179 protein-coding genes, 3 tRNA genes and 14 pseudogenes (1 of these 196 only partly in view) are annotated in these 230686 nt (G+C 60.0%); 106 read left to right on the top strand and 90 right to left on the bottom strand.

Going from position 1 to position 230686, the window contains the following annotated elements:
- Positions 1 to 412 precede the first annotated feature (412 nt).
- The 5 genes from KQH55_RS16605 (at position 413) to KQH55_RS08090 (ending at position 3926) form a co-directional block, all read left to right on the top strand.
- Positions 413 to 565 (top strand): hypothetical protein, encoded by a 153-nt coding sequence (locus KQH55_RS16605; RefSeq protein ID WP_306666077.1) that lies wholly within the window; start codon positions 413 to 415, stop codon positions 563 to 565.
- 152 nt (positions 566 to 717) lie between these two features.
- Complete coding sequence (locus tag KQH55_RS08105) at positions 718 to 924, top strand: hypothetical protein (protein WP_235090572.1); 207 nt, start codon at positions 718 to 720, stop codon at positions 922 to 924.
- Positions 925 to 1146: 222 nt separating this feature from the next.
- A complete protein-coding gene (locus KQH55_RS08100; RefSeq protein WP_235090571.1) occupies positions 1147 to 1428 on the top strand; it encodes a hypothetical protein in 282 nt (93 codons plus the stop codon).
- Between the two features lie 319 nt (positions 1429 to 1747).
- Complete coding sequence (locus KQH55_RS08095; protein WP_235090570.1) at positions 1748 to 1999, top strand: DUF378 domain-containing protein; 252 nt, start codon at positions 1748 to 1750, stop codon at positions 1997 to 1999.
- Positions 2000 to 2651: 652 nt separating this feature from the next.
- Positions 2652 to 3926 carry an amidohydrolase family protein gene (locus tag KQH55_RS08090; protein ID WP_076795631.1) on the top strand — a complete coding sequence of 425 codons (1275 nt, stop codon included), beginning with the start codon at positions 2652 to 2654 and terminating at the stop codon, positions 3924 to 3926.
- Positions 3927 to 3941: 15 nt separating this feature from the next.
- Here the strand turns inward: KQH55_RS08090 and KQH55_RS08085 are convergent, their stop codons facing one another.
- From KQH55_RS08085 to fixL, 4 genes are all read right to left on the bottom strand, one after another.
- Entirely contained in the window at positions 3942 to 6038 is a 2097-nt protein-coding gene (locus KQH55_RS08085) for a M3 family metallopeptidase (protein WP_076795629.1), read from the bottom strand.
- Positions 6039 to 6179: 141 nt separating this feature from the next.
- Positions 6180 to 7031 (bottom strand): bifunctional methylenetetrahydrofolate dehydrogenase/methenyltetrahydrofolate cyclohydrolase FolD, encoded by an 852-nt coding sequence (gene folD, locus KQH55_RS08080; RefSeq protein ID WP_076795626.1) that lies wholly within the window; start codon positions 7029 to 7031, stop codon positions 6180 to 6182.
- A gap of 189 nt (positions 7032 to 7220) precedes the next feature.
- On the bottom strand, positions 7221 to 7844 hold the full coding sequence (gene fixJ, locus KQH55_RS08075) for an oxygen response regulator transcription factor FixJ (RefSeq protein ID WP_076786657.1): 624 nt from the start codon (positions 7842 to 7844) through the stop codon (positions 7221 to 7223).
- Positions 7841 to 10354 (bottom strand): oxygen sensor histidine kinase FixL, encoded by a 2514-nt coding sequence (fixL, locus tag KQH55_RS08070; protein WP_076795624.1) that lies wholly within the window; start codon positions 10352 to 10354, stop codon positions 7841 to 7843. Before fixL ends, fixJ begins: the two co-directional genes overlap by 4 nt.
- Before the next feature lie 294 nt (positions 10355 to 10648).
- Between fixL and aceE the strand changes: the two genes are divergently transcribed.
- From aceE to lpdA, 3 genes are all read left to right on the top strand, one after another.
- The gene (gene aceE, locus KQH55_RS08065) at positions 10649 to 13348 is read left to right on the top strand and encodes a pyruvate dehydrogenase (acetyl-transferring), homodimeric type (RefSeq protein ID WP_076786661.1); all 2700 of its coding nucleotides are present in this window, start codon (positions 10649 to 10651) and stop codon (positions 13346 to 13348) included.
- A 91-nt stretch (positions 13349 to 13439) separates the two neighbouring features.
- Complete coding sequence (gene aceF / locus KQH55_RS08060) at positions 13440 to 15209, top strand: dihydrolipoyllysine-residue acetyltransferase (RefSeq protein WP_076797226.1); 1770 nt, start codon at positions 13440 to 13442, stop codon at positions 15207 to 15209.
- A 43-nt stretch (positions 15210 to 15252) separates the two neighbouring features.
- Positions 15253 to 17094 carry a dihydrolipoyl dehydrogenase gene (gene lpdA, locus KQH55_RS08055; RefSeq protein WP_235090569.1) on the top strand — a complete coding sequence of 614 codons (1842 nt, stop codon included), beginning with the start codon at positions 15253 to 15255 and terminating at the stop codon, positions 17092 to 17094.
- Between the two features lie 308 nt (positions 17095 to 17402).
- On the opposite strand, the gene KQH55_RS08050 is transcribed toward lpdA, so the two are convergent.
- Positions 17403 to 17969 (bottom strand): phasin family protein, encoded by a 567-nt coding sequence (locus KQH55_RS08050; RefSeq protein ID WP_076786665.1) that lies wholly within the window; start codon positions 17967 to 17969, stop codon positions 17403 to 17405.
- A 576-nt stretch (positions 17970 to 18545) separates the two neighbouring features.
- On the opposite strand from KQH55_RS08050, the gene pbpG reads away from it, so the two are divergent.
- On the top strand, positions 18546 to 19715 hold the full coding sequence (gene pbpG / locus KQH55_RS08045; RefSeq protein ID WP_076786667.1) for a D-alanyl-D-alanine endopeptidase: 1170 nt from the start codon (positions 18546 to 18548) through the stop codon (positions 19713 to 19715).
- Positions 19716 to 19831: 116 nt separating this feature from the next.
- Here the strand turns inward: pbpG and KQH55_RS08040 are convergent, their stop codons facing one another.
- Entirely contained in the window at positions 19832 to 20635 is an 804-nt protein-coding gene (locus KQH55_RS08040; RefSeq protein ID WP_235090568.1) for an IclR family transcriptional regulator, read from the bottom strand.
- A 74-nt stretch (positions 20636 to 20709) separates the two neighbouring features.
- On the opposite strand from KQH55_RS08040, the pseudogene KQH55_RS08035 reads away from it, so the two are divergent.
- The 11 genes and pseudogenes from KQH55_RS08035 to iscX all read left to right on the top strand — a co-directional run.
- Positions 20710 to 20996, top strand: a pseudogene (locus KQH55_RS08035) (acyl-CoA dehydrogenase family protein); the annotation flags it as partial.
- 40 nt (positions 20997 to 21036) lie between these two features.
- The gene (locus KQH55_RS08030; RefSeq protein WP_235090567.1) at positions 21037 to 22212 is read left to right on the top strand and encodes an enoyl-CoA hydratase/isomerase family protein; all 1176 of its coding nucleotides are present in this window, start codon (positions 21037 to 21039) and stop codon (positions 22210 to 22212) included.
- A 452-nt stretch (positions 22213 to 22664) separates the two neighbouring features.
- Positions 22665 to 23147 (top strand): low molecular weight protein-tyrosine-phosphatase, encoded by a 483-nt coding sequence (locus KQH55_RS08025; protein WP_076786671.1) that lies wholly within the window; start codon positions 22665 to 22667, stop codon positions 23145 to 23147.
- 150 nt (positions 23148 to 23297) lie between these two features.
- Positions 23298 to 23828: a Fe-S cluster assembly transcriptional regulator IscR gene (gene iscR, locus KQH55_RS08020; RefSeq protein WP_235090566.1), complete on the top strand. Its 531-nt coding sequence runs from the start codon at positions 23298 to 23300 to the stop codon at positions 23826 to 23828.
- Between the two features lie 56 nt (positions 23829 to 23884).
- Positions 23885 to 25108 (top strand): IscS subfamily cysteine desulfurase, encoded by a 1224-nt coding sequence (locus KQH55_RS08015; RefSeq protein ID WP_076795607.1) that lies wholly within the window; start codon positions 23885 to 23887, stop codon positions 25106 to 25108.
- A gap of 44 nt (positions 25109 to 25152) precedes the next feature.
- On the top strand, positions 25153 to 25578 hold the full coding sequence (gene iscU / locus KQH55_RS08010) for a Fe-S cluster assembly scaffold IscU (RefSeq protein WP_076786677.1): 426 nt from the start codon (positions 25153 to 25155) through the stop codon (positions 25576 to 25578).
- 91 nt (positions 25579 to 25669) lie between these two features.
- The gene (iscA, locus tag KQH55_RS08005) at positions 25670 to 25993 is read left to right on the top strand and encodes an iron-sulfur cluster assembly protein IscA (RefSeq protein ID WP_139337092.1); all 324 of its coding nucleotides are present in this window, start codon (positions 25670 to 25672) and stop codon (positions 25991 to 25993) included.
- Between the two features lie 82 nt (positions 25994 to 26075).
- Positions 26076 to 26606, top strand: a complete 531-nt coding sequence (gene hscB, locus KQH55_RS08000) for a Fe-S protein assembly co-chaperone HscB (protein ID WP_076795604.1) — start codon at positions 26076 to 26078, stop codon at positions 26604 to 26606.
- 64 nt (positions 26607 to 26670) lie between these two features.
- Positions 26671 to 28536 carry a Fe-S protein assembly chaperone HscA gene (gene hscA, locus KQH55_RS07995; protein ID WP_076787811.1) on the top strand — a complete coding sequence of 622 codons (1866 nt, stop codon included), beginning with the start codon at positions 26671 to 26673 and terminating at the stop codon, positions 28534 to 28536.
- A gap of 38 nt (positions 28537 to 28574) precedes the next feature.
- Positions 28575 to 28916, top strand: a complete 342-nt coding sequence (fdx, locus tag KQH55_RS07990; protein WP_076786681.1) for an ISC system 2Fe-2S type ferredoxin — start codon at positions 28575 to 28577, stop codon at positions 28914 to 28916.
- A 20-nt stretch (positions 28917 to 28936) separates the two neighbouring features.
- Positions 28937 to 29134, top strand: a complete 198-nt coding sequence (iscX, locus tag KQH55_RS07985; RefSeq protein WP_076786684.1) for a Fe-S cluster assembly protein IscX — start codon at positions 28937 to 28939, stop codon at positions 29132 to 29134.
- A gap of 51 nt (positions 29135 to 29185) precedes the next feature.
- Here the strand turns inward: iscX and KQH55_RS07980 are convergent, their stop codons facing one another.
- The 6 genes from KQH55_RS07980 to KQH55_RS07955 all read right to left on the bottom strand — a co-directional run bounded on the left by KQH55_RS07980 (position 29186) and on the right by KQH55_RS07955 (position 37511).
- Positions 29186 to 29830: a glycine zipper 2TM domain-containing protein gene (locus KQH55_RS07980; RefSeq protein ID WP_235090565.1), complete on the bottom strand. Its 645-nt coding sequence runs from the start codon at positions 29828 to 29830 to the stop codon at positions 29186 to 29188.
- Positions 29831 to 30051: 221 nt separating this feature from the next.
- Positions 30052 to 31584 (bottom strand): lysine--tRNA ligase, encoded by a 1533-nt coding sequence (gene lysS / locus KQH55_RS07975; protein ID WP_235090564.1) that lies wholly within the window; start codon positions 31582 to 31584, stop codon positions 30052 to 30054.
- Between the two features lie 18 nt (positions 31585 to 31602).
- Positions 31603 to 32707, bottom strand: a protein-coding gene (prfB, locus tag KQH55_RS07970) for a peptide chain release factor 2 (RefSeq protein WP_175972439.1) whose coding sequence is annotated in 2 segments (ribosomal slippage) — positions 31603 to 32634 and positions 32636 to 32707 — 1104 coding nt in all. Because the reading frame shifts where the segments join, the coding sequence is not laid out codon by codon here.
- Positions 32708 to 32752: 45 nt separating this feature from the next.
- Positions 32753 to 34456 carry a single-stranded-DNA-specific exonuclease RecJ gene (gene recJ / locus KQH55_RS07965; RefSeq protein WP_235090563.1) on the bottom strand — a complete coding sequence of 568 codons (1704 nt, stop codon included), beginning with the start codon at positions 34454 to 34456 and terminating at the stop codon, positions 32753 to 32755.
- A 10-nt stretch (positions 34457 to 34466) separates the two neighbouring features.
- Positions 34467 to 35663, bottom strand: a complete 1197-nt coding sequence (locus tag KQH55_RS07960; protein WP_235090562.1) for a regulator — start codon at positions 35661 to 35663, stop codon at positions 34467 to 34469.
- 84 nt (positions 35664 to 35747) lie between these two features.
- A complete protein-coding gene (locus KQH55_RS07955) occupies positions 35748 to 37511 on the bottom strand; it encodes a YadA-like family protein (protein ID WP_235090561.1) in 1764 nt (587 codons plus the stop codon).
- Between the two features lie 537 nt (positions 37512 to 38048).
- Here KQH55_RS07955 and KQH55_RS07950 point away from each other — a divergent pair.
- The 4 genes from KQH55_RS07950 to KQH55_RS07935 all read left to right on the top strand — a co-directional run bounded on the left by KQH55_RS07950 (position 38049) and on the right by KQH55_RS07935 (position 43617).
- Positions 38049 to 39302 (top strand): lipoprotein-releasing ABC transporter permease subunit, encoded by a 1254-nt coding sequence (locus KQH55_RS07950; RefSeq protein ID WP_076795592.1) that lies wholly within the window; start codon positions 38049 to 38051, stop codon positions 39300 to 39302.
- Positions 39303 to 39306: 4 nt separating this feature from the next.
- The gene (locus KQH55_RS07945) at positions 39307 to 40032 is read left to right on the top strand and encodes an ABC transporter ATP-binding protein (RefSeq protein WP_235090560.1); all 726 of its coding nucleotides are present in this window, start codon (positions 39307 to 39309) and stop codon (positions 40030 to 40032) included.
- 52 nt (positions 40033 to 40084) lie between these two features.
- Complete coding sequence (locus KQH55_RS07940) at positions 40085 to 40873, top strand: TatD family hydrolase (RefSeq protein ID WP_076786699.1); 789 nt, start codon at positions 40085 to 40087, stop codon at positions 40871 to 40873.
- A gap of 89 nt (positions 40874 to 40962) precedes the next feature.
- Positions 40963 to 43617 carry a ComEC/Rec2 family competence protein gene (locus tag KQH55_RS07935; protein WP_235090559.1) on the top strand — a complete coding sequence of 885 codons (2655 nt, stop codon included), beginning with the start codon at positions 40963 to 40965 and terminating at the stop codon, positions 43615 to 43617.
- 102 nt (positions 43618 to 43719) lie between these two features.
- Here the strand turns inward: KQH55_RS07935 and KQH55_RS07930 are convergent, their stop codons facing one another.
- From KQH55_RS07930 to KQH55_RS07910, 5 genes are all read right to left on the bottom strand, one after another.
- Complete coding sequence (locus KQH55_RS07930) at positions 43720 to 44292, bottom strand: thiamine phosphate synthase (RefSeq protein ID WP_076786701.1); 573 nt, start codon at positions 44290 to 44292, stop codon at positions 43720 to 43722.
- Between the two features lie 255 nt (positions 44293 to 44547).
- Entirely contained in the window at positions 44548 to 44742 is a 195-nt protein-coding gene (locus KQH55_RS07925; protein WP_139337095.1) for a hypothetical protein, read from the bottom strand.
- 13 nt (positions 44743 to 44755) lie between these two features.
- On the bottom strand, positions 44756 to 45151 hold the full coding sequence (locus KQH55_RS07920; RefSeq protein WP_076786703.1) for a type II toxin-antitoxin system VapC family toxin: 396 nt from the start codon (positions 45149 to 45151) through the stop codon (positions 44756 to 44758).
- Entirely contained in the window at positions 45148 to 45381 is a 234-nt protein-coding gene (locus tag KQH55_RS07915; RefSeq protein WP_076795584.1) for a type II toxin-antitoxin system Phd/YefM family antitoxin, read from the bottom strand. The genes KQH55_RS07920 and KQH55_RS07915 overlap by 4 nt, the downstream gene beginning before the upstream one ends.
- A gap of 31 nt (positions 45382 to 45412) precedes the next feature.
- A complete protein-coding gene (locus KQH55_RS07910; protein ID WP_235090558.1) occupies positions 45413 to 45631 on the bottom strand; it encodes a hypothetical protein in 219 nt (72 codons plus the stop codon).
- Positions 45632 to 45936: 305 nt separating this feature from the next.
- Here KQH55_RS07910 and KQH55_RS07905 point away from each other — a divergent pair, with 305 nt between their 5' ends.
- The 5 genes from KQH55_RS07905 to ftsB all read left to right on the top strand — a co-directional run bounded on the left by KQH55_RS07905 (position 45937) and on the right by ftsB (position 51421).
- Complete coding sequence (locus tag KQH55_RS07905; protein ID WP_235090557.1) at positions 45937 to 46740, top strand: alpha/beta fold hydrolase; 804 nt, start codon at positions 45937 to 45939, stop codon at positions 46738 to 46740.
- Positions 46741 to 46790: 50 nt separating this feature from the next.
- Entirely contained in the window at positions 46791 to 48476 is a 1686-nt protein-coding gene (locus KQH55_RS07900; protein ID WP_076786710.1) for a CTP synthase, read from the top strand.
- Between the two features lie 18 nt (positions 48477 to 48494).
- Positions 48495 to 49349: a 3-deoxy-8-phosphooctulonate synthase gene (gene kdsA / locus KQH55_RS07895; RefSeq protein ID WP_076786713.1), complete on the top strand. Its 855-nt coding sequence runs from the start codon at positions 48495 to 48497 to the stop codon at positions 49347 to 49349.
- Positions 49350 to 49550: 201 nt separating this feature from the next.
- Positions 49551 to 50834 (top strand): phosphopyruvate hydratase, encoded by a 1284-nt coding sequence (gene eno, locus KQH55_RS07890; RefSeq protein ID WP_076786715.1) that lies wholly within the window; start codon positions 49551 to 49553, stop codon positions 50832 to 50834.
- A gap of 128 nt (positions 50835 to 50962) precedes the next feature.
- Complete coding sequence (gene ftsB / locus KQH55_RS07885) at positions 50963 to 51421, top strand: cell division protein FtsB (protein WP_076786717.1); 459 nt, start codon at positions 50963 to 50965, stop codon at positions 51419 to 51421.
- Positions 51422 to 51541: 120 nt separating this feature from the next.
- Here the strand turns inward: ftsB and KQH55_RS07880 are convergent, their stop codons facing one another.
- The 3 genes from KQH55_RS07880 to KQH55_RS07870 all read right to left on the bottom strand — a co-directional run bounded on the left by KQH55_RS07880 (position 51542) and on the right by KQH55_RS07870 (position 53551).
- Positions 51542 to 51907, bottom strand: coding sequence for a hypothetical protein (locus KQH55_RS07880; protein WP_076797223.1), 366 nt, complete (start codon positions 51905 to 51907; stop codon positions 51542 to 51544).
- Positions 51908 to 52006: 99 nt separating this feature from the next.
- Complete coding sequence (gene hslO, locus KQH55_RS07875) at positions 52007 to 52960, bottom strand: Hsp33 family molecular chaperone HslO (RefSeq protein WP_076786720.1); 954 nt, start codon at positions 52958 to 52960, stop codon at positions 52007 to 52009.
- 66 nt (positions 52961 to 53026) lie between these two features.
- Entirely contained in the window at positions 53027 to 53551 is a 525-nt protein-coding gene (locus KQH55_RS07870) for a gamma carbonic anhydrase family protein (RefSeq protein WP_076795579.1), read from the bottom strand.
- A 191-nt stretch (positions 53552 to 53742) separates the two neighbouring features.
- Between KQH55_RS07870 and KQH55_RS07865 the strand changes: the two genes are divergently transcribed.
- From KQH55_RS07865 to KQH55_RS07820, 10 genes are all read left to right on the top strand, one after another.
- Positions 53743 to 54570 (top strand): ferritin-like domain-containing protein, encoded by an 828-nt coding sequence (locus tag KQH55_RS07865; RefSeq protein ID WP_235090556.1) that lies wholly within the window; start codon positions 53743 to 53745, stop codon positions 54568 to 54570.
- Positions 54571 to 54693: 123 nt separating this feature from the next.
- Complete coding sequence (locus tag KQH55_RS07860; RefSeq protein WP_076795574.1) at positions 54694 to 55578, top strand: alpha/beta fold hydrolase; 885 nt, start codon at positions 54694 to 54696, stop codon at positions 55576 to 55578.
- An 88-nt stretch (positions 55579 to 55666) separates the two neighbouring features.
- Positions 55667 to 56497: a 3',5'-nucleoside bisphosphate phosphatase gene (locus KQH55_RS07855; RefSeq protein WP_235090555.1), complete on the top strand. Its 831-nt coding sequence runs from the start codon at positions 55667 to 55669 to the stop codon at positions 56495 to 56497.
- 7 nt (positions 56498 to 56504) lie between these two features.
- On the top strand, positions 56505 to 57134 hold the full coding sequence (locus tag KQH55_RS07850; protein ID WP_076786731.1) for an L-threonylcarbamoyladenylate synthase: 630 nt from the start codon (positions 56505 to 56507) through the stop codon (positions 57132 to 57134).
- A 72-nt stretch (positions 57135 to 57206) separates the two neighbouring features.
- Positions 57207 to 57875, top strand: a complete 669-nt coding sequence (locus KQH55_RS07845) for a site-2 protease family protein (RefSeq protein ID WP_076786733.1) — start codon at positions 57207 to 57209, stop codon at positions 57873 to 57875.
- Between the two features lie 52 nt (positions 57876 to 57927).
- The gene (locus tag KQH55_RS07840; RefSeq protein ID WP_076786735.1) at positions 57928 to 59130 is read left to right on the top strand and encodes a tryptophan--tRNA ligase; all 1203 of its coding nucleotides are present in this window, start codon (positions 57928 to 57930) and stop codon (positions 59128 to 59130) included.
- Positions 59130 to 59750, top strand: a complete 621-nt coding sequence (locus KQH55_RS07835; protein ID WP_076786737.1) for a bifunctional 2-polyprenyl-6-hydroxyphenol methylase/3-demethylubiquinol 3-O-methyltransferase UbiG — start codon at positions 59130 to 59132, stop codon at positions 59748 to 59750. Before KQH55_RS07840 ends, KQH55_RS07835 begins: the two co-directional genes overlap by 1 nt.
- Positions 59751 to 59773: 23 nt before the next feature.
- Complete coding sequence (dapA, locus tag KQH55_RS07830; protein ID WP_076786739.1) at positions 59774 to 60676, top strand: 4-hydroxy-tetrahydrodipicolinate synthase; 903 nt, start codon at positions 59774 to 59776, stop codon at positions 60674 to 60676.
- 65 nt (positions 60677 to 60741) lie between these two features.
- Complete coding sequence (gene bamC / locus KQH55_RS07825; protein ID WP_076795569.1) at positions 60742 to 61884, top strand: outer membrane protein assembly factor BamC; 1143 nt, start codon at positions 60742 to 60744, stop codon at positions 61882 to 61884.
- 37 nt (positions 61885 to 61921) lie between these two features.
- Positions 61922 to 62698 carry an MBL fold metallo-hydrolase gene (locus KQH55_RS07820; protein ID WP_076786741.1) on the top strand — a complete coding sequence of 259 codons (777 nt, stop codon included), beginning with the start codon at positions 61922 to 61924 and terminating at the stop codon, positions 62696 to 62698.
- A gap of 88 nt (positions 62699 to 62786) precedes the next feature.
- On the opposite strand, the gene KQH55_RS07815 is transcribed toward KQH55_RS07820, so the two are convergent.
- The gene (locus tag KQH55_RS07815) at positions 62787 to 63035 is read right to left on the bottom strand and encodes a hypothetical protein (protein ID WP_235090554.1); all 249 of its coding nucleotides are present in this window, start codon (positions 63033 to 63035) and stop codon (positions 62787 to 62789) included.
- Between the two features lie 231 nt (positions 63036 to 63266).
- Positions 63267 to 64529: a JmjC domain-containing protein gene (locus KQH55_RS07810; RefSeq protein WP_373566372.1), complete on the bottom strand. Its 1263-nt coding sequence runs from the start codon at positions 64527 to 64529 to the stop codon at positions 63267 to 63269.
- Positions 64530 to 64561: 32 nt separating this feature from the next.
- On the opposite strand from KQH55_RS07810, the gene KQH55_RS07805 reads away from it, so the two are divergent.
- Positions 64562 to 65125: a peptidylprolyl isomerase gene (locus tag KQH55_RS07805; protein ID WP_076786747.1), complete on the top strand. Its 564-nt coding sequence runs from the start codon at positions 64562 to 64564 to the stop codon at positions 65123 to 65125.
- A gap of 59 nt (positions 65126 to 65184) precedes the next feature.
- On the opposite strand, the gene KQH55_RS07800 is transcribed toward KQH55_RS07805, so the two are convergent.
- The 3 genes from KQH55_RS07800 to KQH55_RS07790 form a co-directional block, all read right to left on the bottom strand.
- Positions 65185 to 66618: a hypothetical protein gene (locus tag KQH55_RS07800; protein WP_235090552.1), complete on the bottom strand. Its 1434-nt coding sequence runs from the start codon at positions 66616 to 66618 to the stop codon at positions 65185 to 65187.
- 13 nt (positions 66619 to 66631) lie between these two features.
- Positions 66632 to 69352, bottom strand: coding sequence for a DNA mismatch repair protein MutS (gene mutS / locus KQH55_RS07795; protein WP_235090551.1), 2721 nt, complete (start codon positions 69350 to 69352; stop codon positions 66632 to 66634).
- Between the two features lie 457 nt (positions 69353 to 69809).
- On the bottom strand, positions 69810 to 72311 hold the full coding sequence (locus tag KQH55_RS07790) for a hypothetical protein (protein WP_235090550.1): 2502 nt from the start codon (positions 72309 to 72311) through the stop codon (positions 69810 to 69812).
- Between the two features lie 79 nt (positions 72312 to 72390).
- Here KQH55_RS07790 and KQH55_RS07785 point away from each other — a divergent pair, with 79 nt between their 5' ends.
- Positions 72391 to 72615, top strand: coding sequence for a hypothetical protein (locus tag KQH55_RS07785; protein WP_235090549.1), 225 nt, complete (start codon positions 72391 to 72393; stop codon positions 72613 to 72615).
- Between the two features lie 271 nt (positions 72616 to 72886).
- On the opposite strand, the gene KQH55_RS07780 is transcribed toward KQH55_RS07785, so the two are convergent.
- Positions 72887 to 73687 (bottom strand): inositol monophosphatase family protein, encoded by an 801-nt coding sequence (locus tag KQH55_RS07780; RefSeq protein ID WP_076786755.1) that lies wholly within the window; start codon positions 73685 to 73687, stop codon positions 72887 to 72889.
- Positions 73688 to 74040: 353 nt separating this feature from the next.
- Here KQH55_RS07780 and KQH55_RS16880 point away from each other — a divergent pair.
- The 3 genes and pseudogenes from KQH55_RS16880 to cysE all read left to right on the top strand — a co-directional run.
- Positions 74041 to 74406, top strand: a pseudogene (locus tag KQH55_RS16880) (pentapeptide repeat-containing protein); the annotation flags it as partial.
- A complete protein-coding gene (locus KQH55_RS07770) occupies positions 74301 to 75086 on the top strand; it encodes an RNA methyltransferase (protein WP_235090547.1) in 786 nt (261 codons plus the stop codon). The pseudogene KQH55_RS16880 and the gene KQH55_RS07770, both read left to right, overlap by 106 nt.
- Positions 75087 to 75162: 76 nt before the next feature.
- Entirely contained in the window at positions 75163 to 75960 is a 798-nt protein-coding gene (gene cysE, locus KQH55_RS07765) for a serine O-acetyltransferase (protein ID WP_076795557.1), read from the top strand.
- Here the strand turns inward: cysE and KQH55_RS07760 are convergent.
- The 4 genes from KQH55_RS07760 to KQH55_RS07745 all read right to left on the bottom strand — a co-directional run bounded on the left by KQH55_RS07760 (position 75944) and on the right by KQH55_RS07745 (position 78758).
- Positions 75944 to 76732, bottom strand: coding sequence for a UDP-2,3-diacylglucosamine diphosphatase (locus KQH55_RS07760; RefSeq protein ID WP_076795555.1), 789 nt, complete (start codon positions 76730 to 76732; stop codon positions 75944 to 75946). The two genes, cysE and KQH55_RS07760, sit on opposite strands and share 17 nt — an antisense overlap.
- 16 nt (positions 76733 to 76748) lie before the next feature.
- Entirely contained in the window at positions 76749 to 77240 is a 492-nt protein-coding gene (locus tag KQH55_RS07755) for a peptidylprolyl isomerase (protein ID WP_076786763.1), read from the bottom strand.
- A gap of 62 nt (positions 77241 to 77302) precedes the next feature.
- Complete coding sequence (locus KQH55_RS07750; RefSeq protein WP_076795552.1) at positions 77303 to 77899, bottom strand: peptidylprolyl isomerase; 597 nt, start codon at positions 77897 to 77899, stop codon at positions 77303 to 77305.
- 97 nt (positions 77900 to 77996) lie between these two features.
- Positions 77997 to 78758, bottom strand: a complete 762-nt coding sequence (locus KQH55_RS07745; RefSeq protein WP_235090546.1) for a tetratricopeptide repeat protein — start codon at positions 78756 to 78758, stop codon at positions 77997 to 77999.
- 247 nt (positions 78759 to 79005) lie between these two features.
- On the opposite strand from KQH55_RS07745, the gene cysS reads away from it, so the two are divergent.
- The 8 genes and pseudogenes from cysS to KQH55_RS07705 all read left to right on the top strand — a co-directional run.
- A complete protein-coding gene (gene cysS / locus KQH55_RS07740; protein ID WP_076795550.1) occupies positions 79006 to 80406 on the top strand; it encodes a cysteine--tRNA ligase in 1401 nt (466 codons plus the stop codon).
- Between the two features lie 41 nt (positions 80407 to 80447).
- Complete coding sequence (locus KQH55_RS07735) at positions 80448 to 81386, top strand: DNA-3-methyladenine glycosylase (RefSeq protein ID WP_076797220.1); 939 nt, start codon at positions 80448 to 80450, stop codon at positions 81384 to 81386.
- Between the two features lie 160 nt (positions 81387 to 81546).
- On the top strand, positions 81547 to 82518 hold the full coding sequence (locus tag KQH55_RS07730) for an acetyl-CoA carboxylase carboxyltransferase subunit alpha (RefSeq protein ID WP_076795547.1): 972 nt from the start codon (positions 81547 to 81549) through the stop codon (positions 82516 to 82518).
- Between the two features lie 46 nt (positions 82519 to 82564).
- Complete coding sequence (gene tilS / locus KQH55_RS07725; protein ID WP_076795545.1) at positions 82565 to 84001, top strand: tRNA lysidine(34) synthetase TilS; 1437 nt, start codon at positions 82565 to 82567, stop codon at positions 83999 to 84001.
- 218 nt (positions 84002 to 84219) lie between these two features.
- On the top strand, positions 84220 to 85470 hold the full coding sequence (locus tag KQH55_RS07720; RefSeq protein ID WP_076795542.1) for an aspartate kinase: 1251 nt from the start codon (positions 84220 to 84222) through the stop codon (positions 85468 to 85470).
- 131 nt (positions 85471 to 85601) lie between these two features.
- A tRNA-Ser gene (locus KQH55_RS07715) sits at positions 85602 to 85695 on the top strand.
- A 581-nt stretch (positions 85696 to 86276) separates the two neighbouring features.
- Positions 86277 to 87809, top strand: a complete 1533-nt coding sequence (locus KQH55_RS07710) for an F-box domain-containing protein (protein WP_235090545.1) — start codon at positions 86277 to 86279, stop codon at positions 87807 to 87809.
- A gap of 68 nt (positions 87810 to 87877) precedes the next feature.
- Positions 87878 to 88111, top strand: a pseudogene (locus KQH55_RS07705) (IS3 family transposase); the annotation flags it as partial.
- Positions 88112 to 88293: 182 nt separating this feature from the next.
- Here the strand turns inward: KQH55_RS07705 and KQH55_RS07700 are convergent.
- The 5 genes and pseudogenes from KQH55_RS07700 to KQH55_RS16870 all read right to left on the bottom strand — a co-directional run bounded on the left by KQH55_RS07700 (position 88294) and on the right by KQH55_RS16870 (position 91308).
- A complete protein-coding gene (locus tag KQH55_RS07700; RefSeq protein WP_076795537.1) occupies positions 88294 to 89214 on the bottom strand; it encodes a nucleotidyl transferase AbiEii/AbiGii toxin family protein in 921 nt (306 codons plus the stop codon).
- A complete protein-coding gene (locus tag KQH55_RS07695; protein WP_076795535.1) occupies positions 89207 to 89965 on the bottom strand; it encodes a type IV toxin-antitoxin system AbiEi family antitoxin domain-containing protein in 759 nt (252 codons plus the stop codon). The genes KQH55_RS07700 and KQH55_RS07695 overlap by 8 nt, the downstream gene beginning before the upstream one ends.
- Before the next feature lie 132 nt (positions 89966 to 90097).
- Positions 90098 to 90229 (bottom strand): annotated as a pseudogene (locus tag KQH55_RS07690) (IS256 family transposase); the annotation flags it as partial.
- A 49-nt stretch (positions 90230 to 90278) separates the two neighbouring features.
- Positions 90279 to 90632: an AAA domain-containing protein gene (locus tag KQH55_RS16875; protein ID WP_237573917.1), complete on the bottom strand. Its 354-nt coding sequence runs from the start codon at positions 90630 to 90632 to the stop codon at positions 90279 to 90281.
- A gap of 295 nt (positions 90633 to 90927) precedes the next feature.
- Positions 90928 to 91308: an AAA domain-containing protein gene (locus KQH55_RS16870; RefSeq protein WP_237573915.1), complete on the bottom strand. Its 381-nt coding sequence runs from the start codon at positions 91306 to 91308 to the stop codon at positions 90928 to 90930.
- Positions 91309 to 91311: 3 nt separating this feature from the next.
- On the opposite strand from KQH55_RS16870, the pseudogene KQH55_RS07680 reads away from it, so the two are divergent.
- The 3 genes and pseudogenes from KQH55_RS07680 to KQH55_RS07670 form a co-directional block, all read left to right on the top strand.
- A pseudogene (locus tag KQH55_RS07680) lies at positions 91312 to 91422 on the top strand (transposase); the annotation flags it as partial.
- A 23-nt stretch (positions 91423 to 91445) separates the two neighbouring features.
- Positions 91446 to 91582: pseudogene (locus KQH55_RS07675) on the top strand (IS3 family transposase); the annotation flags it as partial.
- 779 nt (positions 91583 to 92361) lie between these two features.
- Positions 92362 to 93570, top strand: a complete 1209-nt coding sequence (locus tag KQH55_RS07670) for an RICIN domain-containing protein (protein WP_235090544.1) — start codon at positions 92362 to 92364, stop codon at positions 93568 to 93570.
- Positions 93571 to 93716: 146 nt separating this feature from the next.
- Here KQH55_RS07670 and KQH55_RS07665 read toward each other — a convergent pair.
- Positions 93717 to 93959, bottom strand: a pseudogene (locus KQH55_RS07665) (DUF3079 domain-containing protein).
- Between the two features lie 239 nt (positions 93960 to 94198).
- On the opposite strand from KQH55_RS07665, the pseudogene KQH55_RS07660 reads away from it, so the two are divergent.
- Positions 94199 to 94348, top strand: a pseudogene (locus tag KQH55_RS07660) (ATP-binding cassette domain-containing protein); the annotation flags it as partial.
- 77 nt (positions 94349 to 94425) lie between these two features.
- Here the strand turns inward: KQH55_RS07660 and KQH55_RS07655 are convergent.
- Positions 94426 to 96777 carry an FdhF/YdeP family oxidoreductase gene (locus KQH55_RS07655; protein ID WP_235090543.1) on the bottom strand — a complete coding sequence of 784 codons (2352 nt, stop codon included), beginning with the start codon at positions 96775 to 96777 and terminating at the stop codon, positions 94426 to 94428.
- An 11-nt stretch (positions 96778 to 96788) separates the two neighbouring features.
- Entirely contained in the window at positions 96789 to 97370 is a 582-nt protein-coding gene (locus KQH55_RS07650) for a hemerythrin domain-containing protein (RefSeq protein WP_076786801.1), read from the bottom strand.
- Positions 97371 to 97581: 211 nt separating this feature from the next.
- Here KQH55_RS07650 and KQH55_RS07645 point away from each other — a divergent pair, with 211 nt between their 5' ends.
- The gene (locus KQH55_RS07645) at positions 97582 to 98076 is read left to right on the top strand and encodes a ferritin-like domain-containing protein (RefSeq protein WP_076786803.1); all 495 of its coding nucleotides are present in this window, start codon (positions 97582 to 97584) and stop codon (positions 98074 to 98076) included.
- Between the two features lie 155 nt (positions 98077 to 98231).
- Here the strand turns inward: KQH55_RS07645 and KQH55_RS07640 are convergent, their stop codons facing one another.
- The 5 genes from KQH55_RS07640 to KQH55_RS07620 form a co-directional block, all read right to left on the bottom strand.
- Positions 98232 to 99434: an SIR2 family protein gene (locus KQH55_RS07640; RefSeq protein ID WP_083703683.1), complete on the bottom strand. Its 1203-nt coding sequence runs from the start codon at positions 99432 to 99434 to the stop codon at positions 98232 to 98234.
- 317 nt (positions 99435 to 99751) lie between these two features.
- Positions 99752 to 100411 carry a DUF2894 domain-containing protein gene (locus KQH55_RS07635; protein ID WP_076786807.1) on the bottom strand — a complete coding sequence of 220 codons (660 nt, stop codon included), beginning with the start codon at positions 100409 to 100411 and terminating at the stop codon, positions 99752 to 99754.
- The gene (locus KQH55_RS07630; RefSeq protein WP_076786809.1) at positions 100392 to 101042 is read right to left on the bottom strand and encodes an OmpA family protein; all 651 of its coding nucleotides are present in this window, start codon (positions 101040 to 101042) and stop codon (positions 100392 to 100394) included. Before KQH55_RS07630 ends, KQH55_RS07635 begins: the two co-directional genes overlap by 20 nt.
- Positions 101039 to 103135: a DUF802 domain-containing protein gene (locus KQH55_RS07625; RefSeq protein ID WP_076795522.1), complete on the bottom strand. Its 2097-nt coding sequence runs from the start codon at positions 103133 to 103135 to the stop codon at positions 101039 to 101041. Before KQH55_RS07625 ends, KQH55_RS07630 begins: the two co-directional genes overlap by 4 nt.
- A gap of 10 nt (positions 103136 to 103145) precedes the next feature.
- Positions 103146 to 103940: a DUF3348 domain-containing protein gene (locus KQH55_RS07620; protein WP_076795520.1), complete on the bottom strand. Its 795-nt coding sequence runs from the start codon at positions 103938 to 103940 to the stop codon at positions 103146 to 103148.
- 1317 nt (positions 103941 to 105257) lie between these two features.
- On the opposite strand from KQH55_RS07620, the gene KQH55_RS07615 reads away from it, so the two are divergent.
- From KQH55_RS07615 to KQH55_RS07570, 10 genes and pseudogenes are all read left to right on the top strand, one after another.
- On the top strand, positions 105258 to 108713 hold the full coding sequence (locus KQH55_RS07615) for a Tc toxin subunit A (protein ID WP_235090542.1): 3456 nt from the start codon (positions 105258 to 105260) through the stop codon (positions 108711 to 108713).
- Positions 108714 to 108809: 96 nt separating this feature from the next.
- Positions 108810 to 113564 carry a neuraminidase-like domain-containing protein gene (locus tag KQH55_RS07610; protein WP_235090541.1) on the top strand — a complete coding sequence of 1585 codons (4755 nt, stop codon included), beginning with the start codon at positions 108810 to 108812 and terminating at the stop codon, positions 113562 to 113564.
- Positions 113565 to 113735: 171 nt separating this feature from the next.
- On the top strand, positions 113736 to 121034 hold the full coding sequence (locus KQH55_RS07605) for a SpvB/TcaC N-terminal domain-containing protein (protein ID WP_235090540.1): 7299 nt from the start codon (positions 113736 to 113738) through the stop codon (positions 121032 to 121034).
- A gap of 90 nt (positions 121035 to 121124) precedes the next feature.
- On the top strand, positions 121125 to 121580 hold the full coding sequence (locus KQH55_RS16865) for a transposase (RefSeq protein WP_373566376.1): 456 nt from the start codon (positions 121125 to 121127) through the stop codon (positions 121578 to 121580).
- A 1290-nt stretch (positions 121581 to 122870) separates the two neighbouring features.
- Entirely contained in the window at positions 122871 to 126257 is a 3387-nt protein-coding gene (locus KQH55_RS07595) for a Tc toxin subunit A (RefSeq protein ID WP_235090539.1), read from the top strand.
- Between the two features lie 22 nt (positions 126258 to 126279).
- The gene (locus KQH55_RS07590) at positions 126280 to 129879 is read left to right on the top strand and encodes a neuraminidase-like domain-containing protein (protein ID WP_235090538.1); all 3600 of its coding nucleotides are present in this window, start codon (positions 126280 to 126282) and stop codon (positions 129877 to 129879) included.
- An 84-nt stretch (positions 129880 to 129963) separates the two neighbouring features.
- Positions 129964 to 134406: a SpvB/TcaC N-terminal domain-containing protein gene (locus KQH55_RS07585; RefSeq protein ID WP_235090537.1), complete on the top strand. Its 4443-nt coding sequence runs from the start codon at positions 129964 to 129966 to the stop codon at positions 134404 to 134406.
- Positions 134407 to 134445: 39 nt separating this feature from the next.
- A complete protein-coding gene (locus tag KQH55_RS07580) occupies positions 134446 to 137739 on the top strand; it encodes an RHS repeat-associated core domain-containing protein (RefSeq protein WP_235090536.1) in 3294 nt (1097 codons plus the stop codon).
- Positions 137739 to 138023 (top strand): annotated as a pseudogene (locus tag KQH55_RS07575) (M1 family aminopeptidase); the annotation flags it as partial. The gene KQH55_RS07580 and the pseudogene KQH55_RS07575, both read left to right, overlap by 1 nt.
- A gap of 77 nt (positions 138024 to 138100) precedes the next feature.
- Positions 138101 to 138283: a hypothetical protein gene (locus KQH55_RS07570; protein WP_235090535.1), complete on the top strand. Its 183-nt coding sequence runs from the start codon at positions 138101 to 138103 to the stop codon at positions 138281 to 138283.
- 163 nt (positions 138284 to 138446) lie between these two features.
- Here the strand turns inward: KQH55_RS07570 and KQH55_RS07565 are convergent, their stop codons facing one another.
- The 9 genes from KQH55_RS07565 to KQH55_RS07525 form a co-directional block, all read right to left on the bottom strand.
- Entirely contained in the window at positions 138447 to 138866 is a 420-nt protein-coding gene (locus KQH55_RS07565; protein ID WP_235090534.1) for a biopolymer transporter ExbD, read from the bottom strand.
- A gap of 13 nt (positions 138867 to 138879) precedes the next feature.
- On the bottom strand, positions 138880 to 139614 hold the full coding sequence (locus KQH55_RS07560) for a MotA/TolQ/ExbB proton channel family protein (RefSeq protein ID WP_235090533.1): 735 nt from the start codon (positions 139612 to 139614) through the stop codon (positions 138880 to 138882).
- A gap of 93 nt (positions 139615 to 139707) precedes the next feature.
- A complete protein-coding gene (locus KQH55_RS07555; protein WP_235090532.1) occupies positions 139708 to 140418 on the bottom strand; it encodes an energy transducer TonB in 711 nt (236 codons plus the stop codon).
- 327 nt (positions 140419 to 140745) lie between these two features.
- On the bottom strand, positions 140746 to 140994 hold the full coding sequence (locus KQH55_RS07550) for a bacterioferritin-associated ferredoxin (RefSeq protein ID WP_076795494.1): 249 nt from the start codon (positions 140992 to 140994) through the stop codon (positions 140746 to 140748).
- A 105-nt stretch (positions 140995 to 141099) separates the two neighbouring features.
- Positions 141100 to 141966, bottom strand: coding sequence for a glutamate racemase (gene murI / locus KQH55_RS07545; RefSeq protein ID WP_235090531.1), 867 nt, complete (start codon positions 141964 to 141966; stop codon positions 141100 to 141102).
- A gap of 27 nt (positions 141967 to 141993) precedes the next feature.
- Positions 141994 to 142473 carry a bacterioferritin gene (gene bfr / locus KQH55_RS07540; RefSeq protein ID WP_076797216.1) on the bottom strand — a complete coding sequence of 160 codons (480 nt, stop codon included), beginning with the start codon at positions 142471 to 142473 and terminating at the stop codon, positions 141994 to 141996.
- A 112-nt stretch (positions 142474 to 142585) separates the two neighbouring features.
- Positions 142586 to 144109, bottom strand: coding sequence for a fumarate hydratase (locus KQH55_RS07535; protein ID WP_235090530.1), 1524 nt, complete (start codon positions 144107 to 144109; stop codon positions 142586 to 142588).
- Between the two features lie 49 nt (positions 144110 to 144158).
- The gene (locus tag KQH55_RS07530) at positions 144159 to 144731 is read right to left on the bottom strand and encodes a TIGR00645 family protein (RefSeq protein ID WP_235090529.1); all 573 of its coding nucleotides are present in this window, start codon (positions 144729 to 144731) and stop codon (positions 144159 to 144161) included.
- A gap of 252 nt (positions 144732 to 144983) precedes the next feature.
- Positions 144984 to 145226 (bottom strand): hypothetical protein, encoded by a 243-nt coding sequence (locus KQH55_RS07525; protein WP_235090528.1) that lies wholly within the window; start codon positions 145224 to 145226, stop codon positions 144984 to 144986.
- Positions 145227 to 145369: 143 nt separating this feature from the next.
- Here KQH55_RS07525 and acs point away from each other — a divergent pair, with 143 nt between their 5' ends.
- Positions 145370 to 147352, top strand: a complete 1983-nt coding sequence (gene acs, locus KQH55_RS07520) for an acetate--CoA ligase (protein ID WP_235090527.1) — start codon at positions 145370 to 145372, stop codon at positions 147350 to 147352.
- Positions 147353 to 147488: 136 nt separating this feature from the next.
- On the opposite strand, the gene KQH55_RS07515 is transcribed toward acs, so the two are convergent.
- Positions 147489 to 147626, bottom strand: a complete 138-nt coding sequence (locus tag KQH55_RS07515; protein WP_235090526.1) for a hypothetical protein — start codon at positions 147624 to 147626, stop codon at positions 147489 to 147491.
- A 455-nt stretch (positions 147627 to 148081) separates the two neighbouring features.
- On the opposite strand from KQH55_RS07515, the gene KQH55_RS07510 reads away from it, so the two are divergent.
- Genes KQH55_RS07510 through glyA form a run of 4 tightly spaced genes read left to right on the top strand, consistent with a single transcriptional unit; the run spans position 148082 to position 152503 of the window.
- Positions 148082 to 149419, top strand: a complete 1338-nt coding sequence (locus tag KQH55_RS07510; protein WP_235090525.1) for a peptide ligase PGM1-related protein — start codon at positions 148082 to 148084, stop codon at positions 149417 to 149419.
- Position 149420: 1 nt separating this feature from the next.
- Complete coding sequence (locus KQH55_RS07505; protein ID WP_235090524.1) at positions 149421 to 150365, top strand: DMT family transporter; 945 nt, start codon at positions 149421 to 149423, stop codon at positions 150363 to 150365.
- Positions 150366 to 150398: 33 nt separating this feature from the next.
- On the top strand, positions 150399 to 151145 hold the full coding sequence (locus KQH55_RS07500; protein WP_235090523.1) for an aspartate/glutamate racemase family protein: 747 nt from the start codon (positions 150399 to 150401) through the stop codon (positions 151143 to 151145).
- Between the two features lie 2 nt (positions 151146 to 151147).
- The gene (gene glyA / locus KQH55_RS07495; RefSeq protein ID WP_235090522.1) at positions 151148 to 152503 is read left to right on the top strand and encodes a serine hydroxymethyltransferase; all 1356 of its coding nucleotides are present in this window, start codon (positions 151148 to 151150) and stop codon (positions 152501 to 152503) included.
- Positions 152504 to 152617: 114 nt separating this feature from the next.
- Here glyA and KQH55_RS07490 read toward each other — a convergent pair whose 3' ends face one another.
- Positions 152618 to 154156: a deoxyribodipyrimidine photo-lyase gene (locus KQH55_RS07490; RefSeq protein ID WP_235090521.1), complete on the bottom strand. Its 1539-nt coding sequence runs from the start codon at positions 154154 to 154156 to the stop codon at positions 152618 to 152620.
- A 969-nt stretch (positions 154157 to 155125) separates the two neighbouring features.
- On the opposite strand from KQH55_RS07490, the gene KQH55_RS16860 reads away from it, so the two are divergent.
- Complete coding sequence (locus tag KQH55_RS16860; protein WP_373566371.1) at positions 155126 to 155344, top strand: hypothetical protein; 219 nt, start codon at positions 155126 to 155128, stop codon at positions 155342 to 155344.
- 111 nt (positions 155345 to 155455) lie between these two features.
- On the opposite strand, the gene KQH55_RS07480 is transcribed toward KQH55_RS16860, so the two are convergent.
- Positions 155456 to 155635 (bottom strand): hypothetical protein, encoded by a 180-nt coding sequence (locus KQH55_RS07480; RefSeq protein WP_139337367.1) that lies wholly within the window; start codon positions 155633 to 155635, stop codon positions 155456 to 155458.
- Positions 155636 to 155699: 64 nt separating this feature from the next.
- Here KQH55_RS07480 and KQH55_RS07475 point away from each other — a divergent pair, with 64 nt between their 5' ends.
- Positions 155700 to 157391 carry a hypothetical protein gene (locus KQH55_RS07475; RefSeq protein ID WP_235090520.1) on the top strand — a complete coding sequence of 564 codons (1692 nt, stop codon included), beginning with the start codon at positions 155700 to 155702 and terminating at the stop codon, positions 157389 to 157391.
- Between the two features lie 30 nt (positions 157392 to 157421).
- Here the strand turns inward: KQH55_RS07475 and KQH55_RS16535 are convergent, their stop codons facing one another.
- The gene (locus KQH55_RS16535) at positions 157422 to 157553 is read right to left on the bottom strand and encodes a hypothetical protein (RefSeq protein WP_255763097.1); all 132 of its coding nucleotides are present in this window, start codon (positions 157551 to 157553) and stop codon (positions 157422 to 157424) included.
- Between KQH55_RS16535 and KQH55_RS07470 the strand changes: the two genes are divergently transcribed.
- From KQH55_RS07470 to ldcA, 4 genes and pseudogenes are all read left to right on the top strand, one after another.
- Positions 157552 to 158619: a phytoene/squalene synthase family protein gene (locus KQH55_RS07470; protein WP_076797215.1), complete on the top strand. Its 1068-nt coding sequence runs from the start codon at positions 157552 to 157554 to the stop codon at positions 158617 to 158619. The two genes, KQH55_RS16535 and KQH55_RS07470, sit on opposite strands and share 2 nt — an antisense overlap.
- Before the next feature lie 98 nt (positions 158620 to 158717).
- A pseudogene (locus KQH55_RS07465) lies at positions 158718 to 158879 on the top strand (DUF1992 domain-containing protein); the annotation flags it as partial.
- Positions 158880 to 158903: 24 nt separating this feature from the next.
- Positions 158904 to 159425, top strand: coding sequence for a tRNA adenosine(34) deaminase TadA (tadA, locus tag KQH55_RS07460; RefSeq protein ID WP_076786849.1), 522 nt, complete (start codon positions 158904 to 158906; stop codon positions 159423 to 159425).
- A gap of 101 nt (positions 159426 to 159526) precedes the next feature.
- Positions 159527 to 160453: a muramoyltetrapeptide carboxypeptidase gene (gene ldcA, locus KQH55_RS07455; RefSeq protein WP_076786851.1), complete on the top strand. Its 927-nt coding sequence runs from the start codon at positions 159527 to 159529 to the stop codon at positions 160451 to 160453.
- Between the two features lie 77 nt (positions 160454 to 160530).
- On the opposite strand, the gene KQH55_RS07450 is transcribed toward ldcA, so the two are convergent.
- Positions 160531 to 161967, bottom strand: coding sequence for a hypothetical protein (locus KQH55_RS07450; RefSeq protein WP_235090519.1), 1437 nt, complete (start codon positions 161965 to 161967; stop codon positions 160531 to 160533).
- A 640-nt stretch (positions 161968 to 162607) separates the two neighbouring features.
- Between KQH55_RS07450 and KQH55_RS07445 the strand changes: the two genes are divergently transcribed.
- Positions 162608 to 163900 (top strand): hypothetical protein, encoded by a 1293-nt coding sequence (locus KQH55_RS07445; protein WP_235090518.1) that lies wholly within the window; start codon positions 162608 to 162610, stop codon positions 163898 to 163900.
- 79 nt (positions 163901 to 163979) lie between these two features.
- Here KQH55_RS07445 and KQH55_RS07440 read toward each other — a convergent pair whose 3' ends face one another.
- From KQH55_RS07440 to KQH55_RS07420, 5 genes are all read right to left on the bottom strand, one after another.
- Positions 163980 to 165140: an acyltransferase gene (locus KQH55_RS07440; RefSeq protein ID WP_076795466.1), complete on the bottom strand. Its 1161-nt coding sequence runs from the start codon at positions 165138 to 165140 to the stop codon at positions 163980 to 163982.
- Positions 165141 to 165399: 259 nt separating this feature from the next.
- The gene (locus KQH55_RS07435) at positions 165400 to 166656 is read right to left on the bottom strand and encodes an oligosaccharide flippase family protein (RefSeq protein WP_076786861.1); all 1257 of its coding nucleotides are present in this window, start codon (positions 166654 to 166656) and stop codon (positions 165400 to 165402) included.
- 76 nt (positions 166657 to 166732) lie between these two features.
- Positions 166733 to 167932 (bottom strand): glycosyltransferase family 4 protein, encoded by a 1200-nt coding sequence (locus KQH55_RS07430; RefSeq protein ID WP_235090590.1) that lies wholly within the window; start codon positions 167930 to 167932, stop codon positions 166733 to 166735.
- Between the two features lie 38 nt (positions 167933 to 167970).
- Positions 167971 to 169677: a mannose-1-phosphate guanylyltransferase/mannose-6-phosphate isomerase gene (locus tag KQH55_RS07425; protein WP_235090517.1), complete on the bottom strand. Its 1707-nt coding sequence runs from the start codon at positions 169675 to 169677 to the stop codon at positions 167971 to 167973.
- Positions 169674 to 170309, bottom strand: coding sequence for a GNAT family N-acetyltransferase (locus tag KQH55_RS07420; protein WP_076786866.1), 636 nt, complete (start codon positions 170307 to 170309; stop codon positions 169674 to 169676). The genes KQH55_RS07425 and KQH55_RS07420 overlap by 4 nt, the downstream gene beginning before the upstream one ends.
- Positions 170310 to 170711: 402 nt before the next feature.
- Between KQH55_RS07420 and KQH55_RS07415 the strand changes: the two genes are divergently transcribed.
- Positions 170712 to 171728: an amino acid--[acyl-carrier-protein] ligase gene (locus KQH55_RS07415; RefSeq protein ID WP_235090516.1), complete on the top strand. Its 1017-nt coding sequence runs from the start codon at positions 170712 to 170714 to the stop codon at positions 171726 to 171728.
- Here KQH55_RS07415 and KQH55_RS07410 read toward each other — a convergent pair.
- Positions 171702 to 171902 carry a hypothetical protein gene (locus KQH55_RS07410; RefSeq protein WP_076795461.1) on the bottom strand — a complete coding sequence of 67 codons (201 nt, stop codon included), beginning with the start codon at positions 171900 to 171902 and terminating at the stop codon, positions 171702 to 171704. The two genes, KQH55_RS07415 and KQH55_RS07410, sit on opposite strands and share 27 nt — an antisense overlap.
- 369 nt (positions 171903 to 172271) lie before the next feature.
- On the opposite strand from KQH55_RS07410, the gene KQH55_RS07405 reads away from it, so the two are divergent.
- Positions 172272 to 174164, top strand: a complete 1893-nt coding sequence (locus KQH55_RS07405) for an alpha/beta hydrolase (RefSeq protein ID WP_235090515.1) — start codon at positions 172272 to 172274, stop codon at positions 174162 to 174164.
- Between the two features lie 273 nt (positions 174165 to 174437).
- Here the strand turns inward: KQH55_RS07405 and KQH55_RS07400 are convergent, their stop codons facing one another.
- The 9 genes from KQH55_RS07400 to KQH55_RS07360 all read right to left on the bottom strand — a co-directional run bounded on the left by KQH55_RS07400 (position 174438) and on the right by KQH55_RS07360 (position 182805).
- On the bottom strand, positions 174438 to 174578 hold the full coding sequence (locus KQH55_RS07400; RefSeq protein WP_170872410.1) for a burhizin family lasso peptide: 141 nt from the start codon (positions 174576 to 174578) through the stop codon (positions 174438 to 174440).
- Between the two features lie 703 nt (positions 174579 to 175281).
- Positions 175282 to 176469, bottom strand: a complete 1188-nt coding sequence (locus tag KQH55_RS07395) for a glycosyltransferase family 4 protein (protein ID WP_306666075.1) — start codon at positions 176467 to 176469, stop codon at positions 175282 to 175284.
- Between the two features lie 242 nt (positions 176470 to 176711).
- A complete protein-coding gene (locus tag KQH55_RS07390; RefSeq protein ID WP_235090514.1) occupies positions 176712 to 177371 on the bottom strand; it encodes an amino acid ABC transporter permease in 660 nt (219 codons plus the stop codon).
- Positions 177372 to 177383: 12 nt separating this feature from the next.
- A complete protein-coding gene (locus KQH55_RS07385) occupies positions 177384 to 178184 on the bottom strand; it encodes a cystine ABC transporter substrate-binding protein (RefSeq protein ID WP_235090513.1) in 801 nt (266 codons plus the stop codon).
- A gap of 82 nt (positions 178185 to 178266) precedes the next feature.
- A complete protein-coding gene (locus tag KQH55_RS07380; protein WP_076786882.1) occupies positions 178267 to 179313 on the bottom strand; it encodes a quinone-dependent dihydroorotate dehydrogenase in 1047 nt (348 codons plus the stop codon).
- Positions 179314 to 179352: 39 nt separating this feature from the next.
- Entirely contained in the window at positions 179353 to 180207 is an 855-nt protein-coding gene (locus tag KQH55_RS07375) for an arginyltransferase (RefSeq protein WP_076786884.1), read from the bottom strand.
- Positions 180208 to 180548: 341 nt separating this feature from the next.
- On the bottom strand, positions 180549 to 181289 hold the full coding sequence (gene aat, locus KQH55_RS07370; RefSeq protein ID WP_235090512.1) for a leucyl/phenylalanyl-tRNA--protein transferase: 741 nt from the start codon (positions 181287 to 181289) through the stop codon (positions 180549 to 180551).
- 68 nt (positions 181290 to 181357) lie between these two features.
- Positions 181358 to 181903 carry an NUDIX hydrolase gene (locus KQH55_RS07365; RefSeq protein WP_076786888.1) on the bottom strand — a complete coding sequence of 182 codons (546 nt, stop codon included), beginning with the start codon at positions 181901 to 181903 and terminating at the stop codon, positions 181358 to 181360.
- A gap of 825 nt (positions 181904 to 182728) precedes the next feature.
- Positions 182729 to 182805: transfer RNA gene (locus tag KQH55_RS07360), tRNA-Met, on the bottom strand.
- A 227-nt stretch (positions 182806 to 183032) separates the two neighbouring features.
- Between KQH55_RS07360 and KQH55_RS07355 the strand changes: the two genes are divergently transcribed.
- Positions 183033 to 183530: a heme-degrading domain-containing protein gene (locus KQH55_RS07355; RefSeq protein ID WP_076795446.1), complete on the top strand. Its 498-nt coding sequence runs from the start codon at positions 183033 to 183035 to the stop codon at positions 183528 to 183530.
- Between the two features lie 84 nt (positions 183531 to 183614).
- A complete protein-coding gene (locus KQH55_RS07350; protein ID WP_076786893.1) occupies positions 183615 to 183902 on the top strand; it encodes a DUF1488 domain-containing protein in 288 nt (95 codons plus the stop codon).
- A gap of 143 nt (positions 183903 to 184045) precedes the next feature.
- Here the strand turns inward: KQH55_RS07350 and KQH55_RS07345 are convergent, their stop codons facing one another.
- The 3 genes from KQH55_RS07345 to KQH55_RS07340 form a co-directional block, all read right to left on the bottom strand.
- Positions 184046 to 184474: a hypothetical protein gene (locus KQH55_RS07345; RefSeq protein WP_076795444.1), complete on the bottom strand. Its 429-nt coding sequence runs from the start codon at positions 184472 to 184474 to the stop codon at positions 184046 to 184048.
- Positions 184475 to 184832: 358 nt separating this feature from the next.
- Complete coding sequence (locus KQH55_RS16530) at positions 184833 to 184961, bottom strand: hypothetical protein (RefSeq protein WP_255710750.1); 129 nt, start codon at positions 184959 to 184961, stop codon at positions 184833 to 184835.
- 966 nt (positions 184962 to 185927) lie between these two features.
- The gene (locus KQH55_RS07340; RefSeq protein WP_170872409.1) at positions 185928 to 186074 is read right to left on the bottom strand and encodes a hypothetical protein; all 147 of its coding nucleotides are present in this window, start codon (positions 186072 to 186074) and stop codon (positions 185928 to 185930) included.
- Between the two features lie 214 nt (positions 186075 to 186288).
- Here KQH55_RS07340 and dusA point away from each other — a divergent pair, with 214 nt between their 5' ends.
- The 3 genes from dusA (at position 186289) to KQH55_RS07325 (ending at position 187898) form a co-directional block, all read left to right on the top strand.
- Positions 186289 to 187314, top strand: a complete 1026-nt coding sequence (gene dusA / locus KQH55_RS07335) for a tRNA dihydrouridine(20/20a) synthase DusA (RefSeq protein ID WP_235090511.1) — start codon at positions 186289 to 186291, stop codon at positions 187312 to 187314.
- Positions 187315 to 187448: 134 nt separating this feature from the next.
- A tRNA-His gene (locus tag KQH55_RS07330) sits at positions 187449 to 187524 on the top strand.
- Complete coding sequence (locus KQH55_RS07325; protein WP_212667357.1) at positions 187497 to 187898, top strand: hypothetical protein; 402 nt, start codon at positions 187497 to 187499, stop codon at positions 187896 to 187898. Before KQH55_RS07330 ends, KQH55_RS07325 begins: the two co-directional genes overlap by 28 nt.
- Here the strand turns inward: KQH55_RS07325 and KQH55_RS16855 are convergent.
- Complete coding sequence (locus KQH55_RS16855) at positions 187870 to 188130, bottom strand: hypothetical protein (protein ID WP_373566370.1); 261 nt, start codon at positions 188128 to 188130, stop codon at positions 187870 to 187872. The genes KQH55_RS07325 and KQH55_RS16855 overlap by 29 nt on opposite strands.
- Before the next feature lie 25 nt (positions 188131 to 188155).
- Here KQH55_RS16855 and KQH55_RS07315 point away from each other — a divergent pair, with 25 nt between their 5' ends.
- The gene (locus tag KQH55_RS07315) at positions 188156 to 188458 is read left to right on the top strand and encodes a HigA family addiction module antitoxin (protein WP_076786903.1); all 303 of its coding nucleotides are present in this window, start codon (positions 188156 to 188158) and stop codon (positions 188456 to 188458) included.
- 495 nt (positions 188459 to 188953) lie between these two features.
- On the opposite strand, the gene KQH55_RS07310 is transcribed toward KQH55_RS07315, so the two are convergent.
- From KQH55_RS07310 to lexA, 6 genes and pseudogenes are all read right to left on the bottom strand, one after another.
- The gene (locus tag KQH55_RS07310) at positions 188954 to 189277 is read right to left on the bottom strand and encodes a hypothetical protein (protein WP_235090510.1); all 324 of its coding nucleotides are present in this window, start codon (positions 189275 to 189277) and stop codon (positions 188954 to 188956) included.
- 325 nt (positions 189278 to 189602) lie between these two features.
- Positions 189603 to 189758 (bottom strand): type II toxin-antitoxin system mRNA interferase toxin, RelE/StbE family, encoded by a 156-nt coding sequence (locus KQH55_RS16850; protein WP_235090509.1) that lies wholly within the window; start codon positions 189756 to 189758, stop codon positions 189603 to 189605.
- Between the two features lie 607 nt (positions 189759 to 190365).
- Positions 190366 to 191106: pseudogene (locus KQH55_RS07300) on the bottom strand (lytic polysaccharide monooxygenase); the annotation flags it as partial.
- Between the two features lie 764 nt (positions 191107 to 191870).
- A complete protein-coding gene (locus tag KQH55_RS07295) occupies positions 191871 to 192533 on the bottom strand; it encodes a DUF2939 domain-containing protein (protein ID WP_076786907.1) in 663 nt (220 codons plus the stop codon).
- A gap of 24 nt (positions 192534 to 192557) precedes the next feature.
- Complete coding sequence (locus KQH55_RS07290; RefSeq protein ID WP_076786909.1) at positions 192558 to 192974, bottom strand: hypothetical protein; 417 nt, start codon at positions 192972 to 192974, stop codon at positions 192558 to 192560.
- A 20-nt stretch (positions 192975 to 192994) separates the two neighbouring features.
- A complete protein-coding gene (lexA, locus tag KQH55_RS07285; protein WP_076795441.1) occupies positions 192995 to 193642 on the bottom strand; it encodes a transcriptional repressor LexA in 648 nt (215 codons plus the stop codon).
- Positions 193643 to 193859: 217 nt separating this feature from the next.
- Here lexA and KQH55_RS07280 point away from each other — a divergent pair, with 217 nt between their 5' ends.
- From KQH55_RS07280 to KQH55_RS07260, 5 genes are all read left to right on the top strand, one after another.
- Positions 193860 to 194909 carry a sulfate ABC transporter substrate-binding protein gene (locus KQH55_RS07280; RefSeq protein WP_076786913.1) on the top strand — a complete coding sequence of 350 codons (1050 nt, stop codon included), beginning with the start codon at positions 193860 to 193862 and terminating at the stop codon, positions 194907 to 194909.
- Positions 194910 to 195020: 111 nt separating this feature from the next.
- Complete coding sequence (cysT, locus tag KQH55_RS07275) at positions 195021 to 195917, top strand: sulfate ABC transporter permease subunit CysT (RefSeq protein ID WP_235090508.1); 897 nt, start codon at positions 195021 to 195023, stop codon at positions 195915 to 195917.
- Entirely contained in the window at positions 195914 to 196819 is a 906-nt protein-coding gene (cysW, locus tag KQH55_RS07270; RefSeq protein WP_076786918.1) for a sulfate ABC transporter permease subunit CysW, read from the top strand. The genes cysT and cysW overlap by 4 nt, the downstream gene beginning before the upstream one ends.
- Positions 196820 to 196839: 20 nt before the next feature.
- Entirely contained in the window at positions 196840 to 197901 is a 1062-nt protein-coding gene (locus KQH55_RS07265; protein WP_235090507.1) for a sulfate/molybdate ABC transporter ATP-binding protein, read from the top strand.
- Positions 197902 to 197918: 17 nt separating this feature from the next.
- Entirely contained in the window at positions 197919 to 198845 is a 927-nt protein-coding gene (locus tag KQH55_RS07260) for a CysB family HTH-type transcriptional regulator (protein ID WP_235090506.1), read from the top strand.
- Positions 198846 to 198898: 53 nt separating this feature from the next.
- Here KQH55_RS07260 and KQH55_RS07255 read toward each other — a convergent pair whose 3' ends face one another.
- Positions 198899 to 199333, bottom strand: a complete 435-nt coding sequence (locus tag KQH55_RS07255; protein WP_076786925.1) for a hypothetical protein — start codon at positions 199331 to 199333, stop codon at positions 198899 to 198901.
- 271 nt (positions 199334 to 199604) lie between these two features.
- Here KQH55_RS07255 and KQH55_RS07250 point away from each other — a divergent pair, with 271 nt between their 5' ends.
- Genes KQH55_RS07250 through KQH55_RS07240 form a run of 3 tightly spaced genes read left to right on the top strand, consistent with a single transcriptional unit; the run spans position 199605 to position 203947 of the window.
- Positions 199605 to 201479: an ATP-binding protein gene (locus KQH55_RS07250; RefSeq protein WP_235090505.1), complete on the top strand. Its 1875-nt coding sequence runs from the start codon at positions 199605 to 199607 to the stop codon at positions 201477 to 201479.
- Positions 201476 to 201925 (top strand): response regulator, encoded by a 450-nt coding sequence (locus tag KQH55_RS07245; RefSeq protein ID WP_076786930.1) that lies wholly within the window; start codon positions 201476 to 201478, stop codon positions 201923 to 201925. The genes KQH55_RS07250 and KQH55_RS07245 overlap by 4 nt, the downstream gene beginning before the upstream one ends.
- 18 nt (positions 201926 to 201943) lie before the next feature.
- A complete protein-coding gene (locus tag KQH55_RS07240) occupies positions 201944 to 203947 on the top strand; it encodes a response regulator (RefSeq protein WP_076786932.1) in 2004 nt (667 codons plus the stop codon).
- A gap of 58 nt (positions 203948 to 204005) precedes the next feature.
- Here the strand turns inward: KQH55_RS07240 and KQH55_RS07235 are convergent, their stop codons facing one another.
- A complete protein-coding gene (locus KQH55_RS07235; RefSeq protein WP_373566369.1) occupies positions 204006 to 204470 on the bottom strand; it encodes a carboxymuconolactone decarboxylase family protein in 465 nt (154 codons plus the stop codon).
- A 115-nt stretch (positions 204471 to 204585) separates the two neighbouring features.
- Here KQH55_RS07235 and KQH55_RS07230 point away from each other — a divergent pair, with 115 nt between their 5' ends.
- Positions 204586 to 206103 (top strand): PLP-dependent aminotransferase family protein, encoded by a 1518-nt coding sequence (locus KQH55_RS07230; protein ID WP_235090503.1) that lies wholly within the window; start codon positions 204586 to 204588, stop codon positions 206101 to 206103.
- Positions 206100 to 206225, top strand: coding sequence for a hypothetical protein (locus KQH55_RS16525; protein WP_255763094.1), 126 nt, complete (start codon positions 206100 to 206102; stop codon positions 206223 to 206225). The genes KQH55_RS07230 and KQH55_RS16525 overlap by 4 nt, the downstream gene beginning before the upstream one ends.
- A 133-nt stretch (positions 206226 to 206358) precedes the next feature.
- Here KQH55_RS16525 and KQH55_RS07225 read toward each other — a convergent pair whose 3' ends face one another.
- Together KQH55_RS07225 and KQH55_RS07220 are read right to left on the bottom strand one after the other, a co-directional pair.
- A complete protein-coding gene (locus KQH55_RS07225; protein ID WP_235090502.1) occupies positions 206359 to 207588 on the bottom strand; it encodes a tetratricopeptide repeat protein in 1230 nt (409 codons plus the stop codon).
- Between the two features lie 62 nt (positions 207589 to 207650).
- Positions 207651 to 208334, bottom strand: a complete 684-nt coding sequence (locus KQH55_RS07220; protein WP_235090501.1) for a PspA/IM30 family protein — start codon at positions 208332 to 208334, stop codon at positions 207651 to 207653.
- A gap of 348 nt (positions 208335 to 208682) precedes the next feature.
- Between KQH55_RS07220 and KQH55_RS07215 the strand changes: the two genes are divergently transcribed.
- Together KQH55_RS07215 and KQH55_RS07205 are read left to right on the top strand one after the other, a co-directional pair.
- Positions 208683 to 211175 (top strand): penicillin-binding protein 1A, encoded by a 2493-nt coding sequence (locus KQH55_RS07215; RefSeq protein WP_235090500.1) that lies wholly within the window; start codon positions 208683 to 208685, stop codon positions 211173 to 211175.
- Between the two features lie 852 nt (positions 211176 to 212027).
- Positions 212028 to 212657 carry a LysE family translocator gene (locus tag KQH55_RS07205; protein ID WP_076795417.1) on the top strand — a complete coding sequence of 210 codons (630 nt, stop codon included), beginning with the start codon at positions 212028 to 212030 and terminating at the stop codon, positions 212655 to 212657.
- 339 nt (positions 212658 to 212996) lie between these two features.
- On the opposite strand, the gene KQH55_RS07200 is transcribed toward KQH55_RS07205, so the two are convergent.
- On the bottom strand, positions 212997 to 213674 hold the full coding sequence (locus tag KQH55_RS07200) for a TetR/AcrR family transcriptional regulator (RefSeq protein WP_235090499.1): 678 nt from the start codon (positions 213672 to 213674) through the stop codon (positions 212997 to 212999).
- Positions 213675 to 213994: 320 nt separating this feature from the next.
- On the opposite strand from KQH55_RS07200, the gene KQH55_RS07195 reads away from it, so the two are divergent.
- The 5 genes and pseudogenes from KQH55_RS07195 (at position 213995) to KQH55_RS07175 (ending at position 227111) form a co-directional block, all read left to right on the top strand.
- Positions 213995 to 214426 (top strand): EthD family reductase, encoded by a 432-nt coding sequence (locus tag KQH55_RS07195; RefSeq protein WP_235090498.1) that lies wholly within the window; start codon positions 213995 to 213997, stop codon positions 214424 to 214426.
- 240 nt (positions 214427 to 214666) lie between these two features.
- Positions 214667 to 214891 (top strand): annotated as a pseudogene (locus KQH55_RS16845) (transposase); the annotation flags it as partial.
- A gap of 730 nt (positions 214892 to 215621) precedes the next feature.
- Positions 215622 to 217277 carry a ShlB/FhaC/HecB family hemolysin secretion/activation protein gene (locus tag KQH55_RS07185; protein ID WP_083703677.1) on the top strand — a complete coding sequence of 552 codons (1656 nt, stop codon included), beginning with the start codon at positions 215622 to 215624 and terminating at the stop codon, positions 217275 to 217277.
- A 40-nt stretch (positions 217278 to 217317) separates the two neighbouring features.
- Positions 217318 to 226848 carry a hemagglutinin repeat-containing protein gene (locus KQH55_RS07180; RefSeq protein ID WP_235090497.1) on the top strand — a complete coding sequence of 3177 codons (9531 nt, stop codon included), beginning with the start codon at positions 217318 to 217320 and terminating at the stop codon, positions 226846 to 226848.
- On the top strand, positions 226845 to 227111 hold the full coding sequence (locus tag KQH55_RS07175; protein ID WP_235090496.1) for a hypothetical protein: 267 nt from the start codon (positions 226845 to 226847) through the stop codon (positions 227109 to 227111). Before KQH55_RS07180 ends, KQH55_RS07175 begins: the two co-directional genes overlap by 4 nt.
- A 314-nt stretch (positions 227112 to 227425) precedes the next feature.
- On the opposite strand, the gene KQH55_RS07170 is transcribed toward KQH55_RS07175, so the two are convergent.
- Together KQH55_RS07170 and KQH55_RS07165 are read right to left on the bottom strand one after the other, a co-directional pair.
- Positions 227426 to 228460, bottom strand: a complete 1035-nt coding sequence (locus KQH55_RS07170; RefSeq protein WP_235090474.1) for an IS481 family transposase — start codon at positions 228458 to 228460, stop codon at positions 227426 to 227428.
- A gap of 39 nt (positions 228461 to 228499) precedes the next feature.
- Positions 228500 to 228680 (bottom strand): annotated as a pseudogene (locus KQH55_RS07165) (transposase); the annotation flags it as partial.
- A gap of 149 nt (positions 228681 to 228829) precedes the next feature.
- On the opposite strand from KQH55_RS07165, the pseudogene KQH55_RS07160 reads away from it, so the two are divergent.
- A pseudogene (locus KQH55_RS07160) lies at positions 228830 to 229088 on the top strand (catechol 1,2-dioxygenase); the annotation flags it as partial.
- 313 nt (positions 229089 to 229401) lie between these two features.
- Positions 229402 to 230268, top strand: a complete 867-nt coding sequence (locus KQH55_RS07155; protein WP_235090495.1) for a class I SAM-dependent methyltransferase — start codon at positions 229402 to 229404, stop codon at positions 230266 to 230268.
- Positions 230269 to 230468: 200 nt separating this feature from the next.
- On the opposite strand, the gene fabD is transcribed toward KQH55_RS07155, so the two are convergent.
- Positions 230469 to 230686: the end of an ACP S-malonyltransferase gene (fabD, locus tag KQH55_RS07150; protein WP_235090494.1), read on the bottom strand. The gene runs 1780 nt beyond the window's last position; 218 of the gene's 1998 nt are visible here — the last part of the coding sequence; its start codon lies off the right edge, out of view; the stop codon is at positions 230469 to 230471.

The raw sequence follows: 230686 nt of genomic DNA, 5'->3' as shown, positions 1-230686 counted from the left end.
ATCGGCTTTGCGGCTATGTTTCAATGGTAGTGGGCTATCTGGCTACCCATCTAGCTACCCACCTTGGAGGTGGTAGAGAAAACGATGGTGCCGCTTATGATAGCGTTAGTCCGGCTTTAGTCCGCTGTGTGGCCCTCGCGGCTCTTGCGTGGCAACGATGCTGGTTCTGCGACAAATTCGTCAGGCGGCAGCAGACTTAAGAAAGTCTGGGCAACTTTGGCTTTCGGCGCGTGAGCCAGTCATCGTAACGCTCTGGGCATAGGATCACGATGCCGTGCTTCGGCCCCCGGCTTGTGCAAATGGCGCAGGAGCGGGTACGTGCGCCTTGCCACAGCACTTGTCACGGTGCTGGTACTGATGGCAACCGGTTTTCTCGTTGGGCGTTGGTCACCGCGGCCAACGTCTGCCACTGATGCCGTTTATGCAACTTGCTACCCGGATTGGTGGAGCACTTACGGTGATGGCGGCCCTGCTATGGTTGGGCCAATGTGTTCGACACGCAAAAATAAACGCGTTTGCCGATGTCAGTGATTCCAGAAAAATTACGTGGCCCTTGGACCAATAAGTCCTCTTGTACGCTTAAGGCAAGACGCGAATTACAGCATTGACAAGGCTGGTGAATTATGAAAGCGTTAGCCTATGAGGCTAGTCCTGCTATGGGCGCGTGATGATCACTGACCACGGAAACAATGGAGGTTGGCAATGAGAACGCGAGCGATGAAAGTAAAAGCGCAACAAAGAGCTAAAGTTGCAAGAATTTTACATGAGCATGAGGGAGAACTCAGTTCGTTTGCGCGGATGCAGCGGTATTACGGTGAGCTACAAGCAATACTCAACACCGTTGCGTCGCGTTTCGGCGCAACCGCTCGTCCAAGCCCGGCGATGCGCGAAATCGACAAGCGCGCTGCCGCTATTGAGGAGTGAGTAACGAGTGATCGACGGCAACATGTGCCGGTGCGCGTATTGGGACGCTTGGGGGGCGAGAACGGAGGGGATAGGATAAGCGGTGTAAATAACTGGCTAAATCGGAATAGGTCAGCAAGTCGAGAGCCAACGGAAGGCGAATTCCTTAATATCAACCCGTTCTCAGATTGGTCTGGATCAATCAATCAAGGTTGGATACAGGGAGCGTTTGATAGAGGCCATATGTTCCGCTTATTAACGGACGTGCCTGACCATCTTGTCGCTGCACATAACAATGCCGCTCAAAATCCGACTGAAGAAAACATCAACCAATATAAAGAAATGTTGAGCAATGCAGCGGGAAACTGGCAACATCGAAGCAGTGTTTTTGCAAAAGAGTTGATTGAGTGTGCTAAAAATGGATACGTCATTCACGAAGACGCAGCTGGTAGAAAAGGCGTTATGCCACGGATTAGGCATGAACTTTTAGAAGGGATACGAGGCAGGGCACCGAGGATACCGTAAAAGACTACTGCTTAAGCGCGATGTGAAGGTGACGTATGAGTTAGTGCGCCGCTATTGTAACCCATCCGGTGGGCAGGCCGTATGCACTGTGGCGCGCCGCCGATGAGCGTAGCAACTGGATGCGCTGCTGCAAAATCGCTGTGACAAATCCGCCGTCAACAACCAGGCTGAGACCGACTCGTACGTTTTCAAATAGACTTGCTCATACTTGGTGCTGCGCCACAGCCATTCGACTATAGGAACCCGTGCAGGCACGCTGTTTGCGGTAATCGCAGGCAGTTAGTTCACCCCGTATCGTTACATTTTTTAGGAGATTGCTATGACTATTGTGACCGCTTGTGGCGCACGTTCCAACCTACTCGACTGGATTGTCGGCGCGTTTGTCATCATTGGTGCTATTAACTGGGGACTGGTCGGACTGTTTCAGTTTGATCTCGTCGCGGTGATGTTCGGCGTTGGATCGGTTGTGGCTCGTATTATTTACGTGCTGGTGGGGTTATCAGGGATTTACTGTTTGGTTAGAGCTTGCATTGCGGCCAAGGTTACAGCGTCCGACGACCGAGCGCATTGACCATACATGCGGTTACGCCAATAAATAATGGTTGATTATCGTATCCATTATACGCGAGCCGCGCGGGCGGATCGGTGTGACTATACCAATTCCTGCTTGAGAAGGAAGTGGATACGGCCGTCCGCGCGCTTGATGCAATCCGCTAGGGGGTGTCAACGTGCTGCGTACCTTTCCGCGGCAGACCTTTCCGTTTACTTGCCGCAAGGCTGAAGCAGGGGGTTCGTTTCTGAAGCGAAGCTCGATTCGGTAAACTGTCGGTCCTCGCCACGTGCGGCCCTCCCGAGCTGTCCTTCTACAAGGCATGTCTGGGACGATAACAGTAAGTTTTAAAATCACCGCGTACTATTCGTGCTCGGGGAGAAGCGATAGCAGGGCAATGCGTCATTCGCGCTATGTCGGCTTGAGAAGTGGCGCGTTAAATCCCATGCGCATCTTGCAGCGCGACATGCAGTGTCCGTCGCACCGCCTGCGCGAGACGAAGTGTGGTACGGCGAGAAAGTCGCTGCACAATAGCATAAACGAGTACCACTGATTGATGGAGATTGCGAATGCGCGATCGGCATATCCAACTTGATATGACAATTTTGCACGCCTAGTCCCAGCATGCGACCAACATGCAACGTCGGAACGCCCTAGCACGAAGGAGCTTCTGATGGATCTGATTCTCCGTAACGCATCGTTGCCCGACGGGCGTACGCAAATCGATATCGGCATAAGCGGCACGCGTATCGTCGCGGTAGAGCCGGCGCTGGTGGCGACCGCATCACAAGAAATCGATGCGCAGTGCAAGCTGGTCACGCCACCGTTTGTTGACGCGCATTTTCATATGGACGCGACACTGTCGTATGGGTTGCCACGGGTCAACGCGTCAGGCACGCTGCTCGAGGGTATCACGCTATGGGGTGAACTGAAGCCGACACTCACGCAACACGCAGTGCTCGAGCGCGCGCTGCAATACTGCGATTGGGCCGTCGCGCGTGGATTGCTGGCGATCCGCTCGCACGTGGACGTTTGCGATCCGAGGCTACTGGCCGTTGAAGCCCTCGTCGAAGTCAAGCGCCGCGTCGCGCCGTATCTCGATCTTCAATTAGTCGCATTTCCGCAGGATGGCCTGTTGCGCAGTCCCGGCGCTTTCGACAACTTAAAGCGCGCGATCGCGCTAGGCGTGGATGTCGTGGGCGGTATCCCGCATTTCGAGCGGACCATGGCCGATGGTGCCGAGTCAATTCGACTATTGTGCGAGTTTGCGGCGCAAAAAGATTTGCGATTGGATATGCATTGCGACGAATCGGACGACCCGATGTCGCGCCATATCGAGACGCTGGCCGCCGAAACGCACCGGCTTGGGTTGCAAGGTCGTGTTGCCGGCTCACATCTGACGTCGATGCACTCGATGAACAACGACTACGTGAGCAAATTGCTGCCCTTGATCCGCGAAGCCGGCGTGGCCGTGATTGCCAACCCGCTAGTCAACATCACGTTGCAGGGGCGTGCGGACACTTATCCGAAACGGCGTGGCATGACACGTGTGCCGGAGATGCTGGCTGCCGGCATCGATGTTGCGTTCGGTCACGATTGCGTGATGGACCCGTGGTATGGGCTCGGTTCGGGCGACATGCTGGAAGTCGCCCATATGGCGCTGCACGTCGCCCAGATGACCGGCGTTGATGCAAGCCGTGCTTGCTTTACCGCAATTACGCAGACGCCAGCACGGATCCTGGGCCTCGAAGGATATGGCGTTGCGCCCGGCTGCCATGCCGACCTGGTATGGCTCGACGCACGCGATCCTATCGAGGCGATCCGCCTGAGGGCTGCACGGCTCGCGGTGATTCGGCGCGGCCAGGTGGTCAGCCGGCAACCCGCAGCGCAGGCGACGCTGGCGTTACCCGGCCGCCCCGCATCGGTCGACTTCAAGCTGTGTCGGTGACGCGCATCATCTGCGTCAGGCCGCGTCGGCTTGCGCGGTCATGCCATTGTGCCGCAGCAGCGCATCGATACTCGGTTCGCGGCCGCGAAAAGCCTTGAATGACGCCATCGCGGAACGGCTGCCGCCGACCTCGAGTATCTGCGCGCGGTAGCGTGCTCCGGTTTCGCGATTGAGCACGCTGCCGCCGATGCTGGCCGCTTCCTCGAACGCGGCATAGGCGTCGGCCGACAGAACCTCAGCCCATTTGTAGCTGTAGTAGCCTGCCGCATAGCCGCCCGCGAACACGTGGCTGAACGTGTTTGGCCATCGTGAAAACGGTGCTTGTGGCACAACATGGCAGCTATCGTTGACTTGGCGGGCCAGTGCGTTGACGCTCATCTCGCCGTCGGGATCATACGTCGTGTGCAGCAGCATGTCGAACTTTGAGAAGACGATTTGCCGCAGTGTCGCGAGCCCGCTTTGGAAGTTGCGTGCCGCCAGCATCTTATCGAACAGCTCGCGCGGTAGCGGCGCACCGGTGTCCACGTGCGACGTCATGCCAGTCAGCACATCCCACTCCCAGCAGAAGTTCTCCATGAACTGCGACGGCAACTCGACCGCATCCCATTCGACACCGTTGATGCCGGACACCCCCAGCTCATCGATTCGCGTCAGCATATGGTGCAATCCATGGCCGAACTCATGGAACAATGTGATAACTTCATCATGCGTGAAGCAGGCTGGTTTGCCACCAACCGGCGCCGAGAAGTTGCACGTCAGATAGGCGGCCGGCGTTTGCAGTGTGCCATCGGCGCGTCGGTGGCGCGAGCGGGCATCGTCCATCCACGCGCCGCCACGCTTGCCCTCGCGGGCATACAGATCTAGATAGAACTGGGCGAGCAGTGTGCCGTCGTGATTTTCGACGCGGAAAAACCGTACGTCCGGATGCCAGGTTTCGGCCGTATCCGGCTTGATGAGTACGCCGAACAAGGCCTCGGTGACACGAAATAGGCCCTGCAGCACAGTGCCTTCCGGGAAATATTGCTTGACTTCGTTTTCGGAGAACGCGTAGCGCTTTTGCCGCAGCTTTTCGGACGCGTACGTGACATCCCATGGTTCGAGCTGCGCAAGCCCCAGCTCATCGGCCGCAAATGTTTGCAGCTGTGCCCAGTCTTTTTCCGCATACGGCCGCGCGCGCCGCGCCAGGTCATTGAGAAATGCAATGACCTGCTCCGGGGAGTCGGCCATCTTCGGCTCGAGCGACACTTGCGCAAAATTTCGGTAGCCCAGCATCGACGCTTCTTCCGCGCGCAGCTTCAGCTGCTCGGTCATGTTCGCGGTGTTATCCCACTGTGGCTTGCCGCTGCCGTAGTCGGGCCCGAGTTCCGACGCGCGGGTCGCGTATGCGCGGTACATCGCCTCGCGCATTGGGCGGTGTTCCGCGTATTGCAGCACCGGAAAGTACGACGGGAAGTGCAGCGTAAATTTCCAGCCCGGCTTGCCGTCTTTTTCGGCGGCGTGGCGCGCCGCGTCGATCGCGTCCGCAGGCAGGCCCGCGAGCTGTGCGTCGTCCGTCACGAAGTACGCGTACGCGTTCGTCGCGTCGAGCACATGGTCGGAGAACGCCTTGGACAGCGTGGCCTGCTGCTCCTGCAATTGCGCAAAGCGCGGCTTGCTGTGCTCGGGCAGTTCGGCGCCGGACAGGCGGAAATCGCGCAACGCGTTGTCAAGAATCTTCTTGCGCGCGTCGCTCAACTGCGCATACGCGTTGCTGGCCGCAATAGCCTTGTATTTTTCGTACAGCGCAAGGTTCTGGCCGACATTGGACCAGAATTCGGTCACGCGCGGCAGGTTCTGCGCGTGTGCCGCACGCAGTGCCGGCGTGTCGGCAACGGCATTCAGATGGCCAATCACGCTCCACGCGCGCGACAGCGGCTCGGTAGCCGCCTCGACCGGTTCGACCACCGCTTCCCAGGTGGCCGGCGTCTGCGGCGCACTGGCATGTCGTACCGCATCGTTCGCGGCTTCGAGCAGCACATCGAGCGCTGGGGTGACATGCTCGGGCTGGATCGATGCAAAGCGGGGCAGGTCGGTGAAATCGAGCAATGGATTGGGAGTAACGGTTTGACCCATGATGTTCCTGTCATATCTTGAAAGAGTGACGGCCCGGTGCGATGCACCGAGCTGCAGCGCTGCGCGTAACTTGTCACTATGATCTGGGGACGCGTGCGACAGTTTCCAGTCAATTATGCCCAATCCGGCACAACCGCACCGTCACCCGGCCGCGCGCTCGGCCGCTTCGATGGTGTTGACCAGCAGCATCGTGATCGTCATCGGACCGACACCGCCGGGTACCGGCGTAATGTAGCCGGCAACCTCGCGAACGCCGGCGAAATCCACGTCGCCGCACAGCTTGCCCTCGTCGTCGCGGTTCATGCCGACGTCGATGACAGTCGCACCGGGCTTGACCATGTCGGCCGTCACCAAATTGCGCTTGCCGGTCGCCGCGATGATGATGTCCGCGCTGCGCGTATGGGCCGCGAGATCACGCGTCTTGCTGTTGCAAATCGTCACGGTTGCACCGGCCTCGACCAGCAGCATCGCCATCGGCTTGCCGACAATGTTCGAGCGGCCGATCACCACCGCGTTGGCGCCAGCCAGCGGGATGCGCTCCGATTCGAACATTTTCATCACGCCGTACGGCGTGCAAGGGCGAAACAGCGGCTTGCCAGTCATCAACGCGCCCGCGTTGGCGACATGAAAGCCATCGACGTCCTTTTCCGGTGCGATCGCCTCGATGACCTTGTGCGCATCGATATGCGGCGGCAACGGTAGTTGCACGAGGATCCCATGGATCTGTGGATCGCGGTTCAGCGCGTCGATGTGGGCGAGCAGGTCGGCTTCGCTGAGTTCAGCTGGGTAGCGCTCATAGACCGAATGCAAACCGTTATCCTCGCACGCCTTGACCTTGTTGCGCACGTAGACCTGGCTGGCCGCGTTGTCGCCGATCAGCACCACGGCCAAGCCGGGCCGGTAACCGCGTGCGGTAAGCGCGGTCACACGTTGCGCCACTTCGGCGCGCAGCTGTTTGGAAAGGAGGGTGCCGTCGATGATTCTGGCTGTCATGGCAGGTGGTGGGTCGGTTTATCGAAGCGCAAAGCGGTGGGCGGTGCATGCTACACTGCGCTTGCACGGCAAGCGGCTGCACACGGGGCTGCACACGGCCCGAAAAGGCTGATTATACCGCCACGGGCGAGTGGCTTGGCCGCCCTGGGCGACCGGCTTCGTTCGCGCATCCGTTGTTTGACGCGGCCCCTACTGCTTTTTTGACAAGGCAAGGCGCAGCAGGTCGGCCACCGTGTTCACGTTGAGCTTTTCCATGATGTTCGCGCGGTGCGCCTCGACCGTCTTGATCGAGATGCCGAGATCGTCAGCAATTTGCTTGTTCAGCCGCCCGGCGGTGATGCGCTCGAGTACCTGGTGCTCGCGCGCGGTCAGTTTGGACAGGCGCTCGGCGGTCGCCCGCTGCTGCTGCGCGGTCGAGTTTTCGGTGCGGGCACGCTCGAGCATGCGCTCGACCAGCTTGCGCAACTCGGCTTCGTCGAACGGCTTTTCGATGAAATCCATCGCGCCTTTCTTCATCGTCGACACGGCCATCGGCACGTCGCCGTGGCCAGTGACGAAAATGATCGGCAGCATGGCATGCTCGGCAATCAACTTTTCCTGCAACTCGAGCCCGCTCATGCCGGACATGCGCACGTCCAGGATCAGGCAGCCGAGCTGCGATGGCTGGTAAGCATCGAGAAACTGTTCGGCGCTGGAGAAGCACTGGACACGGTAGCCATTGGCCTCGAGCAGCCAGCGTAGCGAGTCGCGGACTGCCTCGTCATCGTCGACAACGAAGACGGTTTCTTGTTGTGTGGTGACTGGGCTGCTCATAGTTCTCCCGTAACAGTTTGCGGCGCGGCCGCTGCGGACCCATGCTGCGTGGGTTCTTCGGTTTCGCCAAATGGCAACGTGAAATGAAAGGTACAGCCGGTCACGAGGCCATCGGGCTCAATATTGTTGACGACCCACAGACGTCCCCGGTGAGACTCGATAATCGAGCGGCAGATGTTCAGCCCCATGCCCATGCCATCCGACTTGGTGCTGTAGAACGGCTCGAACAGATGCTCGGCGGTGGCTTCGTCCACGCCCGGTCCCTGGTCCACCACGCTGATGCGCACGCACTGGTCATCGGCGACGATGCGCACCTCGACGCGGATCACGGGATCGATTGCGTTGGGACGGGCATCAGCCATCGCCTCGGCAGCGTTTTTCAGCAGGTTCACGAGTACCTGCTCGATCAGTACCGGGTCGACATTGATGACCGGTAGCCGCGCGCGCATGTCGGTGACGATGCGGATGCGCCGCTTGCGCGTCTCGATCTCGGCCAGGCCGACCGCATCCGCGATGATGTCGCTGATCTTCGTGCGTTGACGCTTCGGCTCGCTGCGTTTGACGAATGCGCGGATGCGCTTGATGATCATGCCGGCGCGCACCGCTTGCTGTGACGTTTTCTCGAGCACCGGTAAAAGGTTTTCTGGCGACGCACGGCCGGACTTCACCAGGGCAACGGTGCCCGATGCGTAGTTGTTGATCGCCGCCAGCGGTTGGTTTAACTCGTGCGCTAGTGACGAAGCCATTTCGCCCATCGTCATCAAGCGGCTGGTGAACTGCAGCTTTTCGTCCTGTTGCTGCGCCAGTTCCTGGGCTTGCTTGCGCTGCGTGATATCCGTGGCGATTTGCATCTGCGCAAGATGGCCGTCGACCCACTGGATGTATTGCCGACGCACCTCAAACCACTTTTGGATGCTTTGTACGTAGATTTCGCACGCGTCCGACGTGCTTTCAGTCAGCGCGGCGGCCGGCAGGCCGGCGTAGGTGTCAACCAGGTCGATCGAGTCGTTCGACGCCTGGGTTGCCGTGTCAAGGCCGGAGCCTGCCAATTCCAGGTGTCCGTCCGGGCGGATACCGAATAGATGCCGGTAATAGCGGTTGGCAAACAGCAGTTCGGCCTGGTCTGCCGCCAGCACCGAGACTGCTGCGTCCAGCGATTCGAGTACGGTGGTGAAGCGCTCATGGGCGGCGGCCAACTCCTCGCGCGCGCGCTTGGGCTCGGTGATGTCGGTCATCGACGACATCCAGCCGGTCTGGCGCCCAGAGCTGTCGATCAGCGGCGATACATACAGCCGCGCGTAAAAGATCGAGCCATCCTTGCGGCGCACCCGCAACTCGAACCCCGACGAGGGTGCTTTGCCGCGCAGCGTCATGTCGAGCTGCCGGTGCATTTCCGGGCAGGCTTCGCGCGGCCAGTACGGGAACGGAGCGGTTTTGCCCACCAGGTCGCTTTCGTCCCAGCCGGTCATCCGGCAAAAGGCCGGGTTCACGTGCGTGATGCGTCCTTGCATATCGAGCACGCGCATGCCGATCAGCACCGAGTTTTCCATCGCGCGTCGGAAGAACGCTTCCGCGTACAGCGCCTGTTGCGCCTCGAAGCGCTGCCGCGTGTGCTTCCATAAGCTCCACAGGCTCCATAACACGAAGCACGACAGGCCGGCCACTAGCCACACCAGCGTGTTGTTCGTGAAATTGGTCAGTTGCGGATACGAGTACACGCGCACCGCCAGGCTATGGCCCGGCGGATCGAGCGGTAGATCGTAATACGCATCGCGCGGCAGCCGCGGGCGGGTGGACGTGGTGGACAGCTCGCGGTGGCTCGGATCGATGATCGAAATCTTGTACTTCGCGGACAGCTCGGCCGGAATGTCGTGCTTGAGCATACCTTGAACCGAGAACACGGCGGCCACCGTGCCGAGGAACTCGCGCTCATGGAAGATCGGCGTTTGCAGCGTTACGTAGCCGTTGCGCAAGTCGTCGTAGAGCAGCGCCGAGTAGATCTGCCGGCGCGAGGCACGTGCTTCAGTGAACGAAGCGCGGATCGCATCGTACAATTGCGCATTGTTTGGCTTGGCCAGCCGAGAGCCGACGTGCGGCTCCGGGGTGCTGGCCCAATGCGGCGTCTGCGAGCCGTCGAGCCAGTTCATGTAGATGATTTCTGGATGGCTTTGCATCACAGCGCTGGCGGCTGTCTGGAAGGTCCGCGCGTCACCATGACCGGCGGCAATGTCGCGCGCGAGGGCGGCAATGTGTTCCTGCGCGCTCGTCATTGACAGACGGATCTGTTGCTGGGCCCACGCGACGTTGCGATACAGCGTGTCTTCCTGCTGCTGTTGCTCGCGCCGGTTCAGGCTCCACAGAATCAGGCTCATTACGATCAGGAACACCACGATCGACACGAGCGGCGTGAGCAAGTAAGAGTTGGACCACCACGGGCCGTGGTGCCAGCGGTTGGGCGGCGGCGTCGGCCCGGGCCGCGCTGCACGAGCGAGGAGCCGTTCGGTCAACATAGAGGAGATTGTAGCGCAGGGTTAAAAGCACAAAGCGAGCAGTTCGCGGCAATGCAGCGATAGAATCCAGACGGATGCCAGATTTTCGGGTTGCATCGCAGCAATTTTTCATATGGCGAGAAATCATCTCGTCATTTGAAAATTTTGTTGCGCAGGCTCAGACCGGGTCTTTACAATTCGGTGGCCACCCGGCCAGGATGCCGCTTCCGGCCGCGCGATCCCGCAGGCGGACCCGCGCGCGGTAGCTGGTCACTTTGTGCTGCACGTTCCCCATACCAGGACCAGGAGACGCTCATGTCCGCCGTACCCGAGGAAGTGATGAAGTATGTCACCGCCGAAAAAGACAACGACCCGCAAGAAACCGCCGAATGGCTCGAGGCGTTGGATGGCGTGCTGTCGGCCGTAGGCCCTGAGCGCGCACATTACCTGATCGAGAAGCAGATCGAATTTGCGCGGGTCCATGGCGAGCATCTGCCGTTCTCCGCAAACACACCGTACATCAATACGATCCCCGTGTCCGCGCAGGCTAAGAACCCCGGCGATCAGGACATCGAACACCGGATCCGCTCGTACACGCGCTGGAATGCGCTGGCGATGGTGCTGCGCGCCGGCAAGCACACGAACGTCGGTGGACACATTGCCTCGTTTGCGTCGGCCGCCACGCTCTATGACGTCGGGTACAACCATTTCTGGCACGCGCCGAGCGCCGAACATGGCGGCGACCTGGTGTTCGTGCAGGGCCACTCGTCGCCCGGCATTTATTCGCGCGCGTTCCTGTTAGGCCGACTAACCGAGGAACAACTGGACAACTTCCGGCAGGAGGTCGGGGGCAAGGGCATCTCATCGTATCCGCACCCGTGGCTGATGCCAGATTTCTGGCAGTTCCCGACGGTGTCGATGGGCCTAGGCCCGATCATGGCGATCTACCAGGCGCGTTTCATGCGCTACCTGGAGGCGCGCGGCATTGCGAAGACCGCCGGGCGCAAGGTTTGGGCTTTCCTCGGTGACGGCGAAACCGACGAGCCGGAATCGCTCGGTGCGATCGGCATGGCCGGACGTGAGAAGCTGGACAATCTCGTGTTCGTGATCAACTGTAACCTGCAGCGGCTGGACGGGCCGGTGCGAGGCAACGGCAAGATTATCCAAGAGTTGGAGTCCGAATTCCGCGGTGCGGGCTGGAACGTGATCAAGGTGATCTGGGGCAGCCGCTGGGATTCGCTGTTCGCGCGCGACAAGACGGGCGCGTTGATGCGCCGGATGATGGAAGTAGTCGATGGCGAATACCAGACGTACAAGTCGGAGTCCGGCGCCTACGTGCGCGAGCATTTCTTCAACACGCCGGAACTCAAGGCGCTGGTGGCGGACTGGTCCGACGATGACATCTGGAATTTGAACCGAGGCGGCCACGATCCGCATAAGATCTACGCGGCATTTCATGCGGCGCAGCATAATGTTGGCCAGCCGACCGTGATTCTGGCGAAGACCATCAAGGGTTACGGGATGGGCGAGGCCGGGCAGGCGATGAACATTACCCACCAGCAGAAGAAAATGCAGGTGGACCAACTGAAGAAGTTCCGTGACCAGTTCCGGCTGCCTATTTCGGACGACGAGATCGCCGATGTGCCTTATCTGAAGTTCGACGAGGGTTCAAAGGAGCTTGAGTACATGCGTCAGCACCGGCTGGCGCTCGGCGGCTATCTACCGCAGCGACGGATGAAGGCCGATACGTCCCTGGACGTGCCGCCGCTCTGCGCGTTCGAACCGGTGCTCAAGGGCACCGGTGAGGGACGCGAGATTTCCACGACGATGGCGTTCGTGCGGATCTTGAACATCCTGCTCAAGGACAAGGCGCTCGGCAAGCGGATTGTGCCGATCGTGCCGGACGAGTCGCGCACGTTCGGCATGGAGGGGCTGTTCCGCCAGATCGGCATCTGGAACCAGGAAGGGCAGAAGTACGTGCCGGAAGATTCCGACCAGCTGATGTTCTACAAGGAATCGACGACCGGGCAGATCCTGCAGGAAGGCATCAACGAGGCGGGCGGCATCTGCGACTGGATCGCGGCGGCGACATCGTACTCGACGCACAACGAGATCATGGTGCCGTTCTACATCTTCTACTCGATGTTTGGCTTCCAGCGCGTCGGCGATCTGGCCTGGGCCGCCGGCGACATGCGCTCGCGCGGCTTCCTGCTCGGCGGCACCGCGGGACGCACAACGCTCAATGGCGAAGGGTTACAGCATGAGGACGGGCATTCGCTGTTGTGGGCGTCGTCGATCCCCAATTGCGTCAGCTACGATCCGACATTTGGCTACGAGCTTGCGGTGATCATCCAGGATGGCTTGCGCCGCATGGTGCAGGAGCAGCAGGACGTGTTCTATTACCTGACGGTAATGAACGAAAACTACGAGCATCCGGCGATGCCCGAGGGCGAGCATGTCGCGCAGCACATCGTCAAGGGCATGTATTCATTGCGCAAGGCTGAAGCGGACAAGGACGCTCCGCGCGTGCAATTGCTCGGCGCTGGCACGATTCTGAACGAAGTGATTGCCGCAGCCGAGTTACTGAAAAACGATTGGGGCGTGGCCGCCGACCTTTGGAGCGTGCCGAGCTTCATCGAACTGGCCCGCGAAGGGCACGCAGTACAGCGCCAGAATCTGCTTAACCCGCTCGCCGAGCCCAAGCTGTCGCACGTGCAGACCTTGCTGAAGGACACGCAGGGGCCGGTGATCGCGTCGACTGACTATGTACGCTCGCTGGCCGAGCAGATCCGCGCATTCGTGCCGCGTCGCTATGTGGTGCTTGGCACCGATGGCTTTGGTCGTTCTGATACACGCGAGCAGCTGCGTCACTTCTTCGAAGTCGACCGCTATTGGGTCACGGTGGCCGCGCTGCACGCGTTGGCCGACGAAGGCACGATTGACCGCAAGCGGGTGGCGCAAGCGCTGCAGCAATACCAGCTCGATCCGGCCAAGCCGAATCCGGTGACAGTCTAACGCCATTTTCCCGCATCGCGCGAATGCGCTGCTCCGTGTGCGACAGCCGTGGCCGGCTGTCGCACACGCGTGGCTGATGGAGACAAAATCAATGAGTGAAGCGATCGAAGTGAAGGTGCCGGACATCGGCGACTACAAGGACGTGCCGGTGATCGAGGTGCTGGTCAAGCCGGGCGATGCCGTCGAGCCGGAGCAATCGCTGGTCACGCTCGAGTCGGACAAGGCGACGATGGACGTGCCGAGCCCGAGCGCCGGTGTCGTCAAGGAAGTCAAGATTAAGCAGGGCGATACGGTCTCCGAAGGGTCGCTAATCGTGATCCTCGATCGCGCGAGCAGTGCGCCGGCGTCTAACGGTCACAGTGCGGCGCAATCCGCCGCAGCCGCTGCGCCGGCCGCGGGCCAGGCGTCCGCCGCAAGCTCAGCGTCCGCTGCCACACCCGCGCCGCCGGCCGCTGCGGCTGCGTCCTCAGCTCGGCCTGTATCGCCGGCCGCGCCCACTGCGTCCTCACCCCAGGCTGCGTCGGATGGGGCCGGCGGCGTGCGCGAGGTCAAAGTTCCCGATATCGGTGACTATAAGGACGTGCCGGTGATTGAAGTGCACGTGAAGGTAGGCGACGTCGTCGAACCGGAGCAGTCGCTGCTCACGCTGGAATCGGACAAGGCAACGATGGACGTGCCGAGCCCGGCCGCCGGTACGGTGAAGGCGCTGAAAGTCAACGTCGGCGACATGGTCTCAGAAGGCACACTGATCGTCGTGCTGGAGAGCATCGGTGGTGCGGCCTACGAGCAAGCGCAGCTTGCGCCGGCCGCGCAGCCGGCTACTGCGTCCAAGCCGGTCAAGCCGCCTTTGGATCTGCCGGTTGCGTCAACGCCGGCCAGTGGCGCTCGCGAGCCGTCTGCGCTTGCGCAGGCGCCGGTGATCCCGATTGCCGGCGCACACCGCGCCAGTCACGCGAGCCCGTCGGTGCGCAAGTTCGCGCGCGAGTTGGGTGTCGAGGTCGCGCGCGTGCCGGGCACGGGCCCGAAGGGCCGGATCACGCGCGAGGATGTGACCGCCTATGTGAAGGGCGTGATGACCGGACAGCGCGGCGTGCCGGCGGGCGCAACCGCCGCGTCGGGCGGCGCGGGACTGGACCTGCTGCCCTGGCCGAAGGTCGACTTTGCGAAGTTCGGCCCGGTGCAGGCCAAGCCGCTGTCAAGGATCAAGAAGATCTCTGGGGCGAACCTGCATCGCAACTGGGTCATGATCCCCCACGTGACGAACAACGACGAAGCCGATATTACCGAGCTTGAGATGTTGCGCGTGCAACTAAACAAGGAAAACGAGAAGGCGGGCATCAAGGTGACAATGCTCGCGTTCGTGATCAAGGCGGTTGTCGCTGCGTTGAAAAAATTCCCAACCTTCAACACCAGCCTGGACGGCGAGAACCTGGTGTTCAAACAATATTTCAACATTGGCTTTGCGGCCGATACGCCGAACGGGCTCGTCGTGCCGGTGCTCAAGGAGGCTGACCACAAGGGTGTGCTCGACATTGCGAAGGAAACCGCGGAACTGGCGAGGCTGGCTCGTGAAGGCAAGCTGAAGCCAGACCAGATGCAGGGCGGCTCGATTTCGATTTCGTCGCTTGGTGGCATCGGCGGCACGCATTTCACGCCGATCATCAATGCACCGGAAGTAGCGATCCTCGGCTTATCCAAGAGCGCTTACAAGCCGGTCTGGGACGGCAAGCAGTTTGTCCCGCGGTTGATGCTGCCGCTGTCACTGTCGTACGACCATCGCGTAATCGATGGCGCGCAGGCCGCGCGCTTCAACGCGTATCTGGTCCAGATCCTCGCGGATTTCCGCCGCGTGATGCTGTGATTAGACGATATCAATCCGTTGCGCGAACAAGAAGGGGACGTGGATGAGTCTCGTTGAAATGAAAGTGCCTGACATCGGCGATTTCAAGGACGTCAGCGTGATCGAGGTACTGGTCCAGCCTGGTGATACGATCGACAAGGAGCAGTCGCTGTTGACGCTAGAAAGCGACAAGGCATCGATGGAGGTGCCGAGCGACTACGCCGGCACCGTGAAGGAGGTCAAGGTCAAGGCCGGTGATAACGTGTCCGAGGGCACCGTGATTGCGATCATGGAGGTTGCCGACCAGGCGGAGCGTGCTGATGATGGCCGTACCGCGGCACAGGCGCCGGCTGCGGCCACCGCGTCCGCCCCGCCCCCGGCGTCGGTGCCGACATCGCCGGCCGCGTCAGGCGCGCGGCTGGCGAGCGCGTCGCTGCCGACGTCGGCAGCGCTGCCTGCAGCCGGTGCGCCGGTTGCGGCCTATCGTGGCAGCGCCGATATCGAATGTGACGTGTTGGTGCTCGGTGCCGGCCCAGGCGGGTACTCGGCCGCGTTCCGCGCCGCTGACCTCGGCCTGAAAACTGTGCTCGTCGAGCGCTATCCGACACTGGGCGGCGTCTGCCTGAACGTCGGGTGCATTCCGTCGAAGGCGTTGCTGCACACCGCCGCCATCGTTGACGAGGCGGCGGCGCTGGCAGCGCATGGGATCACGCTCGGCAAGCCGCAGATCGATTTGGGTAAGCTGCGCGAGTTCAAGAGCGGCGTGGTGCGTAAGCTGACGACCGGGCTCGCTGGCATGGCCAAGGCGCGCAAGGTGCAGGTGGTGACCGGCGTTGGGGCATTCGTCGACCCTTATCATCTCGAGGTGCGGACCGACGGCGGCAAGCAGATCGTGCGGTTCAAGCAGGCGATTATCGCGGCCGGCTCGCAAGCCGTGAAACTGCCGTTTCTACCTGACGACGCACGCGTTATCGATTCCACTGGCGCGTTGGCGCTGCCGCAAATCCCGCAGCGGATGCTAGTGATCGGTGGCGGGATCATCGGGCTCGAGATGGCCACCGTGTATTCAACGCTCGGCGCGAGCATTGACGTGGTTGAGATGCTCGACGGCTTGATGCAGGGCGCGGACCGGGACCTCGTCAAAGTATGGGAGAAGTTCAACGCAAAGCGCTTTGCAAACGTGATGCTGCAGACCAAGACCACGGCTGCTGAAGCTAAGCCGGACGGCATCTATGTGAGTTTCGAAGGCGAGCATGCGCCAACGGATCCGCAGCGCTACGACTTGGTGCTCGTTGCAGTCGGGCGCAGTCCGAACGGCAAGCGCATTGGCGCCGAGCGTGCCGGCGTTGCAGTGACCGAGCGCGGTTTCATCGAGGTCGATCAGCAGATGCGTACCAACGTGTCGCATATCTATGCGATCGGCGATATCGTGGGTCAGCCGATGCTCGCTCACAAGGCGGTCCATGAAGGGCATGTGGCAGCGCAGGCCGCCGCCGGCGAAAAATCTTACTTTGATGCGCTGCAGATTCCTTCGGTGGCGTACACCGACCCCGAGGTCGCATGGGCCGGCAAGACAGAGGCGCAACTGAAGGCCGAAGGCATCCAGTACGGCAAGGCGGTGTTTCCGTGGGCTGCCTCCGGGCGCGCGATTGCGAACGGCCGGGACGAGGGCTTTACGAAGTTGCTGTTCGATGAACAGACCCATCGCGTGATCGGCGGCGGTATCGTCGGACTCAATGCGGGCGATCTGATCAGCGAGATTTGCCTGGCCGTGGAAATGGGCGCGGACGCGACGGATATCGGCAAGACGATTCATCCGCACCCGACGCTCGGGGAGTCGGTTGGGATGGCCGCGGAATTGTACGAAGGCGTCTGCACCGATCTGCCGCCACAGCGCAAAAAGTAACATGGGCCGTTAACGCGGGCTGTGCCGGTTCGTCGCGAATACGTGCAAGACCGTTGGGGCGCGTTCAGATAGCCTTCGCCTTATCAAATGGCCTGCTCTATGCCTCGTCGAGGTGTCGGCTCATTCAACGGCGCATTGCGTGAGACATCGAGTCGCGCTTTGCTGGCGCACCGGCAAAAGTGCATGGTGCAGGGCGCCAGCGCGTGGAACGGATACCATCGTGCTGTTCAGCCTTGCACCGGCATGGGCTCATGCACCACACCGTTGCCTTGGGCGCTGCTAGCTCCATGACGCCGAGCGGGTAGCCGTTACTTCTTGGCGGTGCGCGATGCCTGTGCGGCAGCTTGCTGAGCAGCTTTCGACGCAGCAGTGGCGGCGGCGTTGAAGTTGCTTTCAGCGATCTCAACTGCCTGCTTTGTGGCCTTTTGCACCGTTTCGTAGGTTGTGTTCGCGGCGGTGATCGCTGATTTCAACACCGAGACGACGGTTTCCGAGCCAGCCGGCGCGGTTTTCGCAACATTGTCGACCAACGCCTGCACGTTGCGGTTTTGTTCCTCGTACTGCGCTTCGGCAACGCGGACGAATTCGGCTTGCGTGGCCGACGCGATCTCGTACAGGTGATGGCCGTACGACAGGACTTTCTCCGCGGCAGGCTGCCCCAGGCTGGTTTGCAGCGACAACAGCTCCTGCGCATCCTTCACCGACAGCATGCGGTGCGCGTTTTCTTGAGATTCGGCCAGTGTCGCCTTCGCCGCTTTTAGGTTTAGCTCAACGAGTTTTTCGGCGCCTTCGAACGCTTTGTTCGCCAAACCAAACCACGTTTCCAAATTCACCTTCTGGGCGGCAGCGATTTGCTCGGGGGTCAACAGATTCATGCTTGCGCTCCTGATCCGACCCTGGCGGGGCCGCTGGTGGGGAGAAAGGCCGCCGCGCTGTTGTGCGGTGCAGCAGAATACGCATTTTAGGTGTGTTTGCGCGCGTGTCAAGTTTTTTGTGCAGTGCACAAATTAGGCTTCAGCTTAATAAACAAGTGTTTAGCGGCGTAAGCCGATGGGGCCGCAGCCAGCGCGGCTCGCTCAACGCAGCGTCTCAGCACACCGCGCTTCGCCTGGTCGAGATGTACACGCACCGTTGTGTGTCAATTTCGAGAACGTTTGAGTCATTGATTTGTTGTAGCGCGGCGCGCGACAAGAAAGGCATCTTTGTGCTGTCTCGAGGCAAACCTGGTTCAACATCGGTGGCACCAAACCGTTAAGTCGGAGGTAGGCACCGTTAAGCGACGGTGTAGCGAACTACCGTACGCGCCTGATTACTGATTTCAATTACACTGCAAGGCTCGATTGTCTGCCCTGAACGCCTGACAGGTCTTGGATGAAGTATTGGCGATAAGTGCCTAATAGGTTAGTCATTCCGGGCTTGGCTACACTTTCGGAAATCCGGTCATAACACGAATGAAAAGCACCTTGTTTTCGTCGTTGAAAGGCATCTGTGTCGCTGCCTTTGGCACGGCGTTGTCCATCGCCGGCTCAGCCATGCTGATGGCTGCGCTGGTCGCGCCGGCCAACGCGTATGCCGTCACCGCCGCGAAGGAAGCACGCGAATCCCGTGCGCGCCATGCTACCGCCGGCAAAGGTGGCAAGGCATGGACTGCGAAGCACCCGTCCAGGACCCGGCAAGCCCGCGCCGCGCGCTCGAGCAAGGTGGTGCGGCAGGCCGCCGCGCAGCCGTCGAAACGGCGCGTGTCGGCGCGGCTGAAGGGCCGTACGCACCATGCGGCCGTGCGCCGGGTCGCGTACCAGCCCAGGCCCGCAGTAGGCGCGTTCACGCTGCAGTCCGACGGCAGCGTGGCGTTGCGCTCGACGGTGGGCTTCATGGTCGATCAGAACACCGGTGAGGTACTGTACGACAAGAACTCGGCGTCAGTCGTGCCGATCGCGTCGATCACGAAGCTGATGACCGCGATGGTCGTGCTGGATTCGAAGGCACCGCTCAATGAGAGGCTGACGGTGACCGACGAGGACCGCGACTACGAGAAGGGCACCGGTTCCCGATTGTTGATCGGCTCGACGTTGTCGCGTGAGGATATGCTGCACATCGCGCTGATGGCCTCGGAGAATCGCGCCGCCGCGGCGCTGTCGCGCTACTATCCCGGCGGCCGACCCGGGTTCATCGCAGCGATGAACCGCAAGGCCGTCGAATTGGGTATGGCCCAAACCCATTTCCAGAACGCGACCGGCCTGACCTCGCAGAACGTGTCCAGCGCGCGCGACCTCGCGAAGATGGTCAATGCGGCATATCGGTATCCGCTGATCCGCCAGTTCTCCACTGACCGCAGCTACGATGTGTTCACCGGCAAGCGCATGCTCGCCTATAACAGCACGAACGCGCTGGTGCGCAACGCTTCGTGGGATATCGGGTTGCAGAAAACCGGCTTTATCAACGAGGCCGGCGAATGCCTGGTCATGCAGGCGACGATCCATGGCCGGCCCGTGATCATGGTGCTGCTGGACTCGTTTGGCAAGTATTCGCGCTTTGCCGATGCACAACGGTTGCGCAATTGGATGGACACTGGCGGAGTGCAACGTGTGACGAGCGCACAGACCAACGGCGCTGGCACCTGAACTGCACCCGTGTGCCGGTGTGCGGTCAATCTGCGCATTGGCGTTGGCCGGGCCGGCGCGCGTTCGCGGGTCTATCGTTCGCCGGCGATACCTGGCGGACGGTGGAACCGTTCATTTCACGCGGCAGCAGCAGCCGTGGCGGTGTTCGCCGGCGGCTGGTACCCGAGCGCCTGTGAAATTTCCAGCGCGGTATGGGTGAGCTGCGCGAGCCATGCGTTTTGCAAGCGGTCCGCCGGCGCGGACAGTGACAGGCCCGCCACCAGTTTCGAGCTGTCGTCATAGATGCCAGCCGCGATGCATCGCACGCCTAGTTCCAGTTCCTCATTGTCACGTGCACACGCTTGCTGGCGCACGTGTGCCAGTTCGCGCTCTAGCTTTGCTAGATTCGTGATGCTGTTCTGCGTATGGCCGGCTAGCCCGGTGCGCGTTGCGTAGGCGCGCACGCGCGATGCTTCGTCCGCGGCCAGGAACAGCTTGCCGACGGACGTCAGGTGCAGCGGCGCGCGGCCACCGATCGCGCGGACCACCTGCATGCCGGAGCGCTCCGAATAGGCGCGTTCGATATAGACGATTTCGTCACCCTGCCTAACAGATAGGTTCACCGTTTGCCCAGTGAGCCGGTGCAGTTCGCGCATTGGGCCGAGCGCGGCGTCGCGCACCGACAACCGGGCTTTGACCAGATTGCCTAACTCGAGCAGACGCATGCCCAGGCGGTACGTGCCCGGATCCGAACGATCGACGAGCCGGCACGTTACCATGTCGTTCAGGATTCGATGGGCGGTCGAGGGATGAAGCTCGGTGCGTTGCGCGAGTTCCTTGAGGCTGACAGGATCGCTATGCGCGGCGAGCGCGTCGAGCAGCCGCATCATCCGGTTGATTACCTGGATCGAGGTCTTGGCTTCTGCGTTCAGGTCGCTCATCATGGATACCGCTGTGCTGCAGTAGAAACCCGATTGTATCTCGTATGGTGAAAGATGCGAACGGTATGATGCCGCTGCGCGAGCACCAGAGCGTGCCAAGATGCTGGCGGACATGGCCACGCAACTGAACGCGGCGCGCTTGCGCACCGCTGGCAAGCCGTGCCTGTCCGAGGCGTCGCAGGCCAAGCTTTACGCGTCGGAGATGGCCGAGCGGGTGTGCTCCAGCGCGATCCAGGTGCATAGCGGATACGGCTATCTTGAGGGCTATGCCGTCGAGCGACACTACCGTGATGCGCGCATTATGCAGCTTTATGAAGGAACAAGCGAGATACAGCGGATGGTGATGGCACGGCAGGTCTAGCACGCGCGCCGTGCTGGTCAGCGTGATGCGAGGGAGGGTTATGACGATAGGGTCGCCCGCAGTGGGCGTGGTTGAGGCCGCCGCCGGAGCGCGGCGAGATGTTCCGGCCGCCGCACCGGTGACAGCCGAACATTTGAGTTATCAGGTGATCAATCGGGTGGCGGTTGTGACGCTGAATCGTCCCGATGCGCTGAACGCGCTGTCGCATTCGATGGTGCGCACGCTGGCGCAATGGGTCGAGCAATGCCGGACGGACGACCAAATTTTGGCACTAGTGCTGTGCGGTGCCGGCGACAAGGGTTTTTGCGCAGGGGGCGATGTGCGGGCGCTGTACCGGCTGGCGAGCGCCGGCGAGCGCTCGTGGCAAGCGTTCTTCATTGACGAATATCGGCTCGATTTCGCGCTGCATTATTTCCCTAAGCCCGTGGTTGCGCTGATGGACGGCATTACGATGGGCGGCGGGATGGGGTTGGCACAGGGTGCCTCGCTGCGGATTGCCACCCAACGTAGCCGGATCGCGATGCCGGAAACACGAATCGGTTTCGTGCCAGATGTGGGGGCCACGCGATTCTTGGCCGTGCTGCCGGTGGAGTTGGAACTGTATGTTGGATTGACCGGCGTGACGCTCAGCGGGGCCGATGCGCAGCGGCTCGGATTGGCCGATCTGCTGGTTGACGCCGATGCGTTGCGCGATTTCGACGTGCGACTGTGTGAAGCGGACACCACGGACATCGATCGTGCGCTGAAGCAGGCATTCGGCGGCCCCGATTCCAAGCCGGTACGCAGTACCGTGGACGATTGGCGCGCGCTAGCCATGCGTCATTTCAATCCTCGCCACTCGGTTGAGCAGATCGTTGCGTCGCTACACGGCCATTTGTCGGCCGGTCCCCGCGAGGCCGAGCGCGAATGGCTCAGCGCGACCCTCGATGCGCTGAGCGCCTATTCTCCCACCATGCTCAACGTGACGCGGCAGGCGTTGCTGCGGGGACGCCATATGACGCTGGCTGAATGTCTGCGGATGGAACTGGCGATCGCCACACAGGCGATCGACCACGGCGACTTCTGCGAAGGGGTGCGGGCGCACCTGATCGACAAGGACAAGCGGCCGCGCTGGGCGCCGGCCACGCTGGCCGAGGTCCGCGAAGAGCATGTGGCCGCGATGCTGCGCTCGCCGTGGCGCGCCGACGCGCATCCGCTGGCCGACCTGCACGGCTGAGCCGTTCAACTCACACGCCTCGCGCACGCCGCGGCGCCTGCTTAGTGCCAGTGTGTGTGTCCGTCTTGCAGGCCCTTCCATATGGGGCTGGCTCCGGAGCTGCCATTGTCGTCTCTCATGTTGCGGCCCTGGGCATTGCCGCACGCCGGCGGCAATGAAAAACGACAAGTTATCGGGTTGGTGGCGGGGCGCGGCGTGGTGCCGCTGGCGGCACGATGGGGTCTGCAATGGGGGCGTCGGCCGGCGCGTCGCGCTGGCTCGATCCGCTCAGTCAAGCGCGGTTCAATGCGGAGTTAGCGTGCACTGTGTCATACGGGCTTATCGATGGCAAGCCCATGCCCGGGTGTGCCGGGCGGCCAGTGCGCGATGTGGCAATCGTGCCTATTAGTACAAGCGTGCAGCACGAGCATGGATTCCGGCGTAGAATTGCGGCGCTCCGAACATTCAAACCCATGAAAACCGTCGCGCTGCTTTTCGTCTGCCTTGGCAATATTTGCCGTTCCCCCACCGCCGAAGCGGTGATGCGCGCCAAGGTACACGAGGCCGGGCTGGCTGACACGATCCACTTAGACTCGGCCGGCACGGGAGACTGGCATGTAGGTGCCGCACCCGACCCCCGTGCGTGCCGCGCCGCGATGTCGCGCGGTTACGCATTGGACGCGTTGCGTGCTCGGCAGGTCAGCGCCGGCGATTTTGCGCGGTTCGATCTGCTGCTCGCGATGGATCATGACAACGTCGTCGAGCTGCGCCGCCGCTGCCCGTCCGAGCATGGGCATAAGATCCGGCTGCTAATGGAGTTCGCGCGCCGTTACGATACCGACATCGTTGACGATCCTTATTTCGGTGGCCACGAAGGCTTTGAGCGCGTGCTTGATGAAGTCGAGGACGCCTGCGACGGCTTGCTTGCGCAGTTGCGGCAGCGCTACGCGATCTAAGCGGCACGCAGCGCGCGAGCCGACGGCAGCGCACGTTGCCGCATGGAGCGGTGCACTAATCTGTCCCTGACCGCGGTAGGGGTACTTGACTAAAATGCTAGGATATTTATACTTGATAAAAATTGTCGAGAATTACGGGTGCCCCACACCATGAGACTCACTACAAAAGGTCGCTTCGCCGTTACCGCGATGATCGACTTGGCGTTACGCCAAGAGAAGGGCCCTGTTACGCTCGCAGGTATTAGTCAGCGGCAGCGGATCTCGCTGTCTTATTTGGAGCAGCTGTTTGGCAAGCTGCGCCGGCACGAGATCGTCGAGTCGGTGCGCGGACCGGGCGGCGGCTACCATCTCGCGCGCCGCCCCGACGAGGTGACCGTGGCCGACATCATTATCGCGGTTGACGAGCCGCTGGACGCGACGCAGTGCGGTGGCAAGGGCACGTGCGAGGGCACCAAACAGCCAGACGGCCATTGCATGACGCATGAATTGTGGTCGACGCTGAACCAGAAGATGGTCGAGTACCTCGATTCCGTGTCGCTGCAGGACTTAGTCGAGCAACAGCGCTCGCGCGCGAGTGCAGCGCCGGTGCGGCTCGACCGGCGAGGCGAGCCGGTAGCGCCGGACGCGGTCCGCGTTGGGCCGAAAGGACCGAATTCCGTGTTCAACATCGCGCAGTCCTGAGCGGACGGCGACGCGACACACGTATTGGCAGCAGACACAGACTTGCGGAGCCCCATATGAAAAATCCCCCGTTCCACCTGCCCATTTACATGGACTACAGCGCGACGACGCCCATTGACCCGCGCGTGGCGGATAAGATGATCCCGTACCTGCGCGAGCAATTCGGTAACCCGGCCTCGCGTAGCCATGCATATGGCTGGGAAGCTGAGCGCGCGGTCGAACAGGCGCGCGAGCAGGTGGCCGCGTTGGTCAATGCCGATCCGCGCGAGATCATCTGGACGTCGGGTGCGACCGAGTCGGACAACCTGGCGCTGAAGGGCGCGGCGAATTTTTATCGCAGTAAGGGCAAGCACATCGTCACGGTGAAGACCGAGCACAAGGCCGTGCTCGACACCACGCGCGAACTGGAACGACAGGGCTTCGAGGTAACGTACCTGGACGTGCGTGACAATGGCTTGCTCGATCTGGAGGCATTCAGCGCGGCGTTGCGACCGGACACCATTCTCGTGTCGGTGATGCATGTAAACAACGAGATTGGCGTGATCCAGGATATTGCGACGATCGGCGAGATCTGCCGGCAAAAAGGGATTGTATTCCACGTCGATGCCGCGCAGGCGACCGGCAAGGTCGAAATCGACCTACAGAAGTTGAAGGTCGACCTGATGTCGTTTTCCGCGCACAAGACATATGGCCCGAAAGGGATCGGTGCGCTGTATGTGCGGCGCAAGCCGCGCGTGCGGATCGAGGCGCAGATGCACGGCGGCGGCCATGAGCGGGGCATGCGCTCCGGCACGCTCGCCCCCCATCAGATTGTGGGCATGGGCGAGGCGTTCCGGCTGGCCCGCGAGGAAATGGCCACCGAGAACGAGCGGGTGCGGATGCTGCGCGATCGCTTGCTCAACGGGCTACTGCGGATCGACGAGGTGTACGTGAACGGCGACATGCATGCGCGCGTGCCGCACAACCTGAACGTGAGCTTCAATTTTGTTGAAGGCGAGTCTCTGATCATGGCGGTCAAGGATGTCGCGGTATCGTCTGGTTCTGCCTGTACGTCCGCGTCGCTGGAGCCGTCGTACGTATTGCGCGCGCTGGGCCGTAACGACGAGCTGGCGCATAGCTCGATCCGCTTCACGGTGGGACGCTTCACGACCGAGCAGGAAGTAGACTACGTGATCGAGTTATTGAACAACAAGATCGCGAAGCTGCGCGAGCTTTCGCCGCTGTGGGAAATGCATCAGGAAGGGATCGACCTGTCGTCGATCCAATGGGCTGCGCACTGAGCGCGACGGCGTGAACCTCTACCGATACAGCAAGGAGTACTGCAATGGCTTATAGCGACAAGGTTCTGGACCACTATGAAAACCCGCGCAATGTCGGGTCGTTTGCGAAGGACGATGACGCGGTTGGCACCGGTATGGTCGGTGCGCCGGCGTGCGGTGACGTGATGAAGCTGCAAATCCGGGTCGGCGCGGATGGGACCATCGAGGACGCGAAGTTCAAGACCTATGGCTGCGGCTCCGCGATCGCGTCCAGTTCGTTGGTGACGGAATGGGTCAAAGGCAAGACGCTGGACCAGGCACTATCGATCAAGAATACCCAGATCGCCGAGGAGTTGGCGCTGCCACCGGTGAAGATCCACTGCTCGATTTTGGCGGAAGACGCGATCAAGGCGGCGGTGGCTGATTACAAGAAGCGGCGTGTGGCGGTGGCCGACGAACCTGCTGTCCAGGCGGGCGAAGCGGCGGCTTGACGTGGGGAGCCGCGCGACCGGCCGGTCCGGCCGGTCAAGCGCGGCAGTGGGCGAACCGATGAATGATGGCCGGCCGGACCGGCGAACGACGATGGCGATCACTTTGACGGAAAAAGCAGCACAGCACGTGCAAAAGTACCTGACGCGCCGCGGCAAAGGCATCGGGTTGCGGCTCGGAGTGCGCACGACCGGCTGCTCGGGTTTGGCGTACAAGCTCGAATACGTCGATGAACTGGACTGCGGCGACAGGGTGTTCGAGAGCCATGGGATCAAGGTCATCGTCGATCCGAAGAGCCTGGCGTACATCGACGGCACAGAGCTAGATTTCGCTCGCGAGGGGCTGAACGAGGGGTTCCGGTTTAACAACCCGAACGTGAAGGATGAATGCGGGTGCGGCGAGTCGTTCCGCGTCTGAATCGTCGCATGCTGCCTTTGGCGCCATTGGCGTATTTCCTCGGTGCCGCCGAACAGCAGGGCGCCAGTTGTGATTTCCGACCATGCCTTCGCTGACTCAAAACCATTTTGAATTGTTCCAGTTGCCCGAGCGTTTCGGATTGGATGCGCGCGCGCTCGATGATGCCTATCGCGCCGTGCAGGCTCAGGTGCATCCGGATCGTTTCGCTTCAGCCGGCGACGCGCAAAAGCGCATCGCGATGCAATGGGCAACGCGCGCGAACGAGGCGTATCAGACACTGAAGTCGCCGCTGCGACGCGCCACCTACCTGTTGCACCTACGTGGCATCGACGTCGGCGCGGAAAACAATACCGCGATGGAACCGGCGTTCCTGATGCAGCAAATGGAATGGCGCGAGCGGACCGAGGATGCGGCTGCGGCGCGCAAGGTCGATGCGCTGCAGGCGCTGCTACGCGAGTTGCGGGACGAGGAATCAGCACGGCTCGTGCGGCTCGGCGAATGGCTCGATTCCGGTGCGGACCAGCCGGCGGCCGAAGCGGTGCGCCAGTTGATGTTTATCGAACGAGTCGCACACGAAATCGACGCACAGATCGACAAATTGGAGGCGGCGTGAAGCTTGCCGCCCGATGCGAGGCGCGGCCGTCACGCGCCCGGCACCGTACTCCACATGGATAAAGATGGCCTTACTGCAAATCTCCGAACCTGGCATGGCGCCGGCGCCGCATCAGCGCCGAATCGCCATCGGTATCGACCTTGGGACAACCCACTCGCTGGTGGCTGCGGTGCGCAACAGCATCCCGGAGGTGCTGCCTGACGACGAAGGGCGGGCGTTGCTGCCGTCCGTCGTTCGCTACCTGCCTAGCGGTGGACGCAAAATCGGTTATCCGGCGAAGGAAGACGCGGCGCTGGATCCGCGCAACACGATTGTCTCGGTCAAGCGCTTTATGGGGCGCGGCAAGGCCGACGTGCAGGATCTGGACAATGCACCTTACGCGTTCATCGATGCGCCGGGCATGCTCCAGCTGCAGACCGTGGACGGCGTGCGCAGTCCGGTCGAAGTCTCCGCGGAGATTCTCGCGACATTGCGGCAGCGCGCCGAGGATACGCTCGGTGACGATATAGTCGGAGCCGTCATCACAGTTCCCGCGTATTTTGACGACGCACAGCGGCAAGCCACGAAAGATGCTGCTCAGCTTGCCGGCTTGAATGTGTTGCGCTTGTTGAACGAGCCGACCGCCGCGGCCATCGCCTATGGGTTGGACAGCGGTGCGCAAGGGCTATACGCGGTGTATGACTTGGGTGGCGGCACATTTGACTTGTCGGTGCTCAAGCTCACGCGCGGGGTGTTTGAGGTGCTGTCCACGGGCGGCGATTCGGCGCTGGGCGGCGATGATTTCGATCAGGCGCTGTATCGGCATGTGCTGAACCGCGCGGCGCTCGGCACGCTGCCGCCGCAGGACGTGCGAGCGCTGCTGGATGCGGTGCGTGTCGCGAAGGAAACGCTGTCGGATCAGGATGAGACCGTACTCGATGTCACGTTATCCTGCGGCCGGCGCGTCGTGCTGACGCTCACGGAAGCCGAATTCGCGACGATGACCCAGCCGCTGGTTGAACGTACGTTGGCGCTCACGCGCAAGGCGTTGCGCGATGCGAAGGCGGGGCCGCAGGACTTTGACGGCATCGTGTTGGTGGGCGGCTCGACGCGTATGCGTGGCGTGCGGCGTGCTGTCGAACAGTATTTCGGCAAGGCGCCGTTGACCGACTTGGATCCGGACCAAGTCGTCGCACTGGGCGCCGCGATCCAGGCCGACGTGTTGGCCGGCAACCGGCGCGAGGGTGACGACTGGTTGCTGCTCGACGTGATACCGTTGTCGCTCGGATTGGAGACGATGGGCGGGCTGGTGGAGAAGATCATTGCGCGGAACTCGACGATTCCTGTGGCACGGGCGCAGGAATTCACGACGTTCAAGGATGGCCAGAGCGCGATGGCCATTCACGTGGTGCAAGGCGAGCGTGAATTGGTGTCCGACTGTCGCTCGCTCGCGCGTTTCGAGTTGCGCGGCATTCCGCCGATGGCCGCTGGCGCCGCTCGGATCCGCGTCACCTTCCAGGTCGATGCGGACGGGCTGTTGTCCGTGTCCGCTCGCGAAATGCAGTCGGGCACGCAGGCCGCAGTGGTCGTCAAGCCGTCGTACGGGCTGGGTGACAACGATATCGCGCGGATGCTCGAGGATAGTTTTAGCAGCGCGGAGCGCGACATGCATGCAAGGGCGTTGCGCGAAGCACAAATTGACGCGCGGCGTCTGGTGGACGCAACCGACGCGGCGCTGGCGGTCGATGGGGAATTGCTTGACGCTGCTGAGCGTGCCGACGTCGATGCCAAATTGAACGCGCTGCGCGCCGTGGTCGACGGCGATGACGCGGACCGCATTGACGAGGCGACGAAAGCCCTGGCGGCCGCGACCGACGAGTTCGCTGCGCGGCGCATGGACAAGAGTATTCGTGGCGCGCTCGCTGGCCGTAAGCTTGATGAAATTGGCTGATCGTTGTCGCTACTGTCGCTTTACAGGACTGTTTTCCCATGCCTCAAATTGTTGTTTTGCCCCATGTCGAATTGTGTCCCGAGGGAGCGGTGCTTGAAGCCGAGCCTGGCAAGAGCGTCTGCGATGCGTTGCTGGATGCTGGAATCGAGATCGAGCATGCGTGCGAGAAGTCGTGCGCGTGCACCACTTGCCACGTGATCGTGCGCGAAGGATTCGATGCGCTGGCGCCGTCCGAGGAGGATGAGGACGACCTGTTGGACAAGGCTTGGGGCCTGGAGCCGACTTCCCGGTTGTCGTGTCAGGCCAAGGTGCCGCAAAATGCGGATTTGGTGATCGAGATTCCAAAATACTCGATCAATCATGCGAAGGAAAACCACTGAGTCCAAGGAGGGCGGCAGCGATGAAATGGACCGACACGAACGACATCGCGATGGCACTGACCGATGCCCATCCCGACGTTGACCCTCAATACGTGCGTTTCACCGACCTGCATCGATGGGTGACGGAACTGGACGGCTTTGACGACGACCCGGAGCGCTCGAGTGAAAAGATTCTCGAGGCGATCCAGACTGCGTGGATCGAAGACGCCGACTACTAAACCTCGCGCACCTCCCCTATCTGCGTCGCTGGCGCCCCAGTCTGTAGCGTGTCAACCGGCGTGCGTTAGCGCGCCGTTTTCAATTTGTACGCGCTCGCCGGGCTGGAAGGAGGGGGGCTGCCGGTACGTGAAGTAGCGCAGCTTGCCGTTCTGCATCCGTACGTGGACCCGATAGTCCGTTTCGCTGCGCATATGTTTCTCGACCGAGTTGCCGGCCAGTCCACCGCCGAGTGCGCCGAGCAGCGTCATCGCGGTACGTCCACCGCCGCCGCCGAACTGATTGCCGATCACGCCGCCTGCTACCGCACCGCCGACCGCGCCGAGTCCTGTGCTATGGCCTTCGCGCCGAACGGGAACGACCGACTCCACGGTGCCACATGATGCGCACGCCGCCGCACGGGGCGGTGCATATTGTGGCTCGGTGCGGGGCCCAGCGCCATGTTGCGCGTAGCCGACGGGCGGTGCGGGCATGGCTGCACCGCTCGATTGCCGCACACGTGGCGCATACGACGCGACGGCATCCATGACCGGTTGCTGCGCGGTTTGGGTGATGGGCGCGGCATCGCTGCGCGCGCTACTGCTGCTGGATGCATTGGGCAGCCACCCCGTGACGGCCGCGGTCGCGGCCAAGCTAGCAATGATGACCCCGACCGCGGCGGTCGCGACCAACGGGTGAAGTTTGCGTGGGCTTTCCATTTTTTGACCTTCACGAAAGGGGCGCTTTTCGATTGCGCCTAGTCTCCGCGATGCCCCGCCTGTTGTCGGTTTCAAGTTGTAACCAATTGCGGCATATCGGCCGTCGCACCCGTGTCGCTTTACCGTTTGTTACAAATAATTAGGGCCGGCAATTGCCGGCCCGCAGGGCGACGTTGGCGCACGGACCCGCTCGCGGCTGACCGTACGCGCGTATTGTCGTGTCAATCCTCGCGCCGCAGGTGTGGGAATAGAATCACGTCACGGATGCTCGGGCTGTCGGTCAGCAACATCACGAGCCGGTCGATGCCGATACCGCATCCACCGGTCGGCGGCATGCCGTATTCGAGCGCGCGGATGTAGTCGGCGTCGTAGTACATCGCTTCCTCGTCGCCGGCATCTTTCTGCTCGACCTGTTTGCGAAAGCGCGCCGCTTGGTCCTCCGGATCGTTCAGTTCCGAGAAGCCGTTTGCCATCTCGCGTCCGGTAATGAACAACTCGAAGCGCTCGGTAATGCCGGGGACCGTGTCCGACGCCCGCGCGAGCGGCGACACTTCCACCGGATAGTCGACGATATAGGTCGGCTCCCACAACTGCGCTTCAGCGGTTTCCTCGAACAAGGCAAGCTGCAGCGCGCCCACGCCGGCGTTGCGCAACGGCGCGTCGTGGGTATCGACGCCGAGCCGGCGCAATTCGGCACGCAGCCAGTCGCTGTCAGCAAGCTGTGCGTCGCTGTATTGCGGCGCATACTTCTGGATCGCGCCGGTGATCGTTAAGCGGTGAAAGGGCTGACTCAAGTCCAGTTCGCGCCCTTGATAGTGGATCGTCGTCGTCCCCCGCGCGTCCAGCGCCGCTTGCCGGATCAACTGCTCAGTGAAGTCCATCAGCCAGCGGTAGTCGGTGTACGCGGCGTAGAACTCCATCATCGTGAATTCCGGATTGTGCCGCGGCGAGATCCCTTCGTTGCGGAAATTCCGGTTGATTTCGAATACGCGGTCCAATCCGCCGACGATCAGCCGTTTCAGGTACAGCTCCGGCGCGATGCGCAGGAACATCTGCATGTCCAGCGCATTGTGGTGCGTGATGAACGGCTTGGCCGCCGCGCCGCCCGGGATCGGGTGCAGCATCGGCGTCTCCACTTCCATAAAACCCGCATTCGTCATGAACTGGCGGATCGATGCGATCGCGCGCGTACGCGCCTGAAACGTCTGGCGTGCTTCGGGCGTGACGATCAGATCCACGTAGCGCTGCCGGTAGCGCGTTTCCTGGTCGGACAACCCATGAAACTTGTCCGGTAGCGGTCGGATGGCCTTGGATAGCAGCCGCAGCTCGGTGCAGCGTACCGATAGCTCGCCCTTATTGGTCCGGAACAGCACGCCGTGCGCCGCGATGATGTCGCCCAGGTCCCATTTTTTGAAGGCCTCGTAGACATCGGCACCGACGTCAGCCGGCGTGATGAAGAACTGGATTTGACCGGTGCCGTCTTGCACGGTCGTGAAGCTTGCCTTGCCCATCATGCGCTTGAGCATCATCCGGCCGGCAATCGATACGTTGAGCGCATGCGCCTCGAGGGCGTCCTTGTCAGTGTCGGCAAAGCGAGCGTGTAAATTCGCCGCGCTGTTTTCCGGACGGAAGTCGTTCGGATACGCGATACCTTGCTCGCGCAGCGCCCGCAACTTGTCGCGGCGCTCCGCAATGATCGCGTTGTCGTCGCTGTCGATGCCGGCCTGCGTGGCATGGGGATTCTTGTCGGTCATGGTCAATTGCGCTCGCAGTTATACGCCTTGCTTGAGGCTCGCGCTGATGAAATCGTCAAGGTCTCCGTCGAGCACCGCACGTGTGTTGCTCATTTCGACGTTTGTGCGCAAGTCCTTCACGCGGCTCTGGTCAAGCACGTACGAGCGGATCTGGTGGCCCCAGCCCACGTCGGTCTTGCTCGATTCGAGCTTGTCCTGTTCGGCTTGGCGTTTGCGCATCTCCACCTCGTACAGCCTCGATTTGAGCATCGCCATCGCCTCGGCGCGGTTTCGATGCTGTGAGCGGTCGTTCTGGCACTGCACGACGATGCCTGACGGCAAATGCGTGATGCGCACCGCCGAGTCGGTCTTGTTGATGTGTTGGCCGCCGGCCCCGGATGCGCGAAACGTGTCGATGCGCAGGTCGGCCGGGTTGACGTCGATGTCGATCGATTCATCCACTTCCGGATACACGAACACCGACGAGAATGACGTATGGCGGCCGCCAGATGAATCGAACGGCGACTTACGCACCAGGCGGTGGATGCCGGTCTCGGTGCGCAGGTAGCCATAGGCATACTCGCCTTCGACCTTGATCGTCGCATTCTTGATGCCCGCCACTTCGCCATCGGACTGCTCGAGCACTTCGGCCTTGAAGCCCTTACGCTCGCAGTAGCGCAGATACTGGCGCAATAGCATCGACGCCCAGTCCTGTGCCTCGGTGCCGCCGGCGCCAGCCTGGATGTCGACGAAGCAATTGTTCGGATCGGCCGGATTATTGAACATCCGGCGAAACTCGATATCAGCCACGCGGCGCTCCAGGGCCTGCACGTCGCGCTCGCAGGCCAGTAGCGTGTCATCGTCTTGTTCCTCGTTGGCCAGCTCGAACAGCTCCTGCGTATCCGTCAGGTCGCCGCTCAGCGCCGAGAGCATCTGCACGACCGCGTCGAGTAGCTTCTTCTCGCGACCGAGCGCCTGCGCTTGCTTCGCGTCGCTCCAGACGTTCGGGTCCTCGAGCGCGGTGTTGACTTCCGTTAGGCGGGTTTGTTTCGCATCGAAGTCAAAGATACCCCCGTAGCTCTGCCGCGCGCTTGCGCAGGTCGGCGAGGGTCGCTTCGATCGCGTTCAGACGTTCTGCTTCCATGTCGATCGGGGCCTTGCAAAAAGGGTAAATTATAGCGGATCGACATCAGGACGCCGCATGCTCGACGACCAACTGCACACGCGACACACCATTCCAAGTATCGCGCACGAGCCGGTAGGCGAACAGCGCTCGCGCCGGGAGCGTGTCGATGTGATTGAACCAAATTGCCGCAAAGCGCTGGCGCCCGCGGGCAAGCTGCAACTTCAAATGCCGTTCCTTGACGAGTGACTGAGACAGCACATCGAATTCCCCCGAAAAAACCGGCGCCGGGAAACCTTGGCCCCATACCGCGTTGTCGATCAGCTCGACGAACGATGGCGTGTGATACGCGTCCTCTAGCTCGCCGTCGGTCTCGATCTGTCGCGCGAGTGCGTCCTCGTTCAGCCATTCGCGCGCTAGCGCCTCGAATGCCGCCGCGAAACGCGGCACGTTGTCGGTGCGCAGCGTGAGGCCGGCGGCCATCGCGTGGCCGCCAAAGCGCTCGATCAGTCCGGGCTCCCGCTTGGAGACTAGGTCCAACGCGTCGCGCAAGTGAAAGCCTGGGATCGAGCGTCCCGAGCCTTTCACGCGCTCGCCCGACTCGTCGGCCGGCGCGAACGTGATCGCTGGCCGGTGGAAGCGCTCCTTGAGCCGGCCGGCGACGATGCCGATCACGCCCTGGTGCCACGCCGGGTTGAATAGCGTGATCGTGGCCGCGTCACGCGGATCAAGCTGGGCGAGCTCGGCCAGCGCTTGCTCCTGCATTCCCGCCTCGATTTCACGCCGTTCGCGGTTTATTGCATCGAGTTGCTGTGCCAGCGCATCGGCGCGCTGCGCATCGTCGGTGACCAGGCATTCGATGCCAAGCGACATGTCGGAGAGCCGACCGGCCGCATTCAGTCGCGGCCCCAATGCAAACCCTAGGTCGAATGCGGATGCGTTGCGCGCATCGCGCGCGGCCACCCGGAAAAGCGCGGCCACGCCCGGTTGCATCTTGCCGTTACGGATGCGCTGAAGACCCTGTGCAACCAGCACGCGATTGTTCGCATCTAGCCGTACGACGTCGGCCACCGTGCCCAGCGCGACCAGGTCGAGCAGACCGTCCAGCCGCGGCTCGGGGCGGCCATCAAAGGTGCCGCGCTCGCGCAATAGCGCGCGCAGCGCCAGTAGCACGTAGAACATTACGCCGACGCCGGCCAGGTGCTTGCTCGGAAATGCGCAGCCTGGTTGGTTCGGGTTGACGATCGCGCGTGCCGCGGGCAGCGTGTCACCGGGCAGGTGGTGATCGGTAATCAGCACATCGATGCCGAGCGCGTTGGCAGCCGCCACGCCGTCTACGCTGGCGATCCCGTTGTCGACAGTGACCAGCAGGTCGGGGCGTGCGCCAGAGCGGCGGGCAGCCAGTTCGACGATATCCGGCGTCAATCCGTAACCGTATTCGAACCGGTTGGGCACCAGGTAGTCGATGTGCGCACCGAACAGGCGCAGGCCACGCACGGCCACCGCGCATGCCGTTGCGCCATCGCAATCATAGTCGGCTACCACCAGGATTTGCCGTCGCGCGGCAATCGCATCGGCCAGCAGCGCGGCCGCAGCGTCGACGCCTGAGAGCTGCGTTGGTGGCAGGAGTCGCGCCAGCACGGTTTCCACGTCGGCGGGCGTACCGATGCCGCGCGATGCATACAGCCGCGCGAGCACCGGATGGATGCCATGCCGCGCAAGGGCATGCGCGTCGGCGGGTGGGCAGGTTCGGGTGACGATTCGGGTCATGGGCGCGGGCTCACGGCAACAGCGACGCAAATGACCGGCGTCGCCAGAATTTTTTCATGTCGATGGGGCGCACGACGAGCGTCGTCGTGCCGGTGTCGCCGCACAGCGTCAACGTGAGTTCCGCGAGTTCGCGGCGCTCTAACGCTGCGAGCGCTGGCGCGAACCAGTCGCGCTCCAGCACCGCGAACGCGGCGCGAAAGCGCGGCCAGTCCTGCTGCACAAATGGTGCGCTCAGTGGATCGAGTTCGACCAGCGTCACACCGGTTGTGCCACGACCCGCGGCGCGGGCCGCGGCCTGACCGCTGGTTTGTTGCCGCAGCGTGTCGAAAGTGGCGGGCGGCATCTCCAACGCCGCGCCGGACGCGAGCGCTAGCCCACGCGTAGCGGTTGCCTGCGATAGCACGCGCTCGAAGGGCCGCGACACTGGCGTCATGCGCCCTTGCGCGTAAAGCCAGATCGAGTTGGCGGCGGGCAACCCGCGTGCTTCTCGAGCTTGGTTGACCGGATGCTCGAACCAAGCCATCTGGACCTCGTTTTGCAGCTTCATCCACGTGCGCGGCCGGTGGCCGGTATGGGCTTCGTGTGGCAGCCAGATTTCGATGTTGCGTCCGGCGGCGCGCAGTGGTGCCGCGCTGGCCAACGAGCCGAGTTGCTCACTCGACAAGTACCAGCGCAGCGGCGTCGGGGCAGCCAGTTCTACGCCGAGTTCCTCAATGAGGGGCCGCGCGACGGTGAGTAGCGCGGCCGCGTCATCTGTCGAAAGCTGCAGCGTCTTGGGATCGACCAGCACCAGATGATCATGCGCGACCTGCACATGAACGGGCTCGACGCATGCCCAGACCGCATCACGCGGTTCGCCGCCGTCCGCAAGCAGCATGTACGGGGCGAGCGGCGCATCATCGTCAGCATCGAACGGGTCTGTCCGCCCGTTCGATGCTGCATCGTCTGCTTGCTGGCGCGGCGCAGTCGATGCGGCGGCATGGCCGACGCCGAAACAGCGGGCGACCCATCGCTCGTGTGGCAATGTGCGCTGGAAATCGTCCCCGATCACGCGTTCGACAAGCGTCGCGCGTTCGAGCAACCTGTCTAGTGCCGGCTTATCCAGGTTCTGTAGCGCAGGCTGCGCGTTGGCCGCGGTGGGCAACGCAAAGGGCAGCAGTAGGTGGAGGCGGGAAACGGGGTGTGTGACATGCATGATGGAGCGCATTGTAGGGCAATCCACCGGTCATATCGACCTCGCTCGCCTATCGCGCGTCATCTGTCGCGCGAGCGCACGCTTTGCGCCTCACCCTCACCATTGAAAACCGCCTGCTGCGACCATTCCAACGTAGCCACGGCCGTTCGCGTTTGCGGCAACTTTCAATACCCAGCGGTTATTCGGCGTCACGTGCGATATGCCAAGCGCCACACCGTACTGGCCGCGATAAGTCGCACCGGCGAACGTCATCAGGCTCTTGCCGGGCAAGGTTGGCTGTGGCAGCCCCGCTACCGCCATCGCTGCTGCGGTGCCCGCCGATGCGTTACGGTCCACCTGGGCTAGCGCCTCATCCATTTGCGCCTTGTTCACTGCGTCGGTGGGCTGCGTGCCGCGTGCGACGTCCGTAATCCTGCGTTCATGGCCGGGCTCGCCGACCGAGACGCGGGTGTCGTCGACGTGGATATCCAGTTGTTCGGCCAGAAGCGAGGGTAGGTCAGCCCCAATAAATTCGCGCAGCCGCCCCTGTGCAGCGCCGTGCCCGCATTCGCCGGGTTGGTCGCAGGAGAGGGTATCATCGTGAGCCGACGCCACATTGTCTGCTAGCATAGGCCCGGCATGGCCGCTGCTATTCTGGAGCGCCCGCCAAGCGGCACGGAGATCGTCGGCGGTCATCGGTTCGACGACCCCGCCTGGGTCCGCTGACACAACTTCGGCTCGGCCGCCTGGGTCCGCTGACACAACTTTGGCATGGCCGCCTGGGTCCGCTGACACAACTTTGGCATGGCCGCCTGGGTCCGCGGGAGCACGCTCGAAGGGCCCGTCTTGGTTCACCAGCGCAACTTCGGCATGCCGGCCTTCGTCTGCCGGCGCAGGTTCAGTATGGCGGCTTTTGTCTGCCAGCACAAGCGCCGGTTGGCTGTCGGTGTTCGTCAGCTGGGGCCCCGGACGCACTTCATTGTCCGCCAGCATGGGCTGCAAAGACCCACCGTCATTCGCGTTAGCCAACTCTGCTTGCAGCGATACCGTGGTGGATGACTCTGCAACGACCGTGTCTTTTGAGTTTTTGTACCGATTGCCCGAGTTGTCCTTTGCGCTTCTGTTTTTTTTTGTTTGTCCTTCTAGTTGATCTACCCTGTTCCCCAGTATTGCTAACTCATTTTTTATTGTTTCCTTGTGCTCCGTCAATTGGTTTTTTGTCGTCAATGCGAGTTCGTTTATGGTCTCTGTGATTTTTCCGTAATGCCTATATGATTGATCTCGGATATCTTTTATTTGATCCTGAGTTGTTGTGTTTGCATTATTTAGCTTATTGATAAGTGATTTATTGTTGTGTGCTATCTGCTTCACGGCGCTATTAAGTTCGGATATGTTTTGGTTTAGAGATGTTTTTAAATTCGCTTGTTCATTAGAATTTCTAGTTAACTTTTGACTAAGGTTGCCGATTTTGTGATTAATATTATTTAATTGATCTTCCGTTGTTAAGCTGATACGATCTATTTTTTGATTTATTGCTGTATTTTCTGTGGCGATCTGATTTGTAAATTTTAAATAAGCGCTATGGGTGTCTATCTTTAGTTTGTCCAATTTTTCTTTCGTTTTTGAATGGTCAACGTCCAATCTAATTAGCGCCGATTCAAAGGGCGCTAGTTTGCTTTTTGTGATATCTGTTATGATGCTTTCTAGGGCTAATTCTTCATAGCTTTGGTTGGATGCGGTGGCGTCATTGATAAATGACAGGGCTAAAACTACGCTGAATGCAGATAATTTTCTGGATATTTTGGGAATAACGAAGTCCGAGCGTCGGTAGAGTGGAGTGGTATAGCCCGTGATTTGTCGCGAATAATCAAATGCGGTCATTTTAAACCTTTGGTTGGCATTGAGTCAAAAAATGAAAATTCGGGAAAATGTACGCGGCAATACCGGGGAATGCAATCGAGCCGAACTATTCGTGCGGAATAAAAAAGGGGTATGGCGGCTAAAAATAGTTTGAACCGTTAACCATTGGCAATGGGAGAGTCAAATGAATAATGGCCCTGGGGCGATCCCGTTGCGCAAAACTTCAGGTCAGGTATTAGGCCAAAAAACTGGAATTTCGTCGGCCTGCTGAAGCAACAGCTCGTGTCGCCTGAAGGCAGGCGCCGTGCTCCAGTTTGAAGCCGCGCGTGTGATGGCTTGGGCCGCGAGATGGACATGAGCCGGAAGCGATGGCGGGTGCTCAGCATGCGCGAATCAACACGATCGCGCGTGTCCTGGGTGCGTCAGGCCAGCAGGTGGCCATCGGATCCGGCTATTGCGCATGTAGCGGCCAAAGGGCACCGTTGTGTGGCAAACTTCACTGTTACCTGCGGCGGTGTCCAGCAGCGGGATCAGTCAGCGTGGATACAAAGGATTGATTTGAAGCTCCCTTACGAATGGCAAATCGGCTTGCGCTATACGCGTACTGGCAAACGTTCTTCCGGCAACGGGTTTATTTCGTTCATTTCGCTGATTTCAATGTCGGGCATCGCGCTCGGCGTCGCGGCGCTGATTGTCGTGCTGTCGGTGATGAACGGCTTTCAGAAGGAAGTGCGTGACCGGATGCTGTCGGTGCTGGCGCACATCGAGATCTTCTCGCCAACCGGCTCGATGCCAAACTGGCAATTGACTGCCGACGAGGCGCGCGAAAATCCGGCGGTGATCGGCGCGGCCCCGTACGTCGACGCGCAGGCGCTGCTCACACGGCAAAGTGCGGTCAACGGCGTCGCGTTGCGCGGCATCGACCCGGCGCTGGAGCCGCAGGTATCCGACATCGGTGCTGAGATGAAGGCGGGCCGGCTAGCCGATCTGCAGCCGGGATCGTTCGGCATTGTGCTCGGCGTTGATCTGGCAAGTGCGATGGGCGTGAGCGTCGGCGACAAGGTCACGTTGGTGGCTCCGGAGGGCACCATCACGCCGGCCGGCATGCTGCCGAGGCTCAAACAGTTCACGGTCGTCGGCGTGTTCGAGTCCGGTCATTACGAGTTCGACAGCACGCTGGCGATGGTATCGATCGCCGATGCGCAGGCGCTGTTCCGGTTGAGCGCGCCCAGCGGCGTGCGGCTCCGGATCAAGGACATGCAACGCGCGCCGGAAGTTGCGCGACAACTCGCACGATCGTTGTCCGGTGACCTGTATATCCGCGACTGGACGCAGCAGAACAAGACATGGTTTTCGGCGGTACAGATCGAGAAACGGATGATGTTCATTATCCTGACGCTGATCATTGCGGTCGCTGCCTTCAACCTCGTCTCCTCGCTGGTGATGACGGTCACTGACAAACAGGCCGATATCGCGATCCTGCGCACGCTTGGCGCGCAGCCGCGCTCGATCATGAAGATTTTTGTGATTCAGGGCGTGACCATCGGCTTCGTGGGCACCGGCCTCGGCATTGCGCTTGGTTGCGCCCTCGCCGTCAGTATCCCGTGGCTGGTACCGTTGATCGAGCGTGTGCTGGGCTTCCAATTCCTGCCGCCGTCGATCTACTTCATCAGCGAACTGCCCAGCGACTTGATCGCGGCTGACGTGGTGAAGATTGGCGCGATTGCGTTCGCGCTGTCTGCGCTCGCGACACTGTATCCGAGCTGGCGGGGGGCGCGCGTGCGTCCGGCTGAGGCATTGCGCTATGAGTAAAACAATGAACGAGCAGCAAATCGTGCTGGCCGCGACTGGCCTATCGAAGACCTTTGTGCAGGGCGGCCAGCCGGTGCCGGTGCTGGCCGACGCGCAACTGCACGTGTATCGTGGCGAGAAGCTGGCCATTGTCGGCGCGTCTGGCTCCGGCAAGAGTACGTTGCTGCATCTGCTGGGGGGGCTCGACGAGCCCAGTGCGGGGCATGTCGCGCTATTGGGCCGACCGTTCTCGCACTTGGCTGAGCGTGAGCGCAACGATTTGCGCAATTGCGCCCTGGGTTTCGTCTATCAGTTCCACCATCTGCTGCCCGAATTTACCGCGCTGGACAACGTCGCGATGCCGCTGCAGATCCGCCGGATGCCGATCGATGGCGCGCGTCGCGAGGCGTTGGCCACGCTGGAGCGCGTCGGCGTCGCGCATCGCGCGAAACACCGGCCAGCAGAGCTTTCCGGGGGCGAGCGGCAGCGCGTGGCGATCGCGCGCGCGCTGGTGACGCGGCCCGCCTGCGTACTGGCGGACGAGCCGACCGGCAACCTCGATGGCCATACTGCGGAAACGGTGTTTCAGCTGATGTTGGAATTGTCACAGACGTTCGAGACGAGCTTCGTGATCGTCACGCACGACATCGAGCTGGCCGCGCGCTGCGACCGGGTACTGCGCCTGCGAGATGGTGTGCTGCACGTTGAAACAACGGTGGCGCGCGCCGCGCTTGCCAAGACGATAGTCTGACGACGGCTCGGTTTGTGCCGTGTCGCACCGGCGTGGGCAGCGAGGAACCCTAATGTGGATCGATACCCATTGTCATTTGGATGCATCCGAATTCGATGCGGACCGGGCTGCCGTGGCGTCGGCAGCGCGCGATGCGCAAGTGTCGCGCATTGTGATTCCAGCGATCGCCCGTTTCAACTTCTCGGCGGTGCGCGAGTTAGCCCATTGCGTGAACGGGGGCGCCTATGCATTGGGCATCCACCCCCTGTACGCGCCGGCCACGCAGGACGAAGATCTCGCGGTGCTGCGCAGTGAGATCCACGCCAGCCTAGATGATCCGCGCTTTGTTGGCATCGGCGAAATCGGTCTGGATTTCTTCGTGCCGGGGCTGGATGCGGTCCGTCAGCGCGAGATCTATACGGCACAGTTGAAGATGGCGCGCGACTTCGACTTGCCGGTGATCTGCCACGTGCGCAAGTCGCAGGACTCGGTGATCGCCGAGTTGCGACGCTTCAACGTCGTGCGGGGTATCGCGCACGCATTCAATGGCAGCTTTCAGCAGGCCGATGCGTATATCGCACAAGGCTTCAAGCTCGGTTTTGGCGGCAACGTGACGTTTGAGCGTGCCCGACGCATCCGCCAGCTCGCGGCGCAATTGCCGCTCGATGCGCTGGTCATGGAGACCGACGCGCCAGATATTGCGCCGGAGTGGATTAACAAGAGGCGCAACACGCCCGACCAAGTGCCACGCATTGCGGCGGTGATTGCGGCCATGCGTTCACTGACGTTGCCGCAACTGGCCCTCTGTACAACGGCCAACGCGCATGCCGCGTTGCCGCGGCTCGCCCTCGCACAGCGATAATCGAATTTTGCATTCAGGCTGTATTCAGGCGTTCCGGATGGTTGTCGCTACGCAATCCGTCGCGCACGAACGCCCGGCCGAGGGGGATGATGCTTGCACGATTATGCGCGTTCGTCGTGGGCACTGGTGTGTTGCAGTGGCAGCCCAGTTTGCCGGACGTTGCCGGTTGGTTCGCCTGGGGTGCGGCAGTGCTCGCCGTCGCCGGGGTAGCATGTATCACGTATCGTGCGCGGGCAGCGGGGCGTGCCAGTTGTCACAAGTCGTGGCTGATGCGGGCGGCGAGCATCGGGTGCGCGGCACTGCTCGGCTTTGGCTACGCGGCGTGGCGCGCGCATAGCGCGCTGTCAGATGCTTTGCCGCCGCAGTGGGAGGGGCGCGATGTGACCCTAACCGGCACGGTGCGTGGCCTGCCGTCGCGCGATGCGCGCGGGCTTCGCTTTTTGTTTGACGTTGAGTCAACCTCGCCCCGGATCGAGCGGTTTCCCCGCACCGTCCAGTTGAGCTGGCTTGCCGCGTTCGGCCGGCAACCGTCGGCGACGCTTGTGCCGGGCGGGCGCCATACGCTCGTTGCGAGACTCAAGCGGGTGCATGGCAATGGCAATTTCGGATTGCCAGACACCGATGTGCGGCAACTGGCGCGCGGCGTGCGTGCGCTGGGCTACGTGCGCCACCTGCGGACCGATTCGCACTGGCAATCGGTGGCGTCTCCCGGCTCGCCACACGCGTCCGATATTGAGCGGGGCCCCGGTATCCGGGCGATGCTCAACGCTGTGGATCGTCGGCGTGCGTCCATTCGCGCGCGGATCGAGCAGGTCTTGTCCGAGTCTGCCCAAACGGGGACGGGCAGCGGCAGCGGCGAGCCCGCGGGTTCACATGCCGGGATCGTGATTGCGCTGGCGATCGGCGTACAGGATGCGATTACGGAGCCGGACTGGGAGCGACTGCGCCGTACCGGCACTAATCACCTGATGGCCATATCGGGCTTGCATATCGGCTCGGTTGCGGCGTTGGCTGCCACGATCATTGCCCTGGCCTGGCGCCGCGGTTTCGGCGTTGTGCCGGCGTTGCCGCTGCACGTGCCGGTTCCTATCGCATGTTGTGTCGGTGCGATGCTCGCCGGTGCCGGTTATGCCGCTCTCGCCGGGCTGGGCATTCCCGCTCAGCGCACGGTTGCCATGCTGTCGATCGCGACGCTTGCCTATGCGAGCGGGCGGCGCGTTGACCCGTTGCTGGTCCTCGCGTGGGCGCTCGTGATCGTGGTGTTGGTCGATCCGTGGGCAACGTTGTCGGCGAGCACGGCGCTATCGTTCGGTGCGGTCGCGGCCATCGTGGTGGCGTTGCGCTGCGCGGGCTGCCACCCGCCGCAGCGAGACGACGAACCGGACTGGCCGTCACTCGATCCGGCCGATACGTTGCCGCAGGCCAGCACGGGCAGGCCGGGCGAGCGGCCTGCTGTTATGCCTGGCCCACATCCGGCTAAGGCCTTAGGCGTGCTCGCGGCTCGCACGCGCGCCGCGGTGCGTGGGGTACCAGCACGGCTGGCGTCGGCCATGCGCGTGCAATGGGCGGTGACGCTCGGTCTTGCGCCGTTGACGGTCGTCTGGTTCTCGCAGATTCCGGCACTCGGTCCGGTGGCCAATGCTATCGCGATTCCGTGGGTCAGTACCCTGGTCGTGCCAGCCGTGCTGCTCGCCATTGCGATCCCGGCGCCATGGGACGCGCTGCTATTGCAATTGGCGCACCGCCTGGTGCAGTGGCTGTTTGCCATACTGGATGCGCTGGCTTCGCCCACGTGGGGCGTGTGGCACTTGCCGGCGCCCGAGCCGGCCGCGCTGCTGCTCGCGCTCGTCGGCGCGGCTTGGATGCTAGGGCCACGGGGTTGGCCATTGCGCGCGGCCGCGCCCATCTTGTGGCTGCCATTGCTGTGGCCGGCACCGCGGGCGCCACTCGCTGACGGTTTTCGCGTCACAGCGCTCGATATTGGGCAGGGCACCGCCGTGCTGGTCGAGACCGCGCGGCGACGACTGCTGTTCGATGCCGGTCCGGGCCCGGAGGCGGGCAATGCGGGGCAGCGTATCGTCGTGCCGTTCCTGCGCGCGCATGATGTGAACGCATTGGACATGCTGGTCGTCAGTCATCGTGATGTCGACCACGCGGGCGGCGTGCCTGCGGTATTGGCCGACATGCCGATCGCGCAGATGCAGGCCTCGTTGCCGCCCGCTCATCCGTTGTGGGCGCGTGCCACCGCGTGCGGCGCAATCACGCGGGCGTGCCGTGCCGGGGAGCGATGGCGATGGGACGGCGTGACGTTCGAATTCCTGTGGCCGACGGATGCGGCAGATCCGCGCAAGCCGAATGCAACAGCATGCGTGCTGCGCGTCTCGAATGCGCTTGGCGCAGTGTTGATCGCATCAGATATCGAACGGGCCGCCGAGCGGGCGCTGGTTGAACGGCATGGGCCGGCATTGAGCAGTGACGTGCTGATCGTGCCGCACCATGGCAGCAAAACGTCATCGACGGATGCGTTTCTCGATTCGGTACGGCCGCGTATGGCGGTATTTCAGGTAGGTTACCGCAATCGCTTTGGTCATCCACACCCGCTGGTCGCCGCGCGTTATCGTGTGCGCGGCGTCGATATGCTGCGCAGCGATAACGATGGCGCGGTGCGTATCGACAGCGGGGTGTCTGGCTGGGTGGTCGATGCATATCGCCGCTCACGCAGGCGCTATTGGACCGGGCGCTGATCAGGGCATGGCCGCGGCGCAACGCGTGCCGATCGGCGTTGCACTAGACCCGTCGGTCGTCAACGCGTCTCGTCGGTCATCAATGCGTCCAATGGCGGGCGATCAAGGCTTCCAAAAGCAACGAATGCCTGCGATGCCGTACGCTCCGTGTTGTTCGGCCCGGGGTAATGCATCCGTTGATAGGCCGCCCAGTGCATAGACGGGCAGCAGAGTCTGCGAGGCCAGCGCGAGAAAGCCATTCCATCCCAGCGGTTCGGTGTCGGGATGGCTAGCGGTCGGCAGCACGGGCGAGAGCGTGACGAAATCCACACCGATGGACTGAGCCTTTTGCAGTTCCGCGATCGTGTGGCACGACGCTGCCACCAGCTTTCCTGCTGGCAGCGGGCGTTCCTCGCATGCCATCAGGCTTTGACTGTCCAAGTGCAGTCCGTCGACGTGCCGGTGTGCGCGGCGCGGGGCGTGGGCGTTCAACAGTAGAAGGGCGTGATGCTGTTGGCACAGGGGCATCGCTTGCTCGGCCAAGCGCATGTAATCGATGGCATTCAACTTCTTTGAGCGAAGCTGGACCAATTCGATTCCCGAGTCCAGCGTCCGCTTCAACTGTTCGAGAAATAGCACGGGATGGTCGGCATCATAGGGATCCGGCGTGATCAGATATTGTTTGGGTAGAAACATCGGGGTAAAAGTATCTGGGCCATGGCATCGAAGGCCGCCGGCGGCTCACGGTTGTTTGTGGTGGCGGCATCGACAGTGCGGCGACTGCACCGCCGTTGATGCCGATAACACCCGTTGATTCGCCAACGTCCGCCAGCGCGACCATGAAACTGATAGGATGGCAAAATATCATCGGATTGACCGCTCGGACCGTTGCCGGCAATGTCCCACTTGACGGCAGCGGCTTGATGGTCGCTACCGACGAATTGTGGTCACTCATTGAACCGTTGCTGCCGACGCGGGTGCTACGGAATCGCCGATCAGCCTAGCGATCAGTCTAAGACTCACGCCGAAACCCATCCCATCTTCGTTGTATGGGACATGATGCGCCTCGATTTGCGGCGTGCCGAGCGCTACCGGCTCTCGTGCTACCTTTGAAGCCCAGGTGTCAAAATCACGTGCTTCGATCATGTTTCCAGTCCTGTTACCAGACGGTCTTGACGTGCTTGTAGGCGCGAATCTTCTCATCTCGAGTCACCAATGGTACAGCCAGCTTTCGCGCGGTCGCTACGATCATGCGATCGGCCGGGTCCTGATGAAACTTGCCCGGTAGATCTACCGACTTTAGGCCAATTTCAACATCTACAGGCACAAAGCGAACGGCGTCGATCGCGGAGACGGTCGTGAGCCAGCTTGCGACGTCCATCGACAGAACTAACTTTTCGCGCTCAACGAGCATTGCAATTTCCCAGGCGGAGATTGCAGACACCACAATCTGCCCATCATTCAACTCCCGCTCTATAGTCGTTTTGGCCTTTTTGCTCAGGGCGTCGTCACCGTTTGCCCACCAGACCAGCGCGTGCGTATCGAGGACAATCACTGGGCGGCATCCCACTCAACGTCAACCGGTTCGGTCGGGTCGTCGTAACGGGTAACGGAGCCACGCAAAACGTCGAGGGGACTCCGCTCATGATTGCGGTACGGTCGAACCTCCAGCGTCGGTTTACCGTGATCGGTCACGACGACGCTCTCGCCAGACGCTTCGACCTGGCGAAAAAATTCAAGCGCCTTCGCCTTGAATTCAGACTTCGAAACTTGGTTGATTTCCATTGGTGTCTCTATAGTCACATGACCATAGGCATTATATCATGTCATGGCGAAAATGACTGGTTGTACAAGTCATTTTGACCGCGTCGAGCGCCTTGTTGACGAACTCCGGACCGTTATCGACCTGAATCAGGTTGAGGCGTCGTCCTCGTTGGCGCAACTGCTCGAGTACACGTGCCATACGGACACCTGGCAGCGAGAAGCCGACGCCGATGTGCGGGCACTCCCGATTCCACGTGTTGATGCGGGTCAACATTCAAACGCGCTGGCCGTTTGCAAGTGCGTCCGCAACGCAGTCTATCGTCCAACTCTCATTTACGCCATTGGGTGCCGGCATCACAATGGTACGGCGGCACGGCGTGGTCCGACCGAGGCTTTTCTCAATTCCACACGTTCGCACATCGCGCTATTTCAAGTAGCCTATCGCCATTGGCCCGGCCATTTGACCGCGGCCGGTCGCCGCCTTGTCGCGCGCCGCATCGGTCGGCTGCGCCACGGCGTTGCGCAACGCGGCGGCGCCTATAACGCCTATAACAAGAGAAACAGGAGAGACTGTCATTGAAAAGCGTGATTCACTTCTCGCATGCGAACGGGTTCCCCGCCTCGACATACCGAACGATCTTTGCCGAGTTGGCCGACGACTACGACGTGCGGTTCATCGAGCGGTACGGACATGATCCGCGCTATCCGGTCACGCACGACTGGCCGCATTTGGTCGACCAGTTGCTCGACGATGTGGCGGCACGACTGGAGCAGCCGGTGTGGCTGGTCGGTCATTCGTTGGGCGGTTATTTGTCGGTGATGGCCGCGCTGAAGAAACCTCATTGGGTCAAGGGTGTGGTGATGCTCGACTCGCCGCTGATCGCCGGTTGGCGCAGCCGGCTGCTGGGCGTCACGCAGTGGGCCGGCCTGGACGAGCGGCTTTCGCCGGCGGTGCTCACCCGCAAGCGCCGCACGCATTGGCCCAGTCGCGACGAAGCATGGCGGCATTTCAAGCGCAAGCAGGCTTTCGCGCGCTGGGACGAGCGCATGTTCGCAGACTACATTGATCATGGGATTCCGCCCCTTGGTCTCGGCGGCACCCGTGCACTGGCGTTCGACCGGGATATTGAATATCGGATCTACCGCACGCTACCTTGTACGCTGGGTGCGCACCTCGCCCATGGCGCGCCCGTGCCGGTCGGATTCGTGGCCGGCACGCATTCCCGAGAGGTGCGGCAGGTCGGGCTCGATGCGACACGGCGCATCGTCGGTCCCCATTTTGAATGGATTGACGGCTCGCATTTGTTTCCCATGGAGCGGCCGTTCGATACCGCTCGCGCGATCCGGCGCCTGCTGCGTGACTTGGAGCGGGGCGCTTAGAGAAAGCCGGGCTTTCGAGTATAATCCGGCTTTCCCGCGAGCATCCAGCGATGACCAAATATGTATTTGTCACCGGCGGCGTAGTTTCCTCCTTGGGCAAGGGCATTGCCGCCGCCTCCCTCGCCGCGATCCTCGAGTCGCGCGGTCTCAAAGTCACTTTACTGAAGCTTGATCCCTACATTAACGTCGATCCCGGCACGATGAGCCCGTTTCAGCACGGTGAAGTGTTCGTGACCGAGGACGGCGCCGAGACAGATCTGGACTTGGGCCACTACGAGCGCTTCATCAGCACGAAGATGCGCCGTGCCAACAACTTCACGACGGGCCAGATCTACGAGTCGGTGATTCGCAAGGAGCGCCGCGGCGAGTATCTTGGCAAGACGGTCCAGGTCATTCCGCATATCACGAACGAGATCCAGGCGTTCATCGAGCGCGGTGCCGCGTCGGCGACATGCGGCGAGCCGGATGTCGCGATCGTCGAGATCGGCGGCACGGTCGGCGACATCGAATCGCTGCCGTTCCTAGAGGCAGCCCGGCAGATGAGCTTGCGGCTCGGGCGCCACAGCGCGTGCTTCGTGCATCTGACGTTGGTGCCGTTTATTGCGACGGCCGGCGAACTGAAAACCAAGCCGACGCAGCACAGCGTGCAGAAGTTGCGGGAAATCGGTATTTCACCGCACGTACTGCTGTGCCGCGCCGATCGCCGGATCCCAGATGACGAGCGCGCTAAGATCTCGATGTTCTCAAACGTGCCGCAGGATGCGGTGATCTCCGTGTGGGATGTGGACAGCATTTACAAGATCCCGCAGATGTTGTACGACCAGGGCCTGGACGAGATCATCTGCGACGAGCTGAAGTTCGCGCCGAATCCGGCCGATTTGACGCTGTGGTCGGACCTGGTATACCGGCTCGAGCACCCAGAGCACGAGGTCACGATCGGCATGGTCGGCAAGTATGTCGAACTCACCGAATCATACAAATCGTTGATCGAGGCGCTGCGCCATGCGTCTTTGCATACGCTCACGCGTGTGAACATCGAGTACATCGACTCGGAGCAGATCGAGACAGAGGGCGTCAACAGCCTCGCGCACTTGGACGCGATCTTGGTGCCGGGCGGTTTCGGCCGGCGTGGCACGGAAGGCAAGATCAAGGCGATCCGCTACGCGCGTGAGGCAAAGGTGCCGTATCTGGGAATCTGCCTGGGCATGCAACTGGCGGTGATTGAATTTGCGCGCCATGTCGCGAACCTGCAGCGGGCCAACAGCACTGAGTTCGATCCGTCGACGCCGAATCCGGTCGTCGCGCTGATTACCGAATGGTACGACCGCGATGGCACCGTCGAAAAGCGCAGTGAATCGTCGGATCTGGGTGGCACGATGCGGCTGGGCGCACAACGCTGTCCGGTTAAGCCGGGTACGCGCGCTGAGCAGATTTACGGCAATGATGTCAACGAGCGGCATCGGCATCGCTACGAGGTCAACAATCATTTCGTGCCGGCGCTCGAAGCCGGCGGGATGATCATTAGCGCGCGCACGCCGACCGAGGACTTGCCGGAGATGATGGAGTTGCGCGGAGACCTGCATCCGTGGTTCGTCGGCTGCCAGTTCCATCCCGAGTTCACCTCGACGCCGCGCAATGGCCATCCGCTGTTCAAAGCCTACGTGGAGGCCGCACTCGCGCGTCGCCAACAACGCGAGCATGGCGAGAAGGTGGCGGCTGCGCTGCGCGCCCATTAACGCAGGCCGGGAGTCAACATGAAACTATGCGATTTCGAGGTCGGCCTGGACAAGCCGTTCTTCCTGATTGCTGGCCCCTGTGTGGTCGAGTCCGAGCAGATGGCGCTCGATACCGCCGGCCGGCTCAACGAGATCTGCGCTGCGCTGCGCATTCCGTTCATTTATAAGTCATCGTACGATAAGGCCAACCGCAGTTCGGATAAATCGTTCCGCGGAGTCGGCATGGACGAGGGCCTGCGTATCCTCGGCGAGGTGCGTCGCCAGATCGGCGTGCCGGTATTAACCGACGTGCACGCGGAGGATGAGATCGACGCGGTCGCATCGGTCGTTGATGTGCTACAGACGCCCGCATTCCTGTGCCGGCAGACCGATTTCATTCACGCGTGCGCCCGTTCGGGCAAGCCCGTCAATATCAAGAAAGGGCAATTTCTGGCGCCGCACGACATGAAGAACGTGATCGACAAGGCGCGTTCGGCAGCCAGGGAAGCCGGGCTGTCGGTGGACCGCTTCCTTGCTTGTGAGCGCGGCGCTTCGTTCGGCTACAACAATCTGGTCTCCGACATGCGTTCGCTTGCGATCATGCGCGAGACTGGCGCCCCGGTGGTGTTCGACGCGACCCATTCGGTGCAGTTGCCTGGTGGCCAAGGCACCCAGTCTGGCGGGCAGCGCGAGTTCGTGCCGGTGCTGGCGCGTGCCGCGGTTGCGGTCGGCGTGGCGGGGCTGTTCATGGAGACGCATCCGGATCCCGCGCAGGCAAAGTCCGACGGCCCGAATGCGGTACCGTTGCAGCGGATGCATGCATTGCTGGAAACGCTGGTGACGCTCGATCGCGCGGTGAAATCCACGCCGCTGCTCGAGAACGATTTCAGCTGAGCCACGCGCAGTGTGACAGGCCGGTGGTGTCGCGAATGAACCTTGTCACGGTTCGGCGCGTCTGATCGGCAAGTCCGCACTGCCAGAGCACGGCGCGTGCATGCTGGCGGGCGGCATCGGGCGGCGACGCCGATCGGCGCAGACCGCTGCCCCGTTGACACAGCGTAGTCGAAACCGATTCATCCATCCTTTGAGGACATCATGAGTGCTATCGTAGACATCATCGGGCGCGAGATTCTCGATTCGCGCGGCAATCCGACCGTCGAATGCGACGTATTGCTCGAATCGGGCACGATGGGTCGCGCAGCGGTGCCGTCCGGTGCATCGACGGGGTCGCGCGAGGCGATCGAACTGCGCGACGGTGAAGCGGGCCGCTACAGCGGCAAGGGGGTGCTCAAGGCGGTTGAGCACGTGAACACCGACATCTCCGAGGCGATCATGGGCCTGGACGCGTCCGAGCAGGCGTTTCTGGACAAGACGCTGCTGGAGCTGGACGGCACCGACAACAAGTCGCGGATCGGCGCGAACGCGATGCTTGCCGTATCGATGGCGGTCGCGAAGGCCGCCGCCGAGGAGGCGGGTCTGCCGCTGTACCGCTACTTCGGGGGTTCCGGCGCGATGCAATTGCCGGTGCCGATGATGAATATCGTGAATGGCGGGGCGCACGCAAATAACAGCCTGGACATCCAGGAATTTATGATCGTGCCGGCGAGCCAGCCAACCTTCCGCGAGGCGCTGCGTTGCGGCGCCGAGGTGTTCCATGCGTTGAAAAAGATTTTGTCGGACCGCGGTATGAGCACCGCGGTCGGCGACGAAGGCGGCTTTGCGCCGAACTTTGGCAGCAACGACGAATGCCTGTCGACGATCCTTCAGGCGATAGAGAAGGCCGGTTATCGCGCCGGCGAAGACGTGCTACTTGCGCTGGACTGCGCGGCCAGCGAGTTCTACCACGACGGTAAGTACCAACTGGCCGGCGAGGGCCTGCAGTTGTCGTCGTCCGAGTTCACGGACTATCTTGCGACGTTGGCTGACAAGTTCCCGATCGTGTCGATTGAGGACGGCATGCATGAGAGCGATTGGGACGGTTGGAAGCTGCTGACTGATCGGCTCGGTAAGAAAGTCCAACTGGTCGGCGACGATCTGTTCGTGACTAATACGCGGATTCTGAAGGAAGGCATCGAGAAGGGCATCGCGAACTCGATCCTGATCAAGATCAATCAGATCGGGACGCTGACCGAGACGTTTGCGGCGATTGAAATGGCCAAGCGGGCCAGCTATACCGCTGTCGTGTCGCACCGCTCCGGCGAAACCGAGGATTCGACGATCGCCGACATCGCCGTCGGTCTGAACGCTGGCCAGATCAAGACCGGCTCGCTGTCGCGCAGCGACCGGATCGCCAAGTACAATCAGCTGCTGCGCATCGAAGAGGATTTGGGCGACATCGCGAGCTATCCTGGACGCTCCGCGTTCTATAACCTGCGCTGATGCAACGTGCTGGACGCGTGGCGACGCGGCCGGTGACCCGATAGGGGTCTTGTGACACGTGTGGCCGCCGCTCCCGATTCCGGGGCGGCGGCTTTGTGCAACCCACGCCTGCTCGGCGGCAGCTCGTTATGCGGCTCGTTACCGTTGTCTTGATCGGATTAATCGTGCTGATCCAGTTTCCGTTGTGGTGGGGCCACGGCGGCTGGCTGCACGTGCACGAGCTGCAGCAGCAACTCGCGGCGCAACAGAAGAAAAACAATGACTTGAAGCTGCGCAATGAGCGGATCGCCGGCGAAGTGCAGGACCTGCAAGCCGGGACTGCCGCGGTCGAGGAGCGGGCGCGCTACGAGATGGGGATGATCAAGGACAGCGAGGTGTTCGTGCAGTTTGTGTCGCCGAACGCCTCAACCGTGTCCGCGACGGCTACGCCGTCAATCCTGTCCACGCGCGCTCAGGTGTCGGCCCAACCGATGCGCGTGGTGCCGAACCCCGAGCCACGCATGAAGATGAAGGCCAGCCGGGTCGCGAAGGACACGGCTGTGCGACGTGCCGACAGCGCAGCGGGACGGCATAATCCTGGTTATTGATCCGGCGGTGATACTGGGATCCGGCGGTGACGTCGGTAGCCGGCGTTGCTCGGGATCCGGCGGTAACGCCGGACATCGCTAGTGCGTTGGCACCGGTCGCGGCAGGTCCAGTGCGCAGCATCACCAGCCCGGATAGTACCCTGGATAGCCCCATCCGCTGCCGACACCCCAGCCGGGTCTCCAGCGTCCGCTGTCGTATCCACCATACATCGGCGTGACCGCGTACGGATACCAGGACCACGCGCGCGCGTCGGCCTGCATGGCCGCGTCCTGCTCGCGCAACACCTGGCGACCGATTTCATCATAGCGCCGTTTTTCTGCCGGGGTCAACGGCGTCGGTACGTGGTGGGGCGACTCCGGCAATTGGCTCAGCACGGTTTGCGGAGTGGGCGGGTAACTGACGGCGCAGCCGCCGAGCAGCAATGCCGACGCGGCGGCCAGAGCGCCAAACGCCGCCACGGTGGCGTGAGGGGAATACCTGTTCATGTCGATCTCCATCGGCAGCGTCATGCCGTGTTCGTCGTGCTCGCCGTGCTCGCCGTGCGCGATGGCGCGCCGGCCGTGTTTCCTGCGCTGATCCGCCGTTCAATGTCGCTGCTGGCTTGGCGTGGCCGCGACGTTCAATGAGCGTTCATTGCCGTGGAAAAGTTGCGTGGCGTCGACCGCGTCGAATGCATAGCGCTGGTTGCAGAACTCGCAATGCACTTCTACATGGCCTTGCTCGACCAGGATGCTGTCGATCTCGTCACGTCCGAGCATTTGCAGCATCCCGCCGACCTTTTCGCGCGAGCAGGTACAGTTGAAACGCGTCGGCGCGGGGTCGAAGCGGCTGACGTTCTCTTGCCAGAACAATCGCCGCATCAGCGTATCCGGGTCGGCTGCGAGCATCTCGTCGGTCTTCAGCGTCGAGCCGAGGTGGCAGACCCGGTCCCACGTGTCGGCGTCGGTCTGTACTGCGCGTGGCACGATCCCGCCGTCGCCGGGCAATTTCTGCAACAGCATCCCGACCGCGCGTCGTTCGTCGGCCGCTAGCCACAACCGCGTGTCGAGCTGCTCCGAGTGGCGCATATAGTGCTCGAGCACCTGCGCGACGCTGTCCAGCGGGCCATCGTGCGCGTTGGTCAGGGGGACGATGCCCTGGTACGGCTGCTGGCCGGGAAGCTTTTCGTGCGGATCCAGCGTGATGACACAGCGCCCACGACCGTTCGCGTTGACCAACTCGGTCAGCGACGCGGTGTCGCTCAATGTGTCACATTCGCTACCCAGCTTGGCCGTGGCCCGCATCGACAAGTCGGAGCGGCACTGCACAACCAGCATCTTGACCGGCCCGTCGCCCAGTATCTGCACGACCAGCGTGCCATCGAACTTGATGTTGGCCGACAGCAGCGCAGCGGCGGCCAACATTTCGCCAAGCAACGTGCGCACCGGTACCGGATAGTCACGACGCACGAGGACTTCCTGCCACGTCTTTTCCAGCGTGACGACTTCGCCACGCACCGGCGCGGCCTCGAACATGAACTTTTGCAACTGGTCTGTCACGACTGACTTTCCTCGACTACGATAAATGGATAACGGCGCGGCGTCGGGCTTGCCTGATGGTCCGGATCAGCCGATGCGCACCAGGTTTTCCTTGAATAGCTGGCGCCGCTCGATGTAACTGCGCGCGTTTCTGTGCAGAGCTTGGATCTCGTCATCGTCGAGCTGACGCACCACGCGCGCCGGTGCTCCGAGGATCAGCGAATTGTCCGCAAACGTTTTGCCCTCGGTGACCACCGCGCCAGCGCCCACCAGGCAATGGCGGCCAATCACCGCGCCGTTCATCACCACGGCCTGAATGCCGATCAACGTGTTGTCATGGACCGTGCATCCGTGCAACATCGCCTGGTGCCCAATCGATACGTTCGTGCCGATGGTCAGCGCAAAGCCCGGATCCGTATGCATTACCACGCCGTCCTGCACGTTGCTGCCGGCGCCGATCGTCAACGGCTCGTTGTCGCCACGCAGCACCGCCGAAAACCATACGCTGGTGTTTTCGGCGAGCACGACCTGGCCAATCACCGTTGCGCTGTCGGCGACGAATGCAGATTCATGGATCGTCGGCGCGTCCTCGCCGAGCTTGTAGATCGCCACACTGCCTCCTTGTCGAAGTCCGGCCCCGCCGGCCAGACAATCCGTGACGCGCGAGCGCGCCGGTAAAATGCATGCTACGGGACATTGCCCAAAGCGATATTGTACCGGCGCGTCAGCGGCGGTGTCCGGGCTGTGCGTGGCCCGTTACCGCGGTTGCCATCTGAGCGCCGCCAGCATGAGGAAACATCAATATGGTCGAGTCGCTCGTTCAGCCGTGCTTGCGCCAGCGTGCACTGGAGACGCTCCTGCTCACCGATCCGCGCCGCAAGGTCGATGCAGTGACTGCGCTCGGCGCGCATTGGCGCTCGGGCGGGGTTGTCATCGATGCGAATCGCACGCTCGGCGAGCCGCCGGGCGTACCGGGCCGCCCGGCGCGTCCGCAGCGCGTCGCGCCCGAGCGCCTAGAGCGGCGCAGCATGCATACGGAGCAAGGACGAGCGGCGCTGCTGCACGCGCTGGCGCATATCGAATTCAACGCGATCAATCTCGCACTTGATGCGGTCTGGCGATTTCCGGCGTTGCCCGAGGCGTTCTATCGCGACTGGTTGACCGTGGCCGAAGAGGAAGCGTATCACTTCACGCTGTTGTCTGATCATCTGGGCACGCTCGGGTATGTGTACGGGGACTTTCCGGCGCACGACGGACTGTGGGAGATGGCCGAGCGCACGCGTGCGGACGTGCTCGCGCGTATCGCGCTGGTGCCGCGCACGCTGGAGGCACGCGGACTCGATGCGTCGCCGCCGATTCGCCGCAAGCTCGAGCAGGCTGGCGACCTTGCCGCCGCGCGCATCCTCGACATCATTCTGCGAGACGAGATTGGGCATGTGCGGATCGGCAACCATTGGTTCCGCTGGTTGTGCGAGCGCGCCGGCATCGCGCCGCTGGCCACCTACGCCCGGCTTGCGCGCGAGTATCGCGCGCCGCGGCTGAAGGGCCCATTCAATGTTGATGCACGTCGCGCGGCGGGCTTTGACGACGCGGAGCTTGCCGCGCTGAACCATCCCGACGCGCTTTTGTGACATGAGCCGAGCCGACGCGTGACGGAGCGGGACAGCATGACGCCACGTGAGTCAGTATCATGATGCGCCGCAGTGTAGGCGTCGCTATAATCGAACGACCATTCTTTTTCGAGGCGGTCAGAGATGAATGCTTCAACCTCCGAGTTCTTCACAGTGCGCGGCGTGAATCTGCATGTGCGTTGCTGGGGCCCGGATGATGCGCCGGTGTTGTTCATGCTGCACGGCTGGATGGACGTATCGGCATCGTTCCAGTTTGTCGTCGACGCGCTAAGCGGGAACTGGCGCGTGATTGCACCCGACGCACGGGGATTCGGATTGTCGGACTGGCCCGTGCAGCAGCACGGCGGCGGACATTATGGGTTCCATGACTACCTGGCGGATCTTGACGCGTTGCTGGATTGGTACGCTTCTGAAAGGCCGGTGAACCTGGTCGGCCATAGCATGGGGGCGAATCTGGCTTGCCTGTACGCCGGTGTGCGGCCGCACCGGGTGCGTCGCGTCGTGGACCTGGAGGGGTTCGGCCTGCCGGCGTCCAATCCCGCCCATGCTGGCGCGCGTATCGAGCATTGGCTCGATGAATTACGTCAGCCGCCCACACTGAAGACCTATGCGTCATTGGCTGAGGTGGCGGCACGGCTGACCAAGACTAACCCGCGCCTGGCGCCGTCGCGTGCCGCATTCCTGGCGATACACTGGTCGCGCCAGCGCACGGATGGGCGCTTCGAGTTGCTGGCGGATCCCGCGCACAAGCTGCGGGGGCCGCTGCCGTACCGCCTCGACGAGGTGATGGCGGTGTGGGCGCGCGTGAGCGCGAAGGTGTTGCATGTCGAGGCTGTCGATTCGCCGACATTGCACGCGCTGGCCGGCGATGTGCCGATCTCGGTGTTCAAGGCGCGGTTCCGGGCATTCACGCATTGGCAGCAGAAGACGATCGCGGACGCGGGGCATATGCTGCATCATGACCAGCCGGAGCAGGTGGCGGCGTTGATCGACGCGTTTTGCGCCTGATCCGTCACGGCGCTGCACCATGGCGCGCGGTGGCACGGACCGCTGCGCCGCGCTTGCAGTAGAATGGTCGGACCTGCCGTGAACAACCATGAATGCTGATCTACATTGCCACTCGACCCTTTCTGACGGACGCCTGTCGCCCGCCGACGTTGCGCGCCGCGCGGCTGACGGCGGCGTGCAGTTGTGGGCGCTGACTGACCACGACGAGGTGCGCGGCATCGCGCAGGCGCGCGCGGCCGCCGCGGCGCTGCAAATGCGCTATGTGACGGGTGTCGAGATTTCGGTGACGTGGGCGTCGCGTACTATCCACGTGGTGGGGCTGGGCATCGATGAAGGCAACCGCGCGCTGGTCGATGGGCTGGCGGTGACGCGCAGTGGCCGGCAGGCAAGGGCGGTCGAGATCGGCCGGCGGCTCGCTGAGGTCGGCATCGATCACGCGTACGAAGGCGCGCTGCGCTATGTATCGAATCCGGACTTGATCTCGCGCACACACTTTGCGCGCTTTCTCGTCGACGCGGGCTATGCGGTGTCCACCGCCGACGTATTCACCCGTTACCTTGCTGAGAGCAAGCCGGGGTATGTGCCACATCGCTGGGCCACGCTCGAGGATGCAATGGGATGGATTCTCGGGGCGGGCGGCGTGGCAGTGCTCGCGCATCCGGGGCGCTACCAGTACACGCCGTTAGAATTTGACACATTGCTCTCGACGTTCAAGCAACTCGGTGGCGAGGCGATCGAGGTGGTGACCGGCAGCCATACGCCGGACCAGTACCGCGAATATGCGCAAGTGGCACGGCGCTTCGGCTTGCAGGCCTCGCGCGGTTCCGATTTCCATGCGCCTAGCGACGGCGCAACCGAGCTCGGCATTCTGCCGCCCTTGCCGTCGGACCTGACGCCGGTGTGGACCCGCTGGCTCTAACCGATCAATGTCCCAATACTTCCGCATCCACCCGGACAACCCGCAACCAAGGCTGATCAAACAGGCCGCGCAGATCATCGACGGCGGCGGCGTTGTCGCGCTGCCGACCGATTCGAGCTATGCGCTTGCCTGCCATCTCGACGACAAGGCTGCCGTCGAGCAGTTGCGACGCATCCGCGGTCTTGACGAGCGCCGGCATTTGTCGCTGATGGTACGCGACCTGTCCGAATTGGCGACGTTCGCGATGGTAGACAACCGGCAGTATCGTCTGATCAAGTCCGTCACGCCGGGCCCCTATGTGTTCATCTTGCAGGCGACCAAAGAAGTGCCGCGGCGCCTGTCACATCCGTCGCGTAAGACCATCGGGCTGCGCATGCCGGATCACGCGATCACACTGGCGCTGCTCGAGGCGCTTGGGCAGCCGGTGATCGCGTCAACGTTGACCTTGCCCGGCGACGATGAGCCGCAGAACGAACCCGAAGCGATCCGCGCGCGGCTGGAAAAACAACTCGATCTCGTGATCGACGGGGGGGCGTGCGCGGCCGAGCCGTCGACCGTAATCGACTTGAGCGGGGATGAGCCAATGCTCGTGCGGGTTGGCTGCGGCCCGTTGGAGCCTTTCGGGCTCGTCCGGTGAGCCCTGGCCGGTACGGCGTGCGGCACCTCGCGTGCGCGCAGCTGGCTATCGGCGCCTTGTTACAATAGCGCGATGGACTCTCTCGTACAGACAATCTTGGTCAGCGCGTTGCCGCTGCTCTTCGCGATCACGTTGCATGAAGCGGCGCATGGTATTGTTGCCCGCCGCTTCGGTGACAATACCGCGTACCTCATGGGGCGTATCTCACTCAATCCGATGCGTCACATCGATCCGATGGGTACGATCTTGATCCCGCTGATGATGTTGTTTGCGACCAGCGGTGCGTTCATCTTCGGCTATGCGAAACCGGTGCCAGTCGATTTTGGTCGCTTGCGTAATCCTCGCTGGGATAGCCTTTGGGTCGCGCTCGCGGGTCCCGCATGCAACCTGCTGCAAGCGCTCGCGTGGGCCTGTATTGCGATCGGACTGCGCGGCTTCGGCGTCGAGGAGCCGTTTTTTGTGCGCATGGCGTCAGCCGGCGTCGCGGTGAACCTGGTGCTATGCGCGCTGAACCTGTTTCCGCTGTTGCCGCTCGATGGGGGCCGTGTGCTCGCCGCGCTGTTGCCGGTGCGCGCCGCGTACCGCTTCGCGAAGATCGAGCCTTACGGCTTTTTCATCGTGATGGCGCTGGTGATGACGCGTGTACTCGATACATTGTGGCTGCGTCCGCTGGTGAACGTGGGCTACGATGTTGTGTTCGGCCTATTGCGTCCGATCGTTTCTTTGTTCAGCCACGTCTGAGCGGGCATTGGCCAGACTCCAACGATTTCCTCACATTCGACCTCTCGATACCATGTTCCCCGACCGTATCTTCTCCGGCATGCGCCCGACCGGCTCACTGCACCTTGGCCATTACCACGGTGTGCTGAAGAACTGGATCAAGCTGCAATCCGAGTATCCGTGCTTTTTCTGCGTGGTCGACCTGCATGCACTGACGACGCACTATGAAACACCGGATGTGATCGAGAACAATGTGTGGGAAGTGCTAATCGACTGGCTTGCGTCCGGCATTGACCCGGCGCAGGCCACGCTGTTCATTCAGAGCCGCGTGCAGGAGCACGCGGAGTTGTCACTGCTGCTGGGCATGAGCACGCCGCTTGGCTGGCTCGAGCGAGTGCCCACCTACAAAGAGCAGATCGAGAAGCTGCGCGACAAGGATTTGGGCACGTACGGTTTTCTCGGCTATCCGGTGCTGATGGCCGCGGATATCCTGCTGTACCGCGCGTCGCTGGTGCCGGTGGGCGAGGACCAGGTGCCGCACGTGGAAATGACGCGTGAGATCGCACGCCGCTTCAACTACCTATATGGGCGCGAACCGGGCTTTGAGGACAAGGCCAACGAGGCAGCGCGCAAACTCGGCGGCAAGCGCTCCAAGCTGTACCATGAGTTGCGCAATGCTTATCAGCAGGAGGGCGACGAAGAGGCGCTGGAGCAGGCGCGCGCGCTGCTGCAGGAGTCGCAAAGCCTGTCGATGAGTGACCGTGAGCGGCTGTTTGGCTATCTTGAAGGCTCGCGCAAGATCATTCTGGTTGAGCCGCAGGTACTGCTGACCGAGGCATCGCGGATGCCGGGGCTCGATGGACAGAAGATGTCCAAGTCGTACGGCAATACGATCGGGCTGCGGGAAGACAAGGTGTCGATCGAGAAAAAGGTCCGCACGATGCCGACCGACCCGGCGCGCGTGCGCCGCAGCGATCCGGGCGATCCGGACAAATGCCCGGTATGGCAGTTGCACCAGGTCTATACGGATCAACCGACGCACGAATGGGTGCAGCGCGGTTGCCGCAGCGCCGGGATCGGCTGCTTAGAGTGTAAGCAGCCGGTGATCGAGGGCATTCTGCGCGAGCAGCAGCCGATGCTCGAGCGGGCACAGAAGTATATGGACGATCCGTCACTGCTGCGCGCGATCGTCGCGGACGGCTGCGACAAGGCGCGCAAATTGGCTCATGAGACGATGCGCGACGTGCGCGAGGCAATGGGGCTGTCGTACAGTTGATGGCGATCTGCGCTGCCTCCGAGTGGATCCGCCGATGGGCCCATCTGGTGCCGCGTGATGGCACTGTGCTCGACGTGGCGTGCGGCAGTGGCCGGCATGTGCGCTGGTTTGCCCAGCGCGGCCATCCGGTCGTCGCGCTGGATCGCGATGCGCAGGCGTTGGCCGCGCTGGCCGAATTGCCGACAGTGCGCATCGTGCATGCCGACCTGGAGCCGAATGAGGATAGCGCGGCATGGCCCTTCGAGGCGCACCAGCGCTTCGCGGCTGTCGTCGTCACGCAGTATCTGCACCGCCCACTGTTCGATAACTTGACCGAGGCGCTGGCGCCGGGTGGCGTGCTGCTGTACGAGACGTTCGCGCAGGGCCACGAAACGTTGGGGCGGCCCTCGAACCCGCGCTTCCTATTACGCTCGGGCGAGCTGCTGGAAGTGGCGCGGCACGCCGCGTTGCGCGTCGTTGCGTTTGAGGACGGCTTTGTTGCCGGGCCCAAGCCCGCGTTCGTGCAGCGGCTGTGCGCCGCTCGAGAAAGCGGCAGTGACGTGCGTGACCGCGAAACGGGGTCCTATGACGGGCCAACGAGATACGATTTGCCCGGTCAATCCGCTACAATCCCAGTTTAACGATTGATTTTTCAGACAGTTTCATGAGCCAAGCAATGCAAGCCACACCCATTGGCGGCAGCATCCCGGCGATTGTCACGCCGATGCTGGAGGACGGGGCGCTGGATCTTCCGGCGCTGCGCGCGCTGATCGACTGGCATATCGAAGAGGGCAGCGATGCGCTGGTTGTGGTCGGCACAAGCGGCGAGTCGGCGACGGTATCGGTCGAGGAGCATGTGTTGCTGGTCAAGACGGCGGTCGAGCATGCGGCGCGCCGCATCCCGATTATCGCCGGCGCGGGCGGCAACTCGACTGCCGAAGCGATCGAGTTGACCCGGGCGGCCAAGGAGGTCGGCGCCGACGCGTCGCTACAGGTTGTGCCGTACTACAACAAGCCGACGCAGGAAGGGATGTACCGGCATTTCAGGTCGATCGCTGAGGCGGTAGACCTGCCGGTGATCTTGTACAATGTGCCAGGCCGTACCGTCGCCGATATGAGCAACGAGACGATCCTGCGGCTCGCTCAAGTGCCGGGCATTGCGGGTGTGAAGGATGCGACCGGCAATATCGATCGTGCGGCGCATTTGATCAACGCAGCACCGGCCGATTTCTCGATTTTCAGCGGTGACGATCCGACCGCGATCGCATTGATGCTGCTGGGCGGACACGGCAATATTTCGGTGACGGCCAACGTGGCGCCGCGCGCGATGAGTGAGCTATGCCGCGCCGCGATCGCCGGTGATGCAAAGACCGCGCGGGCCATCCATCTGAAGCTGTTGTCTTTACACAAGCACCTGTTTGCTGAGTCAAACCCGATCCCGGTCAAGTGGGCATTGCAGCAGATGGGCAAAATCCGCGGCGGCATTCGCCTGCCGCTGACACCGCTGGCCGATCAACATCATGAAACGGTACGCGCCGCGCTGCGCGACGCGGGGTTGACCGATTAAGCGTGCCCTGCCGGGACGACGGCACGGCCGGACCAGCAGGTTTCATTCGCATCACGAAGGATTTCATGGAACGTTTTGATTTCTCCGCGCGCGGGTTGCGCGTGACGGTATGGGCGGTCGCTGTGTTGTCGCTGGCAGGTTGTGACACGCTCAATGACGCGCTTGCTCCGGATCGCGTCGACTACCAGAACGCGACTTCCGCGCCGCGGCTCGAGGTGCCGGCGGATTTGAAGGCTGCGCCGCTGGACCAGCGTTATGTTGCTCCGTCCACGACTGCGGGTCTGGGCGGGCAGCCGATGCGGGCCACGACGCCGGCCGGCAATACGACCGAGGGCGTGCCCACCGCGCAGGATCCCTATGGGATGCACGTGGAGCAGGACGGCACACGCCGCTGGTTGGTAGTCAACGGGCGTACGCCGGACGAGTTGTGGCCTCAGCTCAAGGCGTTCTGGAAGCAGAGCGGCTTCGTGTTGAAGACGGATTCGCCGGCAACGGGAATCATCGAGACAGACTGGGCCGAAAACCGCGCAAAGATCCCAGGCGACTGGTTCCGCAACTCGGTGGGCAAACTGTTGGACTTCGTGTACTCGTCGGGCACACGCGATCGTTTCCGTATGCTGGTCGAGCGCAATGCGAACAGCAACGCTACTGTGATCACAATATCGCACACCGCTAGGGAGGAAGTGCTAACCGGACGGGACCAGACGTCGTCGCGCTGGGTCGAGCGGCCGCGTGATCCGAAGCTGGAGGCGGCGATCTATGCGCAACTGATGCAGAAGTTTGGGCTGACCGACAAGCAAGCCCAGCAGTTGATTGACGGCGCGCGGCACACCGGCCCGAAGGTGGAGGTGGCGATTGGCAGCGCAGGCGCATCGACGATCGACTTGGCCGAGTCGTTCGACCGTGCGTGGTGGCGCGTCGGCCTGGCGCTCGATCGCACGAACTTTGCCGTCGATAACCGCGATCGTGAGCGCGGCCTCTATTACGTCCGTTTCAATGATCCTGTGCAGGAGATTAAGCGGGAGGGACTGCTTGGCAAGCTGATCTATGGCGGCAAACCGAATGCCATCGGCAAGGTGTACCGGGTTAACGTGCGCCCGAAGGGCGACGGCGCCACGCAGGTCGTGGTGATTGACTCGAGCGGCCAGCTCGATACGTCCAGCGATGCGCAGCGGCTGCTGGCGGCCTTGCATCAGCAGCTCAATTGAGCCCGTCTGGATTGCAACCTACTGATCGTGTGATACCGTGCGTTTTGCGAGCTTAGGTAGCGGTAGCGACGGCAATTCGTTGCTCGTCGAGGCGCAAGACGGCACCACGACGACCCGCGTGCTGCTCGATTGCGGGTTTTCCGCGCGCGAACTCGAGCGGCGGCTTGCCCGCTTAGACGTCACGCTTGATGCGTTGCACGCGATCGTCATCACGCACGAGCACGCCGACCACATCGGCAGTGCGCTGACCGTTGCCCGGCGGGCGTCGATTCCGCTCTACATGAGCTGGGGCACGGCGCTGGCGGTCGGCGCAGACGATGCGCGGGGTGTCGAATGGCGAGTGTTGTGGGCCGGGGAGACGGTTGGCATCGGCGACCTGGAATGGCTGCCGTATACTGTGCCGCATGACGCGCGCGAGCCGCTGCAGTTCGTGTTCGGCGATGGTCAGCACCGCGTTGGCGTGCTCACTGACGTGGGCACGTCAACGCCGCATATTATCCAGACGCTGGATGGCTGCGACGGCTTGGTACTGGAATGTAACCACGACGTGCGCATGCTCGCGCAAAGCCGCTATCCACCCTCGCTGAAAGCCCGAGTCGGCGGCACGCACGGACACTTGAACAATGACGAGGCGGCGGCGATCCTGGCGGCAATCGACCGCTCGAAGCTACGCTGCATTGTCGCGGCCCACCTGTCACAGCAGAACAATCTACCCGAGCTGGCGCGCGATGCACTGGCCGCGGTCCTCGGTGCGTCCTCGGCTGAGGTGATTGTCGCGACACAAGATGACGGATTCGGCTGGCAAGCGCTTTGAGTGCGGCGTGTGTGCCGCTGTTGTGTGGCGACGCGGCGTTGAGACAAAAAAAACCGGCCCGCAGGCCGGTTTTTTTCGCTGACGGCAATTACTGGCTTGCGCCCGAAGCCGCGGCAGCAGCCGAAGCCGCGTCGATCGCAGCAGCCGCAGCGCCCGAAGCAGCGTCGACGGCCGCAGCAGCAGCGCCCGAAGCGGCAGCGGCCGCGTCCGAAGCAGCCGAAGCCGATGCGGCAGCAGCGTCGCTCGCAGCAGCCGGGCCTGCGCTTTCGTCCTTCTTGCCGCAAGCCGCCAGAGCCATCACTGCCAACAGAGATGCTACGAGGAGGGATTTCTTCATGATCACGTCCTTTTATGGTTACAGGTAAGCAACAGCGCGAATAATACCGGTATTGTGTGCTTCAACACCCACCTATGGCCGCTGGTGGGTCGCATGCTTGTCGCATCCCTCTCACCTACGGCTTGGGCAGGAATTATAGGCACTTTCATATCGACCGTCGATAAATCTAGGGCCGGTTCGTTGTCTTTTCCAGACAAAATCTCACATCGCGGAATACCGAAGGTCAGCCGCCTATGGCCCGCCAATCCGTATCCAGCCCGCACGATACCATTCGTACAACAGCTGTGTCATGGACGAATGGTGAGAGAGTGTTACAAATTTTTTCCCCGGAAGAGCTCGCTGATCGGCTAACGTGGTAATGGTTCTGCGCAAGCTTCGTATCAGCGTTGCTGATTCCCCGTTCAAGTAATAGCGCGTATCGTCGTACAGCAAAATCGTTTTCGGATCGAGCTCGATGCCGTTTTCGATGATGCGCGAAACAAACGCATGACGCGACAGTGCGCGCACAGGTGGATCAAAAAAAACACTCGACTTCGGGTCACTCAGGTAGCTGCCGACAAATTCCGCGATGTCCGCACGCGACCAACGCATCCGCTCGACCAGTTCCACGACGTGGTCGACCAGCGCCGGGGGCAGCGCGGCCGGATGCTCGCTCACGGGCGGCTGATTCGGATCCGCATAGCGGCGCGATGCGCCACGTGCCTGCGCCGCGCGTTCAGCCGCATGATACAGGAATTGCTCAGATAGCTCACCGTCAAGTGGCGCGCGAAAGCCGATTGAACAGGTCATGCACTCGCCCAGCGCGATGCCATCGTGCGCGATGTGCGGTGGCAGATAAAGCATGTCACCCGGCTCAAGAATCCAGTCCTCGCTTGGCTCAAAATGCTGCAGCACTTTCAGCGGCAAGCCCGGGCGCAGCGAAAGGTCCCGCTGCGCGCCGATACGCCAGCGGCGCCGGCCGTGCAGCTGAAGCAAGAACACGTCGTACGAGTCGAAATGCGGTCCTACGCCACCGCCATCGGTCGCATACGAAATCATCACATCGTCCAGCCGCGCATCCGGCAGGAAGCGAAACTGGCTCATCAGCGCGTGCGCGGCCGGCACGTGCAGGTTCACGCCCTGCACGAGCAGCGTCCAGTGACGCTGACGCGTGGACGGCAAGCGTTCGAATGGCCCATGTTCGAGCTGCCAGCGCATCTCGCCGCGCAACGCACGCTGCCGGATCACGCGCGACTCGACATCGTCACGTTGCGCGAGGTCAAATAGGCACTGCCGGGTGACCGGGGAATGGATGTCGAGCAGCGCCTGTCGAACCAGCAATGGCTTTTTCTGCCAGTAGCGGCGCATGAACTGTGCCGGTGTCAGGCCGCCCAGCAGTGGGGTTGGCACGTCGGGGTGGGGCGGGGCGACAAATGCGGACGAGGTCGCCGATATACGCGTCGAAACGGCGCGCGACAACATCCGCGGCGCCGGTGGGGAAGGCCGCACAGGCATCGTATAATGGAGCTTGTATTCTGGAGAGTCGAATGAAAATCGCGAAGAACACCGTCGTTTCTGTCGCCTACAAGCTGTCGGATGCACAGGGCAACCTGATCGAGGAAAGCGACGAACCGATGGTCTATCTGCACGGCGGCTATGATGGCACGTTCCCGAAGATCGAGGAAGTGCTAGAAGGCCAAGAGGCGGGATTTTCGACGCAGATCCAGCTCGAGCCCGTCGACGCGTTCGGCGACTACGATCCTGAACTGGTCAAGATCGAGCCTCGAGACCGCTTTCCTGAGCCGCTCGAAGTCGGCATGCAGTTCGAGGGGACGCCCGAAGGCGGGGACGACGAGGTCGATACGCTGATCTACACGGTGACGGATCTCGCCGAGGACAAGGTTGTGCTCGATGGCAATCATCCGTTGGCCGGTATGGCTTTGCGCTTTTCGTTGACGGTCAGGGACGTGCGCGAGGCCACTGCCGATGAGGTCGAGCACGAGCACGCGCATGGCGCCGATGGGCTCGAAGTCATCGATGTGGACGAGGACGACGGCCAGGACGTTGACGGCGCGTCTCCGGCGGCCGGCAAGTCGCCGACGCTGCATTGACTGTCGAGCGTTTGCCTCGGTGCGAGGCGGGCCGTCAGCCGGCCAGCGCCCTGACACGCCTAAGGGCGGAGGGAGGCGGGATCGAATTGCGGCGCGTCGGCTGACGTGTGTCCTGACGGCTCGGTGTGGGGCCGGACAGCGCGCGTATCGGCCGGCATGTCGTCATTTGATGAGTCAGCTGGCGCCGCACCGGATGTTGGCACGGTCGGCGGATCACGCGGCGTCGGTGCGCGCTGCGCAGGTGCTGGCCAGAGTCCGATGGGCGGCGTCGTGGTTCCGCCCGGCAGCCATAGTCCGTTGGCCGGCGCGGTATCCGGTCTTCGCTCGGGTGTGGCGGTTGCAGCGCCCGACGGCTGCGCCGCCGCGGTGGCGCCAACGTCGCTGGGTGACAATGCCGTGCCCGGCGGGCTGGATGCGGACGGTATTGACGCGAACCGAGCTGCATCGGGCCATGCACGTTCGTTGACGTGGAACACCGGCCAAGGCGTCGGTTCGACCCGGATATCGAGCCACCGTGGATCACGGTCAGTTCGCGCGATCGCGATTCGGGTGAAGTTCTTGACACGCTCGCCACGGTCATCGTGCAATGGCTGGTCGATTCGCACGCGCGGCAACGTGTCACGGCTCGCGCCGTGAATCAGTATGACCGTGCCGCTGAAGCTGCGCGACAGCTCGACCAGCGTCCGTTTAAACTCAACGTACCCGTCGCGCGGCAAGCGGCGACCCCATCTCAGCCAAGTAAAGCGCTCGCGTTGCTCATAGCGCTCAAAGTTGGGATCGGCGTCGATCAATACGCCGATCGCCTTGAGCTTGCGGCGCTTTGCATATTCCCCAGCGTGCCGCAGCCAGAACGCATTGGCGACCGCCCGATCCTCGAATTCGCCGTTGCGTCCGCCGGCACTCGAATAATGATTGTTGCCGTCTGGCACGTTCAGTGTCACGAAGGCGATACCACCGGTTTCCCAGCGTAGATTCTCGCGATACTGTCGGAAGCGCGGCAGGTCGCTTTGCCGTACCACGTGCATCGCCCTGCTGCCGAGCGAGTACGGCTGGTCGAAGAACGTTTGACGCACAAAGTCGAGTCGCTCGACCGAATCAAAGCCCCCGGCAAACTTGCTGTCGCAGTCTTCCCAGTCGTGGCGGCCCAGTATGACGACGAGGGGCACTGCGGACGTGTCGAGCAGCGTGCGGCGCGCGGCGAACAGCGCGTCGTCGCACGGCTCGCCCGGCCGGCGCAGCGCGCCGTCCCATACCGCGAATTGCAGCTTCGGGGTGCGCCGCAGCATGTCGAGTAGCGCCCGTGTGGCCGTATCGCTCGACGGCGACGGCGGCAGGCCTGCGATCACGGCGAAGCGCACGCCATCGACCGCGGGCGCAACACGAGGAGCCGCCTGTGCGCCCGGCCCGCGCACAGCAAGCAGCACAACTAACGCGGACGCGAGCGTGCACATCGCCACCGCCGTGCAGCGCTTTCGCGCGTGATGGGGGGGCATGTGCGGTGACCGCTCAGCGGGACTCACAATCCGCGCGCTCGACAAGCTCGCGCAGTTCATACAGCAATTCGAGTGCATCACGTGGGCGCAGCGCATCTAGGTCAAGGCCGCGTAACCGCTCGACTGCGGCGTGGGGCGCTTCGGGGCGCGCCTGCGGCGTGGCGAGGTCCGAAGCGCCTGTCGGTTGCTCGCAGCGCGGCTCGGTCGCTTCCTCGATCGTAAGCGCTGCTGAAGTAAACAAATCGAGTTGCGGCGCCGGCTGGCCGGCCGTTTGTTGTTCGAGCAACGCCAGGTGACGGCGGGCTGCGCGAATCACCGGTTGCGGGACGCCGGCCAGTTGCGCGACCTGTAATCCGTAACTTTGGTTCGCCGGACCTTCGTTGACCGCGTGCAGGAACACGATCCCATGGTCATGTTCGACCGCGGACAGGTGCACGTTTGCCGCCGTCGGGCATTGCGTCGGCAATTGCGTGAGTTCGAAGTAGTGCGTGGCGAAAAGCGTATAGCTCTGGTTGTGCGAGATTAAGTGGCGCGCGATGGCCCACGCGAGCGCGAGCCCGTCGAAGGTCGATGTGCCTCGACCGATTTCGTCCATCAACACAAGGCTGTGTGGCGTCGCATCGTTCAGAATGGCGGCGGCTTCGGTCATCTCGACCATGAATGTCGAGCGGCCGCCCGCGAGGTCGTCGGCGGCGCCGATCCGCGTGAAGATCCGGTCCACAGGACCGAAGCAGGCCCGCTTTGCCGGCACATAGCTGCCGATATACGCCATCAGCGTGATCAGCGCCGTTTGCCGCATGAACGTCGACTTGCCGCCCATATTCGGTCCGGTGATCAACAGCAGCTTGCGTTCCGCGCCGAGCCGGCAATCGTTTGCGATAAACTGTTCGACCTGGGCTTGGACGACCGGATGCCGTCCTTGCTCGATCTCGATACCGGCCTGTGCGTCGAACGATGGCGCGACCCACTCCAGCGCACGTGCGCGGTCGGCGAGTGAGGCGAGTACGTCGAGCTCGGCCAGCGCGCACGCCACGCGCTGACAATCGCCGATGTGGGGTAACAACGCCTGCAACAATGCGTCGTACAGCGCACGTTCGCGCGCGAGCGCGCGTTCTTGTGCCGATAGTGCTTTGTCCTCGAACGCCTTGAGCTCCGGCGTGATATAGCGCTCCGCGTTCTTCAATGTCTGGCGCCGTCGGTAGTCGTCCGGCACTTTGTCGGTCTGCCCGCGCGTGACCTCAATATAGAAGCCATGGACCTTGTTATATTCGACACGTAAATTCGCGATGCCGGTGCGGGTGCGTTCGCGGTTTTCGAGATCGACGAGGAACTGTCCGCAGTTTTCCGAGATGTCACGCAACTCATCCAATTCCGTATCATAGCCGCGGGCAATGACGCCGCCGTCGCGCACCATCGCGGCGGGCTCGGCCGCGATCGCCCGCTGCAGCAGATCGGTGCATTCAGGCGGAGCATGCAGCGATGCATCGAGCTGCTGCAACGAGCTTGAGTGCGCGATGACCGGCGCGATCCGCTCGCGTAACTCAGGCAGCTTGCGGAATGTGTCGCGTAGGCTAGCCAGATCGCGAGGCCGTGCACTGAGCAACGCGAGTCGGCCCGTGATGCGCTCGACGTCGGCGATCTGTCGCAACGCGTGGCGAAGCGCGTCCAGATCGTTGCCTGGCGGGCCGTCGAGCAACGCGCCAATCGCTTGCTGGCGGGCACGTGCGAGAGCCGGATTGCGCGGCGCATGATGCAGCCAGTGGCGCAGCAGGCGGCTGCCCATCGACGTGCAGCATGTGTCAAGCAGCGAAAACAGCGTTGGGGAATCCGTGCCGCGCAGCGTTTCGGTCAACTCGAGGTTGCGCCGCGTTGCCGGATCGAGCCCGATGTACTCGGACTCCTGCTCGATCTTCAGCGAGCGGATGTGCCGCAGCTGTTGCCCCTGTGTCTGTGCCGCATACAGCAGCAACGCGCCGGCCGCGCCACATGCGGCGCCCAGCGTTTGCGCGCCGAATCCGTCGAGAGTGGCGACCGCCAACTGTTCACATAGGCGTTGCGCGCCGGAAGCGGGGTCGAAATGCCATTCAGGGACCCGTGTCAGCGTGCCCACGCTTGCGGGCAGTGTGAGCGCTTGCGCGGCGCTGTCGCTCACTAGCGTCTCGGCTGGCCGGATGCGCTCGATCGCGGCCGCCACCTGGTCTGCGCCGACCTCGGTCAGCCGCAGCGCGCCACTTGCCAGATTCAACCACGCGAGCCCGACGCCGGTTAACGTGCCGCGACGGTTGCGCGCGGGCGCGAGTGCGAGCAGGTACGCGTCACTTTTATCGGCGAGCAGCGCCGCGTCGGTCAGCGTGCCGGGTGTGACGATGCGTACGACTTTGCGCTCGACCGGGCCCTTGGAGGCGGCCGGATCGCCGATCTGCTCGCAGATGGCTACGGATTCGCCGAGCTTCACGAGCTTGGCCAGGTACTGCTCGAGCGAGTGGTGTGGCACCCCGGCCATCTTGATCGGGTTGCCTGCCGACGCGCCGCGCTGCGTGAGCGTCAAATCGAGCAATCGTGCCGCTTTTTCCGCGTCCTCATAGAACAACTCGTAGAAGTCGCCCATTCGGTACAGCACGAGCGTGCCGGGGTGCTCGGCCTTGATGCTGAGGTATTGGCGCATCATCGGCGTGTGGTTGCCGATTTCCGCGAGGGCGGCCGGTTTCGGCGCTTGGCCCTTACTCAAGTCCATGTTGGCCATGTTGGATTGGCCCCCGGGCGATTCGGGGTGGTTCCGCGTGTGTTCACCAACGGGCACGTTTTCCATCAGTCATGCAAGCAGTCTGTCAAATATTAGAATATCGACCGTGCGGCGGTTCCCTGCCGTGTCGACGCGACCTTGAAGACGCTAGTTTACGTGTATTCCGCCAGTGACGGACGACGAAGTCCTAATCTGTTTGGGCAATGTGCGTGTGTCAGTGCGATGGCCGCTGGGCGGTTCCCGCCCAAAATCTTTGAGATCGACGCGTTCTCGATCGTAATACCGACGATAGCCGTGAACGAGGTGAGACTGGATAGGCGGCATACGCGTGGCCGCGCATACTGGCCTCGCGTTGCTCCCGCGGATAGGGCGGATAGATTCCGTCGGAAACATCGGTCCGCCATCTCGCGTCCACCGCTGGCGACGCAACGCACAGCGTGGTGATTTTCTAGCCGCGCCGGCTCACCGCTGCACGATGATGCCGCCGGCGTGCACGATCGGAGGACGGCTGCGCAGCGGCATGGCGTTGAGCGGCCCGGTCGGGTTCGTTCCGGCCCGCTCTATCGACTATTGTGTCCAATTGGGCCATGAGCGCGTGTAGCATGTCGGGCGGGACAATGCCGCGGTGTTCGGGATTGCCGTCAGTGCGTTCTTGCCAGGTCTTAAAATGACCGACGCGCACTGCAGCTTTGTTTGGCGTCGGTGAGTGCAGATGAAGCACCCATTTCGGCGTCTTTGTGAGTGAGCCAAGCCGTTGATCCAACTCGCTGACCCATTCCGGCGACAGGCTGAGCTCATATTCCAACATATAGTTTTCGTGCACGGTGTTCTTCGCGACTTTTGTCCAATTGTGCCCGCCCGCCACCGTTATCCCGCCTGTGTCCCAAAGACCTTTGAATGCACTGAACGAAGGTGCGAGTAGGCATTCGATAGCGTGCGCTTGCTTGAACAGTGAGTCGATCTCGTTGCTGATGCGCTCCAGATGCCGAATATCGGTATCCGTGACCGTGAGCAGATGACTGAGCCGGTGACGCAACATTTGCTTGGACTTGTCGTCCAGGTCCAGCGATTCGAGTTCGGCTTCTTTCTGCTCGAAGTCCTGCCGGCGTGCGCGAGCCACTGTGACCATGCCAGTGCATTGCTGTTGGGCCAGGCGAAGCTGTGCAATGTACTTGGCAGGCGTATCGCGTGAGTCAAGGGCCGTATCAGCAGCCGTTATTGTCGCAAAGGCGTGACCCATTTCATCTATCAAGCCCTCCATTCCTTCGCGATGTTGGTCAATTTGTTTCCGCGCGTCGGCCGGAATGTCATCGGGAAGCTGTTTTTTGAATGCGTCGAATTCGGCGCGTTGCCGCTCAGCCGGGGTGGGCGTCGTAGCGGCATTGTCCATGCGCGTGGGCTTGGCTTTACGTGCTTTTTTCTTCTTGCCTTTGGATCTGGACGGTTGCACGGACTGCTTGCTTTGCTCCAGTTGGCTATGCTCCAGCCAGTCGTGATCGGCCGATCCGACATCGTGCGCGTACACGATGGTTTTAAGTATCGTCTGGATCCCGGCCTCGATAGCCTGTACGGAGCGATCAGCAAAGTACGCATTCTTGAAAGGCTGCAGCCATTGCCTGAGCAATGCGGTTTCGGCTTCCTCGTCGCGTTTGCCGACGCTGTTCCGGGCTGTGCTGACACGGCGCGCCGACTGGCCGGGCCGCGAGAATACTGGTTGTTCTTCGGTCCATGCTTGCAACTTTTGGCTGGCGGCATGCGTGTGGCTGGTGATGCCGTCGAGTATTGCCGTGCAAAATTCGGTATCCTGGTTCGGCTTGTCGTTCTTTTTATCCCGGTTGGCAGCGACGTGCTCCAATAGCGCCGACGCCACCTTGGTTTCCTCGATCAGTCGCAGGGCGAACTGCTGTTCGGCTGCAGGATCCGACAGGGACGGGCGCAGCGGGTTTTCCCATAACGAGTTCATGATCGAACAGAGTAGCGCCGCGTAGCCGGCGCTCCATGTCTCGAGCGAAAGTCCGTCATATCCGTTTGATGCCCTATGTGCGTCATCTCGCGCGCCGAGATGATAGGCGTGCCAGTACTGGGTCACCATCAGCGCGTTGTGCCGTATCGTGCCAAGGCGAGCATTGCGATAGCGTCCCATTAATGGTTCACGATTGGCTTGCCCGCGCTGCATCCTTAACGGGGAGCGTTGGCTCGTGCGCTGAGGCAGTGCAGATTGAGCTATTTCGTCCAATGCAAGTGTCAGCTCCTTCACGCACGCTGAGTTGTCGGCGAGCCATATTTGTAGCTTAGACCGTAAGGGCATTGGCAACCGGATGTTGCTGTAGGGCGGTTGTCCTTCTGCAGAGGCGGCGGGTTTGGGTTCGGCATGCGACGTTTCGGAGAGCGAAAAACTGGGCAGATGCCAATGACCATCGAGCGCCCGAGGTGGTGTGGACGAACTAAGGGAAAACGATTTTGTCCAAATCTGAATTGATGTCTGGTCGATTTCCTCCGCTGCGCGGCGGATCATCTCGTCTTTGCCCATGTACAACGATGTTGCCGCGAAGGGAGGGCGAGACGGGTCGGCGCTTGCCATGGCTTGACCAACCATTGTTTTCCAAAATGTTGGCGGCAGTTCGCCCAGTAGACGTTGCGCTTCAATCAGGTTTTGTCTTCGTGCCCGCAGCGCGCTGATCTGCGCCTTTAGGTTTTCGCCTGCGGCCGGGATTTCCCGAGCGGGAAATAGACCGCTCATGGGCAAATGCCTTTCCAAACTTGGGCGCGAGATCCGGACTTCGTCCTGAAGCGATGCTATCGCGGCCTGGGTCAGCGTCAGGTAGGCATGCGCGCCGTTGGTAATATCCTTCAGCTGCAGCGCTTTTAGCGCTTTCGCGGTGGACGGGTCGGCGCAAAGCTTGGTGAACGTGTGTATCGACTCTTCAACGCGGCTGATCTCTGCCTTCATGGCAAAAAGATCGTTTGTCGGCGAGTGGGCGCTCAGGAACACGCGCGCGGCATCTCGCTGTTTTTTGCGTAACAGTTCTATGTCTCGCAGCACAGTTAAGCATGGCAACAGCTCGCTCGCCAGTTTTTTTGCTGCATCATCCAGCATGTTTGGCTTAGGGCAGCCGGCGGTGTTCGCCACGCGGGACGAAGCGGGCGGTATCAAGCCGATATCGCGAAGCGCCGGATTGGGCATGGGCGCGCGATTAGCCGTGATGCGGCCCGGCGTCTGGGTTGAGGAACCCGGTGTCTGGTTTGAGGATTGAGCGACGCAGGGTGGAGGACTAGTGGACTGCGTTGCGTCGGCAAGTGAGTGTCGGCGAATCGTCATGGTTTAGGGGCTGCGGCGCGTGCGGCACGACGTCGAGATACGGAAGCATTAAAGGATGTAGCATAGATGCTCTTCGCGCAGTCGATATCCGAAGTGGTTGGCCGGGTCGCGAACGGGGACTTTTTCGATCCAGCGCAACGCGCCGAGGGCAGAACGCCGGAAGTCGCGGCGTGTACGCGCACCCGCGACTGTTCCCTTGATACGGTTCAGGCCGCCGTTCCCACCCGGCTGTACGGCTTCAAGATCTGCACCATCTGCGCATACTGCTTCGGATTGCCGGCGACGATCTCATGCTGGTACAGGAAGTTCGAATCCCCTGTGTAGTTGCCGATCAAGCCCCCCGCTTCGGTGACGAGCAGGCTGCCGGCCGCGACGTCCCACGGTTGAATGCCTTGCTCGAAGAAGCCGTCATAGCGGCCGGCGGCCACATATGCGAGATCTAGCGCGGCTGCGCCTGGTCGGCGCAGGCCGGCGCACGCACGCGTCATTTCGCTGAACAGCTTCAGGTACTCGTCCAGGCCGCTCTGATCGCGAAACGGAAAACCGGTGCCGATCAGCCCGTCGGCCAGGCGGTCGCGCCGTGACACGCGGATGCGCCGGTCGTTGAGGAACGCACCACGGCCACGTGATGCGGTGAACAAGTCATTGCGTGTCGGGTCGTAGACCACCGCCTGCGTGACGACGCCGCGATGGGCAAGCGCGATCGACACGCAGTATTGCGGGAAGCCGTGGATGAAGTTCGTCGTGCCGTCCAGCGGATCGATGATCCACAGATACTCGGACTCGCTGGCGCTGGCCCCAGACTCCTCCGCGAGGAGCCCATGGTCGGGATATGCAGTGTGCAATATCTCAATGATTGCCGCCTCGGCTGCCTTATCGACCTCGGTGACGAAATCGTTGTGCTGCTTCTGGGTCACTTGTAGCAGGTCGACGTCCAGCGACGCGCGGTTGATGATTTGTCCGGCACGGCGTGCGGCCTTGACAGCGGTGTTGAGCATCGGATGCATGAGCTTTTTCCTTGGGCACGAGGCAACTGCCGCGGCGCGATACCGTGCGGCCAGAGCTAACGAATTGATTAAGAACGATGCGCACCAGCACGTCGGTCGTGCGGCGGCATAATGAATGAATAATTTTATCAGTAAGCGCCACTGCGCGTTGGCGCATGCTCCGCGCCGCTGCACTCGCGATACCATTGCAGTCCTTGGTTATCGAATCTGAACCGTGAATCACAGTGTCACTCCACTCGGCTCGTTCCCGGCAGGCCCGTCTTCGATAGGCCCGTCCCCGGCAGGCTCATCCCCAGCAGGCTCGTCTCCAGCAGGCTCGTCTCCAGCAGGCTCGTCTCCAGCAGGCTCGTCTCCAGCAGGCTCGTCTCCAGCAGGCTCGTCTCCAGCAGGCTCGTCTCCAGCAGGCTCGTCTCCAGCAGGCTCGTCTCCAGCAGGCTCGTCTCCAGCAGGCTCGTCTCCAGCAGGCCCGTCCCCGGCAGGCTCATCCCCAGCAGGCTCGTCTCCAGCAGGCTCGTCTCCAGCAGGCTCGTCTCCAGCAGGCTCGTCTCCAGCAGGCTCGTCTCCAGCAGGCTCGTCTCCAGCAGGCTCGCGCTCGGCCGGCACGCCTTCGCGCATGCGCGGCGACTCGACGTCTTTGGCGGGCGGCTTTACGTCGGTGCGCTTCGTGCTCGTCGAGCCAAGCCATCCCGGCAATGTCGGCGCAGCGGCCCGCGCGTTGAAGACGATGGGTTTCTCCCGGCTTGTGCTGGTCGCCCCGCGGCTCGAGGCGGTACGCACCGATCCCGACGCGCAAGCAATGGCTAGCGGCGCAGGCGACGTGTTGGCGGCCGCGCATATCGTGCCTACGCTGGCCGATGCGTTGGCTGGTGTTCACTGGTCCGTGGCGCTGACTGCTCGCGAGCGCGAGTGGGGGCCGCCAACGCTGGCGCCCCGTGCGCTCGCGTTGCGTGCCGGCGGCTTGGCGGCGGCCGGCGATGATATCGCATTGGTGTTTGGCAACGAGCGCACGGGGCTGTCCAATGCCGATGTCGAGCGCTGCAACGCGCTAGCGCATATCCCAGCCAATCCCGCTTACAGCTCGCTGAACCTCGCACAGGCGGTCCAAGTGCTCGCTTACGAGTTGCGGCTGGCGCTATTGGACACCGCACAGCGGACGCCGCCCGCCAGCGTGGCCTCGTCGCTGGCGTCCCACGACGAAATCGAACGCATGTTCGTGCATCTGGAGAATGCGCTGATCGCGCTGGATTTCCTCGATCCCGCCAGTCCGAAGAAGCTGATGCCGCGGCTGCGCCGGTTGTTTGCGCGGGCCGGCCTGGAGCGCGAGGAAGTCAATATCGTGCGGGGTATCGCCAAGCATATCCTGCTGAAATCGCAGGGCTTGCGTAGCGGCGATCGGTAGTTGCCGCGTGTCGAATCGGGCGCGCTGCCGGTGCGCGATCTCAATACAATGACCTGCCTATGTGCTGTGAGTCGCCATGTTTGACAGACTTTGCGAAGACATTGTTGCCATCCGCCAGAAGGACCCAGCTGCACGCGGCACGTGGGAGGTCCTGACCTGTTACCCTGGGTTGCACGCGCTGATGTTCCACCGGCTCGCGCACCGTTGCTGGCGGGCGGGGTGGCGCTGGCTCGGGCGCTTCGTGTCGCACCTGGGGCGGTTTTTTACCGGTATCGAGATTCATCCGGGCGCGACCATCGGCCGTCGGGTCTTTATCGATCATGGGATGGGCGTGGTGATTGGCGAAACGGCCGAAGTGGGGGACGATTGCACGATTTATCAAGGCGTCACGCTGGGGGGCACGTCGTTGTCGCGCGGCGCCAAGCGGCATCCGACGCTGCAAGCCGGCGTGATCGTCGGTGCGAACGCGCAAGTGCTCGGTGGTTTCACGGTCGGCGAGGGCGCGAAGATCGGCTCCAATGCCGTGGTGGTGAAGCCGGTGCCCGCTGGGGCGACCGTCGTCGGCAATCCGGCGCGCGTGATTGTGCCCAACGTGCCATCGCCCGGCGCCACGCCAATCAACGGGGTGAGCGGCAAGCATGAAGGCATGCCGCTGAAACAGCCTTTTGCTGCGTATGGCCTGACGCCGAACGCCCATGATCCGATGTCGCTAGTCATTCACGGACTGATCGATCATGCCGCGCAGCAGTCGGGTCGGATTGACGAGTTGGTGGCAGCGCTCGAGCGCCTGGGCGCGCGTCTGGAACAACTCGACGGCTGCCAGTCTAGCATCGCAGACCTACGTAAGCTCGGCGAGGTTATTCAGAACAAGTAGCCCGCGTTGGGCCGCCGCAGACATCGAGCGGTAGTGCGTGGATGCCGTCTGCGTCGATTTTCAGGTAGCCGCCGCGCGGTGCACCGTGGTCCAGCTCCCAGTCTGGCAGCACCCAGCGTGTGGTGCCATGTTGGTGATGGCAAGCGGGTAAATGCGTGTGGCCATGGATCATCGTGCGGGTATGGGTCGCGGCGAACAGACGCGCGAGCGCGTCGGGTGTCGCGTCATATCGCGGCGACGGTTGTGCCGGTCGGGCGAGGCTCTTGCGTCGCATGCTCTCGCCGACCCTTTCACGCCAGCGCAACGGCAGCGCAAGAAATAGGCTTTGCGCGAGTGCAGTGCGCGCGACGCGGCGAAATCGTTGGTAGCCGACATCGGCCGTGCACAGCGCGTCGCCATGCGTGAGTACGATGCGCTCGCCAAAGGCAGTGATGACGAATGGATCGGGCAGCGGCATGGCGCCCGCAGCCGCCATGAAGCGGCGGCCGAGCAAGAAATCGCGGTTGCCAGGCATCACGTACAACGCGATGCCGTGTTCGGACAGCGTATGCATCAGCTCGGCAATATGTCGTGAAAACGGCGACGCGAGCATCTCGTCGCCGATCCAATACTCGAACAGGTCGCCGAGAATGAATACCGAATCGGCGTCGCGCGCGGTGACGCGGATGAAATGCGCGAACGCATCGACGGTGCGCGGCAGCGCCTCGCTCAGATGCAGGTCGGAGATCAGCAGCAGCGCGCGCGACGCGGCGCCGTTATCAGCGGGGCTCAACGCGCGCGTTCCGGTCTCAGACGACGACGGCCTTCTCGATCACGACGTCTTCCAGCGGCACGTCCTGGTGAAAGCCGCTACTGCCGGTGCGCACCGCCTTGATCTTGTTGACCACGTCCATGCCTTCGACCACCTTGCCGAACACGGTGTAGCCCCAGCCTTGCGGCGTCGGCGCGCTGTGATTTAAGAAGTCGTTGTCGTTGACGTTGATGAAGAACTGGGCGCTCGCTGAATGCGGATCGTTGGTGCGGGCCATCGCAATCGTGCCGACCTCGTTCTTCAGTCCGTTGTTCGCCTCGTTGTCGATCGGCGCATCGGTTGGCTTTTGCTTCATGCCGGGTTCGAACCCGCCCCCCTGGATCATGAAGCCGTTGATCACGCGGTGAAACACCGTGTTGTCATAGTGGCCCTTCTTCACATAGTTCAAGAAGTTATCGACCGTCTTGGGCGCCTTTTCGGCGTTCAATTCCAGCTTGATGACGCCGTAATTCGTGTGTAGTTCGACCATGTTCGTTCCTTGTCCGTGTCGGTTGAATGAGGGTTACGCTCGGTTGCGCTGCAACGGCGTTCTTACTTGGACACCACCGTGGCCGATTGGATCACGATGGGCTTTTGCGGCACGTCTGAAAAGCTGCCGCGCAGGGTGGTGGGCGTCGCCTCAATCTTCTTGACGACGTCCAAGCCAGCGATGACTTTGCCGAATACTGCATAGCCGTGGCCGTCAGGATTCGGGTAATCGAGATTCGGATTGTCCACCGTATTGATGAAGAATTGAGCGCTTGCCGAGTTCGGATCACTGGTGCGTGCCATCGCGATCGAACCGGCCGTATTCTTCAGCCCGTTGCGGCTTTCCAGTGGGATCGGCGCCCGTGTGGGCTTTTGCTTCATCTCCGGTGTGAAACCGCCGCCTTGAATCATGAAGCCGCGAATGACGCGATGAAAGATCGTGTTGTTGTATTGGCCTGATGCCACATACTGGATGAAATTATCGACTGTGCGTGGCGCTTTCTCCGGATACAGTTCGACGCGAACCTCGCCCATCGACGTGTTGAATAGCACGTTCGGATGGCTTGCGCCCGCCTGGCGAGTTCCGGCATTGGATTGGGCATGCACCGGCGCTGACGCGATGAACGCCGTGCCAAGCAGGGTGGACAGCAGCAGTTTCATGTTTCGGCTCCTGTGTTAAGGGCATCGGTTGAAAAAACACCTCGTGCGCCGCGTGCAGCGCAACACGCCCGCGACGGCGCAGGCCGGGGCGGACGGATCAAGGTTGTGTCGTCTGCGGCGCCATATAGGGGGCGAGCGCAGGCGCCGCGCTGGTGCCCGGGACGATTGTCGGGAAGTTCGGCGTCGCGTTCTGTGGTGGCGGTGTGGTCGGCACCGCCACCGCGCGGCCGGCCGGTGCCTCGCCGTCGCCCTGCGGTGCGCCGGCGCCGCCGGGTTGTGCGTCGGTGGCGCCATGCGGTGCATCGGTGGCGCTAGGCCGTGCATCGGCGCGCGCCAGCGGGCTCATCAGTTGCGTGAGCTGCCGGCTGCGCCGCGCCGAATACGCGTCACGTGAATCGAGCGCGCTGGCGCGCTTGAACGACTCCGCCGCCAGCCGCAGGTAGAGGTCGCCCAAGTTGGCTTGCGCGAGCGCATAGCCTGGACTGGCGCGCAGCGCCGTCTCGAGCGCCACGCGGGCTTCATCCAACTTGCCGCGCTTCGCATACAGCGCGGCCAAGTTATTGTACGGCTCGGGCAGTTCTGGATAGGTTTGCGTGAGCGCCGTGTACGCGGTTATCGCGTCGTCGTCGCGGCCCAATTGCGCGAGCACATTAGCGCGCTTGAAGCGCGCCTGCGCATCGCGCGGGTGCGAGCGCACGCGCGCGTCGAGCCGCGTGAGCGCGCCGGCCCAGTCGTGCTGCGCGATCGCGGCGTCGATTTCGGGCGTGCCGTCGGCGACGGCGGGCGAAACCTGCGCTTGCGCTGTGCCGGCGGCGACCAAGAAGCTCATTGCCGCAAGCGCGATGCGACCGCGGGTCATGTTCATAGGCTCTTTTCACGGTGTTATACTTCAGCCCATTCTAACAAACGTCCGGCTGTTCCCGAAAAGAAGAACAGTCAACGGTCTTCGCGCCACTCGTGGCCGCATCCGACCCAGTCGTCTCCCCGAACGGATCACGTCGGCGGCCGTGTGGCCGTGCGACACCCTCGCGCGAAGCGGGTGGCGTATCGCGTGAGTGTCGCGGCCGGCTGCGTTTGACAGCGCTCGGCGCACGCAACGTTTTTCTATGGATCAGCTCCGTCTATATAACACGCTCAGTCGCAACAAAGAGACCTTCGTTCCCTTGCACGATGGCGAAGTACGCATGTACGTATGCGGTATGACCGTCTATGACTATTGCCACGTCGGTCATGGTCGGCTGATGGTCGTGTTCGACATGATCCAGCGCTGGCTGCGCACGCTTGGCTATCGTGTCACGTATGTGCGCAATATCACCGACATCGACGACAAAATCATTCGTCGCGCGGTGGACAACGGCGAGCCGATTCGCGCGCTGACCGAGCGCTTCATTGAGGCAATGCACGAGGACGAGGCGGCGTTGAACATCCAACGCCCGGACCATGAGCCGCGCGCCACGCAATTCATTGCGCAGATGCTGGGCATGATCGACGCGCTTGAGCGCAACGGCTATGCGTACCAGGGCCGTGATGGCGACGTCAATTATGCGGTGCGCAAGTTTGCCGCATACGGCCAGTTGTCCGGCAAGTCGCTCGAGGATCTGCGCGCGGGTGAGCGCGTGGCGCAGAACGACGCCAAGGAGGATCCGCTCGATTTTGTGCTGTGGAAGCGCTCAAAGGACGGCGAGCCGCCCGACACCGGCTGGGATTCGAAATGGGGGCGCGGGCGACCGGGCTGGCACATTGAGTGCTCGGCCATGAGTTGCGCGTTGCTCGGCGAGCGGTTCGACATCCACGGCGGCGGCCAGGACCTGCAATTTCCTCACCATGAGAATGAGATCGCGCAGAGCGAGGGCGCGACTGGCCAGCCTTTCGTCAACTACTGGTTGCACAACGGGTTCGTCAACGTTGACAATGAGAAGATGTCCAAATCACTTGGCAACTTCTTCACGCTGCGTGACGTGTTGCAGCGCTATGACGGCGAAGTGATCCGAATGCTGATTCTGCGCGCGCATTATCGCTCGCCGCTGAATTATAGTGATCCGCACCTGGATGACGCGCGCGCGGCGCTCACGCGGCTTTATACTGCGCTCAAGGATGTCACGCCGGACGGTCATGCGCTGGACTGGAGCGAGCGTCATGCGGCGGCATTCCGCGCCGCGATGAACGACGATTTCAACACACCGGTTGCGTTCGCAACGTTGTTCGACCTGGTCACGGACTTGAACCGTACTGGCGATCCCGCGTTGGCGCGCCAGCTCAAGGGATTGGCCGGCGTACTGGGCATGCTCGGGCGCGATCCGCGCGAATATCTACAGGCAAGCGCGCCCGCTGCGCAGGGGCTTGCGCTGCTCGATGCTGCGCAGATCGACGAACAAATCGAAGCCCGCGCGCAGGCCAAGCGCGCGAAGAACTATGCCGAAGCAGACCGGATCCGAGCGGCATTGCTCGATGCCGGTGTCGTGCTCGAAGACAAACCGGGTGGAAAGACCGAATGGCGACGCGTGTGAAGCGCGGCGGCGTTGGCATGAGTCCGCAGTCAGGAGGCGAGATGGCAACGGCCAAGAAGGCGGCGCGCAGCACTGAGGCGAAGGCGCCGCCGGAGGCGACGACAGCGGCGGCAAAGCGCGGCACGGCCCGTACGCGTGTGACGCACACCAATGGGCTTGACGAAGACGCCGCGCCACGACGCGCGCCTCGTGCAGCCTCGAACGTGGAGCCGGCACGCAGCGCGCGCGCGTCGGTGTCGGGGGCTGAGCCAGTGCGCCAGGCGCGTTCGCCGGAGTCAGACGTTGGGCTGGCGCGCAAAGCTGCCGCACCGGCGTCCGAGGCATCGGTGCCGGCCGCATTGCAGGAGCGGATGTCCGCCGCGTCTCGACCCGAATATTGGGACCGTGCGTGCGCAGACCTGGTTCGTCGCGATCGTATCCTGAAAAAGTTGATTCCGCAGTTCGGGCCCGTTCACTTGATGGTGCGCGGCGATCCGTTTATGACGCTTGCCCGTTCCATCGTGGGGCAGCAGATCTCGGTCAGCGCTGCGCAGGCGATATGGGCGCGGCTCGCGGCCGCATGCCCGTCGATTGCGCCGGCGCGCATCGTGAAGCTTGGGCAGCCGCGATTGCTCGAGTGCGGATTGTCCAAGCGCAAGTCGGAGTACATCCTGGACCTTGCGCAGCATTTTACGTCCGGTGCGCTGCATATCGCATCATGGGCGTCGATGGATGACGAGGCGGTCATTGGCGAGCTTACGCAGATACGCGGAATTGGTCGCTGGACCGCCGAAATGTTTCTAATTTTCAACCTGATGCGCCCGAACGTGCTGCCGCTGGATGACCTCGGGCTGATCCGTGCGATCAGTGTCAATTATTTCAGCGGCGAGCCGGTCACGCGCAGTGAAGCCAGGGAGGTCGCGGCGAATTGGGAGCCGTGGCGTACTGTCGCGACGTGGTACATGTGGCGCAGTCTGGAACCGCTGAGCGCGCAGGCTTAGCCCGCGCCATCGGGTGCAGGTTGGACATGGTGACGCAATGTCCGCTGCCAGCATCGCATCGGTAACTATCAGAACGCCGATGCGATAGTTCAGAGCCGGTTCCGGTAAGGCGACACGCGGTTAGAATACGCGCTGCCGGATAGTTCAAGGATTCGAACAAATGAAGACCACCTTTCTGGATTTCGAGCAGCCGATCGCGGAGCTCGAAGTAAAGATCGAAGAATTGCGCTTCGTGCAGGATGATTCGGCCGTCGATATTTCGGAAGAGATCGAGCGGCTGTCCAAGAAAAGTCAGCAACTGACGAAGGACCTGTATGCGCACCTGTCGCCTTGGCAGGTGTCACAGATCGCGCGGCATCCGCAGCGCCCCTATACACTCGACTATGTGAACGAGTTGTTCACGGATTTCCACGAATTGCACGGTGACCGGTCATTTGCCGATGATCTGTCGATCATCGGTGGCCTGGCGCGCTTCAATGGTCATCCGTGCATGGTGATTGGTCAGCAGAAGGGACGCGACACGAAGGAGCGCGCGTTGCGCAACTTCGGTATGTCGCGTCCGGAAGGCTATCGCAAGGCTGAGCGGCTGATGCGGGTGGCTGAGAAATTTAACTTGCCGATTTTCACGTTCATCGACACGCCGGGTGCGTATCCGGGCGTGGGCGCCGAGGAACGAGGTCAGTCCGAGGCCATCGGTCGCAATCTCTATGTGATGGCCGAGTTGAAAGTGCCGACGATCGCGACGATCATTGGCGAGGGCGGCTCCGGCGGCGCATTGGCCATTGCCGTCGCCGACAGCGTGTTGATGTTGCAGTTCTCGACCTATTCGGTGATTTCGCCGGAAGGGTGTGCGTCGATCCTATGGAAGAGTGCGGCGAAGGCACCCGAGGCAGCGGAGGCGCTGGGCTTGACCGCGCACCGGCTCAAGGCGCTCGGCCTGATCGACAAGATCGTCAACGAGCCGCTGGGCGGTGCACATCGGGATCCAAAAGGCATGGCCGCGATGCTGCGTCGCGCGCTGGCTGACTCGCTGCGACAATTCCAGGGCATGAGTTCAAATGATCTGTGTGCCCGCCGCTTCGAACGGCTGATGAACTACGGTAAATACAAGGTCGGCCCGTTCGGCAACTAACAGCGTAACGCGGCACGCGCCGGGTGACATCCATACGGGTAAGCGGATGACGACTGCGGACGAATCATCGGTCGAGCGTCTGGTTCTCGGTGCGGTGGCAGCACAGGTCGCCGCGCTGCATGGCGATGAGTCCGTTGCGATCGCTTTCAGTGGGGGCCTCGACTCCACGGTGCTCCTGCATGCGGCGACTCGCGTGCTCGGCGCGTGCCGGTGTGTCGCGTTGCACGTTCATCACGGGCTCAGTCCTCATGCCGATGCCTGGCGCAGCCATTGCGCCGACGTGGCGTGCCGGCTCGGCGTCGTTTTCGATTGCCGCGCTGTTGCGATCGCGCGCACGCCACAGCACAGCGTCGAAGCGCTGGCGCGTGACGCCCGCTATGCAGCGCTCGAACAGATGTGCGCGGCCCATCGCGTGCGCATGCTGTGGCTCGGCCATCACGCGGACGACCAAGCCGAGACCGTGCTGCTGCAATTACTGCGTGGTGCGGGGCTGCCCGGACTCGCCGCGATGCCGTTGCATCGCGTGCTGCCGAACGGGCTCGTCCACGTGCGGCCTTTATTGTCGGTACTGCGGGCTTCTCTCGACGCGTATGCGCGTCAGCATGCACTGCGCTGGATCGAGGATGAATCCAATGCAGACCCTCGGTATGCGCGCAATGCGGTGCGGCGACATGTGACGCCGACGCTGGCCGTCCATTTTCCCGGGTATCGCGACGCGCTAGCGCGAACGGCCCGGCATGCCGCCGCCGCGCAGCGTCTGCTCGAAGATTTGGCCATGATCGATCTGCGTGCATGCACGTTTGCCAGCCGGCGTGCTGCCGTCGTGACCTTGAAGCGATCCGATGCATCGGTGCCCGTGGGTCCAACGTTATCGCGGCGTGCGCTGGTTGAACTCAGTGACGAGCGCGCGGTCAATCTGTTGCGCTTCTGGATGCGCAAGGCGGGGCTGGCGACGGCATCCGCAGCGCGCGTCGATGAAATACTGCGCCAATTGCGTGAGGCTGGTGACGACGCAGCGCTGCGGATCGAGCACAACGAACATTGCTTGCGCTTGTATCGCAACCGAGTCTGGTGGGAACGCCAGGATGACGGGGCGGCCAGCCATGACGCGATGCCGCCGAGCGCCGAGTTGCGATGGTCGGGCCAGGCGGTCTGGCGGCTGCCGGCGTGGCGAGGGGCGATTGTTTTCGTGCTGTGTGATGCCGATGATGAGCAGGGGGTGCAGCGCAGCGTCCTCGAATGCGCGCCGCTCACGGTGCGCGGCCGGCGCGGCGGCGAGCGCATGCGCTTGCGCGCCGGTGGCCCGCTTCGCACGTTGAAGAACCTTTTCCAAGAGGCGGCGGTGCCGGCCTGGCGACGCGATGTCCCGTTGTTGTTCGTCGGCGACATGTTGCTATGGGTGCCTGGGCTGGGCGTCGATCCCAACGTCGCGGGCAGAGGTCGGGTGCGGATCGAATGGCGCCCGGACATATTGCTTGCATGATCCCCGGCCGCGGGCGCGCGGCGGCGTGGCACGCATTTTCGCTTGTCAAGTGCACCGGCATACGGTAGGGTTACCGGTTTGCTCGTCTGGCTTTCCCCGATTTTTCTCGATTGGGCAGGCGTGCACGCGCTGACGGCGCCGCTTCTCGTTTGTGTCCCTTTTTGTCGAACGACCCCGCGTGCGCGCCGGCGTGGTTTCCCCTCTAGCTCATAACGACAATGGCACTCATCGTCCATAAATACGGCGGCACCTCGATGGGCTCGGTCGAGCGCATCAGGAATGTCGCGAGGCGCGTCGCGAAGTGGCACAAGGCGGGTCACCGGTTGGTCGTCGTGCCGTCCGCGATGTCCGGTGAAACCAACCGCTTGCTCGCGCTTGCGAAGGAAATGTCGGCGCAGCCTAGTCCGCGTGAACTCGACATGATCGCTTCGACGGGCGAGCAGGTCAGCGTTGGCCTGTTGTCGATTGCACTGCAGGAAGAAGGCGTCAACGCGGTCAGCTATGCAGGCTGGCAGGTTGCGGTCAAGACCGATAGCGCGTTCACGAAGGCTCGCATTAGCGAGATTGATGATAAACGCGTGCTGGCCGACCTGGATGCCGGCAAGGTCGTCGTCATCACGGGTTTTCAGGGCGTGGATCCTGACGGCCACATCACCACGTTGGGTCGGGGGGGCTCCGATACGTCGGCAGTCGCGATCGCGGCCGCGATGCGCGCCGACGAATGCTTGATCTACACTGACGTAGACGGCGTGTACACGACCGACCCGCGCGTTGTCGAAGAGGCACGCCGGCTTGATCGGGTCACGTTCGAGGAGATGCTGGAGATGGCCAGCCTCGGCTCCAAAGTGCTGCAGATTCGATCGGTCGAATTTGCTGGCAAATACCGGGTCAAGACGCGCGTGTTGTCGAGCCTGACTGATCCGCTGATGCCGCTGGACGACGAAATGCGTTCGGGCACCCTGATTACCTTTGAAGAAGACGAGAAAATGGAACAAGCCGTTATCTCCGGTATCGCCTTTCAGCGTGACGAAGCGCGCATTGCAGTCATGGGCGTGCCCGACAAGCCAGGCATTGCCTACCAGATCCTCGGGCCGGTCGCCGACGCCAACATCGACGTTGATATGATCATCCAGAACACCAGCGTGGACGGTAAGACCGACTTCACGTTCACCGTTGGCCGTGGCGACTACCAGCGCGCGATGGACATCCTCAACCAGTCCGACGGACATGGGAATGTGCAGACGGTGCTGGGCGATCCAAAGGTGTCGAAGGTATCGGTCGTCGGCGTCGGCATGCGCTCGCACGTGGGCGTCGCTAGCAAGATGTTCCGCACGTTGTCAGAGGAGGGCATCAACATCCAGATGATCTCGACGTCCGAAATCAAGATCTCGGTGTTGATCGACGAAAAGTACATGGAGCTTGCCGTGCGCGCGCTTCATAAAGCGTTCGAACTCGACCAGGCGGATTGAGCGGTGGCTGTCGCATTGGCGGCTGCCGATCGTGGCGCGCCCGTTGTAGCGTCTTATGAATTGACGTGATCGCGTAGAGCCGCTATGATCTTGCCTTCGTCGCGTGGACTCCCTACGCGAGCGAAGTTTCGGGAGACGTGGCCGAGAGGTCGAAGGCACTCCCCTGCTAAGGGAGCATCTGGGCCAAAACCTGGATCGAGGGTTCGAATCCCTCCGTCTCCGCCAGTACTTCGGTATAGGGCGGTGGAAACCCCGGTTCTTCACGGAGAACCGGGGTTTTCTTTATTTGTCGCCTGTTCCGATTGCTACGCAAATTACGTGCGTGTTACACGTGAGCTAGTGGAGAGTCGGGTGGCAACACACCTGACGCGGCGCGGCGGCGTTTACTATCTGTGCCGCAGCATTCCCCCAAACCTAATCGACGGCTTCGGTGGCGATCCCTGCGAGCACTGTGGGGCGGACCTCGTGGCGGCGGAGAAACAGGCCAAAGTTCTAAGGTTGGAAAATCGATTAGCAAGGCTGCGGGTAGGTCTGGAGCGTGGTCGGTGCCCTTATCTTCGGGGCGCTTGCCTGACCTACCTCCGGTTTTAATCCAGACCGCAGTGAGCGTCCGAGGTTAAAAACCGCTGAGCTCCTTCAGTGCTCGGGCGAATGGCTCAGATGTCAGGTAACCAATGGCATGATCCGCCATTAATCTCATCATTTTTGTTCGCCACTGCGCTGATCCAACCGCTTTGGGCTAGCCTGCTGTGCAGCATCGCTTCGCGTTGCGCGTGCCTCATGCCTTATCCCTTATCGAGCTTGCCATGGACTTTGATCCGAACGCCGCATCGCACAGTGCTCAAGTGGCCCTCTATGCTATGGAGAGTCGCCAAGCCGGCCATCCTGCCGCGGCTGCGCCGCCTCATGTCCCAAAGTTGGCAGCGGCTGAGCGCGCGCGCATGCCGCAACACCCGACGACAGGCTTGTTGGCCAGCGCAACGAATAGCTTGACGGATGGCTTAGCAACAGGCCGAACAAGCCGTCCGACAACGTACCACGATCTGCCGCCAGAAGTCCTTCAACAAGTGGCTGACCATGTCCCATTCGACGACATCGGCAACTTGTCGACCGTGGACAAGCAAACGTACCACGTGCTACGGGAAAGGTGGCTGAGCCGGCGTTGCTGGCAACGTGCCAAGGCTGCTCGCAACGTACCGCTCTCTCCGTTAGAGAGCAGGGATGATCCGGGGATGAACGTGCTCGATCACGCGTCGATGCAACAGCTGCTCACCGAGATCGAGCGTATCCGCGTCGAGCCGGCGCTGCGCGCTGAACCGCTCAAGGCCCTGTGGCCCGCAATAAGGGCCATGCGCTGGGAGCAGCAGCAAGCAGCGTTCGAACAAGTTTTTGAGGCCGCAGGTCGTGTGCCCAAGCAAGGCTTGCAGATACAAAATGACATGATCCGGGCCATACATCAATTTTCACGCTCACAGCCGCGATGCAATGTGTACGAGTTTGTCTATGGGCTATACAAGTTTGTATATGCTCAAGCCGAGCGCCGTAGCGCTGAGCAGGGCAGCACGTGGGCTGCGGTTGCATCGCTGCTCGGATATTTGGACAACGACGCGTCACAGTTGTGGTACGAGGGCGAATATCAGGCTTTTTGGGGCCGGCTCCCCGCGTTGCGCACAGCCGAACAAGCGGACTTGATCGCGGAACTGGCGATACTGTTGCCCCGCGTTTTCCGCCATGGCAGTGGTAGAAGCGCAAAGACTGTCCAGTATTACGAAACGTTGCTGGCATGGGTGCGGCGCTTACCGCCATCCTATCAGGGTGCACCAATCGGCGCATTGGCCCATTCGATACGGTTGCTGCCGGACGCACACCGGCCCATGCACTATGCCAATCTGCGGCACTTGATACTGGCACTGCCGGATCACCAACTAGACAGCGCGCTACGTTGCCTACCGTTCGGGTTGACGACACTGCCGACGGCTCAATACGCGCACGAGCTTTCGCTACTTGACCCCGTTTTTCACCGCGTGCTGCCCAAGCAACGTGCCTCGGTGGCGCTCGGACTGCTCAAAAGCACGAAAGGCTTGAACGAAACGCTGTCAAAGCAGCTATGGCAGCGTGCACTGCGCCTGCTCGAAAGCGGCGATGAGACGGATGTACAGAGCGTGCTCAAAGAGATGAAGCAGGTGATGTCCTCTTTGCCTCTCCAGCATTTGGAGGACGCAAAGATTGAAATCAGAGCTTTTGTCGATCGCACTCGATTTAGTGAGGAAACTCGTCAAGCGCTGCTCGACTATAGTAATCCTAATGTACTGTGGGTCATTCCAGAAATAGTCTATTAACTGTTGGTCAAAAATGGCTTTTTGAGAGAGAGGCGCGAAAGAAAACTTGGACTACTTGGAGGTAGTTCATGTACTCGTATGAAGAGCTCATTCGAGCGGTTCGGTGCTACGTAAAACTAGGAAAGCGCATCGCAGCTACCATTGGTCAGCTGAGGTATCCGACAAAGAACTCGCTCAAATCCTGGCATCGAGAATACGAACAATGTCATGATTTGCGATCGGGTTATGTGCGTTCGAGGCCGAAGTACTTGCTCGAACAGAAGAAGGTGGCTGTTGACCACTACCTAAGCCAAGGTCAGTGTAATCTGCTCGCGTAGCGGCTGGCGGAAAAAATCTCCCTTTGGCATCGGCGTCTTCGGATCCATTTAACCCTCGTCGAAATTTGCAGGAAAGTCACGCTAATATGCTGCCTCTTGCAATTCCACAATACCGTTTCAGCTTCATAGCGTTGCTGCATGAGCCGGGCGGATTGTTCAAGTCCGGCTCAGTAGCGAGCGAAGGCCGTTTCGAGTTCCTCGATATGCTTCGCGAAAACCGCCGGGCGTCTTTGGCGGAAGGTCTCAAGGTTCGCGAGCTTCCAGCGTAGTGCCGGCAGCTCGGCAGCGTGGGGAATGGCGAGGAGTGACCAGTCCGGCGTGCCACGCGCCAGGCCGAGCAGGAAGTGTCGATGCGCGAGAGTCAGGTGCGCTGGCAGTTCCTGCCGTAATCGCTGGCGGGTATTGAGCAGCGTGTCCAGACTGCAAGGCACTTCGGTCATGCCGACAAAGCTGCTGTCGTAGTCCCGCGTAATATTCTTGTCGCGGCCAAACAGCACCTCGTGGATGGGGCGATTATGGCCGGCGAGATACACGACGAAGCACTCGATCATGCCATGCGTCAGTCGGCCCGATTGATAAAGCTGCCAGACGTCGAACAGATCGCGCGGGTGCTGGCGATCGAGGGCCGCCACGAGTTTGCCGCCATAGAGTTCGTCGAGCGCGAGCACGGGAAGTTCCAGTTCCGCAGTGAATTGTTCCGTCGTTCGCGCACACAACGCGCGCCGTTCGATGGGCAGGGCCGTGCCGCGAAAGACGGTATTGACTTCAATTTTGACCTGACTGGTTTCATCTTCGACAAGAAGCTTGGTATCGCTGAGACCCTTACTGCCGATGAGGCGGGTGCGTACTCCTTGCGGAGTCAGCCGTTGTTCGACGGCAGCCAGTTCCTGTTGAATGGTGGAGAGCGCTTCCTCACGCGGTGTCTGCCGGGGTATATAGACGACGTCGATGTCGACCGACAGACGCGGCATATTCTGCACAAACAGGTTGATGGCCGTGCCACCCTTCATCGCGAAGAGATCGTTGGCAAAGACATCCGGCGCGATGCGCAGCAGTAACCGGACGGTGTCGGCGAAGAATTTATCCATGCGGTCTCAGTACGAGGAGTGTGCTATCGGGAAGCTGGCTTATCCAGCGCCGGCCGCTACCGGTGGGAAGCGAGAATTGCGCGAGCAGTGCATCGACATCGAGCAGGTTGGTCTCGCGCGCCCAGGTTAGGCACAGGCGAACGGTTTTCACGCTGGTACAGCAGGCGAGCAACTGACCGAGCAATTTCTTGCGTGGGCTGCGCAGGCCTTCGAAGACCGCATGGGCGTCGTCCAATCCTTCACGGACGCCGACGTCGTACAGGAGTTCAAGTACGGCGCGTTCGGGGACCGCGACCTGAACACCAGCCGGGACATCGGGTGGTGCGATAAGTGTCTGGGTGGCGAAGGGGGAATCGGGCCAGTTGAACAATCGGGCATACATATAGCGCGCGGGAAAGCGGCTGGTGAACCAAGACGGCAGCGCAAAGCGCGTATCGCCCCACAGCACCAAGGGCTCGCGCCGGCCGACCTGGTGCCGCACGCCCTGCCAGGCAAGGGCGGTTTTGCCGCCGACGTGCAGACCGGGGACGCGCTGCTGCAGGAACCGGAGCGTGGCGTGGAGATTGAAATCATCGTTGGGAAAGGCATATACGCCCGATGCCAGCCGGACCAGCCAACCGCTGCTCACGTAGCGGGCGGCGAGCTGGGACGACACACCAAGCCGGTTCAGTGTGGCGACGTCGAACGGCGCTCCGCGGGGCAGGTTAGTCTGCAGGCGTTTGATTAGTTGATGTCGAGGAATTCGCTTCATGAGTGAATTTTACGACAAATTCTAATCTTACGGGCGCAAACTGATCGGAAGTTGACGTACAGATAGATCAAGGTCGGCGGTTGACCTGTACCTCTCGCGTTGCCGCCGCCGACTCAAGGGAAACCTACGTTGCCATGTCAACTTAAGCGCGGCTTCGTTGAGCGGGAAGTAGTCGCGCGCCTTGATGATCTTGTGCAGTTGCATATGCAGCGACTCAATTGCATCCGTCGTGTAGATGATCTTTCGGATGCTCGGCGAAAAGGCGAGGGAATGATCGTCGAGGATAGTTTGTCGTTGCGTAATCTTTTTGTGGCTATCGCGCTGGTATTTGATGTGTGCACTGCGCGTCGAAGAGAAAAGGCGTATCTTTCGCCGGCCCGCACGGTTGCATGCTGGACGGCACGCGCACGACGGTCAGCGCGGCGTACAGCTCACTAACATAATCCAGACCACCCCACTGTTGTGCGTCGCCGATCACGTACAAACGGCATTTGGCGCGGGTAATAGCGACGTTGAACAGGTTCGGCGTATTGGTTGCCCACGCGCGGGCGCGCGCGCCTTGCTGGCCGGGCGCCGTGCCCAGTACGAGGAAGACGATGGCGGCTTCCTTGCCTTGAAATGTGTGGACGGTGCCGACCTCGATGCCGTCGAATTTACCACGTCGCACAAGATCGCCGCAACGTGGTCAGGCACTGGCGCAGCACGTCCAGCTCGTCGTCCGACACCGGATGGTGCATGCGTGTGGAGGCCACGTCGAACCAGGCGCTGTCGCCGAGGACACAAGAAAAAGGCGTGGACAGCGGCTGTCCTGCGTCATCGACACGCCCCTGCACCATCTAGCCAGCGTACGCGATACAGTTGGCGACCGAGAACATTGGATCGTTACAGCGCCGATGCGTGCGCAACGGCATGCCGGTCCAGGTGCGCGTCTTGCCGTCGGTGTATTGGGCCGCCGTGCTAATCTAGGAGCCGAACGGCGTGATGCGGTCGGCGAGCGTTTGCACCGACTCGTCAGCGGGCGACCAGGCTGGATCGACCTGATGGCGGTGACGCAACGCTTCCGTGACGTGCAACGGCACGGTGAAGATCGGTTCAACTTGCAACGGATCACCGACGATGACCGCACGACGGCTGCGCCCGATCGCACCAGCGGCCGATTGCGGGGTGGCCTGTCCCGCTTCGTCGATTAGCAGCCATCCGAGACTGTCCTGGCCCATGCCAATGAACAGGCAATCGAACGAGGCGAGGGTCGTGGACACGACAGGTACCACGAAAAGCAGCACATCCCACAGCAGTGGCCGTTGATTGGCGAGCAGCTTGTCCTGCAGCGTGTTGGTTAGCATGCCGTGCACCACGCGCAGATTGCATTTGCGTTGAAACAGGCAGCGCTGGGCACGCTGGTAGCTGAGGTGTGCCGCAAGATGGGTACCAGCGATGCGACGTTTTACAACTGGCGGTGAAGTATAGGGGCTTGGGCTTTGTCAAGGCAGACAATGGCAGCGAATTCATCTCCAAGGGCTCGACAAGTGGGCGTATGAGAACGGCGTCAAGTATCGATTTTCCCACCTCGGCAAGCTAACCGATAACGCGAAGAATGAGTCGTTCAACGGCGACTTGGCTGTGCATAAGCGCATTCTACCTAAATGATCTTAGGCGGAGCGAAGCTGCAAATGGTGGCACACTTGAACGTCGGGCAGCTGTAAGGCGGTGCTGTCCCCGCCGTGTTTTTTTGCAAACGAGACCGGTTTCATCCAGGGTAAGACAGTATGATTTTGCGTGAGAGGTGTAAATAAACACTGTGTTCATGCGATCATCAAACGTGCGAATGAGGTTTAATGTAGGGGGAACAGGTACTGATTTTTAAAATTTGTCGGTTCAATCAAAGATGACAAGCTTGCGTTTGTCGTACCGGGCGTCTATAGTCAAAATAGCCTTATTCAACGAAGCGGCGCACGGTGGCTACGCATCATGCTTAGACATGGTGTGAGTGATCGCACAATAGGTACTTTGACAGTGAACGGATGCATTGCAGTAGCCGCTGATTATCGCAGTAAGCGTGTAATTAAACGATGAAGTGCCCGTCTTGTAAGAACCGACGCAATAAAGTGCAATTTGCGATATGTGGAATTTACAGTGCGAGCGTAAAATGAAGGAGAATTACGATTCCAAAGGATTACGCAAGGCCATACATATTCACAAGCCAGCTGGCAGTGTGGTACCCAGATACTGCGTTTGAAGGCCTCAGGCGATTGCCTAAACAAGCGTGCTACTTCTTGACACACTGTGGCCGGCCGTCTATGTTGAGTTCTTAATTAAGAATTATAAAAATAAAAATTAACTTCTCCACTTTAAAACTTGAAAGGATAAGCATTATGCGTCGAGTAACCATCGTAACAATGACGTTTGCTGCTACTTTAGGTTGCGTAACATGCGTATCGGCCTTTGAGACAAGGGAATCCGCCTATGGGCTGATAGAAAGCAAGTACAAACAAGAGGCAAAGCAGGCCAGTTGCATGCGCACATTCGAGAACAGCACATCCGTGCGGATCGGCGTCTGCGAGGCTCAGGGAGGACCAAGTGATTACACTTCCATGAGGCAATGGCGGCTCATGGAACAGGAAGATGGCACTTATCTAATCCAAAATAAGTATCGCAACGATATGGGGGCTGGCAGCTGCCTACAAGCTCTGCCACAGTCGACAGACCTGATTGTGGGAAGCTGTAACGGTGATACATCTGCTCCATTATCGACAAAGCAGTGGAAATTGGAAGGCGGTACCTTTCGACTCGCAAAAAACCTCTACAAGGAAAGTGTGCAGCCAAGCCATAATTGTGCCCGCGTCTATGCCGGCAGCAACGCAGAGATACAGATTGGCGCGTGCGATGCGCAAGGCGGGCCCAGTGATTACACCTCTATGAGACAGTGGCAATTCGCTATGTTTCCCCCGCCTGTGACACCGGGTGGAATGGCATCGCTCTCTTACCACATTCCTACTACCCCGCCGGTCACCCAAATCACCTTCCCCATCACCGTGATCCGTGCTCCCGATGCGGCTGGCTACTACTTTGCCCAGCAGTATGGTTTTTCGGGCGGCAGCGTCGGTTACATGGGTGTACGCCCGCGTCCGGGTGGAAAGTCGCTTGCGGCTTTCTCGGTGTTCGGCAGTGGAACAGAAGTCGTCGATACCACTCGTTGCACAGGCGGCGCAGATGGCGGAGCAGGCGTTAGTTGCTCGGCCGAGCACGAGTTGGTTCATGGCCGGAAGTATCTTCTCACCATTACTCGGGATTCAGCTGACCCACGCGTATGGCGAGGCAGCATTACCGACTATGTAACGCATCAGCAAGTCGTGCTTGGCGCCTATAAAGTACCAGCGACATGGGGTTCACTGTTTTCTAGCCAAGGCGGATTTATTGAATACTATGCAAAAGTAAGCTCCTGCGCGAGCATTCCCCTGGCTGAAATACTTTTTTCACCCCCTTATGGCTCCGATGGGCGGGCCGGCTCGCTCTATGCCCCAAAGGAATATGGGCGGTGCCAGGGTAATATGAATTATGTGCATAAGGTACGAGGCGAGGACTCTTATTTCAAGGTGGGTTTCTAGAGTCAATCGTCATGAGAAAGCTCGCGAATGCGGGCTTTCTCACGGAATGAATTTCTGATCTTAGTGTCAATAGCGAACGATTTTTCCTAACCGCCAGTAAAGATTTCAATAATTACCAATAAGGGGCCCTAATAAATAGGGTGCTTTCAAGAAACTGGCTGCGATGGCTGGGCGACGCTGGCGCTGTTGAGCCTGACGCATCTGTCGTCCGGGCTGACCTCAAAATCCCAGTCACCGTGGTCGTACCAGTCGTCCCCGAGCAATTCGGCCGGATGCTGGGTGCGGCTCTGCCCGTTGCCGCAGCGCATGTCGCTGGCTGGACAGTAGTGGTCACAGCCCTAGCAGATCCGCTCCGGATGCAGCGGGTGCAGTGGAAATACCTTAGCCATGCGTTTTCTCCGAGCGTTCGATTGTGACGACGCAAAGCATCATTATCCCGCCCTTGTCTCGGGCCAGAACTGAGTCGGAATGACGCGGAGATAGGACTCGCCTTCCGCCGGGCGTGAACGGCCAGCAGACTAACGCTGTTATTTGCTGCGTTGATGTCGTCATCCGTGTCTGAGATGACGCAACGCGCGAAGTAGCACCGTCGCCGGCATGGTCCTGGCATGCAGTCGATGGGGTAGCCTTTGCCATTGGACAAGATGAATCCGTTGGCCTCGTCGGCGAATCCGGCTATGGGAAGTCCACCCTGTCGCGCGCGACCATGCGGCATGATTCGATCTCGCGCGGCGAGAGCCGTTTCGATGATCTCGATGTCGTCCCGTTTGGCGCTTGAACCGGCGTTGTTGACCATGCGCGGCACTTTCATTGCGCGCGTGTAAACAGGGAGCGGGTTTCCCTGCTGCCGGCCAGCTATGCAGGAGACGACGCGCCGTCGTCCGATGGATTGATGTCGCGGTGGCCGTCGTCGCGCAGTATCTTGACCGGAATCGACTTCGCGGCCGGCACCTTGCTGTGCTCGGCATGATGCCACAGCGGCAGCAATACATTGCACTCGGGATAGTATCCGGCAATGCAGCCGAGTGGCACATCGTAGGCGTGCACGCGCAGACCGCTAAGGCGCCGCTCGACGCCATCGCCCGCGATGGTTTGCAGCGTAATCACGTCGTTCTCGTGCAGGCTGCGACGGCGGATGTCCTCCGGGTTCATTAGGATGACCATTCGTGAGTCCTGGATGCCGCGGAAGCGGTCGTCATGAGCGTAGATCGTCGTGTTGAACTGATTGTCGCTGCGCAGTGTCATGAGCCGCAGCGCATCCGGATCGCGCTGCAGCATGTCCAGGTCCTCGCCGAGCGCTGCGGGCACGAGGAATTCGGCCTTGCTCGATGCCGTGGCAAAGCGCCGCTCGCGTGCCGGCAGCGGGCGCGGGAACCCACCTGGTTGCCCCATGCGCCGCTCGAAGTCCTCGAACATGTCCGGATAAGTTTTGGCGATATCGCTGCGCACCAGCGCATAGTTGTCGCGCCACGCGTCCCAGTCGGGCCCCGCACGCGGGTCCAGCGTGGCCTTCGCTATCCCGGCGACGATGTAAGGCTCCGAGCGCAGCTTGTCGCTGGCCGGCTGCGCATAGCCACGGGAGCCATGAATGCACGCAGTGCTGTCCTCTATCGACACGGCTTGTTCGCCGCTTGCCTGTCGATCGATTTCGATGCGGCTCAGGCAGGGCAGTACATAGGACATCTCGCCCGGCAATAGGTGGGAGCGGTTCAATTTGGTGGCGACGTTGACAGTGAGCCGCAGTTTGCGCCAGGCCGGCTCGATGCGCGAGCGGTCTGGGACGGAGCGGACCAGGTTGCCGCCGAGGTTCAGCACTGCGTCGATTTTGCCGGCGAGCATGGCTTCGAATGTTTCGACGGTGTTCAGCCCTTTTTCGCGAGGTGGCTCAAACGAGAACTGCTCGGCGAGCCGGTCCAGCGGTGCTAGCTCTGGCTTCTCGGTGATGCCGACCGTGCGCTGCCCCTGCACATTCGAGTGTCCACGCACCGGCGAGGGCCCCGCGCCCGGCTTGCCGATGTTGCCACGCAGGAACAACAAATTGCATAGCAGACGCACGTTTTGCACACCCAGCCGGTGTTGTGTGAGGCCCATTCCGTAGTGGGCGATCACCGCGTTGGCCTTCATGTACTCGGCGGCCGCTGCCTGCAACGCGTCACGCGTTAACCCGCTGGCCGTCTCAATGTCGGTCCATGCTGTGTTGCGCAGGTAATCGGCGAACGCGTCGTAGCCGGTCGTATGCTGTTCGATAAATGACACATCGATCGCCCGCGGTGCACCATTTTGCCGTGCCCAATCATCGGCGTCGATCACGGCCTTGCAGATGCCGATGATCGCGGCGCTGTCACCACCGTTTCTGACCTGATGGTACTGCGTGCTGATTGGCGTGCTGGCCGGCGTGAGCATCTGCACGGGCGACTGCGGATTGGCGAAGCGGATCAGTCCCGGTTCGCGCAGTGGGTTGAACGTGATGATCGGCACGCCGCGTTTGCGCGCGTGCTGCAGCGGATGCAGCATACGCGGGCTGTTGGTCCCGACGTTTTGTCCGAAGAAGAACATCAAATCGGTCTTTTCAAAGTCCTCGAGCGTGATGGTGCCGACGCCCACGCCGATGGCTTCCTTCAGGCCGACGCTGCTGCTTTCATGACACATATTGGAGCTGTCCGGCAGATTGTTGGTGCCGAAAAGACGCGCGAATAGTTGCAGCATGTAAGCTGTTTCGAGCGACGCGCGCCCTGACGTGTAGAACACCACCCGCGCGGGATCTAGCGCGCGCAATTCGCGGCCGATTTCATTGAACGCGTGCTGCCAGCTCACTTCGACGTACTTGTCCTGCGCGCGATCGTAGCGCAGCGGCGCGGTGAGGCGACCCGCTGCCTCCAAATCGCGGTCATGCCAGGTGGCCAGCTCGCTTATCGTGTGAACGTCAAAAAAGTCCGGCGTCACGCGCTTTTTCGTGATATCCCACGCGGTGGCTTTCGCCCCATTTTCACAAAACTCGGCCAAGTGCGGCCGCGCTGGCTTTGCCCATGCGCAGCCCACGCACATGTAGCCATCGGGCTTGTTCTGATGGATCAGCAGGCCGCTATCCTTGAGCGCGACTTTTTCCTTCGTAAGCATTTCGGCGACTGCCTTCAGCGAGCCCCAGCCGCCCGATGCATAGCGGTAAGCTGCGCGTTTGGATTTCGGGGCGTTCGGTGCGTCTGGCATGATCGACCTCGCTATGCACCGCGGGGGCGATGGAGTGCAAAGCAGCGCAATACGGCGATGCCGGTCAGCGTGCCCAGCAGCGCCGTGGCCACCGGGAAGGTGCCAGCCATATCGAGCGCGATGCGCGCCGGCCGGCGCACTCCGAGTAGTTGGACGCGCCGGCGTGTCATCGCCGCGCCCAGGCTCGCCAACTCGGCTTCGAGCGCGCGTTCGGCACGCGGTAGCAGCACGGTTTCTTCGTCGGCGACGTGATGGATCACGGTACGCATCAGTTGCATGAAAAGACTGTCGTAAGCCGCATTGTCCGGTCCCATGCCGCGCAGTTGTTCCATCGTTTGCCGTATCGCGTCATGCTCGGGCTTGCTTTTTTTCAGTACGTCATCATCCGGATCAACGCGTGCGAGTGCCGGGTAAAGGATTTCCTCTTCAAGCTGTGTGTGGATCTCCAGCGCAGTACATGCGACGCTAACGATCGCGCGCTTGCGCCACCAGGGCGAGTCAGGGCGATAGCGATGGAAGGCCGCCAGCACGTGGGTGTGGTCGGCGCGGATCGCAGCGGTAACGGGCAGCGCCGCAAGCGAGGATAAAACCATAACCTCTCCTGGTCACAAAGCGTCATGCGTGATGCATTTGCTGTGCCCGACTGCGTCTGCCTAACGCGGTGAGCGGGCGCTGGCGTTGCGGCGGCGGCCTTGTCGAAGCTGTACAGCCAATGGCCGGGCACGGGCGTTGCGCGGCAAGCGAGGCCGGCGCAACCACACCCGTCCGGCGTCGTTTTTTAAAGTTCGACGAAGGAGGTTCACGATGGCACGCAAGACCTTGGAAGACCTGTTTATCCATTCGTTATCTGAGATCTACAGTGCAGAGAAGCAATTGACACGCGCACTTGGCAAGCTAGCGCGCGCCAGCACGAATCCTGAACTTGCACAGGCCTTCGAGACGCATTTGCAGGAAACGCATGAGCAGGTCGAGCGCATCGATCAGGTGGTCGAGAAATGCGGCATCAAGCTGAAACGGATCAAATGCGTAGCAATGGAGGGGCTAATCGAGGAAGGCACGGAACTGCTGGACGAAATCGGGAAGGGGCCCGTGCTCGATGCGGGGCTGATCGGTGCAGCCCAGAAAGTAGAGCACTATGAGATTGCGTCTTACGGCACGCTGTGCGCGCTCGCGAAACAGCTCGGTAAGGACGACGCGGTGCCGTTGCTCAAGGCGACGCTTGAAGAGGAGAAGGCGACCGATCAGAAGCTGACGCAGTTTGCCGAGAAGGTCGGCAATCCGCAGGCTAGCCAAGCCTAATAGAACCGTGCCACGCGCCGGCGCCGTGTGGTCGTTGACGTGTGGTAGGGCTCAGACGGTGCCGCTTCGGCGGGCACGCTTCGCAGCTGCAGGCCGTGCGATACTGCCGGACGGCAGCGGGTCCCGCGCGCCGGGTGCGGGGCACGTCGGCTTTATCATAGTGAGCGAACGGCAATACTGCACCATTCGCTGAAACTGCCCCGCCACGGCAATACCGCGAGGCCTCCGGACACGCTGGCATGGGGAAAGACGCTTCTTGCATGATCAAGCTGTGTCTGAACGTCATTGAGATCGATGTAGTACAGCGCACGCTGGCGTCCATCGGTGGGCGCCTCGGCGAATTGACGCAGCAGCAGTCGCACCAGTGCGTCCTCATCGGGGAAACTGTAGCCGACCAGCACGACGATCCGGGACTCGCGCAGCAGCCGCACGGCCTTCGGGAACAGCGCCTGGAAATAGGGTTGGTCGTAGTCCTGGGCGCGCGAGGGCAGCATGATATCCGGCGGGTTGCTGCGCAGTATCTGCGTGTCGCGGCGACGATAGTCGACTTCAAAATGACCGTCATGCCGATAGATCTCAAACCCCCCATTGAGTTTCAGCAGATGACCGCCTGCAAAGGGCACCGCTACCGCACGCCTGTCCGTCTCACCGCACCACGCGGACGGCGTGAAGCCTCGATACAACTCGCGCGAATGGGCACGTCGGAGCGCTGTGTCTACCATCGCCTCAATGACAAAGTCGTAGTTCGTCGTCAGGAAATTCACGCCGATGCGGGGTGCGGGCCGCTCGCCAGTCGACGCCGCGCCCGCGTGCTCCTGCAGCGCGGCAAACAGCGAACTGATCGCTGTCTGTGCGTCGCTGAGCGGCTGGCCGAACGAAAGCGTGTCGCCGACTAGGGTGGGAGGCGTGGTGTGCTGGTGGAACTTGCGAAGCACCGCATAGCGCAATTCTCGCTCGACCAGTTCCAGATAAAACTCATCGACGTATCGGTTGCGGATCAGCGGATACTTTTTCAACATGCCTACCTGATAGACGATGTCGAGAAACGCGGATCGGTTTAGCCCGACAGTGCGATCGATCTGCGTCATACGCAGAAAGTCTTCCAAGAATGGAGACTCGCTCGTCCAGTCGTCATCGGTAAAGTCGAATAAATCGGCGCCGGTCGGATAGCGAGTGTCCCATGCGTGGGAGAACCCGGCGCCGAGCACGAACGTCACGTTACCCACCGCGGGATCGCCGTGCCGCGCCAGCGCATGGATGGCTTGCGCAAACTTGATCGGCGCTTGTCGGGATCGTGATGAGGAGGTTGGACCGCTGCGTCGGCGCGGGTTGCGTTGTGGGTCGATGTGTTCCGTCATGAGTCGTTGAGTCGGGGACGATGTCCGAGGTCGGGTGGCGCGCTACCAAGCCGCGCCCGCCGCCGTTTTTGTTGCGTGCCTGGCCGAGTGCAATACCCGTGCCCGCCGCGCGACGATGCACTGCTGACCATCGACGAACTGGCGGAACGAGGCTGGCGCGCGCAGGAGCGCAGTCGTAACCTGCGCGAGGATAATGTCGGCGGGCGGGGCGAACTCGGGGCGGCTGATGGGCAGCAAACGACGCGTGTACTGGTGCGACTCGCGTCTGTCGATGGACGGCGCGCGGCGCCCCACAAGGCGCGAAACGGCACGCCGCTTCAGCGCGATTTGCTTCTGGCACTCTTGCGGGCAACGGCGGCACGCGCGGTGTCCTTGACCGATGCCGGGCTTCCGCTATTCCATTGCTCCATCCACGATAATGTGTCTGCGTACGCGAGGAACTGCTGTAGATACCCGGGCGACAATTCGCGCATCAACAAAAGCGACCGATGCACGAGACTGCTGGAATTGAGCGGACCGGCATTTCTCGGCACTTGGTTTAGCGATTGCCGAAGCTGCTTTTCAATGCGGACCCTGGCCCAGGTCTTTCTGAAATACTCCAGCGTTGCCGGCTCCGGATCGGACACGGGGTGCGGCGCAGCGGCAGTGGCGCCGGCATCGCCGTGCGCGTGTTTGCGCGCGGCGATGTAGTCGAGCAACGCCGCGAGCGTAGGGCCCCCGGGCTCGCGTGATGCCGTTTTGGCAGCTGCGTTGCCGCAGCAGGGATCCGCCCGCTCGAGATCAGCGGCATACGCATCCAGTAACTCGCCAAGCCGGCGCTCCAGGCGGTGTCGCACCGCGCCGACATGCCCGGCCGTGCGCCGCTCCAGTGCGTCGATAAAGCGGAAGCGTACCGGGTCCAGCCGATCGGCGCCGGATGCTCGCCATGCGTCAAGCCGGGCCCGCGCATGCGTTTCGCTATGGTTCACGGCGTTCACCGTTGATGGCGGGCAGCCTCGGCACCGCGGCGATCTCCACGCGCCGGTTGCGGGCCCGTCCAGCGTCGTCAGCATTCGAGCTCACCGGTTGTTCAGAGCCGAACGCGGCGGCGAACACTGATGAGGCCGGCACGCCTTCCGAGATGAAGGCGCGCGTCACCGTCAACGCGCGCTGTGCCGACAGGTCCCAGTTATCGGCGAAGCGACGATTGCCCGCGCGGACCTGCTGGTCATCGGCGAAACCGCTCACCATTAGGATCTCGTCACGGGCGCTAAGGTACGAGCGAAGCGGATTGGCGAGACTTTTCAACAGCTCGCGGCCTTCGGGCTGCAACTGATCCGAATTCAGTGCGAATAGTACGCTGCCGCTGATGCCGATACGGCCATTCACCAGCGTCACGCGTCCGGCGGCCAGTGGCCCGGCCAATGCCTGTTCCAGCGTCTTGCGGCGCTGTGTTTCCATTTGCCGCTGTCGAACTTCGTTCTCGAGCTTGGACGACAGTTGCAGTTGCATGCCGATGACGCCGACCAGGATCAGCACGAACGCCCCCAGCAATACCGACATCAAGTCGGCAAACGCGGCCCAGATGGGCGCCGCCGCTTCCACGTCGCCGTCGATGTTGTCGTTCATGGCGCTTCGGCTCCAGCACGCGCCCGCTGCATGGCGAGTTGTTGCAACTCCTCGATAATCTGTTTCTGCGACATCATGCTTAAGTCAATGACTTCCCGCGCCTGCGCGACGTAGTAGGCGAGTTGCTCGTCACTGCGCGCGAGCGACTTGTCCAGCGCCGCTTCGATGCGCTGTAGATGCTCAACCAGCGTATCGTTGGACGCGCCAAAGGACTGGGCCGCTGCGCCGAACGCCTCGCCCAAGCTGGCCACCTCGACCGCGCTGCTGGTGAGTTGCGTCGCGGCGGCCTCCACCTGCTGCGTGCTGGCCCGGACCTCGTCGGTGAACCGGTTGCCGACGCGCTCCAGCAAGCTTGCCGATGTCGAGACCAGTGCGTCGATGGCCGAGCGCTGCTCATTGGACGCATGGTTGACCGCGTCGAGTAGCGTCGCCAGCGTTTCGAGTACTCGGCCGCGTTCCTGCAGAACCGCTGTGTCGCGCTCGAGGCTATCGGACAGTTGCTGGCGCAGCTCGGCGATCACCTGCGCTGCGGCCAGCGGCGCCTGCGACGCGGCTTGCACGAGCTTGCCGATCTCTGCGATCGTCTTATTGGCCTGCTCGTTGGCTTGCGCCGAGATCTGTTGCGCTGTACGCGCCAGCGTGTCGCAGATGTGTTGCTGCTGCGCGGCGGCGTGCGTGCCGGCTTCCTCCCATTGGTGGCGCAACGTGGCGGCCATCGACGTCAGTGTCGTGGTCCAGGTGTCCAGTCGGTGTTCGTCCTGCGATTGCAGTTCGGCGCGCAGCCGCGCCTGCGATTGTTCCATTGCATCCAGCGACGCCATTGAGCGCTGCGCGAGCGTCGCAACGGCCGCTTCGAGCGCGCGTTGATGGTCCGCGGCGCGTTGCTCCGCGGCCTGCTCCTGCCGGGTTAGCGTCTGCTGACAAGTCTGGGCAAGCGTCGCCACGTTGGCTTCCAGGCGTGCCGACAGCGTCTGCAACAGGGTCGCGGCGCGTTGTTCGGCCGCCTCTGCGAATTGGTCCGCCGAGACGCGAAGGTGCTCGAGCAGCGCGTCATTGGATTGCCGATGGTCGGCCAATGCCTCGCTCCAGACCGCCGCCACATCGCGCGTGGTCGTGTCCAGGCTCGCGGATAGCGCATGTAACTGTTGCTGCACGGCGCCGGCGACGGTATCGTGCAGCGACGCCGTATCGCGTGCCAGGCTAGCCATCGTCGCCTGGACGACCGGCTGCAGCGCCGCGCCCGCGGCGCGGGCGCTGTCAGCCACGCACTCTGTCAACGAGTGTGTCACGGAGGAGATCAGGCGCGCGTGCGCGTGCTCGATCCGGTCGAGGAAAGCTTGCTGCCCGGCGAGCTGTTGCTCGCTCAACGTCCGTGTCTGCTGCTCGATATGCGTGATCATCGTTTGCAGCCGGTCGACCAGTGCAGGCAACGCATCGGCTTGCCGCTGCAAGACCTGCAAAGTCGTCTCGCGCTGGTGAGCGCTCGAATGGGCCCGCAATGTCGTCGCAATGGCGGTATCGAGCTGCTGCGCGGCCTCGATGCGCTCGCGTCGGCACAGGGCGGAAAGCAGGCCCAGCATGGCGGATGCCGCCACGCCCGCGATCGATGTGCCGAACGCAAAGCCCAGTCCGCTGACCGGCGCGGCAAGCGACGCCCGGATGGCGCCCAGATCGGTCGCGCTTTGCAGTGCGGCGCCGGTGCCGCGCAGCGTCGTTACCATGCCGAGCAGGGTACCCAGCATGCCGAGCAGCACCAGCAATCCCACCAGGTAGGGCGTTAGCACCGGGGCCGGCAACGCGACCCGCTGACCGTCCAGCCGCAGGCGCACCGCACTGCGTAAGTCGGGATGCAACTGTGCCAGCCAGGGCTCCAGCGTCGGCGGGGGGGCGGATAGGCCGGCTACGGCGCGCATCAACGTGGCACTGGCCTGTTGGTAGTGGCGCAATTCCAAAGCGCCTGCAAGATAACCGCCACCGATCAGCAGCGTGACGGCCGAGGCCAGCGGGTTGGCGCCGAAGTAGCCGGCGCCGATCCAGCATACGATGGCCAGGCCGGCCAGGAAGACAACAACGTTAAGGTGAAAGCGGGTCATAGCAGGTTGGTTAGCAGGTACGGTAGGCCGACAGCAGTCCCTGCACCGGTTGGAACCGGACGTCGAGTTCGGCGATCAGCACGCTGCGCATGTCGTTGCGAAATACGTCCAGCCAGCTGCCAGGCGCACCCGCAGGCGTCGGTGCGTCAGTTTGAAGTGGAACTTGCGTGCACGCTTGCTGTGGCACGTGCGTCTGTGCCGGCGGCGCGGGGAGAGACGCGGCGTCGCGCAAGCGGGCAAAATGCGCGCCGAGCAACGCGGGCACGTTGGCCAGCAGGTGATGCTCGCGTGCTGCTAGTGCCTGCTCCATGACGGTATCGACGGCGCACAGCTGCGCCATATCCGGCGCGCGCGTCACTAGCATTGTGCGTAGCCGCCCCCGCAGCGCACCGATATCCGTTGCCATCGCGTGCTGCACGCCGACGTAGCGGTGACGAAAATCGGCGTAGTCGGGCACGGCGTCGCTGCTCGCCCCGCGTAGCGCTGCGGGCTTGGCTGCGTGGCGCGCTCCGGTGGCGAAGCCGCAAGCTGCATCGATGCGGCGGATCAACGACGTGCGCACGGTGGCAGTATGCGCCGACGCGTCGTCGCCCAGATCTGCTACGCTGGCCGCGTCCGATGCGGCACCGTACGCAGTAGCGTTGAGCGCGGTTGACAACGCAATGGCGTCGGTCCAGCCGAGCCATTGGCTCAACTGGTCCGGCAACGATTGTCCGGGTTCGGCTACATCGAGTTGTGCGAGCCGCGCAAGCAAACGAACAAGTGTCGGAGCGCTGGACGCCGTTGGCCGGGGGACTTGCACCATACCACCAGAGTCAAAAAGACAGCAGTTTACACGTCTGTGGAACACGCGGGCCGCATCCGGTTCTCGCCTGTCATCATCACCAGCACGGTTGTCCACGCGTGGACATCATCGGCGTTGACCACATGCTAGATAAAGCACGGCGCGATCTCGATCCAGCTATTTAGCCACCGTAGCGAGACACGATTTGGCTCACGGTGATGGCCATGTCGTGCATCATCGACGCGGCGGGCAGGCCGGCGCTCCCGTACCAGAATGCCCGATGAGCTAAACGAGGCGTTAGCTCGAGATGGTGCGCGCTGGGTTATTTATGTGGCTCGCGTCAGTCAAAAGCGTCATCGGGCGAGCACGGGCACGTCAACCGGTGAGATTGTGACGCTGCGCGCACCGCGCGACTCGACGAAGGTAACGCCGGTACTGAGCAGCAAAGCGACGACTGCCTGATTGTGCATGGTGCGGTGATCATTACTGTGCGGCGGTCGGATTCAGCGCTGCTGGTGAATTATCGTGGCGTAGAGCAATGGCGATTCAATGATGGGCGAGACAATCGAGCCGTTTCATATCATGCGATTGTGCGAGGGGCCCCTGACGCGCAGCCGTGTTTTTCTGTGAGGTAGCCCGGCCTCTGCAGGTCAACGCTTGGCGGTACTCACGGCAATTTGTCGCATTGAATAAAGGGAATGTGCTTGGATGCTTTCGGGTTAGTGCTTTATAGTTGTCGTTACCTTAAGTGCCGAAGCGGCATATGGCAGTTGAGCACAACGCTTGAACGCGTTGTGAGCAGCAGCAAACGATGAAGTGATCTGTCAGCGAACGGGTGCATCGCATTAGCTGTTTTTGCTGAATACAAATGATGTCTGGAGGGAAAATGAAGAAGTACCCCAGCTTAAACACAATGGCCTCGCGTCTGCGTGCCACGTCTAATTTTTCTATTTTATTCTGTTTCCGACTTTGCCCACTTAGCGTACGGCAAGACAGTGTCGCTTTGAGCACGTGGCGCGTCAGGGCACGGTCTTGCATCCAGCGGCAGCATGGGTTGAGTGCCGTCGTTTGAGGCCTGGCGTAGCGCGCTCTATTGGACGGCGGAGAATGTAATGCGGTCCTATTCAAGAGTAGCGATCCATTGATAGCGAAGTGATAAGGACAACATGGCAAATAAGATTTGCTACGCTGTCTGCGTCGATTTTGCGATGGCATTAGGATGTCGAAATCGCTCACGTGTAGCATCCGAATTGGAAATTGGCATGGTTCCAAGGAAAGTGATTAGTTTTCCAAAACAGAAGGCCGTGACACAATCTTTGACCCATGTCAGGAGTGGATATGAATCAAAAAATCAGCCCGCTAATCAATGTGCTTGAAGCACGCTACAAGACGGCGGGGCGACTTGCTGAACTGGGCTACCAGTCTGTCTTTGATGTGGCGCGTGTGACGCGGGAGCAGTTTGTCCGTGAACATCGCGAACAGCTCGGCCCTAAGGCCGCCCGTGCCTGTTATGACCAAACAGTCGGCTATGCGCAGCAAGTGGCGTTCCGGTTTCGTCAGCGGCGCTTGACGCGCCTGGTGCAGCAAACCTTTGGGCCGTTTTCTGGTCCCGGTCCCAGCTATGATGAGCAGTTTCGCTTAGACTGGGGGCAGATGAGTGCGGTAGACGCCATCGAAGCGAATACGTCACCGGCAGCCTATCTCGTGTCGCTGTATCACTTGGCGATGAATCAAGAACGAAACGCGCCTCAGCCCGACGCGATCAACTCGCTGGCAAAGCGCCGCCCCGATATTCCAGAGCTGATCGTGGATAACGACAGTTTGAACCAGCGGTTACCCGAACTGACACTGGTCAATACGGTGTTGAGCCGTGCGATTGAGGACACGGTGCCGGACGGAAAAACGGTCGATGAAACGTTGGCAGAGACTTACTATCCGAACCAGCTGCCATACCATTTTGCGCATCAGCAAACCATCGAAGGATTCGCCGTGAGCGGCACATCACTCACGGAGGTGATGCAGCGGGTCGATACCTCGTGGCCTTACTTTATTGCCCCTATCTCGCCTGCCGACACCACAGCAAGAATGGAGGCGATGCGACTTGCGAGTCCATTAGCGCCGCCATTGCAAATGTTGATTGCTGCTGCACCTTATTTTAGTACTCATATGCTGACGTTGGCGCAACTTGTCGCTAAATGGGGAAGTGATTTTTACTCCACGACAGAAATTGATCCGTGGTCAGATCTTAATGGCCATGCTTATGTCACGCCATTGCAAAATGCCGTGCTTAACGGGGTGACTGAATTAATTTCGGTAGGGAATCAGTACGATGTCTTTACGCAATTAACATTAAAATCTGCAAACGATTGTCATGTTGTGTTGGGTGGGCAAAATAAAGAATATTATTATCGTGGCATTAATAATTCAATAACTACTGAAGGTAAGCCATATAAGCGCTACCCTACATTACAATATCGCGATGAGGATAATGCGGGATTGGATCTGAAGGCTAATCCGCTGCGTGCCGATTTCTTTATCCGTATGCAGACGTGGTCGTCTAAAAAATATTATGCAGAAATCAGCTTTACATTGATATTAGATGGCAACGATAATCCTGTTTTCTACACATCGAATCAAGTCAACTTCTACCACAATCACTTTGGAATCAGCCCAACACCGATCCATCACAATCATGCAACTTACCTCAGCAACGTCACCCAGCTGACTTGCCACACGGGCTTAAGCGTGGCGGATCTAGAACGCGCACTGTGCACGCGAGTCGGTGGCGATACTGTGATAGTGTCGCCCCATATTGTGACTCGTAATGCAATCTTCACTAACGGAAAGACCGATCAAACGCCGCATATGCCTTACCATTATGGTGCCGTCTACCTGCATGCGGGTAAAAGACCAGCGATTGAAATGGTAGAGGATAAAGATGGTAATCTTACACTCACTGATTTGACCGATGATCGTCTGGATCGATTGAACCGTCTGATACGCATGCAGCGTGCATTGGACTTGCCATTTGACCAACTGGATTATTTGATCACAGCCGGCATGCGTGCCGAAGGTGTCGATCCGCTTCAAGCGGATGGCAATTTGGGACTGTACACAAACACAAATACGTTGCGGCTGCTTGGGGTCTTTCGTCATTACCAGCAGCGTTACGGCGTTACGGCCGAACAGTTCGCCGCCGTCGTGCATCAAATCACACCGTATGCGATTACTCCCGATGTGCCCATGTTGGACCGCTTATTTAACATCAAGCAGCTATTTGATCAATCTTACACGCTGGATTGGGAAAATGTAGATTATACGGCGACGGCCACCACTGTGGATAAGGAGCGGGACGCACGTATTGTCAAGCAATTGGCAGCAGGTTTAAAGCTCACCGATGCGGAGTTTTCGCTGCTGGCGGACCTCGTTGCTCAGTATCAAGGCAATCAAGCTAACCATAACTTTCCCAATAGCTTAGATGCCGTCTCCGCGCTGTACCGGCTGGCTAGCATTCCGCGTTGGTTGGGGCTGACCATTGCAAGTGGTTTGGCGTTCATTCGCTTACTAGATCAGGCCAAGTGGTTAGGCGATGACTGCTCGTTGCTTGCGCAGTTGGCAGGTGTACCCGCGATCGCGGTATTAGATAATAACGGCCGACCGCAAGCTAATGACATACTCGATGGGCTGATGTTGCTGTCCATAGCGACTGACTGGTTGCACGCGCAGGAGGTAAGCGTGGCGCAATGCGCTGCGTGGCTGTTGCCTGTGCCGCCGCAAATAGGTAATCAACGCCAGTTAGACTTAATTCAGCAGCTGAGCCAAGGTATCAGTCACAGTGTCGTGACACCCCCTCGTTATGCTCAATCGGGTGCGCCAACAACGGATACTGAGGGCGTGGCGCTGGATTGGGCAACGCTGATGCAACAAGCCAATTTGGTTGATGCACAGGGGCTAGTACAAGACAATGTGAACACGGTTTCGCAAGACAGTATCACAGCGGCCGTGCAGGCCGTTGTCATGGCGCAAGCACTGGATAAGGACAGTCAGGCGCAGGCCACGACCGCACTGAGTGCATTACTTTATAACGCGCAGCAGTCGCAGCACGGCATCTTGGCGAGCACATTGGCCCAATTGCTGATGGTGCCGCAAGCGCTGGTGCGGCCGCTGGTGCAATGGGCTGGCAGTACGCCCTGTGAGTTTTTAAATCAAACCTTGGCTCAAAAGTCGGTGACCTGCCCACAGCAAATTACCGATACTTACCTGAAGCTACTCGCGATGCTATCGCGCGGCGCACAGCTAGCCTCCTGCTTTGAACTGAGTGCGGCGATGTTAAACAGCTACTTGGCGCAGCCTGCCTGGTTTGGCGAGTGCGAACCGAACCTCACGACGCTAAGCTTTGCGACACTGTATCACCTCGGTTGTTATCGCGACTGGCTGCATCACACGTCGCACACCGAGAACGATCTGCTTGCATATCTGGGACGGGTCAACAGCAACGCGCCACCGTCGGCGCAAGATGCCGCCCCGTTGCTGGCAAATTTGCTGGGTTGGCAGGCCAGTGAAGTGCAAGCTGCAGCGGCCTATGTGATGGGCGATGCCGATACGCCAGCGCGCACCATACCGCAAATTGCAACGATCTTACGCTTATACCGCTTGTCGCAGCAAACGGGCTTGGCGGTTGCGTCATTGACTTCAACGATCAGCATTCGCACCAACAGTGACTACGCGAGCTGGCAGCGACTAGGACAGGCAGTGGCCGCCGCCAGTGAACAGGTCACGACGGCCATGCATTAGCCAAGTGAGAGCGACTGACCGATTCCCTGATCACACCGGCTGGCACTGAACCTGTGTGCATCAAAGCCGCTTTATCTTAAGCAAAGGATCACCATCATGCAAAATGCGCTTGCCAAACGGCTCAATGAATCCCGACGCGATGCGCTACAAGCCTATTATCGGGGTTATGTTGCGCCGACGCTGCCGGGTGTAGGCGATCAAGCGGTGACCCAAGACGATCTGTATCAATATTTGCTCATTGATACCGCAGTGAGCGAAGAGGTCGAAACTAGCCGTGTCGCGCAGGCAATCGCGAGCCTGCAGCAGTACCTATACCGCATTGCGTTGAATCAGGAGCCAGGCTTTAACCCAATGTCGCAAGACGATATCGCATCATGGCGGGAGATCGATAGCCAGTATGCGCGCTGGTCAGCCAGTCAGCAGGTCAGTGACTATCCGGAAAACTATATTTTACCGTCCACGCGTCAGGACAAAAGTCACTTCTTTGAAGAGCTGGAAAATTCCCTAAACCAAAATCGACTCAACGCTGACCGCGTGCAGGACGCGGTGCTCAGCTACTTGAACGAGTTCGAGGCGGTCAGCAATCTGTTGGTGATCAACGGCTGTTGCAGCCAAACCGATTTTGGCAAAGGGACTTATTACTTTATCGGTCGAACCGCTGCGGAGCCGCATAGCTATTACTGGCGCAGCATGGATTTGAGTAAAAACGGCGGCACGGCCGAGCATCCGCAGATTACGCCAAATTGTTGGAATGATTGGCGAGCGATCACCTTACCACTGAATAGCAGCAATGTGCTCAGTTGGACTGTGCGGCCGGTATTCTTCAATAACCGGTTGTACGTTAGCTGGGTTGAACGGGACCCCACGCCGAAGAAGAAGAGTGACGGCACCGACGTCACGCCGGAAGTGCATGCCTACCGCGTGCATTACGGATATTTGCGTTATGACGGCACCTGGTCCGCGCCGAATGTGGCCGAGCTGCAAGGGTTCGACAAAACGGGAAATTCCTATGCCTTGACAGGTGGTGTACTAGAGATTACGGAAGATACCAATTTTGAATTAACTAAGGTTGATACCGTGGCGATCGTGGATTTTAGCCGCGGCGTGACCGGCAGCACTCGTCCAGAAGGCAACCTGTTTATTGGCTTGTTTGTGTATGAAGGTGAGCAGGGTAAAATTCCTGATCAATCGGCGTTTTTGTTCTGTGATACATCTTTTATCAGTATAAAAACAACCGGCGATAACGTTAAATCAGATTTTCTGATCTACCAGCCGGGCGCTGTCAAAGACGGTATTCGCTATCAGTCGTTGCAATATAATTTGCAGGGCAAAAAATACCAAATTGTCGCCGGATCAACCCAAAAGAAAACCTCGCATTATGATTCAGGTATTCCTAGCAACTGGCCGGGGGCTTTGGCCACACCTTCGGTGTCAATTGCGAGTGACGGACTGACGCTGCAAGTTGGTGCTGAATTAGGTCGATGCCCCGATGAAACGCGCGATGGAGGCGTATGGAAAAGCCTGTATGTGTTTCCTAGCGGTGATCAGACGCCAACCGGAAGCACAAGTAATCGAATGCGTTATCATTTGACAGCGGGTGATGCAAATCGATCAATTAAGTTTAGCTTCGATGGGTCAAGTTATTATTTTTACGATACCAAAATTAAATACGATACTAGTTATGGGAATGTCGATATTCAGGCTGGTGTTTATCAATATAGGACTGTCACTCTTCCGGCTTACATAGGTTGGTACATGGGCTGGAGATTTGTGACCGATAGTTCACGCAACATCGCTTTTGAAGGGGGTACGCCCACCTCCAAGACACTGGATCTGCACGGAAAGCGGGTTAGATTTGAGAATAATTCTCCCACTGAAATATTTTTTTCTATTGGTCCAAAAGATGGTTATTGGGATTCGTATCACTTAACCTTTGGTATTAACAAAAACGCCAATAAAGTCAGTGTCACATATCGCTTCCAACATAAATTATCCATCTACACGGTTCAAGGTGGTACGGAAAAGAGTGTGGTGGCGAACAACACCACCACGCAACGCTACGTGTTGCAACCGACAGACAACTGTGCCGCCACGCATTCAATCAGCAGCGAGGACTTTCCGGAGCAAGGAAATATCACTTACCATCTGCGCAATGAACTGGTGCGCACCCCGTCTTCTGGCAGTGTCGGTAGTGCCTATCAAACGTGGTCAGTGCAAGTTGAATTGGTGTCGGTGAACACACCGGATCAGATTCCTCAGCTGTGCACGCGTTATGACAGCCAGCAAGGTAACGTCCAATTCATTACGTTTAACGGTAATAAGGCGGAGGATGGCGGTTTCCCCCTGCCCGACACTCGGCTCAATACGACTTTTGTGCGCGAATTGATTCGCCGGGCCAATGTTAGTTTGGGCACGCTGCTGCACTATACGACTCAAGCAATGCCGCAAGAACCGCAATTACGTGTCGACAGTAGTGCACCCAACGGCAATTTGCAGCCGATGGATTTCACAAGTGCCAACGGCCTGTATTTTTGGGAGCTGTTTTTCCATGTGCCGTACCTGGTCGCCACGCGCTTTAGCAGCGAGAATCAAAACACCGATGCGCAGCACTGGCTGCACTATATCTTCGATCCGGCGGCCAAAGATAAAGACACTGATGCGGTCACCGGTATCACGGCACCCGACTATTGGAACGTCTACCCGCTGTGTCCGCCTGAGGACGCCGATGTATCGACGGCCAGCTTTTTGATGCGCGATGCGCTCAATCCGGATGCGCAAGCGTATGCCGATCCGGTTATTTATCAAAAAGCGGTATTTATGGCCTATGTGCGCACGCTCATTGCGACGGGTGACAATGCGTATCGGCTGCTCACGCCCGATGGACTGACGGCCGCGCGTGTGTTTTATGATCAGGCACGGGAGCTGATGGGACCGCCGCCCACGGTCTCGATGAGCAGTCGTTGGACGCCCAATACGTTGCAGGCCCTCGCGAGCCAAAAATACGCGACGGTGCGTGAATTAGAGCACGAACCGAACGTACGCTGGCTGGCACTGCCGGCGCAAAATCTAAGTCTGCTCAGTATATTAGACAACCCGAACTTTCGCCCGCCGCTCAATACGCAATTGCTTACGTATTGGCAAATGCTCGACGCACGTCTGTACAACCTGCGCCATAGTTTAACCCTGGATGGCAAGCCGCTCAGCCTGCCACTGTTTGCGACGCCTGCTGATCCATTGGCGCTGTTGACGCAGCGTGCCCAAGCGGGCTCCCTGGGTAACAGTGGCAATGGCGCCAGCCAGATTATTCTGCCGTATCGCTTTCAATCGCTGCTGCCGACGGCGTACCGCGCGGTTGATATGCTCAGCCAGTTTGGCAATACGCTACTCAGCGTGCTGGAGCGCGGTGAGAATGCACACCAGCTGGAATTGAGCCAACAGCACTTGGTGGACCTATCCAATTTCACGATCAGCCTGCAGCAGCAAGAGCTGGACGCGCTCAATGCCGATGTTGACACGCTACAGGCCCAAAAGACGCTGGCGGACCAGCGCTACCAATACTATTTGGATAGCTATAACGACAATATCAGTCGCGCCGAGCAAGAATCGATGGATCTGCAAAATGCCGTCAGTGATATGTCCGTGAGCGAAGCAGCAATGTATGCGGTTGCTGGCGGCCTCGATATGGCGCCGAACGTTTTTGGCCTGGCTAATGGCGGTTCCCGTTGGGGCGCGGCGACACAGGCCGTCTCGCTTGGCATGAGTGTGGCGCGCACCGCGATGGAAGGGAAAGCTGCCCGTCTCGCGCAAAGCGAAGCGTACCGGCGACGGCGCGACGACTGGCGACTTCAGTATGAACAAGCGCAGTTAGAATCCCAGGTGATCGACAAACAACTGCAGGCGCTCGCAATACGGCAAAAAGCCGCTCAAACGGTGATTGACCAAGCCCATACGCAGCAGGCTCAACAACAGGCGATGCTCGATTTTCTGAGTTCTCGCTTTACGCAAGCAAGCCTGTATCAGTGGTTGACCAGTCAACTCTCAGCACTATATTACCAAGCGTACGATGCGGTACTGTCACTGTGCATGAACGTGCAGGCGTGCTGGCAATATGAATTGGGGGATTTCAGCACATATTGGGTTCCGACTAACGCGTGGAACGATAGTTACCGTGGGTTGCTGGTCGGCGAGACGTTGTCGCTCAGCCTGCATCGAATGGAATCCGCCTATCTGGCGCGCAATGACCGTCGGCTCAATATCACCCGGACCTTTTCGCTTAAGACGCTGCTAGACGATAAATTTGACGCGCAAAAAGCGCAAGGTAAGTTTGAGTTCACGTTGTCAGAACAGGACTTTGACACCCATTATCCGGGCCATTATGCGCGTTGCTTACAACAGGTTAGTGTCACGCTGCCTACGCTGACCGGCCCTTATCAAGATGTACGGGCATTGCTGACCCAAACGCGCAGCCAAACGCTGTTACAACCGGATATCGACGGTGTCAAATATTTAAACGATAACGCAAGTGGCAGTGGCACACATGTCGTAAATAACTTGCGGCCAAGCCAACAGATTGCGCTGTCCTCGGGCTTGGATGACAGCGGCACGTTTGCGCTGCTTGTGCAGGATGGGCGCTATTTGCCGTTTGAGGGGACCGGCGCAGTGTCCAGTTGGATGCTGACTTTCCCGCGTGCGGTGGAGGAAACGATTGATGGTAAAAAATTGCCCGCTGATCCCGCACAAAAAGCGTCATTGGACGCGCTTAATGATGTACTTATTCAAGTGCAGTACACCGCCTTGGATGGCGGAGTCAGCTTCACCAATGAGGTCAAGCAAACGTTGATCCCGAGTTAAAGCGCCGGTTTGGCCTGCAGGGGCGTCGTGCTTGCCAAGTCGTGCTCGGACAGCCACGTTAAGCATCTGATCAAACTCGGGATGGTATGGCCGGTCGGCTAGCGCATAGGTGCGAGAGGAAACCGAACGGCGTTTTTCTATGTTCAGTAGCCTGTTTCTCGAGTACAAACCATGAATACGACTCATCCAGCTGAAATAACTGCGCCTAACGTCAGTGTGCCGTCGCTGTCACTGCCCAAAGGCGGTGGCGCCATTCAGGGGCTGGGCGAGACGCTCAGTGCCGGTGGCGTCAGCGGCACAGCATCCTTGAGCCTGCCATTGCCGCTCACCGAAGTAGGCAGTGCCACGCCGGCGCTAGCGCTCACCTACAGCAGTGGCGCGGGCAATAGCCCATTCGGGCTAGGCATGGCGCTGAGCGTGCCCAGCATTGGCCGGCGCACCGCGAAAGGCGTGCCACGTTACACAGAGACGGACGAATGGGTCGATGCGAGCGGCGCAGTACTGGTGCGCGTCGGCGACGCACCAACTCAGACGCTGAACGGTCGCGCGTTTCACGTCACACTGTTCGCGCCGCGCGTCGAGGGCGGTTTTGATCGGCTTGAATACTGGCAAGCGCAAGACGACGCCACGCTCGCCTTTTGGCATGTGCGAGCCGCAGACGGTGCGCAGCATCTGTTTGGCTATACGGCAGCCGCGCGCTTGGCCGACCCGGCCACGCCCGAGCGCATCGCACGCTGGTGGCTCGAAGAAACTGTCACGCCACACGGTGAGCATGTGTATTATGCGTATCAGGGTGAAGATGACAGCGGCATCGATATCAGCTCCGACATTGAGCAGCCACGCGAGCGGCGCGCGCAGCGGTATCTAAAGCGTGTGTGCTACGGCAACCGCCAAGCGTGCACCGACTTGTACTTAACGAATGACACGCCGGTGCCTGCCGATTGGCATGTCGAGCTGGTATTGGACTATGGCGAGCATGCGCAAACTCCCGAGGCGTTGCCTACCTATGCGCCGACGCATGCATGGCTCGCGCGGGCCGATCCATTCTCCGAGTATGCGGCGGGGTTTGAAGTGCGCACGCATCGGCTGTGCCAGCAGGTGCTGCTGTTTCACCGCTTCGACGCGCTCGGCGCCGACCCGGTGCTGGTGCGGCGGCTGTACCTCGAGTATGACGAAAACCCGGTCCTTACGCGGCTGCGCGCCGCGTGGGTCACTGGCTACGGACCCGATCCCGCCAGCGGCGAAGCAGCCACGGTTAGCTTGCCGCCGCTCGAATTCGGCTTTGGTGCTTTTACGCTGGATCAGAGTCAGTTCACGCCGTTTGAACCACTGAAGGGGCTCAATGATGGTGCGCTTTATCAAATGGTCGATCTATATGGTGAAGGCCTACCGGGCGTGTTGTACCGCGATGGCAGTAGTTGTTGGTATCGTGCGCCGATTCGTGCGACGTTAGACAACGACGCGATTGCGTACGATGCGTGGCAGCCGCTGCCGCAGGTGCCAGTTGGCGGCTTGGGGCCCGACACGCGGCACGCGCTGATGGATTTGACCGGCGACGGGCAGCTCGATTGGGTCGTGGCACAGCCTGGCATGGCCGGCTTTTTCTCGTTGGGGCCGGATAAGCACTGGCAAGCGTTTGTGCCGTTTAGTGCGTTTCCAACCGAATTCTTGCATCCGGACGCACAGCTTATCGATCTGATCGGTGCCGGCCTGCCAGATTTGGCACTGATTGGCCCCAAAAGCGTGCGGCTGTACGCAAACCGGCGCGAGGCCGGCTTTGGCGCGCCCGAAGACGTCGAGCATGCGCCGGATCGGCTGCCCAGCGGTCGCGGCGCGTCGAGTGAACTGGTCGCGGTCAGCGACGTACTCGGCTCGGGACAGTCCCACTTGGTGCGCGTGCGTCACGACGCATTGGTGTGCTGGCCGAATCTGGGCCGCGGCCAGTTCGGGGCGGCGATTCCATTCGCGCCGCTGCCGTTCGAGCCCCGCACGTTTGATCCGGCACGCGTGCGGCTCGCGGACTTGGACGGCTCAGGCGCGGCTGACTTGATCTATCTAGAAAGTGACCGACTGCTCATTTTCCTGAACCAGGGCGGCAATGGGTTTGCGCAGCCGGTGACGCTCGCGTGGCCCGACGGCGTGCGCTATGACGACACGTGTCAAGTCAGCTTCGCGGACGTGCACGGCACCGGCTGCGCGGCGCTGGTATTGACCGTGCCGTATCCCAGCCCGCGCCACTGGATCGTGGACTTTGTCGCGGGCAGCAAACCATACTTGCTTGAGCGGGTCAATAACAACCGAGGACTGGACACGCAGCTTGTGTATCGCAGCTCCGCGCAAGCGTGGCTTGACGAAAAGCGTGAGACGCCCGACGCGGTGAGCCGACTGCCGTTTCCGGTGCCGCTCGTGGCGCAACAGATCCAGACCGATGAGATTACCGGTAATACACTGACGCAACACTATACGTATCGCCACGGCTTTTATGACGGACACGAGCGCGAGTTTCGTGGCTTTGGCTATGTCGCGCATATGGACACTGAGCGCGAGGCGCTCACGCAACCGGATGACGATACACTCAGCGCACCAGTGCTGACTAAAACGTGGTATCGCGTCGGCACCGAGCAAGACGACGCGCCCGATGCCGACTATTACGCGGGCGATGAGAAAGCGCCGTCGCTGGGCGCCACGCGCTGGGTCGATGACCAAGGTGAGCCGATCGCGCAGCCCGACGCCGACCTATTGCGTCAAATGCGTCGTGCGCTACGCGGGCACGTGCTGCGCGAGGAGGTGTACGGCGTTGATGACACGCCGGCGGCCGCGCACCCGTACACGGTAAGCGCATACCGCTATCAGGTGCGCGTGGTGCACGATGCGCCCGGCGCACGCGTGCTATTGCCGCAGCAATTGGAGCAATTGAGCGTGCATTATGAGCGTGCGCCCGACGATCCAATGATCACGCATGACGTGCTGCTGCACGCGGACGCCTATGGCTATCCGACCGAGGCGGCCACCGTGCACTATCCACGGCGAATCAATCCCGCTACACCCGTCGAGTATAACGATCCGCAACAGCAAACGTTGCGCGTGAGGTGCACACGGCATCGGTGGATTCACCTGGATCAGGGGCCCGCACACTGGCGGCTGGGGCTGCCGTGCGAAACACAAACGGCAGCCTTGCAGCCGCAGGCCAGTACAGCAGAGAGGCTTGGTTACGAACAGTTGACCGACGGTCGACTGGATACCGCACCGCGTGAGTTGATTGGTTGGCAACGCCTGAACTATGTCGATACGGAAGGTACCAAATTGCCATTCGGTCAGGCAACGCTTGAGGGGCTGCTGGCCTGCACACGGCAGGTCGAGGTGACGCGGGATCAGCTGGAGCAAGCCTGCAAAGGCTTGCCGTCGCCTGGCGACCTCGATCAATGGATGGCGCAAGCGAAGTATCAAAAGTTTGACGAAGACGGCAACGACTATTACTGGGTGGAATCGCCGCGCGCGCATTATCTGGGCTTGAGCGACTTTTATCGGCTCAGCCATCAAACCGATGCGTTCGGCGCTCAAACGCGCATCGAATACGATGCGTCCGGCTACTGTGTGACGCGCGTGACCGACGCATTGGGCTATGTGACGCAAGCCGAGTATGACTATCGATGGCTGCAACCGACGCGCGTGATCGATGCGAATGAGAACCGGCATGAAGCGGCGTACGATCCGCTAGGCCGGATACGTGTCACCAGCTTTTACGGTACGCAAGACGATCGCGCAATCGGTTTCGCACCGGTCGAAATTTATCGAACCGCCGTCACGACGCTCGACGCGGCACTGGCCGACCCCATCGGCGCGATCCAGCACGCGGCTAGCGTTTCCTACGATGCGCTACTTAGTTGGATGGGTCAGCTCGAGGATGGCGTACTGAGCGACGTTGAACAAGCCATGCTGTGTCAACAGGGGCTGCTCACGTCCAGCGGTCAACTCCGCGCGCGGTGGCGGTGGCTGAGCGCTGCGCCCCCCGGCCTATCAGCCGAGCGCTGGGCACAGATTCGAGCGCTGCTCGATGACGCTGCCCGTACGCCGGTGCATACGGCGAGTTTGGTGCATGATGGCTATCCGGACGACACACATCGGCAGATCCGCTGCACGGTGGCATTCACCGACGGCTTCGGCCGTGCACTGCAAGCCAAGCAGCGTGTTGCCGCCGGTCCCGCGTGGGCAACCGATGCGCAGGGCAACCTGGCGCTCGAAGCAGGACAGCTGGTGAGCCACGATACGCCGACGCGTTGGGCGGTCTCGGGTCGCGTCGAATACAACAATAAAGGTTTAGCGGTGCGCGTGTACCAACCGTATTTTGTGGACACGCCCCGCTATGTGAACGATGCATCGCTGCGGCAGTTCGTGCCGCACGACACGTTCTACTATGATCCGTTGGGCCGCAATACGCGGGTGTACACCGCGGCAGGATCTCAGCGGCGTAGTTGCTTTGATGTATGGTTTGACGCGCACGAAGACGAAAATGACACGAGCGACGATCCGCTGTATCGCGACACGCCGATGGTCGAGGTACGCGACAATCAGGGTTTAGCGGTGCGCGAAGTACGCTACAACCGCACGCCCGATATTTCGGGGCGCAATCGCACACCCGAAGTTCCCGAGCGACAAGTCCTTGTGACTCGCCATGAATTCGATGCGAGTGGTGCGCTGGTGAGCAGTGCTGATCCGCGGCACATCGCGAAGGACTCAGTCAATTTCCGCTACCAGCGCACGCTCTCAGGGCAGCTGCTGCGTACCGACAGCGTCGATGCGGGCGCGCAGCTGCAGCTACGTGATGCGCGTGGGCTGATCATGTGGACAGCGACCGGCAATGGGCATCGTCAGCGTTGGACCTATGATGTGCTCGGCCGTCAGAGCGCACGGTTTGAGCAACCCGCCGGCGCCGCAGAAGCGTGCCGTGAACGGTTTAACTATGGGGCGCCGGACAGCGACGCGCGCCGCAATGATCGTGGTCAGCTGATTCGCCATGCGGATCCAGCGGGCGTGACCGAAATCGGTGGCTATAGCTTGAGTGGTCAAGCGTTGAGCGCCACGCGCGGCTTTTTAGCGACGCTGGACGCGCCCGATTGGCCGGAAGCGGAAACGGCGCAGACTAAGCTGCTCGAGCCCGAGCGCTATACAACCTGTTGGACCTATAACGCGCTGGGCGAAACGCTCACGCACACCGATGCGGGCGGGCATTGCCGGCGCTTTGAATCCGATATGGCTGGCCAGCTCAAAACGGTTTGGCTACGCTTAGCCGGTCAGCACGGCCAAGACGAGTGCTGCGTCGCGTCGGATTTCCTCTATAACGCGGCTGGCCAGCCGCTGCAGGTGTGCGCGGGCAATGGCGTGGTGCGTACCTATACTTATGAGCCAGCCACGCAACGCTTGACGCAGCTGCGTGTGCAGCGTGAGCACGATAAAGCGCTGTTGCAGGATCTGAACTACACGTATGATCCGGTGGGCAATATCACGCAAATCGATGATGCGGCGCAGCCGGTGCGCTATACGCGCAACCAGCGTGTGACAGCGACAAGCCTCTATCGCTACGACGCGCTGTATCAATTGGTCCACGCCACCGGGCGGGAAAGCGCGCGGGCCGGGCAACAAAGTGCCGCGTTGCCGTCATGGCAAGGCTTGGACGACACGCAACGCGTGAACTACACGCGCGACTACACGTATGATGCGAGCGGCAATTTACATTGCATCCAGCATACCGGGGCGCAAGACTATACGCTACGCATGACCGTGTCGACCCGCTCGAACCGCGCGGTGCCCTGCGAGTGGACCGAGCAATCCGATCAAGTGCATCGATATTTCGACGAAAACGGCAATTTGACACAATTGCAGCCTGGCCAGCCCGTGGACTGGAACGCATGCGATCAGCTCAGCCGCACCGTGCAGGTCAAACGCGACACGGGTGACGATGATGACGAGCGCTATGCTTACAGCGATCAAGGCCAACGCGCGCGCAAGCAGCGCCGCTGGCTTGCGGGTTCCCAGCAGCATACGGAAGACGTGCGCTATTTGCCGGGACTTGAGCAGCGCGAACATCGGCAGGCCGCCACGGATGAGGCCAACCAGTCAACCGTCAATGAGCGTCTGCAAATCATTGTGGTGGAGGCGGGCGGCATCGCGCTGCGGGTCCTGCATTGGGAGGTGGGCAAACCGGATTCAATCGATAACGATCAAGCGCGCTATAGCTTGGGTAACCACCTGGGTTCCAGCACACTAGAGCTCGATGGCGAGGCGCAGTTGCTGACCTACGAAGAATATTACCCGTATGGTGGCACCGCACTGTGGGCGGCGAAAAGCGAGCTTGAAGCCAAGTACAAGACTGTACGTTACTCGGGCAAAGAGCGCGATGCAACCGGGCTCTATGACTATGGCTTCCGGTATTACGTGCCATGGCTTGGACGATGGCTGAATCCCGATCCAGCGGGAACAGTTGATGGTTTTAACCTTTACCAAATGGTCGGAAATAATCCGATAACACGATTTGATGCACGGGGGTTGTACGGAACCGTCGACTGGCTCGACTTGCCAAGCGCGCCCGATCCGTCTCGTGTGACGAGAGCTGTCTTGGCTCTTCCAGGTGTTCAGGCAGCCTACGAAGTCTTTTCACAACAAGCGGAAAATTTTTTGGCAGAGGTTCAACAGAAAACTGAACAGTTCAATAAATTGAAACCTGCGCAAAAAAATAAACAAGGGGATAGCGACACATATCGTCCTCGCAGTAAAGAGCTAAGTGACTTCAACGCGTATGCTGCCGTATATAAGATTGGTACGCAAGAATATGAAGGTGGGTTTGTCAATCTGCCAGCAAGTTTAGGAAAAAAAGACACATTTAACGGAATCGCGCTACAAGATACAAGCTATAGAATTAATGATAAAAAAGCATTTATGTCAGCAATAGAATCCAAATATGAAGAGGGTAGCTGGCTTTATAAGCGCGACGATGACTTAAACCAGAGTAAACGCGGCGATCCAAAGAGAATCAACCCGCTGCACACGGGCATTGCGCACTTAACGAGCTTGCACATACAGCATACGGAGCGGAGCAGGCAAGGGACGCTTTCAACCTTTCCAGGCGTGCCAGCGCTCCATGCAGAAGTCCAGGCGTTTAATCATGCATTGCAAAATGGCACTAGCATGACGGATATTGTCATCTTCACCAAAAGGCTCGTAGGCAATAAGCTAGGTAAGGCGGGAGATGATTTTCCCGCGTGTTTCAACTGCGATGCCCTATTGAGTCTTGTGCACGTGACGACCGGCCGAACGACGGCTGATGCAGCTTACGCTGCGGCGCAAGAGGCCAAAAGCAGCCAGATTTTGGCCCGTAAGTTGGAAGCACAGGTCGGTGACCTAGCGGTGCCACATCAAACTATTTGGCGTGCATATCGGGCATCGCTCGGCAGAAAAGCGGCTCCCACTGCATAGTGAAGCGGCCTGCAAAAACTGGTCGTCAATCGGAGGAGACTTATGCGAAAATGCCCCGACGAAGCAGCGTTACATGACGTAATCTTCATAATGAACCGCGCCGAGCCGACGATTTGGGTGACGCTGCTAATAGCCAATCTGATCGAGGCCCGTGCTCAGCTTGCTGAGCGCGATCTGGAGACTGCGCAGCTCAAGGCGCAGATCGACAAACTCAAGCGCATGCAATTCGGACGCAAGTGTGAGCAGCTGGACCGGCAGATCGCGCGGCTTGAAACGCAATTAGAGAGCCTGGCGGGTGAGCGTAGTGTCGCTGAGGTGCGGCGCGCCTGCCAATCGAGCGCGAGCACGCCTGTGGGCGAGGCGTCGCCGAAACAAGCGCTGCCGCAGGCAACAACCCCTGCTCGCGCTCCCCTGGCAGATTTCCTGGCCAGTCTTGGCACAGCGTGGCAGGATGGCGAGGTAAGAGCGACGCATCACCGAAGGCGCGCGTTGCCCACACTTGGCGCAGCCGGGAAGATCCAGGTATCTATAGAGGTGCGGGGTTGACGCGGAGGGACAAGTCAATGACGAAGCTGCAAAGTGCCTCGATGAAGTGATCGCGGGTCGACTCCGCACCATCAGATTCAGAGTCTTTTTGGCTGAATCCGGGCGCAGAGCGAACCCGATGAGGAAGATCATGAGGAGCTTCTGCGGCTCCGACTCGCCGTTCAGCTCCCGCCTTCACTGCCGCTGGTACTCTTGCCTGCGGGCACCGAGCCCAGCGACCTCAAGAACGTGGGAGAGCCTGCAATGTTCGTCCCGACGATGTGAAGCCCATGGTTGCAGGGTTCGGGCTGGCGCAGGCAAGCGTAACGAGATGGTGGCGCATGAATGTGCAAGTTTCAAGCGGCCACGAATGAAACACCAGCCCATGCCACAATCAGCGTAGAGCATCGTTTCTGGCCGTGAATAAGCGTTGACAGTCGGTACGAGATCATTCGAGCATACGTGGCCGACAATACAGCAATGGCTTGAAACCAAGCCCGGCATCACGGCTAAGAAGCTACACGAGCGTCTCGTCGCCTTTGAGCACGACAACGAAAGGTACCCGCATAGCCCGCTGAAAGACCACTCGCCGCGCGAGTTCCGGCGCAGGACCGATTCATCAACCTTAGTGTGAGAAGGTATCCGGAAGTACGGGGGCAAATTCACTTCCTGTCTTCAGTGACCTTAATTTCTGCGAGGCGGTGCAGCCTTTTCAGGCCAACGTCTGATGGTGCCCACGACAATTTGTCGCATTGAACAAAGGGAATTTGCTTGAATGCTTTCCGGCTAGTGCTTTATAGTGGTTGCTACCTTAGGTGTCGAAGCGGCATATGGCAGTTGAGCACGACGCTTGGATACGTGGTGAGTCGCAGTCAAATGATGAGGTGATTTGCCAGCGAACGGGCGCATCGCAGTAACCGTTTCGGCTGAATACAAACGACGTCTGGAGGGAAGAAAATGAAGAAGTACCCCAGCTTGAGCATCATAGACTCGCGCCTGCGTGGCAAGTCTACTTTTCCTGTTTTATTTCGTTCCCAAACTTTGTCCGCTTAACGTACAGCGGGACAGCTTTGCTGTGAGCGTGTTGTGCGTCATCACGACGTTTTGCATTCAAGATAGGTAGGTGTTGAGCGCCGTCGTTTGAGGCAATCAATCTCTCGTATGGCAGGCTCGATTAGATGGCCGCGGGTGTAACACTGACCTAACCAAGCGTGGTACCCTTTTTATGTAAAATGATGAGTACAACGTAAAAAATGCGTTTTGCTATGTTGTTTGCGTCGATTTTACAACGGTTCATAAGGCCAAAATCGCTTGCGCTGCAGCATTCGAACTGGAAAGTGGCGTGGTTGTTCTAAGGCACGTACCCACCTTTCCCAACTTATTCCCTTATTGTTTAGCGTTCTAAAAAAGATGGCAGACCTACTCACCTTTCAGTCGGGCAATCCAGACCAACGGCTGCTTGATGCCGGCTATCGCAATGTGTTCGACATCGCGACGATCAGTCGTGCCGCCTTTATCGAATCCGTGCCATCTCTAACTGCGCAAGATGCTCGCGCAGTGTACTGTCAGGCGCGTGAGCGCGCGGCCAATTTGAAGGCCCTTTATCGCGCCTGGCAACTGCGCCAGGAGCCGGTGATCCAAAGACTCGCGAAGCTCAACACCCAGCCTGACGCGCCCGCCTTAAAAGAGGCGCTGGTTCGCAATATTGGCGGTGATGGCGACTTCTCTGATTTGATGGAGCGAGCCAGCGCCTATGCGGACGCTGCCTCCATTCAATCGCTGTTTTCACCAGGCCGTTATGCTGCCGCGCTGTACCGCGTGGCGAGTGCACTGCACGATGCAAATTCCAGCAGTTTGCATATTGATCAACGTCGGCCGGATCTAAAAAACTTGGTGTTGAGCGAAACCACGATGCAGCAACAGGTCACGTCGCTCGATCTTTTGCTGCAGGTGCTGCAATCGGGCGGTGAGCATATCGACGCATTGTCTGATCGATATTTTCCGATGACGCTGCCCTACGACGACAATTTGGCGCAAATCAATGCCGCGTTGTCGGCTCAGGCGCGAACGTTAAATGGCCTGTGGGACACGCTGACCGATGCCACCGCTCAGGCCGTTTCGCAGCAAGTCTCTGCGTTCGGTCCTGCCCGTCGCGCCGGGAGTGCGCGGGCAGACGGTGATTACCTGACGGGCAATGTATTTTATCTGCAAGCGCTAGACGGCGACACAGAGCCCATGGTGTATCTGTCACATTATACAAACGGCAGTGGGATCATTGGCGCGCAACTGGTCGCGGGCAATGCTGATCATGCAGCCGCAGCCATCGTAGCCCCTCTGGTGTTGAGCTGGTCAGTTGAACAACATTGCTATTACTTGGGTGTCCCGGACGGGACACAGATGGCAGGTAGCTCCGCCAACGTGTTAAATGGCTGCTTTCTAAGAGGCAATCACAATACCAATCCCGATAAGGACGGGGATTTTGCGCAGATGGCAAGCCGATCGGGTGGCACTCAACCTCGACCCAGTTTTCATTTGCCGATCACGCTGATACCCGGCAGGCAAAAAAATCAATACTATTTGAAGACCGATAAAGGGTATGTTGGGGTAGACACTTCCGGTCAGTCCAACTGGAAAGACGCACTAACCGTAACGGCTCCACGGGATAAGGCGCTGTTGGTGACGATGTGCAAAGATGCCGAAGGCAATCCGATCGAAGACGGCTCAACGCCGTTTCCCGAAGTCGTATTTGAGCAGCCCTCGCCACCGGCGCGTGAGACGTTGTCGCTGACGCCGGTCAGCTATCAGCTGATGACCAACACTGAGTTGAGCGAAACGGATATCGTCGACCATTACGGTATGGAGGACGCCAGTTTGCGCAGTGCGGGCTCGTTAGCGACGACGCTCAATTCAATTGCCATCTTCTGTGAAAAAACCCGCCTGCGCTTTAACCAATTGCTGGAGCTGACCGCGCAGTACGCTTACGATAAAAACGGCAAGGAAAGCGGCGCGCGCAGTCGCTTTTTACAGTTTGGCAAGCAAGAGCCTGTTCGAGTGAACGAGTACGGTGCAGCCTATTTGAATGGTGCATTGGACGACACTGAGACGGACCCAGCCCGCTATTTGTGGGTACAGAAAGATGGCAAAAACTTGAACTTGACGGATGAGACGGTGGTCGAGTTGGCAGGCCGTGCAGAAAAACTGGTGCGCCTGTCCAACTTAACCAGCTTATCGTTTGAGGCGCTGGATTGGGTGATCGTCAATGCGAGTCGCTGCGTACCGGAACATCACAATAAGCCGGTACTGGACAAACCCGTGCTGGAAGCCTTGGCCGAATATGTGCGGCTGAAACAGCGTTACGGTTTGGACGTCAACACGTTTGTGACTTTTATCGGTGCCGCAAATCCGTATGCGCCGGGTCAAGTGCCTAGCTTTTACGCGTCCGCGTTCCGCCCGGCCGACGGTGGTGACACGATTGCGTTGGGCACAACGGTGAACTATGCACGAGATCAGCAGGATGCGCTGTCCGCTATCTGTTGCAAGGCGCTGAGTGTGACCAGCGACGAGTTCGAGCGGATTGGCCGTTGGTGTTTCGGGGACGCAGGCAAATTTACATTGGACGAACACACCGCAGGTCAGCTGTATCGCTTTGGTGCAATTCCGCGTTTGCTAGGGCTGACATTCACACAAACCGAAGTGTTGTGGCGCTTGATGGCCGGTGGGCAGGACACACTGTTGGAACAGCTAGGGCAGCCGCAGTCGCTGGCGCCCTTGGCGATTTTGAGCCGCACGGAAAAGATCCTGGACTGGATGGCTTCAGTGGGACTAAACCTGCTCCAGCTGCAGGGAATGGTGAGTACTGTTTGGAGCGGCACGGCTACCGCGGAGATGTTTAATTTTCTGAAAAACGTCTGTGATAGCGTCAATCCCTCAAGCACCGCTGCCACTCGGCAGGACGCGCTGGACGAAGGATTGCAGCAAAAAGTATTGCGTGCGTTGGGTGCGGGCTTCAATCTCAAAAGCAATGTAATGGGTGGAGTGACCACGTGGCTAGAGAAACTCACAGTGGATACAGAGAATGCATATACGCTGGCTAACTACTGGCATGCCATTCAAACACGATTCAGTCAAGCCAACGTGAGTTTGGACGACTTGCAAAAGGATACGGCGCTTGTACTGGCGACGCAGCGCCTCAGTCAGCTGGTGCTGATTGCGCAATGGCTGACGTTGACCGAACAAGACTTGCAGTTGCTCACAAGTTACCCGGACCGCCTGGTGGCCGGAGCCATCACTGTTCCTGCACCGGATATGACATTGCTATTGACGCTGTCGCGCTTCAAGCAGTGGCAAACGCAGGTTGTGGTTTCCCGTGATGAGGCGATGCGCTGTTTTGATCAGCTCAATGCTCAGGAGATGACGTTTGACGCGGCCGCCGCGCTGATCGCGTCGCTGCATAAACTGGACACGAAGACCGTCGCGCAAATGAATGCCTCATTATTGGGAAAAAACACATGGCCGAAAGGCTTTGATGTGCTGTGGCAATTGCTAACGTGGTTGCGTGTGGGGCAAGCGCTGAACGTTGGGACCACCACGTTGGAGCAACTTCAGACGATGATGCGGGCCGACCCGTCCGCTGAAGACCGTACCTTATTAGCGGCCGTGGCTCAGAATCTAAGTGCAGGGATCAGCGCCCATCAATAATCGAATTCAAAGGAAATCAGTTATGTCAGCTTCGCTATTTTCCCAAACTTTAAAGGAAGCGCGACGCGACGCGCTGGTCGATCACTATATTGCGACGCAGGTGCCGACGGGTTTGAAGGACAGCATCCATACCGCCAATGATTTGTACGAGTATCTGCTGCTGGACACCCAAATCAGCGATCGTGTGAGCACGTCACCACTGGCCGAAGCGATTAGCAGCCTGCAGCTGTTTATCCATCGGGCGATGGAAGGCTATGACGGCGAGTTGGCGAGCACCGCGAAGCCTTACTTTGCACAGGATAAGTTCCTGTACAACTGGGACGCTTTTAATCGACGTTACAGCACGTGGGCTGGTAAGGAGCGGCTTAGGTTCTATGCGGGAAATTATATCGATCCCACGCTGCGGTTGAATAAGACCCAGCTATTTCGGACCCTAGAGCAAGGGATATCGCAAGGGAAATTAAGTGACTCGCTGGTTCAGAAAAAGTTAGGTGAGTATCTAACTGAGTATAATACTCTTGCCAACCTTGAGTATATTAATGCGGCCAAAGGCGAGGATGAAAAGGCTGTATTTTTTGCAGCACGAACTCAAAGTCAGCCTTACAAATTTTATTGGAGAAAGCTAACGCTAGTCACTAGAGCGAATGGTAAGTTGGTGCCAGACCAGTGGACTGAGTGGCGGGAAATAACTGCTGGAATCGGGGATCCGTATAAGGGTTTGGTCAAGCTCTTTTGGGATAAAAATAGATTGAATGTTTGCTGGTATAACAAAATAGATAAGGGCAGTGAGGGATTTAGTTACGCCAAAAATATTTGGGGTATGGATAATAATTTTAGTTGGGGCTCAAAGGGAAAAATGTTTGCATGTCACTTTGAGGAGATTGAGAGAAAAGGTGTAACTGGCACCGTTGAAGATCAACATGTAAAAACGCAATATACTTCTGATGCAGAATTTATATTTTCTGGAGATTATTTCGTTTTTATCAATTCTGATACGGGTGCAAGACCAAGCTTTGGAGTTACGCTGGTAGATGAATTTGGAAATGTATTTAAAGAATTAAAGGATGTGGGGAGGTATATATTAAATAATAATGATTTTTCTCAAAAAAAGATTTTGAAAATTGCTCATGGGGTGGGCGATTCTAGCTCTAATTATTTAAAATTTGCATGCAATACAAATTTCGATAATTTAAAAAAAATTGAAAAATTAAAAAATTTTATAAATTACGATAGCTACGGGGAATTTGTTGAATCTGAAAATTTTAAGTTGCCAAGTGGTGAAGAAATTATACTGAAGCTGCCAAAAAATGTCGATTTGGCTAAGCTTTTTTCTGATCGGCAGGATGCGCTGTTTAATTACAGCTTGCAAAAGGATTTAGGCGGTCTAACCGCGTTTAGCGGCCCTTACGGAATGTACATTTGGGAAATTTTCTTCCATATCCCGTTCCTGGTGGCCGTACGGATGCAAACCGAACAACGGTATGACGAGGCAAACACTTGGTTTAAGCGTATCTTTAATAGCAGCGGCTATCGCGATGACGATGGTAATCCGCACGATGACAACGACAATCCACGCTATTGGAATGTGATGCCGCTGCAGCTTGACACTGCCTGGGACACGAGCCAGCCGGCGACCACGGACCCAGACGTCATCGCGGTGGCCGACCCAATGCACTACAAGCTAGCGATCTTTCTGCATGCGCTGGACTTGCTGATCGCACGGGGCGATCACGCGTATCGGATGCTGGAGCGCGACACACTAGTCGAAGCCAAAATGTATTACATTCAGGCGCAGCAACTGCTCGGACCGCGCCCGGATATCCGCATCACGAACACGTGGCCCAATCCGACATTGAGCGCCGAGGCGGGGGCGATTGTCGAGCCGACCCGCAGCCGTCCATCCGACTCACTCACCTTCGCGAGCTGGCTGCGCACGGGTGACACGGCCGACATGGGTGACGGCCATTTCCTGCCGCCGTACAACGATGTGTTGCTGGGCTACTGGGACAAACTTGAACTGCGCTTGTATAACCTGCGTCATAACTTGAGTCTTGATGGTCAACCGTTGAATTTGCCGCTCTATGCGACGCCGGTGGACCCGGCTGAACTACAGCGCCAGCAAGCCGGAGGCGACGGCGCCAGCAGCGGTGCGATGGACGGCCAGAGCCATGTGCAGGGCTGGCGTTACCCGCTGTTGGCAGATCGTGCGCGCAACGCGGTGGGTTTGTTGACGCAATTTGGCAGCAGCCTGCAGATAGCGCTTGAGCGTCAGGACAATGAAAAGATGACGCTGTTGCTACAGACGCAGCAGCAGGTGGTGCTGAAACAGCAGGCAGACTTGCAGCAAAGTAACCTGAAAGGGCTGCAACATAGCTTGAGCGCGCTGCAAGCCAGCCGTGACGGCGCAACATTGCGCCAAACTCACTTTCGTAACTTGATTGACGGTAACTTGTCCGAGGCGGAAATCGCTGGCTTGACGCTGCGCAGCACCGCGATGACGACCAATCTGGCGGCGACGGGGTTACTGATTGCCGGTGGCATCGCGAATGCGGCACCGAATACATTTGGTCTGGCCAACGGTGGGTCTCAATGGGGTGCGCCTGTGCTAGGTGCAGCGCATGCCACACAGGCTGCGGCGAGCGCGCAGGATCAAAGTGCGGGCATTTCGGAGGTGACGGCCAGCTATCAGCGCCGTCAGCAAGAGTGGCAACTGCAGCATGATATTGCTAAAAATGAAGTGACTCAGCTGGATGCACAAATCAAGAGCCTGACCGAACAAATTGCGATGGCCCAAAAACAAATCGCATTGGCTGAGACCGAGCAAGCGCATGCCCAGGCGCTGTACGAGTTTCAGACCACCCGTTTTACCGGACAAGCTTTATATAACTGGCTGGCTGCGCGCCTGTCCGCGCTCTATTACCAACTGTACGATGTTACGCTGCCGGTATGCCTGCAGGCAAAAGCGGCGCTTGTGAAAGAACTGGGCACCCAAGACACCGATGGTGTGTTCCGGGTACCGGTATGGGACAACTTGTGGCAGGGTCTGCTGGCGGGCGAAGGGTTAAGTGTGGAGCTGCAAAAGCTTGAAAGCGTGTGGCTGGCACGTGGTGCTGATGGATTGGAGGCAACACGTACGGTATCATTGAATACATTATTTGGTGCCGGTACCTTTAGGAAAATCATTCAAGATGTGTTGGATGGCAAATCCGTGTCACCGTCCGGGGGCGTGAGCCTGTCGCTGCAGGACAATGTTTTCCAAGCCACGCTGGACTTGAGCGTGTTAGAGCTGGACAAATCCTACAACATGAAAGAAAAGGTACGTCGCATCAAGAGCGTTGCGGTAACGCTGCCGACGCTGCTGGGGCCCTATCAAGACATCGAGGCGACGCTGACATCAGGGACGGAGACGGCGACGCTCTCGCACGGCCTGAACGATAGCGGTCGGTTTGTCACCGATTTTAACGACAGCCGTTTCTTGCCGTTTGAGGGCATGGATGTCACTCAGGGCACGTTGTCGCTCAATATTTTCCATGCGGGCACGGACGATAACGCACAACGAGATGTGGTGGCGAACTTAAACGACATCATCGTGCACCTACATTACATTATTCGAGACGCGTAGTTCCTGCTTCACATTTGCTCGCAGGCACTCGTTGGGCGAGTGCCTGGAGGATAAAAAGTACTTCAGCATTCCTCAGGAGTCACTATGTCAGCGCAGTCAGCTTCCGATGTCGCCCTATCCGAGCCGACGCTACCCAAAGGCGGCGGAGCCATGCGTGGGCTGGGCGAGGCGTTCGGGCCGGTTGACTCGTCGGGCGTCGCGACGATGACGCTGCCGCTGCCCGTGTCGGCCGGCCGTGGCTACGCGCCGCAACTGGCATTGCGCTATGCGAGCGGCAGGGGTAATGGCCCGTTTGGCGTCGGGTGGAACATCGGGCTAGCCAGCATTGGGCGACACACCGCTCGCGGCACGCCGCAATACGGCGACGGCGACGCATTCGTCGGTCCAGGCGGCGACGTACTCGAGCCGGAGCGCGATGCCGATGGCGCTGTGGTGCCACCTGCTGAGGTCAGTACCTATAACGGCCTGGCATTGGACGACACCTATCAGGTGGCGTGTTACTTTCCGCGCATCGAGCGCGGTTTTGCGCGCATTGAGCATTGGATTGGCAAAGCCAACGGCGGTGACTTCTGGCTCGTTCATGACGCGAGCGGTGATCTGCATTGCTTTGGCAAAACAACCGCAGCCCGCATTGCCGATCCAGCGCAACCGTCGCATATCGCGGTGTGGTTGCTCGAAGAATCGGTCTCGCCCAACGGGCAACACATTGGGTATGGGTACAAGCCGGAGGATGATGTCGGTGTCGACCTGCAAGGCAGTGAAGCGAGGCGTGACCATGCCGCCAATCGCTACCTGGCCCAAGTGAAGTACGGCAACGTGTTGGCAGCCGACGCACTGTATCTGTTCACTTCATCGAAGCTAGATGACCAGTCATGGTTGTTCTCGCTAGTGTTCGATTACGGCGAGCGTGGTACCGACCCGCAAACCCGGCCATCATGGTTGGCGACTGAGCATTGGCCGGTTAGGCGCGATGCGTTTTCACGCTACGACTACGGGTTCGAAGTGCGTTATCACCGTTTATGTCGTCAGGCGCTGATGTTTCATCACTTTCCGGAAGAACTGGGCGAGCCCGCCACGCTAGTCGCCAGGCTGCTGCTCGAGTATGACGAGAATCCGGTGCTTACCCGGCTCGTTGGCGTGCAACGGCTCGCTTATGAGCCAGACGGCACGCTGCAATCACTGCCGCCGCTGGAGCTGGAGTACACGCCGTTCGACGCTTCGGTGTCATCGGGCCAGTGGCAGCCATGTGAACTTTTTCCCGGATTGAATAACGCGCATCCGTACCAACTAGTGGATTTGCACGGCGAAGGCATCGCCGGCCTCTTGTATCGAGTTGGCTCCCTCTGGTATTACCGGGCGCCGATGCGGGCTAGCGGCGGCGGCGATGCGGTGACCTACGACGCGTGGCGGCCACTGCCCGAGATCCCGTCACTACAGTCATCGGCGATGGCGCTGACGGATATCAACGGCGATGGCAGGCTGGACTGGCTTGTTACGCAGCCTGGTCTGGCTGGCTACTTTAGCTTGGCGCCCGACGGCACTTGGTCGACTTTTACGCCGTTCTCGGCGCTGCCCGTCGAGTTTTTCAACCAGCAGGCGACGCTGGCCGATTTGATGGGCGCGGGGCTGTCCGACCTCGCGCTCATTGGTCCCAAGAGCGTGCGCTTGTACGCAAACAAGCGGCACGGCTTTGCGGCCGGCATCAACGTGGAGCAGGCATCGACACTTCCCATTGCCGGGCGCGATGCACGAGAGGTGGTGGCGTTTTGCGACCTGCTGGGCTCTGGCCAGCAACACCTGATCCGCATTCGCTGCGATGAGGTGACGGTCTGGCCAAACCTTGGGCGGGGCCGCTTTGGGCAGCCGTTCAGTTTTGCGCCATTGCCCTTCAATGCGCAGCAATTTGATCCTGCTTGCGTGTACCTGGCGGATTTGGATGGATCGGGCGCGGCCGATCTGTTATATGCGCAAAGCGACCACATCCGTATTTTCTTTAATCAATCGGGCAACGGGTTTGCACCGCCCGTCGATCTGGCCTTGCCGCCGGGCGTGCGCTTTGACCGGCTCTGTGCGCTCAGCGTGGCGGATATCCAAGGGCAGGGCATGGCCAGCGTCGTGCTATCGGTGCCCCATCCGAGCCCGAAGCATTGGCGCTACGATTTCGCCCGTGCTAAGCCCTATTTGATGAATGTCATTAACAACAACATGGGGATGGCGCACCGGATCGTCTACCGCAGCTCGGCTCAGGAATGGCTCGATGAAAAGCAGCAAGGCACGTGCTCAGCCAGTGGTCTGCCGTTTCCGGTGCACGTGGTGTCACGGCAAATCCAACTCGATGAAATTTCCGGCAATCAGCGGGTCCAGCAATACCGGTATCGTCAAGGTGTCTACGACGGGCAGGAGCGGGAATTTCGTGGGTTTGGCTTCATCGAGACACAAGATACGGGCGAGGATGCGAAGCCCGCGGGGCGCAATGTCAGCGAGGCACCGCCGCGGTTGACTCGAACCTGGTACCACATGGGTCGGCAGGATGACGAAACGGCGCTGTACGGCGAGCCCTGGCAGGACTCCAAAGCGTTCGCTTGCCACCCGAGCCGTTTGACCCGATGGGATGCAGAGACAAGCCAGGATGTGTTGCTCGACGATCCGGATGCAAAGCGCCGATGGTGGCTATACCGCGCGTTAAACGGCAGTGTATTGCGCAGCGAAATCTATGGTTTGGACGGTGCGCCCCACCAGCAGGTGCCCTATCGCGTGACGGTAGCCCGTTATCAGGTGCGCGAGGTCCAGGCGGCGGGTCGCGATTACGCCCCGGTCGCTATGCCGTTGCCGCTGGAGCAGCTGGACTATGCGTACGAGCGCATCGAGGGCGATCCACAGGTCAGCCAGACGGTGACTTTGCGCATCGATGCCTATGGTGTGCCGCTGCATAGCGTGACGGTTCACTATCCCCGGCGCGCCAAACCGGCGACGTCGCCTTACCCGGATACGTTACCAGATACTGCCTGGCACAGTTCGTACGACCCACAGCAGCAGCGCCTGCGGCTCACTGAGCAGCGCGCGAGCGTTTGGCATCTGACGCATCCCCAGCAGTGGCGGCTGGGTTTGCCGTGGCAGCAACGCAGCAACGCGTTGACCTACGACGCGGCGCGCGTGCCGGCCGGGGGGCTGAATTTTGAAAATCTAAGCCAGGCGGATGGTTTGTTGGGTGATGACCAGGTGCGCGTATTCGGCGGTCAAAGCGTGGTGGTGTACCGGGACACGGACACCCAGGGCGCCCCCAATTTCCTGGCGCTGGTCGATCACCAGGAAGTCGCGGAGTTGGATCAATCGAGCCTGGCCGCCTACGGCGGCTTATTCGATGAGCCGACGCTGACCGCAAAGCTCGTGGACGCCGGCTATCAGGCTTCACCCACCGTACTGGCCGTGCCCAATACAGTGGAAGCGCCGGTGTGGGTGATCGCCAGCGGCTATCGCACTTACCGTGGGCCAGACAGCTTTTATGTGCCGAGCGAAGTGCAAAAGACTAAACTCACCGGTGCCACGCAGCTCTCGTACGATCCGTATTGTTGTGCGGTCACGCAGGTACAGGACGCGCTGGGCAACACCACGTCGGCGCAATACGACTACCGATTTCTGCAGCCGTGGCGCATGACGGATGTCAACGACAACCACCATGAAGTGCAGTTCGATGCGATGGGCCGCGTAGTGGCCAGCACATTCTACGGCACGGAGCAGGCGCGCGACGTGGGATTTGATCCCATCACGGTTGCTCCGGTACCAACGAGTCTGACGGTGGAGCAGGCGATTGAGCAAGCCGGGGCCTCGACGCAGCGGGTGGCGAGCGTTCATGCGACGGATCTGTTTGCGTGGATGGGTCAGGTGTCCCGCTCAGAACTGTCGCCAGGAGAAGTGGATGCATGTTGGCAGCAACTGATCGCTGAACGGTTCATCACGCCCCAGGGTTACATTCGCGCAAGCGCGCGTGACGGGCTGCGTGGCGGCGTGCTGAAGCGCCTTTCCGAACCTGTGCGCCAAGCGCTCGCCCGCGCTACACGGAACCCGGTGAACGCCGTGACGCTGACCGCTGACCGCTATCCGAATGACACAGAGCAGCAGGTTCGGGTGGATGTTGCGTATACGGACGGCTTTGGCCGCACGCTGCAGGGCTGTGCCAAGGTGCCCAGCGGGTTGGCGTGGCAGCGTACTGCCGACGGCGAGATTGTCGTCGATGTCGATGGCAAGCCAAAGGAAGTGGATACCGGTTCAGCACCACGCTGGGCTGTGTCGGGGCGGATCGAATACGACAACAAGGGTCAGCCGGTGCGCCACTACCAACCCTACTTCATGAATGACTGGGCGTATGTCGTGGATCGCGCGATGCGCAGCTGTGGTTATGCGGAGACCACCTACTACGACCCGATCGGGCGGGCGGTGCGAGTCGTAACCGCGAAAGGGTATGAGCGCAGGACGAGTGTTTATCCGTGGTTTGTCGTCAATGAAGATGAAAACGATACGGCTGGCTAATCCTGCCAACGCAGGGTGGACTAACACGAAAGGTATGCGATGAACGAAACCAACTGGGAAAACGTCTGTCAAGGCACGCCGGTAATACACGTGATGGACAACCGCGGGTTGGGCATTCGCACGCTTCACTACAATCGCGACAGTAGCACGTCGGCGTTGGACGAGCGCGTGAGTGTGGCGCAATACACGGAATTGGGACATCTGCTGTCGATGACCGATGCGCGCCTGTTTGACGCGCAGCAGCAGGATCCTACGGTGGCACCCAATGTGCATTGCGTCAGCTCATTGAGCGGTCGCGCGCTGCGCCGTGACAGCGTGGACGCGGGTTTGAGCGTCGCGCTGTTCGATGTGGAAGGGCATATGGCCTGGAACCAGGATGGTCGTGGCACCCAATGGCGGCAGGTCTGCGACGCGTTGGGGCGTGCCGTTGCCACCTACGTTCAGGCTTCACAAGAGGTCGAGCGGTGCCACGAGCGCATCCTCTATGGCGAACAAGTGCCCCAGGCGTCGGCGCATAATCTGAGAGGCCAGGTGGCGCGCTATTACGATTCGGCGGGCCAGGTGCGTACGGCAGGATACACCCTAAGCGGGAAGTCATTGCAGGATACTAGACAGTTGCTGGTCAACCGGGATGTCCCGGCTAATTGGGCGGGCGAAGACGAAGCAGCGTGGGCGGCTCAACTGTCGGCCGATGCGTGGACCACCGAGCGGCAATACGATGCGCTGGGCGAAACGGTCTGGCAAACGGATGCGAAAGGTAACCGGCAGCGCCTTCGTGTCGACGTGGCGGGTCGGCTACAGATGAGTTGGCTAAAACTAGCCAACGCGAGTGACGAGCAGATTATCGTTGGCGACATCCAGTACACCGCCGCCGGTCAGCGGCTGAGCCAGACAGCCGGCAACGGCATGGTCACGACCTACGACTATGAAGCCCAAACGCAACGCCTGCTGTGCACGAACACGCGCCGCGACGATGGCACGCCGCTGCAAGCGCAGGAATATACGTATGATCCGGTTGGCAACATTCTGACCGTGGGCGACGCCACACAGCCAACCCGCCACTTTCGCAACCAGCGAGTGGCACCGCTGCACACATACCGCTACGACGCGCTGTACCAATTGCTGGAGGCCAGCGGACGAGAGAACGCCCCGGCTGGCCGTCAGGGGCTGGGCCTGCCGACACCGCAGCGCGATCCGATCAATTTGACCAACTACACCCGCAGCTATACGTACGATCGGGGGGGCAACCTCACCGCGATTCGCCATCAAGGCCAGGGGGACAACGCTTATCGCAACGATATCGTGATTGCGACCCGAAGCAACTACGGTGTCGCGCAGACTGAACAAGGCAATCTGCGCCCGGAAGACATCGACGGCGGCGGTTTTTTTGATTGTAATGGCAACAGTTTGCAATTGCAGCCCGGCCAGCCCGTTGGTTGGAATGAGCGCAACCAGTTAAGGCAGGTGACGATCGTCGATCGCGGCAATGATGATGACAATGACCGGGAAACGTACGGCTACGATGGCAGCGGGATGCGGGTGTGGAAACAGCGCCGCACGAAGACCGGCAGCACGTGGCGCACCGAAGAGGTGATCTACCTGCCGGGTTTGGAGCTTCGCACGACACGCGTGGGCGAGAACGTCGAAGAGGCACTGGACGTGGTTTCTGCTGCAGACGGCGCGGTGCGCGTGTTGCATTGGCATGCCGGGCAGCCCACACAGATACCGAACGACCAATATCGCTGGAGCGTGAGTAATCTGATCGGCTCGGTGAACCTGGAGCTGGACAGTGACGCTCGCATTCTGACGCGCGAAGAATACTACCCGTACGGCGGCACCGCGGTGTGGGGCGGCAACGATTGTGAAGTGAAATATAAGTTTGTCCGGTATGCAGGTAAGGAGCGTGATGCGACGGGCTTGTATTACTACGGCCATCGCTATTACCAGCCGTGGTTGGGGCGCTGGGCAAGTGCCGATCCAGCAGGACCGGTTGATGGTCTGAATCTTTACGCGATGGTGAGAAATAATCCCATCAACCACGCGGATCCGAATGGGTTAAAGGCATCGAATTGGCAGCTATTTAAAACCATGGCAAAAAAGCACGGCCCGAAGGTGGTGCCATGGGTAGCGCCGATCGTAGCGGCGGGCGCCATAGCGTTGGGCGCGCCGGCTGTGGTCATCGGCGCGGTAGCGGCGACTGCAGGGCTCATTTACTCGGGCTACCAAGGTTATAAAGCTTTCCAGCGATTCAGACGCGGCGACGCAGGGGATGCGACCCGGCGTCGCCAGGAATCTGTCATTGCGACGGCGTCCTCCAAACAACTGAGTTTCTTGAGCAAAGTCGGTAGGGCATTGCGCTGGGGAGGAGCGGCCGCCGCGGTGGCGGGGGGCATTGCCGCAGCCGTCGGCGCAGCGCCGTTTGTTGTCGCGGGCGTGGGTATTGCGGCGGCCATTGGCGGTGCGGTATTTGCGGTGTCGGCCGCCTCACGGCTTGCACGAAGGCATGCCGCTCATCAGGCTCACCAGATCCAACGGGAGGGTGGAGGAATCCTAAGTTACGGCGCTCGTTCTGCGGCCACTACGTTTGTATCAGCCGAGATGCATGGCGCCTCGCACACTGGAGCCGCGGTGGCAATGGCCGGTACCGCGCCGATTTCAGTTTTAGGGTGGGCGGAACAAAATGCTGAAGCGAGCGTAGCTGGTGCCCATGCGGGCGGCGTGGCGGTGGGGGAATATGAAAGTATTTCACGAGCCGTTGGCGTTGAAACGGCGGCGGATATACCGGCGCTCGTTGGGACGGCATTGGGCGGTGGTGCAATGGGTTATCTACACGGCCAACTTGAAGGAGCCACAGAAGTAGGTCAGGCGGCTGGGGCGATGGCACGCCAAACGCGGGCCCGGCTTTGGCTGGGATTCGATGCCATCAATGCGTACACCCGGAGTTTGGGCGAATCTATATTCGACACCGGGGTTTCGTTGGTTCGAGACGTCGCCCATTCTATGGGGCTGACTGGAGGGCGCTCATGGGGGGGACGGGCTGCTCAATTCGGGTGGCGCGTGGCAGGCTGGTTGTTGGGGAACCGGATCAGGGCGGCGGCAGGGTACGCGATTGGAGGCGCCGTTTTAGGTGCGGTGGGAATCGGTGCACTCCCAGCGAGCACCGGTGCGATAACATTTGCCACTGCAGCGGGCGGGGCTGCTTACGGAGGGTATCACGCCCTGCCCGAGGGCGGGTTTGTCTCAGGTATGCGGCGCATAGCCACCGGAATAACCAATAGGGTGACGACCTATTGGATTACGTTTCCTAACCTCGGCACCAGTTCAATCGCTTGAATCTGCTCACGCTGGATTGGTGGGACGACGTGTGGCTGAACGAGTCGTTTGCGACGTTCTTTGAGGACAAGACCAAGATCCGCTTCTTCCCGGACCGCTTCAATTGGGCCGACGAGGTGAAGAACCAGTATCGTGTGATCGCGGCGGAACTGAAATCATCGGTATTCCCGGCTCAGCCCAACTTCAACACGTACGCGTCCAATGACTTCGTGCTGAGTGCGGGCACGTTTGCCTACGATAAGTGCGGCCAGGTGCTCAAGATGATCGAGGGCTATCTGGGCGAGTAGGTGCTGCGCGGCGCGTTGCAGTCCTAATTGGCCGATTTCCGGCGCGCCTGACTAACCTGAAGCTGGAAGCCAAGTTGCTCGTGGAAGCAGGGCTGGCTGATGCTTCGCGCCCAACCAGCATCGATTCGATTGGACCAGCGCCGGCGGCACAGCTGCGTATGCTGCGCCGTGACACGGCGGGCTTTGCGCAGCCGAGCGTTGAGCGCCGCGTGCAGCGCTTGCTGGGTCCGGTCAAGCCGCAGCCCAGCGTCCGATAGGCGGCAAAGTAGCTCCTAGCCGTTGGCCGGGGACAGGGTTGCTCGGGCTCAGGACGTGCGCGTTATGCCGTCATGGTGAAAGGCGGCATGACGCGCCGTGTTCTTGGACAACCTTAAGTTCCTGCCAGCTGGTCACCCCGGTCGGTCGGCTCGGCCGCCGCACTCAGTGCGCCTTAGGCTCGGTCACGAACCCGATTTTGGCCAACCCGCCCGATTGCGCATAGGACATCACGTCGGCTACGCGCTCGTACGCGACCTTGCGATCGGCTCGCAAATGCAGTTCCGGCTGTGGGTTGGCCTGCGCGACGGCGGCGATCTTGCGCTGCAACTCAGCGTCGGACACTTTGACGTTATCCCAGAACACGGTGCCATCGGCATTGACCGACACCGTGACGTGCGCGGGCCGCACGTCTTGCCGCTGGCTGCTTGCGTGCGGCAGGTCAAGCTTGACTGCGTGTTGGATCGCCGGAATCGTCACGATGAAGATGATTAGTAGCACGAGCATCACGTCGACCAGCGGCGTCATGTTAATCTCGTTCATCAGCCCGTCGTCATCGTCGTCCGCAAAGGGGGGCATGGCCATTGTCGTACCCCGCTCATTTGCCGGCTGTGGCCAGTCGCGGGCCTTCGCCGCGCTGGAGCGTCGAAGACAATCGTTCGCCTGTTACAAAGTACGCGTGCAGTCCGTGCGCGAAGCGATTCAGCTTGGTCACCACGGCCTTGTTCGAGCGGGTTAGCGCGTTGTAGCCGAGTACCGCGGGAATCGCGACGAATAGGCCGAATGCCGTCATGATCAGCGATTCGCCCACCGGTCCCGCAACCTTATCGATTGACGTGTCGCCGGTTGCTCCGATCGTCAGCAGCGCATGATAGATGCCCCATACGGTGCCGAATAGGCCGACGAACGGTGCGGTGCTGCCGATCGATGCCAGGATCGCCAGCCCACTCTGCATCCGGGCGACGCAGTCGTCCATGGTGTCCTTTAGGCAGCGCGTTATCCAGTCCGAAATGTCCATCCGGTCATGCAGGTGGGGCTGGCTCTTGTGGTGATGATCGGCGGCTTCCTTGCCGGACAGCGCGAGTGCGACAAACGGGTTATCGGCGGCGCTGGAGCCGGTCGAGCCAAGCTTCACGAGACCTTCGGTGAAATCGTCGGAATGCCAGAACTGCTGCTCGGTGTTACGCGTCAGGCGCCGCAACCGCAGCACGTTCCATCCTTTCATTAGGATCACGCTCCACGACAGCACTGACATGATCAATAGTGTGATCGCGATGCCGCGTGTGACGAAATCCCCTTGCGCCCATACGTGGGCCATACCGTAGTTCTGCATGGTGTTTCCTTCGGATCCTCGTTATCGGTGACGCTGTTGAGCGGTGGACTCGGCAATGGGCGCATCGGCGGCGCGGTATCAGCGCGGCGTTGCTCAGTCGCCCAGATTGAACACATACGGCTGGTCGGCCGTAACCCGGATCGGTTGCCCATTTTCAATGTACGGCCGGCACGTGCTAGCTAGCGCGGCATTGCGTGCGGCGGCGTCCAATCGATCATAACCGCTGCTTTTCTTGACCGTGGCCCGTTCCACCTTGCCCTCCGGACCGATGACCAGATTGATGATCACCGTGCCCGTTTCCTCGCGTCGTCTGGACAGGGCGGGATAATCGGGCCGCATGATCTGGCAGTCGAGTTTGGCGACGCCCTTGGGTACGCCCTGCGCGACGGCCGGGCGAGGGCTCGGCGCGGGTGACGCGGGCTCGGCGGCCGGTGCCGGCGCGGGCGCGGGCGCGGGCGCTGCTGGGGGCGCCGGCAGCGTGGGCGCCGATTGCGATGGGGTATCACGTACCGGCATCGGTGGTGTAGGCACCGGCGTAGGATTTTTGACAACGGGCTTGGGACTGGGCCGCGGCGTGACCACAGACTTGGGCTTGGGTTTGGGCGCCGGCGCCGGCGTCGGCGTGGACTGCACGGCGACCGGCGCCGGCGGGGCTAGCAGTTCGGCCATGATTGGCCGGGACTCGACCGTCACGGTCGGGACGGTGTCGGCACGCCCATAAACCAGCCATGCGATCACGCCGGCATGCAGCAGTGCCACTACGGCGAGCGTGGTCGTGTAATGCGCGACGGGGCGCGATTTCATCGGCGAGGCTGCACTGGAGCGCAGTGCTCCAGCCAAACTGGGAGAAACCTGCATATTAGCGTTGGCCAACGGCAGATGCACGGGGGGCGCGACGCGGACAATGGCCGACCTTGCTTCGATGCGAACCGGCGTGTGCCCAACTCAACGTCGAAAAATCAGAAAAGAGATGCATAGCGTTGTCGCGAATCCAAGCAGCAGTTCCATGAAGTCCTCCGAGAGCGAGGCGAGGTAGCGTGGCTGGCTCGCGCGTCGCGCTGGCTGGCACGGAGAAAGACGGATCCAGCAGAACCGACGCGGCATCGGGCTGCAGCCCGGTATCAATCGGCGTCAGGCCGCCTTGCGTTCGTAGAACGTAACCGGCGCCGGCGCCACATGACGCGCCGGGTGGGCGCCGGGGCCGCACAGGCTAGGGCACGCGCCGCAGGCGGCGACCAGGTCACGCACGGTTTCCTCGCACTTGCCGCAGCACGTTGCCACGCCCAACTCAAATTGCAACTCGTCGAACGTCGATGCACCGGACTCCAGCCACGCACGGATAGTACGGTCAGAAACAGACTTGCACACGCAGACGATCATGATGCGCTGACAGCTAAAGTTAATGCGAATTATTATCATTCTTTGTGGCGACGTGCGCAAGCGAGATTGATGATTTTTTGTAACAGCGGGGCGGCTAACCTCGCGTCAGGCCGGCACGTTGAGATAAAGCGGTTCCGACGCTATTTCGACGTGTTCGGCAGCTACGTTGACGCCGAGCAGTTGCCAAGCGATACGAGTCAATTGCCGGGCGTCGCCTGTGGTGACGAGCCGCAACGGCGTTGGCACGGGTGTTGGTTCGGTGTGTGCGGCGGCGGCCGGGCCCGTGTCGGCCAGTAACTGCTGGTCGGTCAGCCGTCGCACCAGTTGACGTGCGATGGCTTCGCCGGTGTCGATGATGTGAAGCTGGTCGGCGGTAATGGTGCGTACCGCATTTAGCAGAAACGGATAGTGGGTACAGCCCAGCACCAATGTGTCGGCGCTGGCGTCCAGGATTGGCTGCAGGCATGCGGACAGACGCTGTATGACGACCGGCGAATCGATGTCGCCTGCCTCGATGGCGTCGACCAGGCCATGGCCTGCCTGGCATACGAATCGGCAATCGCCGCCGTACTGGGCGAGCAGCGCGTTGAAGCGCGCGCTCTTGAGCGTGCTGGCGGTCGCCAGTACGCCGGCCACGCGGGTGCGCGACTGCAACGCGGCAGGCTTGATGCCCGGCTCGACGCCGATGATCGGCAGCTGTAGCCGCTCGCGCAGCATCGATACGGTATGCGCGGTGGCGGTGTTGCAGGCCACTACAATCGCCTTCACATGTTGCGCCGCGAGCCACCGGCCGATGCCCAGCGTGCGCGCCGCGATGAACGTGTCGTCGCGCTCGCCATACGGCGCGTAGCGGGAATCGGCGCAATACAGCAGCGCCTCATCGGGTAATGCCGCACGGATCGCGTGCAGCACCGATAGGCCCCCGACTCCGGAGTCGAACACGCCGACCGGCGCCGCGTTGCGCATCGTCATTATCACCGTACTGGTGGCTGCCGTCGCTTAAGATTGGACGGCCGTCATCACGGACTGCTGGTAATTCTGGATGCCCACCTTGTTGATCAATTCGAGTTGTGTCTCGAGCCAATCGATATGCTCTTCCGTGTCGTCCAAGATGCGGCGGAAGATTTCGCGTGACACATAGTCACGCACGGACTCGCAATACGCAATCGCTTCCTTACAGGTCGTTTGCGATGCCAGTTCGAGCTTCAGGTCACATTCAAGGATTTCCTGCGTGGTCTCGCCGACCAGTAGTTTGTGCAGATCCTGCAGATTCGGCAAACCGTCGAGCATGAATACGCGCTCAATCAGCCAGTCGGCGTGCTTCATTTCACCGATTGACTCGTCGTATTCGTGCTTGCCCAGCTTGTCCAATCCCCAGTGTCGGTACATCCGCGCATGCAGAAAGTACTGGTTGATCGCTGTCAGTTCGTTTTTCAACTGAGCGTTCAAATATTCGATGACTTTTTTGTCGCCTTGCATGATCGGTTCCTTGTTGGGGACAGGCACGGATGGTGTGCAAGTCATTGATCGAATAGAGCAGTCCGTTGCCCGCTAAATGGGAAGCCGCGCAGCTGCGCGGCCCGCCGATTCACTACGCGGCCGCAATCGAAACCTTGCCGATCCTGGCCTGCCATTGCTTTGGGCCAGTCTGATGGACCGACGTGCCGTTGGCATCGACTGCCACGGTGACCGGCATGTCCTTGACCTCAAACTCGTAAATGGCTTCCATCCCAAGATCTTCGAACGCGACCACGCGCGAGCCGCGGATTGCCTTGGATACAAGGTACGCGGCGCCGCCGACCGCCATCAAGTAGGCAGCCTTGTGCTGCTTGATCGCATCGATCGCGACCGGGCCGCGCTCGGCCTTGCCAATCATCGAAATGAGGCCGGTTTGCGCGAGCATCATCTCGGTGAACTTATCCATCCGCGTCGCGGTCGTCGGGCCGGCGGGACCGACGACTTCGTCGCGCACCGGATCGACTGGGCCGACATAATAAATCACGCGGTTTGTGAAGTCGACTGGCAGCGGCTGGCCGTTGGCCAGCATGTCCGCAATGCGCTTATGCGCGGCATCGCGTCCGGTTAGCATTTTGCCCGAGAGCAACAGCGTCTGGCCCGGCTTCCAGCTGGCGACTTGCTCGCGCGTCAGCGTATCGAGGTCCACACGTTGGCTGGTCTCAGTGTTCGGTTGCCAATGCACATTGGGCCACGCCTCCAGCGGCGGCGGATCCAGCCGCGCGACGCCGGAACCGTCGAGCGTGAAGTGCACATGGCGGGTCGCCGCGCAGTTCGGAATGATCGCAATCGGCTTGCTGGCCGCGTGCGTGGGCGCCGCCATGATCTTCACGTCCAGCACAGTCGACAGACCACCCAGCCCTTGTGCGCCGATGCCCAGCGCGTTGACCTTTTCGTGCAACTCAATGCGCAGCGCTTCAATCCAGTCGCGCGGCCCGCGGGCGATCACATCTTGGATGTCGATCGGATCCATCAGCGATTCCTTCGCCATCAACACCGCCTTCTCGGCGGTGCCGCCAATGCCGATGCCGAGCATGCCCGGTGGGCACCAGCCGGCGCCCATCGTCGGCACAGTCTTGAGCACCCAGTCAACGATCGAATCGGATGGGTTCAGCATCGCGAACTTGGACTTGTTTTCCGAGCCGCCACCCTTGGCTGCCACCTGCACGTCGAGTTTGTCGCCCGGAACGATCTCATAGTGGATCACTGCCGGCGTGTTGTCCCGGGTGTTCTTGCGCGCACCTTCGGGCGGATTGACGATCGAAGCGCGCAGCACGTTATCCGGGTGCGTGTAGCCGCGCCGCACGCCTTCGTTGATCATATCCGTCACGCTCATCGTCGCGCCATCCCAGCGCACGTCCATGCCGACCTTGACGAACACCGTGACGATGCCAGTGTCCTGACAGATCGGGCGGCGCCCCTCGGCGCACATCCGGCTGTTGGTGAGGATCTGCGCGATCGCGTCCTTCGCAGCCGAGCTTTGCTCGCGCTCGTAGGCGCGGCCCAACGCCTGGATATAGTCCAGCGGATGGTAGTAGCTGATGTATTGCAGCGCATCGGCGATGCTTTGGATCAGGTCTTCCTGCTTGATGACTCTCATGATGCTTTTCTCGTGGGGGTACTGCGTCGGTTGGCAGCGGAATCAACGCTCAATCGTGGTTCGAAGCGGCGACTGAAACAGGCGCATGCGGCGCGTGCGATGTGAGCCGGTCCACCCAGGCCATCACGAGTGCCGATAGCAGGAACGCGGCGTGGATCAGCACTTGCCACATCACCGCTTGTGACGAATGCTGGTCGGGATCGATGAAGGTCTTGAGCAAGTGGATTGACGAGATGCTGATCAGTGCCATCGATAGCTTGACCTTCAGCACGCCGGCATTGACGTGGTCAAGCCACTCCGGTTCGTCCGGGTGGCCCTCCAGACCCAGTCGCGACACGAACGTCTCGTAGCCGCCGATAATCACCATGATCAGCAAATTCGAGATCATCACGACGTCGATCAGCCCGAGGACCACCAGCATTACATTGGTCTCGGTCAACGAGGCCGCGTGCGACACCAGGTGCCAGAGCTCTTTCAGGAACAGGAAAACGTAGATGGCCTGTGCGAGGATCAAGCCCAGGTACAGGGGTAGTTGCAGCCAGCGACTGAAGAAGATCAGCGACGGCAGTGCGCGCATACGGCGTGTGCCATGCTCAGGAGAAGGCGAGTGACAGGAAGACATCGTGCAGCTGAGCAAACGGCGCCGTACTGCCCATGCTCACGCACGGATGCAAGCGGACGCCAGAGTGGGTTCAAAAATGCGAGTATTGTACCGTGTTGCAGTAAGATTGCTGTGCTGTGCTGTGCTGGCCTATGCCGCCAATCTGCTCGGTTACGGTGCAGCCCAAAGCATGCACAGGCCAGCGCGGTGCAGTTCGATGTGCGGCGGATGCTCTTCATCCATAGCCAAAACGAAAACGCGCTTGCCGCCAGGCTATACTAAAGCACCATCGCCCATACACTGACTGGCCGGCACCGCCGCATCATTGAATGTGGCGAGCGAGCCGGCGCCGAACGGCGGCATCAGTAGCAACTCGATACTGTCGGACGTTTTCTTAATTGACTTGACATTGTAGAGTGCTGCCTGGATGTCGGCAAGCGCGCCAGCGCGGAGGAGATGCGTGGTCGCCTTCGCTGCATTGCAGCAGCGTAAATCGTAGGTAACGCGATACGGCATCGTAAAGCTATGTGACCTGCACACCAGACGCGTGCGTGCCGCAGCCAGACGGCACTGGCCACAGCGGGGCGGAGACACTGGTGCTGATATGCGGCGGCGCATGATAACGATTTTGTTCATTTCATCATCAGAGGAGTAGTTCGATGTCTGCTATTGAATCAGTCTTGCAAGAGCGGCGCGTATTTCCTCCGTCCGCGCAGACCACAGCGGCAGCCACCATTGCTGGCATGGATGCCTATCGGACGCTCATGCACGAGGCCGAGCGCGACTATGAAGGATTCTGGGCGCGTCTGGCCCGCGAGCATCTCGAATGGCACAAGCCGTTCACAAAGGTGCTGGACGAGTCTCACGCCCCGTTTTATACGTGGTTCGACGATGGCCAGCTCAACGCATCATACAATTGCCTGGACCGGCAGATCGCTGCCGGACACGGCGACAAGACGGCGATCGTGTTCGAGTCCGACGACGGCACGGTGACGCCGGTCACTTACCGCGAGTTGCACCGGCGCGTGTGCCGATTCGCCAACGCGCTGAGGTCGCGCGGCGTGCGCAAGGGCGACCGTGTCGTGATCTACATGCCGATGTCGGTCGAGAGCGTGGTCGCAATGCAGGCGTGCGCGCGGATCGGCGCGACACATTCTGTCGTATTCGGCGGTTTTTCATCAAAGTCACTCAATGAGCGACTCGTCGACGTGGGCGCCGTCGTGCTGGTGACCGCCGACGAGCAGATGCGCGGCGGCAAGGCGCTGCCGCTCAAAAACATTGCCGACGAGGCGCTCGCAATGGGCGGCTGCGACGCGGTCATGGATGTCATTGTCTATCGCCGCACGGGCGGCAACATCGTGTGGCACGACGGGCGCGATCACTGGCTGCACGAGCTGGTCGACAACCAGCCCGAGCAATGCGAGCCTGAATGGGTCAGCGCGGAGCACCCATTGTTCATCCTGTACACGTCGGGCTCGACCGGCAAGCCCAAGGGCGTGCAGCACAGCACTGGCGGCTATCTGTTGTGGGCCGCGCTGACGATGAAGTGGTCGTTCGACATTAAGCCGCACGACGTATTTTGGTGCACCGCCGACATTGGTTGGATCACCGGCCACACGTATATCGCGTACGGTCCGTTTGCGTGTGGCGCAACGCAAGTCGTGTTCGAAGGCGTGCCGACGTATCCACATGCGGGCCGCTTCTGGGATATGATCGCGCGACACAAGGTCACCGTGTTCTATACGGCGCCGACCGCGATCCGCTCGCTAATCAAGGCGTCGGATGCCGACCCGGCATGCCATCCGTGCGCGTACGAGCTGTCGTCACTGCGCATCATCGGCACCGTCGGCGAGCCAATTAACCCCGAAGCGTGGGTTTGGTATTACGAGCAGGTCGGCGCCAAGCGCTGCCCGGTCATCGACACGTGGTGGCAGACTGAGACTGGCGGCCACATGATCACGCCACTGCCCGGCGTCACGCCGCTCGTGCCGGGTTCGTGCACGCTGCCGTTGCCGGGCATCATGGCAGCAATCGTCGACGAGACTGGTCAGGACGTGCCGAACGGACAGGGTGGGATCCTCGTGATCAAGCGTCCGTGGCCGTCGATGATCCGCACGATCTGGGGCGATCCGGAGCGTTTCAAGAAAAACTATTTCCCCGAGGAGCTTGGTGGCGAACTGTATCTTGCCGGAGACGGCGGCATACGTGACAAGAAAACCACGTATTTCACGGTCATGGGACGCATTGACGATGTGCTGAATGTGTCCGGTCACCGGCTCGGCACGGTGGAAATCGAGTCGGCGCTGGTGGCTAATCCGATCGTCGCCGAAGCGGCGGTCGTCGGCCGGCCCGATGACACGACCGGCGAAGCGGTGGTCGCGTTCGTCGTACTCAAGCGCGCACGTGTGCAGGGCGACGAGGCCGTGAAGCTAGCAAACGAACTGCGGATGTGGGTCGCGAAGGAGATCGGTCCGATTGCCAAGCCGAAGGATATCCGATTTGGCGACAACTTGCCGAAGACGCGCTCCGGCAAGATCATGCGTCGCTTACTGCGTTCGCTGGCCAAGGGCGAGGCGATCACGCAAGACGTGTCGACGCTGGAAAACCCGGCTATTCTCGATCAGCTGAACGAGGCGTGCTGACGCGATGAGGTGCATGGCATCCGCTGCCGTGCATGTCGGTTCGCATCATTGCCAAAGGCCCTGGAGATACTTGATGTTCTCCGGTTGATGGCGATGCACGCTGATGCCGGTTCGGCAGTAAACTGTTTGAGCCGGTTTACCAATCGCGCTCTTCGCTCTCGGCCACGTTGTCCTGGATACCGACTTCATGCCTGTCGCCATTGTGCCGCGCGTCATTTATGGCTTGTTCAAGCAAATCAATGAATTGGCTTGGCGGCAAGTCCCCGGGCGTCATTCGATGATGGAGATGTGAAATCGATGTTGGCCAGAAAATTCGTGTCGGTTTCACCGGATAGTATGGCCACCTCATACTTTAAAACCCCAGGGCGGCGATACCCTGCATGCCAACATGATGGCATCACTCTCCATTCCCTCGGTAACATATCCCAAAATGCTTGCGATAGCCATTATGCACGCGTGTCGGCGGGATTTGCTTAATGCGTAGCACGATCGCCGGCCGGCTTCATGATTTTAATGCATTACCACAAACGATCGCAAAGTACATGCCATGTGTCCTCCCCCAATTGTGATGCTGGCCTACAAGCGAATCAAAAACAATATTTTCTTATTAATAAATAAAGGGTGTTTGGCAAAATCATTAATTTTTGAGTTAAAATTTAAATTGGTTGAAATTTGTTTGTGCGATTTATTGATGGCATAAGTTTAAATTTATATTGATTGGAATTAAAGATGAAAATTTTTTTTGGTAACGGGTGTGCTGAATCCATGATTTCTGGATTAAGCCAGTCTGGTAATAAGCGTTATATTCAGCACGGCGCCAACGTGGCTCGTCGTTATTTATGGACAATGCGACCAGGAGACGTGATGATTACTCCCTGTGCAGGAGATCCTGATTACGTTCGGTATGTTGAAGATTTTTGCCGGTATCCTCAGGGTTCTATAGAAGTAATCGATGTGTATGATGGTGTAAAAGATTGTGGGGTTTTAAATTTAAAAAATCTTAAAATAAACAAATTTTTAAGTAGAATTGAAAAAATTAACTTTGATGGGCGTTCATGGAATCTTGAACCGTTTATCGCTGATGCGGATGCGTTCGATTTTGGGAAGTTGATCGATGTTCCTGTTCGATTCGGGACATGGGGAACGCCTACGTGCGAAGCGGCAGATTTGTTCAATGACAAACGCGTCTTTCGCGCAATTGCGGCCGGATTAAACGTACCCATTGCCTCAGGGCGTGTTTGTGCCACGTCGGAGCAGTTGGCTTTCGCGCTATCCGAGCTTATTTCTACTACTGGATCTTGTATTGTAAAAGTAGACCGCCACCTTGGTGCAGAGGGAAATGTGCTGATTACGCACCACCAACTTAAAAATGCTCCGGGCACGCACAAAATTTACCCCGTGTCAGATTCACAAGAATACGATGACATTGCGCAAACCGTTTATTATGAATTGAGCCAAGGCTCGTCCCCCTTTTTTATTGTTGAAGTTTATTATCATAATGTTCACTCAGTTGGGGTGCATTATCTTTTGGGAGATAACAAGGTCGTTCTCAATGGTGTTGCCGATATTCGGTTGGCACCCGCCTATGCGGGTATGTTTTGGCCGACCAATTTGCCCGACACAATGGTTCATCAGCTCATAGCCGAAGGGTATAAGCTAGCATATCATATTGCCTCGCTGGGACACCGTGGCCCCATCAGTGTTGATGCGATCGTATGCGCCAGTAATCAAATCATAGTCAATGAAATCAATGCACGTCATGGCGGCTTTACGGCAGCCAAAGCGGTGATCGACAAGATTACGGGCGGTACAGATAAATCGTTTTTTGCTGCAACACGCACGGATTTAACAAGTAATGTAAAATTTAATGTGTTGCGTGAGCTATTGGAGCAGGAAGGGCTTGGCTTTACCAGGGATCGAGGCACCGGTATCGTCGTTTCGGCTGAGGATTTGCAAAATACTCAACACTTTGAAATTCTCACGATTGCACATTCTAGAGACGCAATTCATGAGTTAGAAGAAAAATTCATAAATATTGCGTGTAAAGATAAATTTACAGATTATTGATATGTCATTTCTCTTCGGCAGAAAGTTGATGCGGATGCTTTACCAACGGGAAGCACGTGGGGTTGCTTTTATGTTCGGTGCTATCTTGCTTTTCTCTATGGTGGGAGTGATAGCAAAACATCTTTCAACACGGTATCCAGCAAACGAAATTACATTCTTTCGAATGTTGTTTGGCTTAATTCCTGCCGTTTTTGCGCTTTGGCCTTATGGTCAACTATGCGTAAAGCTCAAGCCATATCGTCTTTGGAGTCATTTCCTTAGGGCAACAATGGCACTCAGTTCGATGGGGCTATTTTTTTCTAGCTTACCTTATTTACCTCTTTCAACTGCTGTGACATTGCAGTATACAGAAGCGATTTTTATCGCCACGTTCGCTGCCGCGTGTTTAGGTGAGCGCGTACGGGCTGCGACGGTATTGGCTCTAATAGCAGGATTAGTTGGTGTAATGTTGATTTCGCCGCTTGCCGGGAAGCATGCCTCATTGTTAGGTACAAGCTTGGCTCTATTAAGCGCTGCATTCGGCGCCGGCTCTGTCATACAAATTAAACGACTCTCGCGTACTGAAGGGCCTGTGGCGATTGTGTTATATTTTACACTTATTGCAACTGTTTTAAGTGGTCTTTCGCTTTTTATCTCATGGACGGTGCCAACCATAAAAGATTTAGGTTATATGGCACTACTTGGGTTGGCTGCTGGTCTGGGGCAACTCATGTTGACGATAGCGTTTAGAAACGCGCCAGCGTCACGGCTTGCGCCAATAAGTTACTTCGGCGTGATATGGGCGATGTTATTTGAATACTTGTTTTGGGGAACAGTAATGTCAACTTTAGCCGTAGTAGGTGCGGTCATGATTATTGGCAGTGCGCTATGTATAACCATGTACGGTAAAAATGTTGGTGCCAGTGACACCAGTAGCGGTTCCTCACAGTCTAATAAAGGGTACTAAGCTTTCGTTGCTCGTTCGGTGGAGACATTATTGATGATAGACGGTTCACTAGGGCAAGGTCGCCTCGGCATTTTGGGCGGCATGGGTAGCGAAGCAACAGCATATTTTCTACGCATACTTGCTCAACGCTCGTCCGCGACGATTGACCAAGAGCACGTTCCTTTTGTCCTTTTGTCGTGCCCTGAAATTCTAGATCGATCACAATCGGTCGAGACAGACGATACTAACGTGCCAGCGACGATTGATGCCCGCTTGAGACAATTGGAAAAAGCTGGGTGTGGTGCAGTAGCTATGCCATGCAATACTGCCCATTATTGGCGCCATGAATTCGCTTCATCATTGTCCATTCCACTCATTGACATGGTTTCTGCTACTGCCCAACGAGCTGCGCTTTTGGGCGCAGGAAATGCACTTGTGTTGGGCACACGATCCACGATCAAATATCGCTTATACGACAACGCCTTGCAAAATGTCGGGGTGCGTTTGATTGAGATTGGCGACGACATAGTTGATTTAACTCATATCGTCATTACTTTGGCAAAGACAGGAGAAATTGACCACGCATCACAAAAAATGGCGCATTTGCTTCAAGCATGTCAGTCACGACATCCAAACGTAATTATTTTAGGTTGCACTGAGTTACCTATAGTGCTATCGACGCGTGCCCAAGGCAACGATTTGATAGACTCAGTTTCGTGTCTTGCTGATGCTTGCATAAAATGGTGGCAATCCAAGTCGGAAACTCAATATAATGGAATTTTTAAATTAATTAGGCAATGAAAATGGATGGTATCGAAAAAAATAACTTAAGCTTCAACTGGGAGCGGCGATGGCAAGATGAGCTGGCTATTAACGATCCCAAACTTGCTCAATTGGTCGCATCTGAAAGTGTAAGGCAACGAGCCTCTGTCACACTCGTAGCTTCGGAGAATTTTTCATCGCCTCGATGCCGAGCATTGGAAGGCAGTGTGCTGGCCGACAAAAATGCCGAAGGCTATCCCGGCAAACGCTTTGCCGCGGGTTGCGAGCATGTGGACGCGATCGAGAGGTTGGCCATTGCACGATTGAAAGACCTATTTGGGTGCGAACATGCCAATGTCCAAGCAATGAGCGCCACCATAGCAAATATCGCCATCTTGCAAACCGTCCTGGAGCCAGGTGACACGATATTGTCTATGCGCTTAGCCGACGGTGGCCACTTAAGCCACGGCGCGGCGTTTCATATCAGTGGTCGCTTATATCAGGCAATACACTATGGCTTGAGCGAGCAAACCGAGCGAATCGACATGGATGCGGTGCGCCGTATCGCCAACAAAGTGAGGCCTAAGCTGATCATATGCGGTGCCTCGTCGTATCCGCGCAATATTGACTATGCAGCATTCGCCGATATTGCCAAAGAGGTTGACGCGTTGCTGTGGGCTGATATTGCCCATGTGTCGGGCTTGATGGCGGCGCGCGTGGTCCCGTCTGCCGTACCGCATGCTGATTTTGTCACATCATCCACGCACAAAACATGGCGGGGACCGCGCGGCGGATCCGTTTTAATGTGTCGGCAGGCGTGGGCACAGGCGATCGATCGGGCTATCTTTCCTGGCATTCAAGGCGCGCCCAAGGTAGACATGATTGCAGCAAGGGCCGCACTTTTCAAAGAAACGGCCGAACCCGAGTTTGCAACGTATGCACAAGCTGTTCTAGACAACGCTCAAGCGTTGGCTGAAAGTCTTCGGCAGCAGGACGTTCGGCTGATCACGGGCGGCACCGATACCCATTTGATACTTGCGGATGTAACAAGTTTGGGTTTATCAGGTCAGCAAGCGGAGCAACTGTTTACAGACGTGGGCATCACTACAAACAAAAACATGATTCCGTTCGATAAGCAGCCGCCGAGTCGGTGCAGTGGCATTCGGATTGGCAGCGCCGCGATGACGACCCGAGGGCTGGAGACGTCAGACTTCTTTCTTATTGGCACCTTGATGGGGCAATTGTTGAAAAAGCCCGATGATCAAGTTCAGCGAACTCGTATAAAAGCCGTTTTGGCAGAGATGGTGCAAGGCTTGCCGTTATTTTCAAAGCGTTGGCTTCCTAAGGTTGTGAGTGACTATAGCACAAAGGATTGTGTCGCCATAACGGAAAACTGACTTGCCTCGAGAATCGTGGAGGCTGCGCTTGCAGGCCTAGAGTCGTCGCTTCAACGACGATGTGAAAGCGACGGCACTCGGCATCTCGCCGTCAAGCCGCGCAAATCAGCTCGGTCATGACGATGGGCCGCAGCTGCCCGATTCACGTCCACGCATACACCCCATCGCCTTTAGCGCCCGTTCGCGTGCCTGTTGGTGAGGCACCACCGGCAGCGGATAGTCCTGCCCGAGCCGAACCGACGCAGAAGCCAGTTGTGCGGGTTGTGCGTGCCACGGCGCATGGATGCATCCGGCCGATAAGCGCGCGAGTTCGGGCACCCAGCGCCGCACATAGTCGCCCTGCGGGTCAAATTTCTGCCCCTGTAGTACCGGATTGAAGATGCGAAAGTACGGCGCTGCATCGGCGCCACTGCCGGCTACCCATTGCCAATTCGCAGGGTTGCTAGCGCCGTCGGCATCGACGAGCGTGTCCCAAAACCAGGTCTCTCCTTCACGCCAGTCGATGAGCAGATGCTTGACCAGGAACGATGCCGTCACCATCCGCACGCGATTGTGCATCCAACCGGTATGCCACAGTTCGCGCATGCCGGCGTCCACAAGCGGATAGCCGGTGCGGCCGCGCTGCCACGCGCGCAGATCTGTGGCATCGACACGCCACGGCATGGTGTCGAATTGCCGTTTGAAATTGACTTGATGCAACGGCGCACAATGGTAGAGCAGATAGTATGAGAACTCGCGCCAGCCAAGCTCGTCAAGAAACTTATCCACGCTGCCGCTCGCGGTGGACGTGCTGCGCCCATTGCCGCAGCGGTGCGCGGCGCGTGCCGCAGACAGTACGGCATGCCATACCTGCCGTGCCGAGAGATTGCCAAAGCGAAGATACGGAGACAGTCGACTGGTTGCCTGCATCGCGGGCACGTCGCGGCCACTTGCGTAGCGGGTCAGCGCGTTCGCGAGAAAATCGTCTAGCTGCGTCCATCCTGCTTGCTCGCCGCATTGCCACGTTTCGCGCAGTCCACCGGCCCAGTCGGGTGTGCGAGGCTGGAGCGCCAGTGCAGACAGATTTTTTACGCGTGCCGCCACGGCGACGTTTTCCGGCACCGGAAAGAAGTCGATTCGCTGAGGTCCGGGCCGTGGCGCTTCAGGGCAATACTCGTGGCGCGCGGCGCGCCAGTACGCGCCGAAGACCTGAAACGGACGGCCATCTCGCGTGGCGACGGTCCACGGCTCTCGCAGCAGGTGTCCGTTGAAGGTGAAAGCCGCAATGCCGCGTTCTTTGAGCGCCGTCTTGATCGCGATGTCGGTTTCGCGTTGCGACGCCGAATACCTGCGATTCCAGCACACCTTGATCGCGCCGATTGCCACGGCGAACGCTTCAATGGTCTGCGACTCGGAGCCGTGAAGGACAGTCAATTCGCCGCCCAACGCGATGAGCGCAGCATTGAGTGCGTGTAGAGATTCATGGAGCCACCAGCGCCCAGCTGCGCCCGGCGGGCGCGTATTTCGTGGCGCCGGGTCGTGAACATACACGCACACGACAGGGTGACCCGTGGCAATGGCGTATTCGAGCGCGGGATTGTCGGCTAGGCGTTGATCGTCGCGAAACCACACGACGACGGGCGGTAGCGAGTAGGGCGGCGCAGACGGCGGCATTGGGAAGTCGCGAAGCGGGTAGCCAACATAATCTTCATAATACGGGTTCCCGCGCGGATGACTGTTGGAATTTATCAACAGCGTCGCATCGTTTCCTGCAGGCTACAGGCGGGCGGGTTAACTAGCGGGAGGTGTCGGGCAGCGAAGACTTGCGAGCGGTCAGCGGTGAAGTCCGCATCCTCGTGCTGGCTCGTGTTACGGACTCTTTTGCAAGCTCGCGTGTATTGCCTCGATCAGCGCATGGTCGTTGGCTTTCTCGATTTCTTGAGTCGTAACCGGAGGCCGTGTCGGGTCGCACATTCTGTCATGCAGGTCTCGTTGCAGTGGGGTCAACGCGCCTCTGACGGCTGCCCCGACACGTTCGTATTCAGCCTGTTCCACGCTGCTATCTAGCGGCGGCGCGGAAGGTTGCGGTGTGCAGGACTGCGGCTCGGCAGGCGAAGGCGGTGCTATTAGGGCAGCGGGGGGGAATGAGTTATAAGGGAAAAAGTACGCCTGCGATTGGTTCAGGAACTGCGGCATGGTATTGGCGAAGGGTCCATTTGCAGTCCAGAGAAGATTGCGCAGAGCAGCGACCGGCCCCCACGATGGTATCTGGGAAGGCGCAGGTGCCGGACGCGCGCCTGAACTCACGGGCGTGGGCGTTGTTGTTTCAATGGGTCCCAGTCGTGGCGGTGTGGTGAGGTAAGGACCGTTGTCTGACATGTGGTGTTCCAGAAATAGCTGGACGAGCGCGGCAGCGAAGCGAGCGCCCGTCATATGTCGGATATCGATTATCGCTGTTGCGCCATCCGGCTCGCGCGTCGGTCGGCGCAATCGTGGATGGTGTCGCGAAGTCGATTCAAACAAGATCGATCCAGCGACGGAGCAAGCCGTTGCGGCGGCAGTCGGCTGGCAGCGCAATCTGTTTGCTGACGCGCCTGTTTCGGCGGGCAGCGGCGGCGCGCGCAGGCCGGTACGCTCACTTTCATGGTCGGCGCTGACATGCAGTTGTTCGAGCGCATTCAACTGGTGTTGCTGAGCATGGGAAAGAACGTCGTTCGTTGCGGTGAACCGGGCATGGGGCAGATGGCCAAGATCTGCAACAATCTGGTCGCCGGCGAATATTTGCCTGACCCGATGGCAAATACTTGTCCGACTCGATTACATCTTGGGCGTCTCGCCGCCTGTACATGCCAGCTTCCGTGACGATAGACTGCCGCATCCCGTTTCCCGGTTGTAGAATGTCACGCCACTGACACTACTCTGCCGTGTGGCGTTGTCATCGATGTTTTGAACACCCGTCGGCCGCGGGTATTCCTATGTTGTTCGATGTTGCGCCGAGGTGGCTTGTTTCAAGCAAGATGATTGAGTGGCCCGGCGCGTTTCGCCAAGCACAAAAGAAAAGTGGCCGGCGGCAATAGACAGGCTATGGGTGGCCAATATCTCGCGGGTCTTTTTCAGTCGTGTTGATTTCTCGAAATCGAGTGCATCACGCATGGCATTGGGAATCGATCACACGGTTTTGAGTTGAGCAAAAGACAGCTTTACACGGATTGAGCAATTGAGTAAAAAAGCGGTGCCGTTTAATCTAGTTTTCGAGCAAAGGAAGCGGAATAGGGCGGCGTTAAAAGACGCTCGAACCGCAAGTGAATCGGTGCACGCCAACGCGGCCTTGAAGGATTTAGCCGCATCCGGTTGGCTTATCAGGGCATTACGTTACAGAATAATCCGGTTTGTCGCTGTGATGCTTATGGGTGCTGCGGGGGCATGTGGGGGCGGCGGCGGCAAGTCTGATGATGACAGGGTCCAACGCGTAGTCGTCAAAGAGGCGGACGGGGAACGAGAGCGGGCCCGGTCGCCAATGGATCCCGTACAAGGCCAGCACACCGGTACCACGGCCGGTTCTCCAGCCCTTACGACAAATTCGGCCCATACGACGAATATCATCAACATTACAAATGTAGGCCGATTTTATGCGACGGATGGAAAGGTCGAGATTGGTAGTCTGAATCACGACAAAGGCAGGAAGAGGCGTAGTACTTGGCGGACAGGCCACAGCGTAAGCGAAGCTGTGGTGAATGACTTGAATGTGGGCGTGGGCGAGTACGAAGCGCGGATCTCGGACGTCGGCGTACAGACCGAACCTGAGCCCGCCGTCCAAGTCGCGGACGTCGGCGTACAGACCAAACCTGAGCCTGCCGCCCAAGTCGCGGACGTTGGCGTACAGACCGACTCCGAGCCCGTTGCCCAAGTCGCGGACCTCGGCGTACAGACCGACTCTGAGCCCGCCGCCCAAGTCGCGGACGTTGGCGTACAGACCGACTCCGAGCCCGTTGCCCAAGTCGCGGACCTCGGCGTACAGACCGAACCCGAGCCCGCCGCTCAAGTCGCAGACGCCGATGTACAGACCGGACTTGTGGAGATGCACGAAGCACAAGGCCAATACGTCGGCCGCGTAAGAGACATCTACGGTTTCACCGCGTTGGTCACCCCGGCGGGCAGGTTTTATGCGATATATACTGATGGCAAAGACATAGGTGAGGCCGACGACATAGGTGATGCCGTTGTTGGCGATCTCGGCAATCTCGGGAAGGGAATCCTCTATCGAAAGGAGCAGCCTGCAATCAAGGTCACATTAACGGCGTTGCCCGCTTCCGGCCGTTCGCTGACTTCCATCGTCGGTTCCACACTAGTCTCAACCGCGTCCAACCTAGTCTCAACCGCGTCCAAGCGGCGTTTCAGTTATCAGAATACTGCCGAAGAGGTCAACGACGCGTACCTCAATCGGCGATCGATTCACCTCGTCGCATCCGCCGAGGGACTGCCGCCGCTCGACTTCAATGGCAGTATCAGCACAGTGTTACATACCACGCCGGCTGTGAGCAAAGTAGCCGGGACATACAAAGGCATGTCCAGCAAACGTGACTACCATGTCAACGAGACCAATATGCCGAGCATACTTGACAATATGCCGGGCATACTTGAAATGACGATCGATTACCAGGGCAGGATCAAAGGAACAGAGGGATATTGCTCGTTTGCCGGCAAGATCGTTCCTCGTGAGTGGGGCAATGCCTACGATATCGAGATTGGGTTCGCAGACAACATGATGTGTTCCTACCAAAACTTGATGGTTCGCGGCGTAGCTTTCTACATTAAACAGGAAAAGAGAGACCGGCTTCGCGCGATAATGCAAACGTCGTGCAAGGGCGGCATGCTGTTCAACGTGACGCGCGTCGACGCCAATCCGTGAACCGGTACAATGCTGGCTGTGACTGTTAATTCATGGCTGCGCGATGTCCGATTCATCGTTCGACTCTCGCTCCGGTTGCGCTGCAGCGCACGCGCGGTGTGCCGCCGGGCCGGTGGCCGGCTCGCAACCGCCCGCCTCCGTGACCGCTGCTGACCAATCCATGCGTGATCCGGCGCGAGATTTCCTGCTCGGTCCGCTGCTCAAGGGAGTGTCCCGCTCATTCTACTTGACGCTGCGCGTGTTGCCCGCCGGCATGCGGGACCCGGTGGGCCTGGCGTATCTGCTGGCGCGCGCCGCCGACACGATCGCAGACACACCGCTGATCGAGCCCGCGTTGCGGCTGAAAATGCTATTGACACTGCGTGCGCACGTGAATGGCGACGAACACGATTGCGGGCCACTGCGCGAGATTGCCGGGCAGTTGGCTGCGCAACAACAGTCCGACGAGCGGCGGCTGCTGGAATCGCTCGAGCCGGCACTGGCGATCCTGCAGCAGTTGGACGAGCGCGATCGCGAGGCGGTCCGTGACATTGTGTCGACACTCACACGCGGTATGGAATTCGATTTGATCACGTTTGCGCACGAGCGCTCCGGGCAGATCGTGGCGTTACGTGCATGGCACGAGCTGGATCAGTACACCTACATGGTCGCCGGCTGCGTCGGCGCGTTCTGGACCGAGATGACCTATACGCATCTGCCACGCGCGCTGCACGGCGACCCCGTGGCGATGTCGGAGCGCGGTGTGCGTTTTGGTAGGGCACTGCAGCTGACTAACGTGCTGCGCGATTGCGCCAAGGACCTGCGGACCGGCCGCTGCTACTTGCCGTCCACGATGCTCGAGCGGTACGGCTTGACGCCGCAGGATCTGTTGACTGCCGAGGCGGCTGGCCGTGCGCGCCCGGTGATGTTAGAACTCGTGCGCCATGCGCTGGACCAGTTCCGCGACGCAATCGACTATACGCTGGCGATCCGCCGTTCGGCGCCGCGCCTGAGGCTGGCATGCCTGTGGCCGATCGTCATCGGCCTGAAAACGCTGCTGTTGCTGGTCGACAGCGCGAACTGGTTGGTGCCGGAGGCGAGCGTCAAGGTTCGACGCCAGCAGGTGTACGGCGTTATCGCCACCTCGATCCTGCTCGTCGGGTCCGATACGCTGCTGCGCGCATGGCTGGAGCGGTTGATCGCTGCAATAGAGTGCCGGCTCCATTGCACTTCGCGCGACGGCGGTTGAACCGCGTTAGAGTTTGGTATCCTTGACGCGCATTTCGAATCTTGTCCGTCTATGAAACTGCTCGACGTGCTGGTTGAACAGCGCATCGCCGCCGCGGCCGCGCGGAGCAGCATCGCCTGCGGGCGAAGTGGCTGGCGCTGACCATGGCGCTCGAATCGCTGCGTGACGGGCCGATGGTGGTGCCGCACGAGTATTGCCGCCGTGTCGCTGAACGCCTAGCTGGCTGTGGCGGTGCCGTCGCGCCAGCAGTGATCGACTGAGCGACCCTTCGACGCGGAGCTTGCATGCACAACAGCGGTTTGTCTGACGCGGGCCCGTTGGCCCGGGATCTGCGTTTCATGGCGTTGGCGCGCGCCGCCGCGCGCCACGCTTATGCGATTGGCGAAGTGCCGGTGGGCGCCGTGATCGTGCGGGGCGATGAAGTGATTGCGCAGGGCTTCAACCAGCCGATCAGCACTCACGATCCGTCTGCGCATGCGGAGATGGTCGCGCTGCGAGCGGCTGCACAGGCGTTGTCTAATTACCGGATGCCGGGCTGCGAATTATATGTAACGCTCGAGCCGTGCCTAATGTGCGCGGGCGCGATCATGCATGCGCGCATCGCTCGAGTGGTGTTCGGCGCGCATGATCCGAAGACTGGCGCGTGTGGCAGTGTCGTTGACGTGTTCGCGCAGCCGCGGTTGAATCATCATGCAAGCGTCGTTGGCGGCGTACTGGCCGATGAATGCTCGCACGAGCTAAGCCAGTTCTTCGTCGAGCGCCGCCGGCAGCTGCGCGCGTCGCGCACACTCGGCGATGCAAATTGATCCCGGTCGACGTCGTGCCATGTGATCCCAATTGACGTCGCGCCGTGCTGGCACGGGTCGCAGTACGCGCCGCGCACCGTCTTTCCCCGCACAGGAGTGTCATGAAGCCCCGCACGATCGAACTGATTGCCCCTTGCGGCTACCCGCAGGATCCACAAACCGTTGCCCGGGCGCTGGCGCGCTGGGTCGATGCTGGCCATCACATTCGGGGCATTGATACGAGCGAGCGGCGCTTCCAGCGCTTCGCGGGCACGGATACACAACGGGCCGCGGATCTGAATCGGCTTGCAGACCCTGCGCGGGCGCTGCCGGACATCGTGCTGGCTGTGCGCGGCGGCTACGGCGCGATTCGGTTGCTGCATGGACTGGACTACGCGGGATTACAACGCCGGCTGGCTGGTGAACCGATCGCGATCTGCGGCCATAGTGACTTCACCGCGATCCAGATGGCGCTGTTCGCGCACAGCGGCCTCATTACGTTCGGCGGCCCGATGCTGAGCAGCAACTTTGGCGCGCCGAGACTGAGCGAATTCACAGTCGAGCATTTCTGGACGGCGATTAGCAAACCGGAATTCACGATTGGCGAGCCGACGCCGCAGCCTGACGACGTCGACCTGCACGGCACGCTGTGGGGCGGCAATCTCGCGACGATCGCCGCGCTGGCCGGTACGCGATACTTGCCGGACATCGATGAGGGCATCTTGTTTGTTGAGGACGCCAACGAACATCCATTCCGCGTCGAGCGGATGCTGTACCAATTGCATCTGGCCGGCATCCTACCGCGCCAACAGGCGCTGGTGCTCGGCGATTTCACCGGGGTGCGGTTGTCGGACTATGACAATGGCTATGATTTTGACGCGATGGTCGAGCAGATCCGCGCGCTGACCGGTATTCCGGTGATCACCGGGCTGCGTTTTGGCCACGGCGCGGATACTGTGACGCTGCCCGTGGGCGTGCCCGCGCGGTTGAAAGCCGGCGCCGACGGCTTTACGCTGACAATTAGCGGCCATCCGACCCTGGCGGAGTAATACTACCTGTGGCAGCGGAGCTATCCGACGCTGGATTGTAGCGAGGCGCCGGGAACCAAGAAGCGCTGCCCCGCGCGTCAAGCCTCGCGCATGTGTGAGGTGCGCGCGGTCAGCTCCACTTCATGCCGGTCCGCGACCTGTCGTGCGCGATTGCGGTGATACAGCCGGCAATAGGCGAATGCAACGAAGCTCCACGGTGCAAGATACGAGAACTCCGGCACCGATACCATCATCATCATATAGGTCGCGACGCAGCATTGCCGTAGTGCGATTGCCTTTGGCGCCCAATCGAGCTTGAATGCTGGATACAGCAATAGCCCACTGAACAGGGCGATGCCCAGCAGGCCATTGTTGACTAGCAGCGTTGAAAACATGTCGGTGGTGCGGATGTAGCCGAAGCCGATTCCCACCAGCTTATTCGCAACGGGCGCATTGAGCCAGAAGTCGATAGCAGCCATGAACCCGGCCGAGCGCTCCTGGCCCGATGAATTGGCGCCGGTGAGTTTCTTGATCACCACGTCATCCGCCAATTGCACGACTTGCTCGTTAAACACGATGACGATCGCGATGATGGCAAGCGCGGCTAGCACCAGCTTGATGATATTGATCCGCGTGTGCATCATCCGGATGCCGAGGTAGCACAGGTAGCCGACCATCGCCGTCGTGGAGGCCGTCATCACGAGCGACACGCCAATCATGATCGCGGGCCAGCGCGACCGTTGCACGGTGCGGGCATAGACCCAGAACGGGAACATCGACAGCACATACATCGACGGTTCACCCGTCAGCGACTTCAGGCGCTGCATTGAAATACCGCCGACGCCCATTGTCTGAAAGTCGCTGCCCGTGACGATGTCCTTGGGCAGCGGCCGGGCCAGTGTGTTGGTGAACTGACGATTGGACAGAAAGTCGCCCGACTGGCCGGTTACAAAATAGTAGGCGCACTCATAAAGTCCGTACACGGCAAACAGTACGCCGGAGGCAACGATGATGCGATCCCATGCGTCATCGTAGTAGACGTACAGGTAGGTGCCATAGAGAACCACCGCGACGACATAGAGAGATTGCGTGAAAAGCGAAGAGCGCATGACAAACGAATGGTCATACGGATTGACCAGCGATAACGTGTCGAGGTCAGGCGTATAACCGTCGGTCAGGTCGGCTAGCTGCGTCAGTGTGAACAGCAATACCCAGACAAAAATCGCGGTTAAAAGGATACGCAAATAGCGGGTACGCTCGCCGCCTCCATACAGCATGGCGATTGCCAGTGATAAGAAGCACATCAAATAACCCGGCGTGGTGCCTTGCACACTGGGAAACACCAGCACGGACGTGATCGGCACAAAAAATGCCCACACCAGATAATAACGATCCACTGCCTTAAAGGCACCACGTGCCGTACCGGAGCCAAACCTCTCGTTCCATGATGGACCGACGACGTGCTGCCCATCGCCGGGACGCGCTGGTGCGGCAGACAGAGTGCGGCCGCGATGGTTCGAATTCGTGTCGTTCATCTCACAGGGTGTTCCGCAATCAATCACTGAAGCAACCGCTGGCTATTGCCGTCATGGCATCGGGCCATTACCGTCGCATCTTGTGACGCACTTGAGCCGGGAGGGGCGTATACGCTTTGGTTATTGGGCATAGCATCGCGTACGATCCAACGCGTATCAGTGCGTTGACGTACCATTTCGAATTAAAGACGTGCCGGCGGCGGGCGCATAGATAGGGTGCTTGCTGTTGGCGACAGCCATACCGGGTACATCATATTGCCGGTACATTGGGTCGAGCACGGTAATGGGCTACGTTATGCGTCGTCAGCGTGTGTGCAGCGAAACATCAATCTTTTCAAGTGCCCAAACCAAGTAAAATGTACTCTCGTTCTTTTGACGCATGAAGCGTCATCCTAGTTCTCTTAGCTGTGCGTGCAAATAATTTGCTCGCTGGCTAGCTTCGGGTTCGTCGATTCGGCTGTCGATTGCCATCCGCACCCTGTGTCACTGTGCGTCCGGCTTCAATCCACCGTTTCGTCACGAAGAAGTTCCATTCCTACGAAGTGCAAGACGACGCCCGGTGTTCCAGAGGTGCGGTTCTTCGTCGCGTCCAATGTGGCACGGGCACGAAGTGCTTTCGTCAAATATTTGGCGAAGGCAAGTGCGTTTCGATGATCGACCTTTGTATGACTATACATTCAAATTCATGATTTCGAAGAAGAGAAATTCATCTAAAAGCGCTTACCATTGCGCCTCAAACGTCGATTTGGATTCCCAAGGCGGTGCGAAAGGCGCGCTATGCGTGCGACGTGAATTCCTTCGCACACTGGTTGCTACTGCCGGAACGATGGCGCTGGCGGTGTGTGCAAGCAGCGAGGTAGGGGCTGCTAGTCTCGGCCGCGCGCGCCGCTGGCCCAGCAGTGGCGCAGCTTCGTCAGGTTCAGCAGCATCGGCTTCGAGTGCTGCTAGTACTACACCCGTCAGTGTGACGACCTCCAGTGTCGCGGCAACATCCAGTTCCATGTCGTCGAACAGCTACAATGCCGTGTCGTCTGGATTCTTCGGGATTAACGGACACATTAATTCGGGTAATGCGTATGGCACGGCGTTTGCCACACAGATAGCCTACATGCGCGACCTTGGCATTTCGAATGTTCGCCAAGACGTCTGGGATACGATTGGAGCAAAGAGCATTGCATCTTTCGTTGACACATTGAGGGGGACTGGCATTAGCGTTTCAGTGGTGATTACCCCAAAGCTATCCAATACCGATGAAGCCTCTGCGTACAGCAATAGCTTTCAGCTCGCGTACTCCATCGCAAGTATTCTAAAGGGCAAGGTGCTGTTGTATGAGTGCGGTAACGAAATGGAAATCGGTTTCGTCTCCCGTGGCGGCAACTTTCGCACCGACTACCGAGCGACGCCGTACTTTATTTATCGCGGGATGATACGCGGCATGATCGATGGTGTACGCGCCGCAGATCCCCGCGCGGCAGTGGCCGTTACCGCCGGGTGGTTGCACTTCGGTATTCTGCAAATGTTGGCCGACGGCACGGATCCACAAGGTGGAACGAGTGGACCACGCGTCAATTGGGATGTCACCTCCTGGCACTGGTATAGCGATATGGGGGACATCACGAATGCAAACGGTATCGACGTGCTTCATGAGTTGACGCGGCGCTTCCGGCGACCGATCTGGATTTCCGAGTATGGTTATCGACCGTATGGTCAGTCCGGCAACACGCTGCTTAATGCACAAGCGAGTTATCTGGCCACTCAAACGCGGCAGTTCGTGAAGCTCAAGTCGCAGTACAGTTTGTTGCAGTCGATCCAGCTGTATGAACTATTCGACATGTCGGCTGACGATGGCTATGGCCTGATCGAGTCGGATGGTGTCACGAAAAAGCCAGCCTATAGCGCCGTAAAAGAAAGCATTGCCAGCAGCAAGGCGTAGCGACGGAGTACTACGACTCGACGCTCGTGCAATGAGCGTTGCCGACGCATGGGGTTAGCGCGGAATTGGCGCCTGCGTTTCAGGAGCGCTGCGAACATGCTACAGCGGGCCGGGCCCGCTCCGTCAAGTGGGTCTGGCGCGCGCAGGTCAGCGCATGTCCCGCGCGGATGCTAGGCGCTTCGCAAAACTTGAAGCTCAGCCAGGACAGTGCGATTGCCGGCACCAACGGGGCAAGCATATAGACACCAAGCGGCGCACCAGTCCATTGATAGTGCCTACACAGCCAGAACACGAGATATAGCGGTATGCCATGCAGTAGGTACACGGAGTAGCTGAGTCTGCCTAACCAAGCAAATGACCGGCGATGAACCTTGAATGTGGTTGCGAAGCTGACAAACAACGTGATGCCGACGAGGTAGCCGATCGACGACGAAACGTGCGCATAATCATGGCGTCGAAGATTGTAGAGAGTTATTGCCACCGCAGTTAAAGCGATCAGTGCGGTCAACGCGATCAATACGCCACGGTAGGTCATCGACAAGGTAGGGGTAGAGCCCCTGCGCGGCCAGATAAACAAGATTGCGTTGGGTTCGTCGTACGCTTTGCGGAATACTGCACCCCAGAACATGATGGACAAATGATACAGCATTCCTTTGTACTGTCCCAATGCATGACTAGGAATGACATGCAATGCAGTGGTCAAGACGAACAGTATGCATAGTCCCGCGCTGGCGGTAACGAGTGCGCGCATTTGATGCAGCAAGCCACCCCAGAACAAAACTAGACATAGAATATAGAAATACAATTCGGTTTCCAATGTCCAGTAGTGGCCCATGATTGTGTCGAAGCCGAATGCCGTCGGAATCATCGTCAGGTTGACAAGAATGCCGATGCTACTCATCTTTTGTTGGAACAGCGTCCAGTACGCAAAATATCCAAGCGGTATCGAAAACCAGAATGCGGGATACAGCCGCATGAAACGGCGTATCAGAAATTTACGCGTACCATCGGCGATGCTGCCCCGCAGGCTGTTTGGAATCAGCATTCCGCTGATTCCAAAAAAAATCACGACACCGACGCGCCCGAAGTTAACTGAACGCTGCAGTGCATCCAATCCATGTTGAGATCCGGCCAGAGGGGCGAGCAGTTCGGCATAGTGCGTCCAGATAACGAACAATACCGCGATAGCGCGCATCGCGTCGATGTGGTCTAAACGGCCATTTGCTGGAGGGTTTGCCATTCAGTGGCCCTGGATCTGGTTATCGAGGAAGTCCATAGGATATGGACGATCCGCATCGATTGCAGCATTGTCTTCGTGACCCTACCCCGTGGCTGCGGCATCCAATCATGCGGGTGGGTACGTGTATGCAAAGTTCTTTACATTACAGTCGAACACGAGGCGCTTCGGTGTGTCACCGCACATCCATTAAAATTCAAGCAGTACGCCAAAAAAATTGACCCAAACGGTTGGAAACGATAGCGCATTTTTTTCGCAATCGCTATTGCCGCGGCGCCGCCCGCCCAATCAGCGACACGCCTTGCACATAAAGAATGTAAGCCAGCGCGGCCGCCACTGCACTCTCCGCGACCAACACCGCGGCGGCCGCGCCTTGTTCGGCGAACCACTTCGCGAGCAACGGCAGCAGAGCAACGTTGAGGAAGCCGGAGGAGATCAGCACGCGGCTGAACGCGGTCTTCATACCCAGCGGCAGCATCGTTTGTACGCCGAACAGATCCGTCATCCCCGCCATAAATGGAATGAACGCCATCCAGCGCAGCACGCCGATCGTCGGCTCGTAGTTCGCGCCGTACAGAATGCGCACCGCAAGCGGCGCGCAGAAAAAGATGCATAGCGAGATCGCCAACACCATCGCGCCCTGAACTACGAACAACTTGCGCAGGAAGGTCATCGCATCTTCACGCGCATGGTGCATCAGGTAGCTGATGTGCGGGTACGCAGCGGCTTTCATCGGCTGCAACATGCTGATCGCGGCGCGGATCAGCTTGTCGCCCGCGGCGAAATAGCCGGCGGCGACGTTGCCTGAGACAAAGCCAAGCAGCACGGTATTGGTCGATGCATAGAACGCGACCGACGTCGACGCGAGGAATACTTGCCAGCCGCCGGCTAGTGCATCGACGATATCCGCGATGCTTACTCGAACAAATTCAACCTCACGTCGGATGAACATGTAGACGAAGATCGCGATGCCCGAGCCAAGCGGCACGGCGGCGTTGACGACCATCGCGAGTGTGACGTCGGAACGCTCGCGCACGAGCAGGAACATCGCGGGGACGCTGAGCGCGCGGCTGGCGAATAGCAGCAGGCTCATCGTGCGCAGGTTCTCCACGCCCTGAAAGTACCAACTCGGTGTGAGCGCGGCCCCGATGGTCATGCCGAAGCCGATGATCAGCAGCGTGCGGTCGAAGGCGAAGCGATCGACGATGAAGGTCAACGCGAGCAGGATGACGAATCCGGCCACGGTGATCGCCACCTGCGCGAGAAAAGTGGCCCAGAACACGCGCGAGCGCTCGGCGCGATTTCCGCGTGCGAGCGCGATGCGCGGCGTGGCGGTTAGATCGAAGCTGTAATTGGTGAAATTGATGAAATAGGTGATGACAGCCAGCGCGAACGCAAGCTGGCCGTAGCCCTCAGGGCCAAGAACGCGGGTGAGCAACGGCAGCGTAAGCAGCGGTACGACGTAGGTCGAGACCTGCAGCGTCATCAACAACAGAAAGTTTTTCTTTACGGACGACATGTCCCGCTCCGGACTGGAGAAAATGAACCGGCGCAGGCCGTGCACGGCAATTTCACGCGGGTGTCACGCTGTTCGATCATGCCCATTTGCGTACGGTATCGGGTTCTGTTCCGGCATGTAAATCGAGTAGGGCACTCAACCGTGTCGCATAGTGCTCGCGCGTATACTGGGACCAATCGTAGCGGCGCTGCGTGGCGCGCAAATGCATGTCCAGTGCATTGAGCGCGGCGACCAGACTGGCAGGTGTGCGCTGGTACTTGATCTTGTTGCCGATTTCATCACCAAAACTGGCCAGGCTGCCCAGATCGTGCACGAGCACTGGCAGACCCATCATCGCCGCCTCGACGATCACCAACGGTGCGTTTTCAGCCCAGATCGACGGCAGCAGGACCGCATCGTGCGCGCGCAACGCCTCAAACAACTGCGCGTGGTCGAGCCGACCTGCAAAGCGCAATCGGCCGTTATCGACCAGCGCCTTGTACTTCGCGTGCAGGGCATCGCGTTGCGAGCCGTCGCCGTAGACGGTCACGCTGCTGAGCCGATGCCATTGCGTGTGGCTGGCCAGTTCGAGAAACGGATCCAGTCCTTTTTCGGGTTCGATGCGTCCAACGAACGCCAGGTCGAAGCGGTCTTTGCCGACGGTGCGGGGCGGGGCCTGGTTGATGCGGGTATTGACCGGATTGGGCAGGATTGCTGAGCGCGTAATGCCGCGCCGTGCCAGCGCATCGCGCATGTAAGGGCTTGGGCACAGGAACTGGTCAAAGACAGCAGACGGATTCAACAACGTATCAACCACGTGCCAATGCAGCTTTTTCACCGCATCGTGCAGCATGCCGCGCGCACTGGCGCATGTGAGCAGCCGCCGGCTGTCGCTCAGCGCCTCCAGCGGCAGAGGTTTGGACATGCCCGGTTGCGGATAGATCAACAGATTCGGGTTGTAGAACACCAGGTGGTAGTCATGGCAGGTCAGAAAGGTCCGGTAACCGAGCTTGCGCTTGTATCGTTGTATGACTGGCAGAATCGATGGCGACAGCAGACTGTGATAGTTGTGCACCAACACGCGTTGGGGCTGCACGCGTTCGATCGTGGCGGCCAGCGCGCGCGCCGCGGCAGGATTCCACGCGCGCCGCGCCATGCCATGCGCGGGGGGCACTGATCGTTCGTCGAAGCCCTCGGCGTCCACGCCGGGCAACTCCCGCAGTACGTCCACCGAGGTCCGGTATACTTCCTCCGCCCCGCCTTTGCGCACGAAATCGTTGATGACCAGCACCCTCACCTCGCGCTCGGCGACGGTGGGTCTCGTGGCGCGCACGGTCAACGGCCGGCCCGCCATGCGCTCACGCCGCCGCGCGGCGCGGCCGTGGCGCTCGGCGTTCCCTCAGCGCGGGAGATAGCCGTGTCTGAAGCGGCTTGCACAGCATCGGCGACTCCCGCCGCATGAGCGGTTGCGACGGGTGTGGCGCCGGACGTGCCGGACACGCCGGATGCACCCGGTGCGCCCGCCGCCGGCTGAGAGGCTCGGCCGTACTGGTCGTCCAGCCGCACGATATCGTCCTCGCCCAGGTAGTGTCCGGATTGCACTTCAATGATCTCCAGCGGCGTCTTGCCCGGATTCTCAAGCCGGTGCACCGTGCCCAGCGGAATATACGTCGATTCGTTCTCGCTCAGCAGGAACGTGTTGTCGCCGCACGTCACGCGCGCGGTGCCGCGCACCACGGTCCAGTGCTCCGCGCGATGGTAGTGCATCTGCAGCGACAATTGCTTGCCCGGCTCGACAACGATGCGCTTGACCTGGAAACGCTCGCCGTGGTCGATGGAGTCGTAATAGCCCCAGGGGCGATGGACCTTGCGATGATCTTCGGCTTCGACGTATTGCTCGGACTTGAGCCGTGCCACCACGGCCTTGACTTGCTGTACATCATGCTTGTTAGCGACCAGCACTGCATCGGCGGTCTCGATCACCACGATGTCCTTCAAGCCAACGCAGGCGATCAGGCGTCCTTCGGAATGCGCGAAGCTGTCCTCCGTGCCTTCGAAGATCACGCGGCCGCGCGATACGTTGCCGGCTGCGTCCTTTGGCAGGATTTCCCAGATGGCGTCCCAGGAGCCGACGTCGGACCAGCCGGCCGCCAGGGGCACAACGACGCCTTGGATACCCAGACCCGCTGGATCGGCGAGCCGTTCCATCACGGCGTAGTCGATCGAATCGGACGGGCATGCGTCGAAGGCGACCGCGTCTGCCTTGAAAAAGCCACCGGCTTGCTCTGCGCCGCTTCGCCAAGCTGCTTCACAGGCGGCATGTATAGGCGGGTTCAGCGCGGCGATTGCCGCGCGCCAGGTTGACGCGCGTACCACGAAGATGCCGCTGTTCCACCAATATTCGCCGGACTGCAGGTATTGGCGGGCCAGTTCCTGGTGCGGCTTCTCAACGAAGCGCTCGATTGCGTGGCCGCCCAGCGTGCCATTGGTATGCTGCACCGGTGCGCCGATTCGGATGTATCCATAGCCGGTCTCCGCGTGCCGGGGCAGCACGCCAAGCGTGGCGATGGCGCCGGCTTGCGCGTAGCAGGCGGCCAGCGCGATGGCGTCCTGAAACGCCTTCGGATCAGTGACCGCATGGTCGGCGGGCATCACCACCAGCACCGGGTCGCCGTGACGCGCCTGCGCGTCCAGCGCAGCAAGCGTGAGCGCTGGCGCGGTGTTGCGTGCTACCGGCTCCAACAGGATGCGGGCGGACTTGCCACTGGCGCGCACCTGTGCGGCACTCATGAAACGGTGGCGCTCGCCGCACACGAGCAGCAGTTCGTCATCTAGCGTCGCGCTGCTGATGCCGTCCAAGCGACGGGCAGTTGCCGTCAGCAGCGATTCATCGGCGATCAGGCCAATCAATTGCTTTGGGTGGTGCTCGCGCGACAGCGGCCACAGCCGCGTGCCGGAACCGCCGGCCAGGATCACCGGCAGCAGGTGCGGCGGCGCGTCGGCCGGGACGGAAGACGTGAATGTAGACTCAGTGCCGGTCATCGATTTACTCCGGAATCTGCGGGAAGGCGAGGTGAGAATGGGTAAGCGTCCGGTTCGGTGCGTGCATCGGCGCGCGCCGCGCGGGCCGGCTGGGCGATGCTGCCTAGTGCGCCGGCCACCGGCTCGACGAGGCCGCGCACGCCGCGTAGTAGGCCGCGGCTGGGCAAGGTCGCGTCGCGCATCGAGTGGATCATGCCGATGTACGGCATGCCGTGTTCGAGGAACGGTCCATCGACCTTGCGAAAACCAAACCGGCTATAAAACGCTTCGCGGTAGATCGGCGAGTGGATCCGCACCGGCGCACCTGGCCAACGCTCGCGCGCATGGCCCAGCGCCCGCCTGAGCAGTCGCTCGGCGGTGTCGTCGTCGCGCCGCGCGGCGCTCGTCAGGAATTTGTCGATCATCGTTTCCGGGTCGATGTCATCGCCCGGCAGCAGGCGCGCGTAGCCTCCCACCGATCGCTGCTGCGCGCGCGTATCGATCGCGAAAACGTGCAACGCGTGCTCGTCTTTGCCGTCGATGTCCAAGTGCACGTGAGCGTCCTCGACAACTAGTACGGCATTGCGCGCGCGCAGGATCAGATATAGCTCGTCCGAACTCAGTTGCCTGAATTCGCAGCATTTCCAGTCCATGATGGGTTCCTCGTTCAGCCAGCGCGGAAAACGTCAAGCGTGGCCGGATAGCACCGTGTGCAGCCGGCACCGCAATGTTGCAATGCCAAAAGCGTCCGCACCCTATGGAACGAAGGTACTGGCGAGTGCGTGCGGGCTCTGTTCGCAAGCGCACTATTTGGCATGGATTCCCGCGGGGTCGTGAGGTCGCGACGCCGGCGTTGTGCATTGCACGGTCAACGTGCGCTGACCCACTGTTCGGCAGCGAACCGATGCCCGTGCGGGTTTTCGCGTACAACGTGCGCTTGCGGTGCTGCACGGCGGTGTTTCCGGATAGCGTCTGCCGCGCTGTTTCCATCCGCCCGGGATCCGCAAAACACAGCATCGATCATGCGACACGAATCCTCACCAAAGGAGCCGAACATGGGTAGTGCCAATCTGGAGTCGAAGCGATCCGGTCCTGGAACCGTGCCGAACGAGCGCGATCGCGCGGCGGCCGCTCGCGAGCTGAACGACGCAGCGGGCGCCGCCAGTTTTCTCGAACAATTATTCGAGCGCGGCTTGCTAATTCCAAGCGATGTCGACGGGCTGTACGGTCGTGGCGCCGTATTCGAGGACGTCGTTGAGCGCATCAGCGACTTGATCGGTGCATGGGGGATGGAGCGCGGCGCTGACGTGATGCGGTTTCCGCCGGCGATGAGCCGCACGTTGCTTGAGCAGAGCGGTTATCTAAGGAACTTTCCGCAGTTGGCTGGCACGGTCTTTAGCTTTTGCGGCAATGATTTTAGCCATCCTCGCTTGCTCGCGTGCCTGGATAAAGGTGAGGACTGGACCGCCGAGCAGAAGCCTACACGCATCATGATGACGCCAGTGGCCTGCTATCCCGTCTACTCGGTGATGGCCAAGCGCGGTCCGGTGCCGGCACAAGGCCACCTGATTGATATTTTTTCGTATGTTTTCCGTCAGGAGCCGTCACTGGAGCCGGAGCGGATGCAGCTGTTTCGGCAACGTGAGTTTGTCAGGATGGGCACGCCCGAGCAAGTGCTCGCTTTCCGACAGGACTGGATGGACCATGCGCGCTGGATGTTCGACGCGCTGGAACTGCCGATGTCGCTGGAGCTGGCCAACGATCCGTTTTTCGGCCGTGGCGGGCGCGTCGTGGCAAACAGCCAACGTGCGCTGCAGCTCAAGTTCGAAGCGGCGGTGACCGTGCTCAATCCGAACAAGCCGACCGCGTGTGGCAGCTTCAACTACCATATGGACAACTTCGGCAAGACGTGGAACATCCGTACCGAAACCGGCGAAATCGCGCATACTGGGTGTTGCGGCTTTGGGCTTGAACGGATTGCGCTCTCGCTATTCAAATTGCATGGTTTCGATATCGCCGCCTGGCCGCAGCGAGTGCGGCAGACCCTATGGAAGTTGCCATGCGGCCAATAGTCGCGCGACAAAGCGTGCGAGCAACGTCCCCTCGATGGTGCGCGCGTCGTCGAATTCGTCTAGTTCTTCGAAACGATCCCCGCTCTTGGCCGCGTGCCCGAACGCCATGGCAACAAAAAGTGCGACGGCTTGGATCGCGAGCACGATGATGACGATATGCAGCATGTTATTCATGGTCCTTTCCCTTCAAGCGCGCCGCCTCGTTCGGCGTGCCCCCCAGCCCGACAGCGCGAGATTCGGCAAGGTGTGTGCCGTTGCACTGTTGGCCATCGTTGCTGCATATCGGCAGCACTGCGCGAAACTTGAGGGTCGTGATTAAACCCGATACCCGCCTTGGGCGCGGGGAGCAACGCGAAGGCGGCACGCGCACGGCGACGAGCATGGCCCGATTGGGTGCGTCAGCGCACCGACCCCACTTCTACGGATGCCGCCTACTAACCGGCACATCCGTGCCGTGGACGCGTCGTCATGGAGGGGCACGGCCGGGTGGCCCGTGCGCCACAACACGCAGGCGCCGGGTGAAAGAACAACGAGGGTTAGAGAATGGACACGACGATGCGGCCTGTCTCGTTTGATGGGCATTTCGGCTGGCTTCATAGCGCGCAGGCTGGTGATCCGGGCGACGCGGGTTGGGGCGTGGTGCTGTGCAACTCGCTCGGGCATGAAGCATTATGGTTGCACCAGACGATGCGGCAACTAGCCGAGCGGTTGGCGTCGCGGCGCATTCCGGTGTTGCGCTTTGACTATGCAGGTACCGGCGATTCGCTGGATCGTGACGCGCTGGTCGAGCCGACCCAATGGACGGGCGAAGCGGTGAGCGCCGTCGAACATCTGCGGCGCATGATGGGGGTGCAACGCATTGCGCTGGTCGGGGCGCGCTACGGCGCAATGGTGGCCGCGCAGGCCGCGCCCCAGGTTGGCGCGCAGCGCGTCGTATTGATGGCGCCCGTCGTCTCGGGCCGGCAGTTCGTTCGCGAACTCAAGGTGCTGCAGCAGACGTGGCGAGAGAAGACGGGCTCGCACGTGCAGACAGACGCGCCACCGGCTGGCGCATTCGATGTGCTCGGGCATCGGTTCGACCTGGCCGCGATGGAGCAGGTAGCGAAGCACGACTTACGCCGTGTCCAGGCACCGCCCGCGGCGTCGGTGCTGATCATGCATGTCGACCCGCACGATCCGAGCCATGCGCTCGCCGATGTGTACCGGTCACAAGGCGCACGTGTGGACGCTGGTTTGTTCGCCGAATACCCGGGCGCGATGCAGCCATCCTGGCTCGCCGAAGTGCCGCAGGCCACACTCGACGTCGTCACGCAGTGGCTGGTGAACGAAGAGGTGACGCCTCAGACCGTCCCGGCGGGCGCATTGTGTCCCGCATCGCCGATGCTGGTGTGTGCCGGTGCGCCGCTTCAGACTGACTGGATGGTAGAGCAGCCGGTCAAATTGGATCAGGGTCGGTTGTTCGGCATCCTCTGCGAACCGGCGGACAGATTGGGCCGTGCGCCGCTGGTTGTGATCCCCAACACGGCCGCCACGCACCATGTCGGGGACGGACGCTTCAACGTGGAGTTGGCGCGCCAGCTCGCGCGTGCGGGGTTTGCTTCGCTGCGGCTTGATGCGAGCGGGCTGGGCGACAGCGCAGCGGCGGCCACGCAGACCGATCCGGGCTCGTTGAGCTTCGACGCGCTGGCCGCCGACACGTCCGATGCCGTCGATTGGGCGTGCTCGCGTGGCCATCCGGGCATTGCGGTGTTCGGTATCTGCTCTGGTGCGTACCTGGGCTTGCGTGCCGCGCTCGACAATGCGGCGATTCGGGGCTTGATACTGGTGAACCTGTTCGGCTTTTCGTTTCCCGATGGGTTCACGATGCATGACGCTGGTCGGGTGGGTGCCGGATCGACCCGCGCGCATTTCCGCTCGATGTGGCGCGCGCAGAAGTGGGCCCAAGTGTTGCGCGGCGAGGTCAGCCTGTGGCCGGTCATCGGCACGCTGTGCCGCTATGCAGTGGCGCGCACGCGGGGCCTTGCGGCCGCCTGGACGCAAGACATGCGGGATACGCCGGGCAGCAGCCAGCGGGTGCGTCGCCAGATGAAAGAGCTGGCCGCGCGCGGGGTTCGCGTGCAGTTGCTATTTAGTCCGCTGGACCATGGTCTGGACGAACTCGAGGTTCATTTCGGTCATGGCGGCCAACGGCTCGCACGGATCGGCGGTGCGCATGCTCGCGTGATACCCAACATGGACCATGAGGTGCTGAATCCGGCAGCACGCGAGCGGGTAGCGGCATTATGCGAGGCGTTCCTCACGGAACTTTTTGCCGACGTGCTCGATGAGCGGCAGGCTTGCCTATCGTTGCACGCCGAACTTGCCCGTGCGTCCTACGCGCACGCACATGTGCCGGCAGCTACGCCGACGCTGCCGTCTGAGGAGGCGATGCTATAGCGAGAACGGAGAGGGGACCGAACACGAGTTCGGCGTATTGATGGCGCGATCAGTACAGCGTTGCGACGAAGAACCGCGCCTTACCGGCTTGCACACGCGAAACCTCGCTGGCGGGTACCCTCGTTTTATGCTCGCTGAGTGACGTATATAATTTAATATTATTAAGTTAATAATACGCTAAGCAATCCCTCGCAACGCCTGCCACGCATATATGCCCATGTAGGCCAGTGCTCAGCGTATTGCTTAGCGTAAGATTTTATACCAAACTAATGATTATAGGAAGCGGCCAATGCCAGCCTCCCTATAGTTCCCTGAGCCACCCAGCGTCGACTCGGAAGCGCACAGTTCCATCAGTGATTCGTCATCCAGCGGTAAATCCAATGCTTGACAATTCATGCTTTGGGACTGATCCATAAGAATCTCCTTTTTCATAGTTTAAAAACTCCACCAACATTATGGGTGGCTCCGAGGCCGATGTCATTCATGAACGACATGACTGAATTCAGTTTAGTAAGAGAATAGTATATTGCAAAGGCCATGTGCTTAAATCCTAAGCGTATTGGCGGTTTGACATAGCGCTAAATGCTGCGCTTGAGACCGGGGAAGCCAATTTGGTTGATGTCGTTAATAACGCGTTTGATCATCGAGCCAATTGAGAGACGGTACTTGCGCCAGTTACGCACGATGTAGCCGAAAAGCGCTTTGGGTTAGCACTGTAATATCTACAAAATGAACGACAAAAATTTAATCGTTACATTAAGTCCAGCGCGTGGTGATCTCGATCGACGTGAGCGAGATGCAATCAGGCCGTTCGCCCGTTCTTGTTCATTGCGCCTATATCCGGCAGGAAGTCGAGGGCCATCATCGTTGGCATTCGCTGTATGGTCGCCGCATCACGGTTTTGCGACATCGAGCAGCGTGGTGGTGTCCACGTGCTCCATATCGAGCGGGATTGCGGCGTAGTCAAGATGGCGATGTGTTAGTCAGGCATCCTTCGGAATGCGCGAAGCTGTCCTACGTGACTTTGAAAATCACAAACTGGGAGGTGTATCGGGCACGGTGCGCAGCAGCTTACGCGACTGGGCGGCGCGCACGCCAGCGTGGTAGCGACAGCCGGTTAGCCTGGCATGATCGCATACGACGGCACGTCGTTGCGCGCCGGATCGTTGACTGGCGACGCCAATTCAGCCTGCAGCCGCTGGTAGCCTTCCATGACCAGGCTGGAAAACGCGGCACGGAAGCGATCCGTAGAAAAGCGTTGCGCGTTGGCGCGGCATGCGAGCGGCGTGAACGTGCCGCAGGGCAGCGCCTCGAACCGCTCAACGGCATCGATCAACGCGGGCGTGGTTTGCGCATCGAAGAATAGGCCAGTGGGTTGTGCGTCGGTATGGGCGCGCACCGACTCGAGCGCACCGCCCTTACCGTAGGCGATGACGGGCGTGCCGCACGCTTGCGCTTCGACCGGTGAGATGCCGAAGTCCTCCTCGGCGGCGAACACGAATGCCTTGGCACGTTGCAGGTGCGAATGCAACACGTCGAAGGATTGATAGCCGAGCAGCGTCACGTTCGGGCCTGCCAGCGCGCGGATCTTGGTCATCTCCGGGCCGTCGCCAATGACGACTAGCTTGCGCTGTGGCATCCGAGAAAAGGCGTCCACGATGAGGTCAATGCGCTTGTAGGGCACCATCCTGGACGCGGTCAGATAGAAGTCCTCTTTGGCAGTATTCAATCGCAAGTGCTCGACATCCACCGGCGGATAAATGACCGTCGAATCACGACGATAGACCTTACGGATGCGCCGCGCGACAAAACGCGAGTTTGCTGCGATCAGGTCCACGCCGTTGGCTGAACGCGCGTCCCAGTTGCGGATGTAATGCAGCAGCGCGCGCGCGAGCACGGACTTCACGCCGTGCGTGAGCCCCGCCTCGCTCAGGTACTGGTGTTGCAGATCCCATGCGTAGCGCACCGGTGAATGCACATAGCTCACGTGTAACTGGTCTGGCCCGTTCAGCACGCCCTTGGCTACGGCGTACGAGCTGGACAGGATCACGTCGTAGCCGGACAGATCGAATTGCTCAATGGCCAGCGGAAACAGCGGCAGGTAGCCGCGGTACTTGCGCCGGGCCATTGGCAACTTCTGGATAAACGACGTGTGGACCGGCTTGCCGCGCAGGCACGAGCGGTCTTCCAGGAAGTCGACCAGGCTGAAGATGTCCGCTTGCGGGAAACAGTCGATCATTTGGGCGAGCACCCGTTCGGCGCCGCCATGGACGACCAGCCAGTCGTGAACAATCGCTACCTTCAAGCGTGGGCCCTCTCGGATGGGGTTGCGGCCTCGCGGCCAACGCGGTGTCGACGCCGCGCGCGCTCTGCGCATCATTATCCGCAGCACTCGGCGTTATCTATGTACGGGGGCGCACAATGATGCGCACTAGGCACAACGATGCGTAAGGCACGCGCGCTGCCGCGGCAGCTGCCCTGGAGTCACCCCGCGGTGCGCTGGTACCGCCGGGAATCGTCGTCGGTGCGCACTGAACGCATGGCCGCTCAGTGCCGCGTGGGCAGTGTGAGGTAGCGTTCGAGCCGGTGCTGGAGTCCTTCGAGCAGGTGGCACAGCACCCAGTACACGCCTGCTGCGCCGACATAAAGCGGCAGCGGCTGGTAGGTGGCCGCGATCACTTCCTGCGCGCTGCGCAGCAGTTCGGTCACCGTGATCACCGATACCAGCGAGGTGTCCTTGATCAGACTGATCAGGCTGTTAGACAGACTCGGCACCGCGATGCGCAGCGCTTGCGGCCCCACCACATAGCGCAGCGTCTGCTGGCGTGATAGGCCCAAGCTGTACGCGGCGAGCCATTGGCCGCGTGCGATGCCCAAGATTGCGCCGCGCATGCTCTCGGATAGGTACGCGGCGACGTTCGCGGACAACGCCAGCACGCCGGCCGGCGTCGGCTCCAATTCGATTCCCACGCTCGGCAGGCCGTAGTAGACAACGAAGATCTGCACCAGCAGCGGCGTGCCGCGCATGACGCTGACGTATGCGCGAGCGACGCCCACCGGCCAACGCCGTTCGCTGACGCCCATCAGCGCGATGAGCAGGCCGCCGGCTAGCCCAAACGCCATGGATAGCAGCGCGAACTTGATCGTCAGCAACGCACCCGCGGCGAGCGCGGGCGCGGACTGCAGCAACAACATCAACGGTGACATCGAGGTGGCGGCTTACTTCAGCGGTCGGGTCACGTCAACGCCAAACCACTTGACGGAGATCTTCGGCAGCGTGCCATCGGCCTTTAGTTGCGCAATGGCGTCGTCAATGGCCTTGGCAAACTTCGGGTTGCCTTTCTTGAAGGGGATACCGACCCTTTCCTGCTGGCCCAGCGTGCTACTCGGACGCAATGGCAGCGCGGTAGTCTTAATTAGGTACGCGAGCATCAGCCGGTCGTTGAGCGCCGCGTCGATGCGGCCCGCTGCCAGGTCGCGCAGATACTCGGGCGCACCCGGGTAGGTCTTCACCTCGATGCCGGGCACCGACTTAGCCATGTCGTTGTAGTTCGAGCCCAGGCTCACGCCGAGCTTCTTGCCCTTCAGGTCGCCGAGCGATTTGAACTGGCGCGAATCGTTCTTGCGCTGGATGAGTTGCGCGACCGAGTATGTATAGGGCTGCGAAAAGTCGAGCGTCTGCTGCCGCACGGGCGTGATACCGACCTGGTTCACGACCACGTCGAATTTGCCGGCTTGCAGTCCGGCGATGATGCCGCTCCATTCCGTGGTGACGAACTCGGGCTTCACGCCGAGCCGCAGCGCGATCGCCTTGGCCACGTCCACGTCGTAGCCGACGAGTTCGCCATGGGCGTCGCGAGCGTTAAATGGCGGATAAGTCCCTTCGAGGCCGATGCGCAGCGTGCCGCGCTCCTTGGCCTGATCGAGCAGGTCGGCGGCTGGTGCAGCCACAGCGGCCACGCCGAGCGCGACGCCAACCAGTGTCGCGGCGATCCATTTCTTGAGCAGCGAAAGTTTCATCGTTTTCCCTCTTGGCGGGTAGTGACAAATGGCGGCCAACATAGCGAAGCTGCAATCAAAGCTTAAATATCATTTGTGTTCCCTATACTATGCGCGAATTGCGATGGTCAGCAGTGGCACGCACGCATTCGGCCACCAGCGTCGGGCCGCGGTAGATCAGGCCGGTATAAAGCTGTACCAACGATGCACCGGCTGCAAGCTTTGCATTCGCGTCCTCGCCGCTGAAAATCCCGCCCACGCCGATGATTGGCACCGTGTCGCCCAATTGCGTGTGCAATTGTTGGATCACCCGGTTGGACGAATCGAACACCGGCCGCCCGGACAGGCCGCCGGCCTCGTCGCCATGGCGCAGGTCCTGCACCGCGGTGCGCGACAGCGTGGTATTGGTCGCGATCACGCCATCGATACGGTGCCGCAGCAGCGTGTCCGCAATCGACTTGATCTGTTCGTCGTCAAGGTCCGGCGCAATTTTCAGCGCCAGTGGCACCTGCTTGCCGTGCAGATCCGCCAGTCGCTGTTGCTTGTCCTTGAGCGCGCCTAGTAGCGCATCCAGTTCGCCGGCGGCTTGCAACTGGCGCAGGTTCTTTGTATTCGGCGATGAGATATTGACCGCCACATAGCTGGCGAACGGATAGACGCGCTCTAGGCAGTACAGGTAGTCGTCGACCGCGCGCTCGATCGGCGTATCGGCATTCTTGCCAATGTTCAGCCCCAACACGCCACGATAGCGTGCGGCTCGCACGTTGGCGACGAAGGCATCCACGCCATGATTGTTGAAGCCCATCCGGTTGATCAACGCATCGGCCTGTGGCAGTCGGAATAGTCGCGGGCGCGGATTGCCCGGTTGCGGGCGCGGTGTCACCGTGCCGACCTCGATAAAGCCAAAGCCGAGCGCCGCCAATCCGTCGATGCAAGCGCCGTCCTTGTCCAGGCCGGCGGCAAGCCCCACCGGGTTGCGAAAGGTCAAGCCCATCACGGTGCGCGGCGCATCGGACGCGTGCGGGGCGAGACAACGCGCGATGCCGGCGCGGGCGGCCGCGCCCAGCAGGCGCAGCGTCAAGTGATGGGCGTCCTCCGCATCCATGCGGAACAGGGGCGCCCGTGCGAGCGGATAAAGGGAACTGAGCACGGAAGTAGGCTGGGCCGACGGCCCTGAGTCGAAAGCCCGTTATTTTACCGGGCGCGCAAGCTGTTCGATGGCGGTATCGAGCGGTGGCACGTCGGCCTGTTCAGGCTCCAGATCGCGCCATTGACCCTCGACTAGTCCCTCGAGCGGCTTGAAATTCGCCTTGTACGCCATCTTGCTGCTTTCGCGAATCCAGTAGCCCAAGTACACGTACGGCAACTTCAGACTGCGTGCCTGCTCGATCTGCCACAGGATGTTGTAGGTACCGAAGCTCGAGCGCTCAACATCAGGCTCGTAGAACGTATAGACCGAAGACAAGCCATCGCCGAGGATATCAATCATGCTGACCATGCGCAGTTTGCCCTTGCGGGGGCTCGCGCCTTCGCGCACCGCGCGCGAGCGCGCCGTGCCGCGTGGCTCGTACGGCTCGCGGAACTCGACCAGCCGCGAGTTGATGCGGCTTTGCAATAGAAACTGCTCGTACTGATCGCGACTGTCACGATCCATTCCGCCGCCGGCATGCCGTGCGGCTTGGTAGCGTATGTACAATGCGTAGTGTTCCTCGTCGTATTGCAGCGGCGAGACCGTCGCGACCAACTCGTGATGGCGGCGCCACACCTTGCGCTGGGTCCGGCTTGCATCGAAGCGCTCGACCGGCACGCGCACCGACACGCAGGCGCGACAGCCGTCGCAATAGGGTCGGTAAGTGAAGACCCCGGAGCGACGGAAGCCTGCCTTGACCAATTCGGTATAGACATCTGAGTTGATCAGATGACTTGGCGTGGCGACCTGTGAACGCGCAATGCGTCCTTCCAGGTAGCTGCAGGGGTAGGGCGCTGTCGCATAGAATTGCAGCGCCGACAGCGGCGATATCGGCAGTTCGTTCAGGTAGGTCACGTCAGCCCTTCACACAGCAATCATTTGCCCAATATGTGGCGACATCAGATCGCTTCGGTGCCGATGGCATGTTTGCGGCGGCCAAGTCAAGCCAGCACACGAGGCTGTATCAACGGTATCACGAAATGACGGCAGGTTGTGGCGCAGGTCTCCCGAGCAGCATAGTCGAAGGTTTCCACGGTACGAGAGCTCTTGCCAAGCAGCAGGGTGTCCCTTATAGGGCCGCCACTTCGATAAGCTTATCGGACAGCGTGGGCTCGCGCACTGCATTGCGTCGGACACGCAGCTTGCAAATTGCTTTCGACCCCAGCGGCAGGACCCCGCCGCGCAGTCCGGGCGAGCTAGTCGTGACTGTTGTTCCAGTAACGATGCAGCACTTGCTTGTCGAATTGCCACGGGATGGGCGAGTGCCGTATCGCAGCGCGCATGTGGGCGATAAACGCGCGACGCGATACTTCACGCGCGCCCAGCGAGGCAAGGTGAGCGGTGTTTTGTTGGCAATCGACCATATCGACCCGGTGCTCGCGCAAATGCGCGATGAGCGCGGCGAGGGCGATTTTCGACGCGTCCGTACGGTGTGCAAACATCGATTCGCCGTAGAACATGTGACCCAAGCTCACGCCGTACAGTCCGCCGACGCGTCGGCCCTCGACCCAGGTTTCGACGCTATGGGCCAGGCCGGCGCGGTGCAACGCCTCATAGGCGGCGATCACTGCGGGCGTGATCCACGTGCCATGCTGCCCGTTCCGGTTCGCGTTCGCGCACGCGTGCATTACGTCGACAAAGCCAGCGTCCACACGGATTTCCCATGAAGGCTCGCGCAGGACTTTTTTCAGAGTCTTGCGCAGCGACATCGACACCTTGAATTCACTGGGCACCAGGACCATGCGCGGATCGGGACTCCACCACAGCACAGGCTGGCCCTTCGAATACCACGGGAAGATACCGTGCTGGTACGCATCGAGCAGTCGTCGCGGATCCAGCTCGGCGCTCGCGGCAAGCAGGCCGGGTGCGCCGCTGGCTTCGTCCAGCGCGCGCTCAAGTGGTGGGAACGGATCGTCGGGGCTGAGCCAGGGAACCATAGTGAGATCGGCGTGCCGGCACGGGTGTTGCGTCGCGACGCCGCGCGGCGCGTGACCCGCGCGCGGGATTAGCTCTCATGCAGTGAGCGGAAGATGTCGCCGGTGTGTAGGCCGAAGCCGCCCGCGACGCGATCGGCAAAGAAAAAACGCAGCGTTTGCCCAACGGTCGGGAACGCGATTTCGTCCCAAGGGATATCGGCTTCATCGAATAGCCGCACCTCCAAGCTTTCCTCGCCGGCCTGCACGTCGATGTCGAGCAGCCGCGCGAGGTAGAACAGGTGCACCTGGTGCACATGCGGCACATTGAGCAGCGTGAACAGCGTCTGAACCTCGACGCGCGCGCCCGCTTCTTCCAGCGTCTCACGTGCTGCGCCCTCCGCGGTTGTCTCGCCGATTTCCATGAAGCCAGCCGGCAATGTCCAGTAGCCATAGCGCGGTTCGATCGCGCGGCGGCACAGTAGCACCTTATTGTCCCAGACCGGGACCGTTCCGACCACGTTACGTGGATTCAGATAGTGGATTGTATTGCAGTTGTCACACACGAAGCGCTCGCGGTTGTCGCCGGGAGGCACGCGCAGACTCACCACGTGGCCGCAGACAGAACAAAATTTCATCGATCGAGGGTCGGTGGGACAATGGTGCGCAGTTTAACATCGGGCGCGTGGCCGACATTCTAGGAGAGACGCAATGCAATCGCGAGAACCTCAATACTATCGCATTCCATTCCCCGTTCCCTGCTGATCGTCGATAGGCACTATGGTGCGAAACACCTTACGTCAACGCGGGAACGGGTACGGTCTTGGATAGCATGCGCCCGAACTGCTTTTACGGCATCGGATTGGCGCAATGGTTTGCTGGACTCAGCGTTGGCGAGTGTGTCTTTGCTGGGATGACAACTGAAATTGCATCGATACGAGGTGTCGCGTCCCCTTATGGGATTTCCGCCGATATTCATCGCTGATGTCCATACCACGATGAGACGCCAGTATGATCGGCGCAGGCAATCATCGAACATCATCATTGGACCTTAAATGGGTCTTTCGTCAGAGCGCAACGGACGGTGGATTGCGCATTCTAGCCAATACGACGGCATTGGGGTTAGTTCACTTAGCGTACTCACGCGTGATGTATTTGAAGTGAGATTGCGTGGGCGATGCGCAGAGCAGAAGCTGCCGCAGGCCTGAACAAGCTCGTCAGCGTAACCGTCGTGGGCCCGGCGTAGACCAATGTTGAGGCTGCGCCGTGTTCAGATCGAGCCGTGCTGGCTCGTCGGGGTAAAGGGAGGGCGCTTCGGGTAGCGGCAATCTTATCCGGTCTTGGCGTCGACGCTACAGCGTGAACTCCAGCATGACTGCCCCCGATACCACTCCAGATGCAACATTGCCTTGCCGGAAAACAAAAACCTCGGGTTTCGTACGACACCCGAGGTTTTCTGAATTTGGTTGCGGGGGTAGGATTTGAACCTACGACCTTCGGGTTATGAGCCCGACGAGCTGCCAGACTGCTCCACCCCGCGTCCGTCGAAGAATTAAATTATACACAGATCTGTTCTGCGGTGCAACGATGTGCAACGCGGAATGTTAGCGCAACGTGAAACTGCTTGGTTCGCGGATGCACTGCGCAGCGCCGCCATGCCGGTAAAATGCTGGCTGATGCGAGAGTCTGCGACTTCATTGGCTTCATCTTGGCCGGCCTTGCCGGCTTCTTATTCACCGGCGGCGTTGCCGGCCGGAACCATTGCCCATGGACATCACTCGAGACCTGCAGCACATTGCCCTTCAGGAAGAGGCGCTCGTTGCGCCACGCTTTGACGCGGATTTTGGATGGCAGCTCGGCGCACACTTGCATGAGCTTGCCAAGGCGAGGGCGCATGCCGTCGCGATCGACGTGCGCACGTTTGGCCATCCGGTGTTTTACTGCGCGCTGCAGGGCGCGACACCGGACAATGCGCGGTGGGTGCGCCGCAAGAGCAATACGGTGGAGCATTTCCGGCGTAGTTCGTACGCGGTGGGGCTGCGCCTTGCACAGTCCGGCGCCACGCTGGCCGACAAGTACGGCCTGTCGGGCGCCGACTACGCCTCGTACGGCGGCGCGTTTCCATTGACCGTGCATGGCGCGGGCGTAATCGGTTCGGTTACCGTGTCGGGCCTTGCGCAACGCCAAGACCATGAACTGGTGGTCGAAGCGCTCTGTGCTTTGCTCGGGCACGATTACAGCGGATTGGCGTTGCCGCACGACTGAATCGGCGTCTAGCGATCGACCGACTTGGCGGGCCATGTTGCGGCTCGCTAGAATGGGAATCCACGTCCGATTCCTGAGGCTGGCATGCAGATTGATTTTCCCGCTGAAGCCGGAGCGTACCGCGATAGCAACCTGACCGTGGAGTTCGATGCCATTGTCAATGGCGAGCGGGTACGTTGCGCCATCTCCGTTGAAGCCCTGGAGGATCATTTCGGTGTTGTATCGAACGACCGCGACGGCTGGATCCGCGCGTTCGACCGGGGCCGCGCGCGCATCCTCGAAACAGCGCGCGAGCATCTGAAGCGCTGCGACGGACACCCGGTGCTGCTCAAGAGCGGTCATTTCCCTCCTGGCGACGCGTTACGGGAGTGACCGGCGCGAACCGCCGGGCCGTGGGACCGCACGGTGGCCCTGCCGGCTCCGGATGATCCGCCGCGTCGCTGTCGCGGCCCGTCGGATCGTTGTGCTGCGCGGGCGCGACGGCGTTTCGGCCTGGCTTGCGCGCCGCAGGCGGTTCATGACGGCTCGTCACTGTCCTTCATGAACGCGCGCATGAACACCAGCGCGCCGAATCCCCACATCGCATTGACGACGAAACCGAACGCGAGGCGCGGCAGCATGTTGCCGCTAGGCCAGATACCGCGGATCGGGTCAAGCACGAACACCGTTGTTGCGGTCAGCACGACGCCGCCAAACACGAATGAGCCGAGCCATGGCGCAGGCCGTTGTGGATCGACGCGCAGCAGCCACGCCAGCACGATGCCCCATAGCGCGCCGAGCAGTGCGGTGAGCAGGAACTCGGGGACGCCGAGGGGGGCGAACGGCTTGATCGAGAACGGCAGTTGGTCGGTCAATGCGGCCGCGTGCAGCAACGCGATCGCCGCCTCGTGAAAAAACAGCACGGCGAGAAAGCCGGCAATGAACGGCAAAATGACACTTTGCATGATGGGATTGACAGACGGCAGGCGCGTGTTTGCACGCTTAGGATATTCATTATAGTGACCTCAGGTGAGGATTCGCGCATATTACGAATCGGCACAACTCAAGCTGAAAAAAGTTGCTTGGTTGGTGCAACTAGGTCATTAGGCTCGCAGTTCAGGGTGCGCCTGGCCCTGTCGATGTAGAAACACCATTTGACATCGTGTTGGCATCTTGACGTTGGCCATCACGACGCGCTTGATCGGCGGACTAAACTTAAAGGTTGGTGCTGAAGTGGTGGTGCTGGCTAAATCCACAGAAGTGTCGATCGCGCGTCTGTAGCGCGATCCTCGCCGCCGTTCAGTTGCTACATGTCGCGCCGTGCTACCGGGCGATCGCATCGCTTGGTAGGTGATCTCGCAGGATGCGGTCATTGGTCTTCGAATCCGGGCGCTTGATCGGCATGTTGTCCGGGTTATTGGCCTTGCCAGCGTCTTCAGGACGTTTCGACATACCACCTGCGCCGCTGCCTGGGACTGGCGCGGACGACCCAGCGCCCACAGCGGCAGATCTCGCGCCAGAGGCGCTTGCTACAGTGGGCGACGCCGCCGTGCCTGCCGGAATCGTCCAACCGGAGCACGGCGCGAGCTGGCTTGCCGCGCGGCTGGCGTAGGGCGCAGCGACTGCGGAGGTGGCCACCACTACGACGCTGTACTTCGTTAGCCATGTCATTTGCCTCATCGCTTTCTCCTTTTGTCACGCCACAGCGGCCGGCGCCTGCGCGAACTCGATTCTATCTTTCATTGAAGCATAAATCGCACTGCGGGGTACTGTGCGCTGTTGCAGGCGCTGGCCATGCCGGCGGGATTATGCTGGCCGGGACCGCACCGTGGCGCCGGCGGGCATTGCCGGCCAGCACGACATATTGCCCGATGAATCGGTGCTCGAACGCACGGAAGGCCGGCGCCGCGCAATGATGAGTTAATGACGCGTATGATCGCTACAATACTCATGCTGGCCGGATGCAACACGGTGTCTGGCGCAGGGTAAGGTATCTCCACGGGCGGCGGGGCGGTAACTAACTTCGCGGAGAAGGCGAAGTAGAAAAAAAGCCGCAGCGCGTGCTGCGGCTGAAGACTTTCCAATGGACCTAGTGTGGTCCAGCGATGATCGTAAAGGGCATACCCGGCCCCCTCTGTTCGCCTGGGCGCGCATTGATCCGCCAAAATGAATGAGGGAGGCTCGAGCATGGCGCCTGGTGGGCGATGGAGCAGGAGGCGAAGCCGTATCCTCTGGACGTGTAGAGCACACGGCGCTGTTTTGAGAGCCCGTGTCGACACCCGGCGGTGTATCTGTTGAAGTGGCAACCCAAAGCTGAAGATTGATGAACGGGCTGATATATGACACGAGCGTCGTCACAGCGAAGATCGTGGTTTGCCTGCTGCTGTGCTGCTAATAGCGCTTGTTGCTCACTTCGAGTCACATGCCCGGCGCCTGTGGGATTTCTTCCGGTTTGGGTGGCACCGGCATGTTCGTTTCGGCAGCATGGTCGAAATAATTGAGGACGACGCATACCATCCGGCCGATGGCGTCGGCGTATGGCTCGCGCTTGGCGCCGTCGAACATAGCGAGACGGTCTGCAGCGAGCGATAACGCTTAACGGCTCCGGGCTGCTGCGATGAGTTCAAGTTTTGAGGGAATGTATTTTTGAATTAGCAATTTCTTCAGCCGTCGCAGGCTGGGTTTTTTGCGCAAACACACGCGCGGGCGCGAAGCTGCCGCAGAGACGATAAAATATTATCTTATCCTTCATACTGCGCATTCTGCGACTGCTGCTCCAATGACCCATTTCGACGCCCATCGCGCCCGACGCATCTGCGTCGCGCCGATGATGGATTGGACCGACCGCCATTGCCGCTATTTCCACCGGCAGTTATCCCGCCACGTCTACCTATACACGGAAATGGTGACGACTGGCGCGCTGTTGTTTGGCGACGTCGCACGACACCTGTCGTTCATGCCACAGGAGGCCCCGATTGCATTACAGCTCGGCGGCAGCGAGCCGGACGAGCTCGCCCGCTGCGCGAAGCTGGCAGAGCGGTGGGGCTACGATGAAGTCAACCTGAATTGCGGCTGTCCGTCCGAGCGGGTGCAGCGCGGCGCGTTCGGTGCGTGCCTCATGAAGGAGGCAACGTTGGTCGCCGATTGTGTGAAGGCAATGTGCGATGCGGTCGCAATGCCCGTGACGGTCAAGCATCGGATCGGCGTAGACGCGATCGACGACTATGAGTTCGTGCGCGACTTCGTGGGCACGGTGGCGCAAGGTGGATGTCGCGTATTTATCGTCCACGCGCGCAACGCGATACTGAAGGGCCTGTCGCCGAAAGAGAACCGCGAGATTCCACCGTTGAAGTATGACTACGCGTACCGACTCAAGCACGACTTCCCTGAGTTCGAGATCGTCATCAATGGCGGCATCAAGACGCTCGATGAGGCGCATGAACACCTGCATCACGTCGACGGCGTGATGATCGGGCGCGAAGCCTATCACAACCCCTTTCTGCTGGCAGACGTCGATAGGCGCTTCTACGAGCCGTCGGCGCTGGTGCGCACGCGCGGCGAGATCGAGCAGGCGATGATCGAGTACCTTCGGGCCGAACAAGCTCGGGGCACCTACATCGGCGCCGTCACGCGGCATATGCTCGGGCTTTATCGCGACCAGCCTGGCGCGAGAGGGTGGCGTCGCGTGTTGTCGGATCATCGAAAGCTGGCCACTGGCGATCCGCGCATATTCGACGAGGCGCGCGCCATGCTCAACGCCCGCCCGCTCGGGTACGATCGCATGGCGAAAGCGCATACCGAGTGAAGCCAGTATCTGGGTCAGAATTTTTTGCGTTCTACCGCTAGCAAAATGGGAAATCCCTGCGTATAATTTCGGTCTTCGCTGGTGATCGTTCTTACCGGCGTGCAGCGTTCCTCGATATATCGGTTCCTGCAGTGGTGGCCGTAGCTCAGTTGGTAGAGTCCAGGATTGTGATTCCTGTTGTCGTGGGTTCGAGTCCCATCGGCCACCCCAAAGAATTTATAAGAATCAAGCATTTAGAAAACGGCGCTGAGGTGTTACCCAGTGCCGTTTTTGCTTTGCCATTCCCAATTTGGGCATTACATACCTCGCCGCTTCACGATCTTTGTGCGATCGTAGACAGCAACTTTGAAATGGCCAGCGTGATCTCGATAGCCTATCTGCAGCCGCGGCAAGTCGAGAAGTTTGAGCCTCCGATTGCCCGCCAACGTGGCGTATGCCGCGGCCATTCCGACGATGGTCCTTTGGCCGCCGAGCGATGCGATCTAAGACGTGAACGCCAGGAAGCCTTCCAGTTCCGCTGCCTCGGTGCGCGGATGCTCCTCGTTGCGCCGCACTTCACAACAGGGCACGGAAACGCTTTTTAACAACAAGCGCGTTGCCCGCTTCGCCACTATCGAGGCGGTCGCCATACGGAAATTGCAGCAACTGCACGCTGCTGTTGCTCTGGATTTTTTGAAGATTCCGCCGGGAAATCAGCTGGAGGCCGTGAAGCGAGATCGAATCAGCCAGTAAAGCATCCGCGTTAATAACCAATGGCACGTATGTTTCAAGTTCGCAAATGGCAATGCGACGGATGTGGAAATTGTCAACTACCATTAAACTATTATCGGGAGATGAACTTATGGCACGGGAAGTTCCGCTGGCGACGCCTGGCGAAATACTGGCACGCGAATGGCTTGAGCCAATGGGCATTTCGCAATATGCTCTGGCGAAAGCGATCGAGGTGCCACCGCGTCGTATCAACGAGATCATTAAACACGGTCGTGCCATCACGGCCGATACAGCTGTGCGGTTGGGCGCTTTCTTTGGTGTTGATCCGCAAAGCTGGATGAGCCTCCAGACGCACTACGATACGGAAATGACGAAGGAGCGGATCGGTGCCGAGAAAATCGCTGCGATCCGGCAACTTGCAACGTCGGTTTGACATAGCGCAAACCATGCACAATAATCTGCGATATTTGATACATGTCAAATGTACGTCCAAAGCCTGCTAAACGAAAGCCAGCGGGTTTTTTGCGTTTACCGACTCATCGGCCATTTAGACCGTCAAATTGCAGTCCAGGATAAGCCGGCAAGTGTCCACAGCAATTTCGGCATTGCGTCAAGCTTTTGTCATTACCGGCAACGATGCGCTGCATCTATGTACAGCATGGGGACGCACTGACCTGAACGTACTGCGACAAGAAACTAGTTAAAAGTCAGAGAAATTAAAGGTTAGGAAGAGAAAATTTTTCTACATCATTGTTTTGCCCACCTTACAGCTTAATAAAAGTTTTTCCGGTAAGGCGGGCGCCCGAAGCGCAGGCGCAATAGGACGATAAGATTTATGGTTTTTATTTGTGGTGGTTGTCATATAAGAGGAAAAATTTTGACTAAGCTTTATTAGCGGCTATTTGTTTGTTGTTGATTTTTGCATGTTTTAGCGGTACCTTTCGATAAGAATATAGGGGGTGCCTTCTTGTAAATGTTTGCTCATAGAAGGGCCTATTGTGTAAACTCCAATAATACGGAAACCCATGCTATAAAGTTGTGATGTGGTTGCTGCTGGTCTATAAAAAAACCTTTCCATAATTTCATCATCGCATATCCATTTCATATTAATTCCAATTTCTGTGCTGGCTATAATGGTTTTTCCTCTTTCCGCTTGTTTTGCAGGAAAGCAAAGCCCGCCATCCATTGCAAATGCATTTTTTGTTGTGAAGAATGCCATGCAAATTAAAGAGATAAAAAATTTATTATTCATTCTGCCTCTCCTTGATGAATAAGTTAAGAGACGTGACACAATGCGGACGTAAATGCACTTATAACAAGCTTGTCAGATGGCGCAATAAAAATTTCTCATGTGTGAGTGCGTCACTAGCAAGCCGTTACTTATCCTCACGCTCACCAAGCGTAACATGCGTTTTTCCAGATGGCTAGTATGAGAAGCCCAACTAACATGGCGACGTAACACATCGATGAAGGATACTGAATAATCCGCCATATTTGTTATAAATCATGCCAGGCGTGTGATCAAGTTTGCTGAAAAAAAGCCAGCGTTCACTAATTAGAATGCACTGTGAACGTTATCACTCGAATATTTCACTGTGTGAACCAAGCGGCGTTAATGAATGTCGGAATTCGACTTTCGGTAGGTCAGTCAGTAGTAGTTCGGGTTTAATGTGGCAATCGCGGTAGCCTACCCAACCGCCGGAAAGGTCGTGGGCGCGGTAGCGAGCGACCAACGGCTGGTTGATCGTTAGAGCGCGTAGTACCGGCTTGACCGCATCATTCAGCGTGGCGCGATGTCGCCCTTGGCCTCTTGCTTGTCGTCACGCTTGAATGCAGACGATCGGTCATTCATCGAATAGCCAAGCCAATGGCGATCGCCTGAGCGGGTTGTCGCCATGGTTACCTGCGTAACAATTGGCAGCCCAACCATTGCCGCGCGGCTCTGACGTGACTTCTCGATTCTATGCAATTACCTGACGCCATAACTCAAGCATGGAGAAAAATAATCCGGGATTTGCATAATCATTCAATAACCGTGAGATTAACAATTCAATCGAACTGCAATTATCGGATCACGCCGCAGAATGTTATGAATTTCTTGAACGGACTGAACTGAGAGCAGCAAGAGTGCCAAGCAAATATTGACGCCGCCGCTGTTCCCAACTGCGGTGAAGTCGCTTCATGCGTGCGTTCAACGCTACTAAGCGTGAGGGGGGGACGAGTTGAAGGGCTTTCGCCCATCATACGAAGGTGTGCCTGCTTACCGGCCTTAAGCGCGGAGCTGGACGCTCGGAGAGCGCCAGCTCAACCTATTTCAACACGGGTGTGCGTGCTTGCTCACTCACGCACGATCGTTACATCACTGCAATTAAAAAACCCCTCGTTGCCTGCATCTATACGTTGCCAGTAGCTATAAAGAACCGCATCGCCTTTACGATCTTCCGGAATAGAAACGTTGAGTTTATAAAATGACCGTACATTCGGCAAATGGCCTTCGCCATTAGCGGGCACCGGGGCCGGAGCGGGTGCATCGTAAATTAGGTCAAGATCAGACCAGGTTAGTGGTCGAGTCGGATCGTATGAGGGCTTGGAGATAAACACACGCATGCGTGAAGGATTATGTGCCGTCGTGTTTTCCCAGACCAGCTCTATAGCACCATTTTTGGGGGTAATTTTGGTTTTACGCCAAAGGGTCGTGGGTGTACGGTCCAGTCCCTGCTTACGCGGGTCACCTCCCGCGCACAGTAGCCCGTCGGGCACGGCCTTTATGATTTCGCTAAAATCCTCGGGATCCCTTGGATTGGCAGAAACCTCATTCCACTGCACAAACGGGTAAGGACTGTTGTCGCCTGCGCGATAGGCGGCCCGGCAATCAGCGTTCGGAATATCGGAGCCGTTGGGTGACCCCCAATAGCCTCCGTCCAAATTGCATTGATACTGTCGGGCGATCGGAAAGCCTACTGCGCCATGCGCGCTCACTTCCTGCACCACGCCGCTTATGCCTACTATCCCCGCTAACCATAGCCAAGTCGCACGCCAGCCCAGGCTAGAACGCCCCAAATTTTTTCTCATCTTTTTCATCGCTTTCTCCTTGAGATAAAAATTTAGCTTGTACCGCACCCGCTCCCAAATAGTTAGGCCGATCACTACGATGCCTAACACCATTGCAACAGCCAACCGACATACCTACTGGATACGCCGATCTACTTCTTGCCCGTTTGCCCACGGATCCACGCAAGCTGAATTAAACACGCTGAGTGATACAGGCTACTCGATACGCTGTTCCAGTCGCGCTTCTCTGTGTAGCCCACTTTTTCGCGCTCGCTACCAGTCTCATGGCGCTTTGCGATTTTTCAGCCAGTAACCCGTTTTTCTTCTAGACGGCTACGCACCGAAGCAACTCCATAGAATCACTTCGCTAAATATTATAGTAAGGTTGCGACTTGCTTCGGAACTTACTGTAGCCTAGGTATATTACTTTCGCAAGCAATTTTCATAAGTCGACAAGCACGCACGGGTCGCGCACGCACGAGTGCGGCCTTCGCTTGGTGAAGGGCACGCAAAACTCGTCAAACAACTACGATTAACTCAAAAAAAGCCAAAAAGTGCTACGGATGTCAATCCTCGCCAACACCATACGTAGCGTGGTCGTCTTGCCGGCGCCGTTTAGATCCAGTAACCCGTAGCACCGCCTGTTTGGCGGTAAATGACAGGGCGTCGACGGCCGTCTTATTTGCATAGGCTTTTTGGGCGCCGTTATCCACCACCGCAGCCGCCGAAAGGGCTTGATCGGCGCACTGCGGTGCGGGCTTGCATGAGTGTGCCGCGTGTCGCAACGGCCCGCATCATGAACCGTTGAGTTTGACGCCGACAAGTTGCCAACTGAAGACGCCGGTGCGATGAAAAATCGTTGTATATGGCGGCTCCTTCGGCTCAGCGCGATATCGGACCACGAACTCGTTGATGCCGCGATAGCCGGCGCTCACTTGAGCGCCGCCACTTCTGGACGTGCCGGCCACGGGCTGCCGGCCGCCTGGCGTACTGGAACCGGTTGAAGCCGAGGCGCCCGAAACGGCTGCGCCGCGTGTCGCATCGGCTTGCGGAGCCCGCACCGGGCCCGGTGGTGCCGTGTCGCTCGCCACATCGTGCGGGGGCATGCCGGCTAGCAACGCAGCTACGCCGTCTGGCGTCGCATAAATCTCGACAATAGGTGCGATCAATGCGGAGCCGACCATCGTGCCGACACTCGCGACTGCCTGCGCCAGCGGCGAATCATCCGCATGCGTGCCGACCGCGCGCGCGATTTGTGCATTGAGTTCCTGTTTCAGACTGGTACGCAATGCAGGGTAGTCGACGTATCGATTGACCGCCTCGGCGTCGCGTGCATCGGCTGCATGCTCCAGGCGGCTCAGGACGATATAAGGCGACGCGTAACTGAGCACGCCTGCCAGCACGCTAGCTAGTGCCACCCCTGCGGCGAAAAGACGCTTGAATGAGGCCGATGTCATATGCGCAGTTGTAGCGGGAGCAAATTAATCCAGCAAGCTGGGGGCAACCCCAGTCTCTTCTGCCGCGATATACTGGTCGATCATACTGCAAACCGCATCGATATGGCCCACGAGCACCACACGTGACGCACTGCGGTAGACGCGCACCGGATCGTCCTTCCGCAATGGGCGACGACGGGTCGGTTCGGCCTGAGGCACGCCGTGGCGCAGCGGCGAGCGCGCGAAAGCTGGCAACCCGGATGGCAATATTATGTGTGTCTGCATGACGTGTGCCACGTCGTTGTCCACCAGTGCGGTCGGGTGCTGTGCCGGCGTCGCGTCGCCCATCACCGGACCGAACAAAGTGGCGGGGCGCGACGATGCACCACATGGCACGAGGCCTCGCAGATAACGCAGGCGCCCGAACGCGCGTAATGGAAACAGGTGGGCAAGTCGTTTCATCGGTTTCTCTGTGTCGGTATTTAGAATGCGTTGGGACGGATCAAGCCGACCGCAACGCCTTCCAGTTCGAAATCTTCCTGTCCTGGGCTTACGACGATGTTCTCGTAATCCGGATTTTCCGCGATCAGTTCGATACCATTCGCCAGTCGATGGAAGCGCTTGACCGTTACATCGTCGCCCAGCCGCGCCACCACGATCTGGCCTTCTTTCACGTCGTGCTGTTTCTGTACGGCCAGCAGGTCTCCGTCGAAGATTCCCGCATCGCGCATCGACATCCCGCGCACTTTCAGAAGATAGTCGGGCCGGCTCGCAAACAACGCTGGGTCGCACGCGTAACGCTGCGCGATATGCTCCTGAGCCAGGATCGGACTGCCGGCCGCGACGCGACCGACTAGCGGCAGCGACAACTGCATGAGCGCCGGATGCGGTAGCGTGTAGTGGCGCGGTCCGTCGTCCGTCGACAGCAACCGGATCCCGCGTGACGCACCCGCCGCCAGTTCGATCACCCCTTTGCGCGCCAGCGCGCGTAAGTGCTCTTCGGCCGAATTGGCCGAGCTGAAGCCGAGTTCTGCAGCAATCTCGGCGCGCGTCGGCGGAAAGCCGGTGCGCTCGATCGCGCGGCGGATCAAGTCGTAGACCTGCTGCTGACGGACGGTGAGTTTAGTCATGGTTACTGTATGGATGAACAGACACCTGTATTTTTATACAGTATCAACGGTATTTCAAGTGCTATTTGAAGTCGCCGTTCCCCGCTCAGGAATAGAAGGGCGTGTCGCTCCGTGTCTTACGACTTTTGAATATAAAAGCATAAGGAACGATTATTTTTGATAATGAAATGCGTTCGTTAGACTTGGCCGGTCCCTCACGACATCCACGGGCATACAAATGAGTGAACAGGTAACGGGGCGGGCGCGGCAGTGCGACAGCGCATCGGCGTGGCGGCGCCTGGCCGCGGCATGGGTGCTAACGGGCGGCGTCGTGGTCAGCGGCACGTCCGTCGCGGGCAGCACACTACTCAATGTATCGTACGACCCGACGCGGGAGCTGTACCAGGATGTGAATCAGGCGTTCGCAAAGGAATGGAAGGCCAAGACCGGTGAGAGCGTTTTGTTCAAGCAGTCGCACGGCGGCTCAGGCGCGCAGGCGCGCTCGGTCATCGATGGCTTGCAGGCGGACGTCGTCACGTTGGCGCTGGCCTACGATATCGACGCGATCGCCAAGAAGGGACTGATGGATGCGGATTGGCAAAAACGCTTGCCGGACAATGCGTCGCCGTACACGTCGACGATCGTGTTCGTCGTGCGCAAAGGCAATCCGAAACGTATTAAGGACTGGGACGATCTGGTCAAGCCGGGCGTGTCCATTATTACACCGAACCCGAAGACCTCCGGTGGCGCACGTTGGAACTACTTGGCTGCATGGGCGTACGCGTTGCACCAGCCGGGCGGTAATGAGCAAAAGGCGCGCGAGTTTGTCGCAAAGCTGTACAAGAATGTCGGAGTGCTCGATTCCGGCGCGCGGGGAGCGACCACCAGCTTCGTGCAGCGCGGCATCGGCGACGTGCTGCTCGCCTGGGAAAACGAGGCATTTCTATCGCTCAAGGAATTCGGGCCCGATACATTTGAGATCGTGGTGCCATCGGTCAGCATCCTGGCCGAACCGCCGGTCGCGTTGGTCGATAAGGTGGTGGACCGACACGGCACGCGCAAGCTCGCGCAAGCTTACCTGAACTTCCTGTACACCGAGCAGGGCCAGCAGATCGCGGCGAAGCACTTCTATCGGCCGCGCTCGAGTAAGGTGCCCGAGGCGCTGACCCGGCCGTTCCCAAAGCTCAAGCTGTATACGGTCGACGATACATTCGGCGGATGGGCGAATGCTCAAAAAGTGCATTTTGCTGACGGTGGAGTATTCGATTCGATTTATCAGCCACAGTAAACCGACGACGGCCGCCAGGCGGCGGCCCGCGGCCTGAGATGGCTGCCAGCGTGCGCTGAGCCCGGTTCCTCTGGGCCCGGCACGAGTGGTGCTTGGAGGCGAGTAGCAGGCATGAGTCGTTTTTCTTTTCGCAAGCCCAGTGCGTTGCCCGGGTTCGGTGTCACGCTCGGTATCACGGTGGCGTATTTGGGCCTAGTGGTGCTGATTCCGCTCGCCGCGACCTTCTTGAAGACGGCGACATTGACGTGGCCCGAGTTTGCACGTGCCGTCGCATCGCCGCGCGTGCTGGCCTCGTACCGGCTTACGTTCTGCGCGTCGCTGGGCGCCGCGCTGCTCAATGCAGTGTTCGGCCTTCTCGTAGCATGGGTGCTGGTGCGGTACGAGTTTCCGTTCAAGCGGCTCGTCGATGCGGTGGTCGATTTGCCGTTCGCTTTGCCCACTGCGGTCGCTGGCATTGCGCTGGCCGCCGTCTATTCGGGTAACGGCTGGGTGGGCTCGCTGCTCGCCCCGCTCGACATCAAGGTGGCGTTCACGCCGCTCGGGATGCTGGTCGCGCTGACTTTCATTGGCATGCCGTTCGTGGTACGCACCGTGCAGCCGGTGCTGGAGGACTTCGAGCGAGAGCAGGAGGAGGCCGCTGCCTGCCTCGGTGCGACGCGCTGGCTGGCCTTTCGCCGTGTGGTCCTGCCTTCGTTGCTGCCCGCGTTGCTGACGGGTTTTGCGCTCGCGTTTGCGCGCGCACTTGGCGAATATGGCTCGGTGATTTTCATTGCGGGCAATGTGCCAATGAAGTCTGAAATCACATCATTGTTGATCATCACGAAGCTGGAACAGTACGACTATGCGGGTGCGACGGCACTGGCAGTCGTGATGTTGCTCGTATCGTTCCTGCTGCTATTGGCGATCAACACGCTGCAATGGGTGCTGCAGCGGCGCACATCCAGTACGCGCCGCGCGATGCCGTCTGGCGTTGCACCGTCCGTGGTCGTGGCTGGAGGGGCGCAATGAGCCAGCAAGCCACTCAATCGGCGGTCGCGATCGGCACTAGCGTGCAGTCGAGGCGGGCACCGCGCGTGGGCGCGACGACCGAGCTACGTGCGGTACGTTGGGCGCTGACTGCGATCGCGCTGCTTTTTCTCGGCCTGTTCCTAGTGCTGCCGCTGGTCGCGGTGTTCTATCAGGCGCTAGCCAAGGGCGTGGGGGCCTATCTGAGCGCCCTGACCGACCCGGATGCGCTGTCGGCAATCAAGCTAACATTGATCACGGCGGTAATTGCCGTGCCGCTGAACGTCGTATTCGGCTTGTGCGCGTCATGGGCAATTGCAAAGTTCGAGTTCCGCGGCAAGAGTCTGCTGACCACGCTGATCGACTTGCCATTTTCGGTATCGCCGGTGATCTCCGGGCTAATCTACGTGTTGATGTTCGGCGCGCAAGGTTGGTTCGGCCCGTGGCTACAGGATCGCAACGTGCAGATCATCTTCGCGGTGCCGGGCATCGTGCTGGCGACGGTGTTCGTCACGTTTCCGTTTGTTGCGCGCGAGTTGATCCCGCTGATGCAGGCGCAGGGCGCCGACGAGGAGGAAGCGGCCCGCGTGCTGGGGGCCTCCGGCTGGCAGATCTTTCGGCGCGTGACGTTGCCCAACGTCAAGTGGGGCCTATTGTATGGTGTGATCTTGTGCAACGCCCGCGCCATGGGTGAGTTTGGTGCCGTCTCGGTGGTTTCTGGCCACATTCGCGGGCAGACCAACACGATGCCCCTGCATGTGGAAATTCTCTACAACGAATACAACTTCGTCGCCGCGTTCGCGGTCGCGTCGCTACTGGCGTTGCTTGCGCTGGTGACGCTCGCGCTGAAGTTGATCGCGCAACGACGGCTCACCCAGACGTCGAGCGAGCCGGCAGCCAGCTAGTCATCTAGGCAGAAATTGATATGGGCATTATCGTTCGCAACTTGCAAAAGCACTTTGGCGATTTCGCCGCGCTCGACAACGTGTCGCTGGAATTCCCGTCCGGCGAACTGGTCGCGCTACTCGGGCCGTCCGGCTGCGGCAAGACCACGCTGCTGCGCGTGATTGCAGGTTTGGAGTATGCGGACGCGGGTCAGGTCGTGCTGTACGGGCAGGACGTGAACGACGTCGGCGCGCGCGAGCGTCAGGTCGGTTTCGTGTTCCAGCACTATGCGCTGTTCCGTCATATGACGGTGTTCGAGAACGTCGCGTTCGGGCTGCGTGTGAAGCCGCGTCGCGAACGACCCTCAGAGGCGCAAATCCGGGAAAAGGTCTGCGAGCTGCTCAAGCTTGTACAACTGGATTGGCTTGCGCAACGCTATCCATCTGAGCTGTCGGGCGGACAGCGCCAACGCATTGCGCTGGCGCGTGCGCTTGCGGTCGAGCCCAAGGTATTGTTGCTCGACGAGCCGTTCGGCGCGCTCGATGCCAAGGTGCGTAAGGAGCTACGCAGTTGGTTGCGGCGTCTGCATGACGACTTGCATATCTCGACCATCTTTGTCACGCACGACCAAGAGGAGGCACTGGAGGTGGCAGACCGGATCGTGGTGCTCAATCACGGCCGTGTCGAGCAGATCGGTAGCCCGCAGGACGTCTATGATCATCCGGGCAGTGCGTTCGTCTATGAATTTCTCGGCGCGGCGAATCGGCTGTCCGGCACGCTGAGCGAACAGGGCTTCGTGACGCACGGCGAAGGCGTACGGATCGCCGCGCGGGGTGACTTCAGCGGACCAGCGCTCGCCTTCGTGCGGCCGCACGATCTACGACTGTTGCCGCAGGCGGGCACCGCGCAGGACGGTATCCGCGTGGACGTGCGGCGGATCGTGCCGCTGGGCAGCTCGGTGCGCGTCGAGCTTCAGGCTCAGGCTGGCCAGACGCTGGAAGCGGAACTCGATCGTGACGCATGGCGCGCGCTGGGGCTGGACGTCGGCGACGGCGTGACCGCAGTGCCGCGCGCCGTGCGGGTGTTTCCCGCGCAACGATGAGAAATTGAGAAAACAAAATGAACTTCCAACAATTGCGCTTCGTGCGCGAGGCCGTGCGCCAAAACATGAATCTGACCGAAGTGGCGAATGTGCTGTACACGTCGCAATCGGGGGTATCCAAGCAAATCAAGGATCTCGAGGACGAGCTTGGTGTCGATATCTTCATCCGCCGGGGCAAGCGGCTCACTGGCTTGACGGAGCCCGGCAAGGCCGTGCACACGCTGATTGAGCGCATGTTGCTCGATGCGGAAAACCTGCGCCGCGTCGCGCGGCAGTATGCCGATCAGGACACCGGCCATCTGGTGGTCGCCACCACGCACACGCAAGCGCGCTACTCACTGCCCAAAATTGTGCATCGTTTTAAGGCGATGTATCCGAAGGTCCATCTCGCGCTGCGCCAGGGTAGCCCGCACCAGATCGCGCAGATGGTGATCAACGGCGACGCGGATATCGGCATCGCGACCGAGGGCCTGGACCGCTACGGCGAGATCGTGACGTTCCCAGGCTACTCATGGCACCACACCGTCGTGGTGCGAAGCGAGCATCCGCTCGCGACCCGGCCCGCAGTGACGCTGGAGGATATTGCCGACTACCCGATCATCACGTACGACCAGGATTTCACGGGACGCTCGCACGTGGATCAGGCGTTCGTGCGGGCCGGTGTTGCACCGGACGTGGTGCTGACGGCGATCGACGCGGACGTGATTAAGACGTATGTCGAATTGGGACTGGGCGTAGGCATTGTCGCTGCGATGGCGTACGATCCGAAGCGAGACAGTGAGTTGGTGGCACTGGACACACAGCACTTGTTCGAGCCGAGCACGACCCGCGTCGGACTGCGCAAGGGCGCGTTCTTACGCGCCTATGCATACCGGTTGATCGAGATGTTCGCGCCCCACTTGACCGAGGCCGAGGTGTCCGGCCAGTTGCGCGAAGCCGCCTGACGGCGCGAACGCACCGATGAACGACATGCGGCTGCCCGGCGGCACGCTGTGGATTATGTTTGCCGTGTGCGCAGCGGGCGTCGCGTGTCACGTTCGGCGCCGTGTGAGCGCCGGTTTGCGATCGAGCAGAATTGAGGCAGGATCGCGGTGCGCACCCGGCTGGCGAACACCAGGAAGCCGACGCCGTTGGCCTCATACCAATAGCCGCCGCACTCGAGCCCGTCCAGCGGCTGCTCCAACGCATGGGCTACCGATTCGATGCAGCGCCGGCGCAGCTCAGCCGCACGCGGGTAGGGCGGCTGCGCGCCGCGCACCGTGCAGATCAGCACGTCCAAGCCCGGCAGCGCATGCGCATACAGTACGGGTTCGTCCTGGGCGCGGGCGCGCGCGATCTTGGTGTCGAGCTGCGCGAACGGCTCGCAGCCAGCGAGTTGGGCCAAAAAGGACTCGTCGCTGCAGGCGCGTCTGTGCTTTTTTGAAGTGGACATGGTATTCGCCTCGAAACGGCTCGGATGGAATGAAAAGACGGCGGCCTCGGCAAACGCAGCAGCCGTCGTCGTGCAGGCGTTCCGATCTTTATAGCATATTGGCCGATTCGAAAAAATGAATCTGGATCACGTCGCCGCGAGCCTGCTTCGCGATTGAAATATCGGCGTGCAAGGCCGATAATCGTTTGCTGGCCGGCACTGGACCCGTAACGTGACGCCGGCGTTCGATAAGGGGACATGCATTGACGTTCGAGCGGATGCCGGTTGGCACATGAGGCTCTTTACCAAGGGACTATTGCTCGTCGCGGTGCCGATAGTGTGCGAGCTGGCGCTGTTGGTCGCGTTGTTCGGCGTGGAACGGCAAGTGGCCGACGCCGAACGATGGGCGTTGCAATCTAAAAAGGTGATCAATCAGGCCGAGGCGCTGCTTGGTCCGTTGCTGCGCCAGGCGTCGCAATTGCGGGCGGGAATTATCGTCGGTGACCCGTCGTTCGCGGACAAGCGCGCGACATGGATCGAGCTGGCCGACCGGCTTAATGCACTTGAAGCGACAGTAGCCGACAATCCCGAGCAAACGGGTCGCACTGCGCGTATGCGCGAGACGATCGACCGGTATCGCATGCTAACGCAGCGCGTGGCCGAGCAATTACGCGAGGGTGAGCGCCAGCGCGTCATCGAGACATACCGCGGTGAGGAAATGCCGCGCGAGATCAATGAATTTCGCAGCGAGTTGAGCGACTTCGTCGATGCAGAGAACAAGCTGCAGGCGGATCGTAATGCACAGTTGCAAGGCTCGCTGAAGACGCAACAGTTCATGCTCTGGTTTGCGGTGAGTGCGTCGCTGCTAATCGCGGTGATCACAGCGCTTGCGTTTGCGCGACACATCGGCCAGCGGATCGAGGTTTTGACGACGAACGCGCTGCGCCTAGGCACGGGCGAGCCTCTGGGCGCCCCATTGGGCGGCCGCGATGAAATCGCGGAGCTTGACGAGGTGCTGCATGATACGAGCCGCAAGCTGGTGCGGGCGGAACGCGAGCATGCACTGCTGAAGGCCGACCTGCAACGACGTACCGGTGAGCTTGCGCAGGTCAATGAGGAATTGCGTCAACAGACGCAAGACAATGAGATGTTTATTTACAGTGTGTCGCACGATCTGCGCTCACCGTTGGTGAACCTGCAAGGGTTCTCGCGCGAGTTGAAGGTCTCGGCCAGCGAATTGCGCGAAACGATTGGCGAGCTGGATCTGCCCGTGGCCGAGCGTGAACGGCTGCAGCGCATCGTCGACGGCGAGATCCAGGAGTCGATTGGTTTTCTGCAAAACGCGGTCACGCGCGCGGGCGGCATCATTGAAGCATTACTGCGGCTGTCGCGCGCGGGCCGGATCGAGTACCAGTGGGCGCTGGTGGACGTGAACGCCGTATTGCAGCGGGTGATCGGGGCGCTGAAGGACCAAACGTCGGCGAACGGCGCACGCCTGCTGATTCAGCCGTTGCCGTCGGCATGGGGCGATGCTAGCGCGATCGAGCAGATTTTTGGCCAGTTGGTCGGTAATGCATTTGCCTACCTGGATCCGTCCCGCTGCGGCGTGATCGAGGTGGGTTGGATCAATCCGGGCAGTGATGGCGACTCGCCACAGGCCGACGCGCCCACGACACACGTCGCACAACCTGGGGCGGACGGTCGCATCGCAACGACGCGGCTGACCGGCACGGGCGAGCGCCATCGTGTCTATTATGTAAGGGACAACGGGCGCGGCATTCCGGCGGCGTCGTTGCCGAAGGTATTCAGTGCGTTCCAGCGGCTGCATACGGATGCGGGTCCTGGCGATGGGGTCGGGCTTGCGCTGGTCAAGCGGATGGTGGAGCGACATCGTGGACGTGTCTGGGTCGAGTCGGCCGAAGGCGCGGGATCGACGTTTTACGTCGCGTTACCCGCGCACGCGCCGATGGGCATAGCATACCCGGGAGGTGTCGCGATCGGCCACGCACTGGAGGTAAAAAATCAGGAGCGTGGCAAACGTTTGCCTTACTGGGCACAGCGCGATGCGGGCATGGCCGCTCTCCATGTACTGACCGCGCACCGGGTCGAGGACGCCGGTTCCGGCCCGTATGCCGGTGCATACAATACTTCTTGGGAAAAATCATGACAATTGGGGAGACGGTTAGCATCATCCTAATCGAGGACGACGATGGCCATGCGACGCTGGTCGAGCGCAACCTGCGTCGCGCAGGCCTGACCAATGGCTTCAAGCGGCTATCCGACGGTCACCAGGCGCTGGACTATTTCTTCGGGCCCGCGCCGCTCGGCGATCTGCGCAACTGCGTGGTGCTGCTGGATTTGAAAATGCCGCGCGTGGACGGGGTCGAGGTGCTGCGTCGTCTGAAGGAATCGCCGCAAACTGCGTCGCTGCCGGTCATCGTGCTCACGACCACCGACGATCCGCGCGAAATCGAGCGGTGCTACGAACTCGGCTGCAATGTCTATATCACCAAGCCGGTCGAATACGATGCATTCATCGAAGCGGTCAGGCGGTTGGGCTTCTTCCTTCAGGTCGTGAAGCTGCCGTGCAGCGTGCGGCCGAGCGCACGCTGACCGCGTCCCGGAGTGATCATGTCCAGCGATGCTCACGTGCTGGTGCTCGACGATGACGAGGGCATCCTACTGCTTGCGGCGCGTGCGTTGCGGCGGGCCGGCTATCGTGTCAGCGCATGTTCGACGGTGCAGCAGGCGCTTGATTGCATTGGCGAGCCGTTGCCCGATCTGCTCGTGCTCGACTACCGGCTCGGTACGCCACAAACCGGACTGGATTTTTTCCGCGGACTGGTTGCGCGCGGGATCAAACTGCCGGCCATCCTGGCGACAGGCTTTTCGGACGAGTCGCGGATCATTGAGGCGTTGCGTGCCGGTGTGTCCGATGTGGTGCCGAAAGCGGCCGATTACCTCGATTACCTGCCCGAGGCCGTCGAACGTGCGTTGAACGAAGCGCGGATGCGGCGTGTTGTGGCGGAGTCTGAGCGCACGCGCGATCGCGAGCGGCACTATCGGACCATTGCTGAAGCGCTGCCGCATCTGGTCTGGACTTGCACGCCGAGCGGCGAATGCGATTTTCTGTCCAGGCAATGGTCGGATTACACCGGAATGCCGGCTAGCGCGGGACTCGGTGCCGGGTGGTTCGACGCGGTACATGTCGATGATCTTCCCGCACTGCGTGATGCATGGCGACAGACCATCGGGCGGGGCACGGACAGCTTCATCCGTGAGGTAAGGCTGCGGCGTCATGACGGCGTGTATCGCTGGTTTTGTGTGCGAGGCACGGCATTGCACGAAGCAGACGGGCGCATTGTGAAGTGGTTCGGCACGTGTACGGACATTCAAGATCAGCGCGAGGCGAGCGACGAGCGCGAGCGGCTGCTCCAGTCCGAGCAGGCGGCGCGGCAGGCGGCCGAAGAGGCCAATCGTGCGAAGGACCGTTTTCTCGCGATGTTGTCGCACGAATTGCGCACGCCACTTACGCCGGTGTTGGCCAGTGCGCGAATGCTCGAGCGCGCTCGTGACGTTCCCGATCCGGTGCGCTCTGCCATGAAGATCATTCGACGCAACATCGAGTTGGAGGCCCGCCTGATCGACGATTTACTGGATTTGACGCGGGTGGCCAACGGTAAGCTGCTGCTGGCGTTGGAGACGGTGGACGTGCATGAACTCATCGATGCGGTGCTGGAGATTTTTCGCAGCGACATCCAGGTCAAGCAATTGCGTGTGGAACTGGATTGCGCTGCACAGCATCGCTTCGTGCGTGGCGACCGTGCGCGGTTGCAACAGATGTTGTGGAACTTGATCAAGAACGCAGCCAAGTTTACGCCCGAGCGTGGCCGCATCGTGCTGCGCACGCGCGATGCCGAGGCGCCATCCGAAGCGGGTGCACCACAGATCCGGATTGACGTGCAGGATAGCGGTATCGGCATCGCGCCAGAGCAACTGGGGCGACTCTTCAACGCATTCGAGCAGGGGGGACGGCGCACCACCCAGCAGTACGGTGGCCTGGGCCTGGGCCTGGCAATCACCAAGGCGCTGACCGACGTGCATGGCGGGACGGTGCACGCCGCCAGTGAGGGATTAGGGCGCGGCGCCACCTTTACAATCGTGCTGCCTAGTGTCGAGGCACCCGGGCCGGTGATGGAGCGCGGCACGATCGCGGCGGCGCCGCAGCGTGCCACGCTGGACATCCTGCTGGTCGAGGACCACCAGGACACAGCCGACGTGATGGCTCAGCTCATCGAGGGCTTTGGCCACAACGTGATCGCGACCGGGACCGTGGCCTCGGCGCTGCAGGCTGCACGACAGCGGCGCTTCGATCTCGTGGTCAGCGATATTGGCTTGCCCGATGGTACGGGGCTGGACCTGATCACGGCGTTGCGGGGCATGGAGACTGGCGCACGCGTGCCGGCGGTGGCGCTGACCGGCTATGGCTCGGATGATGACGTGCGCCGCTGTCTGGAGGCCGGCTTTATGTCGCATCTGACCAAGCCAGTCAACTTCACACTGCTCGAAGGCCTGATCGAACAGATCGCGATAGCCAAGGGCAGCGATGACGCGTTGTCCACGCCCACCGCTTGACGCTGCGAGCAAGCCGCTATTTTTGCGCTCTCGTGAATGGGGTTTCCGGCCCAGCGGCTCAAGCGGCGCTATCGGTACGGCGTGTAACCGGCAGTTGCATGCCGACGCCGAGTCGGTTCCAGGTATTGATCACCGCGACCGCGAAAGTCAGGTCGGCAATCTCCGTGTCGCTGAAGTGAGCCTTCAGTGCCTCAAAATCGGCATCGGCTGGATGACCGCCAGGTAGTGTGGTCAGGCGCTCGGCCCAGTTCAGCGCGGCGCTCTCCCGCGCATCGAACAGCTTGGTCTCGCGCCAGGTCGGCACGCTGAGCAGGCGCTGCACGTCTTCGCCTTGCTGAACCAGGTCGTGTGAATGCATGTCGACGCAAAACGCGCATCCGTTGATTTGTGATACACGTAGGAACACAAGGTCACACAACTTCTGGCCGAGCGTGGAGCGTCCCAGCGCGGCGTTGACCGACGCCAATGCAAGATAGGCATCCTTGGACAGTTCACGGTAAGGCAGGCGGGGTTGGCTCATCATGGTTTCCTTTCGCGTCAATGGACTATGAGCCTTTATCGTAGGCGGCGAATGGGTTATCGTAAAAGGCCAAAAACGGTTTAAATGATTAGGCCATGATGCAAGCTGGAGCAGGGCGATGACAGCGGAGCACGGCGGCAAGCGGGCCGTGGCGCGCGAAGGCCGGCCCAGCACGATGCCGGCGGCCGATTGGGCCTGCACGCTAGCGCTAGATCGCCGGCGTGGTGAGCCAATGTATCGGCAACTGGTCACCCGGCTGCGCGAGGGTATTCTGGACGGTCGGTTGCCCCCCGGCATGCGGCTGCCGTCCACGCGCGCGCTCGCTACCCAACTCAATACCGCCCGTGGCACGGTTGAACTCGCCTACGAGTTGCTCGCGGCGGAAGGATTCATCGAGACGCGCGGCGCAGCTGGCACCCGGGTCAACGCACGACTCTCACCACAGCATGGACCGGTGAAGCTTGCACCTGCACCGTCGGCCAATAGTGCACCGGTGAGTGCCGCGATAGCCGTGGCGCCATTGCAAATGGGACTGCCTGCATTGGACTTGTTCCCGCGCAAGCTGTGGGCCCGGGTGGCTAGTCACGAAGGGCGCGCGTTGGCCACGGAGGCGTTCAGTTACGGTGATGCGCAAGGTCAGTTCCGCTTACGTTATGCGATTGCCGGCCATCTTGCGATAGCACGCGGAATAGACTGCGACCCTGCCAGGATCATTATTACGAACGGGTATCATGGCGCACTTGGACTGTTGATGACGGCGTTATTGCCGGCGACGGCGTCGCGCCTGATCTGGTTCGAGGATCCTGGCTACTGGCGGGCACGCGACGCGTTGAAGCTGACCGGCGCGCAATTGGTTGGCGTGCCGGTGGACGACGAAGGACTGGATGTCGGTGCTGGCGTGGCGAAGGCACCACGGGCCTACATGGCGCTGGTCACGCCTTCGCACCAAGCGCCGCTGGGGGTATCGCTGTCATTGCCGCGGCGGCTTGCGTTGCTGGACTGGGCGGCGCGCGCCAACGCGTGGGTCGTCGAGGACGACTATGATGGGGAATTCCGCTACTCAAGCCGGCCGTTGCCCGCGCTGGCAAGCCTGGATGGCGGCGAGCGGGTGCTCTACGTCGGCTCCTTCAGCAAGGCGCTCGCGCCCGGCCTGCGGCTCGGCTATATCGTCGCGCCGCCTGCGCTCGCCGGGCACTTGGCCAAGGTGGCCGCGTTGCTAGCGCCGCCCCCGGCCCTGACGCTGCAGGAAAGCATCGCGGCCTTTATCGAAGCCGGACATTTCAGCCGGCACATCCGCCGGATGCGTGCCGCGTATGCGGCGCGGCGCGACGCACTTGCCGCGGCGTTGCACCGTCGCGTCGGCGGCGTATTGGATATTTCGCCCAGCGTTGGCGGCATGCATCTGATTGGCTGGCTGCGTGAGTCTTCCGCGCCACGCGACGGCTCGTTGGCGAACGACGTATTGCTGGCCCGGGCAGCGGTGCGCAGCGGCCTCGCGCCCGATGCGCTGTCGCCGTGGTATTTGCATCAGCGGCGACGTGAGGCGCTGTTGATGAGTTTTACCAACGTGCTGCCGGAACGGGCCGACGACGTTGCCGTCAGGCTGGCCGCCGCATTCGAACGATCCTACGCGTGATGACCACCGAGGAATTATCGCAAGACGATATCAATGCGCTGGCGAGCCGCGATGCGTTGCTGGATGCGGCGCAGCGTTTCATCGGGCGATTGTCCGCCGGCAAATCTATGCTGCAGTCGTAGTCGTAGTCGTAGTCGTAGTCGTAGTCGTAGTCGTAGCCGTAGCCGTAGCCGTAGCCGTAGCCGTAGCCGTAGCCGTAGTTGCGATTGCAGTTGCAGTAGACGTCCCATCGGCGGCGCGCAATGCGTGGGCTGTTTAGGTCCAGTTCGAGTCGTCGTTGTCGCCGACGTCGATGTTACCGCTCGTGTTGTCGCCCCAATCGTCGTTGCCGCGGCCGACATCGAATCCTGGGTCAAGCTGTGTGCCCGGATGGTCGCACCGGCGCTCGTCATCGACGATCACATCGCGCTCGATCACCTGCTCGCGGCTGCCCCCGAGCATTTGACCGAGCAGCACGCCGGTCAACAGCCCGCCCATGCTACTCCCACCGCCGCCTGGGTGCTGCACGATCACGGTCGGTTGCGGTTGCGGTTGCGGTTGCGGTTGCGGTTGCGGTTGCGTCGGCGGCGCCGCGCCGCCTTGTGCATGGCCGAACCGTTCGGCTTCCTGGGCATACACGGACGGGTTCCCGCTGCTTGACGACTTACCGGTACCGGTGCCGGCGTTGCCCGCGGCCGCATTCGGCTCGGCTCGTCCTTCAGTGCGGGCCCGGGCGCTGTCCAGACGACGTTTGAGATCCTCGAGTGCGTAGTCTGGCATCGGACTACCGTGGTTCGCAAGTTTGTCGGTCAACTCGCGCAACGCGGTTTCGATCGCGTCGACTTCGCCAAGTAGTGCTTCATGTCCCGGCACCGTCGAGAGGCGCACATCGAGCTTGAGCGAGCGCGTCGCGTTCAGCAGTTCGGTTGCATGCTTGAGTTGCGCGCGACGCTGCTCCTTCGCGCGACTATCATCATTCGAACGTGCGCGCAACACGGTACGTCGCACCAGCAGTACGACCAACGCGAGCACGATAACAAAGCCGATCCACCGGCCGATCGACGGGCTGTGGCGTGACGCCTGCAAAGGCGGCGCGATGGGCGCCACCGCCGTGCCGGCGGTGCCGGGCAGTATCGCGGGCGCAGACGGCAACGGCCTACTGCGCGACACCGCATGTTCGGCCTGTTGCTGCACGCGCGCCTCGATGGCGTTGAACTGCGCGGCGCTGGAGGCAAAACGCAGTTTAGGGTCGAGCGCCCGCGCTTTCTGAAGTTCGGCCAGTGCGTCCGGGACTCGGCCTTCCTGGGCGAGTACCTGGCCGTACAGGTAGTGTGCATGGGCGCTGTTCGGATGCGCGCGCAACACTTCGACGAGCTGGCTGTGCGCCTGCTGCCAGTTGCCTCGTGCAATTGCGTTGTTGACTTCGCGTGTGCTGGGCACCGCAAAAGCTGCAGCCGACGCTGCGATGGCGGCGCCGGCCAGGATGATCGCCAGTAGTTTCTTCATCGTTTGATCGGGCCATGCATCGGCCCATACAGAGGCGTGCGCCGGAGCGCGGCGCACGCGGTTTACGACTGGGCAGTCGTACCAAGCTGCTTCTTCAGCGCCTCGAGACGATCGTCCACAGAGGGGCCCTTGGACAGCGCGGCCAGCTTGTCATCTAACGCTTTGCCGCTACGCTCGTCGGCCGAGTTCAGCCGCGAGTCGGAGCGCGCGTTCTGCAGTGCGACTTTGTCTTCGAGTTTCTGAAAGTCCTCTGCAAGGTTTTGCCCACCGATGCCGCCCAGCGCGGTGGCCGCCGTGTCCTTCGCTTGCGCAATCTGCTGCTTGGCTTGCAGGATGTTCGAGCGCGCATTCAGGTCGTTGCGACGTTCGCGCATCTCGTTGATTTGCTGCTTGAGCTGTTCCACCGACGGCTCCAGTGCCGCCAGTTCCTTTGCAATCGCGTCGCGTTCGGCCTGTGCATTCGCCTGGGCACTGAGTGCTTCGCGAGCCAGTGCCTCATCGCCGGCTTGCAGCGCGCGTTTCACTCCGTCTTCGTACTTCTTCACCTTGTCATCGGCGACGTCGCGCTTGCTGCGCTGCATCGCGACCTGCGCTTCGATCTCAATCAGCGAGTTCTCCGCCTTCGCGATGCTGTTGTCGAGTTCGCGTACGATCTGCCGTGCGTCGCGCGCGGGATCCTGGACCGATTCGGCTGCGTCGTTCAACAGGCCCTTGAGCGTACGCGAGATGGTGTTCAGTAGTGACATGAATTCCTCCGTTGATTGGGCCGCGCCCGAGCATCGGCCGCCGCGAATAGTAGGACCGGGCGGGCGGTTGCAAGGGCCGCACTTGTCGCGCCGTTGGCCGGCGCGCGCAGCTATGCCTGCGCTTTGACGGGTTGATGGCGGATTCGTTGCGCCGCCGCGCTGCCTGATGGGAGGATCATACACAACGTGGCGCCGACGCGGCACGGTAGCGTGCGTCAGCAATTGCTTACAAAAAAGTCGGGGGGAGTGCCGCGTGCACGCATTAAAATGCGCGTTTTGTCGCGACGCCGCAATCCGCACGGGGCGGTAACATCACGCGCGTCGACAAGACCGCGGCGCTATCCTGACATGCCTACCGTAAAACGACCCGATCCGTCCGATCCTCAACACGGCGAGCGTCGTGCACCACCGACGCGGCAGCGTGCCGCGGCACGCCAGCGGGGCGGGTCGCGCTCGCTGGCTGCCTCGTTTATGCTGGGCTTTGCCGGCCTGGTGGCGGTCGCCGCAGTGATTGGCGCACTGGTGCTGGGCTACGCGCTGGTTGTGATGCGACCAAAGCTGCCATCGCTGGACGTGTTGATTGACTATCGCCCTAAGGTGCCATTGCGCGTCTACACGGCCGACCACGTGTTGATCGGCGAATTCGGCGAGGAGCGCCGCAGCCTTGTGCGAATCCAGGACGCGCCCGACATGATGAAGAAGGCTGTGCTGGCGATCGAAGACTATCGGTTCTACGAGCACGGTGGTGTGGACTTCATCGGTATCCTGCGCTCGGGCATCACGGACCTAGTGCACGGCGGGCGTGCGCAGGGCGCGAGCACAATTACGATGCAGGTAGCGCGCAACTTCTTCCTGTCCAGCGAAAAAACCTATACGCGCAAGATCTACGAGATGTTGCTCGCCTATAAGATCGAGGCGGCGCTGTCTAAGGATCAGATTCTCGAGTTGTACATGAATCAGATCTATCTCGGTCAGCGCGCGTACGGATTTGCCGCGGCGGCCCGCGTGTACTTTGGCAAGGACCTGAAGGACATCACGCTAGCGCAGGCCGCCATGCTGGCGGGATTGCCGAAGGCGCCGTCCGCCTACAACCCGATCGTTAATCCCAGGCGTGCGAAGGTGCGGCAAGAGTACATCCTGAAGCGCATGCTCGAGCTGCGCTACATTACGCAAGACCAATACGACCAAGCGATCCATGAAGACTTGCACGTGCGCACGGCGGGCAACGAATACAGTGTGCACGCGGAATACGTCGCCGAAATGGTGCGCCAGGCGATGTACGCGCAATATCGTGACGAAGCCTATACGCGCGGGCTGACGGTCACGACGACGATCGACTCGGCGGATCAGGCCGCCGCCTACGATGCGGTACGCAAAGGCGTGCTCGACTACGAGCGCCGCCATGGCTATCGCGGACCGGAGGCGGGCATCGAGCTGCCGCCCGCCGGGGGCGAGCGCGATCAGGCGATCGAGGACGTGCTCGTTGACCATCCGGACAATGGTGATTTGCTTGCCGCCGTGGTCATTGATGCGAGCCCGCGGCAGGTCGATGCGCAGTTGTCCGACGGCACCGTCGTGCAGATCAGAGGCGACGGGCTGCGCTTTGCCGCAGGCGCACTGTCGCCCCGTGCGTCGGCAGCAGTGCGGATCCGAGCAGGCTCGGTCATCCGCATCGTGCGCGATGCGAACGGTCGGGCCTCGATTACGCAGCTGCCGCAGGTCGAGGGTGCGCTTGTGTCGGTCGTGCCGCAGAATGGTGCGATCCGCGCGCTGGTCGGCGGCTTCGATTTCAATAAGAACAAATTCAACCACGTCACACAGGCGTGGCGGCAACCGGGCTCGAGCTTTAAGCCGTTCGTTTATTCGGCCGCGTTGGAAAAAGGGTTGGGCCCGGCGACCATCATTAACGACGCGCCGTTGTATTTTCCGCCGACGACACCGGGTGGGCAGGCGTGGGAACCGAAGGACGATGACCAACCTGAGGGCCCGATGCCGATGCGCGTGGCGTTGCAGAAGTCTAAGAACCTGGTATCGATCCGGATTCTGTCGTATATCGGCACGCAGTACGCGCAGCAATACGTGACCGAGCGGTTCGGCTTCGACCCTGACAAAACGCCACCCTACCTACCGATGGCACTGGGCGCGGGGCTGGTGACGCCGTTGCAGTCGGCGGCAGCCTATTCAATCTTCGCGAACGGTGGCTATCGGGTCAATCCGTATTTGATCGCGCAGGTCGACGATGCGCACGGCGAGCCGCTGCTGCAGGCCCAGCCGCTGGTGGCCGGCCAGGATGCACCGCAGGTGATTGCGCCGCGCAATGCGTATGTGATGAACAGCCTGCTGCATTCGGTCGCGTCGGTAGGCACGGGCTCGGGAACCAACGCGTTGCATCGCGGCGACCTGGCTGGCAAGACTGGGACGACCAACGACGCCAAGGACGGCTGGTTCGCCGGCTATCAGCACACCCTGGTCGCGGTCGCGTGGATGGGTTACGACCACCCCAAATCGCTCGGCAGTCGAGAATTTGGCGCGCAACTGGCGCTGCCAATCTGGGTCCAGTACATGGGGCGCGCGCTGCGCGGCGTGCCGCAGTACCAAGCGCCGGTGCCCGAAGGGTTGACGACGATCGATGGCGAACTGTTCTACGCGGACAAGACGCCGGGTAACGGCTTTGTCGCGTCGATCGGGCTCGACGCGAACGCGCCGGCCGGCGCAAGCGATTCGAACGCACAGTTTGGCACGGTGGGGCCAGCTGGCATGCAACCGCCGGCGCCGCCGCCCGATGTGAATTCGGCAGAGCGCCAGCAGATCATGAACCTGTTTGGCGTCAGCAAGCCGTAATGCGCGCACGATCGCCAGCGTGCCCGTCGAAATGGACGGGCATCTGGTGATGGGCAACCACGGTACACACAACACGCCTTCGATCAATAGCTGGTCCGCTCATTATCGGCGCTTCCCTGTTCATTTCACATCGACTTCCGTGTCTTGGCTCAATCAGTTCGAACATGGGCAACATTGGCAGCTTGTCCGTCACCTGCTGTGCAATACCGCCGCAACTGAGGTTGTCCGCTGCTGTGGATGCCAGCGCCAGTGCGCCTCGCAGTGGCCCGACGACGTAACACGATTTGCAGGCAGAGTCAATTGTACGAATTGGCGAGCATCTATTGCGCAAAGACATCACGGTCCTGCGCAAGTTCCAGCCTGATCACCCCCGGGCAGTATCCAGATACAGCACATGCTGGGCGGTATCCGGACAGCACACACTGCACTCTGGAACGACGCGTGCGGTGCTGGCGGGCAAGTTCCGGCCTACCAAGAGAAGTTTCCCCGCAGCAGCACGAGTGTGGTGCACAAGACCTGTCGGATTTTACCGACATGGCTGGGCTACGCGTGACGATCGCCAGCTCGCCATTCGATCACTGGCTGTATCATTTCGTGCTGGCCTTCTCGCGCTGGGAATGCTTCCATGTTGCCAAACGAAGCGAGAGCTTCGAAGCATTATTCACTGACTTGCAAAACACGCTGTGGTTGTCTAGACGTTGCCCGCGCGAAAATCGCATGCTACACACGCGCAGCAATCGCGCTCAGGCTCACGAGAATGGCTATGGGCTGATATTGCGCATGTGTCAGCCTTAATGGCGGCAAGCATGGACGTGGCTTGAGGTGATCGATGAACGGCGATAGGAGCTTTCGATGCTGGACTTTTCGACTTTGGGCACCTTTGTCGTGGTCGTGCTCGGACTGTTGCTGATTCCCGGGCCAGCCGTGTTGCTGGTGCTCACGCGCACAGTACAAGGCGGCCGCACAATCGGCGTATTCACCGGGCTCGGTGTGGCGGCTGGAGATCTTATCCACACGCTCTGCGCAGCAGTGGGCTTATCCGCGTTGCTGATGACCTCAGCGCTGGCATTCAATATCGTTAAGTTGGCCGGCGCCGCGTATCTACTCTATCTTGGGGTGCAGGCGTTGCTCGAGAAACCGACACTTGGGTATGCGCTCACGCCGAAGCCGGCTGCGGTTTCACCTAGGAAGGCCTTTGTTCAAGCGATGCTGATCGAGGTGCTCAATCCAGAAGTCGCGTTGTTCTTTCTTGCATTCCTGCCACAGTTTGCGCAGCCGGAGCGCGGTGCGACGTTTTGGCAGTTCGTCGTGCTCGGGCTGATCTTTGTCGCCATAGGCATGTTGTACTTGACGGCTGTAATCTTTTCGATACGCTCGCTTGGCCGCATCATGTCGCGTTTACACTGGCTGCGCCGCTGGGAGAAAAAAATGATTGGCATCATCTTCGTCCTGCTTGGACTGAAGCTGGCGATGCAGCAATAATAGGTTTGGTTTGGAGCAGCACAACGCATAGCGCCGCCAGCCGCCGCACTTAAAAAATTAGATTGGATGTTTCATTGGTCTTAGCGCCATGCGGTCAGTCAACCCGTTGTTCAATGAAATGAACGGTCGCTCGCCGATCCAACGCAGCACGCCGGGCGCTTTGACGCGCTGCGCCAGCGTTCGAAAACGTTGATGGCCAGACACGCCGCTGAAGGTCGGACACGCCGACGTGTTCAAGCGTGTGACCGGAACTGGCGCCCAGTTTCATCCGACAAACGCAGGCCCTGCACCATGTAGCCGCCTCTGCGCGGCCTTATTTGCAGCCTTAGCTGCATCCTATCAGCGTAGCTTTGGCAGCCCAGTCTTGCTTGGCTTAGCGGCGTTCCGCTGATGGGGATTCACTGTGACTGCTCGCGATGCATCCCAAACCGACATGACATGGGTGATAGCGGCATCTATGACGGTGTGGCGAACGCCGTCTCGAGCTAAGGTGGACAGACCTAGCAGGAAACTGTCGAATACCGTAGACAAGGCGCGGACATTGACATTGGCGCGCAGTTCGCCGCTGGCGATGCCCCGCTCAATGCATGCAACAATGCCGGCTCGGGTCTGTGCACGTGAACGCGTCAGCGGTGCGGTAACTGCCGAGTGCTTCTCGGAAGGGGCGCTCAGTACGCCTAAGCCGACCATACATCCCCTCGGATGCCCGCGCTCGCACTGCATCTTGGCCGAACGGCGTAATGCCGTTTCGATGGCATCGCGCGGGGACAGACCGGTGTCCCACAGGCACTCCACCACCCGAGCGTAGGTGGCCAGATAGCGCTGCACGCATTCATGAAATAGTGCCTCCTTAGAGCCGAAGGCTGCATAAAAGCTTGGCGCGGAGATGCCTCCGCCGATGCAGGCCTTTAATTGGCTCAACGACGTCGACTCGTAGCCGTTCTCCCAGAAAAGATGCATTGCTTCCTCGACCGCTTGCTCTCGATTGAAGGTTCGCGGGCGTCCCATTGTCGCCATCTCAAGCTCCAGAATTGCTCCATGGTGAATATACTAAAGATACGTAAACCGTTGACAATCTCGTAGGTGCCCATTAATGTACCAATCGGTACATAAGTCAAAGCAATGCCACTTGCTTACGTTAGTGTCCGGTCGAAAGCGAACGGGACCGAAAAAGCCCTGACCGTCCGCGTACGTAGCGTGATCGCTTGTGCTTGCCAATGGCGGGTTGTGCGCAGGCGAGGTAGCGTCCGTAAGATAGGTATTGATTGGTATATTAACGAGGGCTTCCGAGCCATAACAGATCGAATTGCCCCACTTTTTACTGAGGAAACGCTGCCATGTTCCAACGCTTCATGCAAATTGTATGCTGCACTTTCGCCCTGCTCGCCGCAGCCCCATCGTTCGCTATTAATAATTTTCTGGTATCAGATCCGGTAGATAGAGGCACCTCTATGAGCACAAGTAACACGCCGGTGGTCGTGTATGTGACCTATCAGGGCACACCGCAAACCCGGTTTGACCGAACCTATTATGTCACCCATCATCTGCCGCTGGTGATGAAGGCTTGGCAACAGTACGGCTTGCTTAGCGCTACTGCGTTTTTTCCTGCTGCAGGTCAGGTCGGCACTATCGCCATCTGCGAATGCATTTTCCGCGACGAAGCAGCAGTGAAGGCCGCGTTTAGTTCGCCGGAAGTGCCTGAAGTGATGGCTGACGTACCGCGCTTCACCGATGTGGCGCCCAGTCGCGTGCGCGCGGTTGAACTTTGATTGGAGGCAAGAAGATGCCCGATCAACATGTTACCTGAGCGTCATGACGATGGCATCGGCTAGCAGGATGCGACGCGGCTATTTCTGGGTTCTTGGCGGATGGATCGAACTGGCTCGCCTGACATACCCGCGCAGCGAGGTGGCAACGCCAATGGGAGCCGGTGATACCCGGTGCTCCTGTCTCGGATAGTCGTAACCTACGCCGAAAACTTCGCGGCGGGAATACGCGGGGTACCGGTTCGTATCATGCCAGTTACCAACGCCATTGAAAGCATGCACATGTAGTTGCGTAAGGCCGTGAAAAATCGCGGTCGCTTCCCAAGCGACGAAGCCGACAACAAGCTGATGTATGTAGCCTTGCGCAATATCGAAAAGAATGGGTAGATGCCGCTTATCCCTTGGCGGCAAGCCATCAATCAGTTCGCTATTCTGTCCGGCGAGTGGTTCACCAGCGCCATGAACTGAGATCTTTTAACCAGCCTTAGCACACAAGGTTCCTGATACCTCTTCGCTGGCCGAGACCATCGAGGCGGCCAAGGGGCTGAGGTTGCTCCAGAATCAGGGTCGTTCTGAAATTCCAGCGTTTGGCTGTGGGTCCAACTGTCAAATGAGTTCGGCGCATCCGATAATGAGCTGACTTCGACCACCGCTGCCGACGCATACTATCCTGTGGCGGATCTGGCGGCATTAGAGGTTTGCTTCATCCTTCGAGGTCGGGTAAAGCCCGATGAATCACTCTTAAGCATTGGAGTCTGCACCAAACCAGCTGCGGTTCACTGCTTGTTGCCAATGCTGGTCCGCTGCCTGCAGCGTGGCTGGATGACCCACTCACCGGTGAATGGCACATCATTGGTCGCTCGCCGCGGCCTAATCGATGGAAATTTCGTCTGGGGGGCCTTCACCGGGTCCTTACGGTGTTGCGGCTGGAAACAGCATGTACCCCGATCAACATGGTGGTGCCGGGCCGATCGCTTCTTCATGCCTTTACGCTCGCGGCCAGCCTATAACGGAGGACTGCGGCGGCTGCTCGAGTGTGGAGCGCGCGAGTTCTGCTAGGATTGGCCCTAGCATGCGTTATTTAGCTGCTAGCGCTAGGCAAAAAGTGATTATTATGATAAGGAAAAAGGGGAAGCAGGCGGTTGGTCATCGCCAGTGGGGCGGAAAAGGGGTAGGGTTTTGCGTGGGTCTAGCGCCGATGATGTTGGCGCAAGCGCTACCGCTCGATGGTGCCGAACAGCAGCCGCTGCGCGAGCAGGAACGCGAGCGCGTACTTCGGCAGCAGCGTGAGGCCACGCCGGACGTGCGGTTGACACGCCCGTTAGCGCCTGAGCAAGCGCGTCTTCCCGCGCAAGAGTCGCCCTGTTTTCGCATCGAGCGCATAACACTCGACGGCGACACGGCCACGCACTTCCAATGGGCGTTAGCGGCGGCCAATCCACCGGACGACCCGGCCATTGGCCGCTGCCTGGGCACGGCAGGCATCAACCTGACGATGAAGCGGGTGCAAAATGCGATTGTCGCGCGTGGCTACGTGACCACGCGTGTGCTGGCGGCCCCGCAGGATTTGAAGGCTGGCACGTTGGCGCTCACGCTTATTCCGGGGAGGATCCGCGCGATCCGTTTCACCGACGATAGCAGTCCGCGCGCGACGCGGTGGAACGCCGTGCCGATTACATCAGGCGATTTGCTCAACCTGCGTGACCTCGAGCAGGCGCTGGAAAACTTCAAGCGCGTGCCGACGGCCGACGCTGACATCCAAATCACACCGGCTGAAGGGCCCGACGCCCAGCCTGGCGAAAGCGACCTGGTGATTGCGTGGACACAGGCGCATCCGGTGCGTTTAAACGTCTCTATCGACGATGCAGGCAGCCGGTACACGGGTCGGTACCAGGGTAGCGTGACCGTTTCGTACGACAACTGGTGGACGCTTAATGATCTGTTTTACGCCAGCTTCAACCACGACCTTGGCGGCGGGCATAGCGGCCCCAAAGGCACGCGTGGCTACACCGTTCACTATGAGGTGCCGTATCGTTACTGGCTCCTGGGTTTCACCACCAGTGGCTATGATTATCACCAGCCGGTCGTGGGCGCCTACCAAACCTACCGCTACGGTGGTGATGGCGATCTTACTGAAGTGCGCCTCTCGCGCCTGCTTTATCGCGATGCCGTGCGCAAGACCTACGCTCATGTGCGCGGGTGGCTACGCCATGCGCACAGCTTCATCGATGACACCGAGATCGAGGTACAGCGCCGCCACACGGCGGGCTGGGAAATCGGTTTAAGTCACCGCGAATTCATCGGTTCCGCCACGCTGGAGGGCGGCGTGGCGTATCGCAAAAGTACGGGTATGTTAGGGGCTCAGCCGGCGCCGGAGGAATTTTTTGGCGAGGGGACGTCGCGCCCATCGCTGATTACTGCAGACGCTCAACTGACCATCCCATTGACCATTGCTGCACAGCGACTACGCTACACCACGGCATGGCGCGGACAATGGAGCCGCACGCCGCTCGCGTTGCCGGAACGCTTTTCCATCGGCGGGCGCTATACCGTGCGCGGTTTTGATGGCGAAAGCGCCTTGATCGGCGACCGAGGCTGGCTGGTGCGCAATGACCTAAGCTGGTCGCTGAATCGCACCGGTCAGACGCTTTATTTGGGTGCTGATTATGCAGAAGTGGGCGGGTCATCCGCCCACTTCTTGATTGGGCAGCACTTAGCCGGTGCTGTGATTGGCCTGCGCGGCGGGGCCAAGGGGCTGCTCTGGGACGTTTTTGTCGGTACGCCGCTTAGCAAGCCGGCGGGTTTTCAGACCCGTCGCTTCAACGCCGGCTTTAACGTCAACTGGTCATACTAGGTATCGACGTTAGGACTGCTACCTTTCCTGAGTACCCGTCATGAATTCACATTTATATCGAGTCATCTTCAATCGGGCTCGCGGTTTACAGATGGCCGTGGCGGAGCATGTCGCCAGTCAAAGCAAGCAGCGCGGCGTTCGGGCCGCCCGCTCGGCGTGCAGCCTGCTGGCGACGATGCGGGTACTGGATTTTTCGATTCTGGTGTCGCTCGGAATGGTCGTTGATCTTGCACAAGCGCAGATCGTGGCTGATCCTGGCGCGCCTCGCGACCAGCAGCCAACCGTGCTAAACGCCGCCAATGGCGTGCCATTGATCAACATTCAAGCCCCCAGCGCAAGCGGTGTGTCGCGCAATACCTATAGGCAATTTGACGTCGACCATCGGGGCGTGATTCTCAACAATGCTAGTACCCACGCGCAGACGCAGCTCGGCGGCTGGGTGCAAGGTAATCCGTGGCTAGTCAACGGCACCGCACGTGTGATTCTCAATGAGATCAACGCCAGTCATCCAAGCCAGTTGCGCGGCTACATGGAAGTGGCCGGCGAGCGTGCGCAAGTCGTGGTTGCCAATCCGGCGGGGATCAGTTGCGACGGCTGTGGCTTCATCAATGCCAATCGCGTCACGCTGACCACCGGCGCCCCGATCATGAATGGCGGCAACCTCGACGGCTACCGCGTGCAGCAAGGCGCCGTTACCATTGCCGGCGGCGGGCTCGATGCGAGCCGCGCCGATTATACCGACATTATCGCGCGCTCCGTCCAGATCAATGCTGGCCTCTGGGCTCAGCAGCTACGCGTGACAACCGGCGTCAATCAGGTCAGTGCCAGCCAGAGCGTGGTGGATCCAATTACCACAGACAGCAATGTGCCGGCTTTCGCTCTGGACGTGAGCCAACTCGGCGGCATGTACGCGCAGAAAATCGTCCTGCTCGGTACCGAGCACGGCGTGGGTATGCGCAACGCTGGCCAAATCGGCGCATCAGCCGGCGAACTGGTGGTGACCGCCGACGGCCGCTTGGAAAACAGCGGCGCCCTGCAGGCTAGGACCAATACGCGTTTGGACGTCGGCGGTGGCGTGGCCAACAGCGGTACGATCAGCGCTGGACGCGAACTCGTGCTCTACACCCCAAAAGATCTGGACAACCGGGGCGGCACCTTGAATGCTATGCGCCTGGAAGTAAACGCGGATTCCGTTACAAACCGAGGTGGCACCATTGAGCAAACCGGCGCCCAGGACCTGGTTGTACATGCCGTGCAGGTTCGTAACCGGGAGGACGGCCGCATCGGACAGGCTGGGGCGGATGCCGATGCCGCCACGATGCCCGGGCATGACGGCACGTCGGGCATAAACATCTCGGGTGACAGCGACGCCGCGCCGCTCGCGGCGGGTGCGCTCAACGTTACCCACATACTGGATAACGACGGCGGCCGCATCATGGCCAAAAGTGCCATTGATCTGACCGCCCGCGCGGGCCTGGACAATGAGGGCGGGCATTTAGGCGTGCGCGATTTAAACGTAAAGGACGGCGATCTGGTCAACCGTCTGGGTGAACTATACGTAACAGGCAGCCATCAACTCCAACTCGGCGCACTGCAAAACGAGAAGGGGCAGATGCAACTAGCCGGGCCGCTAACGCTGAACGCCCAATCGTTCGATAACCGCGCGGGTCAGCTGGTGGTAGCCGGCGGCGATAATCGTCTGGAGGTGATGGATGAGCTTGATAATAGCCGAGGCGGGCAGATTGTCAGCGACGGTGCGCTGCATATCCGTGCCAGCACGCTCAAGAACGCACAAGGTCGCGTGCAGCACGCTGGCGGTGGCCGTTTGCAGATCGAGGTGCCACAGTTTGAAGGCGTCGGTGGCACGCTGACAAGCGATGGCGTTTTGACCCTGACAAGTCATAGGGCTGACTTGCGCGGCGGCTTGACTCAAGCCAAGCAGATTCATGTTGACACAGACACGCTGATTACCGCCGAAGGCGTGCTGCGCAGCAGTGGCGCCGGCATGCTCGAGTTGAAGGTGCGCGACGTGTTGGACAACACCCACGGCGCCATTCGCGGTAATGGCGCGTTGACGTTGCAGGCGCAACAGCTGACCAACGAACGAGGTAGGATTAGCGCGGCCGGCACACACGACACGCAGGTTGACATCGCTGATCAACTCAACAATATCAATGGCCAGCTTGTTACCGCGGGCAACACGATGGTGAAGGCGCGTGATTTACGTAACCAGGGTGGCATGATCAGAACCAAGGGTCAATCCAACTTGGACGTGAGCGTTGACGGCACGCTCGACAACCGTGCGCAAGGTACGCTCGCCGCCGATGGTGATTTGAAGGTAACCGCGCCTACAGTGGACAATCGCCGGGGGAAGCTGATTGGTGTTCACGGACTACGCGTCGAGTCCACCACGCTGGATAATCGCAAAGACGGTTTATTAAACGCAACCGAAGGCCACCTGAAGGTGGACAGTCAAGGCCACATCCATAATGCGGGCGGCACGATCCAAGCCGCCGGTGAGCTGACGTTGGACAGCACAGGCTTGGACAATACCGACGGCGCGATCCGGGGCAGCCAGGTCAAACTTGATACTCGGCAAGCGACACTGAATAACACTGGCGGCACACTGATGAGCACTGCCGGTCGCTTCGACGTCAACAGTGGTGTACTGGATAACACCGGCGGGTTACTGCAATCGGCCGGCGCGATGCGCGTGCAAACACACGGTCAAACAGTGCGTAACATTGATTCCGGCAAAACGGGCGGCATCTTTAGCGGCGGGGAGTTGGACTTAAATAGTGGCGAACTGCACAATCGCGCCGGCGTGGTGCATAGTCAAGGCCAACTCACCGCGCACGTTGGTGCGTTGAACAATACTCAAGGCCAGTTTGGCGGCAGCGCCGAAGTCGGGCTCAAGGCTGACAGTCTGCGCAATAGGGGTGGCGTGATACAGGCTGGACAGGCGCTGCAGATGGGCGTGGCTGATGTCACTGATAACGATGGTGGCCTGATAGCCGCGAGTGGCGAGTTATCGCTGAACGCTAAGCGGATTTATAACCGTGACACCCGTAGCACGGACCCGGGTACGCCGTTAGGTTTGCGAGGCGACGCCGTTGCGTTGACGGCCAAGCATATCGACAACCATGCCGGGACCATCACCGCCAATCGCCGCGTGGAGATCACCGGCGCGGGCACTGATAGCGTGCTGGACAACACGCAGAGCAACGTCTCCTCGGCCGGTAGCATTCAGGTTTTTGCCGATCATGTGTATAACCCGGCTGGCACGCTATTGTCCGGCACTGACCTCCGTGTCGAGGCTGAGAGTCTGCGCGGAGCAGGCCATTTACTGTCTAAGGGCAATCTGAACTTAGCGTTGCAGCAGGACTTTGACAACGAGAACGAAGTGACTGCCAACGGCCATGCCGTCATTCGCATCCCGGGCCGGCTGGTTAACCGCGGTACTTTCGAGGCAGACGAGCTTGAAGTACGGGGCGCGCAGATCGACAACACCGTCGGTGGCCGGATCAATGGCAACCGCGTGGGGGTGGCCACCGATGGCAAGTTATCTAACCATGGTCTAATCGATGGCGCGCAGACGCGCATCGAGGCCGGCGCGGTGGACAATATCGGCACGGGGCGCCTCTACGGTGATCACCTTACGCTGCAAGCCAACACCGTTGACAATCGACAGGAGGACGGCCAAGCTGCAGTCATCGCCGCACGGACACGGCTGGATATCGATGCAAACAGGCTGAGCGGAGCGGGCCGTTTGCTGTCCGACGGCGATTTAAACTTGGCGTTGCAGCAGGACTTTGACAACGAGAACGAAGTGATGGCCAACGGCCATGCCGTCGTCCGCACGGAGGGACAACTGACCAACCGCGGTGTTCTTCAAGCAGGCGAACTCGAAGTACACGGCGCGCAGATCGACAACACCGTCGGTGGCCGAATCAACGGGAACCGCGTGTGGGTGGCCACCGATGGCAAGCTGTCTAACCGTGGCCTAATCGATGGCGTGCAGACGCGTGTTGAGGCCGATGCCGTAGACAATGTTGGCACGGGGCGTCTCTACGGTGATCACCTTGCGTTGCAGGCCAACACCATTGACAATCGACAGGAGCATGGCCGGGCCGCAGTCATTGCTGCGAGGACACAGCTGGATATCGGTGCAAACGTCGTCAACAACCACGAGCAGGCGCTGATCTTTAGTGCTGGCCATGATAGTACGGCGCTAAACATTGCCGGCGCGCTGAATGAGCAGGGCCAGGCCGTGGATCGTGCCGCTCACGTACTCAACGACAGCGCCACGATTGAATCGCTGGGCGGCCTAAGTTTCAATACCCAGCATCTGCTCAATCGCAACGCACACTTTGCCACTGAACTGGTGCAGGTTAGCGGGCCCACCCAGAGCATAGCGCTCCAGCCAGCCGGTGATCCCAATAAACACGATATCAACGACTATCATTGGGCGGGAGGGCACAAATCCGGCTGTTATTTTCACAACGGCACGGGCGCCGAAATCAGCAATTGGACTCAGTACGATATAACGCGCACCGAATACGAGACCCGGGTTACACAAAGCGCACCGGCGCTCATTCGCTCGGGCGGTAATATTGTGCTGCACGGTGAAAACTTCACCAATGACAAAAGCCATATTTTCGTCGGCGGCACTTTACAGGGCGATTTGGGTAACCTGAAAAATGAGGCTGTGTTTGGCCAGCATATCACCCGCGAGGTAGGCACTAGCCAGTACACTTGGAATGAATGGCGTGGCGGCTTGAAACGCCGGCATGACCGCCACTGGGAGGCACGGATTGCTTACACGCCAGCCGACATCGTGCACACGATTGAGCTGCCCGTCTCCAAGGTCGAGCAGCATACCGCCAGCGGCGTGCGTGGCTATGCGATCGAACAGCAACAGCTTAGCCAGGCAGATGACGCGCTGAAAGCAAGCGCGATTGTCGAAGTGTCGGCCGTGCCCAGTGTGCGCGCTCCTGAACTGGGCCAGATCGATGTCGCGATAAGCGGTCCGGATCCGGCGATAAGCGGTCAGGGGCCGGTGATAGCGGGTCAGAATCCGGTGATAAGCGGTCAAGAACCAACGAGCGGCCAAAATGAGCAAGGTGGGCTTGATACGCACGGCGATGTCCCTATGGTTATCCGTACTGTCCAGCCGAGCGCCCAGGTACCGGCTAACAGCTTATTTCGTGTTCAGCCCAACAATGGCAGCTATCTGATCGAGACCGATCCGCGCTTTACTGACTATCGCACCTGGCAAAGCGCTGCTACCCTACTGTCACAAGGAAAGCAGAATCCGGCCGCCACACACAAGCGCCTGGGCGACGGATTTTACGAACAAATGCTGGTGCGTGAGCAAGTCGCGCAACTGACAGGTCGGCGTTTTTTGAAAGGCTATGCCAGCGATGAGGCGCAATATCAAGCGTTGCTCGAGGCCGGCAGCGCTTATGCGAAAGCATGGAACCTGCGTCCTGGCGTGGCGCTGAGCGCGCAGCAAATGGCGCAGTTGACTCGCGATATCGTCTGGCTGGTTGAGCAGGACGTGCACCTACCCGATGGTACTGTCACTCGCGCGCTAGTGCCGCAAGTCTACGCCCGAGTCAAGCCGGGTGACCTTGACGGTAACGGCACACTGCTCGCCGCGGAATCGATCGACATGCGACTCAAGGACGAGCTCGTCAACACAGGCACCCTCGCGGGACACACTGCCGTGCAGCTGAATGCCGAAAATTTGCGTAACGTTGGCGGCCGGATCACTGGCAAGACAGTATCTGCTCAGGCGCTTGGCGACATTGACATAATCGGTGGCAGCATTGACGCTGACCAAGCCTTATTCGTTCAGGCTGGCCGCGACCTGAATATGGTCACCACAACCCGCAGCGATGCCAAGCAAGCTGGCCAGAGTGACTTTAGCCGTACCCATCTGGACCGTATAGCCGGTCTGAGCGTTAACTACCCCCTTGGCGGCCCCCTAGCGGCCAGCGCCGGGCGCGACGTCAATCTAATTGCCGCGCAGATCGCCAACAATGGGCAGAACGGCCAGACCGCCCTAATCGCCGGCCGTAATCTGAGTCTGGTCACGGTCAAAGTCGCGGAACAAGAACGCAACGTCATCGACGCCAGCAACTACCTCAAGCAAGGCATTGAGCAAGAGGTCGGGACCACCGTGCATGCGCGGGGTGACGTACGCATGCAGGCTGGCGGCGACCTGAATGCCCGTGCGGCCCGCGTCAACAGCGACCAAGGCACATTGGTGGCGCTGGCTGATGGGGATGTCAACATCGTGGGCGGGCAAACAAGTCGTCACTGGAGCGAAGGCCGGCAGTATAAAAGTCGTAATCTGTTCGGCTCCAGTCAAACCACCACTCGCGACAGCCTGGTGGACACGACTGCGCAGGCCAGCATCTTCAGCGGCCACACGGTGGCGGTGCAAGGCCGCAACGTGACCTTGACCGGCAGCAACGTCGTGTCAGATAAGGGCACGTTTATTGAGGCGCAAAACGACCTGACTATCCAGGCTGCGACGCAGACCTACAGCGAAAGCCACTTCAAGGAGACCAAGAGGCGTGGTTTACTACATAATGGCGCGATGTCGGTGACAATTGGCAGTCAGGCGCACAGCGCTGACCAGCAAGAGGCCGGCACTCGTGCAACGGCTTCCACCGTGGGCTCGACCAATGGTAACGTGACCTTAGCTGCCAAACAGCTCTATCGGCAAGAAGGCAGTCATATCCTCACGCCGCGGGGCGATGTGGATATTCAGGCGGGCGAAGTCATTATTACGGAAGCCCGTGAGCAGAGTCAGGGTACGCAGCAAACTCAATTCAAGCAATCGGGTTTGACCGTGGCGGTGACGGCGCCAGCGATGGCGGCGGTTCAGACCGCGCAGCAGATGGAGCGGTCGGTCGGACAGACATCCGATCCCCGTATGCAAGCGTTGGCGGGCGTGACGACTGGCTTGGCCGTCAAGAACACTGCCGACGCCATCGCTCAGGATCCAAAATCGGGTGGCGGGGTTAACATTTCAGTCACTGTGGGCGGCGCGCAGAGCGGGAGCCAGGCCACTTACAACCGTGCCACCGCATCGGGTTCGAGCATTGCCGCTGGCGGCAACGTGAGGGTTCAAGCTATCGGTTCCGGCCAAGATTCCACGTTGACTGTACAAGGTAGCGAGATCCAGGGTGGCGGTGATGTCCAACTGAAGGCCGACGGCAAAATCAACCTGCTGGCCGCGCAAAACGCTCGCGAGTCGCACCTGACCCACAGCAGCCTCAGCGGTGGCGCAGGCGTGGCGGTGAACCTAAACTCCCAAGGCAAGGCAGCCGGTGTGACAGCGAACGTCAGTGGCGCACGCGGCTGGGGCGAAGGCACTGACGTGAACTGGACACCCACCCACGTGAGCGCGGGTAACCGACTGGTGCTGGAGTCGGGCGGCGACACTACGCTTAAGGGAGCGATGCTCAGTGGCCGGCAAGTGATCGGCGAGGTGGGCGGGGATCTGAGCATCGAAAGCTTGCAAGAGCGCAGTAGCGAGCGCAGCCGGGATATATCGCTCGGCGGCAGCGTGACGGCGGGTTTGGGGGTGTCGGGTAGTGTCAGCTTCAGCCAGCAAAAGATTGCAAGCGATTGGGCGAGCGTGACCGAGCGCAGTGGCATTCAAGCGGGCGACGGTGGCTTCCAGATTAACGTCAAGGGTCACACGAGCCTGAAGGGCGCGGCGATCGCCAGTACGCAGCAGGCGGTGCATGACGGAGCGAATAGTTTGACGACGTGCACGTTAAGTACCGAGGATATCGTCAACTACGCCGAATACAACGCCAGTAGCGTGGGCCTGAGCGGAGGTTACAGTGTGGGCGGCAGTGGTGGTGGCGAAGATCTGGAAGGGGTTGGCACGAACCAGTCTGGACAGGCGGCGACGGGCGCGGAGCAAGTACCGGATAGCAAGCTGCCGTCGACTCCGGGCGGATTCAGCGTTGCGCCGCCGAGCGTGATGGCCGCTTCGGGCAAGGCCAGCAGCACGACGCTGAGCGGGATCAGCGCGGGTACGATTCGCATTACGGATGAGGCGCAACAGAAAGCTTTGACGGGGCGAGACGTTGCGCAAAGCCTTGCCGGGCTGAACCAGCAAGTGCGGAGTGGACAGGATGGCGATAACGCGCTTAAGCCAATCTTCGACAAGGAGAAGATTCAGGCGGGGTTCGAGATTGCGAATCAGTTGACGCATCAAATCGGCACGTTTGTGGGCCATCGTCAAGCGCAACTGGATGAAGCACAACAAGCGGCCCAGGACCCGAATCTGAGTGCGCAGGCCAGGGCGCAAGCGCAACAGCAAGCGGCACAGCTAAAGGCGCAATGGGGCCCGGGTGGCACTTATCGACGCGCGCTGTCGGCGCTGGGCGCCGCAGCGGGTGGCAATGTGACGGCAGGCGCGGGGCAGTTTGCCCTGTCGGCGACCGTCAATTACGTGCAGGGTTTGGCGGCCAGCGAAGTGAAACGCGTGGCGGATGGCTTGCAAAGCGAGGAAGCGCGCGCGGCGTTGCATGCGCTGGTGGGGTGCGCGGGCGCGGCGGCTAGCCGCCAGGATTGCGGAGCGGGCGCGATGGGGGCGGCGGCCAGTTCGATGCTGGGCTCGTTACTCGGGCCGACGCAGGGGTTGACGCAGCGTCAGAAAGAAGCGCAAACGAACCTGGTGAGTTCATTGGTGGCAGCGGTGGCGGGGATGGCGGGTCAAGACACACCGACTGCGACGACGGCTGCGGTGACGGAGGGGCGGTTTAATCGGCAGATTAACGACAAGGAAAAGAGGGCGATCGCGGAAAAAGCGGACAGCGATAAGGCGGAGCAAGAGCGGCTAGTCAAAGCGGCGTGCTACGCGGTGAAATGCTGGGCGGAGTACAAGCCGGGAAGCGAGGAGTACACGAAGCGCTATGTGAGCCAGCTTGAGGCTTCACAACTTCAACCAGAAATCGATTGGGTGAATCAACAGAAAGAGGCGGGACTGTTCGAGTACACGCCAGGCCAGAAGATTGGTGATGCAGTGAAGAGCGATCCGGTGGGGGTGGCAGAGGATGTGACGAAGGTTGTTGTTGGGGGTGTGACAGCGAAGACAGGTGTTGGACTTTGCGCAAGTGGACTGGGGTGTGCTGCGGGTATTCCGATGGCAGCTTTCGGGTTAAGCGATATGGTTGAAGGCTCGGAGGGTTTGTACAACCGCTATAACGGCATCAATACGCCAGGTGTGAACCCTTTGCGATACGGACTTAACCAACTAAATTCAACGTGGGGAGATACTGTATATGATGGGCTGAACCTTGCCGCAGCGATCATGGCGCTGAAGGTTCCAGTTCCGCTCAAGATGGGCGTTGCCGATGGCCTGAATCGTCCTGATTCGATGTTTAATGTAAGCGTGCCGCGTATCAATAATAACACTTTGATTCCGTTTATTAACCAAGCTGCGCCTTACGGGACGACACAAGGCATTCTGCTGTTCGGTGTAGGCTCAAAAGGTGCCACCGTGATTGACGATATACGTCATGCTGGAGACAAGAAATGAACTGGCGGCGTCTCTATGCAACACTTCAGATCTGGTTTATGGTTTATCTGGCATCTGCGTTTAGCGCTGGATGCTGGTCGTTTTTGGTCGCAGGACTTTGCCGAATAGCGTTTCATCTTGGCGACAATGAGTCTATGCTGCTGGTTGGTCTTCCCCTTTTCATTATTCTGTTTGTCGTGTTTTTAAAGTATTTGCCGAAGCCCCTGCGCAAGGCTGGGATGCTGAGCGACGATCCGAAGGAATTCGGTCCGTGGTTCAAGTGAGAGTCCTAAAAAGCCAATATGAGGTGACGCTGCATATGGTGGCGAAAATATCCTCTTTGCTGTTGGAGGATTGCGATTTCAATTTCCGTTTGGATTGGCGGTATTGCTAGTTGTTTGCATAGCTTGAAAGTTAAACCTTTCGACAATTCATACCTTAAAGCGCGGAAGAGTTTCAAAAAGAGAGATGGTGCCCAGAAGAACGAGTTGGGATAAAAGATCTACGGTTCAATCTGCAGTTGCATCTGCAGGAGAGGAAGTAGGTCAGTGATCATGAAGCGGTGTATGCGTCAAGTGTGCGATTCACAGACATCGTTTCACTTTTTAGAGGGCCGTTTTCGTGACGTGTTGGAACTTGTATCTCCTATCTGAGCCACGAGTTCCAACACGCTCCGGTGATGTTTAGCAAGGGTCTTGTCGAGCCGCCATTCGCGGTGTTGAACGCGCTCTTTCAGTTCGTCGTAGGCACCAACTACCTCTTCCGAGAGGGGTGTCAGTTCGCCCAGTTCTGCTATGCAATCGACAGGCGTCTTGCCACCGAGTGATCCGTGCGGGCGGCGCCAGTTATAGTCGAACTGCCACTGTTCAATTTGCTCTTCGATCGTGCCTTCGGTCAGGCCATGACGGGGCCAGAATTCGTTCAAGTCAGTGAGTTGCGAACGCTCGACCTTGCCATTGAGGTGTGGCGAACGTGGTGGGATCGGTCGGAATTTGATGCACTCGCTCATCAGGCACCGCTGCACTGATTCGGCGAAGAACTCGCTGCCCCGATCCGTCTGGATACGTTGAATCGGAAACGGCATTTCCTCGATGACGCGATCAAGAAAAAGCAACGTATTACGTGCATTTCTGCGCGAATAGACGGCTAGTACACGCAAGCGAGAACAATCGTCGACGGCGGTGTACTGATAGACGCCCCGTGCGATCTTCATCGTGTCCATCTGGACGCAATCGCCCGGAACTGGACGGCTATAACGTTTGGGCTGCGCTGCTCGCCTGGGTCGAATCAATGGCGTCACACGCGCCTGGCACAAGATCTTGTGAATGGTCGCGAGGGATAGTTCTCTTTGCTCATGCAATCGCAGCTCATTTTGGATCCGCCGCGCGCCTTTGTGCTCGGCACGCAGTCGGAGGATCGTTGCTCGATCGCTCTCAGAAACCTTCTGGTTTGGACTTCGGTGTGGACGGCGGCTTTGGGATTGGAGACCGGCTTCGCCGGCTTGCTGATAGCGGCGTAGCCATTTGCGAAGTGTCGGTCGAGAGATGCCACACCGCGCACACACGAGGCCGGCAACGCCGGCCTCGTGATACATGTGCACCCAACGTAATCGCGCGGCAATCTCTCGGTCCATCGCCTCATTTTAGTTGAAACGATGTCTGTGAATCGCACATTCTTCAAGTTGCTTCAGGCGGCGCAATTTCGATGCTCCGAGGCCCCGTACTCCTGCCGCCAGTTGTAGAACATCGCATCGCTGACGCCCCTCTTGCGGCGCACTTCTGTCACCGGCGTGCCCGACTGCGCTTGCCGCAACGCGAACGTAACCTGACCTTGGTGTACTGGCTCTTCTTTACGGCGTAACCTTCTTCTCGTCAGGGTTGCATCATGCCAGATTTTTATGTTTCTGCATGACCCAGTTTTTTTGAGGGGCAGTGTCCGAGCCAAGTGACCCGCATCGTGATGCACGGACGCGTCGTCGTTGACGGTCGGCAGGTGCCAAATGTTATGGTATGCCAATCATTTGTGCAACAGCTTATCATTCGACAAGTTGCAATCGGTATTCAACTCGGCGGCGTTCGATCGTAACCGGTGCCAATGGCCGCTACAGCTTCCGTAGTGTCGTGCTGAACGGCTACGTTGTGCCGCCGGGCAGTCTGACCGAAAAGCGGCTGGGACAGCTCGGCAGGCATGGATGCGATCTCGCGCATATCCACTTCTTTGTTTCGGCCTTTGGTATGCGCAAGCTGATGATGCAAACCAACGCCGTATCTTTGAAATGATTTTGCGTTAGCGCCGCATAGAACATGCGAGCACGCTGTACGTGAGTTGGGCCGTCCACAACAAATCGGCCACACTCACATAGGCGGTCGGCTTGGGCGAGATCGGACTGCTGGGCAAGTTCGGCACAGAGCAGGCGGGCTATTGAGCGCCTATGCAAACGTCTGCAGTCCAAGCGCGCCACACACGCTTGTTGCCGTGAGCAACTGGCTGCGCAAGCCAAATAATCTAGCTGGAACGTTTTTGCTCATTGGGTTATGATAAGAATTCAATAGTTATGTCAAAAACGAGGTAAAAATGGAAGCTTCATTAGAAAAAGACGTATCGCCGATCAGCCAATGGTATGACATGATGACTCGGATGTTTCCCGATGACCGCCTAACTTTTCTGAACTACGGTTATCTGGACGATCGCAGCAACTTTGACTGGATCAAAGAGGAGGACCTTGAGCAGAAATGTTCGGTTAACTTAATCCGAACCATTTTAGGCGATGCTGATTTGCGTGGTAAAAAGGTCCTTGAAGTGGGTTCTGGGAGAGGAGGAAATTGTTCTTATCTTGCCAGATATGCTGGCGCCGCATCAGTAACCGGGCTGGACTTCTGCCCAGCGCATATTGAGTTTTGCAATCAGGTGCATCGTCTAGACGGGTTGTCTTTTATTGGCGGTGATGCGACGAACTTACCCTTTGCCGATGAAGAATTCGACGTGGTAGTCAACATCGAGTCGTCTCACTGTTATCCAGACATGAATAGGTTTGGTGAAGAAGTGCGACGGGTGCTGAAAAAAGAAGGCTTGTTTTTTTATGCCGATACCATGAAGGGCGACAATCATGATGTGTTGTCCGAGCAGGATAAAATCGGCGTTGATTTTTTCAATAACGTGTTGGGGCAGCATCAGGCAATGATTGCCAACGCCCAATTCGTTGTAGAGGACCATATTGATATTTCTAAAGGAGTGGCTAGGGCTTTTGAAAGCGAGCAAGGTCACCTAAAGCATGTGCTCAAGGCATTGGTGAGTGAAAAGAAGCAGCAGCATGATCTTCTACCGCCCGATGTGTATCATGCATTCGACACTATGTTTCACTTCTTTGACGATAGTGGCCTGAAGGCTTATAAAAATGGTCACCTAGCGTACAAATTTTGGCGTCTTAAAAAAGCTGCGTAATGTTTTAAGTCTGAGCTTAGACAATTCTTACGGCATTGGGTGTGCGCTGGCCCTGTAAATTTCAGCCCACATGATTCACCATGCTTGTGATGGCGCGGTTCAAATAATTGCGCAGCGCCATTATTGTTTTCCTCACTGTAAAAAGACAACCGTAGGGACACGCCGCGATTAAAGCGGCGTGTGCAACCAGCGGCTTTGTTTTAGACAGTAGTCTCCGCGGCTCGGATACTGTTGATTAATTTAGTCAACACATTCCCTGGCCCGAGTTCTTCGAACTCGCACTCCCCTTGGCGAATCAAATACTGAACGGTATCAACCCACCGCACGGATCCGCAGATCTGTCGGGTGAGGTTGTCAATCAGTTCATTATCTCGGTAGGGAGCAGCATGAATATTGGATATCACGGGTATTTGCAGCG

Origin of the sequence: Mycetohabitans sp. B3 (assembly GCF_021498065.1) — a bacterium.
Classification (GTDB): Bacteria; Pseudomonadota; Gammaproteobacteria; order Burkholderiales; family Burkholderiaceae; genus Mycetohabitans.
Note: the sequence above shows the minus strand (reverse complement) of the source record. Positions and strands in the feature narration are given on the sequence as shown.

What these genes read in the sequence shown, in the direction of transcription:
- acs (WP_235090527.1), top strand. Translation starts at nt 145,370, where the DNA reads ATGTCTGCTATTGAATCAGTCTTGCAAGAGCGGCGCGTATTTCCTCCG.
- KQH55_RS07625 (WP_076795522.1), bottom strand. Translation starts at nt 103,135, where the DNA reads ATGACCCGCTTTCACCTTAACGTTGTTGTCTTCCTGGCCGGCCTGGCC.
- murI (WP_235090531.1), bottom strand. Translation starts at nt 141,966, where the DNA reads ATGACGATGCGCAACGCGGCGCCGGTCGGCGTGTTCGACTCCGGAGTC.
- KQH55_RS07350 (WP_076786893.1), top strand. Translation starts at nt 183,615, where the DNA reads ATGCAGATTGATTTTCCCGCTGAAGCCGGAGCGTACCGCGATAGCAAC.
- KQH55_RS08105 (WP_235090572.1), top strand. Translation starts at nt 718, where the DNA reads ATGAAAGTAAAAGCGCAACAAAGAGCTAAAGTTGCAAGAATTTTACAT.
- bamC (WP_076795569.1), top strand. Translation starts at nt 60,742, where the DNA reads ATGGAACGTTTTGATTTCTCCGCGCGCGGGTTGCGCGTGACGGTATGG.
- KQH55_RS07200 (WP_235090499.1), bottom strand. Translation starts at nt 213,674, where the DNA reads ATGGCGACAATGGGACGCCCGCGAACCTTCAATCGAGAGCAAGCGGTC.
- tilS (WP_076795545.1), top strand. Translation starts at nt 82,565, where the DNA reads ATGACGACTGCGGACGAATCATCGGTCGAGCGTCTGGTTCTCGGTGCG.
- KQH55_RS07900 (WP_076786710.1), top strand. Translation starts at nt 46,791, where the DNA reads ATGACCAAATATGTATTTGTCACCGGCGGCGTAGTTTCCTCCTTGGGC.
- KQH55_RS07155 (WP_235090495.1), top strand. Translation starts at nt 229,402, where the DNA reads ATGGAAGCTTCATTAGAAAAAGACGTATCGCCGATCAGCCAATGGTAT.
- KQH55_RS07220 (WP_235090501.1), bottom strand. Translation starts at nt 208,334, where the DNA reads ATGTCACTACTGAACACCATCTCGCGTACGCTCAAGGGCCTGTTGAAC.
- cysS (WP_076795550.1), top strand. Translation starts at nt 79,006, where the DNA reads ATGGATCAGCTCCGTCTATATAACACGCTCAGTCGCAACAAAGAGACC.
- KQH55_RS16860 (WP_373566371.1), top strand. Translation starts at nt 155,126, where the DNA reads ATGGTCGGCGCTGACATGCAGTTGTTCGAGCGCATTCAACTGGTGTTG.
- ftsB (WP_076786717.1), top strand. Translation starts at nt 50,963, where the DNA reads ATGCGGCTCGTTACCGTTGTCTTGATCGGATTAATCGTGCTGATCCAG.
- iscR (WP_235090566.1), top strand. Translation starts at nt 23,298, where the DNA reads ATGAGACTCACTACAAAAGGTCGCTTCGCCGTTACCGCGATGATCGAC.
- KQH55_RS07295 (WP_076786907.1), bottom strand. Translation starts at nt 192,533, where the DNA reads ATGACATCGGCCTCATTCAAGCGTCTTTTCGCCGCAGGGGTGGCACTA.
- KQH55_RS07470 (WP_076797215.1), top strand. Translation starts at nt 157,552, where the DNA reads ATGCGTGATCCGGCGCGAGATTTCCTGCTCGGTCCGCTGCTCAAGGGA.
- KQH55_RS07805 (WP_076786747.1), top strand. Translation starts at nt 64,562, where the DNA reads ATGAAAATCGCGAAGAACACCGTCGTTTCTGTCGCCTACAAGCTGTCG.
- KQH55_RS07865 (WP_235090556.1), top strand. Translation starts at nt 53,743, where the DNA reads ATGGTCGAGTCGCTCGTTCAGCCGTGCTTGCGCCAGCGTGCACTGGAG.
- KQH55_RS07565 (WP_235090534.1), bottom strand. Translation starts at nt 138,866, where the DNA reads ATGGCCATGCCCCCCTTTGCGGACGACGATGACGACGGGCTGATGAAC.
- folD (WP_076795626.1), bottom strand. Translation starts at nt 7,031, where the DNA reads ATGACAGCCAGAATCATCGACGGCACCCTCCTTTCCAAACAGCTGCGC.
- KQH55_RS07755 (WP_076786763.1), bottom strand. Translation starts at nt 77,240, where the DNA reads ATGGTCGAACTACACACGAATTACGGCGTCATCAAGCTGGAATTGAAC.
- KQH55_RS07250 (WP_235090505.1), top strand. Translation starts at nt 199,605, where the DNA reads ATGAGGCTCTTTACCAAGGGACTATTGCTCGTCGCGGTGCCGATAGTG.
- KQH55_RS07390 (WP_235090514.1), bottom strand. Translation starts at nt 177,371, where the DNA reads ATGTCACCGTTGATGTTGTTGCTGCAGTCCGCGCCCGCGCTCGCCGCG.
- KQH55_RS07915 (WP_076795584.1), bottom strand. Translation starts at nt 45,381, where the DNA reads ATGGAAATCAACCAAGTTTCGAAGTCTGAATTCAAGGCGAAGGCGCTT.
- KQH55_RS07840 (WP_076786735.1), top strand. Translation starts at nt 57,928, where the DNA reads ATGTTCCCCGACCGTATCTTCTCCGGCATGCGCCCGACCGGCTCACTG.
- KQH55_RS07555 (WP_235090532.1), bottom strand. Translation starts at nt 140,418, where the DNA reads ATGAAATCGCGCCCCGTCGCGCATTACACGACCACGCTCGCCGTAGTG.
- KQH55_RS16530 (WP_255710750.1), bottom strand. Translation starts at nt 184,961, where the DNA reads ATGTCGAAACGTCCTGAAGACGCTGGCAAGGCCAATAACCCGGACAAC.
- hscB (WP_076795604.1), top strand. Translation starts at nt 26,076, where the DNA reads ATGCCTTCGCTGACTCAAAACCATTTTGAATTGTTCCAGTTGCCCGAG.
- recJ (WP_235090563.1), bottom strand. Translation starts at nt 34,456, where the DNA reads ATGACCCGAATCGTCACCCGAACCTGCCCACCCGCCGACGCGCATGCC.
- KQH55_RS07845 (WP_076786733.1), top strand. Translation starts at nt 57,207, where the DNA reads ATGGACTCTCTCGTACAGACAATCTTGGTCAGCGCGTTGCCGCTGCTC.
- KQH55_RS16870 (WP_237573915.1), bottom strand. Translation starts at nt 91,308, where the DNA reads ATGCTAACCAACACGCTGCAGGACAAGCTGCTCGCCAATCAACGGCCA.
- KQH55_RS07945 (WP_235090560.1), top strand. Translation starts at nt 39,307, where the DNA reads ATGAACGAGCAGCAAATCGTGCTGGCCGCGACTGGCCTATCGAAGACC.
- KQH55_RS07785 (WP_235090549.1), top strand. Translation starts at nt 72,391, where the DNA reads ATGTCTCGCAGCACAGTTAAGCATGGCAACAGCTCGCTCGCCAGTTTT.
- KQH55_RS07480 (WP_139337367.1), bottom strand. Translation starts at nt 155,635, where the DNA reads ATGCGTGATGCACTCGATTTCGAGAAATCAACACGACTGAAAAAGACC.
- mutS (WP_235090551.1), bottom strand. Translation starts at nt 69,352, where the DNA reads ATGGACTTGAGTAAGGGCCAAGCGCCGAAACCGGCCGCCCTCGCGGAA.
- fixL (WP_076795624.1), bottom strand. Translation starts at nt 10,354, where the DNA reads ATGTTGACCGAACGGCTCCTCGCTCGTGCAGCGCGGCCCGGGCCGACG.
- KQH55_RS08095 (WP_235090570.1), top strand. Translation starts at nt 1,748, where the DNA reads ATGACTATTGTGACCGCTTGTGGCGCACGTTCCAACCTACTCGACTGG.
- KQH55_RS07415 (WP_235090516.1), top strand. Translation starts at nt 170,712, where the DNA reads ATGGGTAGTGCCAATCTGGAGTCGAAGCGATCCGGTCCTGGAACCGTG.
- lysS (WP_235090564.1), bottom strand. Translation starts at nt 31,584, where the DNA reads ATGACCGACAAGAATCCCCATGCCACGCAGGCCGGCATCGACAGCGAC.
- KQH55_RS08085 (WP_076795629.1), bottom strand. Translation starts at nt 6,038, where the DNA reads ATGGGTCAAACCGTTACTCCCAATCCATTGCTCGATTTCACCGACCTG.
- KQH55_RS07585 (WP_235090537.1), top strand. Translation starts at nt 129,964, where the DNA reads ATGTCAGCGCAGTCAGCTTCCGATGTCGCCCTATCCGAGCCGACGCTA.
- cysT (WP_235090508.1), top strand. Translation starts at nt 195,021, where the DNA reads ATGAGTCGTTTTTCTTTTCGCAAGCCCAGTGCGTTGCCCGGGTTCGGT.
- KQH55_RS07385 (WP_235090513.1), bottom strand. Translation starts at nt 178,184, where the DNA reads ATGAAACTTTCGCTGCTCAAGAAATGGATCGCCGCGACACTGGTTGGC.
- KQH55_RS07240 (WP_076786932.1), top strand. Translation starts at nt 201,944, where the DNA reads ATGTCCAGCGATGCTCACGTGCTGGTGCTCGACGATGACGAGGGCATC.
- KQH55_RS07505 (WP_235090524.1), top strand. Translation starts at nt 149,421, where the DNA reads ATGTCATTTCTCTTCGGCAGAAAGTTGATGCGGATGCTTTACCAACGG.
- KQH55_RS07800 (WP_235090552.1), bottom strand. Translation starts at nt 66,618, where the DNA reads ATGCCCCCCCATCACGCGCGAAAGCGCTGCACGGCGGTGGCGATGTGC.
- KQH55_RS07230 (WP_235090503.1), top strand. Translation starts at nt 204,586, where the DNA reads ATGACAGCGGAGCACGGCGGCAAGCGGGCCGTGGCGCGCGAAGGCCGG.
- KQH55_RS07280 (WP_076786913.1), top strand. Translation starts at nt 193,860, where the DNA reads ATGAGTGAACAGGTAACGGGGCGGGCGCGGCAGTGCGACAGCGCATCG.
- KQH55_RS07185 (WP_083703677.1), top strand. Translation starts at nt 215,622, where the DNA reads ATGATGTTGGCGCAAGCGCTACCGCTCGATGGTGCCGAACAGCAGCCG.
- KQH55_RS07490 (WP_235090521.1), bottom strand. Translation starts at nt 154,156, where the DNA reads ATGCCGCCGTCTGCGCCGCCCTACTCGCTACCGCCCGTCGTCGTGTGG.
- KQH55_RS07655 (WP_235090543.1), bottom strand. Translation starts at nt 96,777, where the DNA reads ATGCCAGACGCACCGAACGCCCCGAAATCCAAACGCGCAGCTTACCGC.
- KQH55_RS07880 (WP_076797223.1), bottom strand. Translation starts at nt 51,907, where the DNA reads ATGAACAGGTATTCCCCTCACGCCACCGTGGCGGCGTTTGGCGCTCTG.
- KQH55_RS07215 (WP_235090500.1), top strand. Translation starts at nt 208,683, where the DNA reads ATGCCTACCGTAAAACGACCCGATCCGTCCGATCCTCAACACGGCGAG.
- KQH55_RS16865 (WP_373566376.1), top strand. Translation starts at nt 121,125, where the DNA reads ATGAACCGCGCCGAGCCGACGATTTGGGTGACGCTGCTAATAGCCAAT.
- KQH55_RS07500 (WP_235090523.1), top strand. Translation starts at nt 150,399, where the DNA reads ATGATAGACGGTTCACTAGGGCAAGGTCGCCTCGGCATTTTGGGCGGC.
- KQH55_RS07410 (WP_076795461.1), bottom strand. Translation starts at nt 171,902, where the DNA reads ATGAATAACATGCTGCATATCGTCATCATCGTGCTCGCGATCCAAGCC.
- KQH55_RS07435 (WP_076786861.1), bottom strand. Translation starts at nt 166,656, where the DNA reads ATGTCGTCCGTAAAGAAAAACTTTCTGTTGTTGATGACGCTGCAGGTC.
- KQH55_RS07730 (WP_076795547.1), top strand. Translation starts at nt 81,547, where the DNA reads ATGAAGACCACCTTTCTGGATTTCGAGCAGCCGATCGCGGAGCTCGAA.
- KQH55_RS07770 (WP_235090547.1), top strand. Translation starts at nt 74,301, where the DNA reads ATGCGCGGCGACTCGACGTCTTTGGCGGGCGGCTTTACGTCGGTGCGC.
- KQH55_RS07290 (WP_076786909.1), bottom strand. Translation starts at nt 192,974, where the DNA reads ATGAAACGACTTGCCCACCTGTTTCCATTACGCGCGTTCGGGCGCCTG.
- pbpG (WP_076786667.1), top strand. Translation starts at nt 18,546, where the DNA reads ATGAAAAGCACCTTGTTTTCGTCGTTGAAAGGCATCTGTGTCGCTGCC.
- KQH55_RS07510 (WP_235090525.1), top strand. Translation starts at nt 148,082, where the DNA reads ATGAAAATTTTTTTTGGTAACGGGTGTGCTGAATCCATGATTTCTGGA.
- KQH55_RS07365 (WP_076786888.1), bottom strand. Translation starts at nt 181,903, where the DNA reads ATGAAATTTTGTTCTGTCTGCGGCCACGTGGTGAGTCTGCGCGTGCCT.
- KQH55_RS08040 (WP_235090568.1), bottom strand. Translation starts at nt 20,635, where the DNA reads ATGAGCGACCTGAACGCAGAAGCCAAGACCTCGATCCAGGTAATCAAC.
- KQH55_RS08090 (WP_076795631.1), top strand. Translation starts at nt 2,652, where the DNA reads ATGGATCTGATTCTCCGTAACGCATCGTTGCCCGACGGGCGTACGCAA.
- KQH55_RS07405 (WP_235090515.1), top strand. Translation starts at nt 172,272, where the DNA reads ATGGACACGACGATGCGGCCTGTCTCGTTTGATGGGCATTTCGGCTGG.
- KQH55_RS07790 (WP_235090550.1), bottom strand. Translation starts at nt 72,311, where the DNA reads ATGAAGGCAGAGATCAGCCGCGTTGAAGAGTCGATACACACGTTCACC.
- KQH55_RS16535 (WP_255763097.1), bottom strand. Translation starts at nt 157,553, where the DNA reads ATGGATTGGTCAGCAGCGGTCACGGAGGCGGGCGGTTGCGAGCCGGCC.
- KQH55_RS07930 (WP_076786701.1), bottom strand. Translation starts at nt 44,292, where the DNA reads ATGTTTCTACCCAAACAATATCTGATCACGCCGGATCCCTATGATGCC.
- KQH55_RS07170 (WP_235090474.1), bottom strand. Translation starts at nt 228,460, where the DNA reads ATGGACCGAGAGATTGCCGCGCGATTACGTTGGGTGCACATGTATCAC.
- KQH55_RS07935 (WP_235090559.1), top strand. Translation starts at nt 40,963, where the DNA reads ATGCTTGCACGATTATGCGCGTTCGTCGTGGGCACTGGTGTGTTGCAG.
- KQH55_RS07720 (WP_076795542.1), top strand. Translation starts at nt 84,220, where the DNA reads ATGGCACTCATCGTCCATAAATACGGCGGCACCTCGATGGGCTCGGTC.
- KQH55_RS07255 (WP_076786925.1), bottom strand. Translation starts at nt 199,333, where the DNA reads ATGTCCACTTCAAAAAAGCACAGACGCGCCTGCAGCGACGAGTCCTTT.
- KQH55_RS07530 (WP_235090529.1), bottom strand. Translation starts at nt 144,731, where the DNA reads ATGTCTTCCTGTCACTCGCCTTCTCCTGAGCATGGCACACGCCGTATG.
- iscA (WP_139337092.1), top strand. Translation starts at nt 25,670, where the DNA reads ATGGCGATCACTTTGACGGAAAAAGCAGCACAGCACGTGCAAAAGTAC.
- aat (WP_235090512.1), bottom strand. Translation starts at nt 181,289, where the DNA reads ATGGTTCCCTGGCTCAGCCCCGACGATCCGTTCCCACCACTTGAGCGC.
- KQH55_RS07735 (WP_076797220.1), top strand. Translation starts at nt 80,448, where the DNA reads ATGGCAACGGCCAAGAAGGCGGCGCGCAGCACTGAGGCGAAGGCGCCG.
- KQH55_RS07620 (WP_076795520.1), bottom strand. Translation starts at nt 103,940, where the DNA reads ATGGTGCAAGTCCCCCGGCCAACGGCGTCCAGCGCTCCGACACTTGTT.
- KQH55_RS07420 (WP_076786866.1), bottom strand. Translation starts at nt 170,309, where the DNA reads ATGGACTGGAAATGCTGCGAATTCAGGCAACTGAGTTCGGACGAGCTA.
- KQH55_RS08025 (WP_076786671.1), top strand. Translation starts at nt 22,665, where the DNA reads ATGAAAACCGTCGCGCTGCTTTTCGTCTGCCTTGGCAATATTTGCCGT.
- lexA (WP_076795441.1), bottom strand. Translation starts at nt 193,642, where the DNA reads ATGACTAAACTCACCGTCCGTCAGCAGCAGGTCTACGACTTGATCCGC.
- KQH55_RS07195 (WP_235090498.1), top strand. Translation starts at nt 213,995, where the DNA reads ATGTTCCAACGCTTCATGCAAATTGTATGCTGCACTTTCGCCCTGCTC.
- KQH55_RS08030 (WP_235090567.1), top strand. Translation starts at nt 21,037, where the DNA reads ATGACGATAGGGTCGCCCGCAGTGGGCGTGGTTGAGGCCGCCGCCGGA.
- KQH55_RS07700 (WP_076795537.1), bottom strand. Translation starts at nt 89,214, where the DNA reads ATGGATAAATTCTTCGCCGACACCGTCCGGTTACTGCTGCGCATCGCG.
- bfr (WP_076797216.1), bottom strand. Translation starts at nt 142,473, where the DNA reads ATGCAAGGCGACAAAAAAGTCATCGAATATTTGAACGCTCAGTTGAAA.
- KQH55_RS07855 (WP_235090555.1), top strand. Translation starts at nt 55,667, where the DNA reads ATGAATGCTGATCTACATTGCCACTCGACCCTTTCTGACGGACGCCTG.
- KQH55_RS07400 (WP_170872410.1), bottom strand. Translation starts at nt 174,578, where the DNA reads ATGGATCAGTCCCAAAGCATGAATTGTCAAGCATTGGATTTACCGCTG.
- KQH55_RS07535 (WP_235090530.1), bottom strand. Translation starts at nt 144,109, where the DNA reads ATGAGAGTCATCAAGCAGGAAGACCTGATCCAAAGCATCGCCGATGCG.
- KQH55_RS07175 (WP_235090496.1), top strand. Translation starts at nt 226,845, where the DNA reads ATGAACTGGCGGCGTCTCTATGCAACACTTCAGATCTGGTTTATGGTT.
- KQH55_RS07525 (WP_235090528.1), bottom strand. Translation starts at nt 145,226, where the DNA reads ATGCCGTATCGCGTTACCTACGATTTACGCTGCTGCAATGCAGCGAAG.
- KQH55_RS07850 (WP_076786731.1), top strand. Translation starts at nt 56,505, where the DNA reads ATGTCCCAATACTTCCGCATCCACCCGGACAACCCGCAACCAAGGCTG.
- KQH55_RS07425 (WP_235090517.1), bottom strand. Translation starts at nt 169,677, where the DNA reads ATGACCGGCACTGAGTCTACATTCACGTCTTCCGTCCCGGCCGACGCG.
- aceE (WP_076786661.1), top strand. Translation starts at nt 10,649, where the DNA reads ATGTCCGCCGTACCCGAGGAAGTGATGAAGTATGTCACCGCCGAAAAA.
- KQH55_RS08100 (WP_235090571.1), top strand. Translation starts at nt 1,147, where the DNA reads ATGTTCCGCTTATTAACGGACGTGCCTGACCATCTTGTCGCTGCACAT.
- KQH55_RS07205 (WP_076795417.1), top strand. Translation starts at nt 212,028, where the DNA reads ATGCTGGACTTTTCGACTTTGGGCACCTTTGTCGTGGTCGTGCTCGGA.
- KQH55_RS07345 (WP_076795444.1), bottom strand. Translation starts at nt 184,474, where the DNA reads ATGCAAAGTGTCATTTTGCCGTTCATTGCCGGCTTTCTCGCCGTGCTG.
- KQH55_RS07440 (WP_076795466.1), bottom strand. Translation starts at nt 165,140, where the DNA reads ATGGCAAACCCTCCAGCAAATGGCCGTTTAGACCACATCGACGCGATG.
- KQH55_RS07260 (WP_235090506.1), top strand. Translation starts at nt 197,919, where the DNA reads ATGAACTTCCAACAATTGCGCTTCGTGCGCGAGGCCGTGCGCCAAAAC.
- KQH55_RS07650 (WP_076786801.1), bottom strand. Translation starts at nt 97,370, where the DNA reads ATGGTTTTATCCTCGCTTGCGGCGCTGCCCGTTACCGCTGCGATCCGC.
- KQH55_RS07560 (WP_235090533.1), bottom strand. Translation starts at nt 139,614, where the DNA reads ATGCAGAACTACGGTATGGCCCACGTATGGGCGCAAGGGGATTTCGTC.
- ldcA (WP_076786851.1), top strand. Translation starts at nt 159,527, where the DNA reads ATGAAGCCCCGCACGATCGAACTGATTGCCCCTTGCGGCTACCCGCAG.
- KQH55_RS07640 (WP_083703683.1), bottom strand. Translation starts at nt 99,434, where the DNA reads ATGACGGAACACATCGACCCACAACGCAACCCGCGCCGACGCAGCGGT.
- cysE (WP_076795557.1), top strand. Translation starts at nt 75,163, where the DNA reads ATGTTTGACAGACTTTGCGAAGACATTGTTGCCATCCGCCAGAAGGAC.
- KQH55_RS07315 (WP_076786903.1), top strand. Translation starts at nt 188,156, where the DNA reads ATGGCACGGGAAGTTCCGCTGGCGACGCCTGGCGAAATACTGGCACGC.
- kdsA (WP_076786713.1), top strand. Translation starts at nt 48,495, where the DNA reads ATGAAACTATGCGATTTCGAGGTCGGCCTGGACAAGCCGTTCTTCCTG.
- dapA (WP_076786739.1), top strand. Translation starts at nt 59,774, where the DNA reads ATGAGCCAAGCAATGCAAGCCACACCCATTGGCGGCAGCATCCCGGCG.
- iscU (WP_076786677.1), top strand. Translation starts at nt 25,153, where the DNA reads ATGGCTTATAGCGACAAGGTTCTGGACCACTATGAAAACCCGCGCAAT.
- KQH55_RS08050 (WP_076786665.1), bottom strand. Translation starts at nt 17,969, where the DNA reads ATGAATCTGTTGACCCCCGAGCAAATCGCTGCCGCCCAGAAGGTGAAT.
- KQH55_RS07695 (WP_076795535.1), bottom strand. Translation starts at nt 89,965, where the DNA reads ATGAAGCGAATTCCTCGACATCAACTAATCAAACGCCTGCAGACTAAC.
- KQH55_RS07670 (WP_235090544.1), top strand. Translation starts at nt 92,362, where the DNA reads ATGACGTTTGCTGCTACTTTAGGTTGCGTAACATGCGTATCGGCCTTT.
- KQH55_RS07645 (WP_076786803.1), top strand. Translation starts at nt 97,582, where the DNA reads ATGGCACGCAAGACCTTGGAAGACCTGTTTATCCATTCGTTATCTGAG.
- aceF (WP_076797226.1), top strand. Translation starts at nt 13,440, where the DNA reads ATGAGTGAAGCGATCGAAGTGAAGGTGCCGGACATCGGCGACTACAAG.
- hscA (WP_076787811.1), top strand. Translation starts at nt 26,671, where the DNA reads ATGGCCTTACTGCAAATCTCCGAACCTGGCATGGCGCCGGCGCCGCAT.
- KQH55_RS07515 (WP_235090526.1), bottom strand. Translation starts at nt 147,626, where the DNA reads ATGACGCCCGGGGACTTGCCGCCAAGCCAATTCATTGATTTGCTTGAA.
- KQH55_RS07780 (WP_076786755.1), bottom strand. Translation starts at nt 73,687, where the DNA reads ATGCATCCGATGCTCAACACCGCTGTCAAGGCCGCACGCCGTGCCGGA.
- fixJ (WP_076786657.1), bottom strand. Translation starts at nt 7,844, where the DNA reads ATGAGCAGCCCAGTCACCACACAACAAGAAACCGTCTTCGTTGTCGAC.
- KQH55_RS08015 (WP_076795607.1), top strand. Translation starts at nt 23,885, where the DNA reads ATGAAAAATCCCCCGTTCCACCTGCCCATTTACATGGACTACAGCGCG.
- KQH55_RS07580 (WP_235090536.1), top strand. Translation starts at nt 134,446, where the DNA reads ATGAACGAAACCAACTGGGAAAACGTCTGTCAAGGCACGCCGGTAATA.
- KQH55_RS07235 (WP_373566369.1), bottom strand. Translation starts at nt 204,470, where the DNA reads ATGATGAGCCAACCCCGCCTGCCTTACCGTGAACTGTCCAAGGATGCC.
- KQH55_RS07810 (WP_373566372.1), bottom strand. Translation starts at nt 64,529, where the DNA reads ATGCCTGTGCGGCCTTCCCCACCGGCGCCGCGGATGTTGTCGCGCGCC.
- glyA (WP_235090522.1), top strand. Translation starts at nt 151,148, where the DNA reads ATGGATGGTATCGAAAAAAATAACTTAAGCTTCAACTGGGAGCGGCGA.
- KQH55_RS07925 (WP_139337095.1), bottom strand. Translation starts at nt 44,742, where the DNA reads ATGATCGAAGCACGTGATTTTGACACCTGGGCTTCAAAGGTAGCACGA.
- lpdA (WP_235090569.1), top strand. Translation starts at nt 15,253, where the DNA reads ATGAGTCTCGTTGAAATGAAAGTGCCTGACATCGGCGATTTCAAGGAC.
- KQH55_RS07750 (WP_076795552.1), bottom strand. Translation starts at nt 77,899, where the DNA reads ATGAAACTGCTGCTGTCCACCCTGCTTGGCACGGCGTTCATCGCGTCA.
- KQH55_RS07710 (WP_235090545.1), top strand. Translation starts at nt 86,277, where the DNA reads ATGGACTTTGATCCGAACGCCGCATCGCACAGTGCTCAAGTGGCCCTC.
- KQH55_RS07550 (WP_076795494.1), bottom strand. Translation starts at nt 140,994, where the DNA reads ATGATCGTCTGCGTGTGCAAGTCTGTTTCTGACCGTACTATCCGTGCG.
- KQH55_RS07615 (WP_235090542.1), top strand. Translation starts at nt 105,258, where the DNA reads ATGAATCAAAAAATCAGCCCGCTAATCAATGTGCTTGAAGCACGCTAC.
- KQH55_RS16605 (WP_306666077.1), top strand. Translation starts at nt 413, where the DNA reads ATGCCGTTTATGCAACTTGCTACCCGGATTGGTGGAGCACTTACGGTG.
- KQH55_RS07940 (WP_076786699.1), top strand. Translation starts at nt 40,085, where the DNA reads ATGTGGATCGATACCCATTGTCATTTGGATGCATCCGAATTCGATGCG.
- KQH55_RS07960 (WP_235090562.1), bottom strand. Translation starts at nt 35,663, where the DNA reads ATGCGCTCCATCATGCATGTCACACACCCCGTTTCCCGCCTCCACCTA.
- KQH55_RS07980 (WP_235090565.1), bottom strand. Translation starts at nt 29,830, where the DNA reads ATGGAAAGCCCACGCAAACTTCACCCGTTGGTCGCGACCGCCGCGGTC.
- KQH55_RS16855 (WP_373566370.1), bottom strand. Translation starts at nt 188,130, where the DNA reads ATGGTAGTTGACAATTTCCACATCCGTCGCATTGCCATTTGCGAACTT.
- KQH55_RS07355 (WP_076795446.1), top strand. Translation starts at nt 183,033, where the DNA reads ATGGACATCACTCGAGACCTGCAGCACATTGCCCTTCAGGAAGAGGCG.
- KQH55_RS07340 (WP_170872409.1), bottom strand. Translation starts at nt 186,074, where the DNA reads ATGTTCGACGGCGCCAAGCGCGAGCCATACGCCGACGCCATCGGCCGG.
- KQH55_RS07180 (WP_235090497.1), top strand. Translation starts at nt 217,318, where the DNA reads ATGAATTCACATTTATATCGAGTCATCTTCAATCGGGCTCGCGGTTTA.
- KQH55_RS07245 (WP_076786930.1), top strand. Translation starts at nt 201,476, where the DNA reads ATGACAATTGGGGAGACGGTTAGCATCATCCTAATCGAGGACGACGAT.
- KQH55_RS07745 (WP_235090546.1), bottom strand. Translation starts at nt 78,758, where the DNA reads ATGACCCGCGGTCGCATCGCGCTTGCGGCAATGAGCTTCTTGGTCGCC.
- KQH55_RS07835 (WP_076786737.1), top strand. Translation starts at nt 59,130, where the DNA reads ATGGCGATCTGCGCTGCCTCCGAGTGGATCCGCCGATGGGCCCATCTG.
- iscX (WP_076786684.1), top strand. Translation starts at nt 28,937, where the DNA reads ATGAAATGGACCGACACGAACGACATCGCGATGGCACTGACCGATGCC.
- eno (WP_076786715.1), top strand. Translation starts at nt 49,551, where the DNA reads ATGAGTGCTATCGTAGACATCATCGGGCGCGAGATTCTCGATTCGCGC.
- cysW (WP_076786918.1), top strand. Translation starts at nt 195,914, where the DNA reads ATGAGCCAGCAAGCCACTCAATCGGCGGTCGCGATCGGCACTAGCGTG.
- KQH55_RS07955 (WP_235090561.1), bottom strand. Translation starts at nt 37,511, where the DNA reads ATGACCGCATTTGATTATTCGCGACAAATCACGGGCTATACCACTCCA.
- KQH55_RS07815 (WP_235090554.1), bottom strand. Translation starts at nt 63,035, where the DNA reads ATGAAGAAATCCCTCCTCGTAGCATCTCTGTTGGCAGTGATGGCTCTG.
- KQH55_RS07610 (WP_235090541.1), top strand. Translation starts at nt 108,810, where the DNA reads ATGCAAAATGCGCTTGCCAAACGGCTCAATGAATCCCGACGCGATGCG.
- KQH55_RS07860 (WP_076795574.1), top strand. Translation starts at nt 54,694, where the DNA reads ATGAATGCTTCAACCTCCGAGTTCTTCACAGTGCGCGGCGTGAATCTG.
- fdx (WP_076786681.1), top strand. Translation starts at nt 28,575, where the DNA reads ATGCCTCAAATTGTTGTTTTGCCCCATGTCGAATTGTGTCCCGAGGGA.
- KQH55_RS07630 (WP_076786809.1), bottom strand. Translation starts at nt 101,042, where the DNA reads ATGAACGACAACATCGACGGCGACGTGGAAGCGGCGGCGCCCATCTGG.
- KQH55_RS07450 (WP_235090519.1), bottom strand. Translation starts at nt 161,967, where the DNA reads ATGAACGACACGAATTCGAACCATCGCGGCCGCACTCTGTCTGCCGCA.
- KQH55_RS07265 (WP_235090507.1), top strand. Translation starts at nt 196,840, where the DNA reads ATGGGCATTATCGTTCGCAACTTGCAAAAGCACTTTGGCGATTTCGCC.
- KQH55_RS07310 (WP_235090510.1), bottom strand. Translation starts at nt 189,277, where the DNA reads ATGAATAATAAATTTTTTATCTCTTTAATTTGCATGGCATTCTTCACA.
- KQH55_RS07605 (WP_235090540.1), top strand. Translation starts at nt 113,736, where the DNA reads ATGAATACGACTCATCCAGCTGAAATAACTGCGCCTAACGTCAGTGTG.
- KQH55_RS07590 (WP_235090538.1), top strand. Translation starts at nt 126,280, where the DNA reads ATGTCAGCTTCGCTATTTTCCCAAACTTTAAAGGAAGCGCGACGCGAC.
- dusA (WP_235090511.1), top strand. Translation starts at nt 186,289, where the DNA reads ATGACCCATTTCGACGCCCATCGCGCCCGACGCATCTGCGTCGCGCCG.
- KQH55_RS07225 (WP_235090502.1), bottom strand. Translation starts at nt 207,588, where the DNA reads ATGAAGAAACTACTGGCGATCATCCTGGCCGGCGCCGCCATCGCAGCG.
- tadA (WP_076786849.1), top strand. Translation starts at nt 158,904, where the DNA reads ATGCACAACAGCGGTTTGTCTGACGCGGGCCCGTTGGCCCGGGATCTG.